Annotated in this window: 218 protein-coding genes and 8 tRNA genes (2 of these 226 only partly in view); 131 read left to right on the top strand and 95 right to left on the bottom strand. The window is 66.9% G+C overall.

The features are described from left to right. The 4 genes from purM to xth form a co-directional block, all read left to right on the top strand. Positions 1–936: the 3' portion of a phosphoribosylformylglycinamidine cyclo-ligase gene (gene purM, locus DSHI_RS09625; RefSeq protein ID WP_012178561.1), read on the top strand. The gene continues 126 nt to the left of window position 1, outside the view; the window shows 936 of its 1062 coding nt (coding positions 127–1062); its start codon lies off the left edge, out of view; it ends in the stop codon at positions 934–936. Continuing rightward, complete coding sequence (purN, locus tag DSHI_RS09620) at positions 933–1526, top strand: phosphoribosylglycinamide formyltransferase (protein WP_012178560.1); 594 nt, start codon at positions 933–935, stop codon at positions 1524–1526. Before purM ends, purN begins: the two co-directional genes overlap by 4 nt. Positions 1527–1623: 97 nt before the next feature. Beyond that, positions 1624–2781 carry a ribonuclease D gene (rnd, locus tag DSHI_RS09615; RefSeq protein ID WP_012178559.1) on the top strand — a complete coding sequence of 386 codons (1158 nt, stop codon included), beginning with the start codon at positions 1624–1626 and terminating at the stop codon, positions 2779–2781. Positions 2782–2985: 204 nt separating this feature from the next. Beyond that, entirely contained in the window at positions 2986–3765 is a 780-nt protein-coding gene (xth, locus tag DSHI_RS09610; RefSeq protein WP_012178558.1) for an exodeoxyribonuclease III, read from the top strand. Positions 3766–3772: 7 nt separating this feature from the next. On the opposite strand, the gene DSHI_RS09605 is transcribed toward xth, so the two are convergent. Both DSHI_RS09605 and dksA read right to left on the bottom strand, forming a co-directional pair. Then, on the bottom strand, positions 3773–4942 hold the full coding sequence (locus DSHI_RS09605; RefSeq protein ID WP_012178557.1) for an FAD-dependent monooxygenase: 1170 nt from the start codon (positions 4940–4942) through the stop codon (positions 3773–3775). A gap of 132 nt (positions 4943–5074) precedes the next feature. Beyond that, positions 5075–5497, bottom strand: a complete 423-nt coding sequence (gene dksA, locus DSHI_RS09600; RefSeq protein ID WP_044027731.1) for an RNA polymerase-binding protein DksA — start codon at positions 5495–5497, stop codon at positions 5075–5077. Positions 5498–5677: 180 nt separating this feature from the next. Here dksA and DSHI_RS09595 point away from each other — a divergent pair, with 180 nt between their 5' ends. The 7 genes from DSHI_RS09595 (at position 5678) to DSHI_RS09570 (ending at position 12391) form a co-directional block, all read left to right on the top strand. Then, positions 5678–6520, top strand: a complete 843-nt coding sequence (locus tag DSHI_RS09595) for an AAA family ATPase (RefSeq protein ID WP_012178555.1) — start codon at positions 5678–5680, stop codon at positions 6518–6520. 219 nt (positions 6521–6739) lie between these two features. Next, complete coding sequence (locus tag DSHI_RS09590; protein ID WP_012178554.1) at positions 6740–7198, top strand: GNAT family N-acetyltransferase; 459 nt, start codon at positions 6740–6742, stop codon at positions 7196–7198. Beyond that, on the top strand, positions 7195–8571 hold the full coding sequence (locus tag DSHI_RS09585) for a DUF2927 domain-containing protein (RefSeq protein WP_012178553.1): 1377 nt from the start codon (positions 7195–7197) through the stop codon (positions 8569–8571). Before DSHI_RS09590 ends, DSHI_RS09585 begins: the two co-directional genes overlap by 4 nt. Continuing rightward, on the top strand, positions 8571–8738 hold the full coding sequence (locus tag DSHI_RS22585; RefSeq protein ID WP_012178552.1) for a hypothetical protein: 168 nt from the start codon (positions 8571–8573) through the stop codon (positions 8736–8738). Before DSHI_RS09585 ends, DSHI_RS22585 begins: the two co-directional genes overlap by 1 nt. Before the next feature lie 3 nt (positions 8739–8741). Continuing rightward, positions 8742–9929: a vWA domain-containing protein gene (locus DSHI_RS09580; protein ID WP_012178551.1), complete on the top strand. Its 1188-nt coding sequence runs from the start codon at positions 8742–8744 to the stop codon at positions 9927–9929. 116 nt (positions 9930–10045) lie between these two features. Then, positions 10046–11023 carry an HAD family hydrolase gene (locus DSHI_RS09575; protein ID WP_012178550.1) on the top strand — a complete coding sequence of 326 codons (978 nt, stop codon included), beginning with the start codon at positions 10046–10048 and terminating at the stop codon, positions 11021–11023. Between the two features lie 93 nt (positions 11024–11116). Beyond that, the gene (locus tag DSHI_RS09570; RefSeq protein ID WP_012178549.1) at positions 11117–12391 is read left to right on the top strand and encodes a DUF2254 domain-containing protein; all 1275 of its coding nucleotides are present in this window, start codon (positions 11117–11119) and stop codon (positions 12389–12391) included. Positions 12392–12407: 16 nt separating this feature from the next. On the opposite strand, the gene grxC is transcribed toward DSHI_RS09570, so the two are convergent. After that, positions 12408–12680, bottom strand: coding sequence for a glutaredoxin 3 (grxC, locus tag DSHI_RS09565; protein ID WP_012178548.1), 273 nt, complete (start codon positions 12678–12680; stop codon positions 12408–12410). Between the two features lie 59 nt (positions 12681–12739). After that, complete coding sequence (locus DSHI_RS09560) at positions 12740–13255, bottom strand: YkgB family protein (RefSeq protein WP_012178547.1); 516 nt, start codon at positions 13253–13255, stop codon at positions 12740–12742. A 138-nt stretch (positions 13256–13393) separates the two neighbouring features. On the opposite strand from DSHI_RS09560, the gene DSHI_RS09555 reads away from it, so the two are divergent. The 10 genes from DSHI_RS09555 to DSHI_RS21705 all read left to right on the top strand — a co-directional run bounded on the left by DSHI_RS09555 (position 13394) and on the right by DSHI_RS21705 (position 23118). After that, a complete protein-coding gene (locus tag DSHI_RS09555) occupies positions 13394–13990 on the top strand; it encodes a TetR/AcrR family transcriptional regulator (protein ID WP_012178546.1) in 597 nt (198 codons plus the stop codon). A 67-nt stretch (positions 13991–14057) separates the two neighbouring features. After that, entirely contained in the window at positions 14058–14366 is a 309-nt protein-coding gene (locus tag DSHI_RS09550) for a c-type cytochrome (RefSeq protein ID WP_012178545.1), read from the top strand. Between the two features lie 153 nt (positions 14367–14519). Continuing rightward, positions 14520–15788: a PQQ-dependent sugar dehydrogenase gene (locus DSHI_RS09545; protein WP_012178544.1), complete on the top strand. Its 1269-nt coding sequence runs from the start codon at positions 14520–14522 to the stop codon at positions 15786–15788. 151 nt (positions 15789–15939) lie between these two features. Beyond that, complete coding sequence (locus tag DSHI_RS09540; protein WP_012178543.1) at positions 15940–16587, top strand: helix-turn-helix domain-containing protein; 648 nt, start codon at positions 15940–15942, stop codon at positions 16585–16587. Between the two features lie 75 nt (positions 16588–16662). After that, a complete protein-coding gene (locus tag DSHI_RS09535) occupies positions 16663–17589 on the top strand; it encodes a class II glutamine amidotransferase (protein WP_012178542.1) in 927 nt (308 codons plus the stop codon). Next, a complete protein-coding gene (locus tag DSHI_RS09530) occupies positions 17589–18266 on the top strand; it encodes a GltB/FmdC/FwdC-like GXGXG domain-containing protein (RefSeq protein ID WP_012178541.1) in 678 nt (225 codons plus the stop codon). The genes DSHI_RS09535 and DSHI_RS09530 overlap by 1 nt, the downstream gene beginning before the upstream one ends. 20 nt (positions 18267–18286) lie before the next feature. Then, entirely contained in the window at positions 18287–19621 is a 1335-nt protein-coding gene (locus DSHI_RS09525) for an FMN-binding glutamate synthase family protein (RefSeq protein WP_012178540.1), read from the top strand. Between the two features lie 61 nt (positions 19622–19682). Further along, positions 19683–20999, top strand: a complete 1317-nt coding sequence (glnT, locus tag DSHI_RS09520; protein ID WP_012178539.1) for a type III glutamate--ammonia ligase — start codon at positions 19683–19685, stop codon at positions 20997–20999. 134 nt (positions 21000–21133) lie between these two features. Further along, positions 21134–21955, top strand: coding sequence for a DUF2189 domain-containing protein (locus tag DSHI_RS09515; RefSeq protein WP_012178538.1), 822 nt, complete (start codon positions 21134–21136; stop codon positions 21953–21955). A gap of 296 nt (positions 21956–22251) precedes the next feature. Further along, on the top strand, positions 22252–23118 hold the full coding sequence (locus DSHI_RS21705) for a HEPN domain-containing protein (RefSeq protein ID WP_157865300.1): 867 nt from the start codon (positions 22252–22254) through the stop codon (positions 23116–23118). A 118-nt stretch (positions 23119–23236) separates the two neighbouring features. Here the strand turns inward: DSHI_RS21705 and DSHI_RS09510 are convergent, their stop codons facing one another. From DSHI_RS09510 to DSHI_RS09495, 4 genes are all read right to left on the bottom strand, one after another. After that, on the bottom strand, positions 23237–24349 hold the full coding sequence (locus DSHI_RS09510; RefSeq protein WP_012178536.1) for a lytic murein transglycosylase: 1113 nt from the start codon (positions 24347–24349) through the stop codon (positions 23237–23239). Positions 24350–24410: 61 nt separating this feature from the next. Beyond that, positions 24411–25706: a serine--tRNA ligase gene (serS, locus tag DSHI_RS09505; protein ID WP_012178535.1), complete on the bottom strand. Its 1296-nt coding sequence runs from the start codon at positions 25704–25706 to the stop codon at positions 24411–24413. A 342-nt stretch (positions 25707–26048) separates the two neighbouring features. Then, positions 26049–26450: a pentapeptide repeat-containing protein gene (locus DSHI_RS22985; protein WP_083768368.1), complete on the bottom strand. Its 402-nt coding sequence runs from the start codon at positions 26448–26450 to the stop codon at positions 26049–26051. Between the two features lie 3 nt (positions 26451–26453). Further along, positions 26454–27143 carry a hypothetical protein gene (locus DSHI_RS09495; RefSeq protein ID WP_012178533.1) on the bottom strand — a complete coding sequence of 230 codons (690 nt, stop codon included), beginning with the start codon at positions 27141–27143 and terminating at the stop codon, positions 26454–26456. A gap of 253 nt (positions 27144–27396) precedes the next feature. Here DSHI_RS09495 and yajC point away from each other — a divergent pair, with 253 nt between their 5' ends. The 10 genes from yajC to DSHI_RS09450 are packed head-to-tail and all read left to right on the top strand — an operon-like array spanning position 27397 to position 34256. After that, positions 27397–27714, top strand: coding sequence for a preprotein translocase subunit YajC (gene yajC / locus DSHI_RS09490; protein ID WP_012178532.1), 318 nt, complete (start codon positions 27397–27399; stop codon positions 27712–27714). Between the two features lie 6 nt (positions 27715–27720). Then, complete coding sequence (gene secD / locus DSHI_RS09485) at positions 27721–29385, top strand: protein translocase subunit SecD (RefSeq protein ID WP_012178531.1); 1665 nt, start codon at positions 27721–27723, stop codon at positions 29383–29385. A gap of 1 nt (position 29386) precedes the next feature. Beyond that, the gene (gene secF, locus DSHI_RS09480; RefSeq protein WP_012178530.1) at positions 29387–30349 is read left to right on the top strand and encodes a protein translocase subunit SecF; all 963 of its coding nucleotides are present in this window, start codon (positions 29387–29389) and stop codon (positions 30347–30349) included. Further along, positions 30342–31094, top strand: coding sequence for a sulfite exporter TauE/SafE family protein (locus tag DSHI_RS09475; RefSeq protein ID WP_012178529.1), 753 nt, complete (start codon positions 30342–30344; stop codon positions 31092–31094). Before secF ends, DSHI_RS09475 begins: the two co-directional genes overlap by 8 nt. Positions 31095–31104: 10 nt before the next feature. Next, positions 31105–31464, top strand: a complete 360-nt coding sequence (locus DSHI_RS09470) for an Mth938-like domain-containing protein (RefSeq protein ID WP_012178528.1) — start codon at positions 31105–31107, stop codon at positions 31462–31464. Positions 31465–31508: 44 nt separating this feature from the next. Beyond that, positions 31509–32126, top strand: a complete 618-nt coding sequence (gene ccmA, locus DSHI_RS09465) for a heme ABC exporter ATP-binding protein CcmA (RefSeq protein WP_012178527.1) — start codon at positions 31509–31511, stop codon at positions 32124–32126. Further along, a complete protein-coding gene (ccmB, locus tag DSHI_RS09460) occupies positions 32123–32779 on the top strand; it encodes a heme exporter protein CcmB (RefSeq protein WP_012178526.1) in 657 nt (218 codons plus the stop codon). The genes ccmA and ccmB overlap by 4 nt, the downstream gene beginning before the upstream one ends. 55 nt (positions 32780–32834) lie before the next feature. Continuing rightward, complete coding sequence (locus DSHI_RS09455; RefSeq protein ID WP_012178525.1) at positions 32835–33566, top strand: heme ABC transporter permease; 732 nt, start codon at positions 32835–32837, stop codon at positions 33564–33566. After that, a complete protein-coding gene (gene ccmD / locus DSHI_RS21700; protein WP_083768367.1) occupies positions 33563–33730 on the top strand; it encodes a heme exporter protein CcmD in 168 nt (55 codons plus the stop codon). Before DSHI_RS09455 ends, ccmD begins: the two co-directional genes overlap by 4 nt. Next, positions 33717–34256 (top strand): redoxin family protein, encoded by a 540-nt coding sequence (locus tag DSHI_RS09450; RefSeq protein WP_012178524.1) that lies wholly within the window; start codon positions 33717–33719, stop codon positions 34254–34256. The genes ccmD and DSHI_RS09450 overlap by 14 nt, the downstream gene beginning before the upstream one ends. Before the next feature lie 89 nt (positions 34257–34345). On the opposite strand, the gene acnA is transcribed toward DSHI_RS09450, so the two are convergent. Further along, positions 34346–37132, bottom strand: coding sequence for an aconitate hydratase AcnA (gene acnA, locus DSHI_RS09445; protein WP_012178523.1), 2787 nt, complete (start codon positions 37130–37132; stop codon positions 34346–34348). 222 nt (positions 37133–37354) lie between these two features. Between acnA and DSHI_RS09440 the strand changes: the two genes are divergently transcribed. Further along, a complete protein-coding gene (locus DSHI_RS09440; RefSeq protein WP_012178522.1) occupies positions 37355–38059 on the top strand; it encodes a DUF1223 domain-containing protein in 705 nt (234 codons plus the stop codon). Positions 38060–38068: 9 nt separating this feature from the next. Here the strand turns inward: DSHI_RS09440 and nthA are convergent, their stop codons facing one another. The 8 genes from nthA to purB all read right to left on the bottom strand — a co-directional run bounded on the left by nthA (position 38069) and on the right by purB (position 43560). Continuing rightward, positions 38069–38680, bottom strand: coding sequence for a nitrile hydratase subunit alpha (gene nthA, locus DSHI_RS09435; protein ID WP_012178521.1), 612 nt, complete (start codon positions 38678–38680; stop codon positions 38069–38071). Next, complete coding sequence (locus DSHI_RS23055) at positions 38670–38978, bottom strand: SH3-like domain-containing protein (RefSeq protein WP_012178520.1); 309 nt, start codon at positions 38976–38978, stop codon at positions 38670–38672. Before DSHI_RS23055 ends, nthA begins: the two co-directional genes overlap by 11 nt. Next, a complete protein-coding gene (locus DSHI_RS23050; RefSeq protein WP_012178519.1) occupies positions 38953–39321 on the bottom strand; it encodes an SH3-like domain-containing protein in 369 nt (122 codons plus the stop codon). Before DSHI_RS23050 ends, DSHI_RS23055 begins: the two co-directional genes overlap by 26 nt. A 98-nt stretch (positions 39322–39419) precedes the next feature. Further along, positions 39420–39863, bottom strand: coding sequence for a DsrE family protein (locus DSHI_RS09420; RefSeq protein WP_012178518.1), 444 nt, complete (start codon positions 39861–39863; stop codon positions 39420–39422). 381 nt (positions 39864–40244) lie between these two features. Next, positions 40245–41276: a flagellar motor switch protein FliG gene (locus tag DSHI_RS09415; protein ID WP_245532992.1), complete on the bottom strand. Its 1032-nt coding sequence runs from the start codon at positions 41274–41276 to the stop codon at positions 40245–40247. A gap of 74 nt (positions 41277–41350) precedes the next feature. After that, positions 41351–41884 (bottom strand): tetratricopeptide repeat protein, encoded by a 534-nt coding sequence (locus DSHI_RS09410; RefSeq protein WP_012178516.1) that lies wholly within the window; start codon positions 41882–41884, stop codon positions 41351–41353. 104 nt (positions 41885–41988) lie between these two features. Then, positions 41989–42156 carry a hypothetical protein gene (locus DSHI_RS22285; protein WP_012178515.1) on the bottom strand — a complete coding sequence of 56 codons (168 nt, stop codon included), beginning with the start codon at positions 42154–42156 and terminating at the stop codon, positions 41989–41991. Between the two features lie 99 nt (positions 42157–42255). Next, positions 42256–43560: an adenylosuccinate lyase gene (gene purB / locus DSHI_RS09405; RefSeq protein ID WP_044027725.1), complete on the bottom strand. Its 1305-nt coding sequence runs from the start codon at positions 43558–43560 to the stop codon at positions 42256–42258. An 84-nt stretch (positions 43561–43644) separates the two neighbouring features. Here purB and DSHI_RS09400 point away from each other — a divergent pair, with 84 nt between their 5' ends. Then, positions 43645–44055: a DUF6314 family protein gene (locus DSHI_RS09400; protein ID WP_012178513.1), complete on the top strand. Its 411-nt coding sequence runs from the start codon at positions 43645–43647 to the stop codon at positions 44053–44055. 191 nt (positions 44056–44246) lie between these two features. Here DSHI_RS09400 and DSHI_RS09395 read toward each other — a convergent pair whose 3' ends face one another. The 3 genes from DSHI_RS09395 to DSHI_RS09385 form a co-directional block, all read right to left on the bottom strand. Continuing rightward, positions 44247–45464 carry a bifunctional alpha/beta hydrolase/OsmC family protein gene (locus DSHI_RS09395; RefSeq protein ID WP_012178512.1) on the bottom strand — a complete coding sequence of 406 codons (1218 nt, stop codon included), beginning with the start codon at positions 45462–45464 and terminating at the stop codon, positions 44247–44249. Positions 45465–45630: 166 nt separating this feature from the next. Continuing rightward, positions 45631–47037, bottom strand: a complete 1407-nt coding sequence (gene glnA / locus DSHI_RS09390; RefSeq protein WP_012178511.1) for a type I glutamate--ammonia ligase — start codon at positions 47035–47037, stop codon at positions 45631–45633. Between the two features lie 67 nt (positions 47038–47104). Continuing rightward, on the bottom strand, positions 47105–47443 hold the full coding sequence (locus tag DSHI_RS09385) for a P-II family nitrogen regulator (protein WP_012178510.1): 339 nt from the start codon (positions 47441–47443) through the stop codon (positions 47105–47107). 170 nt (positions 47444–47613) lie between these two features. Here DSHI_RS09385 and DSHI_RS09380 point away from each other — a divergent pair, with 170 nt between their 5' ends. Then, positions 47614–49185: a bifunctional ADP-dependent NAD(P)H-hydrate dehydratase/NAD(P)H-hydrate epimerase gene (locus DSHI_RS09380; protein ID WP_012178509.1), complete on the top strand. Its 1572-nt coding sequence runs from the start codon at positions 47614–47616 to the stop codon at positions 49183–49185. Between the two features lies 1 nt (position 49186). Here the strand turns inward: DSHI_RS09380 and DSHI_RS09375 are convergent, their stop codons facing one another. Beyond that, on the bottom strand, positions 49187–50296 hold the full coding sequence (locus DSHI_RS09375) for a Hint domain-containing protein (RefSeq protein WP_012178508.1): 1110 nt from the start codon (positions 50294–50296) through the stop codon (positions 49187–49189). A 166-nt stretch (positions 50297–50462) separates the two neighbouring features. Here DSHI_RS09375 and DSHI_RS09370 point away from each other — a divergent pair. After that, positions 50463–50547, top strand: a tRNA-Leu gene (locus DSHI_RS09370). A 428-nt stretch (positions 50548–50975) separates the two neighbouring features. On the opposite strand, the gene pdxR is transcribed toward DSHI_RS09370, so the two are convergent. After that, positions 50976–52451 (bottom strand): MocR-like pyridoxine biosynthesis transcription factor PdxR, encoded by a 1476-nt coding sequence (gene pdxR, locus DSHI_RS09365; RefSeq protein ID WP_012178507.1) that lies wholly within the window; start codon positions 52449–52451, stop codon positions 50976–50978. Between the two features lie 156 nt (positions 52452–52607). Between pdxR and DSHI_RS09360 the strand changes: the two genes are divergently transcribed. From DSHI_RS09360 to DSHI_RS09305, 12 genes are all read left to right on the top strand, one after another. Next, a complete protein-coding gene (locus tag DSHI_RS09360; protein ID WP_012178506.1) occupies positions 52608–53624 on the top strand; it encodes a TRAP transporter substrate-binding protein in 1017 nt (338 codons plus the stop codon). A gap of 63 nt (positions 53625–53687) precedes the next feature. Then, positions 53688–54254: a TRAP transporter small permease gene (locus tag DSHI_RS09355; RefSeq protein WP_012178505.1), complete on the top strand. Its 567-nt coding sequence runs from the start codon at positions 53688–53690 to the stop codon at positions 54252–54254. Further along, entirely contained in the window at positions 54254–55594 is a 1341-nt protein-coding gene (locus DSHI_RS09350; protein ID WP_012178504.1) for a TRAP transporter large permease, read from the top strand. The genes DSHI_RS09355 and DSHI_RS09350 overlap by 1 nt, the downstream gene beginning before the upstream one ends. 24 nt (positions 55595–55618) lie before the next feature. Beyond that, on the top strand, positions 55619–56122 hold the full coding sequence (locus DSHI_RS09345) for a universal stress protein (RefSeq protein ID WP_012178503.1): 504 nt from the start codon (positions 55619–55621) through the stop codon (positions 56120–56122). 24 nt (positions 56123–56146) lie between these two features. After that, positions 56147–56533, top strand: coding sequence for a nuclear transport factor 2 family protein (locus tag DSHI_RS09340; RefSeq protein ID WP_012178502.1), 387 nt, complete (start codon positions 56147–56149; stop codon positions 56531–56533). A 27-nt stretch (positions 56534–56560) separates the two neighbouring features. After that, positions 56561–57955: an NAD(P)/FAD-dependent oxidoreductase gene (locus DSHI_RS09335; protein WP_012178501.1), complete on the top strand. Its 1395-nt coding sequence runs from the start codon at positions 56561–56563 to the stop codon at positions 57953–57955. A gap of 24 nt (positions 57956–57979) precedes the next feature. After that, on the top strand, positions 57980–59761 hold the full coding sequence (gene xsc, locus DSHI_RS09330) for a sulfoacetaldehyde acetyltransferase (RefSeq protein ID WP_012178500.1): 1782 nt from the start codon (positions 57980–57982) through the stop codon (positions 59759–59761). 138 nt (positions 59762–59899) lie between these two features. Further along, on the top strand, positions 59900–60940 hold the full coding sequence (locus DSHI_RS09325) for a YeiH family protein (RefSeq protein WP_012178499.1): 1041 nt from the start codon (positions 59900–59902) through the stop codon (positions 60938–60940). A 16-nt stretch (positions 60941–60956) separates the two neighbouring features. Further along, positions 60957–61316: a cupin domain-containing protein gene (locus DSHI_RS09320; RefSeq protein ID WP_012178498.1), complete on the top strand. Its 360-nt coding sequence runs from the start codon at positions 60957–60959 to the stop codon at positions 61314–61316. Positions 61317–61368: 52 nt separating this feature from the next. Further along, entirely contained in the window at positions 61369–62394 is a 1026-nt protein-coding gene (gene pta, locus DSHI_RS09315; protein ID WP_012178497.1) for a phosphate acetyltransferase, read from the top strand. A 503-nt stretch (positions 62395–62897) separates the two neighbouring features. Next, positions 62898–64661, top strand: a complete 1764-nt coding sequence (locus DSHI_RS09310; protein WP_012178496.1) for a sugar phosphorylase — start codon at positions 62898–62900, stop codon at positions 64659–64661. Between the two features lie 82 nt (positions 64662–64743). Next, on the top strand, positions 64744–65787 hold the full coding sequence (locus DSHI_RS09305; RefSeq protein ID WP_245532991.1) for a HEPN domain-containing protein: 1044 nt from the start codon (positions 64744–64746) through the stop codon (positions 65785–65787). A gap of 169 nt (positions 65788–65956) precedes the next feature. Here DSHI_RS09305 and arsB read toward each other — a convergent pair whose 3' ends face one another. The 3 genes from arsB to DSHI_RS09290 are packed head-to-tail and all read right to left on the bottom strand — an operon-like array spanning position 65957 to position 69012. Then, entirely contained in the window at positions 65957–66982 is a 1026-nt protein-coding gene (arsB, locus tag DSHI_RS09300; protein WP_012178494.1) for an ACR3 family arsenite efflux transporter, read from the bottom strand. 4 nt (positions 66983–66986) lie between these two features. Beyond that, a complete protein-coding gene (locus tag DSHI_RS09295) occupies positions 66987–68213 on the bottom strand; it encodes a glycosyltransferase family protein (protein ID WP_044027722.1) in 1227 nt (408 codons plus the stop codon). Between the two features lie 16 nt (positions 68214–68229). Next, positions 68230–69012, bottom strand: a complete 783-nt coding sequence (locus DSHI_RS09290) for an HAD-IIB family hydrolase (protein ID WP_012178492.1) — start codon at positions 69010–69012, stop codon at positions 68230–68232. Between the two features lie 100 nt (positions 69013–69112). Between DSHI_RS09290 and DSHI_RS09285 the strand changes: the two genes are divergently transcribed. From DSHI_RS09285 to DSHI_RS09260, 6 genes are all read left to right on the top strand, one after another. Further along, positions 69113–69188 (top strand) — tRNA-Val (locus DSHI_RS09285). 158 nt (positions 69189–69346) lie between these two features. Continuing rightward, a complete protein-coding gene (locus DSHI_RS09280) occupies positions 69347–70078 on the top strand; it encodes a helix-turn-helix transcriptional regulator (protein WP_012178491.1) in 732 nt (243 codons plus the stop codon). A 100-nt stretch (positions 70079–70178) separates the two neighbouring features. Next, positions 70179–70451 carry a hypothetical protein gene (locus DSHI_RS09275; RefSeq protein WP_012178490.1) on the top strand — a complete coding sequence of 91 codons (273 nt, stop codon included), beginning with the start codon at positions 70179–70181 and terminating at the stop codon, positions 70449–70451. Between the two features lie 71 nt (positions 70452–70522). Next, the gene (locus tag DSHI_RS09270; protein WP_012178489.1) at positions 70523–71461 is read left to right on the top strand and encodes a pirin family protein; all 939 of its coding nucleotides are present in this window, start codon (positions 70523–70525) and stop codon (positions 71459–71461) included. Between the two features lie 222 nt (positions 71462–71683). Further along, positions 71684–73030: a mechanosensitive ion channel family protein gene (locus DSHI_RS09265; protein WP_012178488.1), complete on the top strand. Its 1347-nt coding sequence runs from the start codon at positions 71684–71686 to the stop codon at positions 73028–73030. Positions 73031–73117: 87 nt separating this feature from the next. Then, on the top strand, positions 73118–73915 hold the full coding sequence (locus tag DSHI_RS09260) for a helix-turn-helix transcriptional regulator (RefSeq protein WP_012178487.1): 798 nt from the start codon (positions 73118–73120) through the stop codon (positions 73913–73915). A 384-nt stretch (positions 73916–74299) separates the two neighbouring features. Here the strand turns inward: DSHI_RS09260 and DSHI_RS22765 are convergent, their stop codons facing one another. Continuing rightward, entirely contained in the window at positions 74300–75460 is a 1161-nt protein-coding gene (locus DSHI_RS22765) for a VPLPA-CTERM sorting domain-containing protein (RefSeq protein WP_012178486.1), read from the bottom strand. A gap of 341 nt (positions 75461–75801) precedes the next feature. On the opposite strand from DSHI_RS22765, the gene DSHI_RS09250 reads away from it, so the two are divergent. From DSHI_RS09250 to uvrA, 7 genes are all read left to right on the top strand, one after another. Further along, a tRNA-Asp gene (locus DSHI_RS09250) sits at positions 75802–75878 on the top strand. Positions 75879–75984: 106 nt separating this feature from the next. Continuing rightward, positions 75985–76061: transfer RNA gene (locus DSHI_RS09245), tRNA-Asp, on the top strand. A gap of 122 nt (positions 76062–76183) precedes the next feature. Next, positions 76184–77473, top strand: coding sequence for an MFS transporter (locus DSHI_RS09240; RefSeq protein ID WP_012178485.1), 1290 nt, complete (start codon positions 76184–76186; stop codon positions 77471–77473). Between the two features lie 73 nt (positions 77474–77546). Beyond that, positions 77547–78140: a DUF924 family protein gene (locus DSHI_RS09235; protein WP_012178484.1), complete on the top strand. Its 594-nt coding sequence runs from the start codon at positions 77547–77549 to the stop codon at positions 78138–78140. A 64-nt stretch (positions 78141–78204) separates the two neighbouring features. Further along, complete coding sequence (lpdA, locus tag DSHI_RS09230) at positions 78205–79602, top strand: dihydrolipoyl dehydrogenase (protein ID WP_012178483.1); 1398 nt, start codon at positions 78205–78207, stop codon at positions 79600–79602. Between the two features lie 64 nt (positions 79603–79666). Continuing rightward, complete coding sequence (locus tag DSHI_RS09225; RefSeq protein ID WP_012178482.1) at positions 79667–80839, top strand: MFS transporter; 1173 nt, start codon at positions 79667–79669, stop codon at positions 80837–80839. A 101-nt stretch (positions 80840–80940) separates the two neighbouring features. Next, a complete protein-coding gene (gene uvrA, locus DSHI_RS09220) occupies positions 80941–83802 on the top strand; it encodes an excinuclease ABC subunit UvrA (protein WP_012178481.1) in 2862 nt (953 codons plus the stop codon). A 159-nt stretch (positions 83803–83961) separates the two neighbouring features. Here the strand turns inward: uvrA and DSHI_RS09215 are convergent, their stop codons facing one another. The 4 genes from DSHI_RS09215 to gltX all read right to left on the bottom strand — a co-directional run bounded on the left by DSHI_RS09215 (position 83962) and on the right by gltX (position 89043). After that, positions 83962–85500 carry an alanine/glycine:cation symporter family protein gene (locus DSHI_RS09215; protein ID WP_012178480.1) on the bottom strand — a complete coding sequence of 513 codons (1539 nt, stop codon included), beginning with the start codon at positions 85498–85500 and terminating at the stop codon, positions 83962–83964. A gap of 11 nt (positions 85501–85511) precedes the next feature. Continuing rightward, complete coding sequence (locus tag DSHI_RS09210; RefSeq protein WP_012178479.1) at positions 85512–85949, bottom strand: universal stress protein; 438 nt, start codon at positions 85947–85949, stop codon at positions 85512–85514. Between the two features lie 270 nt (positions 85950–86219). After that, positions 86220–87512: a citrate synthase gene (gene gltA / locus DSHI_RS09205; RefSeq protein WP_012178478.1), complete on the bottom strand. Its 1293-nt coding sequence runs from the start codon at positions 87510–87512 to the stop codon at positions 86220–86222. 115 nt (positions 87513–87627) lie between these two features. After that, positions 87628–89043 (bottom strand): glutamate--tRNA ligase, encoded by a 1416-nt coding sequence (gltX, locus tag DSHI_RS09200; RefSeq protein WP_012178477.1) that lies wholly within the window; start codon positions 89041–89043, stop codon positions 87628–87630. A gap of 108 nt (positions 89044–89151) precedes the next feature. Here gltX and DSHI_RS09195 point away from each other — a divergent pair, with 108 nt between their 5' ends. Beyond that, complete coding sequence (locus DSHI_RS09195) at positions 89152–91236, top strand: ComEC/Rec2 family competence protein (protein WP_012178476.1); 2085 nt, start codon at positions 89152–89154, stop codon at positions 91234–91236. A 188-nt stretch (positions 91237–91424) separates the two neighbouring features. On the opposite strand, the gene lexA is transcribed toward DSHI_RS09195, so the two are convergent. From lexA to DSHI_RS09165, 6 genes are all read right to left on the bottom strand, one after another. Then, positions 91425–92120, bottom strand: a complete 696-nt coding sequence (gene lexA, locus DSHI_RS09190) for a transcriptional repressor LexA (RefSeq protein WP_012178475.1) — start codon at positions 92118–92120, stop codon at positions 91425–91427. Positions 92121–92274: 154 nt separating this feature from the next. Then, a complete protein-coding gene (locus tag DSHI_RS09185; RefSeq protein WP_012178474.1) occupies positions 92275–93483 on the bottom strand; it encodes a molybdopterin molybdotransferase MoeA in 1209 nt (402 codons plus the stop codon). Then, a complete protein-coding gene (gene moaC, locus DSHI_RS09180; RefSeq protein ID WP_012178473.1) occupies positions 93480–93956 on the bottom strand; it encodes a cyclic pyranopterin monophosphate synthase MoaC in 477 nt (158 codons plus the stop codon). Before moaC ends, DSHI_RS09185 begins: the two co-directional genes overlap by 4 nt. Beyond that, positions 93953–94768: an indole-3-glycerol phosphate synthase TrpC gene (trpC, locus tag DSHI_RS09175; protein ID WP_012178472.1), complete on the bottom strand. Its 816-nt coding sequence runs from the start codon at positions 94766–94768 to the stop codon at positions 93953–93955. Before trpC ends, moaC begins: the two co-directional genes overlap by 4 nt. After that, on the bottom strand, positions 94765–95784 hold the full coding sequence (gene trpD, locus DSHI_RS09170) for an anthranilate phosphoribosyltransferase (RefSeq protein ID WP_012178471.1): 1020 nt from the start codon (positions 95782–95784) through the stop codon (positions 94765–94767). The genes trpC and trpD overlap by 4 nt, the downstream gene beginning before the upstream one ends. After that, positions 95781–96386, bottom strand: a complete 606-nt coding sequence (locus DSHI_RS09165) for an aminodeoxychorismate/anthranilate synthase component II (protein ID WP_012178470.1) — start codon at positions 96384–96386, stop codon at positions 95781–95783. Before DSHI_RS09165 ends, trpD begins: the two co-directional genes overlap by 4 nt. A 183-nt stretch (positions 96387–96569) precedes the next feature. Between DSHI_RS09165 and DSHI_RS09160 the strand changes: the two genes are divergently transcribed. Next, positions 96570–98396, top strand: coding sequence for a divergent polysaccharide deacetylase family protein (locus DSHI_RS09160; RefSeq protein ID WP_012178469.1), 1827 nt, complete (start codon positions 96570–96572; stop codon positions 98394–98396). Positions 98397–98522: 126 nt separating this feature from the next. Here DSHI_RS09160 and trpE read toward each other — a convergent pair whose 3' ends face one another. The 7 genes from trpE to fabI all read right to left on the bottom strand — a co-directional run bounded on the left by trpE (position 98523) and on the right by fabI (position 105926). Beyond that, positions 98523–100052 carry an anthranilate synthase component I gene (gene trpE, locus DSHI_RS09155; protein WP_012178468.1) on the bottom strand — a complete coding sequence of 510 codons (1530 nt, stop codon included), beginning with the start codon at positions 100050–100052 and terminating at the stop codon, positions 98523–98525. Between the two features lie 47 nt (positions 100053–100099). Next, entirely contained in the window at positions 100100–101944 is a 1845-nt protein-coding gene (locus DSHI_RS09150) for a peptidylprolyl isomerase (RefSeq protein WP_012178467.1), read from the bottom strand. A gap of 193 nt (positions 101945–102137) precedes the next feature. Next, the gene (locus tag DSHI_RS09145) at positions 102138–103319 is read right to left on the bottom strand and encodes an aminotransferase (protein ID WP_012178466.1); all 1182 of its coding nucleotides are present in this window, start codon (positions 103317–103319) and stop codon (positions 102138–102140) included. 1 nt (position 103320) lies between these two features. Then, positions 103321–103824, bottom strand: coding sequence for a xanthine phosphoribosyltransferase (gpt, locus tag DSHI_RS09140; RefSeq protein ID WP_012178465.1), 504 nt, complete (start codon positions 103822–103824; stop codon positions 103321–103323). A gap of 62 nt (positions 103825–103886) precedes the next feature. Beyond that, positions 103887–104498, bottom strand: coding sequence for a LysE family translocator (locus DSHI_RS09135; protein WP_012178464.1), 612 nt, complete (start codon positions 104496–104498; stop codon positions 103887–103889). Further along, the gene (locus tag DSHI_RS09130) at positions 104495–105106 is read right to left on the bottom strand and encodes a LysE family translocator (RefSeq protein ID WP_012178463.1); all 612 of its coding nucleotides are present in this window, start codon (positions 105104–105106) and stop codon (positions 104495–104497) included. Before DSHI_RS09130 ends, DSHI_RS09135 begins: the two co-directional genes overlap by 4 nt. A gap of 1 nt (position 105107) precedes the next feature. Beyond that, positions 105108–105926 (bottom strand): enoyl-ACP reductase FabI, encoded by an 819-nt coding sequence (gene fabI, locus DSHI_RS09125; protein WP_012178462.1) that lies wholly within the window; start codon positions 105924–105926, stop codon positions 105108–105110. Positions 105927–106009: 83 nt separating this feature from the next. On the opposite strand from fabI, the gene pdxH reads away from it, so the two are divergent. The 4 genes from pdxH (at position 106010) to DSHI_RS09105 (ending at position 107901) form a co-directional block, all read left to right on the top strand. Beyond that, positions 106010–106636, top strand: a complete 627-nt coding sequence (gene pdxH / locus DSHI_RS09120) for a pyridoxamine 5'-phosphate oxidase (protein ID WP_280985199.1) — start codon at positions 106010–106012, stop codon at positions 106634–106636. 132 nt (positions 106637–106768) lie between these two features. After that, complete coding sequence (locus DSHI_RS09115; RefSeq protein WP_012178460.1) at positions 106769–107290, top strand: cold-shock protein; 522 nt, start codon at positions 106769–106771, stop codon at positions 107288–107290. Beyond that, positions 107287–107772 (top strand): DUF192 domain-containing protein, encoded by a 486-nt coding sequence (locus DSHI_RS09110; protein ID WP_012178459.1) that lies wholly within the window; start codon positions 107287–107289, stop codon positions 107770–107772. The genes DSHI_RS09115 and DSHI_RS09110 overlap by 4 nt, the downstream gene beginning before the upstream one ends. A 52-nt stretch (positions 107773–107824) precedes the next feature. Next, positions 107825–107901 (top strand) — tRNA-Pro (locus tag DSHI_RS09105). Between the two features lie 164 nt (positions 107902–108065). Here the strand turns inward: DSHI_RS09105 and DSHI_RS09100 are convergent. Continuing rightward, the gene (locus tag DSHI_RS09100) at positions 108066–108506 is read right to left on the bottom strand and encodes a hypothetical protein (RefSeq protein ID WP_012178458.1); all 441 of its coding nucleotides are present in this window, start codon (positions 108504–108506) and stop codon (positions 108066–108068) included. A 692-nt stretch (positions 108507–109198) separates the two neighbouring features. Here DSHI_RS09100 and DSHI_RS09095 point away from each other — a divergent pair. Continuing rightward, a complete protein-coding gene (locus tag DSHI_RS09095) occupies positions 109199–112873 on the top strand; it encodes a vitamin B12-dependent ribonucleotide reductase (protein WP_012178457.1) in 3675 nt (1224 codons plus the stop codon). A 712-nt stretch (positions 112874–113585) separates the two neighbouring features. Here the strand turns inward: DSHI_RS09095 and DSHI_RS09090 are convergent. Then, complete coding sequence (locus DSHI_RS09090; RefSeq protein ID WP_012178456.1) at positions 113586–114128, bottom strand: RNA polymerase sigma factor; 543 nt, start codon at positions 114126–114128, stop codon at positions 113586–113588. A gap of 234 nt (positions 114129–114362) precedes the next feature. Here DSHI_RS09090 and DSHI_RS09085 point away from each other — a divergent pair, with 234 nt between their 5' ends. Then, positions 114363–114608 carry an EF-hand domain-containing protein gene (locus tag DSHI_RS09085; protein ID WP_012178455.1) on the top strand — a complete coding sequence of 82 codons (246 nt, stop codon included), beginning with the start codon at positions 114363–114365 and terminating at the stop codon, positions 114606–114608. Positions 114609–114655: 47 nt separating this feature from the next. Here DSHI_RS09085 and DSHI_RS09080 read toward each other — a convergent pair whose 3' ends face one another. The 6 genes from DSHI_RS09080 to DSHI_RS09055 form a co-directional block, all read right to left on the bottom strand. Beyond that, positions 114656–114874 carry a hypothetical protein gene (locus DSHI_RS09080; RefSeq protein WP_044027715.1) on the bottom strand — a complete coding sequence of 73 codons (219 nt, stop codon included), beginning with the start codon at positions 114872–114874 and terminating at the stop codon, positions 114656–114658. Beyond that, positions 114861–116012 (bottom strand): aromatic ring-hydroxylating oxygenase subunit alpha, encoded by a 1152-nt coding sequence (locus DSHI_RS09075; RefSeq protein ID WP_012178454.1) that lies wholly within the window; start codon positions 116010–116012, stop codon positions 114861–114863. The genes DSHI_RS09080 and DSHI_RS09075 overlap by 14 nt, the downstream gene beginning before the upstream one ends. Before the next feature lie 104 nt (positions 116013–116116). Continuing rightward, complete coding sequence (gene ilvN, locus DSHI_RS09070) at positions 116117–116689, bottom strand: acetolactate synthase small subunit (protein ID WP_012178453.1); 573 nt, start codon at positions 116687–116689, stop codon at positions 116117–116119. Positions 116690–116746: 57 nt separating this feature from the next. Then, on the bottom strand, positions 116747–117058 hold the full coding sequence (locus DSHI_RS09065; RefSeq protein ID WP_012178452.1) for a hypothetical protein: 312 nt from the start codon (positions 117056–117058) through the stop codon (positions 116747–116749). Beyond that, positions 117058–118815, bottom strand: a complete 1758-nt coding sequence (locus DSHI_RS09060) for an acetolactate synthase 3 large subunit (protein ID WP_012178451.1) — start codon at positions 118813–118815, stop codon at positions 117058–117060. The genes DSHI_RS09065 and DSHI_RS09060 overlap by 1 nt, the downstream gene beginning before the upstream one ends. Before the next feature lie 341 nt (positions 118816–119156). After that, entirely contained in the window at positions 119157–119762 is a 606-nt protein-coding gene (locus DSHI_RS09055) for a VPLPA-CTERM sorting domain-containing protein (RefSeq protein WP_012178450.1), read from the bottom strand. 373 nt (positions 119763–120135) lie between these two features. On the opposite strand from DSHI_RS09055, the gene lon reads away from it, so the two are divergent. Next, positions 120136–122544: an endopeptidase La gene (lon, locus tag DSHI_RS09050; protein ID WP_012178449.1), complete on the top strand. Its 2409-nt coding sequence runs from the start codon at positions 120136–120138 to the stop codon at positions 122542–122544. A gap of 77 nt (positions 122545–122621) precedes the next feature. On the opposite strand, the gene DSHI_RS09045 is transcribed toward lon, so the two are convergent. Further along, positions 122622–122963: a NirD/YgiW/YdeI family stress tolerance protein gene (locus DSHI_RS09045; protein WP_012178448.1), complete on the bottom strand. Its 342-nt coding sequence runs from the start codon at positions 122961–122963 to the stop codon at positions 122622–122624. A gap of 166 nt (positions 122964–123129) precedes the next feature. On the opposite strand from DSHI_RS09045, the gene DSHI_RS09040 reads away from it, so the two are divergent. The 4 genes from DSHI_RS09040 to DSHI_RS09025 all read left to right on the top strand — a co-directional run bounded on the left by DSHI_RS09040 (position 123130) and on the right by DSHI_RS09025 (position 127195). Continuing rightward, positions 123130–123204, top strand: a tRNA-Val gene (locus tag DSHI_RS09040). Positions 123205–123297: 93 nt separating this feature from the next. Next, positions 123298–126108 carry a bifunctional [glutamine synthetase] adenylyltransferase/[glutamine synthetase]-adenylyl-L-tyrosine phosphorylase gene (locus tag DSHI_RS09035; RefSeq protein ID WP_012178447.1) on the top strand — a complete coding sequence of 937 codons (2811 nt, stop codon included), beginning with the start codon at positions 123298–123300 and terminating at the stop codon, positions 126106–126108. Between the two features lie 67 nt (positions 126109–126175). Next, a complete protein-coding gene (locus tag DSHI_RS09030; protein ID WP_012178446.1) occupies positions 126176–126463 on the top strand; it encodes a hypothetical protein in 288 nt (95 codons plus the stop codon). Positions 126464–126502: 39 nt separating this feature from the next. Then, positions 126503–127195: a M48 family metallopeptidase gene (locus tag DSHI_RS09025; RefSeq protein ID WP_012178445.1), complete on the top strand. Its 693-nt coding sequence runs from the start codon at positions 126503–126505 to the stop codon at positions 127193–127195. Positions 127196–127390: 195 nt separating this feature from the next. Here DSHI_RS09025 and DSHI_RS09020 read toward each other — a convergent pair whose 3' ends face one another. The 3 genes from DSHI_RS09020 to DSHI_RS22275 all read right to left on the bottom strand — a co-directional run bounded on the left by DSHI_RS09020 (position 127391) and on the right by DSHI_RS22275 (position 129426). After that, positions 127391–127930 (bottom strand): RSP_2648 family PIN domain-containing protein, encoded by a 540-nt coding sequence (locus tag DSHI_RS09020; RefSeq protein ID WP_012178444.1) that lies wholly within the window; start codon positions 127928–127930, stop codon positions 127391–127393. Further along, positions 127927–129129 carry an RSP_2647 family RNA methyltransferase gene (locus tag DSHI_RS09015; protein WP_012178443.1) on the bottom strand — a complete coding sequence of 401 codons (1203 nt, stop codon included), beginning with the start codon at positions 129127–129129 and terminating at the stop codon, positions 127927–127929. The genes DSHI_RS09020 and DSHI_RS09015 overlap by 4 nt, the downstream gene beginning before the upstream one ends. A 135-nt stretch (positions 129130–129264) precedes the next feature. Next, the gene (locus DSHI_RS22275; RefSeq protein ID WP_157865298.1) at positions 129265–129426 is read right to left on the bottom strand and encodes an RSP_7527 family protein; all 162 of its coding nucleotides are present in this window, start codon (positions 129424–129426) and stop codon (positions 129265–129267) included. A 231-nt stretch (positions 129427–129657) separates the two neighbouring features. On the opposite strand from DSHI_RS22275, the gene edd reads away from it, so the two are divergent. Both edd and eda read left to right on the top strand, forming a co-directional pair. Further along, the gene (edd, locus tag DSHI_RS09010; protein WP_012178441.1) at positions 129658–131463 is read left to right on the top strand and encodes a phosphogluconate dehydratase; all 1806 of its coding nucleotides are present in this window, start codon (positions 129658–129660) and stop codon (positions 131461–131463) included. Positions 131464–131474: 11 nt separating this feature from the next. Continuing rightward, positions 131475–132116 (top strand): bifunctional 4-hydroxy-2-oxoglutarate aldolase/2-dehydro-3-deoxy-phosphogluconate aldolase, encoded by a 642-nt coding sequence (eda, locus tag DSHI_RS09005; protein WP_012178440.1) that lies wholly within the window; start codon positions 131475–131477, stop codon positions 132114–132116. 181 nt (positions 132117–132297) lie between these two features. Here the strand turns inward: eda and DSHI_RS09000 are convergent, their stop codons facing one another. Further along, positions 132298–132837, bottom strand: a complete 540-nt coding sequence (locus DSHI_RS09000) for an LOG family protein (protein WP_012178439.1) — start codon at positions 132835–132837, stop codon at positions 132298–132300. Positions 132838–132987: 150 nt separating this feature from the next. Here DSHI_RS09000 and DSHI_RS08990 point away from each other — a divergent pair, with 150 nt between their 5' ends. Beyond that, positions 132988–134583 carry a LysM peptidoglycan-binding domain-containing protein gene (locus tag DSHI_RS08990; RefSeq protein WP_012178438.1) on the top strand — a complete coding sequence of 532 codons (1596 nt, stop codon included), beginning with the start codon at positions 132988–132990 and terminating at the stop codon, positions 134581–134583. A gap of 53 nt (positions 134584–134636) precedes the next feature. Then, the gene (locus DSHI_RS08985; protein ID WP_012178437.1) at positions 134637–136472 is read left to right on the top strand and encodes an ABCB family ABC transporter ATP-binding protein/permease; all 1836 of its coding nucleotides are present in this window, start codon (positions 134637–134639) and stop codon (positions 136470–136472) included. Here DSHI_RS08985 and DSHI_RS08980 read toward each other — a convergent pair whose 3' ends face one another. Continuing rightward, a complete protein-coding gene (locus DSHI_RS08980) occupies positions 136473–137258 on the bottom strand; it encodes an alpha/beta hydrolase family protein (protein WP_012178436.1) in 786 nt (261 codons plus the stop codon). Positions 137259–137500: 242 nt separating this feature from the next. Further along, positions 137501–138403 carry a LysR family transcriptional regulator gene (locus DSHI_RS08975; protein ID WP_012178435.1) on the bottom strand — a complete coding sequence of 301 codons (903 nt, stop codon included), beginning with the start codon at positions 138401–138403 and terminating at the stop codon, positions 137501–137503. Positions 138404–138559: 156 nt separating this feature from the next. Here DSHI_RS08975 and DSHI_RS08970 point away from each other — a divergent pair, with 156 nt between their 5' ends. The 10 genes from DSHI_RS08970 to DSHI_RS08925 all read left to right on the top strand — a co-directional run bounded on the left by DSHI_RS08970 (position 138560) and on the right by DSHI_RS08925 (position 147990). Continuing rightward, complete coding sequence (locus DSHI_RS08970; protein ID WP_012178434.1) at positions 138560–141967, top strand: indolepyruvate ferredoxin oxidoreductase family protein; 3408 nt, start codon at positions 138560–138562, stop codon at positions 141965–141967. A 58-nt stretch (positions 141968–142025) separates the two neighbouring features. After that, positions 142026–142904 (top strand): lysophospholipid acyltransferase family protein, encoded by an 879-nt coding sequence (locus DSHI_RS08965; protein WP_012178433.1) that lies wholly within the window; start codon positions 142026–142028, stop codon positions 142902–142904. Next, positions 142904–143725 carry a glutamate racemase gene (locus DSHI_RS08960; RefSeq protein ID WP_012178432.1) on the top strand — a complete coding sequence of 274 codons (822 nt, stop codon included), beginning with the start codon at positions 142904–142906 and terminating at the stop codon, positions 143723–143725. Before DSHI_RS08965 ends, DSHI_RS08960 begins: the two co-directional genes overlap by 1 nt. A 36-nt stretch (positions 143726–143761) precedes the next feature. Further along, positions 143762–144787, top strand: a complete 1026-nt coding sequence (gene argC / locus DSHI_RS08955) for an N-acetyl-gamma-glutamyl-phosphate reductase (RefSeq protein ID WP_012178431.1) — start codon at positions 143762–143764, stop codon at positions 144785–144787. A 15-nt stretch (positions 144788–144802) separates the two neighbouring features. Next, positions 144803–145285 carry a cytochrome c maturation protein CcmE gene (gene ccmE, locus DSHI_RS08950; RefSeq protein ID WP_012178430.1) on the top strand — a complete coding sequence of 161 codons (483 nt, stop codon included), beginning with the start codon at positions 144803–144805 and terminating at the stop codon, positions 145283–145285. Between the two features lie 109 nt (positions 145286–145394). Next, positions 145395–146006, top strand: a complete 612-nt coding sequence (locus DSHI_RS08945; RefSeq protein WP_012178429.1) for a holin-associated N-acetylmuramidase — start codon at positions 145395–145397, stop codon at positions 146004–146006. Next, positions 145997–146518: a holin family protein gene (locus DSHI_RS08940; RefSeq protein WP_012178428.1), complete on the top strand. Its 522-nt coding sequence runs from the start codon at positions 145997–145999 to the stop codon at positions 146516–146518. Before DSHI_RS08945 ends, DSHI_RS08940 begins: the two co-directional genes overlap by 10 nt. After that, positions 146508–146714 carry a hemolysin XhlA family protein gene (locus DSHI_RS08935; RefSeq protein WP_012178427.1) on the top strand — a complete coding sequence of 69 codons (207 nt, stop codon included), beginning with the start codon at positions 146508–146510 and terminating at the stop codon, positions 146712–146714. The genes DSHI_RS08940 and DSHI_RS08935 overlap by 11 nt, the downstream gene beginning before the upstream one ends. Positions 146715–146718: 4 nt before the next feature. After that, positions 146719–147123 (top strand): hypothetical protein, encoded by a 405-nt coding sequence (locus DSHI_RS08930; protein WP_044027709.1) that lies wholly within the window; start codon positions 146719–146721, stop codon positions 147121–147123. 90 nt (positions 147124–147213) lie between these two features. Further along, positions 147214–147990, top strand: a complete 777-nt coding sequence (locus tag DSHI_RS08925; RefSeq protein WP_012178425.1) for an enoyl-CoA hydratase-related protein — start codon at positions 147214–147216, stop codon at positions 147988–147990. 61 nt (positions 147991–148051) lie between these two features. Here DSHI_RS08925 and mmsB read toward each other — a convergent pair whose 3' ends face one another. The 4 genes from mmsB to DSHI_RS08905 all read right to left on the bottom strand — a co-directional run bounded on the left by mmsB (position 148052) and on the right by DSHI_RS08905 (position 152320). Continuing rightward, positions 148052–148927, bottom strand: coding sequence for a 3-hydroxyisobutyrate dehydrogenase (gene mmsB / locus DSHI_RS08920; protein ID WP_012178424.1), 876 nt, complete (start codon positions 148925–148927; stop codon positions 148052–148054). After that, positions 148924–149970, bottom strand: a complete 1047-nt coding sequence (locus DSHI_RS08915) for an enoyl-CoA hydratase/isomerase family protein (RefSeq protein ID WP_012178423.1) — start codon at positions 149968–149970, stop codon at positions 148924–148926. The genes mmsB and DSHI_RS08915 overlap by 4 nt, the downstream gene beginning before the upstream one ends. After that, positions 149967–151112, bottom strand: a complete 1146-nt coding sequence (locus DSHI_RS08910) for an acyl-CoA dehydrogenase family protein (protein ID WP_012178422.1) — start codon at positions 151110–151112, stop codon at positions 149967–149969. Before DSHI_RS08910 ends, DSHI_RS08915 begins: the two co-directional genes overlap by 4 nt. 80 nt (positions 151113–151192) lie before the next feature. Beyond that, positions 151193–152320 (bottom strand): carboxylate-amine ligase, encoded by a 1128-nt coding sequence (locus DSHI_RS08905; RefSeq protein ID WP_012178421.1) that lies wholly within the window; start codon positions 152318–152320, stop codon positions 151193–151195. 310 nt (positions 152321–152630) lie between these two features. On the opposite strand from DSHI_RS08905, the gene DSHI_RS08900 reads away from it, so the two are divergent. Continuing rightward, the gene (locus DSHI_RS08900) at positions 152631–153260 is read left to right on the top strand and encodes a VPLPA-CTERM sorting domain-containing protein (protein ID WP_012178420.1); all 630 of its coding nucleotides are present in this window, start codon (positions 152631–152633) and stop codon (positions 153258–153260) included. Positions 153261–153331: 71 nt separating this feature from the next. Here DSHI_RS08900 and DSHI_RS08895 read toward each other — a convergent pair whose 3' ends face one another. Next, positions 153332–154831, bottom strand: coding sequence for a CoA-acylating methylmalonate-semialdehyde dehydrogenase (locus DSHI_RS08895; protein WP_012178419.1), 1500 nt, complete (start codon positions 154829–154831; stop codon positions 153332–153334). A gap of 99 nt (positions 154832–154930) precedes the next feature. Here DSHI_RS08895 and DSHI_RS08890 point away from each other — a divergent pair, with 99 nt between their 5' ends. The 3 genes from DSHI_RS08890 (at position 154931) to coaD (ending at position 156915) form a co-directional block, all read left to right on the top strand. Beyond that, positions 154931–155824, top strand: coding sequence for a LysR family transcriptional regulator (locus DSHI_RS08890; RefSeq protein ID WP_012178418.1), 894 nt, complete (start codon positions 154931–154933; stop codon positions 155822–155824). A 52-nt stretch (positions 155825–155876) separates the two neighbouring features. Continuing rightward, positions 155877–156311: a CBS domain-containing protein gene (locus DSHI_RS08885; protein ID WP_012178417.1), complete on the top strand. Its 435-nt coding sequence runs from the start codon at positions 155877–155879 to the stop codon at positions 156309–156311. A gap of 88 nt (positions 156312–156399) precedes the next feature. After that, positions 156400–156915 (top strand): pantetheine-phosphate adenylyltransferase, encoded by a 516-nt coding sequence (coaD, locus tag DSHI_RS08880; RefSeq protein WP_012178416.1) that lies wholly within the window; start codon positions 156400–156402, stop codon positions 156913–156915. Here the strand turns inward: coaD and DSHI_RS22580 are convergent. After that, on the bottom strand, positions 156909–157073 hold the full coding sequence (locus tag DSHI_RS22580; RefSeq protein WP_203426319.1) for a hypothetical protein: 165 nt from the start codon (positions 157071–157073) through the stop codon (positions 156909–156911). The genes coaD and DSHI_RS22580 overlap by 7 nt on opposite strands. Positions 157074–157246: 173 nt before the next feature. Between DSHI_RS22580 and DSHI_RS08875 the strand changes: the two genes are divergently transcribed. Beyond that, positions 157247–157849, top strand: a complete 603-nt coding sequence (locus DSHI_RS08875) for a GNAT family N-acetyltransferase (protein ID WP_012178415.1) — start codon at positions 157247–157249, stop codon at positions 157847–157849. Between the two features lie 3 nt (positions 157850–157852). On the opposite strand, the gene gap (DSHI_RS08870) is transcribed toward DSHI_RS08875, so the two are convergent. From gap (DSHI_RS08870) to gap (DSHI_RS08860), 3 genes are all read right to left on the bottom strand, one after another. After that, positions 157853–158854, bottom strand: coding sequence for a type I glyceraldehyde-3-phosphate dehydrogenase (gene gap / locus DSHI_RS08870; RefSeq protein ID WP_044027708.1), 1002 nt, complete (start codon positions 158852–158854; stop codon positions 157853–157855). 116 nt (positions 158855–158970) lie between these two features. Beyond that, entirely contained in the window at positions 158971–159114 is a 144-nt protein-coding gene (locus DSHI_RS22575) for a hypothetical protein (RefSeq protein ID WP_044027706.1), read from the bottom strand. 47 nt (positions 159115–159161) lie between these two features. Then, a complete protein-coding gene (gene gap, locus DSHI_RS08860) occupies positions 159162–160163 on the bottom strand; it encodes a type I glyceraldehyde-3-phosphate dehydrogenase (RefSeq protein ID WP_012178412.1) in 1002 nt (333 codons plus the stop codon). Positions 160164–160405: 242 nt separating this feature from the next. Here gap (DSHI_RS08860) and DSHI_RS08855 point away from each other — a divergent pair, with 242 nt between their 5' ends. Next, positions 160406–161353, top strand: coding sequence for a DUF808 domain-containing protein (locus tag DSHI_RS08855; protein ID WP_012178411.1), 948 nt, complete (start codon positions 160406–160408; stop codon positions 161351–161353). A 162-nt stretch (positions 161354–161515) separates the two neighbouring features. On the opposite strand, the gene tkt is transcribed toward DSHI_RS08855, so the two are convergent. Then, entirely contained in the window at positions 161516–163531 is a 2016-nt protein-coding gene (gene tkt / locus DSHI_RS08850) for a transketolase (RefSeq protein WP_044027705.1), read from the bottom strand. A gap of 262 nt (positions 163532–163793) precedes the next feature. Between tkt and DSHI_RS21365 the strand changes: the two genes are divergently transcribed. From DSHI_RS21365 to DSHI_RS08815, 7 genes are all read left to right on the top strand, one after another. Next, positions 163794–164222, top strand: coding sequence for a hypothetical protein (locus DSHI_RS21365; RefSeq protein WP_012178409.1), 429 nt, complete (start codon positions 163794–163796; stop codon positions 164220–164222). 1 nt (position 164223) lies between these two features. Then, the gene (locus DSHI_RS08840) at positions 164224–164628 is read left to right on the top strand and encodes a cell division protein ZapA (RefSeq protein WP_012178408.1); all 405 of its coding nucleotides are present in this window, start codon (positions 164224–164226) and stop codon (positions 164626–164628) included. 3 nt (positions 164629–164631) lie between these two features. Continuing rightward, a complete protein-coding gene (speB, locus tag DSHI_RS08835) occupies positions 164632–165606 on the top strand; it encodes an agmatinase (protein ID WP_012178407.1) in 975 nt (324 codons plus the stop codon). A gap of 51 nt (positions 165607–165657) precedes the next feature. Next, the gene (locus tag DSHI_RS08830) at positions 165658–166122 is read left to right on the top strand and encodes a DUF1499 domain-containing protein (protein WP_012178406.1); all 465 of its coding nucleotides are present in this window, start codon (positions 165658–165660) and stop codon (positions 166120–166122) included. 251 nt (positions 166123–166373) lie between these two features. Next, a complete protein-coding gene (gene prfA, locus DSHI_RS08825; protein WP_012178405.1) occupies positions 166374–167429 on the top strand; it encodes a peptide chain release factor 1 in 1056 nt (351 codons plus the stop codon). Beyond that, positions 167426–168250 carry a peptide chain release factor N(5)-glutamine methyltransferase gene (gene prmC, locus DSHI_RS08820; RefSeq protein ID WP_012178404.1) on the top strand — a complete coding sequence of 275 codons (825 nt, stop codon included), beginning with the start codon at positions 167426–167428 and terminating at the stop codon, positions 168248–168250. Before prfA ends, prmC begins: the two co-directional genes overlap by 4 nt. Positions 168251–168504: 254 nt before the next feature. Continuing rightward, on the top strand, positions 168505–169116 hold the full coding sequence (locus DSHI_RS08815) for a DUF4167 domain-containing protein (protein WP_012178403.1): 612 nt from the start codon (positions 168505–168507) through the stop codon (positions 169114–169116). A gap of 62 nt (positions 169117–169178) precedes the next feature. On the opposite strand, the gene DSHI_RS08810 is transcribed toward DSHI_RS08815, so the two are convergent. After that, entirely contained in the window at positions 169179–169505 is a 327-nt protein-coding gene (locus DSHI_RS08810; RefSeq protein ID WP_044028578.1) for a HesB/IscA family protein, read from the bottom strand. Positions 169506–169590: 85 nt separating this feature from the next. On the opposite strand from DSHI_RS08810, the gene DSHI_RS08805 reads away from it, so the two are divergent. The 7 genes from DSHI_RS08805 (at position 169591) to DSHI_RS08775 (ending at position 176364) form a co-directional block, all read left to right on the top strand. Continuing rightward, on the top strand, positions 169591–170754 hold the full coding sequence (locus tag DSHI_RS08805; protein WP_044027704.1) for a deoxyguanosinetriphosphate triphosphohydrolase: 1164 nt from the start codon (positions 169591–169593) through the stop codon (positions 170752–170754). 62 nt (positions 170755–170816) lie between these two features. Then, complete coding sequence (argS, locus tag DSHI_RS08800) at positions 170817–172562, top strand: arginine--tRNA ligase (RefSeq protein WP_012178400.1); 1746 nt, start codon at positions 170817–170819, stop codon at positions 172560–172562. Positions 172563–172650: 88 nt separating this feature from the next. After that, positions 172651–173595, top strand: coding sequence for an SPOR domain-containing protein (locus DSHI_RS08795; RefSeq protein WP_012178399.1), 945 nt, complete (start codon positions 172651–172653; stop codon positions 173593–173595). Between the two features lie 9 nt (positions 173596–173604). Continuing rightward, positions 173605–174591, top strand: a complete 987-nt coding sequence (locus tag DSHI_RS08790) for a glycoside hydrolase family 3 N-terminal domain-containing protein (protein ID WP_012178398.1) — start codon at positions 173605–173607, stop codon at positions 174589–174591. Positions 174592–174613: 22 nt separating this feature from the next. Beyond that, on the top strand, positions 174614–175408 hold the full coding sequence (locus DSHI_RS08785; RefSeq protein ID WP_012178397.1) for a segregation and condensation protein A: 795 nt from the start codon (positions 174614–174616) through the stop codon (positions 175406–175408). 53 nt (positions 175409–175461) lie between these two features. Next, positions 175462–176097, top strand: a complete 636-nt coding sequence (scpB, locus tag DSHI_RS08780) for an SMC-Scp complex subunit ScpB (RefSeq protein WP_044028576.1) — start codon at positions 175462–175464, stop codon at positions 176095–176097. Between the two features lie 57 nt (positions 176098–176154). Then, complete coding sequence (locus DSHI_RS08775; RefSeq protein ID WP_044027703.1) at positions 176155–176364, top strand: hypothetical protein; 210 nt, start codon at positions 176155–176157, stop codon at positions 176362–176364. 76 nt (positions 176365–176440) lie between these two features. On the opposite strand, the gene DSHI_RS08770 is transcribed toward DSHI_RS08775, so the two are convergent. The 8 genes from DSHI_RS08770 to DSHI_RS08735 all read right to left on the bottom strand — a co-directional run bounded on the left by DSHI_RS08770 (position 176441) and on the right by DSHI_RS08735 (position 182104). Further along, positions 176441–177535, bottom strand: coding sequence for a 2'-deoxycytidine 5'-triphosphate deaminase (locus DSHI_RS08770; protein ID WP_012178395.1), 1095 nt, complete (start codon positions 177533–177535; stop codon positions 176441–176443). 59 nt (positions 177536–177594) lie between these two features. After that, positions 177595–177671 (bottom strand) — tRNA-Pro (locus DSHI_RS08765). An 85-nt stretch (positions 177672–177756) separates the two neighbouring features. Next, positions 177757–178494, bottom strand: a complete 738-nt coding sequence (locus DSHI_RS21695; protein ID WP_012178394.1) for a MerR family transcriptional regulator — start codon at positions 178492–178494, stop codon at positions 177757–177759. A gap of 39 nt (positions 178495–178533) precedes the next feature. Further along, complete coding sequence (gene ihfA, locus DSHI_RS08755) at positions 178534–178839, bottom strand: integration host factor subunit alpha (protein WP_012178393.1); 306 nt, start codon at positions 178837–178839, stop codon at positions 178534–178536. A 111-nt stretch (positions 178840–178950) separates the two neighbouring features. Further along, positions 178951–179925: a beta-ketoacyl-ACP synthase III gene (locus DSHI_RS08750; protein WP_012178392.1), complete on the bottom strand. Its 975-nt coding sequence runs from the start codon at positions 179923–179925 to the stop codon at positions 178951–178953. Beyond that, complete coding sequence (gene plsX, locus DSHI_RS08745) at positions 179918–181075, bottom strand: phosphate acyltransferase PlsX (protein WP_012178391.1); 1158 nt, start codon at positions 181073–181075, stop codon at positions 179918–179920. Before plsX ends, DSHI_RS08750 begins: the two co-directional genes overlap by 8 nt. Positions 181076–181110: 35 nt before the next feature. Beyond that, positions 181111–181317, bottom strand: coding sequence for a 50S ribosomal protein L32 (gene rpmF / locus DSHI_RS08740; protein ID WP_012178390.1), 207 nt, complete (start codon positions 181315–181317; stop codon positions 181111–181113). A gap of 223 nt (positions 181318–181540) precedes the next feature. Then, a complete protein-coding gene (locus DSHI_RS08735; protein WP_012178389.1) occupies positions 181541–182104 on the bottom strand; it encodes a YceD family protein in 564 nt (187 codons plus the stop codon). A gap of 200 nt (positions 182105–182304) precedes the next feature. Here DSHI_RS08735 and DSHI_RS08730 point away from each other — a divergent pair, with 200 nt between their 5' ends. Beyond that, positions 182305–182763, top strand: coding sequence for an outer membrane protein assembly factor BamE (locus tag DSHI_RS08730; protein WP_012178388.1), 459 nt, complete (start codon positions 182305–182307; stop codon positions 182761–182763). Here DSHI_RS08730 and DSHI_RS08725 read toward each other — a convergent pair. Both DSHI_RS08725 and DSHI_RS08720 read right to left on the bottom strand, forming a co-directional pair. Further along, on the bottom strand, positions 182760–183605 hold the full coding sequence (locus DSHI_RS08725; protein ID WP_012178387.1) for a sulfotransferase family protein: 846 nt from the start codon (positions 183603–183605) through the stop codon (positions 182760–182762). The two genes, DSHI_RS08730 and DSHI_RS08725, sit on opposite strands and share 4 nt — an antisense overlap. 185 nt (positions 183606–183790) lie before the next feature. Further along, on the bottom strand, positions 183791–185635 hold the full coding sequence (locus DSHI_RS08720) for an ABC-F family ATP-binding cassette domain-containing protein (RefSeq protein ID WP_012178386.1): 1845 nt from the start codon (positions 185633–185635) through the stop codon (positions 183791–183793). A gap of 367 nt (positions 185636–186002) precedes the next feature. Between DSHI_RS08720 and purL the strand changes: the two genes are divergently transcribed. The 5 genes from purL to DSHI_RS08695 all read left to right on the top strand — a co-directional run bounded on the left by purL (position 186003) and on the right by DSHI_RS08695 (position 190830). After that, positions 186003–188162, top strand: a complete 2160-nt coding sequence (gene purL / locus DSHI_RS08715) for a phosphoribosylformylglycinamidine synthase subunit PurL (protein WP_044028570.1) — start codon at positions 186003–186005, stop codon at positions 188160–188162. Between the two features lie 98 nt (positions 188163–188260). Continuing rightward, the gene (locus tag DSHI_RS08710) at positions 188261–188494 is read left to right on the top strand and encodes a BolA/IbaG family iron-sulfur metabolism protein (protein WP_012178384.1); all 234 of its coding nucleotides are present in this window, start codon (positions 188261–188263) and stop codon (positions 188492–188494) included. Then, entirely contained in the window at positions 188494–188760 is a 267-nt protein-coding gene (locus tag DSHI_RS08705) for a hypothetical protein (protein WP_012178383.1), read from the top strand. The genes DSHI_RS08710 and DSHI_RS08705 overlap by 1 nt, the downstream gene beginning before the upstream one ends. Further along, positions 188753–189115 carry a Grx4 family monothiol glutaredoxin gene (gene grxD, locus DSHI_RS08700; protein ID WP_012178382.1) on the top strand — a complete coding sequence of 121 codons (363 nt, stop codon included), beginning with the start codon at positions 188753–188755 and terminating at the stop codon, positions 189113–189115. Before DSHI_RS08705 ends, grxD begins: the two co-directional genes overlap by 8 nt. A 230-nt stretch (positions 189116–189345) precedes the next feature. Beyond that, positions 189346–190830, top strand: a complete 1485-nt coding sequence (locus DSHI_RS08695; protein ID WP_012178381.1) for a mechanosensitive ion channel family protein — start codon at positions 189346–189348, stop codon at positions 190828–190830. 380 nt (positions 190831–191210) lie between these two features. On the opposite strand, the gene DSHI_RS22760 is transcribed toward DSHI_RS08695, so the two are convergent. Both DSHI_RS22760 and DSHI_RS08680 read right to left on the bottom strand, forming a co-directional pair. Continuing rightward, on the bottom strand, positions 191211–191990 hold the full coding sequence (locus DSHI_RS22760; protein ID WP_012178380.1) for a nuclease-related domain-containing protein: 780 nt from the start codon (positions 191988–191990) through the stop codon (positions 191211–191213). A 6-nt stretch (positions 191991–191996) separates the two neighbouring features. Beyond that, positions 191997–192737: a GNAT family N-acetyltransferase gene (locus DSHI_RS08680; protein ID WP_044028566.1), complete on the bottom strand. Its 741-nt coding sequence runs from the start codon at positions 192735–192737 to the stop codon at positions 191997–191999. A 119-nt stretch (positions 192738–192856) separates the two neighbouring features. Here DSHI_RS08680 and msrB point away from each other — a divergent pair, with 119 nt between their 5' ends. Further along, complete coding sequence (gene msrB / locus DSHI_RS08675) at positions 192857–193246, top strand: peptide-methionine (R)-S-oxide reductase MsrB (protein WP_044027701.1); 390 nt, start codon at positions 192857–192859, stop codon at positions 193244–193246. Here the strand turns inward: msrB and DSHI_RS21690 are convergent. Next, a complete protein-coding gene (locus DSHI_RS21690; RefSeq protein ID WP_012178377.1) occupies positions 193212–193550 on the bottom strand; it encodes a DUF6525 family protein in 339 nt (112 codons plus the stop codon). The two genes, msrB and DSHI_RS21690, sit on opposite strands and share 35 nt — an antisense overlap. Positions 193551–193578: 28 nt before the next feature. Then, a complete protein-coding gene (locus DSHI_RS08670; protein WP_012178376.1) occupies positions 193579–194649 on the bottom strand; it encodes a zinc ABC transporter substrate-binding protein in 1071 nt (356 codons plus the stop codon). A 56-nt stretch (positions 194650–194705) separates the two neighbouring features. Between DSHI_RS08670 and DSHI_RS08665 the strand changes: the two genes are divergently transcribed. From DSHI_RS08665 to DSHI_RS08655, 3 genes are read left to right on the top strand one after another with little or no spacing between them, the layout of a single operon-like run. Continuing rightward, positions 194706–195224, top strand: coding sequence for a transcriptional repressor (locus DSHI_RS08665; protein WP_044027700.1), 519 nt, complete (start codon positions 194706–194708; stop codon positions 195222–195224). Then, positions 195221–195964, top strand: a complete 744-nt coding sequence (locus DSHI_RS08660) for an ATP-binding cassette domain-containing protein (RefSeq protein ID WP_012178374.1) — start codon at positions 195221–195223, stop codon at positions 195962–195964. The genes DSHI_RS08665 and DSHI_RS08660 overlap by 4 nt, the downstream gene beginning before the upstream one ends. Continuing rightward, a complete protein-coding gene (locus DSHI_RS08655; protein WP_044028565.1) occupies positions 195964–196761 on the top strand; it encodes a metal ABC transporter permease in 798 nt (265 codons plus the stop codon). The genes DSHI_RS08660 and DSHI_RS08655 overlap by 1 nt, the downstream gene beginning before the upstream one ends. Positions 196762–196771: 10 nt before the next feature. Here DSHI_RS08655 and DSHI_RS08650 read toward each other — a convergent pair whose 3' ends face one another. After that, positions 196772–197527: an SDR family NAD(P)-dependent oxidoreductase gene (locus tag DSHI_RS08650; protein ID WP_012178372.1), complete on the bottom strand. Its 756-nt coding sequence runs from the start codon at positions 197525–197527 to the stop codon at positions 196772–196774. Positions 197528–197832: 305 nt separating this feature from the next. Between DSHI_RS08650 and DSHI_RS08645 the strand changes: the two genes are divergently transcribed. From DSHI_RS08645 to DSHI_RS08630, 5 genes are all read left to right on the top strand, one after another. Beyond that, positions 197833–198429: an outer membrane protein gene (locus DSHI_RS08645; RefSeq protein WP_012178371.1), complete on the top strand. Its 597-nt coding sequence runs from the start codon at positions 197833–197835 to the stop codon at positions 198427–198429. A 232-nt stretch (positions 198430–198661) separates the two neighbouring features. Continuing rightward, positions 198662–200038: a cysteine--tRNA ligase gene (gene cysS / locus DSHI_RS08640; RefSeq protein ID WP_012178370.1), complete on the top strand. Its 1377-nt coding sequence runs from the start codon at positions 198662–198664 to the stop codon at positions 200036–200038. Then, positions 200035–200637, top strand: a complete 603-nt coding sequence (locus DSHI_RS22270) for a DUF6680 family protein (protein WP_157865296.1) — start codon at positions 200035–200037, stop codon at positions 200635–200637. Before cysS ends, DSHI_RS22270 begins: the two co-directional genes overlap by 4 nt. After that, a complete protein-coding gene (cimA, locus tag DSHI_RS08635; RefSeq protein ID WP_012178368.1) occupies positions 200634–202271 on the top strand; it encodes a citramalate synthase in 1638 nt (545 codons plus the stop codon). Before DSHI_RS22270 ends, cimA begins: the two co-directional genes overlap by 4 nt. Next, positions 202268–203038 (top strand): squalene/phytoene synthase family protein, encoded by a 771-nt coding sequence (locus DSHI_RS08630; protein WP_012178367.1) that lies wholly within the window; start codon positions 202268–202270, stop codon positions 203036–203038. Before cimA ends, DSHI_RS08630 begins: the two co-directional genes overlap by 4 nt. Positions 203039–203107: 69 nt before the next feature. On the opposite strand, the gene DSHI_RS08625 is transcribed toward DSHI_RS08630, so the two are convergent. The 3 genes from DSHI_RS08625 to cobA all read right to left on the bottom strand — a co-directional run bounded on the left by DSHI_RS08625 (position 203108) and on the right by cobA (position 206533). Next, the gene (locus DSHI_RS08625) at positions 203108–204334 is read right to left on the bottom strand and encodes an MFS transporter (protein WP_012178366.1); all 1227 of its coding nucleotides are present in this window, start codon (positions 204332–204334) and stop codon (positions 203108–203110) included. Positions 204335–204395: 61 nt separating this feature from the next. Then, a complete protein-coding gene (locus tag DSHI_RS08620; RefSeq protein WP_012178365.1) occupies positions 204396–205691 on the bottom strand; it encodes a cobyrinic acid a,c-diamide synthase CobB in 1296 nt (431 codons plus the stop codon). Next, entirely contained in the window at positions 205688–206533 is an 846-nt protein-coding gene (cobA, locus tag DSHI_RS08615; protein WP_012178364.1) for a uroporphyrinogen-III C-methyltransferase, read from the bottom strand. Before cobA ends, DSHI_RS08620 begins: the two co-directional genes overlap by 4 nt. Positions 206534–206630: 97 nt before the next feature. Here cobA and DSHI_RS08610 point away from each other — a divergent pair, with 97 nt between their 5' ends. The 6 genes from DSHI_RS08610 to DSHI_RS08585 all read left to right on the top strand — a co-directional run bounded on the left by DSHI_RS08610 (position 206631) and on the right by DSHI_RS08585 (position 211395). Then, positions 206631–207680 (top strand): cobalt-precorrin-5B (C(1))-methyltransferase, encoded by a 1050-nt coding sequence (locus DSHI_RS08610; protein ID WP_012178363.1) that lies wholly within the window; start codon positions 206631–206633, stop codon positions 207678–207680. Further along, positions 207677–208423, top strand: a complete 747-nt coding sequence (locus tag DSHI_RS08605; RefSeq protein ID WP_012178362.1) for a cobalt-precorrin-6A reductase — start codon at positions 207677–207679, stop codon at positions 208421–208423. The genes DSHI_RS08610 and DSHI_RS08605 overlap by 4 nt, the downstream gene beginning before the upstream one ends. Beyond that, complete coding sequence (locus DSHI_RS08600) at positions 208405–209037, top strand: DNA-3-methyladenine glycosylase family protein (protein ID WP_012178361.1); 633 nt, start codon at positions 208405–208407, stop codon at positions 209035–209037. Before DSHI_RS08605 ends, DSHI_RS08600 begins: the two co-directional genes overlap by 19 nt. After that, positions 209034–209705, top strand: coding sequence for an alpha/beta hydrolase (locus DSHI_RS08595; RefSeq protein ID WP_012178360.1), 672 nt, complete (start codon positions 209034–209036; stop codon positions 209703–209705). Before DSHI_RS08600 ends, DSHI_RS08595 begins: the two co-directional genes overlap by 4 nt. 189 nt (positions 209706–209894) lie before the next feature. Then, complete coding sequence (locus tag DSHI_RS08590; protein WP_012178359.1) at positions 209895–210491, top strand: HNH endonuclease; 597 nt, start codon at positions 209895–209897, stop codon at positions 210489–210491. A gap of 127 nt (positions 210492–210618) precedes the next feature. Continuing rightward, positions 210619–211395, top strand: coding sequence for a transglutaminase-like domain-containing protein (locus tag DSHI_RS08585; RefSeq protein WP_012178358.1), 777 nt, complete (start codon positions 210619–210621; stop codon positions 211393–211395). Between the two features lie 10 nt (positions 211396–211405). Here DSHI_RS08585 and DSHI_RS08580 read toward each other — a convergent pair whose 3' ends face one another. Then, entirely contained in the window at positions 211406–212350 is a 945-nt protein-coding gene (locus DSHI_RS08580; RefSeq protein ID WP_012178357.1) for a radical SAM protein, read from the bottom strand. A 242-nt stretch (positions 212351–212592) separates the two neighbouring features. Between DSHI_RS08580 and zwf the strand changes: the two genes are divergently transcribed. The 3 genes from zwf to pgi are packed head-to-tail and all read left to right on the top strand — an operon-like array spanning position 212593 to position 216362. Next, positions 212593–214047, top strand: a complete 1455-nt coding sequence (gene zwf, locus DSHI_RS08575) for a glucose-6-phosphate dehydrogenase (protein ID WP_012178356.1) — start codon at positions 212593–212595, stop codon at positions 214045–214047. A gap of 11 nt (positions 214048–214058) precedes the next feature. Beyond that, positions 214059–214733 (top strand): 6-phosphogluconolactonase, encoded by a 675-nt coding sequence (gene pgl / locus DSHI_RS08570; protein ID WP_012178355.1) that lies wholly within the window; start codon positions 214059–214061, stop codon positions 214731–214733. Between the two features lie 24 nt (positions 214734–214757). Then, positions 214758–216362: a glucose-6-phosphate isomerase gene (pgi, locus tag DSHI_RS08565; protein WP_012178354.1), complete on the top strand. Its 1605-nt coding sequence runs from the start codon at positions 214758–214760 to the stop codon at positions 216360–216362. On the opposite strand, the gene DSHI_RS08560 is transcribed toward pgi, so the two are convergent. The 7 genes from DSHI_RS08560 to DSHI_RS08530 form a co-directional block, all read right to left on the bottom strand. Then, positions 216353–216844, bottom strand: coding sequence for an acyl-CoA thioesterase (locus DSHI_RS08560; RefSeq protein ID WP_012178353.1), 492 nt, complete (start codon positions 216842–216844; stop codon positions 216353–216355). The genes pgi and DSHI_RS08560 overlap by 10 nt on opposite strands. 5 nt (positions 216845–216849) lie before the next feature. Beyond that, positions 216850–216923 (bottom strand) — tRNA-Gly (locus DSHI_RS08555). Between the two features lie 48 nt (positions 216924–216971). Then, positions 216972–219044 carry an ASKHA domain-containing protein gene (locus DSHI_RS08550; RefSeq protein ID WP_012178352.1) on the bottom strand — a complete coding sequence of 691 codons (2073 nt, stop codon included), beginning with the start codon at positions 219042–219044 and terminating at the stop codon, positions 216972–216974. Between the two features lie 135 nt (positions 219045–219179). Beyond that, positions 219180–219794 carry a DUF6778 family protein gene (locus tag DSHI_RS08545; RefSeq protein WP_012178351.1) on the bottom strand — a complete coding sequence of 205 codons (615 nt, stop codon included), beginning with the start codon at positions 219792–219794 and terminating at the stop codon, positions 219180–219182. A 162-nt stretch (positions 219795–219956) separates the two neighbouring features. Continuing rightward, positions 219957–220661 (bottom strand): hypothetical protein, encoded by a 705-nt coding sequence (locus tag DSHI_RS08540; RefSeq protein WP_012178350.1) that lies wholly within the window; start codon positions 220659–220661, stop codon positions 219957–219959. A gap of 62 nt (positions 220662–220723) precedes the next feature. Continuing rightward, entirely contained in the window at positions 220724–221713 is a 990-nt protein-coding gene (locus DSHI_RS08535; protein WP_012178349.1) for a methyltetrahydrofolate cobalamin methyltransferase, read from the bottom strand. After that, on the bottom strand, positions 221710–222134 hold the 3' portion of the coding sequence (locus DSHI_RS08530) for an HAD family hydrolase (protein WP_012178348.1). 235 nt of this gene lie beyond the right edge of the window; 425 of the gene's 660 nt are visible here — the last part of the coding sequence; the start codon falls outside the window, past its right edge; the stop codon is at positions 221710–221712. The genes DSHI_RS08535 and DSHI_RS08530 overlap by 4 nt, the downstream gene beginning before the upstream one ends.

The raw sequence follows: 222134 nt of genomic DNA, 5'->3' as shown, positions 1-222134 counted from the left end.
GTGATGAGCGGTCTGGGCGGTTTCGGCGCACTGTTCGACCTTAGGGCCGCGGGCTACGCCGACCCGGTGCTGGTGGCCGCCACGGACGGGGTCGGCACCAAGCTGCGGATCGCCATCGACACCGGCCATGTCGACACGATCGGGATCGACCTGGTAGCGATGTGCGTCAACGACCTCGTGTGCCAGGGGGCTGAACCGCTGCTTTTCCTGGACTATTTCGCCACCGGAAAGCTCGACGTGGCCGAGGCCGCGACGATCGTCGAGGGTATCGCCCGGGGCTGCGCCACTTCCGGCTGCGCGCTGATCGGCGGCGAAACCGCCGAGATGCCGGGCATGTATGCCAAGGGCGATTTCGACCTCGCGGGCTTTGCCGTCGGCGCGATGGAGCGGGGCGGCGCGTTGCCCGCGAATGTGGCGGCAGGGGACATGATCCTCGGGCTGGCCTCGGACGGGGTCCATTCCAACGGCTACTCGCTGGTGCGTCGGATCGTCGAGCGCTCCGGTCTGGGCTGGGGCGATCCCGCACCGTTCGAGGGCCGGACTCTCGGCGCGGCCCTGCTGACGCCCACGCGGCTCTACGTGCAACCGGCGCTGGCGGCGATCCGCGCGGGCGGGGTGCACGGGCTGGCCCATGTCACCGGCGGCGGGCTGACCGAGAACCTGCCCCGGGTGCTGCCCGAGGGGCTGGGGATCGAGATCAACCTCGGCGCGTGGGAATTGCCGCCGGTGTTCCGCTGGCTCGCCGCCGAGGGCGGGCTCGACGAGGCCGAACTGCTCAAGACCTTCAACGCCGGGATCGGCATGGCCCTGATCGTGGCGCCCGACCGGGCCGAGGCGCTCGCGGACCTGCTGGCCGGGGCGGGCGAGCGTGTGGCGGTGATCGGCCATGTCACCGAAGGCGCGGGCGCCGTGCACTATCGCGGGACGCTTCTTTGACCGGACGCGTCGCGATCCTGATCTCCGGGGGCGGGTCGAACATGCTGGCTCTGGTGGACAGCATGACCGGCGACCACCCAGCGCGCCCGGTACTCGTGGCCGCCAACGATCCGCGGGCAGGGGGGCTGACCAAGGCCGCCCATCGCGGCATTCCCACCGCCGCCGTGGATCACCGCCCCTTCAAGGGCGACCGCGCGGGGTTCGAGGCAGCCCTGTCCGAACATCTCGACGCCGCGGCCCCGGACATCCTGTGCCTGGCGGGCTTCATGCGGGTTCTGACCCCGGAATTCGTCGCCCGCTGGTCGGGCCGGATTCTCAATATTCACCCGTCGCTCCTGCCGAAATACAAGGGCCTGCACACCCATGCCCGGGCTCTGGAGGCGGGCGATACCCACCACGGCTGCACCGTGCACGAGGTCACGCCCGCCCTCGACGACGGCCCGATCCTCGGACAGGCCCGGCTGGCCATCGCTCCCGGCGATACCTCCGAAACCCTCGCCGCCCGGGTCCTGACCCTCGAACACCGCCTCTACCCGGCGGTCCTGCGCCGCTTCGCTGCCGGCGACCGCAGCCGGATCGACCTCGACTGACTGCGCCAATCGCCCCCCTTTCGCGCCGGGGTCAAACCGCGTAGAACCGGACCCAGCGAGGCCGACACAAGAAAACACGCCAACAGACAAGGCCCTGATGGACACACTGACCGATACCGCCGCACTGGCCGACTTCTGCGCCCGTGCGGCCGAGCATGACTACGTCACAGTCGATACCGAGTTTCTGCGCGAGCGCACCTATTACGCCAAGCTCTGCCTCGTCCAGCTTGCCTATCCGGGCGAGGGGGAAGAGACCGCCGTGCTGGTCGACCCGCTGGCCGAGGGCATGTCCCTCGCGCCGATGCTGGATCTCTTCCGCAACCCCGACGTGGTCAAGGTGTTCCACGCGGCCCGGCAGGACCTCGAGATCTTCTTCGTCGAGCACGGGGTCTTTCCCGAGCCGCTTTTCGACACCCAGGTCGCGGCCATGGTCTGCGGCTTCGGCGAGCAAGTCGGCTACGAGACGCTGGTGCGCAAGATCGCCCGCGAGAGCCTCGACAAGACCTCGCGCTTCACCGACTGGTCCCACCGGCCCCTCTCCAAGGCGCAGAAGAAATACGCCCTGGCCGATGTCACCCATCTGCGCGTGATCTACGAATACCTCGCCGCCGCGATCGACAAGACCGGCCGCCGCGCCTGGGTCGAGGAGGAGCTACAGGGCCTGCTCGATCCCGAGATCTACGTGGTCGACCCGGACGAGGCCTGGCGCCGGGTGAAAACCCGCACCAATTCGGGCAAGTTCCTGTCGACCGTCCGGGCGCTCGCGCGGTTCCGCGAAACCTTCGCCCAGGGGCGCAACATCCCCCGCAGCCGGGTGTTCAAGGACGATGCGCTGCTGGAACTGGCCTCCACCAAGCCGCAATCGGTGCAGGATCTGGGCCGCTCGCGCCTGCTGCTGCGCGAGGCCCGGCGCGGCGAGATCGCCGAGGGCATCCTCGCCGCCGTGGCCGAAGGCCAGGCGACCGAGCCCGAGGACTACCCGGAGATCGACCGCAGCCGCGAAAAACTGCAGGTCAACACCGCGCTTGCGGACCTGCTCCGGGTGCTGCTCAAGGCCAAGTCCGAAGACGCCGGCGTCGCCTCGCGGATGATCGCCTCTGCCGCCGATCTCGACGCCATGGCGGCAGGGGAAATGACCGTCCAGGCGCTGAAGGGCTGGCGCGCCCAGGTCTTCGGCCAGGATGCCCTGCGGCTCTGCGACGGCAAGATCGCGCTGACCACCCAAGGCAGCAAGGTCCGCATCGTCGAACTCTGACGCGCGCTGACCGGGCGGCCCCTCCTTCATCTGTGTGAAAATACTCCGGGGGAGGCGCGCAGGTCCGGGGCAGCGCCCCCCTGCAGCATCGGCCCGGCACGGGCCGCAAACCTGCGCGCGCAGCGCGCGCCGCCGGATCACCGCCCGAAGGGTCTGGACACCGCCCGCCGCCTGTTGCTCTATGCGGCCAAAACCGGGGGTCCCATGCAGATCGCGACATTCAACATCAACGGGATCAAGGCCCGGATCAACGCCCTGCCGGACTGGCTGCGTGAGGCCAGCCCCGACGTCGTCGTCCTGCAAGAGATCAAATCCGTCGACGCGGCCTTCCCACGGGAGCTGTTCGAGGACATGGGCTACACCGTCGAAACCCACGGCCAGAAGAGCTTCAACGGCGTCGCCATCCTGTCGAAACTCCCGCTGGAGGATGTCACCCGCGGCCTGCCCGGCGATGACGGCGACGAACAGGCCCGCTGGATCGAGGCGACCGTGATGGGCGACGTGCCCGTGCGCGTCTGCGGGCTCTACCTGCCCAATGGCAACCCCGCGCCGGGGCCGAAATACGACTACAAACTGGCCTGGATGGCCCGGCTGAAGACCCGCGCGGCGGAACTTCTGGCGGCCGAGGAACCGGCCCTCATGGCGGGCGACTACAACATCATTCCCCTGGACGAGGACGCCGCCCGCCCCGAAGCCTGGCGCAAGGATGCGCTGGCGCTGCCCGCCTCGCGCGCGGCCTTCCGCGAGATCCTGAATCTCGGCTTCACCGACGCGTTCCGCACCCGCGTGCCCGGGCCGGGGCATTACTCGTTCTGGGATTACCAGGCCGGCGCCTGGCAGCGCAATGACGGCATCCGGATCGACCATATCTTGATGACGCCGGACTGCGCGGACCTGATGCGGGACTGCCGGATCGACGCGGCCGTGCGCGGCGGCGAAAAGCCGTCCGATCACGTGCCCGTGGTGGTGGACCTGGCGGCCTGACGGGCGCTCAGCCCCTGGTCACGTCCTTGCCGTAGAGCCAGTCGAACTTGCGCAGGGGCACGGTCGGCGCGAACCGGTTGAACAGCGACAGACCCGCATGGGCCATGCTGCGCACCGGCCCGAGTTGCAGGTGATAATTCCGCGCATTGCCATTGGCCGCCTGCACGGTCCGGCGCACCCGCGCCTCTCGCCGCGACTGATAGAGCGCGAAGCCCGCCTCGCGGCTGTCGGCCTGCGCCAGGCTGTCGGCCAGCACCCAGGCATCCTCCAGCGCCATGTTCGCGCCCTGGGCCAGGAAAGGCAGGGTGGGATGCGCCGCATCCCCCACCAGCACCGCCCCATCCTTGTGCCAGCGCGCGGCCACTTCGTGCCGGAACAGGCCCCAGACATGCACCGTCTGCGCCGCCTTCAGCCAGTTGCGCACCTGCGGCGCAAAGCTCGCGAAGGCCCGCGCCACGCGCATGGGATCATCCTTGTGGGTCCAGCCCTCGGCGGTCCAGCGGTCGCGTTCCTCCACGGCCACGACGTTGCGTTCGCGCCCCTCGCGCAGCGGGTAACTCACCACGTGGCGGCCGGGGCCCATGAACACGCTCGCCTCCGGCTCCGGCGGCACCGATTGCGGCAGCACCATGCGCCAGGCGACCTGCCCGGTGAAAAAGGGCGCCACGGGCCGCTCCACCACCTTGCGCACCTGGCTATGCAGCCCGTCCGCACCGACCAGGATCTCGGCGGTCTCGGATGTGCCATCGGCCAGCCGCAGGACCGGATGCGCGCCGTCCTCCAACTCCACCGCGTCCACCTTGCAGCCCAGCCGCAGGGTGATGCCGGCGGCGCGCGCGGCGTCGGCCAGAAGGTCGATCAGGTCCGCGCGATGGGTCAGGCGGAACCCGTCATTGGCCTCCAGCGGCATCCGCAGCACCTCGCGCCCATCGGCGAAGTCGCGCAGCACCACGGCCCGGGCGCGGATCGTCGCGGCATCCAGGGTCTCGCCAAGACCCAGCGCCTGCAAAACGCAGCGCCCGTTCGGGCTGATCTGCAGGCCGGCCCCCATCTCGCGGATTTCGGGCGCCTGTTCCAGCACGGTGACCCGCGCGCCGCGCGCGGCCAGGCACAGCGCCGCCGTCAGCCCGCCAATCCCGGCTCCAAGAACAGTGATTTCACGCCCCAGTAACACCATATGTTGGGAGTACCGGCAAAATATGGAGGCTCAAAGCCCGAAAACAAAAACACCGGAGGCAGGGCTCCGGTGTCTGTGAAACTGTGACTTCCCTGCATCTTTATGGCGCGTCGCGGCAGGGGGGCGGCGGGCTCAGTCGTCGCGATGCACCTTCTCGCGGCGCTCGTGCCGCTCCTGTGCCTCCAGGCTCAGGGTCGCGATCGGGCGCGCATCCAGCCGCTTCAGCGAGATCGGCTCGCCCGTGGCTTCGCAATATCCGTACTCGCCCTCTTCGATCCGGCGCAGGGCCGCGTCGATCTTCGAGATCAGCTTGCGCTGCCGGTCCCGGGTGCGCAGCTCCAGCGCCCGGTCGGTTTCCTCGCTGGCGCGATCGGCCACGTCGGGAATGTTGCGCGCCGCACCCTGAAGCTCCGAAATGGTGTTCTGGCTCTCTTCCAGCAACTCGGCCTTCCAGGCCAGCAGCTTGCGACGGAAATACTCCGTCTGGCGCTCGTTCATGAACGGTTCGTCCTCTGCGGGACGGTAATCATCAGGCAAGAACGTCTCTACACGCATGTCTGCTCCCTCATGCAGGGCCGAATGATCAGTATTGGTGTCTGCTGCCATTCAGCGCCCCCCCCATATTGGCTGCGTCATACTGAGATTCCCAAGGGATGTCACGTAAATATAGGGGGTTGCCCGCCGAAATCGAAGCTGGTGTAACGTCGCAAGATCACGAAGCAGCGAGGGGCGCGGATGCGGTTCGAAGGTACACAGGCATATGTCGCCACCGACGATCTCAAGGTGGCGGTCAACGCGGCCGTGACCCTGGAACGTCCGCTGCTGGTCAAGGGCGAGCCGGGCACCGGCAAGACCGAACTGGCCCGCCAGGTCGCCGCCGCGCTCGATCTGCCGATGATCGAATGGTCGATCAAATCCACCACCCGGGCCCAGCAGGGGCTCTATGAATACGACGCGGTCAGCCGGTTGCGCGACAGCCAACTGGGCGAGGACCGGGTCCATGACGTGTCCAACTACATCAAGAAGGGCAAGCTCTGGCAGGCGTTCGAGGCCGACGGCAAGGTCGTCCTGCTGATCGACGAGATCGACAAGGCCGATATCGAGTTTCCCAACGACCTGCTGCAGGAACTCGACCGGATGGAATTCTTCGTCTACGAGACCGGCGAGACCATCCGCGCCAAGGTCCGGCCCATCGTCATCATCACCTCGAACAATGAAAAGGAGCTGCCCGACGCCTTCCTGCGGCGCTGCTTTTTCCACTACATCGCCTTTCCGGGCGAAGAGACCCTGCGCAAGATCGTCGAGGTCCATCATCCGGGCATCAAGGGCGCGCTGTTGTCCACGGCGCTGACCCAGTTCTACGAGATCCGCGAGACCCCGGGGCTGAAGAAGAAGCCCTCGACCTCCGAGGTGCTGGACTGGCTCAAGCTGCTGCTGGCCGAGGACCTGTCGCCCGAGGATCTCAAGCGCGACGGGGCCAATGCGCTGCCCAAGCTCCACGGCGCGCTCCTGAAAAACGAGCAGGACGTGGCCCTGTTCGAACGGCTGGCCTTCATGGCGCGCTCCGGGCGCCGCTGAGGGATCCGAATTCACCGTCTTGACAGGCGGTTGCGGGCTGACCTTCAACCCTCGCATGCAGCCGGGATCCCAAGGCTTTGGCGCGAGATGCGCAACGACTTTGCGCCACGGACCGGAGTGTATCGCAAACACACATCACTTTTGCCTAGTTTGCGCCGGATGCAGGCACACCGCGCCCGCGGGCTTGCGCGCGGGCGTTAACCTCCGCATCCTTGGCCCATGACCGGTCCTGACCTCTGCATCCGGGCGATCACGCCCGACGACGCCCCCGCGTGGCGGGCACTTTGGCGCGCCTATCTCGCGTTTTACGAAACCGAACTGCCCCCGGAGGTCTACGCCACCAGCTTTGATCGGCTCTGCGACCCGGAGGTGACCGACTACCAGGGCGCGTTGGCGGTGCGGGGCGACACGCCCGTGGGGCTCGTTCACTATATCTACCACCGCCATGGCTGGCAGGTGGCCCCGGTCTGCTACCTTCAGGATCTGTTCACTGCCCCCGCCGCACGTGGATTGGGGGTGGGGCGGGCACTGATCGCCCATGTCTACGCCGCCGCCGATGCCGACGGTGCCGCGGGGGTCTATTGGTTGACCCAGGCGCACAACACCCAGGCCCGGCGGCTCTATGACCGGGTCGCCCGGGAAACCCCGTTCATCAAGTATGTGAGGGCGGCGTCATGATCCGTGTCCTGTCTGTCTGCGCCCTTGCCCTGCTGGCCGGTTGCGCCGCGGCCCCGGTCTCCGAACAGCCCACGCGCGCTCCGGCGACCAGCGAGCTGCCCCCGATGAAGACCTTCGGCAGCTACCAGCCCGCGCCGATCCGCGCCACCAACCGCCAGCTTGCGGCGGATTTCATGGAACTCAGCTTCCAGATGGAAAGCGGCCGGCAACTGACCCGGTTCACCCGGTTCGAGGGCCCGGTGCGCGTCGCCGTGCGTGGCGCGGCCCCCAGCACCCTTGGGCCTGACCTCGCGCGGCTGCTGGAGCGTCTGCGCCGCGAGGCCGGGATCGACATTGCCCGCGCCGGGCAGGGCGCCGAGGCGCAGATCGTGGTCGAGGCGCTGACTCGCAAGCAGATCCAGCGCTACGTCCCGCAAGCGGCCTGTTTCGTGGTCCCCAACGTGGACGGGTTCGACGAATTCGTCCGCAACCGCCGCTCCACCCGCGTCGACTGGACCCGGCTGGAGACCCGCACCAAGGCCTCGGTCTTCGTGCCCAGCGATGTCAGTCCCCAGGAAATCCGCGACTGCCTGCACGAGGAAATCGCCCAGGCGCTCGGGCCCCTCAACGACCTTTACCGGCTGGAAAACTCGGTCTTCAACGATGACAATTTCCACCCGGTGCTGACCAGCTTCGACATGCTCATGCTGCGCGTGACCTATGCGCCCCAACTGCGCTCGGGCATGAGCCCCGCCCAGGTCCAGCAGGCGTTGCCGGGCATTCTCGACCGGGTCAACCCGGCCGGACGCGGCGCGGGCAGCGCCGCGCCTATCATCTCCCGCCGCGACTGGATCTCGGCGGTGGAATCCGCCCTCGGCCCCGGCACCTCGCCACGCCGCCGCGAGGAAACCGCGGTGGAGGCCGTGCGCATCGCCCGCGACGCCAAGTTCACCGATGTCCGCCACGCCTTCAGCTACTACGTGCTGGGCCGTTTGGCGCTCGGCTCGGATCCCGAGCTGTCGCTGGCCTCGTTCCTGCAGGCCGGCGGGCTTTATTCCGAGGCACCGGGCACCGAGGTCCAGCAGGCCCATGTCACCATGCAGATCGTCGCCTTCGCGCTGACCAATGGCCAGCCCGACACCGCCCTGCGGCTGGTGAACGAAGCCCTGCCTGCGGTCCAGCGCTCTGAAAACGCGGCGCTTCTGGCCACGCTGATGATGATGAAGGCCGAAGCCCTCGACATGCTCGGTCGCCCCAACGAGGCCCGCACCGTGCGGCTCGACAGTCTCGGCTGGGCACGTTATGGCATCGGCTCTGATGATCAGGTGCGCGCGCGGCTGGCGGAAATCTCGTCGCTCCCGCCGCCCCTGTGGGACGCTGAAAGGGGAAGCTGATGCTGGTGGTGGCTGGAGTGTTGGGTGGGGCTGCCTGGGGGGGCTGGCTCGCCAAATCCCGCGGCGGGCTGAAGAAGGACATGGCGCAATACGCCGCCGGGTTCGCCATCCTGTGGGGGATCATCGGGCTGATCGCCACCATCGTGATCGAACGCATGGCGGCCTGAGCGATGTTCCTGCCGTTCTTCGCCGAGCTTCGGAAGGGCGGCGTCCCGGTGTCGGTGCGCGAATACCTGACCTTCCTCGAAGGGTTGGGGCGCGGCATGGCCACCTATGACCCGGAACAGTTCTACTTCCTCGCCCGCTGCGCGATGGTCAAGGACGAGCGCCATCTCGACCGGTTCGACCGCGCCTTCGCCACCGCTTTCAACGGGTTGGAGGCGATCACGCCTGAGCAGGTGCTCGACGCCGTGGACCTGCCCCGCGAATGGCTCGAAAAGCTGGCCGAGAAGCATCTGAGCCCAGAAGAACGCGCCGAGATCGAAGCCCTGGGCGGGTTTGACAAGCTGATGGAGACCCTGAAAGAGCGGCTCAAGGACCAGCAGGGCCGCCACCAGGGCGGCTCGAAGTGGATCGGCACCGCCGGAACCTCCCCCTTCGGCGCCTACGGCTACAACCCCGAAGGCGTGCGCATCGGGCAGAATGAGTCCCGCCACAAACGCGCGGTCAAGGTCTGGGACAAGCGCGAATTTCGCAACCTCGACGACAGTGTCGAGCTGGGCACCCGCAACATCAAGGTGGCGCTCAAACGCCTGCGCCAATGGGCCCGCGACGGGGCCGCCGAAGAGCTCGACCTCGACGGCACGATCCGCGCCACCGCCGAGCACGGCTATCTCGACGTGAAAACCCGGCCCGAGCGGCGCAATGCGGTCAAGGTGCTGCTGTTTCTCGATGTGGGCGGGTCCATGGACCCCTATATCCGGCTGGTCGAAGAGCTGTTCTCGGCCGCGCGCGCCGAGTTCAAGCACCTGGAATATTTCTACTTCCACAACTGCATCTACGAGGGGCTCTGGCGCGACAACCGCCGCCGCTGGTCCGAACAGACCCCGACCTGGGACGTGCTCCATACCTACGGGTCGGATTACAAGTGCATCATCGTCGGTGACGCCTCCATGTCGCCCTACGAGATCGCCCATCCCGGCGGCGCCAACGAGCATTGGAACCCCGAGGCGGGCCATGTCTGGCTCGCCCGGGTGCGCGACCAGTGGCCCAACCACCTGTGGCTCAACCCGGTGCCGGAACGTCACTGGCGCTACACCCATTCCATCGAGATGATCCAGCAGGTCTTCGGCGCCGAGCGCATGGTGCCCATGACCCTCGAAGGCATCGACCGCGGCATGCGGGTGCTGGGGCGGTAACAGCCGCGCCGCCCGGCGCCGGTCGGGACATGCGCACCAAAGCGTTGACTTCGTCAACCAGACCTCGCTACCCCTGTACCCACATCCCCACCGGCTCCATCAACAGGAACCCCGCCATGCACCGCTGCGCCCTCTGGTCTCTACCCTTCCTTGTCCTGCCCCTCACGTCCCTGGCCGATCCGCTGCCCTCCTGGAACGACAGCGCGTCCAAGACCGCCATCCTCGACTTCGTCGCCGCGGTCACCGATCCCACCTCGGACAGCTACGTCCCCGAACCCGACCGGATCGCCGTCTTCGACAATGACGGCACCCTGTGGAGCGAGCAGCCGCTCTATTTCCAGCTCGCCTATGCCCTCGACATGGTCCGGCAAAAGGCCGAGGCCGACCCCGCGATCCTGACCTCCGACGCGCTCCGGGCGGCAGCGGCGGGCGACATCGCCGCGCTGCGCGAAACCGGGCGCGAGGGCATGCTGGAGGTGGTCAGCCTCTCCCACGCCAACATCACGCCCGAGGCCTTTCGCGCCTCCGTCCACGGCTGGCTGACCACGACCGAGCATCCCACGACCGGGCTGACCTATGCCGAGATGACCTACCAGCCCATGGTCGAGTTGCTGCGCTACCTGCGGGACGAGGATTTCAGCACCTATATCGTCTCCGGCGGCACCCTCGATTTCATGCGCGCCATCGCGGAGGAAGCCTACGGCATCCCGCCCGCCCAGGTGATCGGGAGCATCGTGAACCTGAGCTATTCCGTCGAGGACGGCGTGCCCACCCTGACCAAGCAGCCGGGCCTCTTCTTCGTCGACCGCACCGGCGACAAGCCCGTGGGCATCATGAACCATATCGGCCAGCGCCCGATCTTCGCCGCCGGAAATTCGGACGCCGATTTCGAGATGGTCGACTGGGTCACCGCGGGGGAGGGGGCGCGGTTCGGCATGTTCATCCACCACACCGACGCAGAGCGCGAGACCGCCTATGACCGCGGCAGCCCCATCGGCGCGCTCGACGTGGTTCTGGACGAGGCCGAGGGCCGGGGCTGGGTGCTCGTGGACATGGCCAAAGACTGGTCGCGGGTCTGGTCCGCCACCCCCTGAGCCGCACGCCCTTGGCCAATGGGCGCTTCCCTTCCGGGCGCGTTCCGGGCGAAGCTGCGCAGCAGCGGTTTCGCAAAGTGATCGGATGCGCCCATGACCCGCCTGACCTGGCTCAAACTCGTTCTTCTGCGCTACTATCGCAACATGGGCCTGCGCGTGCTGCTCTATGCCTTGCTGTCGCTGGTCGCCACCTTGATCAGCCCTTTGGTCAGCCCGCTGCTCAATGGCCGCGTGAACATGCAGATCGACTTCGCGTCGGTCACCCCGGTCCTGACGATCCTCGCCTCGTCGATGCTGGCCGTGTCGACCTTTTCGCTCAACATCATGGTCTCCGCCCATCGCGGGGCCGCCGATGTGGCGACACCCCGGATGCACCGGATCCTGCTGGAGGACACGACCACCCAATCGGTGCTTGCGGCCTTCATCGGGGCCTTCGTCTATTCCCTCGGGTCGATCGTGCTCTATCGCCTGGGCTTCTACCCCGAGGATGCCGCCCTGGTGGTCATGGCGATCACGACGGTCGTGGTGATCCTCGTCGTGATCTCGCTGCTGCGCTGGATCGAGCATCTGACCACCATGGGCAGCCTGCGCGACAGCCTCGCCTCCGCCGAGACCCGCGCCCGCGAGGCCCTGAAAGCCCAGGCCGAAAACCCGCGCTTCGGTGCCTCGCCCCTGTCGCCGGACACGGTTCTGCCACTCTCCACCACGCCGCTGCGCGCGCCGGTCTCTGGCTATCTGCAACTGATCGACATGGCCGCCATCGAGGACTGCCTGCCCGACCAGGCGGTGCTCTACCTAGATGTGGCGCCGGGCGCGCATCTCCTGGAGGGCGAGGTGATCGGCCAGGTCTCCGGCCAGGTCGACGATGACACCCTCTCGGGGCTTGGGCGCGCCTTGACCTTTGGCGACTGCCGCACCCATGAACAGGACGCGGCCTTTGGGCTGACCGTCCTGTCCGAGATCGCCGAGAAAGCCCTGTCGCCCGGCATCAACGATGGCGGCACCGCGACCGAGGCGCTGCTGATCCTCAAGGCGCTCCTGTGGGAGTTCGGGCGCACCGACCCGGACCCCGACGCGCCAAAGGCACCTCGGGTGTTCGCCGCCTTCCCCGGACCCGCCCGCTTCATCGAGGCAGCCTTCGCGCCCACCGCGCGCGACGGGGCCGGGTCGATCGAGACGGCCCTGACCCTGCGCCAATGCCTCGCGTCCCTGTCGCGGTCCGACATTACCGAGATGTCGGCGGCGGCCCAGGCGCTCGCCGCCAATGCGCTGTGCTATGCCGAAGAGGCCGGGATGCCGCCGCGCGACCTCGACCGGCTCCGCGCCATTGCGGTCGGCGCGCCCTCTGCGCAGGCCGCCGCGGTCTGAGGTGCGCCCACCGCACTCAGGCGGTGCGGACAAGGCCCAAAAGCCCGTCGAGCTCGCCCCGGGCGTCCAGCCGCGTCAGCGCGTCGTAACCGCCCACATGAACCCCGCCGATGAAGATCTGCGGAACCGTGCGCAGCCCGCCGGCCCGCTGGATCATCTCGGCGCGCAGGGCCGGTTTGCCGGTGATCTCATGGTTGGTGAAGCGCGCCCCCTTGCGGTGCAACAGCGCCTTGGCGGCCTTGCAATAGGGGCAATAGTCCTTGGTATAAAGCGTGATGGTCCGGGTCATGGCAGTGCCTTTCGTGGCAAGCGCCCCGGCCGGGCCGGCCGGGGCAGGGAAGGGTGGGCTCAGAGCGTGCGCGCCAGACGGCGCAAGGTATCGCCGGCCAGAAGACCCGCTGCCGCCAGCAGCACGATGTCCTTGAGCAGGAACTGACCCGGCACCACCGACAGGGCCGGGAACCCGCCCAGGCTTGGCTCCGTGACCGGCGCCGTGAACAGGAAGCTCACCGTCACTGCGAAGGTCGCCAGCGCCCCGAGCGCGCCCAAAAGGGCGGCCTTGGGAAATTTCGCGCCCAGCAACAGCAGCAGCGCGGTCGCGATCTCGACCGCCCCGATCAGGTTCGACGCGCCCTGCACGCTCAGGATATCGTAAAGCCAGGCCGTCAGCGGGCTCGACTGCACGAGGCCCTGGATCGCCCCGGCCTCGTAGGCGGTGAATTTCATCGCGCCGATCCAACCCAGAACCGTGGCGCTGGTCAGGCGCACGGCGCTCAGGCTGATCCGCGAAACCCGGTCGCCGAGACGGTCCAGGCGGCTGGCGGTGAGGGTGGGGGCGGTGGAGGTGAAGGTTGCGTCGGACATGGGGGCTCCTTTGTGGACCGAACGGTCCGTATTTGGTGATATGAAAGCGACCGTTGCGGCCGGTGAGGGGAACATGTACATTAAAGACCGATTGGTCAACAATCATGCAAACACAGCTGCGCGAGGATTTGTTACACCATGGCCTCCCCACATCCGCCGGGCCGCCCCCGGGAATTCGACCCCGACGAGATGCTCGACCGGATCCTGGGCCTGTTCTGGGAAAACGGCTACGAGGGCACCGGGCTGAGCGACATCACCCGCGCCACCGGGCTGGGCAAGGCGAGCCTCTATGCCGCCTTCGGCAACAAGCACCAGATCTATCTCCGGGCGCTCGCCCGCTACGAGCAGACGGTGGTGTCTCCGGGCGCCGCCGCCCTGCGCGCCCCCGACACCCCGCCCCGGGATCGGATCGCGAGGTTCCTGTCCGCTCCGGTGGAGGCGGTCGTGCAGGCGGGCGATCACCGAGGCTGTTTTTTGTGCAACGCGGTCTCCGACCGGGCGGCGCTCGATCCCGAAACCGACCGGATGGTGCAGCGCGGCTACGGCATCCTGCGGCGCGCGCTGGCCGCGACCCTGCGCGAGGCCGACCCGGACACGCCGGACCCGGCGCTCGCCGCCCGCGCCGAGATGCTGCTGTCGCTCTATGCCGGGCTGCGCGTGCGGGCGCGGGCCGGGGACGGGGCGGCGGTTCTCGCCGCCAGCCGCGACGCGGCACTGGCCCTCCTGTGTCCGTGATCCGGGCGCGGGTTCGGACTTGGCGCGGGCCTTGCCCCGGTCTATGTCTCGACCGGGAGGAACCGACATGAAATCAAAGACCTTGCTCACCCTTGCCCTGCTCGCCCTCGGCACAACCCAGGCCCAGGCGGGCGACCCCGCCTCGGGCGAGGCGCTCTACGGGGATGTCTGCGCGGCCTGCCACGGCCCGACCGGCAAGGGCATGGCCAGCTATCCGCGCATCGCGGGCAAGGAGGCCGACTATCTCACCGATCGGCTGATCACCTACCGGGCGGGCGAGCGGGTGGGGCCCAATTCCATGCTCATGATCCCCATGGCAGCCGATCTCAGCGACACGGATATCGCCAATCTCGCCGCCTATCTGTCGGGCGGATGAGCGCGATGCGCTTCGGCGATTTTCCGCCTTGAAGCTGCGACATTCTGGCTTACCTTACGACAACTCGGGGCGGGGCCTGAGCGTACCAGTACCAGAAATTTCAGTGTCACGCCCGAGGCTTGAGACCAAAGAACTCTGGGAGGAGTTTCCAACATGACACGACTGTCTGCCCTGTCGCTCGGCGCGGCACTGGCCTCTGCAACCGCGCTTGCAGCTCCGGCCTTCGCGGCCAACACCACGTCCCTGAGCCACGAGATTGTGCTCGAAGGGCTCGAGAATCCGTGGGACGTCGCCTTTCTCGAAGACGGCACGATGTTCTTCACCGAGAAATGCCTCGGCCTGTCCGTGCGCCTGCCCGATGGCTCGGTCAACAAGCTCTTGGGCATGAAGGGCACCGACGACGACTATGCCTCCACCGCCGAGGACCTGTTTTGCGAAGGCCAGGCCGGGATGCAGGGCGTCGCGGTTGACCCGGACTTCGCCGAGAATCGGCAGATCTATGTCTATTCGACCTCCGACCTGACCGCGCCCGGCTCCAACCGCCTGTTGCGGATGACCGTGGGCGAGGATCTCGCCAGCGTGGCGGACCGCACCGACATCGTCGAGGACGTGCCCTACAAGCCCGCCGCGACCGACCACCCCTTCGGTGGCCCCGGCGCCCATAACGGCGGCCGCGTGCGCTTCGGCCCGGACGGGTTCATCTACCTGACCACCGGCGACACCCATAACGGCGAAGGCCCGCAAAGCCCGACCCTGCTGGCGGGCAAGGTGCTGCGCATCGACCGCGACGGCAATGCCGCCGAGGGCAACGCGCCCCCCGAAGGCTTCGATCCGCGGATCTACACCTACGGGCACCGCAACACCCAGGGCATCACCTTCCACCCGGAAACCGGTGCTGCCATCACCGCCGAGCACGGCCCCTGGCACTCCGACGAGATCACCGTTCTGCAGAACGGCGGCAATGCCGGCTGGGATCCGCGCCCGAACGTGGGCGGCCGAGGCGAATGCCCGGATGGCTACTGCGGCTACTCCCCGAACCAGATGGAGGGCATGGACCGCTACGAGCGCGCGGCCTTCATGCCGATGACCGATCTGGCAACCTATCCGGACGCGATGCAGCCGATCTGGGACAATAACGGCTGGTCCCAGGGCACGTCCTCTGCCGAGTTCCTGACCGGGGACCAGTGGGGCGACTGGGAAAACCACCTGGTCGTCGGCATCATGGGCATTGGCTTCGGCGGCACGCCCATCGGCCAGCGCATCGACGTGATCGAGCTCAACGAGGCGGGCACCGAGGTGGTCGACGTCACCGAGATGACCCTGCCGATGGAGCCCGGTCGCTTCCGCTCCCTCGTCCAGGGCCCCGATGGCGCGCTCTACGCGGTGGTGGATCAGGGGATGATTCACAAGATGATGCCGTAAGCCGCGGAACCCCCAAGACAATCGGCGCGCGCGGGTCCTACCCGCGCGCGTTTTTCATGGGAACCGCCCGCCCGGGGGCTTCCCACTCCGCCGCCCGCTGCGCTAGGTCATGGGGCAGGGCACCGCGACCGCCCGCCACCGAGAGGGCCCCATGAGCACCGCCAGACTGCCCCACCAGGACCCCCACCGCCTGCGCGATGCGCCCGACAAGACGCTGGAGGCCGCCATCGGCCGCGCCCTGCGGGCCTTCCGGCGCGAGCAGGGCACAACCGTGGTCGAACTTTCCGCCGCCACGGGCCTCAGCACCGGCATGCTGTCCAAGATCGAGAACGGCCAGACCTCGCCGTCGCTGACCACCCTGCAGGCCCTTGCGAACGCGCTCTCGGTCCCGCTGACGGCCTTCTTCCGCGGGTTCGAGCAGTCCCGCGCCGCCGTCCACACCCGCGCGGGCGAGGGGGCAGAGGCCGAGCGCGAAGGCACCCGCGCCAACCACCACTACACCCTGCTCGGCCATATCGGCGCCAACACCTCCGGCGTGATCGTCGAGCCCTACCTCATTACCCTGACCGAAGCCTCCGACACCTTCCGCACCTTCCAGCATGGCGGGATCGAGACGATCTACATGCTCGAAGGTGCGGTCGACTACCGCCATGGCGACCGCATCTACCCCCTGCGCCCGGGAGACACCCTGTTCTTCGACGCCGACGCGCCCCACGGGCCGGAAACCCTGGTGGAGCTGCCCGCGCGCTTCCTGTCGATCATCAGCTACCCGCAGGAGCGCGGATCCCCCTCAAGGTGAAATAAGTTTCCTCCTGGTTGAATATCTGCCCCGATCCGCTAGGCTCCGGCCAACATCATGCGAGAGGGACCCGTCATGTGCGGAATCGTGGGACTGTTTCTCAAGGACCCGGCGCTGGAGCCGGAGCTGGGCGCGCTGCTGACCCGGATGCTTGTCACCATGTCCGACCGTGGCCCCGACAGCGCGGGCCTCGCGATCTACGGCGCCGAAGCTCCGGGCCTGGCGAAGCTCACCGTGCAGTCCGACACCCCCGAGGCGACCTTTGCCGGGCTCGACACCGATCTCGGCGCGGCCCTCGGCGTGCCCGTCACCCTGCGCGCCCGCAGCACCCACGCGGTCCTGAACCTGCCCGAGGGTCAGCTCGACACCGCCCGCGCCGCCCTCGCCACGCTGCGCCCCGCGGCCCGCGTCATGGGCCGGGGCCGCACCATCGAGATCTACAAGGAGGTGGGCCTGCCGCGCGACGTCGCCGCCCGGTTCGACATCGCGTCCATGTCCGGCACCCACGGGATCGGCCACACCCGCATGGCCACGGAATCCGCCGTTACCACCCTGGGCGCGCATCCCTTCAACACCGGCCCGGACCAGTGCCTCGTCCATAACGGGTCGCTGTCCAACCATAACTCCCTGCGGCGCAAGCTGCGCCACCACGGCATCCTCACCGAGACCGAGAACGACACCGAGGTGGGCGCGGCCTATCTCACCTGGCGGATGCAGACCGGCGCCACCCTGGGCGCGGCGCTGACCACCGCCCTGCGCGATCTCGACGGGTTCTTTACCTTCGTCGTCGGCACCCGCGACGGGTTCGGCGTGGTCCGCGACCCCATCGCCTGCAAGCCCGCGGTGATGGCGGAGACCGACCAATACGTGGCCTTCGGCTCGGAATACCGCGCGCTGGTGGACCTGCCCGGCATCCAAACCGCGCGGGTATGGGAGCCCGAGCCCGCCACCGTCTACTTCTGGACCCGCGACACCCCCAGCCCCGCGCAAAAGGCCGCCTGATGCAGACCCTCGACCTTGCCCAAACCCCCCTGCGGGAGCTGAACGCGGCGCTGCATGCCCAGGCCAGCCAGACCAACCAGACCGCGTGGCAGGTGCTGAACCCCCAGGGCGCCCATGCCATCGCCTGCGGCCTCGACGCGCCGATCGAGGTGACGGTGAAAGGCTCCACCGGCTACTACTGCGCGGGCATGAACAAGCACGCCACCGTCCATATCGAAGGCTCCGCAGGCCCCGGCGTGGCGGAGAACATGATGAGCGGCACCGTGGTGATCGAGGGCGATGCCAGCCAGTATGCCGGGGCCACGGGCCATGGCGGGTTGCTGGTGATCAAGGGCAACGCGTCGTCCCGCTGCGGCATCTCGATGAAGGGGATCGACATCGTGGTCCACGGCAATGTGGGCCACATGAGCGCCTTCATGGCCCAGTCCGGCACCCTCGTGGTCTGCGGCGACGCGGGCGAGGCCCTGGGCGACAGCCTCTATGAGGCGCGGCTCTTCGTGCGCGGCTCTGTCAAATCCCTCGGCGCCGATTGCGTCGCGAAAGAGATGCGGCCCGAACACCTGACCCTGCTTGCGAACCTGCTCGCCCGCGCAGGCGCCGATGCCCGCCCCGAAGAGTTCACGCGCTACGGCTCGGCGCGCAAGCTCTACCATTTCGACATCGACAATGCCTATTGAGGCGAACGAGGACCCGGGCCATGAAAGATGACATCCCCCGCACGGCGCCGATCAAATCGGCCACCTTCACCGACCCGGTGAATGCCGAGATCCGCCGCGCCGCCGCCACGGGCATCTACGACATTCGCGGCGGCGGGGCGAAACGGCGCGTGCCGAATTTCGACGACCTGCTGGTGCTCGGGGCCTCCATGTCGCGCTACCCGCTCGAAGGCTACCGCGAACGCTGCGACACCTCCGTCACGCTGGGCACCCGGTATGCGCAAAACCCGATCCAGCTGGACATCCCCATCACCATCGCGGGCATGTCCTTCGGCGCGCTCTCGGGCCCCGCAAAAGAGGCCTTGGGCCGGGGCGCGACCCTCGCGGGCACCTCCACCACCACCGGCGATGGCGGCATGACCGAAGAGGAACGCGGCCATTCCGAGAAGCTGGTCTATCAATACCTGCCATCCCGCTACGGCATGAACCCCGACGACCTGCGCCGGGCCGACGCCATCGAGATCGTCGTGGGGCAGGGGGCCAAGCCCGGCGGAGGCGGGATGCTGCTGGGCCAGAAGATCACCGAGCGCGTGGCCGGGATGCGCAATCTGCCGGCCGGCATCGACCAACGCTCGTCCTGCCGTCACCCGGACTGGACCGGGCCGGACGACCTGGAAATCAAGATCCTCGAGCTGCGCGAAATCACCGGCTGGCGCGTGCCGATCTATGTCAAGGTCGGTGGCGCGCGCCCCTATTTCGACACCACGCTGGCGGTGAAGGCCGGGGCGGATGTGGTCGTGCTCGACGGGATGCAGGGCGGGACCGCCGCGACCCAGGACGTGTTCATCGAACATGTCGGCCAGCCGCTGCTTGCCTGCATCCCCGAGGCGGTCCGCGCGTTGCAGGATCTGGGCGTGCACCGCGAGGTGCAGCTTGTCGTCTCCGGGGGCATCCGCACCGGTGCGGACGTGGCCAAGGCGCTGGCGCTCGGGGCCGACGCCACCGCCATCGGCACCGCCGCCCTGATCGCGCTCGGCGACAATGACCCGAAATACGAGGCCGAGTATGCCGCCCTTGGCACCACCGCCGGGGCCTATGACGACTGGCACGAGGGGCGCGACCCGGCCGGCATCACCACCCAGGACCCCGGGCTCGCCGCCCGGCTCGACCCGGTCGAGGGCGGCCGACGCCTGCGCAACTACCTCAAGGTGCTCACGCTGGAGGCGCAGACCATCGCGCGCGCCTGCGGCAAGAACCACGTGCTCAATCTCGAACCCGAGGACCTGTGTGCCCTGACGCTGGAGGCCGCCGCCATGGCCAAGATCCCGCTCGCGGGCACCGACTGGTACCCCGGCAAGCCCGGAACCACCTACTGACCGATCCCAGGCGCGCCCCGACCGGCGCGCCTTTTTTTTCCCATCATCGACAGGAGACCCAATGACCACGGACCTCGCCCAATTCGCCAAGGACACCGGCGTCAAGTATTTCATGATCTCCTTTACCGACCTTTTCGGGGGCCAACGGGCCAAGCTCGTGCCCGCCCCGGCCATCGCCGGAATGCAGGCCGAGGGCGCGGGATTCGCGGGCTTTGCCACCTGGCTCGACATGACGCCCGCGCACCCGGACATGCTCGCCGTACCCGACCCGGCCTCGGTGATCCAGCTGCCCTGGAAGCCCGAGGTCGCCTGGGTCGCGGCCAATTGCGTGATGGAAGGCGTGAGCGTCGCCCAGGCCCCCCGCAACACCCTGATCCGCCAGGTCGAGGCCGCCGCCGCCCAGGGCCTGCATGTCAAGACCGGGGTCGAGGCGGAGTTCTTCCTGCTCACCGCCGACGGCAGCAAGATCAGCGATCCCGCCGACACCGCCGAGAAGCCGTGCTACGATCAGGGCGCGATCATGCGCCGCTACGACGTGATCGCCGAGATCGGCGACTACATGCTGGCCCTGGGCTGGGGCCCTTACCAGGCCGACCACGAAGACGCCAATGGCCAGTTCGAGATGAACTGGGATTTCGACGACGCGCTCGCCACCGCTGACAAGCACAGCTTCTTCAAGTTCATGGTCAAATCCGTGGCCGAGAAACACGGGCTGCGCGCCACCTTCATGCCCAAACCCATGCCCGAGCTGACCGGCAATGGCTGCCACACCCACATCTCGGTCTGGGATGCCGAGGGCACCAATGTCTTCGCGGGGCAGGGGGACGGCCCCACCGGCGAGGTCGGCCTGTCCGAGGCGGGCAGACACTTCCTCGGCGGGCTGATGCACCACGCCCGCGCCCTGACCGCGCTCACCAACCCCACCGTGAACAGCTACAAACGGCTCAATGCGCCGACCACGACCTCGGGGGCCACCTGGGCACCCAACGCCGTCACCTGGACCGGCAACAACCGCACCCACATGGTTCGCGTGCCCGGACCCGGCCGGTTCGAACTGCGCCTGCCCGATGGCGCGGCCAATCCCTACCTGCTGCAAGCCGCGATCATCGCCGCGGGCCTCTCAGGCCTGGCGACCAGGGCCGACCCCGGCCCGCGCCACGACATCGACATGTACGCCGAAGGACACACCCTCACCGACACTCCCAAACTCCCCCTCAACCTGCTCGACGCCCTGCGCGCCTTCGACGCCGACACCACGCTGAAAACCGCCCTCGGCCCGGACTTCGCCTCCGCCTTCCTCAAGCTCAAACGCGCCGAATGGGACGCCTACGTCTCCCATTTCAGCCGCTGGGAAAAAGAGCACACCCTGGACGTCTGACGCGGCCCGGCCGCCCGGCCCGCTCCGTCCTTGCCCTGTTGGCGCAGCTGAGGCACACTCGCCTTAGCCATGCGGAGGTCCGACCCACCGCCGAAACACGGACCCCCCGGGCCCACGCTTTGGGAGGAGTGTCCATGACAGCCGAAACCGCCACCCCCACGCCACCGCGCAAGGCCCTGCCCGAAACCGTCCCGCTCACCGCCGACGATATCCGCGCAGCCCTCCGGGACGGGGTCGCCGACTTCCGCGCCCGCCCGGTGATGAGCGCCTTTTTCGGCGCGTTCTACGCGGTCTTCGGCATCGCGCTGGTCTGGGTCCTGCTGTCGCTCGGCAAGGTCTGGATGGTCATCCCCGCCATCATCGGCTTCCCGCTCGTGGCCCCCTTCGCCGCCGCCGGTCTCTACGAGATGTCCCGCCGCCTGAAGGCACACGAGAGCTTCGGCTGGTCCGACATCCTCACCGTCATGGCCCGCCAACGCCAGCGCGAGATGGGCTGGATGGCCTTCGTCACACTCTTCATCTTCTGGGTCTGGTTCTACCAGTTCCGCACCGTGCTGGTGATCGTGCTGCAGGACGCGTCGTTTTCCGACCTCGACGGGTTCCTGGCCACCGTTTTCTTCACCCCCGAAGGCTGGCTCTTCCTGGCCATCGGCACCTGCGTCGGCGCGCTGCTGTCGGCGGCGCTCTTCACGGTGACGGTCATCGCCATGCCCATGCTGCTCGACCGGGAGATCGACTTCATCACCGCCATGCTGACCTCGATCCGCGTGGTGCGCGAGAACCCGGTCGTCATGCTCGGCTGGGCGGGGATCATCACCGTGACCATGGTGCTGTCGCTGATCCCGGCCTTTCTCGGCCTGATCGTCACCCTGCCGATCCTGGGCCACACCACCTGGCACCTCTACCAACGCGCCGTCCGCCCGGTCGAGCAGGCATCCGCCCAACCAACCCCCTGAGCCCACCCTGAAAGAGCACCTCGCCCCCAAGACACCTGCCTTCCGGAAACTCAAACGCGCTGAATGCAATAGCGACATCAGCCACTTCAACGCATGGGAGAGGGGGCATACGCTGGATCTGTGAGCGGGTGCAGGAGGCGTGTTTACTCCTTGGTAGGTGACAAGTTTTGAGCCGCAGTTGAGATCAGTCCAGAGGCATAAAATGAAGATAAACTCTGCTACGTTCGATTGATTACAGAAATTGATCGCTCCAGCTTAATCTCTAATTTCTCGGTTTCCTGCGTGAAGGATGCGTGATGTTCGATACTTCTTTCAATCACTTCAAGTCAGTTTTCTCACACAAATTTTTTGTTGAACCGGCTGACCGAAACTACTTTCTTGCGAGGTTCGCGAAAATCAATCGACTCAATACGGAGTTTTGGTGGCAAGCACTTCAAACAGTGGAAAAGCTCTTGAAGGCTGGACTTGTCCTCAATGGAGTATCAATAAAGAACGGCTATGGACATGGTGTCGAAAAGCTCTGGGAAAAACACAAGGAGGTATTTGGAGAGTTGGCCGTAACTGAACTGGAGAGGCCTGAAAAACTCTCTCCGGCAGTATGGACTGATGCCCCTCTCGATAACTTTATATCAATCATCAACAGGCTGGGACATCCTGACAGCCGCTATGGTCTCACTGGTTATTCCAACAGGAAAAGTGACTTGTTCAAGTTTGATCAGCTGGCCTTCGAATTGCGACGAAGGACAATAGGGCTGGACTGGATAGTCGGGGAGGATTTCCCGAGCAAAGAACTAGCCGCTTTTTACGGAAAACCCTACAGAGATGTCATTGTAAAAATCCCGGAACATCAAATACGATTACTGAAATGGCCTAGCGGATCAACAGATATTCTCGGTCCAGATTTGGAAGATGTTGTCTATTCTTGGAATTTTTCTTTCTATCGTTGCGATGCAGATTTAGAGCGTCCGGCAATTCAAGGGACAGAACCAGCATGCACGGGCTTTGGCAACTCTTACCTTTCCCTCCTTTGGGAAGAGTTAGGTCAAACAGGCATAACGCTCCCCGCACGCGAAAGGGTCACATGGCTCCTAGAGAATATTCAAATTGGACGAGATGCCGAAACAGAATTCAGAAGGATTCTCGATATGGGTCGCTCTGGCTAGTGAGGATCTTCTGCATCGTAGCTCTTCGCTTGCAGATAGTTTTGCGAGATGTACGAAAAGCCGGTCGATTGTCCGCGCCAAAGGCTTTTCGATGGTCGCTCAAGGTCGGCTAACTGTTTCACCGCACCGCCCTTACCATCTCCATCGAAGGCACCCCCGTCACCGGCAGGCCCCGGGCGCGCTGGTACGCCCGGATCGCGGCTTCGGTGTTCGGGCCCACCACGCCGTCCGCACCACCCGTATCAAACCCCGCCCGTGTCAGCCCTTCTTGCAGAGTCACCCGGTCCGCCTTGGTCAGCCCGTTGGCGTCGGGCGGAAACGGCGTGCGCAGGGGACCGCCGCCCGCGATCCGTTCCGACAGGTGCCCGACCCCGATCGCGTAGGCGTCCGAGTTGTTGTAGCGCTTGATCACGTTGAAATTCGACGTGGTGGCGAAACGCGGCCCCCCCGGTTGCGGCTGGAGGCTGCCCTCCGGATCTTCCGCGCCCCAGCGCAGCCCCCTGGTCCAGCCGTTGCGGTCCAGATACGCCGCCGCCGATGCCAGCGCGTCCGTGGGATCGTCGGACCAGATGTCCCGCCGCCCGTCGCCGGTGAAATCCACCGCGAAGGCCTCGAACGATGTGGGGATGAACTGCGTATGTCCCATCGCGCCCGCCCAGCTGCCCACCAGCCGGTCCGCCGGGATATCCCCGGCCCGCAGGATGCGCAGCGCCGCGGTCAGCTGCCCCTCGAAGAACGCCCCCCGCCGCCCGTCATAGGCCAGCGTCGAGGTCGCCGAGACCACGGGGATATCCCCCTTGCGGTCGCCATAGAAGCTCTCCAGCCCCCAGATCGCCGTGACCAACTCCGGCGGCACGCCGTAACGGTCCTCGATCGCAGCCAAAGTGGGGCGGTATTGCGCAACCGCCGCCCGCCCCCGCGCCACCCGCTCGTCCGACACGGCGATGGCCAGGTAATCCTCCAGGGTCCGGCGAAACTCCACCTGGTTGCGGTCCCGCGCCACCACGCCGGGCAGGTAGCCCGTCCCCGCAAAAGCCCGCCGCAGCAGGTCGTCCGAGAAATCCGCCGCCGCCCGCGCCCGGTACCGCGCCACCCAGTCCGCATAGCCCGCATTCGGCACGGGTCGCAGATCGTCCGCCGGCCCCGCCGCGGGCACCCGTGCCCCGCCGCAGCCCGCTAGAGCCAGGGCCGTTGCCCCGGCGCCGAAGGTTCGTCTGGTGATCCGTGTCATGCCCAATGCCCCGCCTGCCGGTTTTGACCCGAGCCTAGCGGGGCGGGCGGCGGATGCAATCTCAGACGAGCCCCCCCTGAGCGTCGATCCGCGTCCGCCCCCGCAGATACCCATGCAGCACCTCCGGCAGCACCACCGACCCGTCCGCCTGCTGCCCGTTCTCCAGCACCGCGATCAGGCACCGCCCCACGGCCAGCCCCGACCCGTTCAGCGTATGCACGAACTCCGGCTTGCCCCCGCCCTCCGGCCGGAACCGCGCATTCATCCGCCGCGCCTGGAAATCGCCGCAGACCGAGACCGAGCTGATCTCGCGATAGGCGTCCTGCCCGGGCAGCCAGACCTCGATATCATGGGTCCGCCGCGCCCCGAAGCCCATGTCCCCGGTGCACAGCACGATGGTGCGGTAGGGCAACCCCAGCGCCTCCAGAATCCCCTCGGCGCAGCCGGTCATCCGGTCCAGCTCCGCCCGGCTGTCCTCGGGCCGCGTCACCGACACCATCTCCACCTTCTCGAACTGGTGCTGGCGCAGCATGCCGGCCGTGTCCCGCCCCGCCGAGCCCGCCTCGGACCGGAAGCACTGGGTATGGGCCACATAGCGCCGGGGCAGGGAGGCCGCCTCCACGATCTCGCCCGCCACCAGGTTGGTCAGGCTCACCTCCGCTGTGGGCACCAGCCACCAGCCCTCCCGCGTCTGGTAGCTGTCCTCCCCGAACTTCGGCAACTGCCCGGTGCCGAGCATCATCTCCTCGCGCACCAGCACCGGCGTCCAGGTCTCGGTCAGACCGTTCTGCTCCACATGGGTGTCGACCATGAACTGCGCCAGCGCCCGGTGGACCCGCGCCACGGCCCCCGACAGCACCACGAACCGCGACCCCGACAGCTTCGCCGCCGCCTCGAAATCCATGCCCGGCACGACGCTGGGCAGCGCGTAATGCTCCTTCGGCGCAAATCCCAGGTCGCGCGGCGTGCCCCAGCGCTTGATCTCCACATTGTCCGCCTCGTCCGCGCCCTCGGGCGTATCGTCGAAGGGCAAGTTGGGGATCTCCATCAGCCGCGCGCTCAGCGCCGCATCATCCTCCGCCGCCGCGGCCTTGAGCGCGGCCACCTCCGCCTTCTTCGCGCCCACCAACGCGCGCAGCCGCTCGAACTCCGCCTCATCCCCCGCGGCCTTGGCCGCCCCCACCTGCTTGGAGGCCGCGTTCTGCTCCGCCTGCGCGGTCTCCGCAGCCAGGATCTTCTCCCGCCGGGCGGCATCCAGCGCGAGGATCTCGCCCGAGACCGGCGCCACCCCGGGGCGGCGGGTCAGCGCGGCGTCGAACGCCTCCGGCGTCTCGCGGATCAGGCGAATGTCATGCATGGGGTCGCTCCGTCAGGATCATCGTCGCGGGGTATATGGCCGAGTTTGCACGGGGAGGCTAGGGGGAGGTCGCGTCCGTGTCACCACCGACACCTCGGACCCCTTGATACGCGCCCCGGCCCGGTGCGGCACCGCAGGTGCCAGGGCCAGCGACGCTAGGTTAATGTCTGCAAGTAGCTCTGGCATAGACCCAAAATGCTTTGAGCGATCGAACCTTGAGCGCCGTCAAAAAATACAGCACCCTATTCTTAAAAAACGCGAGGCTTCTAGCGACAACACTTTACAGAAAGACGCTAAGACTCGGAGACCACACACCTTTTTGCTCTGAAATGTGTGTAGCCGTCAGGTGGTCAGCATCCAGTCTTGCGGAAAGACAAAACCTTCCGGAAGGATCGTGTCTTGACTGCCGATGGCTGCGCCCAGCATTTCGTGAGTTAGCCCGGTGGTTTTGGTGAAGTTTGCGCCACTAATATCGGCACCATGCAAAATTGCATTTTCGAGGTTCGACCCTGTAAAATCTGCGCCGACCAACTCCGCACCGGTAAGGTTGGCACCGCGCAGATTAGCACCAATCAGCCGTGCCCTGTTCAGCTTGGCATCGTGCGCATCCACCCTCACCATATTTGCATGGCTGAAATCGACCCCGTCAGCCAATGCGCGTGCAAGGGTTGCTTCTTCTAGGTTGGCGTAGCTTAGCAACGCAGACCCGAGTTTGAGCGTGAAAGGACGGCGTGATGGTTGCATGCGTTACGTGTCCCACTCCTGTGACGTCAATATATCCATTGCGGCCTGGATATCCACCCTCAGTTCGCGTTCAGAGCCGTTAGTGGCGTTCGTACGCTCGCTCTCTCTGTGATAGAGCACAAAAGCGTTGAGCGTCTCTAAAAAACGCGTTCGATCCTCGTTATTTTCCATAATAAGGCGTTCAAGCGCATGGATCCCGCCCATACGCACCATAACTTTGTCGGACCCAAGCTGGTCGACCGCCTTGGCAACCCGATCAATCGCAAGATTGCCTTCTGCCGTGCGTGTCTGCCGCTCGGTCGTGAACACTCGGATCAGTGCCAGCGGCGTTCCCACCAATCCGGCGAGCGCGGTCAGCAACCCCACCACCGCCAGCACGTACCAGCGCAGGTCTGCGACTTCCGCCTCGGGGCCACCGAACTCGGGCAGGTTCAGGAACACGCGTAGCAGCAGCACGATCACCCCGATCAGCAGGGCGCCCCAGATCGGCGACAGCAGAACCGCGAACACCGCCAGCGCCCGCAGACCGCGATTGGCAGGCAGGCCCAGCCGCTCCAGCAGCGCGCCCATATCGGTCCGCAGCCGCAGCACGATCAGGACCAGCACCACAAACAGCCCGCAGATCGCCAGAAATCCCGGCCAACTCAGGCTCGCCTGCAGCCCCCGTTCGGAAAAATCGAAAACCGTATTCATCGCTCAAATCGCCCCAATCAATCCCGTCAGCCAAGCCGATCGCCCCGAAAAACACAACATCTTGGTGCCCGACAAATTGCCATACCAAGAGCCGACAGATGTCCGACGCAAAGCCGACGGAGTTCCGACAGGGTTTTTCGGTGGTTGCCGGCGCCGCGTCCACCGCTTATCTGCCTTGAAGCGGCGGCACCTCGGCGATACGGTGCGCGCCGATTGACCGGGTGCAGAGCCGCCCAGAGACCGAGGGGATTCCATGTTCGCAACACCTGCCTACGCCCAGGCCGCCGGGGCCGGAGGGGCCTTTACCTCCTTCATCCCGCTGATCCTGATCTTCGCCATCATGTATTTCCTGCTGATCCGTCCGCAGCAGAAAAAAGTGAAGGAACACAAGAAGATGGTCGAGGCGTTGCGGCGCGGAGACCAGATCGTCACCCAGGGCGGCCTGATCGGCAAGGTCACCAAGGTCGTCGATGACAACGAGGTCAAGGTCGAGATCGCGACCGGCACCGAGGTGCGCGTGGTGCGCCACACGATCCAGCAGGTCCTGACCAAGACCGAACCGGCGAGCTGACCTCGAATGCTGCAAATTCCCCTTTGGAAACGGGTGCTTATCTGGGGCGTGGTCCTGATCGGCCTGTCCTATGCCCTGCCCAACGCCTTCTACTCCCGCGTCGAGACCCATAACGACGCCGCCGCTCTGGTGGAGGCGGGGGCGGCCGAAACCGGGGAGATTGCAGCCGATCTGGGCCAGTGGCCCGCCTTCCTGCCGTCCAGCCTGGTGAACCTCGGGCTGGACCTGCGGGGCGGCGCGCATCTGCTGGCCGAGGTCCAGGTGGCCGATGTCTATGCCGACCGCATGGACGCCTTCTGGCCCGAGGTGCGCGACGCGTTGCGCGACGCCCGCGACACCGTCGGCACCATCCGGCGCCAGGACAGCCCGCCCGACCAGCTCCGCGTGCGGATCTCCAACCCCGAAGAGATCACCCGCGCCGTCGCCATCGTGCGCGGGCTGGCACAACCCATCGTGTCCTTCACCGGTGTGGGGCAGGACGATATCGAGGTTTCCTTCGAGGGGGCCGACCTGATCATCGAGCTGTCGGAGGCCGAGAAACAGGCCACCGACGACCGCACCTTGCAGCAGAGCCTCGAGATCATCCGCCGCCGGGTGGACGAGGCTGGCACGCGGGAGCCGACCATCCAGCGCCAGGGCGAGGACCGGGTGCTGATCCAGGTGCCGGGCATCGCGTCGGCCTCGGAGCTCAAGGAGTTGATCGGCCAGACCGCGCGGCTCACCTTCAACCCGGTGGTCAGCCGCACCAGCGACCCGGACGCCCCGCCGGGACCGCGCAACATCGTGCTGCCCTCGATCGACGAGCCCAACACCTATTACGTGCTGGAACAGACCCCGGTCGTCTCCGGCGACCAATTGACCGACGCGCAGCCCTCCTTCGATCAGAACGGGCGTCCGGCGGTGAACTTCCGATTCAACCCCACAGGCGCACGGCTCTTCGGGGACTATACGGCCGAGAACATCGGTTCGCCCTTCGCCATCGTGCTCGACAACGAGGTGATCTCCGCCCCGGTGATCCAGTCCCATATCCCCGGCGGGTCGGGCATCATCACCGGCAATTTCTCGGTCGAGGAATCGACCCAGCTCGCCGTCCTGTTGCGCGCCGGCGCCTTGCCGGCGGAGATGATCTTTCTCGAAGAACGCACCATCGGCCCGGAGCTGGGTCAGGACAGCATCGAGGCCGGCGCGCTCGCCTGCCTGGTGGCGCTCGGCGCCGTGCTGGTGTTCATGATGCTCAGCTACGGGCTGTTCGGTGTGTTCGCCAATATTGCCTTGCTGCTCAACATCGCGCTGATTTTCGGGGTGCTGTCGCTGATCGGGGCGACCCTGACCCTGCCGGGGATCGCGGGCATCGTGCTGACCATCGGGATGGCGGTGGACGCCAATGTGCTGGTCTTCGAGCGGATCCGGGAGGAATTGAAGACCGCCCGCGGTCCGGCCCGGGCGATCGAGCTGGGCTACGAGAAGGCGCTGAGCGCCATCGTCGATGCCAACACCACCACCTTCATCGTCGCCGCGATCCTGTTCACCCTGGGCGCGGGGCCGGTCCGCGGCTTCGCGGTGACCCTGGGGATCGGGATCGTCACATCGGTCTTCACGGCCATCTTCGTCACGCGACTGCTGATCGTGCTCTGGTTCGAGCGCCGCCGTCCCAAGCAGATCGAGGTCTGACATGCGCCTGAAACTCGTTCCCTCCGAGACCAACTGGGATTTCTTCAAGTATGTCCGGCTGACCCTCGGCGCCTCGGCGGTGGCCATGGTCGCGTCTCTGGTGCTGTGGCTGTCGGTCGGGCTCAATTTCGGGATCGACTTCCTCGGCGGGACCACGATCCGCACCGAGAGCGCGCAGGTCGTCGATGTCGCCGCCTACCGCGCGGCGGTGGAGCCGCTGGGGCTGGGGGATATCTCGATTACCGAGGTGTTCGACCCCACCTTCGGCCCGGAGCGCAATGTCGCCATGCTGCGCATCCAGGCCCAGGAGGGCCAGGAGAGCGTGCCGCCCGAGACCATCCTCGCCATCGAGGAGGCCCTGCGCACCGTCGACCCCGAGATGACCTTTCCCAGCGTCGAGAGCGTCGGGCCCAAGGTGTCGGGGGAGCTGATCCTGACCGCCATGCTCGCGGTCGGCGCCTCGATGGTTGCGATCCTGTTCTATATCTGGCTGCGGTTCGAGTGGCAGTTTTCGATCGGCGCCATCGCCGCGCTGGTCCATGACGTGGTGCTGACCATCGGGATCTTCTCGCTGCTGCAGATCCGGTTCGATCTGGCGACCATTGCGGCGCTGCTGACGATCATCGGTTACTCGATCAACGACACGGTGGTGATCTTCGACCGGCTGCGGGAGAACCTCATCAAGTACAAGAAGAAGCCCTTGCGGGACGTGATGAACCTGTCGGTCAACGAGACCCTGAGCCGGACGGTGATGACCTCGGGCACCACGCTGCTGGCGCTTCTGGCGCTTCTGGCGCTCGGGGGGGACGTGATCCGGGGCTTTGTCTTCGCGATCTTCTGGGGGATCATCGTCGGGACCTATTCCTCGGTCTTCGTGGCCAAGAACATCGTGCTGCTTCTCGGGGTGAACCGCGAGCCGAAGGATCCCGAGAAGGGGAATCAGTTCGCGGGTATCGATGCCTGACCTGCTGCTGGCCGGGTGGGAGATCCCCGGCCTCGGCTGGATCATGGCAATCTCGGTTCTGGCGGGGCTGGTCTACGGTTTCGCGGGGTTCGGCTCGGCGCTGATCTTCATGCCGCTGGCCACGCTGTTTCTGGCGCCGCCGCTGGCGGTTGGGGCGTTCTCGCTGTCCTCGCTGGCCTCGCTCGTCACCCTGGTGCCCGATGCCCTGCGGGTGGCGGATCTGCGCGCCACGGGCGTGATGCTGGCCACGGCGCTGCTGGCGCTTTTTCCCGGGGTCTGGCTGCTGACGAGCTTGCCGGTCATGTGGCTGGAATGGGCGGTGTCGCTGACGGTGCTGGGCACGCTTGTCGCACTGATCGCGGGCTGGCGGTACACGCGTCCGCCCGGTGTGCCGGCCTGGATCGGCGTGGGGGCCGGGGTCGGGGTCATCGGCGGGGCGACCGGGCTGAACGGGCCGGTGGTGGTGCTGTTCCAGCTGGGTGGCCAGGACAGCGCGGTGCGCAGCCGGGCCAACACGGTGATCGTGCTGACCTTCAGTTCGCTCGCCATGCTGCCGGTGATGGCGTTGCAGGGCGCGATGCCCGCGGGTGCGATCTCGCTGGGTCTGTGGCTGGTGCCGGCCTATGCGGTGGGCACGCTGATCGGCCGGGCCCTGTTCACCCCGGCGCGCGGTCGGTTATACCGGACCGTAGCTTATGTGATCATCGGGGCGGCGGGCCTTCTCGGTCTGCCGATCTCGTTCTGAGGAGAGAGCCATGCGTCTGAACGAAGTCGTCCATACGGATGCCATGCCGGTCGAGGGGTACGGCCCCGGCTTCTTTCGTGTCGGCGGGCAGGTCCACGAGGGGGCGCTTTACCTGTCGCCCGACGGGGTGCAGCGCTGGGGCGGGCTGGAGGATACCGCGCCGTTCCGCCACGATACCATCGATGTGCTGTTTCTCGGCATGGGGGCGGAGATCGCCCATGCGCCCGCGGCCTTCCGCGCCGAGATCGAGGCGCGCGGCATCGGGCTGGAGGTGATGTCCTCGCCCGCGGCCTGCCGGACCTACAATGTGCTGCTGTCGGAAGGGCGGCGCGTGGGCCTGGCCCTGTTGCCGGTGGTGCCCACCGCGTGATTTCGCCGCTTTCCCCGCCCGGTTCCATCGGATAAGCCAACCCCATGGAATTGCGCGTGGATACCGTGAGCTGCCAGCGCGGCGGGCTCGTCGTGCTCGAAGGGGTCAGCTTCGTGGTGACACCGGGGGAGGCGGTGGTGCTGCGCGGCCCGAACGGCATCGGCAAGACCACGCTTTTGCGTACCATCGCCGGGTTGCAGCCGCCGGTGACCGGCACCGTGTCGGCGCCCGAGGACGCGATGGCCTATGCCGGGCACGCCGATGGGCTGAAGGGGCCGCTGAGCGTGCGGCAGAACCTGGAATTCTGGGCCGAAGTATACGGGCAGCGCGACATCACCCCGGCGCTGGAGCTTTATGCGCTGGGGCCGCTCGCGGACCGGCAGGCGCAGGACCTGTCGGCCGGGCAGAAGCGGCGGCTGGGGCTGGCGCGGATGATGGTGACCGGGCGGCCGATCTGGATCCTGGACGAGCCGACCGTTTCTCTGGATGTGGCCAATGTGGCGCTTTTCGGCGAGATGATCGCGGCCCATCTGGCGGGCGGGGGCATGGCGCTGATGGCGACCCATATCGAGCTGGGCGTGACCGCCACCACGCTGGATCTGGGGCCCTACAAGGCGGTGACGCCCGCCGAGGACATGGCCACCGACGAGGCGTTCCTGTGAAGGCGCTGTTGCTGCGGGACCTGGCCCTGGCGGTCAAGGCCGGGGGCGGCTTCGGGCTGAGCCTGGCGTTTTTCCTGATCGTGACGGTGCTGATCCCGTTCGGCGTGGGGCCGGATACCGGCATCCTGCGGGAGGTGGCGAGCGGGGTGCTTTGGGTGGGGGCGCTGCTGGCGTGTCTGTTGTCGCTCGACCGGATTTTCCAGCTGGATTACGAGGACGGGTCGATGGACCTGCTGGTCACGGCGCCCCTGCCGCTGGAGGGGTTGGTGGCGGTCAAGGCGTTTGCCCATTGGCTGACCACGGGGCTGCCGCTGACGCTGCTGGCGCCGGTGCTGGCGGTGCTGCTGAACCTCGACCCGGCGGGGTTTCCGTGGCTGGTGGTCTCGCTCGCGCTCGGCACCCCGGCGCTGAGCATGATCGGCACCTTCGGCGCGGCCCTGACCGTGGGGCTGAAGCGGGGCGGGCTGCTGCTGTCGCTGCTGGTGCTGCCGCTCTATGTGCCGACGCTGATCTTCGGGGCCGAAACCGTGCGGCGGGCGGTGGACGGGTTCGATATCGTCACGCCGCTCTTGATGCTGTCGGGGATCACCATGGGCGCCATCGCGCTGCTGCCTTTCGCGGCGGCTGCGGCAATCCGTATCAACCTGCGCTAGGCTCCGCGGCTTTTGGCCCGTTGCGGCCCGCGGCCCGGCGTCCTACTTTCCTGCCATGTCATTGTGGGAATACGCCAATCCGAAGAAATTCATGCAGACCTCGTCTGCGGTGCTGCCATTCGTGGCGGTGCTGACGGTGGTGTGCCTGACCGTGGGGCTGACATGGGGTTTTTTCTTCACGCCTGACGATTTCCGGCAGGGATCGACGGTGAAGATAATCTACCTGCACGTCCCCTCGGCGATGATGGCGATCAACATCTGGGTGATGATGCTGGTCACCTCCCTGATCTGGCTGATCCGGCGGCACCATGTTTCGGTTCTGGCGGCCAAGGCCGCGGCCCCCATCGGCGTGGTGATGACCCTGATGGCGCTCTTTACCGGTGCCATCTGGGGCCAGCCCATGTGGGGCACCTGGTGGGAATGGGACCCGCGCCTGACCTCATTCCTGATCCTGTTCCTGTTCTATCTCGGCTATATGGCGCTGTGGTCGGCGATCGAAAACGCCGACACCGCCGCCGATCTGACCTCGATCCTGTGTCTCGTGGGCTCGGTCTTTGCGGTGCTCAGCCGCTATGCGGCGAATTTCTGGAACCAGGGGCTGCACCAGGGCGCGACCCTGTCGCTCGACAAGGAAGAGAACATCTCGGATGTGTTCTACTTCCCGTTGCTGTTCTGCCTTGCGGGCTTCGTGCTGCTGTTCGTGACGCTGCTTCTGGTGCGGACGCGGACGGAAATCCGCGCGCGGCGCCTGTCGGCCCTGCGCCTGCGGGAGCGGCAAGCCGCATGATGCCGGACCTGGGCAAATACGCGCTGGAGGTGTCGCTGGCCTACGTGGTCTCGCTCGCCCTGATGGGGCTTCTGGTGCTGTGGACGCTGGCGCGCAATCGCAAGGTGCGCGCCGAGCTGCGCGCCTTCGAGGCGGCCCGCAAAGAGGCGAATGAGAAGGCGTGAGGCGCTGCTCACGGGCGGTGCGGTCCTCGCCAGCGCCGGAGCGGGCTACATCGCTTCGACCGTCTTTCTGCGCGACGACGCCCCCCCACCGCCCGAGCCCGGCGCGCGCGCAGGCCGGCCCGCGCCGCCGCTGACCCTCGGGCCGCTGCGCGATCAGCCGTTCCTGACCTATGCCGACCTGACCGTGCCGGGGCCGAAACTGGTCAACTGGTGGGCCAGCTGGTGCGCGCCCTGCCGGGCGGAGCATCCCAGCCTGATGGCGCTCGCCGCCGAGGGTGTGCCGATCCACGGGATCACCCATCGCGACACCGAGGCCGACAGCCTCGGCTTTCTCGCGGAGCTCGGCTCCCCCTTCGCCAAGCTCGGCGCGGACACGACGCTTGCGACCTATCGCGACTGGAACCTCACGGGCCTGCCGGAGACCTATGTCCTGAACGGAGAGGGGCGGGTGGTTCTGCGCCATGCCGGGCCGGTGCTGTCGAACATCGTGCGGGATTATATCCGGCCCGCCCTTGCGGCGGTCTAGGCCAGCTTCGGCGGTGGCCTATGGGCCGGGTCTGACCGCGCGGGAAAAGGGCGCCCGAAGGCGCCCTGTCCGGGTCGGTGCCGCGCGGATCATTCCGCCGCGACGGGGGCTTTTGCCAGGTTGCGCAGCACATAATGCAGCACGCCGCCGTTCTCGATATACTCGATCTCGACCTCCGTATCGATCCGGCACTTGAGGGTGATCTCCCGTGTGGTGCCGTCGCCGTAGGTGATGGTGCAGGGCATCTCCGACAGGGGCACGATCTTGCCGTCGAGCCCGGTGATCGAAACCGTCTCGTCCCCTTTCAGGCCCAGCGTCTTGCGGGTGTCGCCGCCGGTGAACTCGAACGGGATCACGCCCATGCCCACCAGGTTGGAGCGGTGGATCCGCTCGAAGCTCTCGGCGATCACCGCCTTGACGCCCAGAAGGCTGGTGCCCTTGGCGGCCCAGTCGCGGCTGGAGCCTGCGCCGTATTGCTCGCCGCCGAAGATCACCAGGGGCGTGCCCATTTCCTGATAGGCCATGGCCGCCTCGAAGATCGAGGTCTGTTGCCCGTCGGGCCCCAGCGTATAGCCGCCCTCGACCCCGTCGAGCATCTCGTTGCGGATGCGGATATTGGCGAAGGTGCCGCGCATCATCACCTCGTGATTGCCCCGGCGCGACCCGTAGGAGTTGAACTCCCGCGGTTGCACCTGCCGTTCGGTCAGGTAGCGGCCTGCGGGGGTGCTTTCCTTGAACGAGCCCGCGGGGGATATGTGGTCGGTGGTGATCATGTCCCCGAGAATGGCGAGGATCTTGGCGCCTTCGATATTGCTGATCGTGCCCGGCTCGGCCGACATGCCCTGGAAATAGGGCGGGTTCTGCACATAGGTCGAGCTCGGCGGCCAGTCATAGGTCAGGCTGTCGGTGGTCTCGACGCTCTGCCATTTCTCGTCGCCCTTGAAGACATCCGCATACTTGGCCTGGAATGCCTCGCGGGTGACGGTCTGTTCGACCAGTTCGGCAATCTCCTTGGTGCTGGGCCAGATGTCCTTGAGGTACACATCGTTGCCGTCTCGGTCCTGGCCGAGCGGGTCGCGCGTGAGGTCCACGTTCATGTCGCCCGCCAGCGCATAGGCCACCACCAGGGGCGGGGAGGCGAGGTAGTTCGCGCGCACATCGGGGCTGATCCGGCCCTCGAAGTTGCGGTTGCCCGACAGGACCGAGGTCGCGATGATGTCGCCGTCGTTGATCGCCTCGGACAGCTCTTCCTGGATCGGGCCGGAATTGCCGATGCAGGTGGTGCAACCATAGCCCACCAGGTTGAAGCCGATGGCATCGAGATCCTCTTGCAGCCCCGCGGCCTCCAGGTAGGCCGAGACCACCTGCGAGCCCGGCGCGAGGGAGGTCTTGACCCAGGGCTTACGGGTCAGGCCGAGCGCGCGGGCCTTGCGCGCCACGAGCCCCGCACCGATCATCACGTAGGGGTTCGAGGTGTTGGTGCAGGAGGTGATCGAGGCGATCACGATGGTGCCGTCATGGATGGTATAGTCCGCGCCCCGCACCCGGGCGCGCTTGTGCTTGCCCCGGTCGCCGGGAATGTCGCGAGGGGCCACGGCGCCGCCCTCGTCGGTCCATTCAGCCTTGTCCTCTTCGTCGGCGCTCCAATCCGGGCGCTGTCCGGTGACATAGTCGCGGAACGTCTCGGCCGCCTTGTCGAGGGCCACGTAATCCTGAGGCCGCTTGGGCCCCGAGATCGCCGGCACGATCGTCCCCATGTCGAGGCTGAGCGTGTCGGTATAGACGGGCGCGTAATCGTCGCCGCGCCAAAGGCCGTTTTCCTTGGCATAGGCTTCGACCAGCGCGATGCGCGCCTCGTCCCGGCCCGTGGTGCGCATGTAGCGCAGGGTTTCGCCGTCGATCGGGAAAAACCCGCAGGTCGCCCCGTATTCGGGCGCCATGTTGGCGATGGTGGCCCGGTCCGCGAGCGGCAGGTGATCGAGGCCCGCGCCATAGAATTCGACGAACTTGCCGACCACGCCCTTGGCGCGCAGCATCTCGACCACTTTCAGCACCAGGTCCGTGCCGGTGGTGCCCTCCATCATCTCGCCGGTCAGCTCGAAGCCCACGACCTCGGGGATCAGCATGGAAATCGGCTGGCCCAGCATGGCCGCCTCGGCCTCGATCCCGCCGACGCCCCAGCCGAGCACGGCCATGCCGTTGACCATGGTGGTGTGGCTGTCGGTGCCCACGAGCGTGTCGGGATAGGCGACCTCTTGCCCGCTCTGATCGGTGTCGGTCCAGACCGCTTGTGCCAGGTATTCCAGGTTCACCTGGTGGCAGATGCCGGTGCCCGGCGGGACCACGCGGAAATTGGCGAAGGCCGACTGGCCCCATTTGAGGAACGTGTAGCGTTCGATGTTGCGCTCGTATTCGCGGTCCACGTTCATCTGGAAGGCGCGCGGATTGCCGAACTCGTCGATCATCACCGAGTGGTCGATCACCAGGTCCACGGGGTTCAGCGGATTGATCTTCTCGGCGTCGCCACCGAGCCCCACGATCCCGTCGCGCATGGCCGCGAGATCCACGACCGCCGGCACGCCGGTGAAATCCTGCATCAACACCCGGGCCGGGCGATAGGCGATCTCGCGCGGGTTCTGGCCGCCCTTGTCGGCCCAGTCCGCGAAGGCCCTGATGTCGTCCACCGAGACCGTGCGGCCGCCATCCTCGAACCGCAGCATGTTCTCCAGCACGACCTTCAGGGCCGCGGGCAGTTTCGAGAAATCGCCGAGTCCCGCGGTCTCTGCCGCCGGGATGGAATAATACGCAAGGGACTGGTCGCCGACGCGCAGGGTCTTGCGGGTCTTGGCGGTGTCCTGACCGACTGTGATGGGCATGAGATGGCTCCCCAATCTGGTTAAAGGGTGTCGCTATTTGCGCTATAGACCCAGTTGCCGGAACGGATCAAGCGGTGGGTATTCCACAGTGTACCGGAGGACCAACGCCCTGACCCCCAAGCCGGTTCCGGTCTGGCCCGCGCGCACGGCCCCCTCGCAATTCCTTGATTGGTTGTTGCAGTCCCCGTGGGCTAGATAAGCTGCAGGAAGAGAAGGACAGACATGCGCATCCTTGGCACGCTATTCGCCCTCTGGGCCGCGGCATCCGTGGTCACAGCCCCCGCCGCTTCGGCTGACGAAAAGACCGTTGTGGTGGAGTTGTTCACCTCCCAAGGGTGTTCCTCCTGTCCACCGGCGGATGCCCTGCTGGCAGAACTCGACAAGTCCGCGGACGTGATCGCGCTCGCGCTGCACGTGGATTACTGGGACTATATCGGCTGGAAGGACAGCTTCGCCGACCCCGAGAACACCGAGCGGCAGCGCGGCTATGCCCGGGCCGCCAAGGCGCGCAGCATCTTTACCCCGCAAATGGTGATCGGCGGCGTCGATCACGTGATCGGGTACAAGCCGATGGATGTGGCCAATACCGTGCAGAAGCATCGCGCCGCGCCCGACGGCGCCACGGTGTCGGCCCGGCTGAATGGCGATACGGTGATCATCCGCCTGAGCCCCGGCGACGCGCGGGGCGCCATGACCGTGAGCCTGGTCGGCTATGTCCCGAAGGAGACGGTGAAGATCAAGCGCGGCGAGAACGCGGGCAAGACCATCACCTATACCAACACGGTGCGGGAATTCGTCTCCCTGGGCACCTGGGACGGACGGGCGCAGAAGGATCTGCGTCATCCCAAACCCGCGGGAGAGGCGGCGGTGGTGTTGGTGCAGAAGGCCTCCCACGGGCCGATGGTGGCCGCTGCGCGGGTGGAATGAACCGCGCGTTCAGAGCCGGGTCACCCCGATCATGCCGTCCCGTGTGACGAGGGCGGCAAGGGCTTCCGGCGACAGGGTTTCGGTGCCTGCGGGCCGCTGCGGGATCACGATATAGCGCATGTCGGCGGTCGAATCGTGCACCCGCACGGTCATCCCCCGGGGCAGTTCGGTGCCGAATTCCGCCAGCACCCCGCGCGGGTCCTTCACCGTGCGGGACCGGTAGGCGCGGCTCTTGTACCAGTCGGGCGGCAGGCCCAGCAGGTTGCGCGGATAGCACGAGCAGAGCGTGCAGACGATCACGTTGTGGACCTCTGGCGTGTTCTCCACCGCGATCAGGTTCAGCGTGCCGATATCATACCCCATTTCGCGGCAGGCCTCGGCGCCGTCGGCCAGCAGCCGCGCCCGAAAGGCCGGGTCGGTCCAGGCTCGTGCCACCACCGCCGCGCCGTTGGCCGGGCTGCGGGCGTCCATCTGCGTGACCTGGGCGGTGACCTCCGCCGGGGTCAGAACGCCCTTTTCGATCAGCAACTCGCGCAGGGCGATCTCGGTCAGCTGCGCTTCGGTCAGGGGGCCGTCCTGGTCGGGGCGGTGCGGGTGCGGGGCGGCGTGATCATGGGGCATCGGCAGGCTCCAGCCAGTGTTCGTAGATCTCCGCGTCCAGCGTGTCCTCGGGATGGGGGGCTTGCGCGCCCCAGACCTCGGCCATGGTGAAGCGCACCCGGTAAAGCGGCACCTCCGGCGCGGGCAGGCGATATGCCAGCAGTTCGGGATTGGGAAAGGCGGGCAGGCGGCGTTCGATCACGCCGGTCTTGCCGCGCAGATAGGCCGGGGTGCGAATATGGCCCGGCGGCATCCAGGTCTTGACCCGCACGCGGTCGGGCAGGGGGGCGCGCTCAGTCACCGCCCGTGACCGTGCCATAGGTCTCGCCGCGGGCGCGGATCTCTTCGATCCGGGCGGCGATCTCCGCCGGGGTGACGGCGCCAGCCTCGACGAGGTTGCGGCGCAGGGCCATCACCCAGCGTTCGTAATAACTCAGGCTCTCGAAGGCCTCGGGCCCCATGTCTTCCAGCGCGCGGCGCAACCCGTCCACGGAAAACAAACCCTTGCCCTGGCACAGGATGACCAGCGCATCGACGCGCTTCTCCCACAGGGCGAAATCGTGTTCGGAGGGCAGGACAGGGCCCGCCGCATCACCGCCCATGTCGAACCAGCTCTTGGCGGTCAGGGGCGGCGGGGAAGGGGGGTCAGATGTATCGCTCATGGCCCGAGCCTAGGCCGGATCGGGGGTGTGGGCAACGGGGGGCGTGCCCGGCAAAAAAAGCCGCCGCGCGCTGGGAGGACCCGCGCGGCGGCCCAGGCTCAGAAGCTGAGAACACGCGCCTCGGGCGCCATCAACTTCGCGGCCATCTCTTCGGGCTTGGCCACACCAACACCCTCCAGGAGCACCGAAGCATCTTCACCGCGCCCGGGCAGATAGATCGCGCAGACCTCCACCGTGGCGCCCGTATTGGCCTGAATCGCCTTCATCAGCCCCTGGGGGCTCATGTCCTTGGGCGGCTGGCCGGCGGTGGCACCGGCCGGCGCGTCGCGCAGGCCAAGATCGCCCGCCGGGCCGCAGAGCAGGATATGGGCCTCGGCACCCTGCTGTGCAGCCTGCATGGTCAGCACCATGGCCATCAGCTGGGTTTGCGGCTCGGGCGAGGTCACTACGGTCACCACTTTCGAGGGGCCTTCGGCCAGGGCCGAGACGGTCGAGGTGAGGCCGATCAGGGCGGCGAGGGCGACGGATTTCAGGAAAGGCATGGATGGCTCCTTGTGATTGGGACGGGCTGGCCGGAGGGGTCCGGACCGCGGCACCGTGCCGGTGGTCTCGCACCGCTCTTGCCATCTCCGGGCCGGGTTGCACGGTGACAAAGTCACCTTGGCCCGGCTGTGTCCGGGATTTTTCCCGCGCGCGCCGGTGATGTGCGGTTCTCGGCGCGGCGGAATGTGTTTGTCATTCGGGCAAAGACGGCGACCGACCGCTACGCGGGCGCAAGACGGCGCGCTGCGAGGGTGGCTATATCACGGCGCGGCCGTCGCCCAGGACGCCGGCGGGCGCTGCCGGAGTGAGGTGGAATGTCGTCTGCTCCGGCAGAGGGTGCGGGGCCTTGGGACCGGTCGCCGCGGGGTGCAACGGGCCGCTCAGGCCTCTTCGACGATCAGGGCGATCTCGCCATCCGCTTCCAGTTTGCGGATCGCCATGACCACGTCGGTCATTGCCGTCTCGCCTTCCCTGGCGGGCACGGTCCCGATTTCCGCCATCTCGTCGCGCAACTGGTCGGCCATGCGCTTGGACATGTTCTCGAGGATGAATTCCACCACCTGCGGATAGGCTTCCGCGCCCGCGGCAAGGGCGCGGACCAGCACATCGCCATCCACCTCCCGGGTGATCGCCGGAATGTCCTTGGCGCTGACCCGGTCGGTGATATGGGCGAAGGTGAAGATCGCCTTGCGCACCTTGCTGGCGAACCCCTCGTCGGATTCGTCCAGCCCGGTCAGCAACTCGTCGCGGGTGGCGGCCGCCGAGGAATTCAGGATATCGCCCAGGCGGGCCACCGGATCCTTGGCGAAGGCCTGCGCCGGGGCCGCTTCGATCCGCACGCGCAGGCTGTCACCGATCTGGTCCACCAACATCGGGTTGATGCCGCTGGTCTGGGAAATCGCGAAGGTGATCCGCCGGGCGCGCGCCCCGGGCAACAGCCCGAGCACATCAGCGGCCTTGCCGACCTTGATCTTCGACAGGATCACGGCGCAGATCTCGGCGCTTTCGCCGTCGATCAGGGGCACGATCGCCTCGGCCTCCATCTCCGACAGGATATCCCAGATCGAGCGTTGCGCGGTCAGCCCGGCCTCCCTTCGCAAGGCCAGCGCGACGTCTTCGGAGATATGGCCCGAGAGTTTTTCCAGCGCGTCGTTGAGCCCCTTGGGGAAAGACAGGCCCAAGTCGTCCAGCTCGCTCACAAATTCCGCCACCACGGCCTGCAACTGGTCCCGCGAGATCGGCTTCAGCTGCCCCATCTCCTGCGCAAGGGTCGCCTGCTGGTGCGCGGTCAGCGCGGTCAGGTCGGGCGCCAGCCCGTCCTCGAGCAGGAGCCGCAGCACCACGGCCGCCTTCTGCCGTCGCGTCAGCGCAAGGCCCGCGCCCGCGGGTTTTGAAACTGTTGCCGTGCTCACCCGGTTCTCCGCCTGCATTCACCCGGTCAGGTGTGGCAGGTGAACCTTAATGCCCGGTTAGGGCGCGGCGTTTTTCAGTAGGCATAGCCGCTGTTGCTGCGCAATGCCTGTGCGAGGGAGAACGCCGCCCAGGTCTCCCGCCCGCCACGGGCCCTGATTTCGCGCAGTTCGGTCCGCGCCCCGGCGCGGTCCCCCGCGGCCAGAAGGCCTTGCGCCATGTAGGACCGCGCCGGGTGATAGTCGGGATCCGCGGCCAGAGCGGCAAGGTAATAGTCCATCGCAGCGGGCATGTCCCCGGTCATGCGCGCCACGAACCCCCGGTAGGTCAGCGCCCGCACGTCGCCCGGATCGTCAAAGCGCGCCAAAATCGCGAGCGCCCGGTCGTAGGCCCCGGCATAGGCCAGCTCGCGCACGGCGTCGTGCCGGTCGTCATCGGACAGGTGGCTCTGGTCCGCGCGCACGCACCGCTCCAGCGCAGCGTCCCAGATCATCGGACCTGTGCAGGTGGTGGTGGTGTCGGTCTTGACCGGCGGTGCGAAAATCTCGCCTCCGGCCGCGAAGGCCGAGAGGGGCAGGGCCGCCAGCGCGGCGATCCATATCAGACGCATGGCGGATCCCCCCGTCCTTGCCTGCGGGCCGCGCCCGGACGCGGGCTGCAAATGAAAACGGCCCGCCGTAACGGACCGTTTCCGGAATTCCAAAACAACAAGGCTCAGCCGGTGATCGCGGTCACGCAGGTCTGGCTGGCCGCGTCCCAGGTCGTGCCTTCGGCACAGCTGGCGACGGTCTGTTCCATCTTCTTGCCCCAGTTGCACTCGGCCAGGGCAAGACCCGGCGTGAAGGCCAGGATCGCGGCAGTAAAAATCGCGGGTAGGCGCATATCGTCTCTCCGTGTTTTTGAACGCCGTAACGGTAGCACGGAAATCGCGCCTGCAAAGCCTTTTCTGCGATGCCGGTTTCAGGGCGGCGCGTTTTGCGCTCAGTCGCCGAAAACCCGGGCGAATATCGTGTCCACATGCTTGGTATGATAGCCTAGGTCGAATTTCTCCTCGATCTCGGCGGGGCTGAGGGCAGCGGTGACATCCGGGTCGGCCAGCAGTTCGGCCTTGAAATCGGTCCGATGCTCCCAGACCTTGAGCGCGTTGCGCTGCACATAGGTATAGGCATCCTCGCGGCTCACGCCGGCCTGGGTCAAGGCCAGGAGCACCCGCTGGCTCATCACGAGCCCCGGGAACTTGTTCATGTTTTCCAGCATGTTCTCGGGGAAGATCAGCATCTTGTCCACGACCGAGGTGAGCCGCGCCAGCGCGAAATCCAGCGTGATGGTCGCATCGGGGCCGATCATGCGTTCGACCGAGGAGTGCGAGATATCCCGCTCGTGCCACAGCGCGACGTTTTCCATCGCCGGGATCACCGCCGAGCGGACCATGCGCGCCAGCCCCGTCAGGTTCTCGGTCAGCACCGGGTTCTTCTTGTGGGGCATGGCCGAGGAGCCCTTCTGCCCCATGGAGAAGAACTCCGCCCCCTCCAGCACTTCGGTGCGCTGCATGTGGCGGATTTCCACCGCGATATTCTCGATGGACGACGCCACGACGCCGAGCGTGGCGAAGAAGGCCGCGTGCCGGTCGCGCGGAATCACCTGGGTGGAGATCGGCTCGGGCACCAGGCCGAGCTTGTCGCAGACATGCTCTTCCACGCGCGGGTCGATATTGGCGAATGTGCCGACCGCGCCCGAAATCGCGCCCGTGGCGATCTCGGCCCGGGCGTCGCGCATCCGGCTGAGATTGCGGTCCATTTCCGCGTAGAACCGCGCGAAGGTCAGGCCCATCGTGGTCGGCTCGGCATGGATGCCGTGGGACCGGCCGATGCGGACGGTGTCCTTGTGTTCCAGCGCGCGGCGCTTCAAAGCTTCAAGAAGGTCTTCCAAGTCCTTGATAAGAATATCTGCCGCGCGGGTCAGCTGCACGTTGAAACAGGTGTCGAGCACATCGGACGAGGTCATGCCCTGGTGCACGAAGCGCGCCTCTTCGGCGCCGACATGTTCGGCCAGATGGGTCAGGAACGCGATCACGTCATGCTTTGTCACCGCTTCGATCTCGTCGATGCGGGCCACGTCGAACTCCACATCCCGGGCCTTCCACACGGCCTCGGCATTCTCGCGCGGGATCACCCCGAGATCCGCCATGGCGTCGCAGGCATGGGCCTCGATCTCGAACCAGATGCGGAACTTGGTCTCGGGCGACCAGATGGCGACCATATCGGGGCGGGAATAGCGGGGGATCATGGGCGGAGCCTTGCGTTTGACACAGTTTGCGGGCGTCATACGGGGCATGGGCAGGACGAACAAGGATCAGAGGGGTCGCAGGCGGTGCTGAGCCTGGCGGAGTTCACGGGCCGCTGGTCCCTGTCGCGCGAGATCGCGGACCGGCTGGGCGGGTCCGGGCGGTTTGACGGGGCGGCGGTGTTCAGCCCCAGCCCGGACGGGTTGCTGTATGAGGAAGAGGGGAGCTTGACCCTGGCCCGCGGCGGCGCCTTCGCGGCGCAGCGCAGCTATGATTGGCGCGATGAGGGCGGGACGGTGGCGGTGCATTTCGCCGATGGCGCGTTCTTTCACCGCTTCGCGCTGAGCGAACGGCCGGAGGCGGCCCATTTCTGCGCGCCGGACCAGTACGACGTTGCCTACGATTTCTCCGCCTGGCCGGACTGGACGAGCCGCTGGACCGTCCGCGGCCCGCGCAAGGATTACGAAATGACCAGCCGCTACCGGCGCGCGGACTGACGGGGCCGCACCATCCCGGCGCGGCACCCCGGGCCAGCGGCGTGCCATGAGTATTTTTGCAAAGATGAAAGAGGATGCGTGCGCCAAGCCCGGGTCGTTAACCTTGACCGCCCGGTCGCTTGGCGGTCTTCGGCTTTGTGCGAATACGCATGTCGAACCTTGGGGTTCTGCGCGCGTCGGTAGGACCTCTCTCAGGCGGGCACGGCCAGTTCGGTGACGATGCGTGCGCCGGTCTCGAGCGTGCGATGCACCGGGCACTTGTCCGCGATCTCCAGCAGCCGCTCCTGCTGCGCCGTGTCCAGATCGCCCTCCAGGTGGATGCGGCGCACGAAACTGTCGATGCGGTCATGAGCGCCCTTGGCGTCCTGGCCGTGCACCTTGTCGTGCATCACGTCGACCGAGACATGGGTTAGGGGCCAGCCCTTCTGGCGGGCATACATCCGCAGGGTCATCGAGGTGCAGGCGCCCAGCCCGGCGGCCAGCAACTGGTAGGGTGTCAGCCCGCGATTGGTGCCGCCATAGGCCAGCGGCTCATCGGCCTGGATGTGATGGGAGGGGCCCGCGCTCACGTCCTGCAGGAACCCGGCGGGATCGGCCTCCGACACCCGGGTGATCCCCTCGGGCACGCCCGGGGGCGGGGCGGGCGGGCGCAGGTCCAGGTATCGCCCGACCCAAGCGGCGATCACTTCGGCGGCGTAATCCGCATCCGCAGCGCGGGTGATCAGGTGGTCCGCATCGTCGAGGGTGACGAAGCTCTTGGGATGTTTCGCGGCCGCGAAGATCTGCGTGGCGTTCTCGATCCCCACCTGCGCGTCCAGCGGCGCGTGCAGCACCAGAAGGGCGGCCTTCATCGCGGCGATCTCGGGGGCCAGTTTCTCGGCCGTCACATCCTCGACGAACGCCTTGCGGATCCGGAAGGGCCGCCCGCCCAGCTGCACCTCGGCCTCGCCCTGCGCCGCGATCGTCTCCAGCGCCTCGGCGAAATTATGGGTGACATGCCCGGGATCGAAGGGCGCGCCGATCGTCGCCACCGCCTTGACCCCCGGAATGCTGCGCACCGCCTTCAGCACCGCCGCCCCGCCCAGGCTGTGCCCGATCAACAGGCTGGGCGCCATGCCGCGGGCCGCCAGCGCCTCCGCCGCCAGCCGCAGGTCGGCGACGTTGGACGAAAACGTGGTGTTCCTGAACTCGCCCCCCGAATGCCCCAGCCCGGTGAAATCGAACCGCAAAACCGCGATCCCCATGGCCGCGAGCCGCTGCGCGATCCGGCGCGCGGCGGGGATGTCCTTGGAGCAGGTGAAGCAATGGGCAAAGAGCGCGGTGGCCAGGTGCGGGCCCTCGGGCAGGTCGAGACGCGCGGCAAGGGTGTCGCCGGAATGGCCGGTGAAGGTCAGCTTTTCGGTAGGCATGGGGCAGCTCCGTGGTTGGAGCCAGAGAATGGGCGCGGGCCGTGCCGTGAACAACCCATGTGTCAGCCCCGTCACGCAAGGGTGACGACGCGCGGGCACGATGAAACAATCGGTGCGCCATGCAAAAGGGCGCCCGAAGGCGCCCTTTCTATCCGCTCCCGCGGGATCAGCAGCTGTAATAGAGCTTGTATTCCACCGGGTGCGGCGTGTGCTCGTAGGCATACACCTCTTCCCATTTCAGCTCGCAATAGCCGTCGATCTGGTCCTTGGTGAACACGTCGCCCGCCAGCAGGAATTCGTGATCCGCCTCCAGCGCATCGAGCGCTTCGCGCAGGGAGGCGCAGACGGTCGGGATCTCGGCCAGCTCCTCGGGGGGCAGGTCGTAGAGGTCCTTGTCGGACGCCTCGCCCGGGTCGATCTTGTTCTTGATCCCGTCGAGACCGGCCATCAGCAGCGCGGCGAAGCACAGATAGGGGTTGGCCGCCGGGTCCGGGAAGCGGGCCTCGACGCGCTTGGCCTTGGGGCTCTCGGCCCAGGGGATCCGGACGCAGCCGGAGCGGTTGCGCGCGGAATAGGCCCGCAGCACCGGCGCCTCGAAGCCCGGGATCAGGCGCTTGTAGGAGTTGGTCGAGGGGTTGGTGAAGGCATTCAGTGCCTTGGCGTGTTTCAGGATGCCACCGATGAAATACAGCGCCTCCTGGCTCAGGTCGGCATATTTGTCGCCCGCGAAGAGCGGCTTGCCGTCCTTCCAGATCGACATGTTCACATGCATGCCGGTCCCGTTATCGCCCGCGATGGGCTTGGGCATGAAGGTCGCCGACTTGCCATAGGCATGCGCGACGTTGTGGATCACGTACTTGTACTTCTGCAGCTCATCGGCCTGGTGGGTGAGCGAGCCGAAGATCAGGCCCAGCTCGTGCTGGCAGGACGCCACCTCGTGGTGATGCTTGTCGACCTTCATCCCCATGCGCTTCATGGTCGACAGCATTTCCGAGCGCAGATCCTGCGCCGCGTCGATCGGGTTGACCGGGAAATAGCCGCCCTTGATGCCGGGCCGATGCCCCATGTTGCCCATCTCGTACTCGGCATCCGAGTTCCAGGCCGCATCCTGTGCGTCCACCTCGAAGGAGACCTTGTTCATCTCGACCGAGAAGCGCACGTCGTCGAACAGGAAGAACTCCGCTTCCGGCCCGAAATAGGCCACGTCGCCGATGCCCGAGGATTTCAGATAGGCCTCGGCCTTCTCGGCGGTGCCGCGGGGGTCGCGGTCATAGGCCTCGCCGGTGTCGGGCTCGACGATGGAACAGTGCAGGCACAGGGTCTTTTCCGCGTAGAACGGGTCGACATAGGCGCTGTTGGTGTCCGGCATCAGTTTCATGTCGGACTGGTCGATGGACTTCCATCCGGCGATCGAGGAGCCGTCGAACATGAAGCCCTCTTCGAGGAAGTCGGCATCCACCTGGTCGGCGATCACCGTCACGTGCTGCAGCTTGCCGCGCGGGTCCGTGAAGCGGATATCGACATATTCGATTTCCTCGTCTGCGATGGTCTTGAGAACAGCGTCCTTGCTCATGTGACCTTTCCTTTTCAGTCGATTGTATGTGTTGTGATTGTGTCCCGGACCCGGCTGACGCCCGCGGTCAGAGTGCGTCTTCGCCGGTTTCCCCGGTGCGGATACGGATGGCCTGCTCGACCGAGGAAACGAAAATCTTGCCGTCGCCGATCTTGTCGGTCTTGGCGGCCTCGACGATGGCCTCGATGGCCGCGTCCGCCTGATCGTCCGGCAGGACGACCTCGATTTTCACCTTCGGGAGGAAGTCCACGACATACTCCGCGCCCCGGTAGAGCTCGGTATGTCCCTTCTGGCGTCCGAAGCCCTTGACCTCGACGACCGAAAGTCCCTGCACGCCAATCTCTTGGAGGGCTTCCTTCACTTCATCGAGTTTGAATGGCTTGATGACAGCCTCGATCTTCTTCATCCTCCGACTCCCTCTCGTTCCGTGGCTTCGTGGAGAACACTTTCAAATCTCCTCCACAATTCGGTAGCGTGTCCCCGTCCGGTGGCGTTCGCTGAAAAGCAGGGCGCTGTCTGCGATTTGTGCGGCATGCCCAAGAATTGGGCAAGGCGAAAACTCCTGGGTGAGGCAAGATGACGGAACTCCTGACAGCGGCCCGGATGCGGGCCATCGAGCAGGCCGCGATGGACAGTGGCGCGGTCACCGGGCTGGAGTTGATGGAGCGCGCCGGGCGCGGCGTGGTCGAGGCGGTCTTTGCCCAATGGCCGGATCTGGCGGCGGCCCCGCGCCGCGCGCTGGTGCTCTGCGGGCCGGGCAACAATGGCGGCGACGGGTTCGTGATCGCGCGCTTGTTGTACGGCTGGGGCTGGGCGGTGGAGGTGTGTCTCTACGGCGATCCCGAGAAGCTGCCGCCCGACGCGCGGGCAAATCACGACCGGTGGTGCGCGCTCGGCCCGGTGACGGTGCATGCGATCGACTCTGCGCCGCCGCAGGACGACAGCCTCGCCGTGCCCGAACGGGTCGACCTGCTGGTCGATGCGCTTTTCGGGACGGGGCTGGGGCGGCCCTTCACCGGGCCTTTCACGGTCTTCGCCGCGCCCGCGGTGCGCGCACAGTTGCGGGCGGATGCAACCCGTGCGGTGGCGGTCGATCTGCCCAGCGGGCTCTGTTCGGACAGCGGCCGCATTCTCGGGACCGCGCTGCCTGCCGACCTGACCGTGACATTTCATGCCTGCAAATGCGGCCATTGGCTCGGCGATGGGCCGGCGCTCTGCGGCAAGACCGTCGTGGCGGGTATCGGCCTCGACCGGACGCCGCCCGCGCGGGCGGAGGACGGCGTTCATGCGGTCGGAGCCCCCGCGGCGCGGGCGCTGGCCAAGGGTGCGGAGGATCACAAATATGGCCATGGGCATGCGCTGGTACTGTCCGGGCCGATGGGGCGTTCGGGTGCCGCGCGCCTTGCGGCGCGGGGGGCGTTGCGGGTCGGCGCTGGGCTGGTGACGGTGGGCGCGCCGGGCGCGGCGATGATGGAATGCGCCACGCAACTGACCGCGATCATGCTGCGGCGCTGCGACGGGGCCGAGGGGCTGGCCGCGGCGCTGGAGGATGCGCGGCTGACCACCCTGTGCCTCGGGCCCGGTCTGGGCATCGGGGCGGAGACCCGGGCGCTGGTGGCGACCGCGCTGGCTGCGGGGCGGGCGACCGTGCTGGACGCGGACGCGCTCAGTGCCTTTGCCGAGGCGCCCGATGCCCTGTTCCGCGACCTGCATCCGCACACGGTGCTGACCCCCCATGGCGGCGAGTTCGCGCGGCTCTTTCCGGATATCGCCGAGAAACTCGCTGCCCCTGCCACCAGGGGTCCGGCCTACTCCAAAGTTGATGCCACCCGGGCGGCGGCGGCGCGGGCGGGCTGTACGGTGCACTACAAGGGGCCCGATACGGTCATCGCGTCGCCGGACGGGCGCTGTGCGATCAACGCGGCGGCCTATGCGCGCGCGGCCCCCTGGCTGGCGACCGCCGGGTCCGGCGATGTGCTGGCCGGGATGATCACGGGGCTTCTGGCGCGCGGGCTTCCCCCCCAGGAGGCTGCCGAGACCGGCGCCTGGCTTCATGTCGAGGCCGCCCGCGCCTTCGGTCCGGGCCTGATCGCCGAGGACCTGCCGGAGATGCTGCCGCAGGTGATCCGCGCCCTCGATACGCCGTAGCTCAGGGTTTGAGCAGCACCTCGGTTTCCCAATCCCGCAGGAGCGGCCTTGCAGCGGGGAAGGGGGCATCCTCGGCCTCGCGCAGTTCCGGGAAGATCTCGAACAGCTCCTCTTGGGCGGCGCGGCCCAGGGTCGACAGGATCGCGGGGCCGGGGCGCAGGCTCTCGGCCCAGATCCCGTCCGCGCGCACGATCTGGTGCCGATCGAACATGAAATGATGATAGGTGACCGGCTCCAGGTCGTAGACCTGCACGATGGTGTCGTCGTTCACCAGATGCGCCGCCGCCGCCAGCACCTGCGCGCTGCCAAACAGCAGGTCCGCGCGCCAATCCTCCAACAACACCCGGTGCTGCCGCGACACGCGCATGTCCCGCGCCGGCCGCCCCGGCCCCAGCGCGCCCGCGCGCAGCAGGATGGGCCGGAAGCGTGGGTTGCCGGCAAGCTTCGCGCTGTCGATCCGCGCGGACCCGACCCAGCGCACCGGCTGCGCCCCATCATCGCGGGTCAGCACCAGATCGCCCACCTGCAATGCCTCCACCGGGCAGGTGCCACCGGGCACCTCGATCAGGGTCCCCGGGGTGAAGCAAGGCGGGGTGGCGTAGGTGGCAGCCGGTGTCGCGGTCCTGCCCGGACCTTCGGAGGCGCTGATCACCCGCAGCGGCACGCCCACGGGTGGAAAAGTCCCGATGAAGGCCAGCCCTTCGGTGCTGCCGAAGGAGTTGTTGAACTCGGAATCCGGCTCGCGAATGTTGAAGCCGATGATGGTGTAGGTGTCGGTACCGTCAGTGACCTGCAGGGTATACTCGGCCTCCACCCGCCGCCCGGGGGCGTACTGCGTACCGCCGAACTGGGTGGTCGCGGCAAGGGCCTGCGTGCCGTCATTGTCGGCGAAGTTCACATCCCCCTCGTTATCGCGGATCGAGATCGGCACCCAGCCGTTGCTCTGCAGCGTGATGAATCGGTCCGGCAGATGGCGTCCCGCGCCTTGGTTACCGCCCGACAACCCGTCGGGCACCGCGGTCCCGGGGACAGGCACACCATCGCTGCCGGTCACCCCCTCTTGCACGAGGACCTGATCGGCGGCCAGCGCCCAGATCTGGTAGGTTTCCATCTTGCTACTCTCACTGACACACGGCGCTGTTTCCCGCTGCGGACGCGCATACAAGCATCTGTTTCGAGGGATACATCACAATTCTTAATTTGTTACTGGCACGAAACCCGGACGGCTGCAAATGCCCCTTTGAAAGGCGGCCGCGGTTTGCTAAGAGCCGCCCATCGCGGGTGTGGCGGAACTGGTAGACGCACCAGATTTAGGTTCTGGCGCCGCAAGGCGTGGGGGTTCGAGTCCCTTCACCCGCACCATCCACACCTGATACGTTCCCCGGCTCAACACTCCTCGCTGGGCGGGCGGATCCGTCGCGCAGGCTGGCCCTGGATTTGTGCGCGGGGGATCCCTGCGCAGGGGGCGAAAACCAGCGGCGCGAGGCGGCGTGGCCGTCGGGCGGCGCATCCGTCCCGTCTATGCCCTCCGGTCTGTGCCAGAACGTGTCTCTCCGGCGCCCCGTTTTCCAGAGGCCGCAATCGATCCTCCGGGCGCGTCCCGCCGCCCCAAGCCTTCGCGGCTGAAAAATGCCCGAACGCACATACCCCTCATCACCGCGAGGATGGCCGTGGGACTTCGGGCGCAAGGGGAGCAGACGCACCTGCGTCGGCCAGAAGGGTCCACATGCTCACCGCTCGTTCTCAAAACGCGCCTCGCGCTGCCACGCGGAAATCCATGCGTCCGCAGCCTAGCAGAACTCCGCAACCTTGGCGTCGATCCGGCGGATCCCTTCGGCGATCCGGTCCGCCGGGATCGAGGAATAGCCCAGCCGGAAGAATTCCGTCGGTTGGTCCGGGCCGCTGAAGAACGGCGCACCCGGCTCGATCACCACGCCGTCGCGCAGCAGCGCTTGACCCAGCGCCACGGTATCGACCCCGTCCGGCGCCTTGATCCACAGGCTCGTGCCCCCGAACCGGGCCGCACCCACCATCTCCAGGGCGGTTCCGTCCAACGCCTCCACCGCGGCCATGCGGCGCTTGGCGAACTCCCGCCGCATGTCGCGCATGAGCAGATCGTAGTGACCCTGCGCCAGGAAATAGGCCGCCGTGCGCTGCAGATGCCCGGGCGGATGGCGCAGCATCATCGTGCGCAACTCCTTCGCCTCGGCGATCACCGGCGCCGGACCAACCAGGTAGCCCAGCCGCAGCCCCGGAAACATCGCCTTGGAAAAGCTGCCCGCATAGAGCACGCGCTGATGCCGGTCCATCGCCTTCAGCGCCGGGCTCGGCGGTTCGAGAAAGCTCATCTCGAACTCGTAATCGTCCTCCACGACGATGAAATCGCGCGCCTGCGCCATCTCCAGCAGCCGTTCGCGCCGTGCCCGCGTCAGCGTGGCGCCCGTGGGGGCATGGTGGCTGGGGGTGACGAACACCGCCTGGGTGCCCGCGGGAATGTCCTGCGGCACCAGCCCGTCGCGGTCCACATCCACCGTCGTGACCTCCGCCCCGCACCAGCGCAGCGCCTGCAGCGTGTCGGGATAGCACGGGTTCTCGCAGATCGCCTTCAGCGGCGCGCGGGTCAGAAGCTCGATCGCCAGCCACAGGGCATTCTGCGCCCCAACGGTGATCAGCACCTGGTCGCGCGTGGCCGTGATCCCCCGCCGCGGCAACATCCGCGACAGGATGTAGTCGACCAGGAGCGGGTCGTCGGTGGCCTCGTTGCTGGCCATCAGGTCGAAATCCCGCGTGCCCATCGCCTGCCGGACGCATTCGCGCCAGGCGGTGTGATTGAACAGGCTGGTGTCCATCTCGCCGAAAACGAACGGGTAGGGCAGGGCGCGCCAGTCCTTCGGCTTGATCACCCGGCGCCGGGCGCGCAGGTTCTCCGACAGCACGTTGCGCCAAAGCGCACTGTTGTCGACCGGTTCGGCCTCGGTCCCCACGGGCAGCAGCGACAGGGTCTCGGTGTCGGCCACACGGTAGCCGCTGCGGCTGTGGGCTTCGAGATAGCCCTGCGAGACCAGCTCCTGAAAGGCCAGGGTGACGGTCATCCGCGCGACCCCGAGATGCGCGGCCAGCTTGCGCGAGGACGGCATCAGCGCCCCCGGCAACGCCTGCTTGGACAGGATCGACGCCACGACGGTTTCGCGAATCTGGGTTTGCAGCGGTCTGTTGGTCGTCCGGTCGAGAAAGAAGACATCCGCCGCGATACGAGGTTTGGCCATGGCTCAGCATGTTAGCCGAACTGGTCTAAGTCAATAAAATTTCTGGCCCTAACGTCGAGTCCGGGATTCGCCTTAACCAGCCCACAGCTTGGGGGGAGGACATGACGCATTTCCTGCAAGCGATGCGCCAAGGCGCAGCCAAAAATGGAGGACCATATGACATTTCTTTCCCGGATGACGTCCAGTGCGGCAATTGCACTGACCGCGACCATCATGAGCATGGGCGTGGCCGATGCAAAGAACTTCAAGATCGCCGTCGGTGACAGCGGCGGCAGCAGCCAGGAGGCCACCGGTCTCGCCTTCGTCGAAGCCCTCGAAGAACTTTCGGGCGGTGAGCACACCGGAACCCTGTTCCTGAACGGACAGCTCGGCTCCGAGCAGGACACCGTCAACGAGGCCGCCATCGGCACGCTCGACATGTCGATCCTGGCCATCAACAACGTCACGCCCTTCTCGCCCACCGTGGGCGTGTTCTCGCTGCCCTATGTCATCCTCAGCCTCGAAGATGCCGAGAAGCTGACCCAGGGTCCGATCGGCGCAGAGCTGACCGAGAACACCATCAACGACGCAGGCGTGCGCATCATTGCCTGGACCTACACCGGCTTCCGGCGCCTGACCAACTCCAAGCAGCCGGTCACCTCGGTCGCCGACCTGCAGGGGTTGGTGATCCGCGTTCCCAAGAACGAGATCATGATCGACACCTACAAGGCCTGGGGCATCAGCCCGACGCCGATGGCATGGTCCGAGACCTTCGCCGGCCTGCAGACCCAGGTCGTCGATGGCCAGGACAATCCCTACATCACCATCAACGCGATGAAGTTCTACGAGGTACAGAAGTACGTCACGAACCTGCGCTACATCTTCTCGATCGAGCCGCTGATCATCTCCGAGCAGGTGTTTCAGGAACTCTCCGCCGAAGACCAGGAGATCGTTCTCGAAGCCGGCAAGCGCGCCACGGCCGCCTCGTCCCAGTTCCTCCGCGAGAAGGAAGCCGAGATCAAGGAACTGCTCATCGAAAAGGGCATGGAGATCATGGATCCGGTGAACAACGAGGAAGAGTTCATCACGCTCGCGACCGAGGCCGTCTGGCCGAAATTCTACGACAGCATCGGCGGCATCGAGAAGATGAATGCCGTCCTGGCCGAGATCGGCCGCGATCCCGTCACCGAATAAGTCGGACGCCGAAAGCATGACAGGCGCCCCCGGGCGCCTGTCTCAGCCGAGTGGGAGGGGACCATGACCAAATTCTGGCACATCGTCGACAATATCGAGAGCTACATCTGTCGGACCTTGCTGGCGATCTTCGTTTGCCTGCTGTTCCTGCAGGTGATCGTCCGGACACTGTTCGACTTCTCGTTCTCGTGGGTCGAAGAGCTGTCGATCTACATGTTCGTCTGGTTCGTGTTCTTCGGGGCCAGCTATGCCGCCAAGATGGGCGCGCATAACCGCGTCACCTTTCAGTTCAAGTTCCTGCCACCGCGCAAAATCAAGTATATCGAGGCGTTTGCCGATCTCTTCTGGATCTTCTTCAACGTCTATTTCGTCTACCTGGCGATCGATTTCATCTTCAACAAGATGAACCGGTTCCAGTCGTCCCAGACCATGGGGTTCCACCTCAGCTGGGTCTACATCGTGCTGCCCATCGCGTTCTCGCTGATGACGTTCCGGGTTCTGCAGGTGAATTACCGCAAGATCGTTCTGGGCGAGGATTTGCGCGATCCCGACGCCATCGACCTCGACGAAGTCCGCGCTGGAACCGACGACGCCGCACGCAAGCCGCGCCGCGATGAGGAGCAGAACTAATGGAAAGCGAAATCATCCTGATCCTGTTCGGCGGGTTCCTGACGCTGTTGCTGATCGGCGCACCGATCACGGTCGCGCTCGGGGTCTCCACGCTGATCTCCTTCCTCTATCTCGGCGAGAACCCGATCAAGTTCGTGCAGATCGCCTTCACCTCGGTGGGCTCCTTCCCGCTGATGGCCCTGCCGGCCTTCATCCTGGCGGGCGCCCTGATGGAGGCATCCGGACTGTCGCGGCGGCTGATCAACGTGGCCGAGAGCTTCGCGGGGCCCTTCACCGGCGGCATGTCCGCGGCAACCGTGTTCGCCTGCCTGTTCTTCGGGGCGATCTCGGGCTCCGGGCCCGCGACGACGGCGGCCGTCGGCATGCTGATGATCCCGGCGATGATCCAGCGCGGCTACGGGCGCAGCTATTCCTCGGCCATCACCGCGTCGTCGGGCGGCCTGGGCATCGTGATCCCGCCCTCGATTCCGCTCATCATCTTCGGCATCGCCGCGCTCGGCATGCCCGCGCCGCCCGAAGCGGTGGAGAAATTCGGCACCTTCCAGACCGTGTCGATCCCGAAACTGTTCATCGCCGGCTTCATGCCTGCCTTCCTGATCGCCGGCAGCCTGCTGCTGATGAACTACATCCTGGCCAAGAAGCACGGCTACAAGGGCTCCGCCGAGGGCTGGTCCGCGCGCCAGATCTGGTGCGAGTTGTATCGCGGCTTCTGGGCGCTCATGGCGCCGCTGGTGATCCTGGGCGGCATCTATTCGGGCTTCTTCACGCCGACCGAGGCGGCCATCGTGGCGATCTTCTACACGCTGGTGGTGGGCACGGTCATCTACCGCGAGTTGAGCTGGCAGAAGCTCTTCACCGCGCTGGAGACCACGACCTGGCTGACCGGGCGGGTGCTGCTGATCATGTTCACCGCGACCGTTTTCGGGCGGCTGCTGGTGGAAAACCAGATCCCCGCCGTGATCGCCAATGGCATGCTGTCGATCACCGACAACATCTACATCATCTGGACGCTGGTGATCCTGTTCCTGCTGTTTGTCGGCATGTTCATGGAAACGCTGGCCACCATCCTGATCCTGGTGCCGGTGATGCTGCCGGTGGCCTACAGCGTCGGCATCGACCCGATCCATTTCGGTGTGGTCATGGTGTGCTGTCTCGGAATCGGGTTCCAGACCCCGCCCCTGGGGGAGAACCTGTTCATCGCCTCGGGCATCTCGAACATCTCGATCGAGCGGATCTCGGTCGCGGCACTGCCCTTCGCCTTCATCAACACGGTCGCGATCTTCATCATCGCCTTCGTCCCCGAAATCACGCTCTGGCTACCGCGGCTTCTCGGCTACTGACCCCGGTCGGAATTGGAGTTTCCCATGAAACAGATGATCACCCACATCCTGTGCGCGACCGACCTGTCCAAGCACTCGGCCTATACCATGTGCCACGCGGCCAACCTGGCGGCGGTGACCGGCGCCAAGCTGCACCTGGTGCACGCGGTCCAGCCGATGAGCGACGAGACCCGGATCGCGCTGCAACTCTACATGCAGACCACCGGATCCAGCGAAACCGCCGACAAGGCCCGGCATGCCCATCTCAAGACTGTCATGGCCGAGCGCCAGCGCGAATTCTGGGCCCATGTCAGCGAGGAAGACCGCGACATCCAGAACCAGGTGGCGTCGATCGAGCTGGTCGATGGCCACCCGGCCGAGGTCATCCTGCGCCGGGCGACCGAACTGGAATGCGACCTGATCGTGCTGGGGGCCCATGAACACGGCTTCTCGCACACCTTCCTCGGCACCGTCGCGAAACGCGTTCTGCGCCGATCCACCATTCCGACGCTCGTGGTCCCGTATCGCGATACCGCCCCGAGCGCCTAGCCCCCAATAACAGGAGTATCACCGATGACCAAGACACTGACCGCCCAGGACCTGTCCGAGACCTTCGATGCCTTCAACCGGCATGACATCGACGGCGTGATGACCCATTTCGCCGACGATTGCGTGTTCTACACCGTCGGCGGCAACGAGGCCCACGGCACCCGCATCGATGGCGCCGAGGCGATCGCCAAGGCCTTCTCCGGGGTCTGGGGCTCCATGTCGGACGCCCATTGGGACCACCACAGCCATTTCGTGCATGGCGACCGCGCGGTGTCGGAATGGACCTTCTCGGGGACCGATGCCGACGGCATGCGCGTCGAGGCACAGGGTGCGGACCTCTTCACCCTGCGCGACGGCAAGATCGTCGTCAAACAGGCCCTGCGCAAATCCCGGCCCCCGTTCAAAGCATAACTTTCATCTCCTTGATGGAGCACCAAAATGCCACACAGACCGAAGCACTGGCCCAAGGCCAGCTACGATCCACGCTACGATCCGATCATCGACGCGGGCCCGGGGCATAACCGGGACCACGCGCCGACCTACTGGATCGACACCGCGGGCACCCCGCCCGAGGATGACGGCCCGATCACGGGGGATATCGACGCCGACGTGGTGGTCGTGGGCTCCGGCTATACCGGGCTATCCACGGCGATCCACCTGGCCAAGGAGCATGGCATCAAGGCCCATGTTCTCGAAGCCAACACCGTTGCCTGGGGCTGCTCCACCCGCAATGGCGGGCAGGCGCAGATCTCGTCCGGCCGCCTCAAGCGGTCCGAGTGGATCAAGCGCTGGGGCGTCGAGGTCGCCAAGGACATGCACGCCGAAGTCTGCGAGGCGTTCGAGCTGTTCAACGACCTGATCGGGTCCGACGACATCGACTGCGATCCGCAGACGGGGGGCCATTTCTACACCGCCCACCGCGACAAGGTCATGCCGAAGCTGGCCAAGGAATGCGCCGTGCTCAACGACGTGTTCGGCTACGGCGCGCGCATGGTGTCCCGCGCGGAGCTGCACGAGAGATACGTGCGCGACCAGGAGGCCCACGGCGCCCTGTGGGAGCCTGACGGCACCTCGGTGCACGCCGCCAAGCTGGCCTTCAGCTATGTCCGGCTGGCGCGCAAGCTCGGGGCCAAGATCCATACCGCCAGCCCGGTCATGGGCTGGAAGATCGTCGACGGCGTGCATCACCTGACCACACCGGGCGGGACCGTGCGCGCGCGTGCGGTGGCGCTGGCCACGGCCGGCTACACTCCGCCGGGGCTGAACGAGAAGACCAAGCACCGGCTGATGCCGATCCTGTCCAACTCCATCGTGACGCGTCCGCTGACCGATGACGAGAAGGCCGAATGCGGCTTCCAGGTGAAATCGCCCCTGACCGACACCCGGACCTTGCGGCATTACTACCGCTTCCTGCCCGATGGCCGCGTCCAGATCGGCAGTCGCAGCGCCATCACGGGCCCGGATGCGGAGAACCCCAAGCACCTGGATCTGCTGCAAAAAGGGCTCTACCGCAAGTTCCCGGCGCTCGAAGGCATCGAGCTGGATTACTCCTGGTGGGGATGGGTGGATGTCAGCCACGACATGATGCCCCGCATCTTCCAGCCCGACCCGAAGCAGACGATCTTCTACGCGATGGGCTATGGCGGCAACGGGGTCATGTACTCCGCACAGGCCGGCAAGCGCATGGCGCAGATGGTGGCGGGGCAGGGCCGGGAGCTGAAGCTGCCGATCTTCACCTCGCAACTGCCGAGCCACGGCATCCTCACCCCCTTCCGCAGGTTGGGCCAGCGGATCGCCTATCCCTACTACTACGTACGCGACGAAATTCTCTGAATTCCTGAAGAAAGGACAAGACCGATGAAAATGACGACCGAAGAGGCCTTCGTGAAGGTTCTGCAGATGCACGGTATCGACAACGCCTTCGGCATTATCGGTTCCGCCATGATGCCGATCTCCGACCTGTTCCCGCAGGCGGGCATCAAGTTTTGGGACTGTGCCCATGAAACCTCCGGCGGCATGATCGCCGACGGCTACACCCGCGCCACGGGCAAGATGTCGATGATGATCGCCCAGAACGGCCCCGGCATCACCAACTTCGTGACGCCCGTGAAGACCGCCTACTGGAACCACACGCCGCTTCTGCTGGTCACGCCCCAGGCGGCCAACAAGACCATCGGCCAGGGCGGCTTCCAGGAAATCGAGCAGATGAAACTGTTCGAGGACATGGTGTGCTACCAGGAAGAGGTCCGCGACCCCTCGCGCATGGCCGAAGTCCTGAACCGGGTGATCGAGAAAGCCTGGCGCGGCTCCGCCCCGGCGCAGATCAACATCCCGCGCGACTACTGGACCCAGGTGATCGACATCGAGCTGCCCCAGATCATCCGTCTGGAGCGCCCGCAGGGTGGCGAGCAGGCCGTCAAGGACGCCGCCAAGCTGCTCTCCGAAGCCGAGTTCCCGGTGATCCTGAACGGCGCGGGCGTGGTCCTGTCCGGCGGGATCGAGGCGTCCGCCAAACTGGCCGAAGCGCTGGATGCGCCCGTGGCCTGCAACTACCAGCACAACGATGCCTTCCCCGGCTCGCACCCGCTGGGCGTTGGCCCGCTGGGCTATAACGGCTCCAAGGCGGCGATGGAGATCATCCAGAAGGCCGACGTGGTCCTGGCCCTCGGTAACCGTCTGAACCCGTTCAGCACGCTGCCCGGCTACGGCATCGACTACTGGCCGAAGGACGCCAAGATCATCCAGGTCGACATCAACTCCGACCGCATCGGTCTGACCAAGAAGGTCGACGTGGCCATCCAGGGCGACGCCAAGCGCGTGGCCGAGCAGCTTCTGGAGAACCTCTCCGACGGGGCGGGCGACAAGGGCCGCAAGGCGCGCAAGGAACTGATCGCGCTGACCAAATCCCGCTGGGCGCAGGAACTGTCTTCGATGGATCACGAGGACGATTCCGACGAGGGCATCGACTGGAACGAGCGCGCCCGCAAGGCCAAGCCCGATCACATGTCGCCGCGCCAGGCCTGGCGTGCGATCATGTCCGCGCTGCCCAAGGACGCGATCATCAGCTCCGACATTGGCAACAACTGCGCCATCGGCAACGCCTATCCGTCCTTCGAGAAGGGCCGCAAGTACCTCGCGCCCGGCCTCTTCGGACCCTGCGGCTACGGCCTGCCGGCGATCCTCGGCGCCAAGATCGGCTGCCCGGACGTCCCCGTGGTGGGCTTTGCCGGGGACGGCGCCTTCGGCATCTCGATGAACGAGATGACCGCCTGCGGGCGCGGCGACTGGCCGGCGATCACCATGGTGGTGTTCCGCAACTACCAGTGGGGCGCGGAAAAGCGCAACACGACCCTGTGGTTCGAGGACAACTTCGTCGGCACCGAGCTGAACGAGGGCGTCAACTATGCCGAGATCGCCAAGGGCTGCGGCCTCAAGGGCGTGCAATGCACCGGCATGGAAGAGCTGACCGATGCGCTCAACACCGCTGTGCGCGAGCAGATGAACGATGGCGTGACCACCTTCATCGAAGTCGTGCTGAACCAGGAACTGGGCGAGCCTTTCCGCCGCGACGCGATGAAAAAGCCGGTCTCGGTTGCCGGGATCAATCGCGAGGACATGCGCCCGCAGCAGGTCGTCTGAGCCTGAAAAACCCTGGAGGGCGCCCCACGGGGTGCCCTCCCCAATCCCGGGCCCGCAAGGCGCATCCGCGTGTTGCGGCTCGTTCCAACCGTAGTGGCACGCCGACCCCCAACCGGCGCCGCGAGGAGATCCTGTCCCATGTCCACAACTTCGGAATCCTCCCCGACCCTGGCCGGGCGGACCACCGGCTTTCTGACCGAGAACGGGCCGGGTTTCGCGGTCTCCGTGGTCATCGCGGTCTGCGCGCAGTTCCTGTCGGATCACTACGGTGCCCCGGCGATGCTGATGGCGCTGCTGCTCGGGATCGCGTTTCACTTTCTGGCCGAGGAAGGGCGCTGCGTCCCCGGCATCGCGTTCACCTCCAAGACCGTGCTGCGCATCGGCGTGGCGCTGCTGGGCGCGCGGATCAGTGTCGAGTTGCTGATCGGGCTGGGGCCGAAGCTGATCGGGCTGGTGGTGGCGGGGGTCATCCTGACGATCCTCTTCGGACTTCTGGGCGCCAAGCTCTTGGGCCGTGGCTGGCGTTTCGCGCTGCTGACCGGCGGGGCGGTGGCGATCTGCGGCGCCTCGGCCGCCATGGCCATCGCGGCGGTCCTGCCCAAGAACGAGCATTCCGAGCGCAACCTGATCTTCACGGTGCTGAGTGTCACGATCCTGTCCACCATCGCGATGATCGCCTACCCGGTCATCACCGCCTGGCTCGATCTCGACGATCTCGCCGCCGGGGTGTTCCTGGGCGGGACCATCCACGACGTGGCCCAGGTGGTCGGCGCGGGCTTCTCGGTCAGCAACGAAACCGGCGAGACCGCGACCCTGGTCAAGCTGATCCGTGTGACCATGCTGGCCCCGGTGGTGCTGGTCTTCGCGCTGGCGATCCGCGCCTTTGCCGAGGACGCGCCCGGGCAGGGCGGCAAGCGCCCGCCGCTGATGCCGTTCTTCGTGATCATGTTCCTGGTGCTGGCGGCGATCAATTCCTTCGGCCTGATCCCGGCTGTGCTGCAGACCTTCCTCGCGGATCTGTCGAAATGGGCGCTGCTGGTGTCGATCGCCGCGGTCGGCATGAAGACCTCGCTGCGCACGATCTTCGATGTGGGCGGGCAGGCGATCATCCTCATCGTCGCCCAGACCGTCTTCATCGCGGCCTTCATCCTCTATGGCATCACCCATTTCGCCAGCTGACCCGAAAGGAGAGACCATGCGCGTTGTCGATTTCAAGGACGCCGGCGCCCCCGGCAAACGCCGCCTCGCGGACCTGCCCGACCGCGTGGTCGAGGGCGATCCGCACCACGAAACCCAGGTCCGCTTCACCAGTCCCGATGGCGCGCTTCTGGCCGGAACCTGGACCAGCACGCCGGGCAAATGGGTCGCCTTCACCGACCGCGACGAATTCTGCGTGCTGCTGACGGGCCATATCAAGCTGGTGGGCGAGGACGGAACCGAACAGGAATTCCGCGCCGGTGACAGCTTCCTGATCCCGAACGGGTTTCGCGGGTTCTGGCACGTGCTGGAGCCGACGACCAAGCATTTCGTCATCCGGGTCCACGAACCCGCCTGACCGGCACGCCCGCCTCCTTTGTCCCCCTGCCTTCATTCCAAGGACTGACGCCATGAAACCACTTCAAATGATCCTGGCCAACGCGGCGCGCTCGGACCGCAAGATCGCCCTGAGCGAAGGGGAGGACCCGCGCGTCGTCGCGGCCGCCGTGCAGGCCCGCAAGCAGCGCGTGGCGCGGGTCGTGCTGGTCGGGGACCGCGCCACCATTGTCGCCCGTCTCGCGGAGGCGGGCGGGGCCGAGCTGGACGGGATCGACGTGCACGACCCGCGCGAGGATCTGCACCGCGCCGAGATGGCCGCCACCTATCACCAGCTGCGCAAGCACAAGGGCGTCACCGAAGCCGACGCCGAGGCCGCGATCCTCAATCCCCATGTCTATGCTGCGCTGCTGGTCAGGCTGGGCCATGCGGACGGCACCCTCGGCGGGGCCACGGCCACCACCGCCGAAATCGTGCGCACCGCGATCCAGGTGATCGGCACCGCGCCGGGCGCGAAGATGGTGTCGAGCTTCTTCCTGATGCTGCTGTGCAAGGACCACCACGAGAAGAAGGGCGGGCTGGTGTTCGCGGATGCGGGGCTGGTGATCGACCCGACCGCGGCGGAGATGGCCGAGATCGGCCGGGCCTCGGCGGCCTCGCTGGTCCAGCTGACCGGCGAGACACCGCGGGTGGCGATGCTGTCCTTCTCTACCCGCGGCAGTGCCAGCGGCGACAAGGTCTCCAAGGTCGTCGAAGCCACCGAGATCTTTCGCCAGCTGGCCCCGGAGGTCACCGTCGATGGCGAGTTGCAGTTCGACGCCGCCTTCGTGCCCGAAGTGGCCACAGCCAAGGCGCCGGATTCCGCCATCGGCGGCAGCGCCAATGTCTTCGTCTTCCCCAACCTCGACACCGGCAACATCGCCTACAAGATCGCGCAGCGTATCGGGGGGGCCGTGGCGATCGGACCGATCCTGCAGGGGCTCGCGCTCCCGGCGAACGACCTGTCCCGCGGCTGCTCGGCCGAAGACGTGCTGCACATGATCGCCACCACCGCCGCGCAATGCCAGGACGTCGCGCCGCATCACGCCGCCGCCCGGTAGCACGGCGTCAGGCCCGGCCCGCCCGCCGCTCCGCCCGGTCGGTCTGCGCGGCGGGCGGGGCAGGCCCGCGCCCGCCCCCTGCAAGGCACCGACAGGGCACGGGCCCGGCCGCTGGGATCGCAACATGGCGGACGCTCTCTGAACAATCGCTTGGCGGGCCGAGGGCAGGGCGGGCGCGGCACGCCGCAGCCGGTCGAAACGGCACGCCCGTGCTCTGCCTGCGGATCAAGCCGATCCAGTCCTGCGGCCCGTCCCGCGCACACAAGGCGCGCAAGATGACGGGTTTAATCCGAGACTCACCCGAATGCGGGCGGGGCCCGATGCCCGAGCGATGCGCGGACCGGCGGTCCCTCGCGCCGCGCGCCTGTGCCCGGTTCTTGGGCATCCGACCGGCAAACGGGCAAACGCGGGGCGGCGGCACATTGTTTGCTTTCCAAACCGGCGCGGCCTTCGTATCCCGATGGGGTCGCCCCTTTGCCCCAGTTCCAGCAGTACGACCGCCCATGACCGAATTGAAGCCGCTCCGCAAACCGACCCAGACCCTCAGCGTCCGTCTTTCCGAACTGCTCCGGCAGATCTACCCGGACCTGAACACCGATATCCTGAGCAGCCAGGTGCTCGACGCCTTCTTCCCCGAAGGCACCGGGCGGCGCAAACGGGCGCGCACGCCGGGCAACAACCTGTGGTCGGAGCACGACGCGGTGCTGATCACCTATGGCAACTCGCTGATGGACGGGGTGCACAAGCCGCTCGACCTGCTGCACGACTTCCTGGTGGAGTATCTCAAGGGCGTGGTCAACGGCGTGCATATCCTGCCGTTCTTCCCGTTCACCTCCGATGACGGGTTCGCGGTCACCGACTACCGCGCGGTGAACCCGACGCTCGGGGACTGGCCCGATATCAACCGCATCGCCGACGAGTTCCTGCTGATGTCGGACCTGGTGCTGAACCATGTCTCCAGCCAGGGCGCATGGTTCAACGCCTACCGCCAGGGGCACGCCCCCTATGACCGGTTCTTCTTCGAAGCCTCCCCCGAGGACGACCTGTCGGACGTGGTCCGTCCGCGCACCACGCCGCTGCTGCAACAGGTCGAGACCGCCAACGGGCCGCGCCATGTCTGGTGCACCTTCAGCCATGACCAGATCGACCTGGATTTCCGCAACCCCGAGGTGCTGCTGGAATTCCTGCGCATCATGCGGCTGCATATCGACAATGGCGTGCGGATCATCCGGCTCGACGCGGTGGCCTTCATCTGGAAGGTGATCGGCACCCCCTCGATCCACCTGCCGCAAACCCACGCCATCGTCCGGCTGATGCGCCTGCTGTGCGACTTCGCGCAGGAGCCGGTGATCCTGCTCACTGAGACCAACGTGCCCAATGCCGAGAACCTGAGCTATTTCGGCAACCGCAACGAGGCGCACGCGGTCTACAACTTCACCCTGCCGCCCCTTGTGCTGCATGCGATGATGTCGGGCACGGCGACCTATCTCAACCGCTGGAGCACGGGGATGCCGCCCGCGCAGCTCGGCTGTGCCTACCTGAACTTCACCGCCTCCCATGACGGGATCGGGATGCGCCCGGCCGAGGGCGTGCTGCCCGAGGACGAGAAGGCCCGCGTGATCGACACCGTGCGCGATCTCGGCGGGCTGGTCTCCATGCGCGCGCTGCCGGGCGGCGGCGAGAGCCCTTACGAGCTCAACATCACCTTCTTCGAGGCGATGGGCGCCACCTACAAGGGCCGCGACGACTACCAGGTCGCGCGCTTCCTCTGCTCCCAGACCATCGTGATGTCCCTCGAAGGCATCCCGGCCTTCTACATCCATTCCATGCTGGCCACGCCCAACGACCACGATCAGGTCACGCGGCGCGGCATGAACCGGGCGATCAACCGGCACAACTGGGACTACCCGCATCTCAAGGCGCTGCTGCACGATCCCGACACGGTCCAAGCGCAAGTGCTGGGCGCGCTGTCGGACCGGCTGCGGCTGCGGGCGCGCCAATCGGCCTTCCACCCCAACGCCACGCAATTCACCCTGCAACTGGACCCGCGCATCTTCGGTGTCTGGCGTCAAAGCCTCGACCGGCACCAGTCGATCTTCGCCCTGCACAATGTCAGCGACGAGACCGTCGTGGTCTCCCCCGCCGCGATCAACCTGATCGAAGGCGAGGGCTGGCACGACCTGCTGAGCGGCGAAGCGATCCGCAACGGCGGCGCCGAAATCGTGCTCGCCCCCTACCAGTGCCGCTGGATCTCGAACCGGGGCTGACATTCCCCCACGCATGGTTTTTTTGCAGCGAAACTGCGGTCAACGCTCACAGCACACAAGCTGGTCCACTTAAAGGGCAGATGTGCGGGACAAAGTGAGCTTTTGCTGCGTCTTCTCGAATGACCGCTTTTGTGTTCCGGTAGAGTTGAATACTTTTCAAAACTGGGCGTTGATCAAACGACGCGGGACTCCAGAAGTACTGGGCAAAAACTTAAGGGCCTTCATGTCACGCATTCCAAAAGACATCACCCCAATCATCAGCGAAATCGACAAAGAATTGAAAGCGGCAGGTGTGCCTCCGCTGGGTCGTCCAATGAATGCGATTATCAAGTTCGGACAGCGTTTCAATATGCCGATTTTGTTCACGAAGCCTCAGCCCGACGTCCCTGACCATCTGATTGGAAGTTGGAAGTACTCGGCAAGAATTCACGAGTGGTATGAGGAAGTTTATGGCGACGGTATCAAACTCGATCCGTCTGCCAATGCAAAGGTCGCGGTGCAGGCTGATGGTGATCTATGGGAACTCAAGCTGCCAATCATCTATGGTCTTTTCACGCCAGTAGTTGAAAGAGACATTTCTGATGAGGACGACGCAGTTGTTGGTGCTCCAAGATTGAACGCCTGTAAGCAGTTGTCGGGCATAACCGCCGCGCGACTAAATTACTTCAGCGACAATGATCTCGCCGAAGTCTATGGTATGTTCATGGTAGGCATGGACGTTCGACACGCATTCGACCGATTTTCCAAATCCAGCCACTTCTTCCCCGAAGCACAGAGCGATTGGACGACTGCTGTAATGCATATGACTAGTCAGAACCCGAACCATGGGCAGGCAAGATGGGCATCGCTCCAACTTGCTGAGAAGTTCATGAAGGGGTTGATTGAGGTGATAGGTGATGTATCGCCCATTCCTCAGACTCATAACCTGAAAAAGCTCTACGAAGCGCTGGCGCGTTCCATCATGGGATTGGATTTGGACAGCCTCCTAACTGATATCCAATGCTCGGCTGCAGTGCGATACGGTGAAGAGGCTTCCACGCGCGAGCAGTCTTACTCTGCGCACAAATCCAGCCTCCTACTTGTCAGAGCGCTCGGCTCAGTGAGGAATGCTAATTCTCCGAGTTGAACCCGCCTAGTGTTTTCGAGATCGTAGGAAGCCGACTTTCACAATACTTGCAGCATCGGTCAAAGTGGGCTCACAGCTGACATTTTCTGCACCGCGGAGGCCCTTTCGGTTTTGCTCAGGGTTCTGTCCTTAAACGCCACTGATCTCTAGAAGTCCGGCGATGGCGTAATCACGGGGACTTAGGAAACCACCCCCGCGTCCGGTTGGCAAACGCCACCAGCGACAGCATCACCGGCACCTCCACCAGCACGCCGACCACCGTGGCCAGCGCCGCGCCGGAGCCGAGGCCGAAGACGCTGATCGCCACGGCCACGGCCAGCTCGAAGAAATTCGACGTCCCGATCAGGGCGCAGGGGGCGGCGACCTCGTGCGGCACGCGCCAGGCCTTGGCGGCGTAATAGGCCACGAAGAACACCCCGTAGCTCTGGATCAGCAGCGGCACGGCGATCATCGCGATCACCAAAGGCGTCTCCAGGATCACGCGCCCCTGGAACCCGAACAGGAGCACCACGGTCAGCAAAAGCCCCGCTACCGAGGCGGGCTTTACCCGCGCCTGGAACGCGGCCAGCGCCTCCGCCCCTCCGCCGTCCAGCAGCCGTTTGCGCACCACCACGCCCACGGCCAGCGGGATCACCACGTAAAGCGCCACGGACAACAGCAGCGTCTCCCACGGCACCACGATATCCGTCACCCCCAGCAAGAGCGCCACGATGGGCGCGAAGGCAAAGACCAGCACCACGTCGTTCACGCTCACCTGCACCAGCGTGTAATTCGGATCGCCCTTGGTCATGTTCGACCACACGAACACCATCGCCGTGCAGGGCGCGGCCCCCAGCAGGATCACGCCCGCCAGGTACATCTGAGCATCCTCCGGCGGGATGAAGGGCGCGAAGACGTGGTTGAAAAACAGCACGCCCAACGCGGCCATGGTGAACGGCTTGACCAGCCAGTTCACCACCAGCGTGATCACCAGCCCCTTGGGCCGGGTCGCCACGCCCCCGAGCGCGCCGAAATCCACGCCCACCATCATCGGGAACACCATCGCCCAGATCAGCACCGCCACGGGCAGGTTGACCGACGCCACCTCCAGCGCCGCAAGCCCCGCGAACACCCCCGGCACCACGCTGCCCAAAACCAGCCCCGCGCCGATGGCCAGCGCCACCCAGACCGACAGATACCGCTCGAACCGCCCCATGGGCTCAGCCCGCCCCGTATTCCGCCACGTCCTCGGCGGCGGCCCTGCGGAAATCGCTCAGGAAATCCGGATCCGCCGCATGCACCCGGTTCCAGGTCGGGATGAACGGCGTCTCCGACGGGTTGTCGAGGAAGATCTGTCCCGCCCGCATGATGTTCTCCGCAAAGAGCTCGATCGACTGCTCCTCCCGGTGCCGGTCGATGGCCAGCCCGTTCATCATCGCGTCCGAGTAATACGCCTCCAAAAGGTCGAGCGCCGAGCGGTAATAGGTCGCCTTCAGGGTGCGGAACACATGGGTGGTGAACACCGTGCCATCCATCGCCAGCTTGCGGAAGATCGACTTGCAGATATCCGTGGACATCCGGCTCAGCCCCGCCGAGGCGTCATCCTCGCTCAGATCCTGGTGCTTGTGGTCGTAGGCGTCGCTGATCTCCACCTGGCAGACCGCCTTGGGCGCGAGGTTGCGCCAGGCCTCCGACAGAACCCCGATCTCCAGCCCCCAGTCCGACGGGATGCGCAGGTCCGGCAGGATGCCCGTGCGCATGGCGAACTCCCCCGACAGGGGATAGCGGAAGCTGCGCAGGTAATCGATATAGTCGCGATCCCCGATCACCCGTTTCAGCGCGATCAGCAGCGGGCTGACCAGCAGCCGCGTGACCCGCCCGTTGATCCTGTTCTCGCCGATCCGCGGGTAGTAGCCCTTGGCGACCTGGTAGGGGAAGTTCGGGTTCACCACCGGATAGACCAGCCGCGCCAGCATGTCCCGGTCATAGGTCAGGATGTCGCAATCGTGGATCGCCATGACCGCGCTGTCCTGACACGCCATCAGGTAGCCCAGGCAGGACCAGACGTTCTTGCCCTTGCCGGCCTCCTGCGGCGCCAGCCCCATGGTCTCCAGCCGCCGGCCCAACCCCGTCATCCGGGGGCTGTCGTTCCAGATGACGATATGGTCCTGCGGCAGCCGCCCGAAGAAATCCCGCGCATGGCGGTACTGCGCCTCGTCGGCCCGGTCGAGCCCGATGATGATCCGGTGCAGATAGGGCACCTCGCTCAGCTCATCCAGGATCCGGGGCAGGGCGGGCCCTTCCAACTCCGAGTAGAGCGAGGGCAGGATCAGGCTGATCTTGCGGCTGACGGAATAGGCCTTGAGCTCCTGCGTCAGCTCCTCGACCGAACGCGTCCGCAGATTGTGCAGCGTCGTGATGTTCCCGTTCTGATGAAAATCCGCCACGCCGGTCGCTCCTGCTTCATGCACCCAGCCCCGACAGTACGGCGCACACGGCGGCGTTCCAACCTTCCGGACCCGGTTTCGAGGTGCGACTGATACGCCCGTCCGCCTCTCCGGGCAGGGGGGCCAGGGGCGTGCCATGGGGGTTGGCCACGATCACGCCCCGGTCCGCGGCCTCCAGCATCTCGATATCGTTGGGCGCATCCCCCAACGCCAGCGTCCGACGGGGACGGTACTGCGCAACGATCTCGGCCATCCGGTCGGCCTTGGTGCCGCCGAAGGACAGGGTCAGAAACCGCCCCCCCCGCCGGGCCTGCACGCCCCGCGCGGCCAGGGCGGCGACAAAATCCGCCTCCTGCGCGGGCGTGCCGTCCCAGACCCCCGGCTCGGAAAACGCGCGCCGCCGGGCCAGGGCCGCCTGCGCGTCGGGCAGCCCGGTGATCGCCGCCACCCCGGCGGCATCCATGTCCCCGAAGCCGCAAAACCGCGCCCGCATCCCGGGCGCCAACCCATCCAGCACCGCGCGCAGCCGGGCGTAATCCGCCGCCCCCGCCTCCGGCGCGGCATGGGCCGGCAGGATCCCGGCCCCGTTTTCGACAATCGCCGGGCAGTCCTCGCGGCCCAGCTTCGCCCGCAAGGGTGCGATTTCCGCGGCGGTCTTGGAGCTGGCCAGCACCAGGGGGATCCGCCGCGCCTTCAGCGCGTCCAGCGCGGGCAGGGCAGGCCCGTAGCCATAGCTGTCATGGTCCAGCAAGGTGCCATCGAGATCGGTGAAAACCAGCAAGGAGGGCGCAGCGCTCATGCCCTTGCCTAGCGCGTGCACCGCACGCTGCCAAGCGGCCCGGCCCGCCGCACAGCCCCTCTTGCCATGGCCCCGGCATCTGGGATACGACCCCGCCACCGGGTGATTAGCTCAGTTGGTAGAGCGCTTCGCTTACACCGAAGATGTCGGGAGTTCGAGTCTCTCATCACCCACCAAGTCCTCCGCCAACAGCCCTGCGCGCCGCGTCGCGCGCATCGTATCGGCCCCGGGTCGTCCAACCGCGTTCCGCTACGGGTTGACCCAGCGTCACCTATCGGGTTGCATGCCGTCATAGCTTCATCTCTTTTGATTTCGGTTTTGACAGGGTCTGCCAGTGACACGTCTCGAGACATTCATGGATGGCGTGTCGCGCGCGGAAACGCCGGCGCAGATCTGGGATGCCGTTCTGCCCTTCGCGCACAGCTTCGGGATCGACAAGGTCAGCTACCACAACACCCCGGCTTTCGGGGCCGTGCCCGGGTCCGAAACCGCGGTCTTCGCCCGTGGCTTCCCGGAATCCTGGCTGTGCGACTATGTCAACGAACGGCTTTACGAGGTCGATCCGATCCCCGCCTACGCCGCCCATGCCACCGAACCCTTCCGCTGGAGCGATATCGCCAAGCTCACCCCCCTGACCGCGCCCGAGACCGATTTTCTCAAGCGGCTGTTGCAGCAGGGTCTGGGCGACGGGCTCGCCCTGCAGGTCTTTGGACCGAACATGCGCAACGGCTATGTGGGCGTCGGGTTCGCCAGTTCCGACCCGGACCTGTCGGGCGGCGATATCCGCGAATTGCAGGCCGCCGCCCAGGCCGCCCACCTGCGCTACTGCACCCTCGTGCCCGTGGCGACCCCCGAGGCGCTGACCCCGCGTGAGCGAGAGGTGCTGGGCTGGATCGCCCGGGGCAAGAGCAACTCCGTGATCGCCGAGATCCTCGGGGTCTCTCCGCACACCGTCGACACGCTGGTGCGCCGGATATACGGCAAGCTCGAGGTGGCCGACCGGACCACGGCGGCGATCCGCGGTATCGGCGCAGGCCTGATACAGCCCGGAAATTACGCTACGTAAACCGTTTTGTCCCGTAATCCCGTGACAGCACCGCCTGATATGCTATGGCAAGCACGCCACTCGTATCGACGATGCTAACGAGTTTTCAGGACTGTTAACAATGAAGAAACAAACAACGCGCGACCTCGTGCGCTTCCATATCGACGCCTCTCTCGACGCGCTGGGCCTGCTGAGCGAGAGCGAACGGGCCGAGATCGCGCTGGAGGTCGCCGCCTCGCTGGCGGAAATGGCCCATCGCAGCCTCGCGCGGTCTCTGGACCCGCAGACAAGCCTGCGCCTGCTGGTCGCCGCCGAAGAACTGCGCGCCGGCTGCATATCCGAGCGCAACCGCCGGGAATCCATGGAGATCGGTGCGCAAATGCACAAAGGCTGAGGCTCCATGGGGGATGCGCCGCGCCGCGCGGGCGGCTAGATCTGGTACACCGCAGATGCCAGGAGGCCACCATGAGCTGGAACCCCGCCCTCGACCCCCATTGCCCCCTCGGCGACGAGGTGGACGCCATCGACACCCTGATCATTCCCCGCGCCCGCGATCTCGGCGCGCTGGAGGTGCGCCGTGCGCTGCCCGCGCCCAAGCGCCAGATGGTCGGCCCGTTCATCTTCTTCGACCAGATGGGCCCGGCGGAGTTTCTGCCCACCAAGGGGCTCGACGTGCGCCCGCATCCCCATATCGGGCTCGCGACCATCAGCTATCTCTACCGCGGCCGGATGCACCACCGCGACAGCCTCGGCACCGATGCCTGGATCGAACCGGGGGCGGTGAACTGGATGGTGGCGGGCCACGGCATCACCCATTCCGAACGCACCGACGACGAAACCCAATCCGAACCGATGCCCTTTTTCGGCATCCAGACCTGGGTCGCGCTGCCCAAGGATCACGAGGATCGCGCCCCCGAATTCCAGCACGCGCCCGCAGAGGCGCTCCCCTTCATGGAAGGCGAGGGCAAGCAGGTCCGCCTGATCCTCGGGAATGCCTATGGCGAGCGCGCCCCGGTCAAGACCGCCTCGGAGATGTTCTATGCCGATGCGGTGCTGCAGCCGGGCGCGAAACTGCCCCTGCCGGACGATCACGAGGATCGCGGCATCTACGTGGTCGAAGGGTCGATCGCAGTGGCGGGCGAGACCTACGCGGCGGGCCGGATGATGGTCTTCCGCCCCGGCGACCGGATCTCGGTGACCGCGGGCGGGCAGGGCGCGCGGCTGATGCTGCTGGGCGGCGAGACCCTGGAGGGGTCGCGCTATATCTGGTGGAACTTCGTGGCGTCGTCGAAGGAGCGGATCGAGGAGGCCAAGGAGGCCTGGCGCGCGGGCGACTGGGAACACGGCCGCTTCCAGCTGCCGCCCGGCGACGACCAGGAGTTCATCCCCGCCCCCGAGCGGTGATCCAGCAGCGCGCGCTGCGCGCGCATGCCCGCGGCCCGTGCCGGGCCGATGCCGGGAAGGGGGGCGCTGCCCCCACGCGCCTGCGGCGCGCCCCCCGGAGTATTTTCACACAAATGAAGAGGGGGGCGTGCCCGCCGCTGCCTGCGGGGGGCTCGCGGCGATAGCGGTGGACTTTCGCGCATCTGCGATCAAAGCTTGGGCGAGCTTTGGGACCGGAGGCCCATGGACGGCACCGAACAGACGATCATCGAGCAGGAGTTCGAGAGTTTTGCCCAGGCCGCATGGCTGCGGCTGCAACAGGTGGTGGCCTGGTTCGACGCCAACCTGCTGACCGTCGCCTCGGCTTACCAGCTGGTGGCGATCGCCGTCACGCTGGCGCTGGCCTGGCTGCTGCACAGCCGGTTCAAGCGCCTGCTGCAGGAGCTCGGCCAGGGGCGCAAGCTCGCCCCCGCGGTGCAGCGCCTGCTGCGCACCGTCGCGTCGATCTCGATGCCGGTGGTCTGGGTGATCTTCCTGGCGCTCGCGCGCACCGGGTTCGAGAGCGCGGGCATGCCGATTCCCTTCCTGCGGCTGGTCTCCAGCCTGCTTCTGGCCTTCATCGTCATCAACATCATCTCGATCTTCATCGCCTCGACCTATTGGAGCCGCGTGTTCTCCTGGGTCGCCTGGGGGGCGGCGGCACTGAACGCGGTCGGCCTGCTCGACGTGGTGATCGAGTGGCTCCAGGCCACCGCCCTGACCGTGGGCGCGGTCGAGATCAGCGCCTGGAGCATCGTCAAGGCCCTGATCCTCGCCGCGCTCCTGCTGTGGGGGGCGAACGCGGTTACCGGCACGGTGGAGCGGCGCCTTGAGCATACCGGCAAGATGAGCTCGGCCCTGCGCCTGCTGGTGGTGCGGCTCTTGCGGCTGGTGCTGCTGACGCTCGCGGTGATCGTGGCCATCGCCGCCGTGGGGATCGACCTGACCGCCTTCGCGATCTTCTCAGGCGCGCTGGGTGTCGGCGTCGGCCTCGCCCTGCGCCGCACCTTCGAGAACCTGATCGCCAGCTACTCCCTGCTGGCCGACGAGTCGATCAAGCCCGGCGACGTGATCGAGATCGAAACCGTCAGCGGCCCGACCTACGGCCAGGTGCGCAAGATGACGACCCGCTACGTGGCGGTGATGACCCGCGACGGGACCGAGACCCTGATCCCCAACGAGCTGCTGATGTCCAGCCCGCTCACCAACTGGTCCCACACCGCCAAGCCGATCCGCCGCCGCGTCCCCGTCGGGGTCGCCTATTCCGCCGACATCCCGCTCGCCCAACGGCTCTGCGTCGAGGCCGCGGGCGAGGTCCTGCGGGTGCTGGCCCATCCCGAGCCGCGCTGCCTGATGCGCGGCTTCGGCGACAGTGCCATCGACCTGGAGCTGCGCTTCTGGATCAACGATCCCGAGAACGGCGTGGCCAACGTCACCTCCGACGTGCTTCTGCTGATCTGGGAGAAATTCCAGGCCCACGGCATCGAGGTGCCCTTCCCCCAGCGCGACGTCACCCTGCGCGGCCCGGTCCGCCTCGACACCCCGCCCTGAGCCCGGCCAGGCACCGACAGGCCCCCGGGGCGATTGCCACGGGGCCGCAGCTTTGCTCTAGTGCGCGCAACCCGAAAGGACGCGTGCATGACGAAGGACGAACTCCTGGCGGCAGCCACCAGCGCGACACAGGTCTCCGAGCTGTGGACGCTGATGCTGGACTATGCCGAGACCCAGCGGATCGCCCGTGTCAGCTACCACCACCACGGCTTCGACGAGAAATGGGGCGCGGCGGCGGCCAACCCGACCACCCTGCGCCGCGCGATGGACGACGTGATCGTCTCGGCCACGCCGCGGTTTCACATCATCGCCCACGGGTTTCCCAGGGAATGGGTGGATATCTATGTCGATGACCACCTCTACGAGATCGACCCGATCCCGGCCCTCGCCCAGCGCCGCGCCGTCCCCTTCCTGTGGAGCGAGGTTGCCGAGCTGACCCGGCTGGCCGAGGAACAGGCGGCCTTCCTCGAACGCTCCATGCCGGCGCGGGTCGGCGACGGGGTGGCGATCCAGGTCTTCGGGCCCAACATGCGCCACGGCTATGTCGGGATGGGCTTCGGCGACCGGCCGCGCGACGTGACCGCGCCGCAACTGGCCGAGTACCAGCTGGTCTCGCAACTGATGCACCTGCGCGCCTGCCGCCTGATCGAAGAGCGCAACCGCAGCGAGATCGCCCTGAGCGCGCGGGAGACCGAAGTGCTCGGCTGGATGGCCCGCGGCAAGAGCAAGACCGTGATCGCCGACATCCTCGGCCTCTCGCCCCATACCGTCGACACACTGGTGCGGCGGATCTTCCGCAAGCTGGAGGTCTTCGACCGCACCGCCGCCATCCTCAAGGCGATCAACCTCGGCCTGGTGCCGGCCATGTCCACCGTGGGCGACTGAGCACGGGGCAGCGCGCGCCCCCGCGTCCGGGCCGGGCACGCACCGGTCCGGGGGCCTCGCCCCGCATCTCCACTACCCGTCCCGACCCGAGGGCAACCCCTCCGGGCGACACCTGCCCGCCCCGAGGCCGCGACAGCCCTCGGTCACCGCCCCTCTCCGTGGCCCGCGATCAAAGCCGCCTCGGCGCGAACAGATGCGCAAGCATGTCTTTCACCTACCGCACCGCTCGGCGGTCAAGCCGAGCGGTGCTTCATGTCTTCCGGGCGTCGGCGGTCGGCGAAGCGCTGCCGCCGCGCCGACCCCTAGCGGCGGATACATATTCAAGGGCCGGGTGCCGCCGCCCGTCTGGCGCGGTCCGGGGTGCGGGCCGAAGCGATGCGCGCCTCAGACCCCGGACCGCTTGCGCCAGACGCCGAGGCCGCCCAACGCCCCGATCAACAACAGGGCGGATGCGGGCAGGGGAATGGGGGCCACGCTGCTATAGAAGGTCACCGACCGCGGCCGCTGTGGAAACGTGCCCTGGTCGGCAAAGGACAGGAATGTTTGGGTTTCGCCCGCGTCGAAGAAATCGCCATCGCCGTTCAGGTCGAAAAGCGCCACGATCTGATCGTTGTCATTGAACTCGTTGCTGGGCACGAGCCCGCGATCCCCATCGATGACGAAATCGAAAATCGCGCCATCCAGAATGCCGACCGGGCTCCAGATGTCGAAGGCTTCGCTCGTGACGTCGATCAGACCGTTGCCGTCGAGGTCGGTGAACTTGATCAATCCGTCGGTAAACAGGTCCTGTGCGAACAGATCGCCGTCGCTCGCCGACAGGGCCAGCGCAAAAGGCGCATCGCCTTGCGGCACGTATTCGACGACTTCCGTCATGTCGACACTGCCGCTGCCATCGCTGTCTTCGGCGCGGTAGATGCGCGGGGTGCCGCCCGCCGTGTCGGCTATGAACGCCGCGTTGCCGTCGAAGGTGATCTCGAAGGGCGAGGATGACGGGTCAAGCGCGCCCAGATCCAGCCAGATCGCGCTTTCGCCGATATCGTTGGCATCGCCGTCGCCATTGAGGTCCTCGGTGCGGTAGACCACGTCTCCGGCCGGATTGCCCAGCGTGTCGGCCTCGACGATATAGATCGCGCCGTCCCCGCCCACGGCCACGCCATTGGCCGTCTGCAAGGCGAAGCCGTTCGCGTTGTGCGACGAGAACCACACCGAGGCTTCGCCCGCGTCCTGGGCGGTGTCATTTCCGTTGAGATCCCGCAGCCGGTAGACCGTGTCGGTGTTGCCGTCGCCGACGAAAACATCGCCGTTTTGGGACTGCGTCAGTTGGAAGACGTTTCCCGTCGGTGCGGCAAGTCCACTGGCATTGGTCGCGTCGAAAAAGACCCTGGTCTCTCCGGCGTCATTGGCATCGCCATCATTGTTCAGGTCCGCCGCAAACACCACCTGGTCTGTGGTCTGATCCGAAAACAGGGCCTTGAAGGTCGCAGCGTGTATCGGGGTTGCGAGCGCTGTTGTGGCGGCCAGAACCGCCAAAGTCGATTTGCCCATGAGGTCACCTCCATAGGGTATTGAGATATCTGATTTTGGGGAATGCTGGCGCGTGCTCGCGCCTCTCCGTTAACCTTTCCGGCGCGGCCAAGTCAACCAAGGCCTTCGCAGGGCCGGGCAAGCCGCTCCGCCGGGCGGGCCGGCAAGCGTTGCGGTTTCGGCGTTGCCTGCGCGCGGAGGTGCCCGACACTTGCCCGACACATGTCCGACGCCGGCCCGACGGCGATCCGACGCGGTATTCCGGCCCGTTTCCCGCGTCGGGTCGGGGGGCGAATTCCGCGCGCATTTCGTCGTTTTGTGATTGACGCTGCGCGCCAAACCCCCTAATCCACCCTCCACGCGCGGTTGTAGCTCAGTTGGTTAGAGTACCGGCCTGTCACGCCGGGGGTCGCGGGTTCGAGCCCCGTCAACCGCGCCATTTTTCCCTGCCATACTTGCCTGATCCCCGGAAGCACCCGGGTTACCGTTTCGCGGGTTTTTACGATTGACGCGCCCTGGCGCTTGGCCTATCCCGCCCCCCACGCGCGGTTGTAGCTCAGTTGGTTAGAGTACCGGCCTGTCACGCCGGGGGTCGCGGGTTCGAGCCCCGTCAACCGCGCCATTTTTTCCCCCGAGTTCAGCCGCTTGCGTCATGTCCCGTTTTCGACATGTCACGTCGGTCATGGACTTGCACCGCCATGGCCGCTCTGACACGGTCTCACGATACGTCGCTAGGGTACTGGTATGCTGTCTGTTTTCCGCTCCTCCTGGGCCCTGCTTCTCGGCGTGCTGCTGCTGATGACGGGCAACGGCATTCTGGCCACCATCCTCGGGGTGCGCGGCGCGATCGAGGGGTTCTCGACCTTCGAGATGTCGCTGGTGATGACCGGTTACTTCGTGGGTTTTCTGGGCGGGTCCAGTGCCGCGCCGGAGATGATCCGCCGGGTCGGCCATGTGCGGGTCTTCGCGGCGCTCGGTTCGTTCATCTCGGCGGCGCTGATCCTGTTTCCGGTCTTCACCGACCCCTATATCTGGAGCTTGTTGCGGATTCTCGTAGGCTTCTGTTTCGCAGGGGTCTACGTCACCGCCGAAAGCTGGCTCAACAACGCGTCGACCAACGAGAACCGCGGCAGCGCCATGGCGATCTACGGCGTGGTTCTGACCGGCGGGATCGTGGTCGCCCAGTGGATGGTCAGCCAGGGCGACGCGTCGGGCTACATCATGTTCATCCTGCCGTCGATCCTGATCTCGATCTCCTTCGCGCCGATCCTGCTGTCGATCAGCCCGGCACCGCCCTACGAGGCGGGGGCGCCCATGAGCTTCCGGCAGGTGTTCAACGTCTCGCCGCTGGGGCTGGTGGGGATGACCCTGATGGGCGGCGTCTACTCGGCGCTGTTCGGGATGGCGTCGGTCTATGGCACCGAGGTCGGGCTGAGCATCGGGCAGCTGTCGACCTTCATCGCCACGCTCTATCTCGGGGGGCTGGTGCTGCAATTTCCCGTGGGCTGGATCTCGGACCGGATGGACCGGCGCCTGCTGATCTGCGTGCTGGCGGGGATGGGGGCGGTGGGGGCGATCCTGGCGGGGTTCGGCCTGGGCGGGTATCCCGGCCTGATCGCGAGCAGCTTCCTGATCGGCGGGGCGGCGAACCCGCTCTACGGTCTTCTGATCGCCTATACCAACGACTATCTCGAACCGTCGGACATGTCCGCGGCCGCCGGGCGGCTGGTGTTCTCCAACGGGCTGGGGGCCGTGGCCGGGCCGGTCTTTACCGGCTGGCTGATGTCGCAGGTGGGGCCTGCGGGCTTTTTCCTCTTCGTCTTCGGATTGATGGCGAGCCTGTGCGCCTATGCGCTCTACCGGATGACGCGGCGGGCGAGTGTCTCGGTCGAAGACAGCGGCGCCTACCAGCCGATCACGCCGGGCGCCTCGCCGGTTTCTGTCGCCGTGGCCCAGGAGGCCGCCGTCGAAGCCGCCGAGGAGGCCGCCGAAGAGGCGGCCGAGGAGGCGAGCGGGACACAAACCGCGGCCTGAGCGGTCACTCCCGTGTTGAACAGCGCCCGCTTTGCCCGCAAGTATGGGGCGAGCGCGGCGCAGGGAGGTTGGCATGCACACGCCCAAGGGAGTTCTCGATTTCTGGCTTCACACGGTGGGCGAGGCCGGGTGGTACAAACAGGACGCGTCCGTCGATGCGGATATCCGCAAGCGGTATCTCAACCTGTGGCAGCGCGCCGCGGGCGGGGCCCTGACCGACTGGTGCGTCACCCCGCGGGGCACGCTGGCCTACCTGATCCTGACCGACCAGTTCCCGCGCAACATGTTCCGCGAGGACGGGCGGGCCTTTGCCACCGACGGGATCGCGGTCCATGCGGCCAAGAAGGCGGTGGAGCGCGGCTGGGACCTTCGCGTGGCCGAGCCGGAGCGGCAGTTCTTCTACCTGCCGATGATGCATGCCGAATCCCTGCCGGACCAGGAACGCTGCGTGCGCCTGATCGCCGAGCGGATGCCCGAGACCGGGGCGTCCAATCTGCTCCATGCCCGGGCCCATCGCCGGGTGATCCGGCAATTCGGCCGCTTTCCCCATCGCAACACCGCCCTGGGGCGGGACACGACCCCGAAGGAGGCCCGGTTTCTCGACGGCGGCGGATACGGCGCGGTGGTCCGCGCGATCGAGGCCGAGGACGCTTCCTTGCGGGCTTGAGCGATTTGGTTTAAGGCTAAACCAATTTAGGGCATGGCCGCGCAGGTGATCGGGAGGACCGAAAATGGCTGAGACATCCTTTGACATGGTGGTGGTCGGAGCCGGGCCGGGCGGCTACGTCGCGGCGATCCGGGCGGCCCAGCTCGGGCTCAAGGTCGCGATCGTCGAGCGCGAGCATATGGGCGGCATCTGCCTCAACTGGGGCTGCATTCCGACCAAGGCGATGCTGCGCAGCTCCGAGGTGTTTCACCTGATGCACCGCGCCAAGGAGTTCGGGCTGAAGGCGGACGGGGTCGGCTACGACCTCGACGCCGTGGTCGCGCGCAGCCGGGCGATTGCCAAGCAGCTCAATTCCGGTGTCTCGCACCTGATGAAGAAGAACAAGGTCACCGTGGTCATGGGCGAGGCCAGTCTGCCCGCCAAGGGCACGGTTGCCGTCAAGACCGACAAGGGCACCGAGACCCTGCGCGCGCCCCATGTCGTGCTGGCCACCGGCGCGCGGGCCCGCGAGCTGCCGGGGCTGGAGGCCGATGGCGATCTGGTCTGGACCTACAAGCACGCGCTGACGCCCAAGCGGATGCCGAAGAAGCTGCTGGTGATCGGATCGGGGGCCATCGGGATCGAATTCGCCAGCTTCTACAATACCTTGGGGACCGAGACGACCGTGGTCGAGGTGATGGACCGGATTCTGCCGGTCGAAGATGCCGAGATCAGCGGCTTTGCCAAGAAGCAGTTCGAGAAGCAGGGCATGACCATCCGCGAGAAGGCCATGGTCAAGAGCCTCGAGCGCGGCAAGGGCACGGTGACCGCGCAGATCGAGCAGGGCGGCAAGACCACCGCCGAGACATTCGACACCGTGATTTCCGCCGTGGGGATCGTCGGCAATACCGAAAAGCTGGGGCTGGAGGCGCTCGGCGTCCGGGTCGAGAAAACCCATGTGGTCACGGACGCCTATTGCCGGACGGGCGTCGAGGGGCTCTATGCCATCGGCGATCTGGCCGGTGCGCCCTGGCTGGCGCACAAGGCCAGCCACGAGGGCGTGATGGTGGCCGAACTGATCGCCGGCAGGAACGACGTGCATCCGGTCACCCCGGACAGCATTGCGGGCTGCACCTATTGCCAGCCCCAGATCGCCAGCGTCGGCATGACCGAGGCCCAGGCGAAAGAGGCCGGGCACAAGATCAAGGTCGGCCGCTTTCCGTTCATCGGCAACGGCAAGGCCATCGCCCTGGGCGAGCCGGAGGGCATGATCAAGACCGTGTTCGACGCGGGCACGGGCGAGTTGCTGGGCGCGCATATGGTGGGCGCCGAAGTCACCGAGCTGATCCAGGGCTATGTGGTGGGTCGGCAGTTGGAGACCACCGAGGAGGACCTGATGAACACGGTCTTCCCGCACCCCACGCTCAGCGAGATGATGCACGAGTCGGTGCTCGACGCCTACGGCCGCGCCCTGCATTTCTGATCGCCACGCGGATCGCGCATGGCGCGCCCTTGCGCGGCCCCGCCGGGCGCGCTAGCGCAGGGCCATGACCCATGCCGTCCCCTCCGTGACCGACTGGCCGCGCGTTCTCCTTCTGTGGGGCGCGGGGCTGGGGGCGGCGGCGCAATACGGCAAGGTGTCGGTGATCTTCGACCGCCTGCCCGCGCTGTACCCGGAGGCCGGGGCGCTTCTGGGTTGGGCGGTCTCGCTGGTCGGCGGGGTGGGGATCGTGCTGGGCATCACCGCGGGGATCGTGGTCGCGCGCCTGACCCTGCGGCGCGCGCTGATCTGGGCGCTGTGGCTCGGGGCGGCGATGTCGCTGCTGCAGGGGCTGGCGCCGCCGCTGTGGCTGTTTCTCGCCTCGCGCCTGGTGGAGGGGGCGTCGCATCTTGCCATCGTGGTCGCGGCCCCGACCCTGATCGCCAGCCTCAGCGCGGAGCGCGACCGGGGGCTGACCCTGACCCTGTGGGGGACGTTTTTCGGGGTGGCCTTTGCCATTCTCAGCTGGGCGGGCCTGCCACTGGTGGACCGGGCCGGGGCGCCCGCGCTGTTTCTGGCCCATGCGCTGTTCATGTCCGCTGCCGCGCTGGCGCTGTCGCGGTCCTTGCCGGAGGTGCCCACCGGGCCGGTGCCGCCCCTGCCGGGACTGGGCGCGCTGGCGCGGCAGCATTTGGCGATCTACCGCTCCCCGCGGCTGTCGGCCCCGGCGGCGGGGTGGCTGTTCTATACCTTCTGTTTCGTGTCGCTGCTGACGCTGCTGCCGGCTTACCTGGACCCGGGCCAGCGCGCCTTCCTGATCGGGGCGATGCCGCTGCTGAGCATTGCCACCTCGATGACCCTGGGGGTGTGGATGCTGCGGCGGATGTCGTCCATCGCGGTGATCCAGATCGGGTTCCTGGCCTCGGCAGCTTGCGCGCTGGCCCTGCTGGCCGTGCCCGGATCGCCCGCGATCTGCCTTGCGTTCGCGGCCGCGCTCGGGCTGGTGCAGGGGGCGAGTTTTGCCGCCGTGCCGGACCTGAACCCCGGGGCGCAGGACCGCGCGCTGGCCAATGGGGCCATGGCCCAGACCGGCAATATCGGCAACACGCTGGGCACGCCGGTCCTGTTCGCGCTGGCGAGCCTGGGCGGGCACGGGGTGATGATGGCGACGCTCTGCGCGCTGTTGCTGGCGGGGGCGGCGGCCCATTGGGGGCTGCACCTGGCGCGACGCGCCGCCTGAGGCGCAGCGCTGTGCGTCCGTTCCCCCTTCGTTCGCGTTTTTCGATTGGAGACTCGCACGCCAACCCCTATGTGTGAGGGAACGGTTAACATGAGGCCCCCATGCCGGAGTTGAAGAAGATCGAGGTGCGCGGCGCGCGCGAGCACAACCTCAAATCCATCGACGTGGACATTCCCCGCGACCGGCTGGTCGTGATCACCGGGCTGTCGGGCTCGGGCAAGTCGTCGCTTGCCTTCGACACGATCTATGCCGAGGGCCAGCGCCGCTATGTCGAGAGCCTCAGCGCCTATGCGCGCCAGTTCCTCGACATGATGCAGAAGCCCGATGTGGATCACATCTCGGGCCTGAGCCCGGCGATCTCGATCGAGCAGAAGACGACCTCGAAGAACCCGCGCTCCACCGTCGGTACGGTGACGGAAATCTACGACTACATGCGGCTGCTCTTCGCGCGGGTCGGCACACCCTACAGCCCCGCCACCGGTCTGCCCATCGAAGCACAGCAGGTGCAGGACATGGTGGACCGGGTGATGGCGATGGAGGAGGGGACGCGCGCCTACCTGCTGGCCCCGATCATCCGCGACCGCAAGGGCGAATACCGCAAGGAATTCCTGGAGCTGCGCAAGCAGGGGTTCCAGCGGGTGAAGGTCGACGGCGCATTCCACGACCTCGACAGCCCGCCCACGCTGGACAAGAAATTCCGCCACGATATCGACGTGGTGGTGGACCGGATCGTTGTGAAGGAGGGGATCGAGACCCGGCTGGCCGACAGCTTCCGCACCGCACTCGACCTTGCCGACGGGATCGCGATCCTGGAGACCGCCCCGACGGAGGGGGAGCCGGAGCGGCACACGTTCTCGGAAAAATTCGCCTGTCCGGTGTCGGGCTTCACCATTCCGGAAATCGAGCCGCGGTTGTTTTCGTTCAACGCGCCCTTCGGGGCCTGCCCGGCCTGCGACGGGTTGGGCGTCGAGCTGTTCTTCGACGAGCGCCTCGTGGTGCCGGATGCCACGCTGACGCTGGCCAACGGGGCGCTGGCGCCCTGGCGCAAGGGCAAGTCGCCCTATTTCCTGCAGACCATCAACGCCATCGCCAAGCATTACGAATTCGACCCCAAGACCCCGTGGAAGGCCCTGCCCGAAAAGGTGCAGGAGGTGTTCCTGCGCGGCTCCGGCGAGGAAGAGATCACCTTCCGCTATGACGAGGGCGGCCGGGTCTATCAGGTCAGCCGTGCCTTCGAGGGGGTGATCCCCAACATGGAGCGGCGCTACCGCGAAACCGACAGCAGTTGGATCCGGGAGGAGTTCGAGCGCTATCAGAACAACCGCTCCTGCGGGACCTGCGGCGGCTATCGCCTGCGGCCCGAGGCGCTGGCGGTGAAGATTGCCGGGCTCCATGTGGGCGAGGTGGTGCAGATGTCGATCCGGGAGGCGCATGACTGGTGCCGGACCGTGCCGGAGCACCTGAGCGTGCAGAAGAACGAGATCGCCCGCGCTATCCTCAAGGAGATCCGCGAACGGCTCGGCTTTCTCAACAATGTGGGTCTCGAATACCTCACGCTCAGCCGCAATGCCGGGACCCTGTCGGGAGGCGAGAGCCAGCGCATCCGGCTGGCGAGCCAGATCGGATCGGGGCTGACCGGGGTGCTCTATGTGCTCGACGAGCCGTCCATCGGGCTGCACCAGCGCGATAATGACCGGCTGCTGACGACTCTGAAGAACCTGCGCGACCAGGGCAATACGGTGATCGTGGTCGAGCATGACGAGGAGGCCGTGCGGGAGGCCGATTACGTTTTCGACATCGGCCCCGGCGCGGGGGTGCATGGCGGCCAGGTGGTGGCCCATGGCACGCCGGCCCAGATCATGGCCAACCCGGCCTCGATCACCGGCGATTACCTCGCCGGGCGGCGCGAGATCCCGGTGCCCGCCACCCGCCGCAAGGGTAACAAGAAAAAGGTCACGGTGCGCAAGGCCACGGGCAACAACCTGCAGGACCTGACGGTGGATTTCCCCCTGGGCAAGTTCGTCTGCGTGACCGGCGTGTCGGGGGGCGGCAAGTCCACCCTGACCATCGAGACCCTGTTCAAGACCGCGTCCATGCGGCTGAACGGGGCGCGCCAGACGCCGGCACCCTGCGAGACGATCAAGGGGTTGGAGCATCTCGACAAGGTCATCGATATCGACCAGCGGCCCATCGGGCGCACGCCGCGGTCGAACCCGGCGACCTACACGGGCGCGTTCACGCCGATCCGCGACTGGTTCGCCGGGCTGCCCGAGGCCAGGACGCGCGGCTACAAGCCGGGGCGGTTTTCCTTCAACGTGAAGGGCGGGCGCTGCGAGGCGTGCCAAGGCGACGGGGTGATCAAGATCGAGATGCACTTTTTGCCGGATGTCTATGTCGAATGCGAGACCTGCAAGGGCAAGCGGTACAACCGCGAGACCCTGGAGGTGACATTCAAGGGCAAGTCCATCGCCGATGTGCTGGACATGACGGTCGAGGATGCGCAGGAGTTCTTCAAGGCGGTGCCGTCGATCCGCGAGAAGATGGATGCGCTGATGCGCGTCGGGCTCGGCTATATCAAGGTGGGCCAGCAGGCGACGACCCTCTCGGGCGGCGAGGCGCAGCGCGTCAAGCTCAGCAAGGAGTTGGCCAAGCGGTCCACGGGCCGGACGCTCTATATCCTGGACGAGCCGACCACGGGGCTGCATTTCGAGGATGTCCGCAAGCTGCTGGAGGTGCTGCACGAGTTGGTGGAGCAGGGCAACACCGTGGTGGTGATCGAGCACAACCTCGATGTGATCAAGACCGCCGACTGGCTGATCGATATCGGCCCCGAAGGCGGGGACGGGGGCGGCACGCTGGTGGCCACGGGCACGCCGGAGCAGGTGGCCGAGGTCGCCGAGAGCCACACGGGCCGCTACCTCAAGCCCATGCTCGCGGGCGCCAAGCGGGTCGCGGCGGAATAGGGCGCGTCACCCGCGGTTGCGGAACGGCGCGCCTGACGGCGCATGTCTTTTGCAGAGAAGGGGGGCGCTGCCCCCGTCGCCCTGCGGGCGACTCCCCCGGAGTATTTCGGCACAAAAGAAGACGGGGCGAGGCCGCCCGGACAGGCGGCCCCGGTGCGATTATTCCTTGAACTCGCGGATCTCGCCGGAGTCCAGCCTTGCGCGGTAGGAGGCAAGCTCCGCCTTGACCACGGGCATCAGCACGTAGAGGGCCGCGATGTTGACCACCGCCATGGCGAAGATCGCCGCGTCGGAGAAGTCGATCACCGGGCCGAGGCTGGCGGCCGCGCCGATCACCACGAAGACGCAGAAGATGACCTTGAAGACCAGCTCCTTGGTCCTGCCCTCCCCGAAGAGGTAGGTCCAGGCCTTCAGCCCGTAATAGGACCAGGAGATCATGGTCGAGAAGGCGAAGAGCACCACCGCGATGGCGAGCACGTAGGGAAACCAGGAGAACCCGGTCGCGAAGGCCGCCGAGGTCAGCGCCACGCCGGAATTGCCGTCCACGGTCATGATCGCGCCGTTCTCGACCATGTAGAGGCCGGTATCGGGGTTGATCATCAGCTGGCCCGAGATGGTGATCACCAGCGCGGTCATGGTGCAGATCACCACCGTGTCGATGAACGGCTCGAGCAGCGAGACATAGCCTTCGGTCACCGGCTCCTTGGTCTTGACCGCCGAGTGGGCGATGGCCGCCGAGCCGACGCCCGCCTCGTTGGAGAACGCAGCCCGCTTGAAGCCCTGGATCAGCGCGCCGACGAAACCGCCCGCCACGCCGAGCCCAGTGAAGGCCCCTTCGAAGATCTGCCCGAAGGCCCAGCCGATCTGGTCGATATTGACCAGCAGGATGACCAGCGCCGCTGCGACATAGAGGATGCCCATGAAGGGCACGACCTTCTCGGTGACCTTGGCGATGGATTTGATCCCGCCCACGATCACCGCGAAGACGACCGCCGCGAAGATGATGCCCGTGATCCAGCCGGGATAGTCCCCGACGATGCCCGAGATCTGCGCATGGGCCTGGTTGGCCTGGAACATGTTCCCGCCCCCCAGCGCCCCGAGGATACAGAAGATCGAGAACAGCACCGCCATGAACTTGCCGCCGGGCATGCCCTTCTCGGCGAAACCCTTGGAGATGTAGTACATCGGGCCGCCCGAGACGGTGCCGTCCGGGTACTCGTTTCGGTATTTCACGCCGAGCGTGCATTCGGTGAATTTCGATGCCATGCCCAGAAGACCTGCGAAGATCATCCAGAAGGTCGCGCCGGGCCCGCCGATGCCCACGGCGACCGCGACCCCGGCGATGTTGCCGAGCCCCACGGTGCCCGAGAGCGCGGTGGCCAGCGCCTGGAAATGGCTGACCTCGCCGGCGTCATCCGGGTCGGCATAGTCGCCCTTGACCAGCTTGATCGAGTGCACGAAGCCGCGCAGCTGGATGAAACCGAAATAGACCGTGAAGATACTGGCGGCGACCACCAGCCACAGCACGATCCACGGAAAGGACGTCCCCGGCAGGGGCGCGAAGATCAGGCCGACGAAGGGCCCGGTCACGGCGGCGAAGGTTTCGTTGACGGCCTGGTCGATGGTGCGGGCCTCCTGGGCACGCAAGGCCGTCGCGCTCAGCGCGAGGGCGAGCGCGGCAGAGATCGGGGTTTTCATATCGGGGTTCCTCACGGGACGACGGTGACGGGGACGCTGGCATGCAGCACGAGATTGACGGTCGAGGTGCCGAAGACGCGGTTGACGAAACCGCCCTCGGAACTTCGGGCCACGACAATCTGTTCCGCGCCGTCCTTCTTGGCGATCTTGTCCAGAAGATCGGCCACATCCCCGTGGCGCACCACGCCCGTGGCGGCAAATCCCGCCGCGCTCAGGGCCTTGACCGCCGGGTCCACCACCCGCGCGCGGGCGGTTGAGATCTCTTCCTCGCGGCGCTTGTGGCGCTGTGCGTTCTCTTCGGCGGTCTGGAAGGTGTATGGCGACCATTCGATGATGAACGCGACGATGATTTCACAACTTTCAAGACGCTGCGCCAACCCTTGTGCGTAGGTCAGCGCGCGCTCCCCGGATTGGCTACCATCCAATCCGACAACGATTTTGCTTGTCATGGTAAATCCCTAAATCTCCGTTTCTTGTGTTCTTGGGGGCCCGAGACGGGACAAACCCGCCTCTGTCGTCTACCCCGGCCGGGACCGGAGCCTGGGTCCAGCAGTGCCGCGCAAATCCGCGCAGAACACCGGACCCTTTCCACGGTAGCACCAAAACCGCCGGTTATGGTCGAATTTCTGCGCAGATGCACAGCAGAGGGTGTTCTGCTCAAAGAAAAAGGCCGCCCCGAAGGACGGCCCTTGATGTGCTGGCAGGGGGGTGTGGGGTGCTCAGCGCTTCTCCACATCCACGTAGTCGCGCAGGGTCACGCCCTGGTAAAGCTGCCGCGGACGCCCGATTTTCAGGTTCGGATCCTCCAGCTGCTCTTTCCACTGGCTGATCCAGCCCACGGTCCGCGACACCGCGAAGATCGGGGTGAACATCGCCGTGGGGAAGCCCATCGCCTCGAGGATGATGCCCGAGTAGAAATCCACGTTCGGGAAGAGCTTCTTGTCGGCGAAATAGGGGTCGGCCAGTGCGGCGGCCTCCAGCTCCTTGGCGACCTGCAGGATCGGGTTGTTCTCGACCCCCAGCAGTTCGAGAACCTCGTCGGCCGATTGCTTCATCACCTTGGCGCGCGGATCGAAGTTCTTGTAGACCCGGTGGCCGAACCCCATCAGGCGGAAGGGGTCGTCCTTGTCCTTGGCGCGGGCGATATACTCGGGGATGCGGTCGACGCTGCCGATTTCCTGCAGCATCTCCAGGCACGCCTGGTTCGCGCCGCCATGGGCCGGACCCCAGAGGCAGGCGATGCCGGCGGCGATGCAGGCAAACGGGTTGGCGCCCGAGGACGAGGCCAGCCGCACGGTCGAGGTCGAGGCGTTCTGTTCGTGATCCGCGTGCAGGGTGAAGATCCGGTCCATCGCGCGGCTCAGGATCGGGTCGACCACGTAATCCTCGGTCGGCACGGCAAAGCACATGCGCAGGAAGTTGGACGCGTAGTCCAGGTCGTTGCGCGGATAGACGAAGGGCTGGCCGATGGAATACTTGAACGCCCAGGCGGCGATGGTCGGCATCTTGGCGATCAGCCGGATCGAGGCGACCTCGCGCTGCCACGGATCGGCGATGTCGGTGCTGTCGTGGTAGAAGGCCGACATCGCGCCGACCACGCCCACCATGACCGCCATCGGGTGCGCGTCCCGACGGAAGCCCCGGAAGAAGTTCATCATCTGCTCGTGCAGCATCGTGTGGTTGGTCACACGGCTCTCGAAATCCTCCAGCTCCGCGGCCGTCGGCAGCTCGCCATAGAGCAGCAGGTAGCAGACCTCCAGGTAGTGGGACTTCTCCGCCAGCTGGTCGATCGGATAGCCGCGATGCAGCAGCTCGCCCTTGTCCCCGTCGATGAAGGTGATCGTGCTGTCGCAGGAGGCGGTGGAGGTGAAGCCCGGATCGTAGGTGAACACGTTGCCCTGGGCGTAGAGTTTGCGGATATCCAGCACGTCCGGCCCCGCCGTGGGCGAGTAGATCGGCAACTCGATGGACTTGTCGCCTATGTGCAGGGTCGCGGTTTTCTGTTCGGCCATGTCTGTCCCTTTTTGTAACGCCCTCGCCCCGGGGGGATGCGGCGATCTTGGCATGGTCGGTCTTGTGACCGGTTGTGTCTTGGCGTGTCGGGGGGCCGGTCGACCGGCGTCCCCCTCACGCGGATGTGGCGTCGGACAGGCGCGCGAGCGTCTCGTCGCGGCCCAGAACGAGCATCATGTCAAAAACGCTGGGCGTCGCGGAACGCCCGGCCAGAGCAGCGCGCAACGGGGCGGCGAGCTTGCCCAGGCCCAACCCATGGGCCTCTGCCAGGCCGCCCACAACGCCTTCAAGCGTGTCGCGCGTCCAGCTAGCATTTTGCAGCTGCGGCGTCAATTCAGCCAGTATACCACGGGATACAGTGTCGAGGGATTTCGCGGCTTTCGGGTCCGGGTCGATTGGCCGCGACGCCAGGATAAAGTGAGCCTTTTCAAGCAGGTCGGGAAATTTCTTGGCCCGGTCCTTGAGGCAATACATCGCACGCGACAAACCGGTCTCCTGGGCTTCGGTGAGGGGCGGTGCCCCGGTGGCGGCGAGGTATCCTTGTGCACCTGCGACAATCGCCTCATCCGCCATGACGCCCAGGTGTTGCCCGGACAGGTTGTCGAGCTTTTTCAGGTCCAGCCGTGCCGGCGATTTGCCGATTCCATCCAGGTCGAACCAGGCCTGCGCCTGGGCATCGCCGAAAAACTCGTCATCGCCATGGGACCAGCCGAGCCGGGCGAGGTAGTTGCGCATGGCTTGCGCCGGATAGCCCATCGCCTGGTATTCCTCGACCCCCAGCGCGCCGTGGCGCTTGCTGAGCTTCTTGCCGTCGGGCCCGTGGATCAGCGGGATATGGGCGAAGACCGGCATGTCCCAGCCCATCGCGTCGTAGATCATCATCTGGCGCGCGGCGTTGTTGAGATGGTCGTCGCCCCGGATCACGTGGGTCACCCCCATGTCGTGATCATCCACCACCACCGCCAGCATGTAGACCGGCGAGCCGTCGGAGCGCAGCAGGATCATGTCGTCGAGCTGGTCGTTGCGGATGCGCACATCCCCCTGCACCTGGTCGGCGATCACCGTGGTGCCCTCCTGCGGGGCCTTGATCCGGATGACATAGGGCGCGTCCGGATGGCTGGCGGGGTCCGCGTCGCGCCAGGGCGAGCGGAAGAGGGTCGACCGGCCCTCGGCGCGGGCGGCCTCGCGAAACGCCGCGATCTCGTCCTGGGTGGTGAAACATTTGTAGGCCTTGCCCGCCTCCTGCAGCGCCCGGGCGACCTGCGCATGGCGCGCGGCGCCCTCGGCCTGGCTGACCGCGTCGCCGTCCCAGTCGAGCCCGAGCCAGCGCAGCCCGGCGAAGATCGCCTCCGTCGCCTCCGCCGTCGAGCGGGCCTTGTCCGTATCCTCGATCCGCAAGAGGAACTTGCCGCCGCGGCCGCGCGCATAGAGCCAGTTGAACAAAGCCGTGCGCGCCCCGCCGATATGCAGGTAGCCCGTGGGCGAGGGGGCGAAGCGGGTGACGACGGGCGAGGCGTCGGTGGGGCTCATGGGGATCTCCTGCGCGTTGGGGGGCGCGCGGCGGGCGCGTTAACCAATTGGCAACCAAGGTTTCGATAAGGTTGCGCAGGACTTACCCAACCCGGCGGGACAGGACAAGTGACCCAATACGCAGAGGTACGGCAGGTGCTGTTCCCCTGGGCCCCCGTGGTGCTGGGCTGCGGGATGCTGGCCTATTTTCTGCCCGCGGGCGAGCCGTCCCTGGCGGTGCTGCGGCTGGTGTGGTCCTGTGCTGCCTTCGGCCTGCTCTGGGGGCTCTTTGCGCCCTGGTCCCTGCGGCCCCTGGGCTGGGCGCTGGCGCTGGCGGCGGGGGGCTACGGGCTCGCGGCCTGGCGCACGGCGGATGTGGCCGCCTCGGTGCTGCCCTTTCGCTATTACGGGCCGATCGAGGGGCGCATCGTCGAGATCGACAGCTCCTATGCCGGGGCGATGCGCCTGACCCTCGCGGATGTGCGGCTGGAGGATGTCGCGCCCGACCGCCGCCCGGCGCAGGTGCGGGTGTCGCTCCACGGGCCGTTGCCCGAGGTGCCGCTACGCCCGGGCCAGGTCGTGATGACCACCGGGCATCTGTCGCCGCCCAACGCGCCGGTGGAGCCGGGCGGCTTCGACTTTCGCCGCCATGCCTGGTTCGAGGGGCTGGGGGCCGTGGGCTACACCCGCGTGCCCGTGGTCCTCTGGGCGGAGCCTGCGCAGCTGAGCTTCGCCGAGCGTGTCTACGAGACCCGGCTGAAGCTGTCCAAGGCGATCCGCGACCGGATCGCGGGCCAGCCCGGGGCCTTCGCCTCGGCGATCATCACCGGCGACCGGGCGGCCATCGACCGCGCCCATGTCGAAGACCTGCGCGGCTCGAACCTTGCCCATCTGCTGGCGATCTCCGGCCTGCATATGGGGTTGCTCACGGGTACGGTGTTTCTGGGCCTGCGCAGTCTAATGGCGCTGTGGCCCTGGCTGGCGCTGCGCGTGCCGGTCAAGAAGGTGGCGGCGGTCTGCGCCCTGGGCGCGGCGGTCGTCTACCTGTTCATCTCGGGCATGAGCGTGGCGACGGAGCGGGCCTTCATCATGGTGGCGATGATCCTGGTGGGCGTGTGTTTCGACCGCCGGGCGCTGTCCCTGCGTTCGGTCGCCTGGGCGGCGCTGCTGGTGCTGGCGCTCAGGCCCGAGGCGGTGCTGGGCCCGGGGTTCCAGATGTCGTTTGCCGCGACCACGGCGCTGGTCATCACCTATGCCCATCTGCGCGATGTGCGCTGGTGGCGGGGCATTCCGAAATGGGCCAAGGGGACGGCCTCGCTCTTGCTGTCCTCGGCGGTGGCGGGGGCGGCCACGGCCCCCATTGCGGCGGCGCATTTCAACATCGTCGGCCATTACGGGCTGATCGCGAACCTGGCCTCGGTGCCGGTCATGGGCACGCTGGTGATGCCCGGCGCGCTGGTGGCGCTGGCGGGCGTGCCCCTGGGGCTGGAGGGGGTCGGTCTCTTCGCGATGGAGGTCGGGATCCGCTGGATCCTCTGGGTGGCCGGCACGGTCGCGGGGCTGGAGGGGGCGGTGGGCCATGTGGTCCGCCCGATGCCCGTGGTGCTGCCGTTGATCGTGCTGGGAGCGCTGGTGGTGGGGCTTTTGCCCTGGCGGGCGCGATGGGCGGGGCTGGCGCCGGTGGTGCTGGCCCTGGGGCTCTGGACCCAGTCCGACCGGCCAGAGCTGCTGATCTCCGACACGGGCGGGCTGCTGGGCGTGATGACCGAGCAGGGACGCGCGCTCAGCAAGGGCCGCGGTGACGGGTTCGCGGCGCGCAACTGGCTGGAGAATGACGGCGACGGGGTGACGCAGGACGTGGCGGCGGCGCGCGCGGGGATCGAGGCGGGCAAGGGGACGGTCAGCGTGGCCCTCGGGCCCTACCGGGTGATCCAGCTGCGCGGCAAGACCGGTGCGGCGCAGTTTCCGGAGGCCTGTGCCACGGCGGACCTGGTGGTGGCCAACACGCGGCTGCCGCGCAGCACCGGGGCCTGCGAGAGCATCGACGCCTGGGATCTGCGCCGGACAGGTGCGCTGGCGGTGTCGGTGACCGAGGACGGGTTGCAGGTGGTCCGCGCGAAGTCCGCAGAAGAGCAGCGGATGTGGACCGGGGCCGCACGTGCGACCACGCCGGGCCGCCTGGCCCGCGCGCCGGGCGCGGAGCCGACCCGCTGAGCCGCCGCGGGCCAAGAGTTTTCGAAAACTCTTGGAGGCGCGCAGCCCTGCTGCCGCGCAAAACGTTTGGATGATTTCCCGCAAGACCGCGGGCTGGACCGGGCGAGCGGACCGGTCCTTGCAAGATCTGTGGGCTCCGGGCCCCAAGAGCTTTCGAAAGCTCTTGGTCCTCGCCCCGGCCGTGCGCCTCAGTAGGAGCGGATCAGCCCGACCAGCTTGCCCTGCACCCGCACCATTTCGGCCGGGTAGACCCGTGTTTCATAGGCGGGGTTCGCCGCCTCCAGCGCGATCGCGTTACCGCGCTTGCGCAGGGTCTTCAGCGTCGCCTCGTGCCCGTCGACAAGTGCGACCACGATATCTCCGCTCTCGGCAACACTCGTCTCCCGGATCACCACGATGTCGCCATTGTTGATCCCGGCATTGATCATCGAGTCGCCCTTCACCTCCAGCGCGTAATGCTCCGCGTCCTGGCGCATCATCTGCCCGGGCACGGCCACCGTATGGGACACTTCGCTGATCGCCTCGATCGGTGTGCCGGCGGCGATCTTGCCCATCACGGGCAACTCCACCGCGTGAATGCCCGACACCGGCATCGCCCCGACGGGTGGGTCCAGACGGTCACCGTCGATCACCTGCGGGGCGAACCCGCCCTGCATCGATCCCATCAGGGCCTCGGGCAATTTCACAATCTCGATCGCCCGTGCCTTGTGCGCGAGCCTGCGGATGAATCCGCGTTCCTCGAGCGCCGTGATCAACCGGTGGATTCCCGATTTCGACCGCAGGTCCAGCGCGTCTTTCATTTCGTCGAAGGACGGGGGCACCCCGTCGCGTTGCAATCGCTTGTGAATGAACTCCAGCAATTCGATCTGCTTTCTGGTCAGCATGACTGCTCCCTCCTCTCGGACGCCTGTCGCCCGGCACCGCCCGCAGACACCCGCGCCCTGGTAAAACCAAGAACTGGTAAACAAGGTCTTAAACCCCAGCGGGTTCACTCACTGTTCTATCCCTGTTCCCGCTTTGTGTCAACTTCGTCCAGGCTCAGCCTGCGAGCGGCACCAGGGGGATGAAGGGCACTTCGCTGCCTGCGGGGGCGGCGGGGGCGTGGGGCGGGCGAACGACGAGGCAATCGGCGCCTGCGAGCACGGTCATCAGGCTGCTGTCCTGGCGGTTCTCGGGGGTGAGGCGGAAGGTGCCGCCCTGCACGGCGAGGGTGGCGCGCATGTAATGCTCCCGCGGGCCATTGCGTCCGGTCGCCACCGCCAGCTGGCCTGTCAGGGTCGGCACGGGGGCCGCGGGCAGGCCCTGCATGGCGCGCAGGGCGGGCACGACAAAGAGCGTGCCGCACACCATGGAGGAGACCGGATTGCCCGGCAGCCCCACCATCACCGCGTCCCCGAGCCGCCCGCACATCAGCGGTTTTCCCGGCCGCATGGCGATCTTGTAGAACGCCCGCTCCATCCCCAGCGCATCCATGACCGATCCGACATGGTCGTGATCGCCCACAGAGGCCCCGCCGATGGTGACGATCATGTCCGCGCCGCGCGCAAGCTCCAGCACGGCGGTCAGGGCTTCGGGCGTGTCGCGGGCCACGGGCAGCATCCGCACCAGCGCGCCCTCGGCCTCGAACATCGCGGCCAGGCCGAAGCTGTTCGACGCGATGATCTGGTCCGGCGAAGGGGTCTCGCCGGGCAGGACCAGCTCGTCCCCGGTGGCGATGATCGCGACCTCGGGCTGGCGCGCCACGCACAACTCCGGCAGGTTCATCGACGCGGCCAGCGCCACATCCGCGGGGCCGAGCCGCCGAGGCGCGGCCATCCGGTCGCCCACGGCGAAATCGCCCCCCGCGGGGCGGATGTTGTCGCCCGAGCCAAGACTGTCCAGCAGGGTGATCCGGCCCTCGTAGACGGTGACATCCTCCTGGATCACCACGCGGTCCGCGCCCTCGGGCACCGGCGCCCCGGTGAAGATGCGCACCGCCTGGCCGGGGCCCAGCCGCCCGGTCCAGCCATGGCCCGCGGCACTGCCCCCGACCACCTCGAACTGTGCGCCCGGCTGCGCCTCATCCCCGCGCAGCGCGTAGCCATCCATCGCCGAGGCGGCGAAGGGCGGCTGGTCGCGCCGGGCCACCGCATCGCGCGCCAGCACCCGGCCCGCGGCATTGCGCAGGGGCACGTCCTCGGGGTCCAGGGGCGTGATCAGAGCGAAGAGCGCGTCGAGCGCCTGCGAGACCGGGATGAGCGCACTCATTCGGCTTCGAAACGCCCGGACTTGCCGCCATCCTTGAACGCCAGCCGGATGTCGGTCAGCTGCATCGCCTTGTCCACGGCTTTCACCATGTCGTAGATCGTCAGGGCCGCGACCGACACCGCGGTCAGCGCCTCCATCTCCACCCCGGTCTGGCCCGAGGTCTTGACCGTCGCCTCGATCCGCACGCCGGGCAGATCGGCGTCCGGCACCAGCTCCAGCGCGACCTTGGTGATCGGCAGGGGATGACACAGCGGGATCAGATCGGCGGTCTTCTTGGCCCCCATGATCCCCGCCAGCCGCGCCACGGCCAGCACGTCGCCCTTCTTGGCGCGCCCGCCCTCGATCATTGCGAGGGTTTCGGGCGCCATGCGCACCGCGCCGCGGGCAATCGCCACCCGGTCGGTCACTTCCTTGTCGGACACATCGACCATATGGGCCGCCCCCTGGGCGTCGAAATGGGTCAGACCGCTCATGCCGCGCCCTCCACGGGAACCGGGTTGGCGAGCAGCGCGCGCGTGGCCTCGGCCACATCCGCCTGCCGCATCAGGCTTTCGCCAATGAGGAAGGTGCGCGCGCCGTAGCCCGCGAGATCGGCAAGCTCCGTCGGCCCGCTCAGGCCCGATTCCGCCACGATCATCCGGTCGCCGGGGATACGCGGCGCCAGGGTGCGGGTGGTGTCCAAGGTCGTCTCGAACGTCTTGAGGTTGCGGTTGTTGATCCCCATCAGGGGCGAGTTCAGCCGCAGGGCGCGGTCCAGTTCGTCGCCGTCATGCACCTCGATCAGTGCATCCATGCCCCAGCTTGTCGCGGCATCCTCCAACTCGACGGCCTGGGCGTCCGACACGCTGGCCATGATGATCAGGATGCAGTCCGCGCCCATCGCCCGGGCCTCGGGCACCTGGTAGGGGTCATACATGAAATCCTTGCGCAGGACGGGCAGGGCGCAGGCCGCGCGCGCCGCCACGAGGTAGTCCTCATGCCCCTGGAAGCTCGGCGCATCGGTCAGCACCGACAGGCAGGCCGCGCCCCCGGCCGCGTAAGCGCGGGCAATCGCGGGCGGGTCGAAATCGGCGCGGATCAGACCCTTGGAGGGGCTCGCCTTCTTGACCTCCGCGATCAGGGCATAACCGTTCTGGGCCGCCGCCCGCAGCGCGCCCGCGAAGGGCCGGACGGGGGAGGCTTGGCGCGCGGCCGCCTCGACCTCCGCCAGGGGGCGGGCGGCCTTGCGCGCGGCCACTTCCTCCAGCTTGTAGGCCTTGATCCGGTCGAGAATGGTGTCGGTCATGTCGCCTCCGATGTGATCTGTGCCAGCCCCTGCACCTTGGCCAGGGCCGCGCCGCTGTCGATCGCCTCCGCCGCCAGCATCACGCCATCGGGCAGGGCGGTGACGCGCCCCGCGACCTTCAGTGCCGCCGCGGCGTTCAAGAGCACCGCGTCTCGGTAGGCCGACGCCTCCCCGGCCAGAAGCGCGCGGAAGGCGGCGCCGTTTTCCTCGGGCGTGCCCCCGAGGATGGCCTCGAACGGATGGACCGGCAAGCCGGCCTCTTCGGGATGGACCTCGAACTCGGTCACCGCCCCGTCCGACAGCCCCGCCACCCAGGACACGCCCGTAATCGTCAGCTCGTCGGTGCCGTCCGAGCCGTGAACCAGCCAGGCCACGTCCGAGCCGAGCGCCGCCAGGGTCTCGGCCATGGGCCGGATCAGGTCGCGGGAGAACGCGCCGGTCAGCTGCCGCTTGACGCCTGCCGGGTTGGTCAGGGGGCCGAGGATGTTGAACATGGTCCGCGTGCCCAGCTCGGCCCGCGTGGGCATGACGTGCCGGATCGCCGGGTGGTGCATCGGCGCCATCATGAAGGCGATGCCGATCTCCGACAACGCCCGCTCGACCACCGCCGGGCCGACCATGACCTCGATCCCCATCTGCGCCAGCGCATCCGCCGCCCCGGATTTCGAGCTGAGATTGCGGTTGCCATGCTTGGCCACGGGCACGCCCGCGCCCGCCACCACGAAGGCCGTCGCGGTGGAGATGTTCAGCGTCCCCTTGCCGTCGCCCCCGGTGCCGACGATGTCCATCGCGCCTTCGGGCGCGCGCACTGCATTGCATTTGGCGCGCATCACCGCGGCCGCGGCTGCGTATTCCGCCACCGTCTCGCCGCGCGTACGCAGCGCCATCAGCAGCCCGCCCATCTGGCTCGGCGTCGCCTCGCCCTCGAACAGGATCTCGAAGGCCGCCTCGGCCTCCGCCCGGGTCAGGGGACGGTCGGCGGCGGCCCCGATCAGGGGTTTCAGCGCGTCGCTCATGCGGGCATCTCTGCGCGCCCCGGGGCCAACCCCGGCACCGTGTCGAGGAAGTTCTGCAACATCTTGTGCCCGTGTTCGGACTTGATGCTCTCGGGGTGGAACTGCACCCCGTGGATCGGCAACTCCCGGTGCTGCAGCCCCATGATCGTGCCGTCCTCCAGCCAGGCGGTGACCTCCAGGCAGTCGGGCAGGGTGTCACGGTCCACCACCAGCGAATGGTAGCGTGTGCCCATCAGCGGCGAGGGCAGGCCGGCAAAGAGCCCCGTGCCCCCGTGATGCATCGCGCCGAGCTTGCCATGGACGATCTCCGAATGCCGCTGCACCTTGCCGCCGAACGCCTGTCCGATGGTCTGGTGCCCGAGGCACACGCCGATCAGGGGGGTCCGGGTCTCGGCGGCGGCCTCGGTCAGCGCGAGACAGATGCCCGCCTGGTCCGGATCGCAGGGACCGGGGCTCAGCAAGATCGCCTGCGGGTTCAACGCCATGGCCGCCTGCACGTCGAGCGCGTCGTTGCGATACACCTCCACCGGCGCGCCGAGCTCGCCCAGGTAATGCACCAGGTTATAGGTGAAACTGTCGTAGTTATCGATCAGCAGCAGCATCGCGCGCCCCTTGTGTTCGGGCCTCTTGATCCACCAGCCCGCCCCAGGGGTCAAGGGCCTGCGCCGTGCCCCGGGGGCCTTCGGGGCTTGCATCCGCCCCGCCGCGCGCGCGATGATGCACCAGCAGCAAGAAGGGGCCACCGGGATCGGGGCCCCGCAGGTGAGGCAGACGCGGCATTTTGCATGGGTAGAGGCATACTCTCGGGCCTGTTCTGGGGCGGTGCGGCCAGCATGATCGTGCTGATGGCCGCGTCGGTTTATTTTCCCCTGCGGGACATCAGCGACCGCACCGCGCCGCGCGCGCCGGTGCGCGAGAACGTGTTGCTCGCCGACCCGCCCCCCCTCCCGCCGGGGGCGGAGGTGCAGCCGAGCGTTGCGGAGCCTGAACCTTCCGTCACGACCGATCGTGTCGCGGCCCCGTTGCAGACCCCGCGTCCAGACAGCGGCCCGCCGCCCGATGCCCCTGCACCGGCCGCGCCGACGGTTGCCGAGGCGCCGCCCGCGCCGCCGACGGACCCCGCCGCGCCCGCTGGCCCGGGCCCGGAACTTGCCGAGACCGCCCCGGCGAATGTTGCGCAGCCCGCGCCCGGCCAAGCGGTCCCAACCGCGCCTGGGCCCGATACCCCGTCGGCCACCGCGCCGCGGATGGCCGACGTGCCGCCGGGCCTGCCGGTGCCCGGTGCCGTGCGCGACCGCGCCCCGGGAGAGGCGCTCGCAGCCCTGCAAACCCCTTTGCCGGTCCCCGAGGTTGCCCAGGAGCCGGGCGATTTGACGGGCCCTGCCGCGATCCTGCCCGCCCCCGGCGCGCGGCAAATCGGCGAGGCGGCGACGCGGACGCCGGACCGGCCCGCGGATCTGCCTGTGCCTGGCACGGCCGCCGAACCACCGGTCGCGTCGGCGCCTGTCGCGCCGCCCCGGCCGCCGGAGCTCGCCGCGGAGCCATCGATGCCGTCCGGCCCGCCGGAGCCGGTCGAGCTTGCCCGTCCCGACAGCTCGCCGCCGCGGCTGGCCCTGGCACCCGCAGACCTGCCGCTGCCTCCCGTGGCCGCGGCCCCCATGGAAGCGTCGGAGCCGCCCGTCCCGGCCGCAGGCCCTCTGCCCGCCGACCTGCGCCCGGCCGCCGACACGCCTGCACCGCCCGCCGACGACCGGCGCACGGCCCTGGTCGTGCCGCCGCGGGAGCTGCCCCGCCGTCTGGTGCTCGGCAGCGACCAGAGCTTCGGCACCCGCGGCCCTGGCCTGTCCTCGCGGATCCCCCGGATCGGCGAGACCGCCGCGGTGGCCGAGGCCGACGATCCCCTGACGCCAGAGCCGGAGGTGCCCGCGCCGCTTGGTGCCCTGGCCCGAAATGCGCTGCCTTTCGAAGGGGCGGAGGGTGTGCCGCGGCTCGCCCTGGTGCTGCGCGCGACCTCTGACGCGCGGGCGATCACCGATGTGCTGAGCCGGATCGCCGATCCCGTGGCCGTGGCGCTCGACCCGACATGGCCGGAGGCGGATGCGCGCGCGGCCGAGCTGCGCGCGGCGGGGCACGAGGTGCTGATCACCCTGACGGGGCTACCCGACCCGGTCGAGCCGCGCGACATCGATACCGCCCTCGCGGTCCATATCGCGCGCCTGCCGGGCGCGATGGGGGTCTGGCTGCCCCGGACGAGCCCGGTCTTCGGCGATCGGGAACTGCTGCGCCACCTGGTGGCGGTGTTGGGCGACACGGGCCACGGGCTGGTGGCGCCGCTCAGCGGGCTCGACGCGGTGGGGCAGGAGGCGCGGGCGATCGGTCTGCCCGCGATTTCGGTGGGCCGGGTCCTTGGCGGGTCCGGAGAGGGTGAGGACGCCCTGCGCAGAAGCCTCGACCAGGGGGCGTTGCGCGCCGGCGCGGACGGGCAGGCGGTCCTGCTGGGCGAGACCCGGGCCGAGACGCTGTCGGCCCTGCGCGACTGGAGCGCCGCGCAGGACCCGGATGCCTTGCGCCTTGCACCGATCTCCGCGCTTTTGCTGGCCCCGGGGTCCTAGCGGCGCCCAAGCCCGTTCGAACGGGCTTGCCCACGCGATTTGGAAATCGCGTCCCAAGCGCCTTGCAAGGCGCTTGTCCAAGGCGTTTCGAAACGCCTTGTCTGCGGGTTCACGAAATCCCGAGCCTCAGCCGTTCCGCCCGGCGGGCCCCGCGAACAACCCGGCCTGCTGCGCCGCCATCCGGATCGCCTTGGCCTTGTTCACCGTCTCCTGGAACTCCGCCTCCGGGTCGCTGTCATAGACCACGCCGCCCCCGGCCTGGATATAGAGCGTCTCGTCCTTGACCACCGCCGTGCGCAGGGCGATGCACATGTCCATGTCGCCATTGGCCGCGAAATACCCGCAGCCCCCGCCATAGACCCCGCGCTTTTCCGGCTCCAGCTCGTCGATGATCTCCATCGCCCGCACCTTGGGCGCGCCCGAGACCGTGCCCGCCGGCAACCCCGCCAGCAGCGCCGAGAGCGCGTCATGCTCCTCGCTCAGTTCGCCCACCACGTTCGACACGATATGCATCACGTGGGAATAACGCTCGATGATGAACTGTTCGGTCGGGCGCACGGTGCCGATCTTGGCGACCCGGCCCACATCGTTGCGCCCCAGGTCGAGCAGCATCAGGTGCTCGGCGCATTCCTTGGCATCTGCCAGCAGATCCGCCTCCAGCGCGTCATCCTCGGCCGGTGTCGCACCCCGTGGCCGGGTGCCCGCGATCGGCCGGATCGTCACCTCGCGGCCGAACACCCGCACCAGGATCTCGGGGCTGGCGCCCACGATCTGGAACCCGCCGAAGTTGAAATAGAACATGAAGGGCGAGGGGTTTGTTCGCCGCAAGCTGCGGTAAAGCGCGAAGGGCGGCAGGGGGAAGGCCTGGGACCAACGCTGGGACGGCACCACCTGGAAGATGTCCCCGGCGCGGATGTAGTCCTTGGCGCGCTCCACCGCGGCCAGGTAATCGGCATGGGCGAAGTTCGAGACCGGCTCTCCGAGCTCGGCCGCCTCGCCCAGATCGCGCCGTTCGGCCATGGCGGAGCGTTCCAGATCGCGCACCGCGTCCATCACCCGCTCCGCCGCCTGGGCATAAGCGGCCCGCGCCGATTGGCCGCCCCCCGCCGAACCGTTTGCCCAGACCGGCGAGACCACCGTGACCTCGCCCTTCACCCCGTCCAGAACCGCCACCACCGAGGGCCGCACCAGCACCGCGTCCGGCAGGCCCAGCGGGTCGGGGTTCACATTCGGCAGATGCTCCACCAACCGGATCATGTCATAGCCCAGATAGCCGAACAGCCCCGCCGCGATCGCGGGCAGCTCATCGGGCATCTCGATCCGGCTCTCGGCGATCAACGCGCGCAATGCGGCCAGCGGGTCGCCGGGGATGTCTTCGAACGCTTCCGCATCGAACCGGGCGGAGCGGTTGATCCGCGCACCGGTGCCGCGACACTCCCAGATCAGATCGGGCTTCAGCCCCACTACCGAGTAGCGCCCGCGCACCTCGCCGCCGGTGACGGATTCCAGCATGAAGCTGTCCTTGCGCGCGCCCGCCAGCTTCAGCATCAGCGACACGGGCGTGTCCAGATCCGCCGCCAGCCGGGTGTAGACCACCTGGTTCTCGCCGCGCCCATGGGCGGCCTCGAAGGCGTCGAAACTGGGGGTCAGGGCCATGGCGGGGTCTCTCGCGGGTCATCTGCCCGAAGGCGGGGCAGGCGGGCTCAGGGGAACTGGGCGTGAATGCCGTTGATCGTGCTCTGGTTGATGGTGATCCCGGCCTCCTGCTGGATCGCGGTGGCATAGGCGGTGAACACATCCTCGGCCAGGGTCTGGGAAATGCTCTGGTCCAGCACGTTGCGCAGGAACGCCGCATCCGGGTCCTCGGTATCCGGCGGCAGGATCGCGGTCAGCTGGGCCACGATCACCACGCCGTTGCCGGGCACGAGCGCCACGTCGCCTTCGGCCTCCAGCGCGAAGACATCGGTGACCAGTGCCGGGGGCGTGCCCTCGATGAAGGCCTCCCGGGTCAGGCCGGTCTCCACCTGCCGCTCCAGGCCCTGGTCGGCGAAGCTCTCGCCGCCGCGCAGGGCCTCGGCCACGCGCGCGGCCTCCGCGCTCAGCGCGTCTTGCAGGCGCTGCGCCTCCCAGCCCGCCACCACATCCTCCCGCACCTCGTCGAAGGGCAAAAGCCGGGGGGGCACGACCTCGTCGAGCCGCAGGGCAAAGACACCGCCGTCGTCGAGGGTCTCGATTTCGGGAAAATCGCCCTCGCTCAGGGTGTTGGCCAGGGCGCGCACTTCCGGATAGGCGGCGATGCCCTCGGTGGTGGTCGCCGTCAGCGACAGCTCGCCCAGCTCCGCCGGCGTGTCGGCGGCCAGCTCTTCGAGCGTGGCGCCCCCGGCCAGCAGATCATCAAGCGCCTCGATTTCGTCGGCCACGGCCCGGCGGGCGGCATCGCCCGCCAGCGCGGCGGTCAGCTCGTCGCGCGCCTCTTCGAAGGTGGTGACCTGGGCGGCCAGGGCCGCGTTGATCCGGAACAGGGCCGGGCCCAGGGCCGTGCGCACCGGCCCGACGATTCCGGTCTCCTGATCGCCGAAAACGACCTCTGCCACCGCGTCGTCGAGATCGTCGCGCGCCACCTCGCCGAGATCCACATCCTCCAGGCTCAGATCGCGCGCGGCCAGGAGCTCTTCGAAGCTCTGCGCGCCGCTGTCGAGGGCGGCCTTGGCCTCGGCGGCTTGCGCCTCGGTGCCGAAGACGACGCGATCCAACAGGCGGCGCTCGGGCTGGACATAGACCGACGCGGCCCGGTCATAGGCCGCGCGCAGATCCTCCTCGGAGGGCGAGACCTGGTCCTGCATCATCTCCGGGCTCAGCAGCACGTAGGTGATCTCGCGCGTCTCGGGCGCGGTGAAGGCCGCCGGGTTCGCGTCGTAGAACGCGCGCAGTTCCGCATCCGTTGGCATCGCCTGGGTCAGGGCCACCAGGTCCGGCGTGATCTCGGCCCAGGTGAAGTCCCGCCGCGCGGCGATGAAGTCATACAGCGTACCGGTATAGGCCTGCGGCGCGCGCAGCCCGCCGATCACCGCCGCCTGCAGCAGGTTGCGCGCGGCCTCGTTGCGCACGTCGGCCTCGAATTCCTCGGGGGAGAGGTTGTTTTGCTGCAGGGTGAACTCGTACGCCTCCCGGTCGAAGCCGCCGCCGATCCCGGAAAAGGCGGGGATCGTCTGGATCTGCTCGGCCACGCGCATATCCCCCACGCTGACGCCCAGCTTCGCCGCCTCGTTGTCGATGGCCGCCGTGTTGACCAGCTGTGCCAGCACCTGCCGGTCGAGCCCCAGCTCCCGCGCCTCGGCCATGGAGACCGCGCGCCCGCGCTGCTGACCGGCGGCGCGCAGCTGGGTCTGCAAGGCCCGGGCGTACTCATCCACGGTGATGTCGGTGTCGCCCACCGAGCCCACGCGCGCGTTCGAGCCGCCGAAGCTGGAAATGCCGAACCCCGCCAGCGCCACGATCAGCAGGCCCAGCAGGATGAACATGAAGAAGTTGGAGGTTTTACCCTTCATCGCAGTCGTCGCTCCCCGATCCCGCCCCGCGCCGGTGTGGCGGTGCCCGTTGTCAGGCGTCTGTTTAGGCGCTTGCGGCAGGGGCGGCAAGCGGATGCGCGCGTCGCTTGGCGCAGTTTTGAACGTGGATCGGGGCAGGGAGGGGCGCGGCCCCCCGGACCCAAGGGATATTCCGGGACTTGATCGCGGGGGCTCAGGACGGGGCGTAGGTGGTCAGCCGGTCGGCGAGGGCGGCGATGCCGTCCGCGTCGATATTGGCGAAGGCAAAGCGCATCTCGCGACCTCCCCGCGCGGCGCCTTGGGGCGCGAACATGGTGCCGGGCAGGGCGAGCACCCCGATCTCGGACACCATCCGCTCCGCCAGCGCGTCCGAAGGGATCCCGAGCCGGTGGCGCGCATAGCCGAAATAGGCGCCGCAGCCCAGAAGCTCCCAGTCGCGCAGACCCTGGAACGCCGCCTCCATCGCCGCGCGGCGGGCCAGGATCTCGGCCCGTTCCCCGGCCAGCCAGTCCGACAGGTGCCGCAGCCCCCAGAGGGCCGCGCGCTGGCCCAGTTGCGGCGCGCAGATCTGCACCGTGTCGAGGAATTTCTCCACCTGCGCCAGGCGGTCGGGCGCACAGGCCACCGCCCCCACCCGGTGCCCGGTCAGCCGGTAGGCCTTGGAAAAGGAATAGAGCGAGATCACGGTCTCGTCCCAATCGGGATCGGCGAGCAGGCCGTGGGGCGCACCCGCGCGGCTGTCGAAATCGCGGTAGGTCTCGTCGAGGATCAGCGCGAGGCCCCGCCTGCGCGCGAGATCGCGAAAGGCCGCGAGCAGGTCGGCAGGATACTCCACGCCGCCGGGGTTGTTGGGGCTGACCAGCACGATCGCGCGGGTGCGCGCGTCGATCAGGGCGGCGGCGGCCTCCGGGTCCGGCAGCAGGCTGTCGCCGGTGTCGAGCGCGCGGGCCGCGACCCCGGACATTTGCAGCCACATCTGGTGGTTGAAATACCACGGCACCGGCAGAATCACGTTATCGCCGGGGCCGGCGAGGGTGGCGATCACCGCTGCGAAGGCCTGGTTGCAGCCCGAGGTGATCGCGATCTGCCCCTCGGCCACGGTGCCGCCATAGCGCGCGGTCATCTGTGCGGCCAGTTCGGCGCGCAGCTCCGGCAGACCGAGCACGGGACCATAAAGATGCGTGCCCGGATCCTCCTCCAGTGCCGCCGCCATCGCCGCGCGCAGGGCCGGGGGCGGCGGGGCCACCGGGGCGGCCTGGCTCACATTCAGCAGCTCCAGCCCCGCGGGCAGGCGCGCCGCGGCGAGCCAGCGCCGCGCCTCCATCACCGGCGGGGCCGGGGTGGCCGCCATGGCCGGGGCGAGGCGGAGCGTCATCTCAGGTCCCCCGGTAGGGTTCCACGTATTGCAGCGCCATGTCCCAGGGAAAGAAGATCCAGGTGTCTTGGCTCACCCCGGTGATGAAGGTGTTGACCATGGGCTCGCCCTTGGGCTTGGCATAGACGGTGGCGAAATGGGCGTTGGGATACATCTGGCGCACCACCTCCAGCGTCCGGCCGCTATCCACCAGATCGTCGATCACCAGAACCCCGGTCCCGTCGCCCATCAGCTCCGCATCCGGGGCGTTGAGCACCACGGTCTCGCCCTGGGTCTGGTGGTGATAGGACTGCACCGAAATCGTCGCCACCTGCCGGATGTCCAACTCGCGCGCCACGATCATCGCCGGGGCCATCCCGCCCCGGGTGATCGCCAGGATCATCCGCCAGGACCCGTCCGGCCCCGGCCCGCGCTTGTCCAGCCGCCAGGCCAGCGCGCGGCTGTCCCGGTGGATCTGGTCCCAGCTGACGTGGAAGCCTTTTTCATGCGGCAGTTGATCGGTCATGTCCGTCCCTCATCCGGTTTGGCGGTGTTTGTAATCCAGCCCGTTGCCGGTGACCAGAACCCTCAACTCAGCGCGATCCGCGCCCCCACCAGGGCCAGCGCGCCGCCCAGGACCCGGTCGATCCAGGTCTTGGCGCGCATATAGACCGCCCGTGGTCCGGGCAGCGAGAAGAGCCGCGCCACCACCACGTACCACAGGCCTTCGACCAGCAGCACCAGCGCCAGCACCAGCGCGATCTCGCCCCCGGAGATGTCGGCGGGCAGGACGCCCACGAAAACCGCCCCGAAGAACACCGGCACCTTGGGGTTCGAAAGCTGCGTGAAGAGGCCCAGCCTGAATGTCGCCCAGCCCGTGCGCGGCACCGTCCCCGACGCCTCCGGCAGCGGGTCGGGCGCGTGGCGCCACATCATGAAGGCCACGAATAACAGGAAGGCGGCCCCCGCCAGCTTCATCGCAGTCAGCAGCACCGGCATCACCTGGAAAAGCGCCGCAAGCCCCAGCAGGGCCGCGCCCGCCCAAACCGTCGCGCCGACCCCGAAGGCCAGCGCCAGCAAGAGCCCCGCGCCCAGACCCTCCGCCGCGGCGGTTCGGGTGATCACCACGAAAGAGGGCCCCGGGCTGATCGCCGCCAGAAGGTGAATGAAGGCAATCGAGGCGAAGGCCGCGAGCGTCACGGGGCCCGCTCCGCCAGAAGCCGCAGGCCGAGCCCGCCCAGCACCACCGCGCAGACCCGGTCGAGCCAGGTCTTCGCCCCGACATAGGCGCGCCGCGCGCCGGGTCGGGCGAGCGCGGTGACCAGCAGGGCATAGACCGCGATCTCGACCGCCAGGTGGTTCAGGGTGATGAACGCCACCGCCCCGACGCCCAGGTCCGGCGGAAAGATCACCACGAGGACACCGGCCGAGAACAGCACCGATTTCGGGTTCAGCAGGTTGATCGCCGCACCGCGCCGGAACGCGCCTCGCGCTGACACCTGCGGCGCGTCCGCCAGGGGCGCGCGCGCCGACCGCCAGGTCGCCCGGGCGATATAGATCAGGTAGAGCGCGCCCGCGGTCTTCATCACCCCGTAAGCCGCGGGAAACAGGGTGAACAGCGCCTCCAGCCCCAAGAGCGCCGCAAGCGTCCAGAGCGCAGCCACGCAAGCCAGCCCGCAGCCGGTCCAGAGCGCCCGCACCCGCCCCGCCGAAAGTGCTGTATGCGTCAGCACCAGCAGCGCGGGACCGGGGCTCGCCATGGCCACCAGCAGAGCCACGTTGAACGCCAGGATCTGCGCGACGTCCACCCTACTTGCGGCCCGTCACCGCGTCGATATCGGGCGCATCCACCGCCTTCATGCCCACAACGTGGTAGCCCGCATCCACGTGATGCACCTCGCCCGTGACCGCGCTGGACAGGTCCGACAGCAGGTAGAGCGCGGATTTGCCGACCTCCTCCTGGGTCACCGTGCGGCGCAGGGGGGAGTTCAGCTCGTTCCATTTCATGATGTAGCGGAAATCCCCGATGCCCGAGGCGGCCAGGGTCTTGATCGTGCCCGCGCTGATCGCGTTGACGCGGATGTTCTTCTTGCCCAGATCCTCGGCCAGGTACTGCACCGAAGTCTCCAGCGCCGATTTGGCGATACCCATCACGTTGTAATGGGGCATGACCTTTTCGGCGCCGTAATAGGTCAGGGTCAGGCAGGCGCCACCATCGGTCATCAGCTTCTCTGCGCGCTGGCACACGGCGGTGAAGGAATAGACCGAGATATCCATGGTCATGCGGAAATTCTCGGCGCTGGTGTCGACATAGCGCCCGCGCAGCTCCGACTTGTCGGAAAACCCGATGGCATGGACGACGAAATCCATCTTACCCCAGGCCTCCGACAGCCCGTCGAATACCGCGTCCAGCGAGGCGGTGTCGGTTACGTCGCAATCGTAAAGCTGGGTGACGCCCAGCCGCTCCGCCAACGGCACGGCGCGCTTGCGGAATGCCTCGCCCTGGTAGGTCAACGCCAGCTCCGCGCCCTGTTCCGCAAGCGCTTGCGCAATGCCCCAGGCAATGGACTTGTCATTCGCCAATCCCATGATCAGCCCGCGTTTTCCGTGCATCAATCCCGTTGACATCTCTTTACCTTGTCCACTACCTGCAGTTCGGCACCGTGTAGGCCAAAGGGTTAACGCCTTCAAGAGAACAGGTGCCACAGTCCATCCATCGGAGGCAGTCCGCCATGGCAGAGAGATCCGGCAAATTCGCGGGCGACAACCCGTTCGACATCACCCGCGCGTGGTTGGCAGAGGCCGAGGCCTCCGAGCCGAACGATCCCAACGCGATGGCGCTGTCGACCGTGGACGCGGACGGGCTGCCCAATGTGCGCATGGTCCTGCTCAAGGAGATCGAAGACGACGCCTTCGTGTTCTACACCAATTACGGCTCCGCCAAGGCGGCCGAACTGGACCAGGCCGGCAAGGCCGCGGTCGTGTTTCACTGGAAATCCCTGCGCCGGCAGATCCGCGTGCGCGGCCATGTCAGCCGCGAGGACGGGCCGAAGGCGGATGCCTATTACAAGTCGCGCTCCCTCCAGAGCCGGATCGGCGCCTGGGCGTCGGAGCAATCCCGCCCCCTCGAAAGCCGCGCGGCACTGATGGCGCGTGTGGCGAAACTCGGTCTCGAAAAGGGGCTCAATCCGGACCGCCCTCCCTTTTGGGGGGGCTATCGCCTGCGTCCGGTGGAAATGGAATTCTGGGCGGATGGTGATTTTCGCCTGCACGACCGCTATCGGTGGACTCGTGCCGACGGGGAAAGCGATTGGAAAATCAGCCGCTTGAACCCTTGACGGTTAACAAACCATTAAGGTAAACCCGGCGACCTATCAACTTTTTGTTGCGCCCATCCAAAACACATGTGACCATTAAGACCTTGGTTACAAGACCTGTCACTCACTCATGATTACCCCGGATTACCGCCCGTGCAAAAGCCGATAACCAGTAGTCCCCTTGTCTATGGGACAGTCAAATGGTTCGATCCCAAGAAGGGGTTCGGCTTTGTCGTGGGCGAGGCCGATGGCCCCGATATCCTGCTGCATGCCAACGTATTGCGGAATTTCGGGCAGAGTTCGGTGGCCGATGGATCGCAGATCCAGATCCGCGTGCAGGAAACGCCGCGCGGCATCCAGGCGGTCGAAGTGGTCGCCATCACGCCCCCGGAAATGGATCTCGACGACGAAGGCCCGCTTGGTGCGCCGCAGAATTTCGACGACGTCCCCATGGTCCCCGGGCGCGTGAAATGGTTCGACAAGGTGAAGGGCTTCGGCTTTCTCAACGTGTTCGGCGCGGATGAGGATATCTTCGTACACATGGACGTGCTGCGGCGCTGCGGCTTTTCCGATTTGCAGGCCGGAGAGGCCGTGGCGGTCCGCATCGGCGAGAGCGAGCGGGGGCGCCTCGCCCTCGAGGTTCTGAGTTGGGACGCCGCGCAGAAAGTCGAATGATCCGACGCATGGTTCTGCGCGCACTGGTTCTGCCGCTGGTGCTGTGCCTGGCGGTTCTACCGCTTCACGCGGCTTGCGCCCCGGACCGGGTGGAACTGCAGGGCCCCTGGGGGCGCGCTGCCTTCGACATCGAACTGGCCGACACCGACGAGACCCGGGGCCGGGGGCTAATGTTCCGCGAAAGCCTGCCGCAACAGGCGGGCATGCTCTTCGTCTACGACCGTCCGCAGCCGGTGTCGTTCTGGATGCGCAACACGCTGATCCCCCTGGACATGATCTTCGCCGACCGCACCGGCATCGTCCGCAAGGTCCATCGCAACGCGGTTCCACTCGACGAGACTCCGATCTTCGGCGGCGACGAGGTGTTCGCCGTGCTGGAAATCAACGGCGGCATGACCCTGCGTCTGGGCATCTCCGAAGGTACGCTGATGCGGCACCCGGCCTTCGACCAGACCACCGCCGCGTGGCCTTGCGCCGATTGACTGCGGTTTGCGTCTTTGCAAACGCTGCGAACCTGTCTAAGGAAGCCCTCGTCGGGGCGTAGCGCAGCCTGGTAGCGCGACGGTTTTGGGTACCGTAGGTCGCAAGTTCGAATCTTGCCGTCCCGACCAACAGATCCTGCAAAGCCCCATGCGTCGCGATGATGTGCCCCATCGGTCAGCCGAGGCGCGCGGCGATCACTGTGGCATGCGCACGACGCTGCGATACAAGCCCGCGCCCGGTTCCGTAGAACACCCGCGACAGCCGTACTGGCGCCCGCCCGAGGTGCGATCACCTAGCGCTTGCGCCTCGCCGCCAGCGACAGCGCCACTACCGCGCCCAGCAGGAAGGGCAGCGCCGGTGCGATCGGAATCGCGGTGACCGGCGGCAACTCCGGCGTGCCGGGGGGCACCGGGTTCGGCCCCGGATCGTCCCCGAACGTGACGACCGGCGGAGGCGCCGGCGGAGGCGCTGCGCTGATCCAGGTGCTGTCACCGCCATCGTCACCACCGTCCTGCAGCAGCAGGATCGCCAACAGAACCGCAAGCGCGACCACGATCAGGGGGTCGACCGCGGGCAACACGGGGCCGGGCAAGCCGCCGTAATCCCCCGGCACGGGTGTCGAACTGGCCGCGCGCGCGCTCCACTTGCCGCCGTGATAGGCATCCTGGCTCACGCCGAGGAATGCGCCCTGATCATCATACCCGACGACGGCCGCGGGCGCAGGAGGGGTCATCGCGACAAGAGCCGCGACCGCCAGGGGGCGGACTGAGATTGGTGCCAAAACATGGCCTCACTGGTTACGTTACGAACGCCAGGCACCACACACAGGGCCTGGGATTGGGTCGGAATAGACTCGAATTAAGTTCAATTTAAGGCAATCCGCCGCGCCAATGTCACAAATGTGCCCCAGGCGCCGCCGGGCTCCTTTTCGCGCAGGCCCCGCCGCACGGGCGTGGCAGCGTCGGCCCCGGGAGCCCGTGGCGCCACCAGGTGCGAATCGTCCTGCCGCGCCGGTCAGGCCTCGCATGGCACAGATCTGGGCCGCCAAACCGCCCCGATTCCTTAACCTGTATGAAGAATGCGTTAATTTTCCGGATGTGTTCTCCAAGGGGCCCAACACCCCTCCGGCGCAAGCCCCCAAGCGAATCTGGGTTAATCCACCGTCAATAGTATTTTGACCCATTCGCGTCACAAAATGTAGTTGACCCTAAGCCCCCCTCTACGCCAGATTGTGTGGGCGGAGGAGACGAACACCACATATGGTGGTATCCTCAAGACAGACACAAGGTTCAGCACTTGACCCCGATGGCCGCGGCATCTCGGGGGCCGGACCCGGCTGGCTTGGTCTCCTCCGCACGAGATCACATCGGCACGGGCGGACCAACCGCATGGCCGGGAAACGAAAATGGCCAACATGGGGCAGACATGAAAATCGAACGCCATTTCACCAAAGATGGAACTGACGCTTACGCCGGGATCGAGTTCTCGATCACCGCGTCCGAAATTCGCAACCCCGATGGTACCGTGGTGTTCCGGCTCGACGAGGTCGAAGTGCCCAGCTCCTGGAGCCAGGTCGCCTCGGACGTGATCGCGCAGAAATACTTCCGCAAGGCCGGCGTTCCCGCCGCCCTGAAGCCCGTGCGCGAAAAGGGCGTGCCGGAATTCCTGTGGCGCTCGGTGGCAGACGAGGCCGCGCTCGCCAAGCTGCCCGCAGAGAAACGCTATGGCGGCGAAACCTCCGCCCGCCAGGTGTTCCGCCGTCTGGCAGGCGCCTGGGCCTATTGGGGCTGGAAGGGGGGCTATTTCTCCACCGAGGCCGATGCCCGCACCTATTTCGACGAGATGCAGCTGATGCTGGCGCGCCAGATGGCCGCGCCGAACAGCCCGCAATGGTTCAACACCGGCCTGCACTGGGCCTACGGCATCGACGGTCCCGCGCAGGGCCACTACTACGTGGATCACAAGTCCGGCAAACTGACCAAATCCACATCGTCCTACGAGCACCCGCAGCCCCATGCCTGCTTCATCCAGTCCGTCGCCGACGACCTGGTGAATGATGGCGGCATCATGGACCTGTGGGTCCGCGAGGCGCGGCTTTTCAAATACGGCTCCGGCACCGGCACGAATTTCTCCTCCCTTCGTGCCGAAGGAGAGGCTCTGTCAGGCGGGGGTAAGTCCTCCGGCCTGATGGGGTTCCTCAAGATCGGAGACCGGGCCGCAGGGGCCATCAAGTCCGGTGGCACCACACGCCGGGCAGCGAAGATGGTGATCTGCGACGCCGATCACCCCGATATCGAGGAATTCGTGAACTGGAAGGTGAAGGAGGAGCAGAAGGTCGCCTCCCTCGTCGCCGGCTCGAAAATGCACGAGGCCAAGCTGAACGAGATTTTCGCCGCGATCGGCGAATGGGACGGGCTGGGCGAGGACGCGGTGGACCCCACCAAGAACGCTGCGCTGAAATCCGCGATCCGGGCCGCCAAGAAGGTGCAGATCCCCGAGACCTACATCAAGCGGGTGCTGGATTACGCCAAGCAGGGCTATGCCTCCATCGAGTTTCCGACCTATGATACCGACTGGGATTCCGAGGCGTATAACTCGGTCTCCGGGCAGAACTCCAACAACTCCGTGCGCGTGACCGACGCCTTCCTGAAGGCCGTCAAAGACGACGCGGATTGGGAGCTGATCCGCCGCACCGACGGCAAGGTCGCCAAGACCATCAAGGCGCGCGAGCTGTGGGAAACCATCGGCCACGCGGCCTGGGCCTGCGCCGATCCCGGCATCCAGTTCCACGACACCGTCAACGACTGGCACACCTGCCCCGAGGATGGCGCGATCCGCGGCTCCAACCCGTGCTCGGAATACATGTTCCTTGACGATACCGCCTGCAACCTGGCGTCGATGAACCTGCTGACCTTCTACCGCGACGGCAAGTTCGACAGCGAAGGCTACATGCACGCGGCGCGGCTCTGGACCCTGACCCTGGAAATCTCGGTGCTCATGGCGCAGTTCCCGTCCAAGGAAATCGCGCAGCGCTCCTACGACTTCCGCACCCTCGGTCTCGGCTATGCCAATATCGGCGGGCTGCTGATGAACATGGGCTACGGCTATGACAGCGACGAAGGAAGGGCGCTCTGCGGGGCGCTGACCGCGATCATGACCGGGGTGAGCTATGCCACCTCCGCCGAGATCGCTGCAGAGGTCGGGCCGTTCCCGGGTTATGCCAAGAACGCCGATCACATGCTCCGCGTGATCCGCAACCACCGCAACGCGGCCTATGGCAAGACCGACGGCTACGAGGCGCTCGCGACGAAACCCGTCGCGCTGGACCATGCCAACTGCCCGGACCAGACGCTGGTGAAACTCGCCATGTCCTCCTGGGATGAGGCGCTGAAGCTGGGCGAGCAGCACGGGTATCGCAATGCGCAAGCCACGGTGATCGCACCCACGGGCACCATCGGTCTGGTAATGGATTGCGACACCACCGGCATCGAGCCGGACTTCGCCCTGGTGAAGTTCAAGAAGCTCGCGGGCGGCGGCTACTTCAAGATCATCAACCGCTCGGTCCCCGCGGCGCTGGACACGCTGGGCTACAGCTCGGCCCAGATCGAAGAGATCATCGCCTATGCGGTTGGCCACGGCACGCTCGGCAATGCGCCCGGCGTGAACCACACCGCCCTGATCGGCCACGGCTTCGGGCCTGAGCAGATCGAGAAGATCGAGGCGGCGCTGCCTTCGGCCTTCGACATCCGGTTCGTGTTCAACCAGTGGACCCTGGGCGAGGCGTTCTGCACCGAGGTGCTGGGCATTCCCGCGGCGAAACTGAACGATCCGACCTTCGACATGCTGCGGCACCTGGGTTTCGCGAAGAAAGACATCGATCTGGCCAACGATCATGTCTGCGGGACCATGACGCTGGAGGGCGCGCCCTTCCTGAAAGCCGAACACTACTCGGTCTTCGACTGCGCCAACCCCTGCGGCAAGCGCGGCAAGCGGTTCCTGTCGGTGGACAGCCACATTCACATGATGGCCGCGGCGCAGAGCTTCATCTCGGGCGCGATCTCGAAGACGATCAACATGCCCAACGATGCCACGATCGAGGATTGCCAGAAGGCCTATGAGCTGAGCTGGTCGCTGGGCACCAAGGCCAACGCGCTCTACCGCGACGGCTCCAAACTCAGCCAGCCGCTCGCTGCGGCCCTTGTGGAGGATGACGAGGAGGCCGCGGAGGTTCTGGAAACCGGCTCCACCATGGAAAAGGCCCAGGTCATCGCCGAGAAGATCGTCGAGAAGGTGGTCATCAAGGAGGTCATCAAGGCCCACCGCGAAAAGCTGCCCGAGCGGCGCAAGGGTTATACCCAGAAGGCCATCGTGGGCGGACACAAGGTTTATCTGCGCACGGGCGAGTATGCCGACGGCAACCTCGGCGAGATCTTCATCGACATGCACAAGGAAGGCGCGGGCTTCCGGGCGATGATGAACAACTTCGCCATCGCGGTCTCGGTCGGCCTGCAATACGGCGTGCCGCTGGAGGAGTTCGTGGATGCCTTCACCTTCACCAAGTTCGAGCCCGCGGGCATGGTGCAGGGCAATGACAGCATCAAGAACGCCACCTCGATCCTGGATTACATCTTCCGCGAGCTGGCGGTGAGCTATCTCGACCGCACGGATCTGGCCCATGTGGCGCCCCAGGGCGCGACCTTCGACGATATCGGCCGGGGCGAGGAAGAGGGGGTCTCCAACGTCAAGGAGATGTCCGACAGTGCGGCCAGCAAGTCGCTGGAGGTGCTCAAGCAGATCAGCTCGACCGGGTATCTGCGCAAGCGGATGCCGCAGGAGTTGGTGGTGCTGCAGGGCGGGGGCAAGCCGGTGACGGCGGAGATCCCGGTCGTCGGCACGATCGGTGGCGGCGAGGTGGCGACGATGACCGCGCTTCGCAGCGAAACGACCGTGGCCACGACGACGTCGATCGACCCGCGCGCCAAGGCCAAGATGCAGGGCTACGAGGGCGAGGCCTGCGGCGAGTGCGGCAACTACACGCTGGTGCGCAACGGCACCTGCATGAAGTGCAACACCTGCGGGGGTACGTCGGGATGCAGCTAGAGATCCAAGCACCGGATGGAGCGACTGCTTCGATGCAACTCGCGGAAGGGAGGGTTACTGTTCCGCTCGACTTCATCGCTTCACACGCTCGGCACGGAGGACTTACCTACCGAGTTCCGCAAGGGTGGGTGGTTTCAGAAATACTTCACTCTCAGCAGCTGCAGGGTTTTCATGGCAATACGCCGATGCCGTTAGTTGGAAAAAGAATACCACGTGTTCTCGAACTCAAGCGGAAAGGCACCTCGGGCTGTAGCTGAGGGGATCGGCCCGCAACGGGCCAATTTCCTTGAGCAAGGAAATTGCCAAGAGCCTTGCTTAAGGCTCTTGGGAGCGGGACCGGGAAGGTCGCGCCGAAAAGATCAACCGGGCGGGGCCCGCGTGATTTCTGCGAAACACGCATCCCCCCGCTCGGTGCCCCTCGAAGGAGGGACACCGTGGATCCGGGGCGGGTGCGCTCGCCCTAGACGCAGATCAGGCCGCAGGCAGAAAACTCGGGCGGTATAATCACGAGCCTGATCAGCGAAACTCCACAGGCGGCCTTCGGGCCGCCTTTTTCTTTGGGTGCCGCACGTTGGGAGCGAAAGTTAACGCCCAACTCGAAGAAGCGATTTTTGCGCCGACAAATTTTTTCGGAAGTTTGCGGGGGATCAAGGGCTTCCAGAGATTTGTTTCGCGTGCGAAACATTCTGTTTCTTGAATATGAGGCGAAAGGTTAACGGGACTGCCCGGCGGGTTCGGGCAGCAGGGTCTGCGCGCTGGTGCCCGCGCCGAGCGCGCAGCGTTTGCGCAGCCGGGCGCGGGCCCGGGCGAGGCGCGACAGGACCGTCCCGGGCGGGATGCCCGCGCGTCGGGCGACCTCTTCGGGGGTGCGGCCCTCGATCACCACCTCCATGAGGACCCGGCGCTGGTCCTCCGGCAGGGCGGCGATGGCCTCCATCACCTCCGCAAAGGCGACCCGTCGCTCGCCGGTGTCGGCGGTCGCACTGGCCCAGTCGGTTTCCTCCAGCGGTTCGCTGGCCGGCTGGCGGCCCCGGCGGCGGAGCCCGTTGCGCAGGGTGGCGCGGGCATAGGCGGGCAGGGCGGTGATCTCGGCCCCGGCGCGTTGCCGGGTCCAGACTTGCAGCAGGGCTTCCTGCACCAGGTCTTCGGCCTCGGCGCGGGATCCTGTCAGCGCGCGGGCGGCGCGGGTGAGGCCGGGGATCAGGGCCACGAGGGCGGCCTCCCGGGCGTCGGTTGGCGGGGGCATGCGTGTCATGGCGCGACCCTGCGCCCGCTCCGGCCCCCGGACAATAAGAGGAAAGCTGCCGAGCAGGTTTGCGCCGGGGGATATCGGCGGCGGTTTGCGCGCGGCGGGTGCCGGAATGGGCGGGTCCGCGCCCGTTCGGGCCGGGGCGCGGCGGGGCGGGATGGAAAGGGGTGCAATTGGCTCTTGGTGAGGGAAGGCGGCGGAAGTCGCCCCTTCGCATGTCAACTCAAGGAGACCAAAGAAATGAAAACCACGATCCTGAGCAGTGTCGCGGCAATGGCCCTGGTGGCGTCGGCCACGGCGATGAGCGCCAACACCGAGATGGATGCGGATGGCGACGGGGTGTACTCCTTTGCCGAACTGCTGGTGGGCAATCCGACCCTGACGGAGGAAGCCTATACCACCATGGATGCGAATGCCGACGGGGCGGTGGACCCTGATGAGCTGGCCGCGGCGCAGGAAGCCGGGCTTTATCCGGCCGGCGGCTGACCGCGACTGCCACGCATAGCGGGACGGTGACCGGGGTCTGGGCGTGCTCAGGTCTCGGCGCCGAGTGCCACGAGCCGCGCCCTCAGGGGCGCGGCTTTTTGCGATCCGGTTTCCAGGGCGTGAACATAGGCGTGGGTCAGAAACAGCCGCGCCTCGGCGGGGCGCAGGGCGGCGGCTTGCTCGTAGAGGTCGATCAGCGCGCGCGCGTCGTTCTGGGCAAGGGCTGCGCGCAAGGCCGCGGCAAGGGCGGGCTCACTCGGCCGCACGGGACGTCTCGGACAGCGCGGCGGCGGCCCAGGCGTGGAAGCACCGGGTCGGCCCGTCCATGACCGGGGAGAAGGTGCCGCCGTCGAACCCGCGCGCAGCGCGGCCGCTCTGCATCCCCTCGACCACGAAGACGTCCTCTTCGAACACGGTTTTCCACTGGGCGGCATTGGCGGCGCGGGCGGCCGGGTCGGTGTCGGGCGCGGCATAGTAGAGGTGCACATGCTCCCGGGTGCGGGTCGGACCATCGGGGTGGAGCAGGATGGCGAAGGCGTGATCCCGGTGCGCGCCGAGCAGAACGTTGGGATAGAGCGCCACGTATTCCGCCCCGGTGTCCCACATGGCAGGCAGGCCGGTAAAATCCGGGAAGGCCGGGGTGCCGTCGGGGCGGCGGGGCCGTTGGTAGACCTCGGTCCCCTGGCCGGAGAAAGCGCCGGGGGTCTCGATGTTGTAGTGGTCTTCGAGCCGCGAGATCTCGTTCAGGCCGGGGTGAACCCAGGGCAGATGATAGCTTTCGCAATAGTTTTCCACCGCGAGTTTCCAGTTGCATCGCACGGTCAGGGTGAAGCGGCTGTCTGCTCCGCCATGGTGCAGGGGCTGGTCCAGGGCGGCCCAGCGGGCGATGAGGTCGGCATTGGCCTCGGCGAAGGGCGGGGCGGTGCCCGACAGGTTCACAAAGACCACATCGCGCCAGACATGGGAGGGCACCTCGATCAGCCCGAGGGTGGCGCGGTCGATCCGGGCATGGGTGTTGCGGCCCGGCCCGCCCACATGGGGGGTGGTGACGAGGCGTCCATCGGTGGCGTAGCACCACGAATGATAGGGGCAGCGGATCGCGCCCTCGATCCGGCGGGGGGCGTCGACAAGGATCATGCCCCGGTGGCGGCAGACATTGTAGAACACGCGCACCTGGCCTGCGCGGTCGCGCAGCAGCAAGAGCGGCTCGCCGCAGAAGGTCAGGGGCAAGGCATCGCCGGGGGCGGGCACGTCCGAAGCCACTGCGAGCCCGGCCCACTGCGCGGCGAGCAGCGCGTGCTGCTCGGCCCTGTGCATGTCTGGGTCTGTGTAATGAGCGTTGGGCAGGCCGCGCGCCGGGGCGGCGGGAGGCTCTGGCATGGTCTCTGCGGCGGTGTCCGGCATGGGCCCCTCCCTGTGTCTGGCCGCAAGCCTAGGCGGGGGGAGGGGGCGGTATCGCGTGGGTTTTCGACGCGACTGGCCTCAGAGCGACATCCGGCGGGCGATGCCTACTCCGGCAGGGCCGCGCCGCGCGAGAGGGCCGCAACCCCGGTGCGGGCGATCTCCGTCAGGCCAAGCGGGCGCATCAGCTCACCGAAGGCGTCGATCTTGGCCGGGGTGCCGGTGATCTCGAACACGAAGCTCTGCAGGGTGCTGTCGACCACGTTGGCGCGAAAGATCTCGGCCAGGCGCAGGGCCTCGATCCGCTTGTCGCCGGTGCCCGCGACCTTGAAGAGGGCCAATTCGCGCTCGACGCTGGCGCCCTCGACGGTCAGGTCGTGGACTTCGTGGACAGGCACCATGCGCGCCAGCTGCGCCTTGATCTGCTCGATCACCTGGGGCGTGCCGGTGGTCACGATGGTGATGCGGGAGCGGTGACCTTCGTGGTCGATCTCGGCCACGGTGAGGCTCTCGATATTGTAGCCGCGCCCGGAGAAGAGCCCGATCACGCGGGCGAGCACGCCGGCCTCGTTGTCCACGACCACGGCCAGGGTGTGGGTTTCCTGGTGGTCCCCGAAATTGGAGCGCAGGTCATAGGCGGAGTGTTTCGAGGAGCCTTGTTCGATCTTCAGGGGCGACATCGGTTTCGTCTTTCGGTGTTGGGGGCGCGTGGGGCGCGGTGTCTCGGGGCGGGGCGGTCAGCAGGCCAGCCGCGCCTGGTAGCGGTCGATATTGGGAAACTTGAAGAGTTCGGTGATTGCGCAGTCGGTCTGGCTTTCCATGGCGCTGCGGGCGCCGCGGAGGATTGCCTCGCGGTCGCGGGTGCCGGTCGCGAGGCTGGTGGCCGTGGCCACCTCGCCGTCGATCAGCACCAGGAAGTCGGTGCCGTCCACCGTCACTTGCTGGGTGCGGGGGTCGGTGGCGATGTTCGCCGGGGCCGAAGTTGTGGCGGTGTCGCAGGCGGCGACCCCGAAAAGGGCCGCCACCGCCAGCGCCGGGCCGGTCCGCATCAGACCAGCACCGCGCCCTTGGCGCCGATCGCGCCCTGCGTGTCCGCCTCGCCCAGCAGCATCTCGTTATGCGGCGCGCCCGACGGGATCATCGGGAAGCAGTTCTCGTGTTTCTCCACGAGACAGTCGAAGATCACCGGGCCGTCATACTCCAGCATCTCCATGATCGCGTCGTCGAGATCCTTGGGGTCCTTGCAAAGGATGCCCTTGGCCCCGAAGGCCTCGGCCAGCTTGACGAAATCGGGCAGCGCATCGGACCACGAATGGCTGTAGCGCTCGCCGTGCAGCAACTCCTGCCACTGGCGGACCATGCCGAGGCGTTCGTTGTTCAGGATGAACTGCTTGACCGGCAGCATGTACTGGATCGCGGTGCCCATTTCCTGCATGTTCATCAGCCAGGATGCCTCGCCCGCCACGTTGATCACGAGCGCGTCCGGATGCGCGACCTGCACCCCGATGGAGGCCGGGAAGCCATAGCCCATGGTCCCGAGCCCGCCGGAGGTCATCCACCGGTTCGGCTCGTCGAAGCCGAGATACTGCGCGGCCCACATCTGGTGCTGGCCCACCTCGGTCGCGATGAAGCGCTTGGGGTGGTCCTTGGTCAGGGCCTCCAGCCGCTGCATGGCGTATTGCGGCTTGATCGTGGTCTCGGAGTTCTTGAAGTCCAGGCAGCGCACGGTGCGCCATTCCTCGATCTGGGTCCACCAGGCCTTCACCGCGGCCTTGTTGGTCTTGCGGCCGCGGGCCTTCCAGATGCGCAGGGCGTCTTCGAGCACATGGGCGATGTCGCCGATGATCGGCACATCGGTGCGGATCACCTTGTTGATCGAGGATGGATCAATGTCGATATGGATCTTCTTGGATTCGGGGGAGAAATCGGCCACGCGCCCGGTGATCCGGTCGTCGAAGCGCGCCCCGATATTGATCATCACGTCGCAGCCGTGCATGGCCAGGTTGGCCTCGTAGAGCCCGTGCATGCCCAGCATGCCGATCCAGTTCTCGCCCGAGGCCGGGTAGGCCCCGAGACCCATCAGGGTCGAGGTGATCGGAAAGCCGGTTTCGGCCACGAATTCGCGCAGCAGTTGGCTCGCCGCCGGGCCGGAATTGATCACGCCGCCGCCGGTGTAGAAAATCGGCCGCTCGGCGGTTTCCATCAGCTCGACCATGGCGGTGATCGCGGCCACGTCGCCCTTGACGCGGGGCTGGTAGTGGCGCGTGTCGGCCTTGGCGGGCGGGACATATGTGCCCGAGGCGAACTGCACGTCCTTGGGGATGTCCACCAGCACCGGGCCCGGGCGGCCCGAGGTCGCCACGTGGAAGGCCTGGTGGATGGTGTCGGCGAGCAGGTCGGTTTCCTTCACCAGCCAGTTATGCTTGGTGCAGGGGCGGGTGATGCCGACGGTATCGGCCTCCTGAAAGGCATCGTTGCCGATCATGAAGGTGGGCACCTGGCCCGAGAGCACGACCATGGGGATGCTGTCCATCAGCGCGTCGGTGATGCCGGTCACGGCGTTGGTGGCCCCGGGGCCCGACGTGACGAGCACCACGCCCGGCTTGCCGGTCGAGCGGGCATAGCCCTCGGCGGCGTGGGTCGCGGCCTGTTCGTGGCGCACGAGGATGTGCTTGATCTCGTTCTGCTGGAAAATCTCGTCATAGATCGGAAGAACCGCCCCGCCCGGATAGCCGAATACCGTGTCCACACCCTGATCCTTCAGGGCCTGAACCACCATCTGTGCGCCGGTCATCTGCGTGCTCATCGTGTCATCCTTTGCTTCACGCGGGCCGTTGTGTCGGCCATGGGTCTCTGTCTCGGGTCGTTGCGGTTGGGCATAAAAAAACCCCCGGTCGTTTTCGGGGGCGCACGGGGGATCGGAAGGGTGTCCGTTACCGGCCCATGCGCCTGTTTTCTACGAGTACGACAATACGGGGCATTTATGCTGTTCCTCTCGGTTCGTGCGCGGGACATTAGGGGGGGGATCGGGGGGCGTCAACCGACAAAGGGCCAAGAAAGTGACCTGAGCGGGGCGCTGTGCGGCGTTTTGTTGCGTGCGGGGCGGCTCCGGCGAAAGATCTTCCGCCGGGAGCGCAGTTTCTGGCGTCAGGCGCGGCGGCGTGCGCGCGCGAGCCCGAGACCGCCCAGCCCCAGAAGCAACAGCGGCAGCGCCGCGGGCAGGGGGATCGGCGCGGGCGTGTCGAGGCCGAAGCGGACCTCGGTAATGAAGCGGGCCAGTGTTGGAGCGGCCGGCGCGCTGTAGTCGAGAACCACCCGGTCGAAGGCCGTCATCGTGCCGAATCCGATGAACTGGTCCGACAGGTCATTTCCGTTCGAGGTCACGGTCACGCTGCCGAGCAGGGTTGCGCCGGAATAGGCTTCGAGCACGACGTCGAAAATCGCTGAGGCTCCAACACTGCCCACCTGATCGTTGCCGAAGGTCATGCCGACCTCGAAGGCGTTTAGTCCTATGAACTCCAAGGGAGCAGCGCCCGGATCGCTTCTGACGCCCTCTTCCGAGGAACCGATGCCAAAGTTTGTCGCCACTGCGGTATTTGCAGAGAAATCCGGGGAAGTGTCGATGTCGAACCCGGTGGCGCCAATGGTCGTGAGCGAGGCGAAGTCACTGTAATCGGAATAGGGGGTGACGGCGGCGAAGGCCGGGGCCGCGAGGCCGAGGGTCAGCGCCGTGGCGCAAATACGAAACGACATGGTAGGCAACTCCAAAATTAATATGAGTTAACAGTGCCACTTTTCGCGCGCTTCTGGCAAGCGCGGTCCTGAAGGGGGCGAAAATGACGGATTTTCGGGTTCAATAGCCCGCAATTGTCGCCAAATGCAGAAGAATGTCGTGAAATCGGCCGGACCTGCTTGCGGCCCGCGATATGGGCGTGCATCCTGTCGGGCAAAATCGCCCCGGTTGTCATGGAGTCCTCACCGCCGTGAGCCCGGAGCGGCCCCCGCGGGTGCGACGGGCCGGGCATTGAAAACCGTCCGTGCGCCGCCCACCTTAGAAAACCTGACCAGGAGACGCCCATGGTTGCCGACCGGGACCCGGGCCGTCTGCCCAACACAAGGACCGAGCATGTCTGAGACACTCAACCAGTATTACCCTGTGCTGCCGCTGCGCGATATCGTGGTCTTCCCCCACATGATCGTCCCGCTCTTCGTGGGGCGCGAGAAATCCGTGCGTGCGCTTGAAGAGGTGATGAAGGACGACAAGCAGATCCTGCTGTCGAGCCAGATCGACCCGGCGGTGGACGATCCCACGCCGGAAGGGATTTTTGCCTATGGCGTTGTGGCGAATGTGCTGCAACTGCTCAAGCTGCCCGACGGGACCGTGAAGGTCCTCGTGGAAGGGCGCCAGCGCGTGGCGATCACGGAATACACCGACAACGAGGACTTCTTCGAAGCCCATGCCGAGCTTCTGGAGGAAGAGGCGGGCGACCCGGACACGCTGCGCGCGCTGGTGGGGTCGGTGAGCGCCGAGTTCGAGCGCTATGCCAAGATCAAGAAGAACGTCCCCGAAGAGGCGCTGGCGGCGGTCGCCGAAAGCACCGAGCCCGCCAAGCTGGCCGACATGGTGTCCGGCCATCTCGGGATCGAGGTGGGTCGCAAGCAGGAGCTTCTGGAAACCCTGAGCGTCGCCGAGCGGCTGGAGAAGGTTTATGGCCTGATGCAGGGCGAGATGAGCGTTCTGCAGGTCGAGAAGAAGATCAAGTCCCGCGTGAAGTCCCAGATGGAGCGCACCCAGCGCGAATACTACCTGAATGAGCAGATGAAGGCCATTCAGAAGGAGCTGGGCGATGGCGAGGACGGGGCCAACGAGGTCGCCGAGCTTGAAAACCGCATCGCCGAGACCAAGCTGAGCAAGGAGGCCCGCGAGAAGGCCGAGGGTGAGATCAAGAAGCTCAAGAACATGAGCCCGATGAGCGCCGAGGCCACGGTTGTGCGCAACTATCTCGACTGGATGCTGTCGATCCCGTGGGGGACGAAATCCCGCGTGAAGAAGGATCTGGGCCGTGCGCAGAAGATCCTCGATACCGATCATTACGGGCTGGAGAAGGTCAAGGAGCGGATCGTCGAGTACCTGGCGGTGCAGCAACGCTCGAAGAAGCTCAAGGGGCCGATCCTGTGCCTCGTGGGCCCGCCGGGCGTGGGCAAGACCTCGCTGGGCAAATCCGTGGCCAAGGCGACGGGGCGCGAGTTCATCCGGATCTCTCTGGGTGGGGTGCGCGACGAGTCGGAGATCCGCGGGCACCGGCGGACCTATATCGGGTCGATGCCGGGCAAGATCATCCAGGCGCTGAAGAAGGCCAAGACCACCAATCCGCTCATCCTGCTCGATGAAATCGACAAGATGGGGCAGGATTTCCGGGGCGATCCCGCGTCCGCGATGCTGGAGGTTCTCGACCCCGAGCAGAACGGGACCTTCGTGGATCACTACCTGGAGGTGGAGTATGACCTCTCGAACGTGATGTTCCTGACCACGGCGAACTCCTACAACATGCCGGGGCCCCTTCTGGACCGGATGGAGATCATTCCGCTGGCTGGCTATACCGAGGACGAGAAGGCCGAGATCGCCAAGCAGCACCTGATTTCCAAGCAGGTGAAGAACCACGGCCTGAAGAGGGACGAGTTCTCGCTGACGGATGAGGCGTTGCAGGAGATCATTCGCCGGTACACCCGCGAGGCGGGGGTTCGGAACCTGGAGCGTGAGATCGCCAAGCTGGCCCGGAAGGCCGTGACCAAGATCGTCAGGAAAGAGGCGGACAAGGTCGAGGTGACCGCGGAGAGCCTGGAGGACATGCTGGGCGTCAAGCGGTTCAAATACGGGCTGGCCGAGGAAGAGGACCAGATCGGGGTCGTGACCGGCCTTGCCTGGACCTCTGTCGGGGGCGATCTGCTGAGCATCGAGGCGCTGCGCCTGCCGGGCAAGGGTCGGATGAAGACCACCGGCAAGCTGGGCGACGTGATGAAGGAATCGATCGACGCCGCGGCGTCCTTCGTGCGCTCCATCAGTCCTCAGATCGGGGTGAAGCCGCCGCGTTTCGACAAGTGGGACATCCACGTCCACGTGCCCGAGGGGGCGACCCCGAAGGACGGGCCGAGCGCGGGCATCGCCATGGTGACCTCGATCGTGTCGGTTCTGACGCAGATTCCGGTGAAGCGCGATATCGCCATGACCGGCGAGGTGACGCTGCGCGGCAACGTGTTGCCCATCGGCGGGCTGAAGGAGAAGCTGCTTGCCGCCCTGCGCGGAGGGATCACCACCGTGCTGATCCCGGCGGAGAACGAGAAGGACCTGCCGGAGATCCCGGACAATGTGAAAGAGGGGTTGACCATCATCCCCGTCAGCCACGTGTCCGAGGTGCTCAAGGTGGCGCTGGTCTCGGAGCCGGAGCCCATCGAATGGGACGAGGAGGCCGAGGAGGCCGCCGCCGCCCAGAAGGCGATGGCCGAGAAGGAAGGGCAGGGCGCGGTGGCGCACTGAGCCTTGCGCGGTATTTGAACAGAAAACGCCCCCCGGGAAACCGGGGGGCGTTTTGTCGTGCGGTGCGCTTGGGTGCGTCAGTACCCCTGGCGCAGCTCGATCACGGTGCCATCGGCACGCTGGATCCGGCGGGCATAGACCTCGTTCGAGAACAGGTCGTCGTCGACCCAGCCCCAGACGGTGACAGTCTCGCCCTCGGCGGCGGGCACGAAATTCGGCCCCACATAGACCGGGACGCGTCCGGTGGCGTCGGCGAGGATGAATTCATCCTCGTCGGTGATGCGGGCAACGTCGCCGGTCATCATGACCATGGTGCCACGCTTCAGCTCGGCGATGGGGGTGACGGTTTCGGACAGGGCGAGGGTCGGTGCGGCGACGAGGGCCAGCGCCGTCGCGGCGGCGAAAAGAAACTGTTTCATGTGTGAGCGCAACTCCTGTGGCAGGGGGCCGATGCAGATATGGGGGCCGCGGGGGCGGATCCAAACGGCTTGGCGGCGGTTTGCGGGGGTTGCGGGGGCGAACCGCCGGATCGGGGGCGGATTTCTTCTTGAACCCGGCGCACGGCTTGGCTATCTGCACTCGCACGGGTGATTAGCTCAGTGGTAGAGCGCTTCGTTCACATCGAAGATGTCAGGAGTTCGAATCTCTTATCACCCACCATACCCCCCCTTGGTGTGAGCCGGATGGCATGGCGCGCGAGAGCCGCGACAGCGTCTTCTTGACCGCGTTTGCGGCGCGGCGCAGGGTGCAGCCATGACGTTCGAGACCCGCATGACCCGCCTGCCGCTTCCCTTCGATCCAGAGCGGGGGGCGGCGGCGGTCGCGGCCCATTGCCCCGAGGCCACGGGGACCTTGCGCGATGCGTTGGTGGGGATGGCGGGGTCGAGCCCCTATCTCGAAGGGTTGCTGGCCAAGGAGGCCGCCTGGTTTGCCGCCGCGCTGGAGGATCCCGAGGCGGCGTTTGCGCAGATCCTCGCTGAGGTGCCGGAGATTGCGCCGGACCAGATCAAGCCGGGGTTGCGGGTGGCCAAGCGGCGTGTCGCGCTGCTGGCGGGGTTTGCCGATCTTGCCGGGGTCTGGCCGCTGGAGGCGGTGACGGAGAACCTGACGCTGTTTGCCGATGCGACCATGGGCGCGGCCCTGCGCGCGGCCCTCGCGCCCGAGTTGCGCCGGGGCAAGGTGCCGGGCCAGGGCGAGGCCGACCTGCCGGAGGCGGCGGGGATGGTGATGCTCGCCATGGGGAAGATGGGGGCGTTCGAGCTCAACTATTCCAGCGATATCGACCTGATCTGTCTCTTCGACCAGGACCGGTTCGCGCCGGACGCGTTCGGCGAGGCGCGGGCGGCCTTCGTGCGGGCGACGCGCCGGGCGGTGGGGATCATGTCGGACCCGACGGGCGATGGCTATGTCTTCCGCACGGATCTGCGATTGCGGCCGGACCCGTCGGTCACGCCGGTCTGCATCGCCATGGAAGCCGCCGAGCGGTACTACGAATCCCTCGGCCGCACCTGGGAGCGCGCGGCGCATATCAAGGCGCGACCGGCGGTGGGCGATCTGGAGGCGGGGGCGGGGTATCTGGCCCGGCTGACCCCGTTCATCTGGCGCAAGCACCTGGATTTCGCCGCCATCGAGGATGCCCATGACATGCGGCTGCGCATCCGGGCGCATAAGGGGCTGCATGGGCCGGTGTCCCTGCCGGGGCATGACATGAAGCTGGGCAAGGGCGGCATCCGGGATATCGAGTTTTTCACCCAGACCCGGCAGATCATTTCGGGCGGGCGGGACCCGGACCTGCGGGTGCGCGGCACGGTGGCGGGGTTGGCGGTTCTGGCCGAGAAGGGCTGGGTGCGGCCCGAGGATGCCGCGGTGCTGAGCGATCATTACCGGGCCCACCGGGAGGTGGAGCACCGGGTGCAGATGATCGCCGATGCCCAGACCCATGCCCTGCCGAAGGACGATGACGGGTTCCGGCGTCTGGCCTGCCTGACGGGGGAGGCCGACGTGGCCGGCTGGCGGCGACAGCTCAAGGACCGGCTGGCGGAGGTCGCGGCCCTGACCGAGCCGTTCTTTGCGCCCGAGCGGAGCGCGTCCAGCCCGCCGCCCGAGGCCGTGCCCGAGGGGGCCGCGGAGGTGATGGAGCGTTGGCGCAGCTACCCGGCGCTGCGCTCGACCCGGGCTCTGGAGATTTTCGGCCGGTTGCGCCCCGAGATCCTGTCCCGGCTCGGGCGGGCCGCGCGGCCCGATGAGGCGTTGCTGAACTTCGACAGCTTCATCAAGGGTTTGCCTGCGGGAGTTCAACTGTTCTCCCTGTTCGAGGCGAACCCGTCCCTGATCGACCTGATCGTGGATATCTGTGCCACGGCGCCCTTGCTGTCGCGCTACCTTGCGGCCAATTCCGGGGTCTTGGACGCGGTGATCGGGGGGCCGTTCTTTGCGGACTGGCCCGGTGAGGCGGCCCTCGCGGCGGAACTGGAGGCGCGGCTGGCGCCGCTGGACGATTACGAGCATCAACTCGATGCCGCGCGGCGCTGGCAAAAGGAATGGCATTTCCGCGTCGGTGTGCATCACCTGCGCGGCTTGGTCGATGCGCAGGTGGCGGCGGAGCAATACACCGACCTGGCCGAAACGGTGGTCTCGGTGCTGTGGCCCCGTGTCGCCGCGGAGTTGTCGCGCCGTCACGGGCCCCCGCCGGGACGCGGGGCGGTGTTCGTGGGGATGGGCTCGCTTGGGGCGCGGACGCTGACGGCGCAGTCGGACCTCGATGCGATCGTCGTCTATGACGGGGCGGGCGTGGAGGCGTCGGAGGGGCGGCGGCCGCTGGCGCCGGGGCCGTATTACGCCAAGCTGACCAAGGCGATGATCACGGCGCTGACCGCGCCCATGGCCGAGGGGCGGCTTTACGAGATCGACATGCGTCTGCGGCCGTCGGGGCGGCAGGGGCCGGTTGCGACCTCCTGGTCGGCCTTCCAGAGCTACCAGGAGAGCGATGCCTGGACCTGGGAGCATCTGGCCCTGACGCGGGCGCGCGTGATCGGCGGCGCGGGGCCGGAGTCCGGGGCCCTCGCCGAGGATCTGGAGGCGTTCCGCTGCGCCTTGCTGCGCAGCAAGGGGCCCGGGCGGCAGGCGGAGGTCGCCCGCGATGTGGCCGACATGCGCGCGCGGCTGGAAGCCGCAAAGCCCGCCGAGCGCCCGTTCGAGGCCAAGCAGGGCCCGGGGCGGTTGCAGGATATCGAGCTTCTGGGTCAGGCGGCGGCCTTGTTGTCGGGGGCCGAGTGCGCCGATACCCGGTTGCAGCTGGCCGCCGGGGTCGCGGCGGGATGCCTGGGCCCGGAGGAGGCGGCGGTGCTGACCGGGCAGCTTGCCCTGTTGCGGCAGGTGCAGACCTCGGTCCGGTTGCTGACCGACGGGGCGCTGGACCCCGACGCGGTGGGCGCGGGGGGGCAGGCCTTCCTGCTGCGCCAGACCGGGCGGGCGGACATGGAGACCCTGCGCGCGGACATGGCCGCGGGGGCGGACGCGGCCGCCGAGGTGATCGTGGCGGTGCTGACGCGCTGGCAGGGGTGAGCCTGCGGGGTTGCGCCGCGGCGCGGGGCGTCTATGTGCAGGGGAACTGGTATCGCATGGTGGCCCAATGACCTCTCCCCCTGATCTTGATCGTCTCGATCCGCGCAACCTGATTCGCGAGGCGTACCGCATCGAGGGGATCACGATCTGGGATTGCCGGTCGGTGTTTCTCGACTGGGCGCTGGGGGCGGAGAAGCCGGCCGATCCGCGCGACGAGGTCGCGGTGTTGCTGGCCCATTACGGGGCGGAGGCGCCGGACCACCCGATGACGGCCGTTCTGCGCGCCGCGATGGACGCGCCGCCCGAGCCTGCCCGGCGCGGCGGGCGCGCGGCCCGGGTCGGGCCGGTGCAGTAACGCTCTTGTGGCGCAGCGCTTGCGCCCCATATCAAGGTGATGTTGAAACTCACACCTCTTCTCTTGGCGCTGGCCTGGGGGCTCGGGCTCTACTGGATCGGCGCGAAACGCACCGCGCGGGAGTTGGACAAGCGCTCCACCGAGTTGCGCGACCGCGAGTTGGGCCGGTTGACCGACCGGATGGCCAAGGCGCTGGATCTCGAGCAGATCAAGGTCAACATCTACGAAGTGGATCCGGTGAACGGGCTGGCGGCACCCGATGGGCGGATCTTCATCACCCGGGGGTTTTTCCGCAAGTACCAGACCGGGGAGGTGACGGCGGCCGAGATGGCCTCGGTCATCGCCCACGAGCTGGGCCATGTGGCACTGGGGCATTCCAGGCGGCGGATGATCGATTTTTCCGGCCAGAACGCGATCCGCGTGGCGCTGGCCACGGTGCTGGGGCGGTTCATCCCGTTCGTCGGCGTGGCGATCGCGAACATGCTGGTGAGCCTTCTGGCGGCGCGGCTGTCGCGGGGCGACGAGTACGAGGCGGATGCCTATGCCTCGGCCCTGCTGGTGAAGGCCGGGATCGGGACGGAGCCGCAGAAGACCCTGTTTCGCAAGCTCGAGGGGTTGACCACCGGGGCCGGGCGGGCGCAGGCGCCGGCCTGGCTGATGAGCCATCCCAAGACCGAGGAGCGGATCAAGGCGATCGAGGCGCTGGAGAAGCGCTGGGTCGTGCCGGGCTGACGTCGATTTGTCGGGTTGAGGTGTCGCGCCGTGCTGCGCAGGTCGAGCCGAGAGGTGTTGCGCCGTGCTGCACATGTCGAGCCGAGAGGTTTTGCGCCGTGCTGCGCACGTCGCCGGGGGCCGGACTTGCGGTCCGGCGGCCTGCGGCGCGGATATTTGAAGACTTGAGGGAGGCAGGACGTGGTCGTCGGCGGGTCAGCCGGGAAAGAGCGCCTTGCCGAGCCGGGGCAGGCGGGCGCGTTTGAGCACGCTGCGCGGTGTTACGCCAAGGACATCGGCGGCGCGCTGGACCTGTGGCAAGAGCAGCGCATCGGTGCCCGGTGCGGCGCGCAGGTGGCACAGGAAGCTGTCGGGCTCGTACCGCAACAACCCGTGACGGGTCAGCGTGCGGGTCGGAAAATCCTTGAGGTTGGCGGTCAGCAGCGCGTCGGCCTTCCCGTGCAGGGCGGCGGCGAGGACGTGGCGATCATCGGCGTCGGGCAGGCTGAGGGTGTCGGTGAGGGTGTTTGGGGGCGTGATCTCGGCGTCCGGGAAAGCGGTGCGCAGGATGGCGATCTCGCCCGCCACCAGGGCGGCCTCGTCGGGGCCGGAGCGCGCGGCGGCGTGGGACCACTCTGCGAGGATGCGCGGGGACCAGAGGGGCGTGAAGAGACTTGCGCGGGCGCAGCTCAGCAGCAACGCGCGCAGCAGGGTCGGGTAGAGCACGCAGGCATCGAGCAGCACCCGCTCGGTCATGGCAGCAGGCGGAGCATCAGCGTCTTGAGATAGCCGGTCTCGCCCAGCTGTGGATGCAGCGGGTGGTCGGGACCTGCGCCGCCGGTATAGACGATCTGGCTTGCTCGGCCCGCGCGCCCGACGCCGCGCAGGCAGGCGGCGCGGAATTTCGCAAGCTCGGCCGCGTGGGAGCAGGAGCATAACATCAGCGCGCCGCCCGGTGCGACAAGCGGAGCCGCGAGGCGCGCGACACGCTCGTAGGCGCGCAGGCCCTGGCCCAGGGCGGATTTCGCGGGCGCAAAGGCGGGCGGGTCGCAGATCACCAGGTCGAATTGCGCGCCCTCGGTGGCGAGGGTTTCAAGTGCTGCGAAGGCGTCGGATTTGCGGGTGGCGAAGCGGTCGGCCACGCCGGTGGCGGCGGCGCCTTCCTCGGCCAGGGCCAGCGCCGGGGCGGAGCCGTCCACGGCCAGCGCGCTCTGGGCCCCTGCGGCCAGCGCCGCCAGGGCAAACCCGCCGACATGGGAGAAGACATCGAGCACCCGCGCGCCCTTTGCGAACCGGGCGGCGAAGGCGTGGTTGGGGCGCTGGTCGTAGAAGAGCCCGGTTTTCTGGCCGCCGGCGAGGTCGGCGATGTAGGTCGCCCCGGTCATGGGCACCGCAATCCGGGCGGGGGGGGCACCAGCCAGCGGGCCGCTGGCATCGTCGAGTCCTTCGAGCGCGCGGGCGCGGCCCGAGGCGGATTTCAGAACATGGGCAACGCCGGTGACCTCTTGCAGCGCGGCGGTGAGCGGGGCAAGCCGCGCCTCCAGCCAGGCAGCGTTGGGTTGCAGAACGCAGGTGTCGCCGAAGCGGTCGATGATCAGCCCGGGCAGCCCGTCGCCCTCGGCATGGACGAGGCGGTAGAACGGCGCGTCATAGAGAGTTTCGCGCAGCGCCAGGGCGCGGGCGAGGCGGGTGGAAAACCAGGCCTGGTCGATCTCGGCCTGCGGGTCGGCGTCCAGCACCCGGGCGATGATCTTCGATGCGGGTGTTATCGTGGCGAGGGCCAGGGGCGCGCGCTCGGCATCTTCGAGCACGGCGAGGCTGCCGGGGGCGAGCGCCTTGGTGCGGCGGTCGGTGACCAGGTCATCGGCATAGACCCAAGGCATCCCGTGGCGGATGGCGCGGGCGTCGGCCTTGGGCTTGAGGCGAATTGTCGGGCGAGTGTCGGGCGCTGTCATGGCGCGTGCCTAGCGCGGTCGGGCGTCAGGGGGAAGCCCGTGTTTCGGGGATCGCATCGGCGCAGGCAGAACGAACGGACGCGCCGCGTGGGGAGGAGGTCACGCGGCGCGTCCGGAACCCGTCTCGGGACGGGATCAGGTGGAGGGGCTTTGACGCTTGCCGACGGTCAGGTGATCCGCGAGCCAGGCGCGAAGGCTACGGAAGGCTTGCGCGGTGAACTCGGCGCGCAGCTCGTGGGCGCGGCGTTCGACATCGGCGACATCGATCGGGGTGGACGGAGGGGTGAACGTGCTCATCTGGCGGTCCTTTGTGTCTCGGTTATCCTGTTGAGGCTGATCTATGCCGCGTTGCAGCAGAGCAGTAGAGGCGGTCTGCGCATGGCCGCTATCGGAAAACTGCAAGGGCGGGGTATGGTCTTGCGGGGAAGGGTATAGCTGGGCCTGGATCGTGCGGAGATTGCCATTGCTAAGTTAGCGCTAACAGGCTACACCGCGGCCAAGCCCGGGAACCTTGGAGGAACAGGAGCCATGGCACTCAATCGCGTCATTTCCGACGTCACGGCCAGAATCGAAGCCCGCAGCGCGGAAGCGCGCAGCACCTATCTCGACCGGATGCGGCGCGCTGCCGAGGATGGGCCACGGCGTGCGCACCTGTCCTGCGGCAACCAGGCCCATGCCTATGCGGCGATGGGGGGCGACAAGGAGGCCCTCGTGGCCGAGCGGAGCGCCAATATCGGTATCGTCACCGCCTATAACGACATGTTGAGCGCGCATCAGCCGTTCAAGGATTACCCCGACAAGATCAAGGAGGCCGCCCGGCGCGCAGGCGCCACGGCCCAGGTCGCGGGCGGGGTTCCGGCGATGTGCGACGGGGTCACGCAAGGTCAGGTCGGCATGGAGCTGAGCCTGTTCTCGCGGGACGTGATCGCCCTGGCCACTGGCGTGGCGCTGAGCCACAACACGTTCGATGCCGCGGCCTATCTGGGCGTGTGCGACAAGATCGTGCCGGGGCTGGTGATTGCCGCCGCCACCTTCGGCTACCTGCCCGGCGTGTTCGTGCCTGCCGGGCCCATGGTCAGCGGCTTGCCCAACGACCAGAAGGCCAAGGTGCGCCAGCAGTTCGCCGCCGGGGAGATCGGGCGTGACAAGCTGATGGAGGCGGAAATGGCCTCCTATCACGGGCCGGGAACCTGCACCTTTTACGGGACGGCGAATTCCAACCAGATGCTGATGGAATTCATGGGGCTGCACCTGCCAGGTGCGTCCTTCGTCAACCCGGGCACGCCCCTGCGCGAGGCGCTGACCGCGGCGGCGGCGGAACGCCTGGCGGCGATCACGCAGCTCGGCAACGAGTATCGCCCGGTCTGCGATATCCTGGATGCCAAGGCTTTCGTGAACGGGATCGTCGGGCTGATGGCCACGGGCGGGTCCACGAACCTGGTGATTCACCTGCCCGCCATGGCGCGGGCGGCGGGTGTGATCCTGGACCTGCAGGATTTCGCGGATATTTCGGAGGCGACGCCGTTGATGGCGCGGGTCTATCCCAACGGGCTGGCGGATGTGAACCATTTCCATGCGGCGGGGGGTCTGGCCTACATGATCGGGGAGCTCCTGTCCGAGGGGCTGCTGCATCCCGACACCAAGACGATCGCGGGCGACGGTCTGGCCGATTATGCCCGCGAGCCCAAGCTGATCGACGGTGTGCTGCGCTGGGAAGACGGGCCGCGCCGGAGCCTGAATGCCAAGATCCTGCGCCCGGCATCGGACGGCTTTGCGCCGTCTGGTGGGCTGAAAGAGCTCAAGGGCAATCTCGGGCGCGGCGTGATGAAGGTGTCCGCCGTGGCACCGGAGCGCCATGTGATCGAGGCCAGGGCGCGGGTCTTCGAGGATCAGGGTGCCGTGAAGGACGCCTTCAAGGCGGGCGAGTTCACCGAGGACACGGTGGTCATCGTGCGGTTCCAGGGGCCCAAAGCGAACGGGATGCCGGAATTGCATGCGCTGACGCCGGTTCTGGCGGTGCTGCAAGATCGCGGACTGAAGGTGGCGCTGGTGACGGATGGGCGCATGTCGGGCGCGTCGGGCAAGGTGCCCGCGGCGATCCACGTGGCGCCCGAGGCGCTGGATGGCGGGCTGATGGCCAAGGTGCGGACCGGCGATCTGGTACGCGTGGATGCGGTGGCGGGCGTTCTGGAGGTGCTGGAGCCGGGGGTCGAGGACCGTGCCCCGGCCATGCCGGATCTGAGCGGCAACAGTCACGGCATCGGGCGCGAGTTGTTCGACGTGTTCCGCACGACTGTCGGCCCGGCCAGCACCGGCGCTGGCGTGGTGGTATAAGGAGACGACCCATGACCCCGAGCGAGGCAAGCGCGCAGGCGCGTGAGATATGCGGGCTGGCCCCGGTGATCCCGGTGCTGGTGATCCATGACCTGGCCCATGCGCGCCCCCTGGCCGAGGCGCTGGTTGCGGGCGGCCTGCCCGCGCTGGAGGTGACCTTGCGCACGCCCGTGGCACTCGACGCGATTGCCGAGATGGCGCAGGTCGAGGGCGGCGTGGTTGGGGCCGGAACACTCCTGACGCCCGAGGATGTGGCGGCGGCCAAGGCGGCGGGCGCGCTTTTCGGGGTGTCGCCGGGGGCGACAAGCCGATTGCTCGATGCTGCCGAGGCGGCGGATCTGCCGATGCTGCCGGGGGCGGCGACTTCGACCGAAGTCATGGCGCTGCTGGAGCGGGGCTATACCGTGCAGAAGTTTTTTCCGGCGGAGGCAAATGGCGGCGCGCCTGCGCTGAAATCCATCGGCGCGCCTTTGCCGCAGGTCGCGTTCTGCCCGACGGGGGGCGTGTCGCTGGCCAATGCGCCGACCTATCTCGGGCTCGGCAACACGCTCTGCGTGGGCGGGTCCTGGGTCGCGCCGCAAGCCATGATGGAGGCCGGTGACTGGGCGGGGATCACCGAGTTGGCGGCGGAGGCTGCGGCGCTGCCGCGGTAAAAAACCGGACCGTTAGGGCGATGGAAACGTCTTGATCACAGAACATTAACGCGGCTGTGCGAAACAGTCCTCGCAGACCGGCGGATCGTTGTGTCCATGAGTTTTACCTGAGGCGACCCCTGCGTGTGTACCCGCCTCGCGTTTCCAGTGCTGCCGGTCTGCTCCCCTTTTTTCGACGCGCTCAGGCCGGACCGAGAGCGGCTTGCACCGCCTGCAGATCCGCGCAGACCGTGATGAAGCCGCGCAGGCTCTCGGCGGCGAAGCCTTGGGCGATCACGTGGTCGATAAGGGCCAGAAGCGGCGTCCAGTAGCCGTCCACGTTCAGCAGCAGGATCGGCTTGGCGTGCAGGCCAAGCTGGCGCCAGGTCAGCACCTCGAAGAACTCGTCCAGCGACCCCGCGCCGCCAGGCAGCACCACGATGGCGTCGGAATTGGCGAACATCACCTTCTTGCGCTCGTGCATGGTTTCGGTCACCACGAAACGTGTCAGGTCCGTCTTGCCGACCTCCAGGTCGAGCAGGTGGGCCGGGATCACCCCGAACGTGTCGCCGCCTGCCTGCTGGGCCGCGCGGGCGACACTGCCCATCAGGCCCACATCTCCGGCGCCGTAGACCAACCGGTGCCCCGCCTCGGCCAGCCAGCGCCCGAGGGCTTCGGCGGTATCGGTATGGCTGGGGGTGAGACCGGCGCGGGCGCCGCAGAAGACACAGATGGACGACATGGGAAAGCTCTTGCAGCGGTGAGGGGTACGACGCCTGTGTGATAGACCCTTTCGCCTTTGTAAACGGCTGGATAAGCTGCGATGAGCGATCCTTGCGGCCCGGCCGGCGATCCGGGGTGGCGAGGCGTGCAAACAGTCTTGGGGACGTGGATGCAGGACGGAATGGATCAGTCGGCGCGCACGGGCAGGCCGCAGGTCGTCTGGGGCGCTTTGGTGGCCCTGGGTCTTGTGGCCGGGGGCGTGGTGCTGTGGAGCCTGTCCGCGCCTGTGCCGGAGGCCGAGGATACGCCGACGGAAAGTATCGCGAATGCGCCGCCCGAAGCGCCCGTCGCCTTGGACGAGACCATCGAGGCGCCGCCGCAGGCGACTCCGGTGGAGATTGCCGAGCCCGCCCCGGAGGTCGTGCAGGAGGCCCCGGCACCTGCGGAGACGGCGGCGGTGGCCGTGGAACCCGAACCCGCGCCTGTGCCGGCTGCCGAAGCCCCCAGCGCGGCAGAGCCGGTCTCGCCTGCGCCCGCGGATGTCGCAGATCCTGCGGCAGCGCAGGTGGAGACCGCCGAGACGGCCGAAACGCCCGAGGATGCGGCACCTGCTGCCCCGGCCGCCGATCCGCCGCGCTTCGATCTGGTGCGCGTCGACCGGGCGGGGAGTGCAGTTGTCGCGGGCCGCGCGATGCCCGGCGGGGTGGTGCGTGTGCTGCTCGACGGGGCCAAGGTGGCCGAGACCGTGGCCGATGGGCGCGGCAGTTTCGTGGCGCTGTTCACCCTCGATCCGTCGGCAAAGGCCCGGGCGCTGACCCTCGAAAGCGATGGCGAGGCCGGGGATGCGGTGGTGTCGGTGGAGACGGCGATGGTGTCGCCTTTCACGGGCCCGGTGGCGGCGCGCGCGGTCGATCCCGAACCCGCCCCGAGGGATCAGGCGGCGACTGCGGACGCCTCCGGACCGCGGGCCGATGGTCCGGCCCGGGCACCGGAGACAGCGTCTCTGGGGGATCTGCCAGAGCCTCAGGTGGATATCGACACCGCGCCTGCGATGGCGTCACCCGCGCCGGACGGTGCCTCCGCCCCGCCCGCGCGGGGATCGGCCCCGTCGGTCCTGATCTTGTCGGAGGCGGGCGCGCGCCCAGCGGCCCCGCCCGCGCAACCGGACCGGCCCGGAGTGTCCGGAGCGGCCAATGTGGTGATCGACACGATTTCCTATGATGCGGAGGGCGAGGTGCTGCTGGCCGGGCGCGCGGTGCCCGATGCGCTGGTGCGGCTTTACCTGAACAACGACCTCGTGGAGACCGCGGAGGTTTCGCCCGAGGGGCTGTGGGAGGCGCGTGTGGCCGGGATCGCCCAAGGGGTCTATACCCTGCGCGCCGACGAAGTGACGCCGGATGGCAAGGTGATCTCGCGCTTCGAGACGCCGTTCGAGCGGGCCTTGCGCGCCGATGCGGTGCTGGCGGCGGAGGCCGCGGCGGAGGCGGCAGAGGCCGAGACCGCCGCTGCCACCGTGGCTGAGGTTCCACCGGGTCAGACCGCCGCGCCGGGCGAGGTGCCGGTGCTGGAGGCGGCGCCGGGTGCGCTGGCGGTGGCCGGGGTGGTGACGGTGCAGCCGGGCTTCACCCTGTGGCAGATCGCGCGGGAAAACTACGGCGACGGGTTCCAGTATGTGCGCGTGTTCCAGTCCAACCGGGACCGGATCCGCGACCCGGATCTGATCTATCCGGGCCAGGTCTTTGCCGTGCCGCGCGAGACCCCCTGACGGGCGTTTACGCCGCACTGGCCATTCGCGGGCACGACTTCTAGGGTGCGGTCATGCGTGGTGCCCGGCTTTCCGATCCTCCCCCTGAAGACCTCGAGAACCGTCGCCGCGGTCTGTTGGTGATCCGCAAGGTGGCGCCGTATCTGTGGCCCGATGACAAGCCTTGGGTGAAGCGGCGTGTGGTGCTAGCGATGGCGGCACTGTTCCTGGCCAAGCTGATCGCGGTGGGCACGCCGTTCTTGTACAAAACCGCCGTCGACTCCCTCGCGGGGGAGGTGTCGGACGGTGTGCTTCTGGCGATCGGGGCGGTGGGGCTGACCATCGCCTATGGCATGGCGCGGCTGATGACCGTCGGCTTCCAGCAGCTGCGCGACGTGATCTTTGCCAAGGTCGCGCAGCGGGCCCTGCGGACCTTGGCGCTGGAGACCTTCACCCATATCCACCGGCTTTCGATGCGCTACCACATCACGCGCAAGACCGGGGGGCTGAGCCGGATCATCGAGCGCGGGGTGAAGGGGGTCGAATTCCTGCTGCGGTTCCTGCTGTTCTCCATCGGGCCGCTGATCCTGGAACTGGCGCTGATCTCAATCATTCTGACGCTCTATTTCGACGCCTGGTACCTGGCGGCGGTGGCGGGGACCATTGCGCTCTATGTCGGGTTCACCTTTAAGGTGACGGAATGGCGGGTGCGCATCCGGCGAGAGATGAACCGTCAGGACACCGATGCCAACCAGAAGGCCATCGACAGCCTGCTGAATTTCGAGACGGTGAAGTATTTCGGCGCCGAGACGCGGGAGGCGGAGCGCTACGACGCGGCAATGGAGGGCTATGAGGCAGCAGCGCTCAAGACCTCCTACACGCTGGGGTTCCTGAATTTCGGCCAATCGGTGCTGATCACCGGGGGGCTGGTCGTCGTCATGGTCATGGCCGCGATGGGAGTGCAGCGCGGGGATCTGACCGTGGGTGATTTCGTCATGGTCAATGCGTACATGTTGCAGATCACGCAACCGCTGAACTTTCTCGGCACCGTCTACCGCGAGATCCGTCAGGCACTGATCGACATGGGCGAGATGTTTGAGCTGCTGGAGCAGCCAGCCGAGGTGCAGGACAAGCCCGGCGCGCACGACCTGCGGGTCACCGGGGGGGAGATCGTGCTCGACGATGTGGTCTTCGGCTATGACCCGGCGCGGCCGATCCTGAAGGGTGTGAGCCTGCGTGTCGGAGCGGGACAGACGCTGGCGCTGGTGGGACCGTCGGGGTCGGGCAAGTCGACCATCGGGCGGCTCCTGTTCCGGTTCTACGATGTAAGCGAGGGCGCGCTGCGGATCGACGGGCAGGATGTGCGCGACGTCACCCAGGACAGCCTGCATGCGCAGATCGGCGTGGTGCCGCAGGACACGGTGCTGTTCAACGACACGATCCTCTACAACATCGCCTATGGCCGCCCCGAGGCCAGCCGGTCCGAGATCGAGGCCGCGGCGAAGGCGGCGGAGATCCACGAATTCATCTACAGCCTGCCCGAGGGCTACGAGACCAAGGTGGGCGAGCGGGGGCTCAAGCTTTCGGGCGGGGAAAAGCAGCGCGTGGGCATCGCGCGGACCCTGCTGAAGAACCCGCCGATCCTGCTGCTGGACGAGGCGACCTCGGCGCTCGACAGCGAGACGGAGCGGGACATCCAGGACAGTCTGGCGGCCATGGGGCAGGGGCGCACGGTGATCACCATTGCGCACCGTCTGTCCACGGTGGTCGATGCGGACCGGATCGTGGTGCTGGAGAACGGCGTGATCGTCGAAGAGGGCACCCATGACGAGCTGCTGGCCCGGGGCGGGCGCTATGCCTCCATGTGGACCCGGCAGCAAAGCGAAGATGCCGAAGAGGACGCGGCCTGATCAGGCCGGCGCCAGGAAGGCCGGTCTGCGATAGTGCCCGAGGTCAGCCATCGCGGCCTCCAGGTCGGTCTGAACGGTGATGCGCGGGGCATTGAGGTTCTGGAACCCGTGCTTCTGGTCCGGATAGGTGATCAGCCGCGCGACCTCCGAGCCGGCGTCTTGCCAGCTCTGCAGAAATTTCTGGGGTTGTGATGGTGGCACGGTGTCGTCCTCAGCGCCGTGGAACATCAACAGGAAGGGCGCGCGCGCACCGATGTGCAGGCGGGACAGGTTGTGTTGTGGGGACGCATCCTTGCGGCCTCCGGGCGGGATCTGGCGGTTTCCGAAGCCTTCATTCGACAGATCGGTGACCGGTGAAAACAAGATCAGACCGGCCAGTTGAGCCTGGTGGGCGAGGCACGCCCAGAAGGCAAGCGGGGCGCCCGCGCTGTGGCCGACGAAGACCAGCGGCGCGCGCTTGTGGCGGCGCACTATGAAGGCCGCTGCCGCCACGGCATCGTCCAGCGACGCGTCAAGGCTGCCGCCCGAGTTTTCATAGGTGCTGTATTCCACCGAGTACGCGGCGCGGCCCATCCGCGCGAAGCTCTGCGACCAGGCGACCTGGTCCTCTGCGCGCCCGCCTACCCAGCCGCCGCCATGGTAGGTTATGAAGACGGGGCCATCCTTGGCCTGCCCGGGATAGAACAAAGCGCGCCGGTTCGGCCGATATCGTGGTTCAGGGTCCGGTGTCCGGGTCAGAAAGCGCTTGATACGTCTCAGCGCGCGGTTCGCTGCGGTCTGTGTCATGGGTCCGAGGTAGCATTGTTGGCGCGCTTTGCGTAGCCGGGGAGTGGCTCACACGTGCGTATCTGCCGATGGGCAAAAAAAAAGGCCGAGACAAAGCTCGGCCAAAGTCCAACAGGGAGGTATAGAACAACACGCTGTCGCTCTATGCACTTGGAGATAGTTTGTGCCTGCTTTTCGATCAAGATTGAAAAATGCCGCAGGTGCGCAATCCCGCCATGCGGTTTTTGCATGCCTCTTGGGGCTCAGTCGTCCGCGTCGCGCTTGGCCCGGCGGTAGGCGATAACCTCTTCGGTGACGAAATCGCGGAAGGCCTCGATGCGCTTGGAGTGGCGCAGTTCCTCCGGGTAGGCGAGGAAGACGGGCACATCGCTGCTCTCGAAATCGGGAATGACCTGTTCGAGTTGAGGGAAATCCGTGACCAGGTAGTCGGGCAGCACACCGATGCCGAGATCGTTGATCACCGCCTGCAGCACCCCGAAATAGTTGTTCACCATCAGCGAGTGGGTGACATCGTGGTTGAAGATCTCGCGCACCAGGGTGTGCCCGGCACTGACTTGGGCGCTGTCGGCGTTCTGGCAGATGATCCGGTGGCTGGAGATCTCTTCCATCCGGGTTGGCCGACCGTTGCGTTCGAGATAGCTGGGCGACGCATAGAGGCGCATGCGAATGCTCATCAGCTTCTTGCGGATCAGGTCGGCCTGGCTGGGCTCTTTCATGCGGATGGCGACATCGGCCTCGCGCATGGGCAGGTCGAGCACGCGCTCTTCCAGCATCAGGTCGACGTTCAGGTCCGGATAGCGGTCGTAGAGCCGCGACAGGCGCGGGGCCAGCCAGAGCGAGCCGAACCCGATGGTGGTGGTGACGCGCAGCTGGCCGAACACCTCCTCCTCGCTGTCGCGGATCCGGGCGGAGGCGGCGTCGAGCCGCTTGGTCATGGCGGCGGTGGCGTCGAACAACAGCTCGCCCTGCTCGGTCAGGATCAGCCCGCGGGCGTGGCGATGGAACAGGATCGTGTTGAGGCTCTCCTCCAGAGCGCGGATCTGGCGGCTGACGGCGGATTGGCTCAGATGCAGCGAATCGCCCGCATGGGTGAGGCTGCCCGCGTCCGCGACCGCGTGAAAAATCCGCAGTTTGTCCCAATCCATGGTCAGATCATGTCCCTGTCGCGTTGCATTTTGCGCTAACAGTTACCCGCAAGGGGTATGCGGGCGCAACGAAGTCTTTGGCGTGAAAATGATTTTGTAGGTCAGGTTTTTTGACCTATATTCATGCTATGCTTTGACCGTTCAGGGAGGTGCGCGATGAGTTTGCAGGATATCCGACTGAGCGACCGGTACGATCTTGATCGCGAGACCGTGCTGCTCAACGGCACGCAGGCACTGGTGCGTCTCACGCTGATGCAGGCGGCCCGCGACCGGGCGGCGGGGCTGAACACCGGCGGTTATGTCACCGGCTATCGCGGCTCGCCCCTGGGTGCGGTGGACCAGCAGATGGGCCGCAACCTTGACCTTCTGCGCGAGGCTGGGGTGATTTTCGAGCCCGGGCTGAACGAGGATCTGGCGGCCACGGCCCTCTGGGGCACGCAGCAGGCCGAGCTGCGCGGCGAGGGCAGCCGGGATGGTGTCTTCGGGATGTGGTACGGCAAGGGGCCTGGGGTGGACCGGTCCGGCGACGTGATGAAGCACGCCAACCTCGCGGGCACCTCGCCCCATGGCGGGGTGTTGTTCGTGATGGGGGACGATCATACCGGCGAAAGCTCCACCACCTGTCATCAGTCTGAATTCGCGCTGCTCGATGCCTACATGCCTGTGCTGTCGCCCGCCGGGGTGCAGGAGATCCTGGATTACGGGCTCTTTGGCTGGGCGCTGAGCCGGTATGCCGGGGTTTGGGTCGGGCTGAAGGCGATGAAGGACACGGTGGAGGCCACGGCGGTCGTGGACGGGCGGGCGGATCGGATGCGATTCGTCACACCGGACTACGCGATGCCCGAGGGCGGGCTGAACATACGGCTGGTGGACCATTGGACCCCGCAGGAAGAACGCCTGATCGCCCATAAGCGCTACGCTGCCGAGGCGTTCGGCCATGCCAACGGGATCGACAAGCGTATGCTGGGCAAGCCGGGGGCGAAGATCGGGTTCCTCGCGGCGGGCAAGAACTGGCTCGATCTGGCCCATGCGCTCGACCTGCTAGGCATCGACGGCGCGCGGGCCGAGGCACTGGGGATCACCGCCTACAAGGTGGGCATGACCTGGCCGCTGGATGTGAAGGGGTTTCTGGGTTGGGCCGAAGGGCTCGATGTAATCGTAGTGGTGGAGGAAAAGCGCAAGCTGCTGGAGGTGCAGGTCAAGGAGGCGATCTTCAACGACCGGCGCGGGCGGCGGGTCTACGGCGGCCAGAAAGCGCCGGGCGAGGTGCTGTTCCCGGCCTATGGCGCGCTCGATCCGGTGACGATTGCCGAGAAGCTCGGGCAGATCCTGATCGAGGAGGGGCGCGCGTCCGAGGACCTGGAGGCGCGGCTTGCGCGGCTGGCGGAGGTGCGGCGGGCCGACAACGCCAAGGACCTGGCGGCGCGCACGCCCTATTTCTGCTCGGGCTGTCCGCATAACACCTCGACCCGGGTGCCGGAGGGCGCGATCGCCTATGCGGGGATCGGTTGTCATGTCATGGCCATGTGGATGGACCGTGACACCAACGGATACACCCATATGGGGGCCGAAGGGGCCAACTGGATCGGGGAGGGGAAGTTTTCGACCCGTTCGCATGTGTTCCAGAACCTCGGTGACGGCACCTACAACCATTCGGGCATCCAGGCGATCCGTGCGGCCCATGCGGCCAAGGCCAACATCACCTACAAGATCCTGTTCAACGACGCGGTGGCGATGACCGGGGGACAGACCAATGATGGCGGCCTCGATGCGGCCCGCATCGCGTGGGAGCTGAAGGGGATCGGGCTGCGCGATATCCGGATCGTCTATGACGAGAAAGAAGAGGTCGATTTTTCCGCCTTTCCGCCGGACCTGCCGCGCCATGGCCGCGACGAACTGATGACCGTGCAGGAGGAGTTGCAACAGGTGCGCGGCACCACGGCGATCCTCTATATCCAGACCTGTGCCGCCGAGAAGCGCCGACGCCGCAAGCGGGGCACATTCCCCGACCCGGACAAGCGCGTGTTCATCAACACGGATGTCTGCGAAGGTTGTGGCGATTGCGGGGTGCAGTCGAACTGCGTTGCCATCGTGCCCGCAGAGACCGAACTGGGCCGCAAGCGGGCCGTGGACCAGTCGGCCTGCAACAAGGATTTCAGCTGTCTCAAGGGGTTCTGCCCGTCCTTCGTCACCGTCTCTGGCGCGCGCCCGCGCAAGGCCGCCACGGCGGAGGTCGACCTGGGGCATCTGCCCGACCCGGCGCTGCCTGCGATCGACGGCACCCACAACCTGCTGATCACCGGGGTCGGTGGCATGGGGGTCGTGACCATTGGCGCGACGCTTGCCATGGCCGCGCATCTGGAGGGCAAGGGCGTCGGCATGATGGAGATGGCGGGCCTCGCCCAGAAGGGTGGCGCGGTGCAGATCCATTGCCGCATCGCCGCGCGGCCCGAGGATATTACGGCCGTGCGCGTCTCGGTCGGCGAGGCGCACGGGGTGATCGGCGGCGACCTGGTGGTCACGGGCGCGGGCAAGATACAGGGCATGATGGCCAAGGGCCGTACCGGCGCCGTGGTCAACAGCCACGAGATCGTGACCGGCGCCTTCACCCGCGACCGCGAATTCCGCATTCCCGGCGCGGACCTGCAGGTCTCGTTGCAGGCGCGGCTGGGGGCGGAAGCGGTGGTGTTCTTTGATGCCTCGGAACTGGCGCAGAAGGTGCTGGGCGATGCGATCTTCTCCAACATGGTGGTCACCGGTGCGGCTTGGCAGCGGGGGCTGATCCCGCTGGGACGCGACGCGATCTTCCAGGCGATCAAGCTGAACGGGGCCGCACCGGATCGGAACAAGCAGGCGTTCGATTTGGGGCGCTGGGCGGTGCTGAACCCCGAGGCGGTCGCCAAGATGCTGGCGGCGGAGGTGACCGCGCGGCCGAAATCCCTTGCGGAAAAGATCGACTTCCGCGCGGACCACTTGCGCGCCTACCAATCCGCGCGGCTGGCGAAGAAGTACCGCCGTGCGGTGGAGGCTGTCACCGACCCGGACCTGCGTGCGGTGGTGGCGCAGAACTACCACAAACTCCTGTCCTACAAGGATGAATACGAGGTTTCGCGCCTCTTGCGCGACACCCGCGCCAAGGCCGAGGCGGCCTTCGAGGGGGAGCTGGAGCTGACCTATCATCTGGCGCCGCCGCTTTTGTCCCGTGCGGGGCCTGACGGGCGACCGCGCAAGCGGGCTTTCGGTTCGTGGATCGAAAAGGCTTATGGCCCGCTGGCAGCGCTCAAGCTGCTGCGGGGCACGCCGCTGGACCCGTTCGGTTACACCGCCGAGCGGCGGATGGAGCGGGAGTTGATCCGGCTCTACGAGGCCGATCTGGCCCGGGTGCAGGCCGAGATGACCCCGGCGCGGGCCGAGGCGGCGCGCGCGCTGCTGGCCTGGCCCGACATGGTGCGCGGGTTCGGTCCAGTGAAGGCCCAGGCGGTGGAGACGATGCGCGCCAGGCGCGCGGAGCTGTGGGCGGCCTTCGAGGCGGCGGAGGACGCGGTGGCGCAGGCCGCCGAATAGGCTTGGAGACAGGCCACCGAGTGGGCTAGAGGGGATACCGAGTCCACCGGAGCCCGCGATGAGCCAAGCGCGCCATGTTGCAAGAGAGATCAGCTACGCATCTTCGGCGTCGTCCAGGGCCGGGCGCGCCCTGATCCGGGTGACCGAGAACGCGACCGGGCGGCTGAAGCTGATCCGGCAGGCCGCGGGTTATGAACAAGAGGTCGCGGCGGGGCGCAATTTCTGGGACGTGATGGCCGACCGCTACGGGCTGAGCCTGGAGGCGTCCGGCGGCACGCTCGACCTCATTCCGCGGGAGGGGCCGGTGGTGGTGATTGCCAACCACCCTTATGGCATCCTCGACGGGCTGATGCTGGGCAAGATCCTGAGCGCGCGGCGGGACGAATACCGCATCCTTGCCCATCAGGTGTTCCGCAAGGCGGAGGACTTGGAAAAGATCATCCTGCCGATCAGCTTCGACGACACCAAGCAGGCGGTGGCGCTCAATATCGAGACCCGTAAAGAGGCGCTGCGCTTTCTCGCCGGTGGCGGCGCGATCGGCATTTTCCCCGGTGGCACGGTCAGCACCTCGGCCACGCCCTTTGGGCATCCGATGGATCCCGGTTGGCGCAGCTTCACCGCGCGAATGATCGCCAAATCCGGCGCAACCGTGGTGCCGATCTTCTTCGAGGGGCACAATTCGCGGATGTTCCAGCTGGCCAGCCACCTGCATGCGACCTTGCGGATGGCGCTGCTGATCAAGGAGTTCAAGGCGCGTGTGGGCGCGCCTGTGCGGGTCGTGATCGGTAGCCCGCTGGCGCCCGAAACGCTCGATCCGTTCCGCAACGATCCGAAGGGAATGATGGACTTTCTGCGGCAAGAGACCTATCGCTTGTCGCCAACGCCCTTGCCGGATTATGGCTACGGGTTCGAGTTCGAGGACAGGCACAGGATCTGATGGCAGTCGGTGTGTTCGATAGCGGCCTTGGCGGGCTGACGGTGCTGGATGCGGTGTCCCGGCGCCTGCCGGAGGTGCCGTTCGTTTATTACGGCGACAACCTGCATGCGCCCTACGGCGTGCGGGATGCAGAGGATGTCTACGAGCTGACCACGGGGGCGGTGTCGCGCCTGTGGGACGAAGGTTGCGACCTGGTGATCCTGGCGTGCAACACGGCCTCGGCGGCCGCATTGCGCCGGATGCAGGAAAGCTGGGTGCCGTCAGACAAGCGCGTGCTGGGGGTTTTCGTACCGCTGATCGAGGCGCTGACCGAACGGCAATGGGGCGATAACTCCCCGCCCCGCGAGGTGGCGATCAAGCATGTGGCCCTTTTCGCCACCCCCGCCACAGTGTCAAGCCGGGCGTTCCAGCGTGAGCTGGCCTTCCGCGCCATCGGCGTCGATGTGGAGGCGCAGCCCTGTGGCGGTGTCGTGGATGCCATCGAGGATGGCGACATGATCCTGGCCGAAGCGCTCGTACGCTCCCATGTCGAGGCGCTGAAGCGCCGGATGCCACATCCCGAGGCTGCGATCCTTGGCTGCACGCACTACCCGTTGATGCAGGACGTATTCCAGGATGCCCTTGGCGCGGATGTGAAGGTCTACAGCCAGGCGCAGCTTGTGGCCGAGAGCCTGGCGGATTACCTGACACGGCATCCGGACATGCTGGGTCTCGGGGCGGAGCCGGGGTTCCTGACCACGGGCGACCCGAAGTCGGTTTCCAACAAGGCCACGCAGTTTCTGCGGCGCAAGATCGAGTTTCGCGCCGTCGAACCCCTGTAGGCGCGCCGCGAGGCGGGATCTGAGACGAGGAAGACCATGTACAATATCGCGATTCTGGGCGCGTCCGGGTACACCGGAGCGGAGCTTGTGCGCCTCATCGCCACCCATCCCAGGATGCGGATCACGGCCTTGTCGGCGGACCGCAAGGCGGGCCAGACCATGGGCGCGGTGTTTCCGCATCTGCGCCATCTCGACCTGCCGGCGCTGGTGAAGATCGACGATATCGATTTCGGTGGTGTGGACCTTGTGTTCTGTGCGCTGCCCCACGCCACGAGCCAGAGCGTCATCGCGGCCTTGCCCAAGTCGGTGAAGATCGTGGATCTATCCGCGGATTTCCGGCTGCGCGACCCGGAGGCTTATGCCAAATGGTACGGCGGCCCGCACGCGGCCCTCGATCTGCAGGCCGAGGCGGTCTACGGGCTGACGGAGTTCTACCGCGAACAAATCCGCGATGCGCGGCTGGTGGCGGGGACCGGCTGCAACGCGGCGACCGGCCAATACGCCCTGCGACCCCTTATCGCGGCTGGGGTGATCGACCTGGACGAGATCATCATCGACCTGAAAACCGGGGTCTCCGGGGCGGGGCGGTCGCTCAAGGAAAACCTGCTCCATGCGGAGTTGTCGGAGGGGGCCCATGCCTATGCGGTGGGGGGCATGCACCGGCATCTTGGCGAGTTCGACCAGGAGTTTTCGGCCCTTGCCGGGCGCGAGATCAAGGTGCAGTTCACGCCGCATTTACTCCCTGCAAACAGGGGGATACTGGCGACTGTTTATGTAAAAGGTGAGGCGACCGAGATCTACGATGCGCTGGCGGACGCCTATGAGGACGAGCCTTTCGTGGTCATGTTGCCCGAGGGCGAGCATCCGTCCACCCGGCATGTGCGCGGCTCCAATTTCGTGCATATCGGCGTGGTGCGGGACCGCATTCCGGGTCGCGCCGTGGTCATCGCCGCGCTCGACAACCTGACCAAGGGCAGCTCCGGTCAGGCGTTGCAGAACGCCAACCTCATGTTAGATATTGAAGAGACGACGGGGCTGATGATGACCCCCGTCTTTCCCTGAGCGACGGAGGCGGCCATGCGTGGTCTGAAGAAGAAACGCCGGATCCAGATCATCGCCATCGCGGCCGTGGCGCTGACCATTGCGACCATCATGATCGGCACGGCCATGCGCGACGGGATCAACTTCTTCCGCTCGCCCAGCGAAGTGGCAGAAGCGCCGCCGCCCGAGTCCGAGGTGTTTCGCATCGGCGGTCTTGTAGAAGAGGGCACTCTGGTGCGCGGCGAGTCCGAGACAACCACCTTCATGGTGACCGACGGCGGCGCGTCCATCCCGGTCAGCTACACTGGCGTTCTGCCGGATCTCTTTGGCGAAAACGAGGGCACCGTGGCGCTGGGGTCGATGCAGAACGGCGTGTTCATGGCGACCGAGGTGCTCGCACGCCACGACGAGACCTACATGCCGAAGGAAGTCGTCGATGCGCTCAAGGAGCAGGGGGTCTACAAGGATCCGAACGCGACCGATGCGGACGGCGGCTACGGCGGGGCCAGCGGTTCCTGATCCCTCCCGGCTGTGCGTCATGCAACGCCCTGCGCGCGCAGGGCTTGATCGAAATTAACTGCTTTTTTGGACACTCTCCCGGACTTTAACCAGTTCAGGAGGGCATGCGGTGCGCAATGTCCAACACCTCGCCAAGGAAATCGTGGCCCGCGAAGGCGGGTATGTGAACGACCCCGACGATCCCGGTGGCGCGACCAAGTACGGTGTTACGATCCATACCATGCGGCGGCTCGGGCTCGACCTGACCGGCGACGGCACGATCACGCCCCAGGACGTGAAAAAGCTGAGCCGCGCACAGGCCGAAGAGATTTTCGTCAAACGCTATTTCGAGGCGCCGAAGATCGGGCTGCTCCCTGAGGCGCTCCATGCCACGGTGTTCGACATGTATGTCAATGCCGGCAGCAACGCCGTGCGGATCCTGCAGCGGCTGCTGCGGGACATGGGGCTGGACGTGTCGGTGGACGGTGCCATCGGTCCGCAGACCGCCAAGGCGGCCCATGCGGCCCATGACGCGGCCCCGTCGCACCTGGTGGATGCCTACGGGATCGCCCGGCGCAATTACTATTACCGCATTGCCGACCGCCGCGCCGCCTCGCGCAAATACGCCAGGCGCAAGGATGGCGGCAAGGGCGGCTGGATCACCCGCGCCGAGGAGTTCATCTCGCCGCGCTTTCACCTGACGGAGGCCGAGCATCGCGCCCGGACCGCGTCATGGGGGTGATCGAGCGGGTTTTTTCCTTCGTGTTCGGCGGCGGCCGTAACGTGGTCAAGGACACGGTCGAGGTGTTCCGTGAAAACGCCGAGGCAGGTGCGCAGCGCGAGCACGCCCTGACCACCGGGGCGCTGGCGCAGTTCGCGGCCGAGTTCGCGGGCAACCGGGCGAGCCGCTTCGACCGGGTCATCGACGGGCTCAACCGGGTGCCGCGCCCGGCGCTGGCCTTCGGGACGCTGGGGCTCTTCGTGTCGGCCATGACCGACCCGGACTGGTTCGCGGCGCGCATGGCCGGCATGGCACTGGTGCCCGAGCCGCTCTGGTGGCTGCTGGGGGCGATCGTGTCTTTCTATTTCGGCGCACGGCATCAGTCGAAAACCCAGGATTTCCAGCGCTCGATCGCCAACACCGTGGCCATGGCGCGGTTGTCCGCGCCAGATACCCCGCCCGACGAGGTCCCGGCCGCTGGCTCCGAAGACAACGCTGCCTTGGCAGAATGGAGGCGTGGTCATGGGGGATGAATGGGCGCGCAGCATCGAGAACCGGCTGAACATTCTCGAAACCCGGAACGCGGTGGAAGAGGTCCATCGGCTCAATGTCGAGAACCGGCTGACCTCCATAGAGGACACGTTGAAATGGCTGGTCCGGCTGATCGTGGGCGCCTTCGTCCTCGGTGTCATTGCCTATGCTCTGAAAGGGGGGTTGATCGGTGTCTAGGATCTTGATTTTGGTTTTTGGCGGCATGGTTCTGCTGTTCGCCAAGCAAGTTGGGGGATATGTCGAAGGAAGGCTCTTCCCGGTGACACGCGATACGCAATTGACGCGGATCGAGCAGTCTGATCCGGGCTGGAGCATGATCTGGGGCCATTCCGTGCGGCAGCGCCAATGCTCCTTCGTGCGGCTCGAATGGCGGATCGGCACGCCCTCCCATTACTCGGTGATCGACGTGGTGTTTCTCGAAGGCTCCAAGGTCCGGGGCGACGGCATTTTCGAGTTCGGGCCCTGGAAGCTGCACGCGTCGCAGGACCAGATCGAGAACCGCAGCTTCGCCACTGTGGTGCATAGCTGTCACCCGCTGTGGAACACGGAAACGCATTTCTTTTCGGGCGCCCCCCTGGCCCGGTGATTGCCGGGCCCGTGTGACCTCGCGTTCCGCTTTCCTGTGGGCGTGCCCCTGCTAGAGTGACCGCAAACCGGTTGCGCAGGAGCACGCCCCATGAGTTATCAGACCATCACCCTGACCATCGAGGACGACGCGGCGGTCCTGACCCTGAACCGGCCGGACGTGATGAATGCGCTCAACAGCCAGATGCGTGCCGAGATCACCGATGCGGTGAAGCTCGCCGGGGCGGAGGCGCGGGTACTGGTGATGACCGGGGCCGGGCGGGCGTTCTGCTCGGGCCAGGACCTGGGCGACCGGGCTAATGCGGCAAATCTCGATCTCGAACGAACCCTGCGCGACGAATACGTGCCCATGCTGCGCGCGATCTTCGACTGCCCGGTGCCGACCATCGCGGCGGTCAACGGGCCTGCGGCGGGGGCGGGGGCGAACCTGGCGCTGGCTGCGGATGTGGTCATCGCGACGGAAAGTGCGGTGTTCCTGCAGGCCTTCACCCGGATCGGCCTGATCCCGGATGCGGGCGGGACCTACTGGCTTCCGCGGCAGATGGGCTTTGCCAAGGCGATGGGAGCCGCGCTTTTCGCCGACAAGATCACCGCGCGCCAGGCCGACGCCTGGGGCATGATCTGGGAGGCTGTGCCCGATGCGGAATTCGAGGCGGTCTGGCGCGCTCGTGCGGCCCATCTCGCCAAGGGACCGACCGCCGCCTACGAGGCAGTCAAGCAAGCCCTGCGCGACAGTTTCAACAACGATCTCGACGGGCAACTGGCGCTGGAGGCGAAGCTTCAGGGCAAGATGGGCGAGACCCGCGATTTCAAGGAGGGCGTGCTGGCCTTTCTGGAAAAACGCTCGGCCTCCTTCGAGGGGCGCTGACCCTTTCATCTTTGCCGAAATACTCCGGGGGTGCGGGGGCAGGCCCCCCGCGTCAGGCCCCTCAGCTCGCGCGCCCCTTGGCCGCAAACCGCGGAAGGATCGCGGTGAAATCCTTCTTTCCCATGCCCTCGGTCTCGACAAATGTCTCGAAAAGGGCGGTCGCCGTGGCCCCGGTGGGGGTGTCGGCATCCACCGCCTCGGCGGCCTGTTGGCTCAGGCGCAGGTCCTTGAGCATGAGCTCCGCGGCAAACCCGGGCGCGTAGTCCCGGTCCGCGGGGCTTTCGGGTCCGATCCCGGGCGCGGGGCAGTAGACGTTCATCGACCAGCTGTAGCCCGAGGAGGTCGAGACCACGTCAAATAGCGCCTGCCGGTCGAGGCCCAGCTTGTCGGCCAACGCGAACCCCTCGCAGGTGGCGACCATGGTGACCCCGAGGATCATGTTGTTGCAGATCTTCGCAGCCTGGCCATTGCCCGCCCCGCCGCAATGGACCGCCTTCTGGCCCATGATATCAAAGAGCGGCCTCGCCGTGGCAAAGGCCGCGTCACTGCCCCCCACCATGAAGGTCAGCGTGCCGGCCTCGGCCCCGCCGGTCCCGCCGGAGACGGGCGCATCCAACGCGCCAAGGCCCGCCGCCTCGGCCTGCGCCGCCACGGCGCGGGCGCTTTCGACATCCACGGTCGAGCAATCCAGCAGCACCGCACCCGGCGCCATGGCCGGGATCAGCTCGGCCGCCACGCTGCGCAGGATCGCACCGTTGGGCAGCATGGTGATGACCACCTCCGCGCCTGCGGCGGCTTCGGCGGCACTGGCGGCCCCGGTCACGCCCTCGGGCACCGGGGCGGTCAGGTCGAACCCCGTGACCGCATGGCCCGCGGCAGCCAGGTTGCGCGCCATCGGTGCGCCCATGTTGCCCAAGCCTACAAACCCGATTTTCATGGCGTCTCTCCTTCAAAGGTCAATTCATCCGGCCCCAGGGTGGCGACCATGGCGCGCACATCCTCGGGCGTGACATTGCCGAGTTTGGCGTGCTGCCAACGCGGCGTGCGGTCCTTGTCGATCACCTGCGCCCGGATCCCTTCGATGAAATCGCCATGTTCAGCCGCGCGCCAGGTCCAGCGGTATTCATGCCGCAGAGCCTCGCGCAGGTCCGCATAGCCCCGTGCCATGCGGATCAAGTGCAGCGCGCTCGCGGTCGAGAGCGGCGCGCCCCGGCGCAGGCCCAGCAGGGCGTTGCGCGAAAACTCGGTGTCCCGGGTGTCGAGCGCCGCCTCCACCTCCACACCGAAGACATAGTTGAAATCCGCGTCGATCTCGGCGCAGAAGGGGGCGATGCGGGCCTCGGGCGGGGCGGGGCAGGCGGCCTCCATCTCGGTCACGGTGCCGGTTTCGACCAGCGCCGCCTTGGCCGCGTCCCAATCGGCCTGCGGCAGGTAGTGGCTGGCAAAGCCGGTCAGCACCGCGTCGCCAGGTCCCATCCGAGCCCCGGTCATGCCGTAATACTCGCCCAACCGCCCCGGCGCGCGCGCCAAGAGGTACGTCCCCCCCACATCCGGGATCAGCCCGATGCCGCATTCCGGCATGGCGATCTGGCTGGTCTCGCCCACGATCCGGTGGCTGCCATGGCATCCGACGCCCACGCCCCCGCCCATGGTGAAGCCCTGAAGGAAGGACACCACCGGCTTGGGATAGCCCGCGATCCGCGCGTTCATCCGGTACTCGTCGCGCCAGAACCGGCGGCCATAGCTGTAATCGCCGCGCGTGCCGGTCTCGTACATCTCGACGATGTCCCCGCCGGCGGAAAACGCTTTCTCGCCTGCGCCCTCGATCAGTACCAGCGCCACCTCCGGGTCCTCGGCCCAGGCGCGCAGGGCCGCGTCGATCGCCAGGCACATCTCGTAGGTCAGCGCGTTCAGCGCGCGGGGCCGGTTCAGGGTGATCCGCCCGGCGCGCCCGTCGATACGGATCGCGATATCGCTCATCGGCGCGCCGCCAGAAGGGCGCGCGCCGTCAGCAAGCGCATGATTTCATTGGTTCCTTCCAGGATCTGATGCACCCGCAGGTCGCGCACCAGCTTCTCGATCCCGTAATCTGCGAGGTAGCCATAACCACCATGAAGCTGCAGGCACTGGTCGGCCACGCGGCTGCCGGCTTCGGTCACGAACTTCTTGGCCATGGCGCAATGGGTGGTCGCATCGGGCGCGCCCTGGTCCAGCTTCCACGCGGCCTGGCGCAGGAAGACGCGGGCGGCCTGCAACTCGATCTCTGCATCCGCCAGGCGGAATTGTAGGGCCTGGAACTGGTCGATGGGTTTGCCGAAGGCCCGGCGCTCGCCCATATAGGCGACCGTCGCGTCCAGCGCCGCCTGCGCCGCCCCGAGCGAACAGGCCGCGATGTTCAGCCGCCCGCCATCGAGCCCCATCATCGCGTAGCGAAAGCCCGCGCCTTCCTCGCCCAGAAGGTTCGCCGCCGGCACCGCGCAGTCATCGAGCTGCACCTGCCGGGTGGGCTGCGCGCGCCAGCCCATCTTGTCCTCCAGACCACCGAAGGACAGCCCCGGCGCCCCGTCCTCCACGATCAGGGACGAGATGCCGCGCGGCCCGTCCTCTCCGGTGCGGGCCATGACGATATAGGCATCCGAATAGCCCCCGCCCGAGATGAACGCCTTGGTCCCCGTCAGCCGGTAGCCCTCGTTGGTCCGCTCGGCGCGGGTCTTGAGCGCGGCGGCGTCCGAACCCGACCCGGGCTCCGTCAGGCAGTAGCTGAACACCGTTTCCATGGTGAGGGCAGGGGGCAGGAAGCGCGCCTTGACGTCGTCGGAGCCGAACTTGTCCAGCATCGCCGCGCACATGTTGTGGATCGACAGGAAGGCCGCGACCGAAGGGCAGGCCATGCTCAGCGCCTCGAAGACCAGCGTCGCGTCGAGCCGGCTGAGCCCGGATCCGCCGCTTTCCTCGGTCACGTAGAGCCCGCCGAAGCCGAGGGCAGCCAGCTCCGGCCAGAGGGTCTTGGGGATGGTGCCGTCCTTCTCCCAGGCCAGGGCATGGGGCGCGATGTTCTCGGCGCCGAAGTCGCGGGCCATGTCGAAGATCGCCGACTGCTCCTCGCTGAGTGCAAAATCCATCCCGCGCCTCCTCCCCTTGAATTGAACGCTTGTTCACTTAACGCCATCTGTCGAGCCTGCGCAAGATGCCAAGGGGCCGATCACAGGTCGCGGTGGAATTCCTCGATCAGGTGGCGCACCACGGCGTTCATCGCCTCCGCGTCGCTCTGCCCGGCCTCCAGGGCCGCGCGGCGTACAGCGCGTTGGCGATCCGCGCTCGAGCCGTCCGCAGCGATCTCGCGCAGGCGCTCGACCTCCGCCAACCCGCCCAGGGCCCTCGCATCGGCACCGATCAGCTCGATCAACTCCTCGACCAGCTCGGTACTGTCGACCACCGCGCCGCGGCCGAAATCGATCAGGCTGCCGCGGGCGCCGTAGCGTTGCGCCCGCCAGCGGTTCTCCGAAATCAGGAAGCGATCATAGGCGCGCCACCGCATATTGTGCGTCTTGAGCCCCCAGAGCATCCGCATTAGGGCCTGGGTCGCGGCGGCCAGGCTCAAGGTATCCTCCAGCCGCGGGCAGACATCGCAGATCCGGCTCTCCAGCGTGGGGAAGTTGTGCGACGGGCGCAGATCCCACCAGATCTTCGAGCTGTCCTCGATCAGGCCCAGATCGATCAGCACATGGATGTTGCGCTGGTACTCGGCCCAACTGTTGAACACCGGGGGCAGGCCGGTCCGGGGCAGGTTGTCGAACACCGTCAGCCGGTAGGAGGCCAGCCCCGTATCCTGCCCCTTCCAGAAGGGCGAGGAGGACGACAGCGCCAGCAGATGGGGCAGGAAATAGGAAAACTGCGGCAAGAGGTCGATCCGCAGGTCGTCATCGTCAAGCCCCACATGCACATGCATCCCGCAGATCAGCAGACGCCGCGCGACCCCGCCCAGGTCCTTTTCCAGGTCATTGTAGCGGTCCTTGTCGGTATGGTGCTGTTCGGCCCAGTCGGCACTGGGATGGCAGGAGGCCGCGATGGGCGCCAGGTTGAAGCGCGCAGCCTCCGCCGCGACCGTGCTGCGCAGCTTGCGCAAGTCCGCGCGCGCCTCGGCTATTTCGGCGCAGACTCCGGTGCCGATCTCGATCTGGCATTGTAGGAACTCGGGACTGACCTGGCCTTCCAGCTTGTCGCGACACGCCGCCATGAGGGCCTCGGGCGCCTCGGCAAGTTGCAGGCTGTCGCGGTCGACGAGGAGGTATTCCTCCTCGATGCCAAGGGTGAACTCTGGGGTGGACATGGGCGGGCGGGCTCCGGAACAGACTTGGACACGGCTTGCTCGCCACTGAACACGCAAACCGGGGCGCGAATCAAGCACGCCGATCCCCATGGGCCGCGCATGGCACCGGACCGTCCGCGCCACGGGCCTGCACCGGACAGCCCCATCGCTGGGAGGCGTTTTTGTCGCTGCCTTGAACGGTTTGAGGCACATCGCCGAAAAATACGCCTCCGAGGAAACACGCGCCAACCTGATTTCCAGCAATTGATTTGGAACCACGAGCAACTCGTGGTAATAATTAACGGAGCTTAACCTCATTTGTGAGAGTAACATGTCGTTAAAAACCTTGGCCGCAGCGGGCGCAGCAGTCGCCCTTTCCACTGCGGTCGCCCATGCGGTGACCTTTACGGGCACCTTCGATGTCAGCGGCCCGGCGTTTTCAGACCCCGGCCTGGTCGTCAATGTAGCGCCAAACCCCGGACCCGTGAGCTTCACCCTCAGCCTCGGGGACAGCACCACATTCGACTTGTTCGATATCTGGACGGAAGAGGAAGCGCTTTCCTTCCCCGAGGATACGACCGCACAGGACATCTTTGTCGCATTCGACTTTACCGCGCCGCCGCCGCCCTTTACGGGCACGGTGAGCGGCGAGACCGACGGTTTCGTCTTCGGCGGGTCGCTCAGTTCGGTCGGCCGGGTCACCTGGGGCGGCACACAGACGGTGTTCTTCGGCCCGTTCGGTGATGGCGTGCTGGAGCTCACGCTGTCCGATACGGAATTTAATCGCGGCCCATTGTTCGAATTCGGGACCCTGACGCCGGGCGCCGGGTTCGGTGGCACCGTGCAACTGACCGCGAGCTACATTACCGAAGCGACCCCCATTCCCCTGCCGGCAGCGGGCTGGCTGCTGCTCGCAGGTGTCGGTGGCCTCGGCGCCATGCGGAAATTCCGCAAGTCCTGAGCCGACGCACACCCTGAAATGAAAAAAGGCAGCCTTTGGGCTGCCTTTTTTGTTGGCGGTGAGGGGGCACCTCACTCCATCACGGGGATCGAGAATTCTCCGCCTTCCTTGATGCCCGAGGGCCAGCGGGCGGTGACGGTCTTGGTCCGCGTATAGAACCGGAACGCGTCTGGCCCGTGCTGGTTCAGGTCGCCGAATCCGGACTTCTTCCAGCCGCCGAAGGTGTGGTAGGCCAGCGGCACCGGGATCGGCACGTTGATCCCCACCATACCGATATTGATGCGGTTGGCGAAGTCGCGCGCCGCGTCCCCGTCGCGGGTGAAGATCGCGGTGCCGTTGCCGTATTCGTGGTCCATCGCCAGACCGAGGGCTTCCTCGTAGGATTTGGCGCGCACGGTGCACAGAACGGGGCCGAAAATCTCGGTCCGATAGATGTCCATTTCTTTGGAGACATTGTCGAACAGGTGCGGGCCGACGAAGAACCCGTTTTCATAGCCCTGCAGCGAGAAGTCCCGCCCGTCCACCACCAGCTTGGCGCCCTGATCGACGCCGGATTGCACCAGCCGCTCGATATTGGCCTTGGCCGCGGCGGTCACCACGGGGCCGTAATCGACATCCGTGCCCGAGGTATAGGGCCCGACCTTCAGCGCCTCGACCCGCGGCACCAGCTTCTCGATCAGCCGGTCCGCGGTCTCTTCGCCGACGGGCACCGCGACCGAGATCGCCATGCACCGCTCGCCCGCAGCCCCGTAGCCTGCGCCGACCAGCGCGTCCGCCGCCTGGTCGAGATCGGCGTCCGGCATGATGATCATGTGGTTCTTGGCCCCCCCGAAACACTGTACGCGCTTGCCGTTGGCACAGCCGCGGGAATAGATGTATTCCGCGATCGGGGTGGAGCCGACGAAGCCGATCGCCTGGATCGTGTCATTGTCGAGGATCGCATCCACCGCGCCCTTGTCGCCGTTGATCACCTGCAGCAGCCCGTCGGGCAGCCCGGCCTCGGTCATGAGCTCGGCCAGCATCAGCGGCACGGACGGATCGCGCTCCGACGGCTTGAGGATAAAGGCGTTGCCGCAGGCCAGGGCGGGGGCCATCTTCCACATCGGGATCATGGCGGGGAAGTTGAACGGGGTGATCCCTGCCACCACGCCCAAGGCCTGGCGCATGGAATACATGTCGATGCCCGGACCCGCGCTGTCGGTGAATTCGCCCTTCAGAAGATGGGGCGCGCCGATGCAGAACTCGACCACCTCCAGCCCGCGCACCACGTCGCCCTTGGCATCGGGCAGGGTCTTGCCATGCTCGCGGCTCAGGGCCTCGGCCAGCTTGTCCATGTCTCGGTTCAACAGGCGCACGAATTCCATCAGCACCCGCGCGCGGCGCTGGGGATTGGTGGCGGCCCAGGCGGGCTGTGCTGCGGCCGCGGCGGCCACAGCGGCGTCCAGCTCTTCGGGCGACGCAAGTGGCACCCTGGCCTGCACCTCGCCCGTGGCCGGGTTCATGACATCCGCGAACCGGCCCGACGTGCCTGCCACGCGCTTGCCGTTGATGAAATGGCTCAACTCTTCCATGGAACTCTCCCTGATTGCTCGGGCTCACCTTAGCCTTGCATTTTTGCCGGGAAAAGGAGCAGTCTGCCAAAAGAGTTTTGCAAAAACGCAAGGGTAGGGATGGATCTGAACTGGGACGACCTGCGCGTTTTCCTGCATGTGGCCCGGGGGGAGGGGCTGACGGCGGCCGCGCGGACCTTGCGGCTTGACCCGGCCACGGTGGGCCGCCGCATCGCCCGGCTGGAGGAGGTTGTGGGCGAGGCGCTGTTCCTCAAATCCCCGCAAGGCTACCAGCTGAGCGATGCAGGGGCGCGCTACCTGCCCCATGCGGAGGCCGCCGAGCAAGCCGCCCGCGCCGCGGGCGATGCGCTGGCCGGGACCACCGAGGACCTCAGCGGACCGGTCCGGATCGGCGCGCCCGATGGCTGCGCCAACTACCTGCTGCCCAGCGTCTGCGCCCGCATGCTCGACGCCCATCCGGCGCTGGAGTTGCAGATCATCGCCCTGCCGCGGGTCATCAACCTCAGCAAACGCGAGGCGGATCTGGCGATCACCGTCTCCCCGCCCGAAACCGGGCGCCTGACGGTGCAGAAGCTTGCCGATTACCACCTGCATCTGGCCGGGCACCGCGACCTGCTGGCGCGCCTGCCGGTGGCCACGCGGGCCGATATCGCCGCCCACCGGATCGTCGGTTACATCCCGGACATGGTCTTCGACCGAGAGCTCGACTATCTGACCGAGCTCGGCCTCGACCGGGCGGCGGTGGCGTCCAATTCCGTGGCGGTGCAGCTCAACCTGTTGCGGGCGGGGCTCGGCCTCGGCGTGGTGCATGATTTCGCCCTTCCCGCGGCGCCGGACCTGACCCGGGTGCTGCGGACCGATTTCGCCCTGCGCCGCAGCTTTTACATCGTGCGCCACGCGGATGACCAAAAAGTCGTACGTCTGCGCCGCTTCACCCGGATTTTCAACGAGTTTTTTCGCGACGAACTGGCCCGGCTGGAGCGTGACGCTTGACAGAAGGCCCTGCACCCGGCGACTTTTGATCCAGTCAATCGGAGGAGACCCCATGCTGGTGCATCAGATCCTGAAGTCGAAGGCGAGCGCGGAGGTGGTGACGATCGGTCCGGACGCCAGCGTCGCGGACGCCGCCAAGGTGCTCTCGCTGCGCAAGATCGGGAGCGTGGTCGTCTCTTCCAACGGCAAGACCGCCGACGGGATCCTGTCCGAGCGCGATATCGTGCGCGAGGTGGGGGTGCGCGGGGCAGGCTGCCTGACCGAGACCGTTGGCAACATGATGACACGGGATCTTGTCACCTGCGGCCCGGATGAAAGCGCCGACAAGGTGCTGATGCAGATGACCGAAGGACGCTTCCGCCACATGCCCGTGGTTCAGGACGGCGAAATGATCGGCCTGATCACCCTGGGCGACGCGGTCAAGGCGCGGCTGCAGGAAGTCAGCATGGAAAAAGAGGCGCTCGAAGGGATGATCATGGGGTTCTGACCCCGCGACACCTCCTGTCTTGCCCCGGCCTGCTTGAACTCCGGACCGATATCCGGTTTTGTCGCGCCGTAGCCCCAAGGAGATGCCCATGCGCATCGGACTGTACCCCGGAACCTTCGACCCGGTCACGCTCGGTCACCTCGACATTATCCGGCGCGCGTCGACCCTCGTGGATCGGCTGGTGATCGGGGTTGCGATCAATCGCGACAAGGGGCCCCTGTTTTCCCTGGAAGAACGGGTTGCGATGCTGGAGGCGGAATGCGCCGCCGTGTCGGCCGAGACGGGAACCGAGATCGTCGCCCATCCGTTCGAGAACCTGCTGATCGACTGCGCCCGGGATGTGGGCGCCTCGATGATCATCCGGGGCCTGCGGGCGGTGGCGGATTTCGAGTACGAGTTCCAGATGGTGGGAATGAACCGCCGTCTCGACGATTCCATCGAAACCGTCTTCCTGATGGCGGAGGCCGAGCATCAAGCGATCGCCTCGAAACTGGTCAAGGAGATCGCCCGGCTCGGAGGCGATGTCACGCCCTTCGTGACATCGCAGGTCAGGGCTGCCTTGGTGGACCGGTTCGGCCCACCGCAGATGAACGCGGCTCAGTAGCCGTAGACGGTTTTACGGGCGATTTCCCGGGCCTTGGTACGATCGATATCCAGATCATGGGCGACTTCCCACGGCATGGCTTGAATCTCCGAAACCGTGCGGACATAGGCAATCCGCTTGGCGGTGGCGGAGCGGATCGTGTTCAGAATGCTGGTCATTGGGACACTCCTTGGAGATATGGTCTGGTTGCGTTTGCGTGGGCATCGTTAGCGCTCACAAGGCCAAGATGGGGAATGCTGCGGCGCAGAACAACCTGCATTGCGGTCGAGCCGCTATGCGGAATATGCAATGGTCCTGAAGAGTGGGCCGCGTAGCTTGAGTGAGGATGCAAATGCAGCAAGTCGACGGGTTCAGCCCGGTGCCCCCGGGCAAGGTGGCCACTATCGTCACGCATCTGGAAATGACCGCGCGCCCCGATCCCGCGCCGGTGCCGGAGCTGCCATCGCTGGTTCTGGGAAGGGTCCGCGCGCCTGATCTGGCGCAGTACCGGCAGGTTTTCCTCGATGTCGGCGGGCGCGAATGGCTCTGGTGCTCGCGGCTCCTGCTCGATGACGCAGCACTGGCCGCGATCCTGAACGACGACGCGGTGGAGCTTTTCTATCTGCGCGACGGTGCGGCGGTGGTCGGTCTGCTGGAGCTCGATTTCCGCGAGACCGGCGCTTGTGAGTTGGCCTTCCTGGGCCTCGTGCCCGCGTGGGTCGGGCGTGGGGCAGGGCGCTACCTGATGAACATCGCGCTGACCCGCGCCTGGACGCGTCCCATCACCCGGATGCATGTGCATACCTGCACCCTCGATCACCCAGGGGCGGTGGCCTTCTATCGCCGCGCAGGCTTCGTGCCGGTGCGGCAGGAGGTGGAGGTGTTCGACGATCCGCGCCTGGGCGGGATCCTCCCGCCCGACGCCGCGCCGCACATCCCCGTCTTCACCCCCTAGGCGTCAGAGGAACTTGCCCATCTCCCGGGCGGTGTCGACCATCCGGTTCGAGAAGCCCCACTCGTTGTCATACCAGCTCAGCACCCGGCACATGGTGCCTTCCAGCACCTTGGTCTGGTCCGTGGCGAAGATCGACGAATGGGCGTCGTGGTTGAAATCCATCGACACGAGCTTCTCGTCGGTCACGCCGAGAACCCCCGCAAGCCGTCCTTCGCCGGCCGCATGGATCGCCGCGTTGATCTCTTGGACCGAGGTCTCGCGCGCGGCTTTGAAGGTCAGGTCGACGACCGACACGTTCGGCGTCGGCACCCGGATTGCCACCCCGTCGAGCTTGCCGTTCAGCTCCGGCAGCACCAGGCCCACGGCCCGTGCCGCCCCGGTGGAGGTCGGGATCATGTTCATCGCCGCCGCCCGTGCGCGGTAGAGATCCTTGTGCATCGTGTCCAGCGTCGGCTGGTCGCCTGTGTAGCTGTGAATGGTGGTCATGAACCCCTTCACGATGCCCACGGCCTCTTGCAACACCGAGGCGACGGGCGCCAGGCAGTTGGTGGTGCAGGAGGCGTTCGAGACCACGATGTCCGAGCCCGACAGGCTCTTGTGGTTCACCCCGTAGACGATGGTGTTGTCCGCACCGGCCGCCGGGGCCGACACGAGCACACGTTTGGCGCCGTTCTTGAGGTGCAGGGCAGCCTTGTCGCGGGCGGTGAAGATACCGGTGCATTCCAGCACGATATCCACATGGGACCAGGGCAGGTCCTCGGGATTGCGGATCGCGGTGACCTTGATCGGGCCACGCCCCACATCGATCGTGTCGCCGGACACGGTGACCGTCCCGGGGAAGCGGCCATGGATCGAATCGTAGCGCAACAGATGCGCATTGGTTTCCACCGGGCCCAGATCGTTGATCGCCACGACCTCCAGCCCGCTATCCTCAGTTTCGAGAATCGCCCGCAGGACATTACGACCGATCCGGCCGAACCCATTGATTGCCACTTGCACAGTCATCTGCGCCCCTCGCTCTTTCATTCCCGCCGCACCCTGCGGCTTTGGCGCGACGTTATCGCTAACATTCTTCGAAAACAAGCCGCCGCGCGGAAATCAGCCCGGGTGTGATACCGGGCTCATCCCCAGAAGCGCATCCAGTCGATCACCTCGATCAGCCGCCGGCCCAGAGCGATCAGCGCGGTGCTGTCGCGGGCCAGGACGTCAAAAAGGGCGGCCCCGATCAAGAGCACGCCCAGCCAGATGGCGATCTTGGTTGTCACGTGAGTCAACACTCCCTGCGGCGACGCGCGCCGCAGCGGGACGTGCGTCAGATCAGGCGTCCGATGGCCGCGGCGGTGTCCGCCATGCGGCAAGAGAAGCCCCATTCATTGTCGTACCATGCCAGAACCCGCACGGTCCGTCCCCCGATAACCTTTGTCTGGTCCGGTGCAAAGATCGAGGAATGGGTGGTGTGGTTGAAGTCGATCGACACCTTCGGCTCCGGGTCATAGGCCAGAACCGCGCCCATATGGCCCTGGGCCGCCTCGCGCACGATCTCGTTCACGTCCTCGACGGTCACATCCTTGCCCGCCTCGAAGGTCAGGTCCACCGCCGAGACGTTCGGCGTGGGCACCCGCAGGGCGGTGCCGTCGAGCTTGCCGGCGAGTTCGGGGATCACCTCGCCGATGGCCTTCGCCGCCCCGGTGGAGGTGGGGATCATCGCCATGGCCGCAGCGCGAGCGCGGTACAGGTCGGAATGCCGCCGGTCCAGCGTCGGCTGATCTCCGGTATAGCTGTGGATCGTGGTCATGATGCCACGCTCGATCCCGATCGCGTCGTTGAGGACCTTGGCCAGCGGGGCCAGCCCGTTGGTGGTGCAGGAGGCGTTGGAGACCACGTGATCGTCCTTGGTCAGGCTGCGGTGGTTCACCCCGTAGACGATGGTCTTGTCGGCGTTCTTGGCAGGGGCGGAGACCAGCACACGCTTGGCGCCGTGGTCCAGATGGACCGCCGCCTTGTCGCGGGCGTTGAACTTGCCCGAGCATTCCAGCACCACGTCCACCCCGGACCAGTCCAGCTCCGTCGGATCATAGGTGGAGAACACCTTCATCGGTCCGCGGCCCAGGTCCATGTGGTCGCCATCCACCGTGACCGTGCCGCCGAACCGGCCATGGATGCTGTCATACTTGAGCAGATGCGCATTCGTTTCGATCGGACCCGTGGCGTTGATCTTGACCACCTGCACATCGTTGCGCGCGCTTTCCGCGATATGCGCCAGGGTGCAGCGACCGATGCGGCCAAATCCGTTGATTCCAACTGTAATCGTCATCCTGCGCACTCCTCGAAATCTGGCGACGGGGGCGGATCGATGCTGCGGCGGATCGGGGGAACGCCACGGTATCCCGTCGTATTCCGTCCGGATGTAGCGTGATGCACCTGCAGAAAAAAGAGGAAAAATGTCGCGATCTTAACATGTTAGCGGAAACATGGCGTGGTGGCGCTAACGGGTTGCCGGAAAGCCGCAAGCCTTTATGGTCAAGCAGGGCGCATACAGAGGTATCGGAGAACAATATGAGCGGCCTGATTGCATTGTTGGACGATGTGGCCGCCCTCGCCAAGGTTGCGGCGGCCTCTCTGGACGATGTGGTGGGCCAGGCGACCAAGGCCGGGGCCAAGGCCGCGGGCGCGGTGATCGACGATGCCGCCGTGACGCCGAAATACGTTCAAGGCTTCGAGGCCGCGCGCGAACTGCCCATCGTCTGGCGGATCGCCAAGGGCTCGATCCGGAACAAGCTGGTGATCCTGCTGCCCGTCGCACTGCTGCTGTCGGCCTTCGCACCCTGGCTGATCCCGTTGCTGCTGATGCTTGGGGGGGCCTATCTGTGCTTCGAGGGGGCGGAGAAGATCCTCCATGTGTTCCACGCGAAGAAAAGCCACGAACCCGTTGCAGTTGAAGAGAAAGTCACGTCTGCGCGCCTGGAGGAGGCGAAAGTGGCGGGCGCCATCAAGACCGATTTCATCCTGTCGGCCGAGATCATGACCATCGCCCTTGCGGCCCTGCCAGCCACGGGCGGCGTGATGCTCCAGATCCCGGCACTGGCGCTGGTGGCCTTGGGCATCACCGCGCTGGTCTATGGCAGTGTCGCGGTGATCGTTAAGGCCGATGACGTGGGGCTGCACATGGCGCAGGCCGGGCGTCTGGCGAGCACCCGCGCCCTTGGCCGTGGCATCGTCACATCCATGCCGACCTTCTTGAAACTGCTGACGGTTGTCGGGACGGCGGCGATGCTCTGGGTCGGCGGGTCAATCATCCTGCACGGGCTCGAAGAGATGGGCGTGGCCGGTCCGGCCCATGCCATCCACGCCATTGCCGAGGCGGTCGCGCACACGGTGTCCGCCGCCCAGGGCGCCATCGGTTGGCTGGTCACCGCGACCCTTGACGGGGTGTTCGGGCTGATCCTGGGGCTCGTGATCGTGCCTCTCGTCACGCGGGCTTCGGCGCTGATCCCGCGCGGCTGAACCGGGACGCACCGCCCGGACGGAGTGCGCGCGGCGCGCGCCCGACCGGGGGCTGCCTGCCCCCGGACCCCCGGGAGTATTTAGGCACAAAAGAAGGGCCGCGGAAAAACGCCCGCCGGGTGAGGGCGGGTGTTCGGATCGATCTGGCGCTGCGAGCGAGGCTCAAAGCATTTCCTTGACCTTGGCGGCGACCGCCTCGGGCGTGATCTCGAAATGCTTGTAAAGATCGCCCGCCGGGGCCGATCCGCCGAAATCATGCATGCCGACGAAGCCGCCCTTTTCGCGCTTGCCGCGCTCGCCATAGAGCCAGCGGTCCCAGCCGAAGCGGATCGCGGCCTCCACCGCCACGCGGACGGGCCCGGCGGGCAGCACCTTGCGGCGATAGGCGTCGGGTTGTTCTTCGAAGATCTCCCAGCAGGGCATGGACACGACGCGCGTGCCGATCCCCTCGGCCTGCAACAGGTCGCGCGCGGCCATGGCGATGGCCACCTCGGACCCGGTGGCCATCAGGATCGCCTGGCGCTTGCCCTCGGCCTCGGCCAGAACGTAGCCGCCCTGGGCGGTCAGGTTCTTGGTCTTGTGCTCGGTCCGCAGGGTGGGCAGGCCTTGGCGCGACAGCGCCAGCACCGTGGGCGTTTCGGTCTGCTCCAGCGCGATCTCCCAGGCCTCGGCGGTCTCGACCGCGTCGGCGGGGCGGATCACCAGGGTGTTGGGTGTGGCGCGCAGCATCGCCAGGTGTTCGACCGGCTGATGGGTCGGGCCATCCTCGCCCAGCCCGATGGAATCGTGGGTCATCACATAAACCACCGGCTGTTTCATCAGCGCCGACAAGCGCATCGCCCCGCGCGCGTAATCGGTGAAGCACAGGAACGTGCCGCCATAGGGACGGATGCCGCCATGCAGGCTCATGCCGTTCATCGCCGCGGCCATGCCATGCTCGCGGATGCCGTAATAGACATACCGCCCGTCGCGGCTCTCGGGCATGAAGACACCCAGATCGCCAGTCTTGGTGTTGTTCGACCCCGTGAGGTCCGCCGAGCCGCCCACGGTCTCGGGCATGATCGGGTTGATCACTTCGAGCGCCATCTCCGACGCCTTGCGGGTCGCCACCTTTGGCGCGGTCTCGGAGGTCTGCTTTTTCAGCGCCTTGATCGTGGCGCTCAGCTTCCTGGGCAACTGGCGCGCGAACGCGCGGGAAAACTCGACCTGCTTGGCATTGGACAGTTTGGCGAACCGGGCGTCCCAGGCCGCCTTCTCGGCGGCCCCGCGGGCGCCGATCGCCTCCCACTGGGACTTGATCTCGGCCGGGATCTCGAACGGCCCATGGGTCCAGCCCCAGGCCTCGCGCGCGGCCTGATTCTGGCTGTCATCCGTCAGCGCCCCGTGGCCCTTGGAGGTATCCTGGGCCGCGTGACCAAGCGCGATATGGGTCTTGCAGGCCACCATGGCGGGCTTGTCGGACGCCTTCGCGGCACTCAGCGCGCGGTCGATATCCTCGGGGTCATGCCCGTCGCAGGAAAAGACGTCCCAGCCCGAGGCCGCGAACCGCGCCATCTGGTCCGTGCGGTCCGACAGGTCGACCTTGCCGTCGATGGTGATGCCGTTGTCATCCCACAGCACGATCAGGCGGCTCAACTCCTGCCGCCCGGCGAGCGTCAGCGCCTCCTGGCTGATGCCTTCCATCAGGCAGCCATCGCCCGCGATCACCCAGGTGTGGTGATCCATGATCTTGGCACCCCAGCGGGCGCGCAGGATCTCTTCGGCCATGGCAAAGCCCACGGCGGTGGCGATGCCCTGGCCCAGCGGACCGGTCGTCGTCTCGATGCCCGCGGCATGGCCAAACTCGGGATGACCCGCGGTGGCGGCACCGAGCTGACGGAAATTCTTGATCTCCGACAGGGGCATGGACTCGTACCCCGTCAGGTGCAGCAGCGCATAGAGCAGCATCGACCCATGGCCCGCCGACAGGATGAACCGGTCGCGGTCGGCCCAGTCCGGAGCGCTCGCATCGAATTTCAGGTGCTTTTCGAACAGGACCGTGGCCACATCCGCCATGCCGATCGGCATGCCGGAATGCCCGGAATTCGCGGCGGCCACCGCATCGAGGGCAAGGGTCCGGATCGCCGTTGCCTTCATCCAGTGATCGGGGTGCGCGGAGCGCAGGGCTGAAATATCCACGGGATACCTGTCCTTTCAAAAGGCGCAGTGAGCGCTGTCGCGCGCTCTTTATCAGCCAAGGGGCAAAGTGCAACCTCTGGCGCGGGTTTGGGCCGCCCGCGCCCCGGGGCGGGGTGCGAAAATGGGGGCGCATTCGGCTGGCCCGCTTGTTAACCTGCCCGGCAAGGTCGGCCCGAATCGCGCCCCGTCGGCGTGCGGGCTCCTAACCGGGCAACCAAAAGACCCGGGCCGGCAGGACAGAGCAGGCAGACAAGGAGACGACATGAGCGAAATCCCTCAACTGGAGCAGCGCATCGCCGCGGCCCTGGAACGCATTCGGGCCGGGCTCGATACCCTGCCGGGCGCCGAGATTGCAGAGACCGCCGCGCGGGCCGACACCCTGGCCGCCCGCGTCAGCGCGCTGGAGGCGGAGGTGTCCGAGAAGGGCGCGCTGGAAGCCGAGGTCTCTGCCCTGCGCGACGGACTGGCCAGGGCCGAGCAGGAGCGGACCGAGATGCTCGACACGATGCAGAAGCTGCAAACCGTGAACGCGGATCTGCGCCTCGCTGCGGCCGAGGGCGTAACCGACCCGGAAGCGATCAACGCCGCGCTTGTGGCCGACCTCGAGGCGTTGCAAAAGGTCCGCGCGGCCGATCTGCGCGATATAGACGCCATTCTGAGCGAGTTGGCGCCGCTGGCGAAGGAGGCCTGAGATGCCCGAGCTGACGATCACCATCGGACCCCGCGATTTCACCGTCGCCTGCCAGGCGGGCGAAGAAAGCTATCTCGAAGCCGCCGCAGCGATGCTCGATGCCGAGACGCGCGTGCTCTCCGAGCAGGCCGGCCGGATGCCCGAAGCGCGGATGCTGCTGATGGCCGGGCTGATGCTGGCTGACAAGACCGCGGCGGTCGAGGACAAGCTGCGCGAGGCCGAGGCGAAGCTGGCCGAACTCGGGCAGGAACTCGAGGCGCTGCGTAACGCGCCCGCGCCTGCGCCCGAACGGATCGAGGTGCCGATGATCCCGCCCAGCGTGGCCGAGGGCATGGCCGAGCTGGCCGCACGCGCGGAATCCGTGGCCGACGCGGTCGAGGCCAAGGCCCGTGCGGGGGCTGCCTGAGCCATGGCGCTCGAAGATGCGGGCGGCGAGGTCGATGGCGCCTTCACCCGTCCCGACCCGCGCGGTCTGAGCTATGAGGCGGCCTATGGCGGCGCGCTGAGCTTCCTGCGCCGCCGCTACACCAAGGAGCTGAGCGGCGTGGATGTCGCGGTCTCCGGCGTGCCCTTCGATCTGTCGGTGACCAATCGGCCCGGCTGTCGGCTGGGCCCCCGCGCGATCCGCGAGGCGTCGTCGCTGCAACCCTTCGATCCGCCCTATGGCTGGGGGTTCGACCCGCTGTCGGAGTTCACCGTGGTGGATTACGGCGATCTGGCCTTCGATTACGGTCGCGCGGCGGGGTTCCCAGCGGCGCTCGAGGCCCATATCCGCACCATTCTGGCGGCTGGCGCCGCGCCGCTGACCATGGGCGGGGACCATTATATCAGCTATCCGATCCTGCGCGCGCTGGCCGAGGTCCACGGGCCCTTGTCGCTTCTGCAGTTCGATGCCCATTCCGACACCTGGCCTGACGAGGATCGCGACCGGCTGGATCACGGGACCATGTTCTACAAGGCGGTGAAGGACGGGCTGATCGATCCTGCGCGCTCGGTGCAGGTGGGGATCCGCACCACCAACGATACCGATCTCGGCTTCCACGTAATCGACGCCCGCGAGGTGCACGAAGCGGGCGCCGCGGCCGTGGCGGCCAAGGTCCGGGGCATCCTGGGCGATCACAAGACCTACCTGACCTTCGACATCGACTGCCTCGATCCGGGCACCGCCCCGGGTACGGGCACGCCGGTCTGGGGGGGCTTGAGCGCGGGGCAGGCGGCGATCCTGCTGCGCGACCTGGCGGGCATCACCGTGGTGGGCGGCGACGTGGTCGAGGTCTCTCCGCCCTATGATCCGTCCGGGGCGACGGCGGTGGCAGGCGCCCATGTGATGACGGAAATCCTGTGCCTCTGGGCCTGGACACGCCGCAAGGGCGGGCAAGCCTGATCGCGCGCCCTATATCTGCCACATCACGCAAGACACACCAAAGGGGAGCCCATGGGCAACTGGATCGGTATTCTCATCATCGTAGCGATGTTCGCCTTCGTTGCGCTCATGGCGGTCTTTCGCCTCGCCCCCAGTGACCCGGCGGAGTGGCACGTGGACCCGACCGACCCGAGCCTGAGCGCCGGGAGCGGCGCGGCGCTGGTGCGCTCGGACGGCAACCTGCAAAGCCCGGTCTTCGACGAAACTCCCGAGGCGCTGCTGGCGCGGCTCCATGCCATTGCGGACGCGACCCCGCGCACCCGCGTGCTCGCCGGCAGCCCGGAGGAGGGGCGTGTGACCTACATGACCCGCTCCCTGGTCTTCGGCTTTCCCGACTATACCAGCGTCACCACGATCCCAATGGGCGACGGTGCGCAAGTGGTGGCTTACGGGCGTCTGCGCTTTGGCAGCTCCGACATGGGCGTGAACACCGAGCGCTTGTCCGGTTGGCTCGACCAGCTTCAGACCACCCGCTGATCCAACTGCCAAAAGGCCCCGCCGCGCGTGCCGCGCGCCGGGACATGAGGTTTTGCGCCGTGCTTCGCACGTCGCCGGGGGCGAGAGGGGCCGGCCCCTCTCGCGCTCTCCCCGGGATACTTGAAGACTTGAGAGATCAAGTCCCCCGATCTTCATCTTTGCTCGAATACTCCGGGGGTCCGGGGGCAGCGCCCCCGACCCGGTCTGCCTGCCCTTGACCCCACCCGGTCCCGGCGGCACAACCCGACCCCATGGTGCCCACGGAAAAACTCGCCCAGATCACGGAACGCTTCGAGTATATCGAAGCGCGCATGGCGGCGGGTGCCGCGGGCGAGGATATCGCGGCCCTCGGGCGCGAATATGCCGAGCTTAAGCCCGTGGTGGCCGAGATCGCCGCCTATAGCCGGGCGCGCGCCGACCTGGCCGAGGCCGAGGCGATGCTGGACGATCCGGAAATGCGCGCCCTCGCCGAAGAAGAGATCCCCGCGCTCAAGGCCCGTATCCCGGAGATGGAGCAGGCCCTGCGCCTGGCCCTTCTGCCCAAGGACGCCGCCGACGCCCGCCCCGCGATGATCGAGATCCGTCCCGGCACCGGCGGGGAGGAGGCGGCGCTGTTTGCCGGCGACCTGCTGCGCATGTATCAGCGCTATGCCGAGGCGCAGGGCTGGCGGTTTCAGATCGTGTCCGAAAGCCTGACCGAGCTTGGCGGCATAAAAGAAGTGATCGCCCATGTCTCCGGCAGCGGCGTCTTCGCCAAGCTGAAATACGAAAGCGGGGTGCACCGGGTGCAGCGCGTGCCCGTCACCGAATCCGGCGGGCGCATCCACACCTCCGCCGCCACGGTGGCGGTACTCCCCGAGGCCGAGGCGGTGGATATCGACATCCCCGCCTCCGATATTCGCATCGACACCATGCGCGCCAGCGGGGCAGGCGGCCAGCATGTGAACACCACCGATTCGGCTGTGCGGATCACCCATATCCCCACGGGTCTGGTGGTCACCAGCTCCGAGAAATCCCAGCATCGCAACCGCGACATCGCCATGCAGGTGCTGCGCGCGCGGCTCTATGACCTGGAACGTCAGCGCGCCGATGCCGAACGCTCGGCCGCGCGCAAGGGGCAGGTGGGCTCCGGCGATCGGTCCGAGCGCATCCGCACCTACAACTTCCCGCAAGGCCGCATGACAGACCACCGGATCAATTTGACGCTCTACAAGCTCGACCAGGTGATGCAGGGGGATCTCGACGAGGTGATCGCAGCCCTGGCCGCCGACGACCAGGCCCGGCTGCTGGCGGAGGTCGAGGGGTGAGCGACCGGCATGCGGCGTGGCTGCAGGCCCTGGCCGAAGCGGGCGTGGCGGACCCGGCGGGCGATCTGCGGCGGCTTTTCGATTGGGCCTATGCTCAGGGGCAGGGCGATCCGGCGCCGCAGACCCGCGACCGGCCCAATGACTGGACCCTTTATACCCTGGAGGACGCGGTGAAGGCCCGCGCCGCGCGCCAGCCGGTGTCGCAGATCATCGGCCGCCGCGCGTTTTTCAAGCATGACTTCGAGGTCACGCCGGATGTGCTTGACCCGCGCCCGGACACCGAGACCCTGGTGGAGGTGGCGCTTGCGCATCCTTTCGACACGGTGCTCGATATTGGATCAGGATCAGGCTGTATCCTGCTGTCCTTGCTGGCAGAACGCCCCGAGGCGACCGGGCTGGGTATCGACATCTCGGCCCCCGCGCTGGACGTGGCGCGGCGCAATGCCGACCGGCTCGGGCTGGCGGGGCGGGCGCGTTTTCGGCGCTCTGACTGGCTGGCCGAGGTCGATGAGCAATTCGACCTGATCGTCTCCAACCCGCCCTATATCGACGCCGCCACCTACGCCACGCTCGCCCCCGAGCTGCGCGACTGGGAGCCGCGCGGCGCGCTGGAGGCGGGCGCGGACGGGCTCGACGCCTACCGGGTGATCGCGCGCGATGCGCCCCGCGTTCTGGCGCCGGGCGGAACGCTCTGTCTGGAGATCGGCCATGACCAGGGCCGCTCCGTGCCCGCACTTCTGGCCGCTTCGGGCTGGCGGCAGATCACGGTGCAACGGGATCTCATCGGCAAGGACAGGGTGGTCACGGCGAACTTGATCTGACGCAGGTTTCGGCCCGAAACGGAGATCGGACGCGATCCTGCGGGACATTTTGTCTGTTTTTTGCTTGCCCCGGCGCCCGTCCCATGCTTACTGAGGCCACGGGTAGCGCGACCTCACCGTTCGAGGGCCGCTCGTACAACCCAATCATCTCCGGTATCCAGCGCACGGGCAACGGCTCGGCGGCAGGATGCGGCTAAAGCGGATATGGCTCCGGGCGATGTCCATGACTGCCACAAAGGCGGAAATAACCAGATATGAGATCATCGAAATCCCGCTCGCGGAACAAGAATAACCGGCGCAGTGTCGGCAATATCGTCAACCGTGTATTCGACAGTTCCGGGCCAGAGGGCAAGGTGCGCGGCACGCCGCAGCAGATCATCGACAAATACCTGACCCTGGCGCGGGATGCGCAATTGGCCAATGACCGCGTCGCGGTGGAGAATTTCCAGCAGCACGCCGAGCATTACACCCGCATGCTGAGCGAGGCCATGCGCGAGCAGGAGGCCCGCCAGGAACAGCAGGCGCAGCAAGCCCAGAACCAGCAGAAATCGCGCGGCGACCGCAACGAACGCGGTGATCGCGGCCAGAGCGGGCAGGGCGGGCAAGGCGGCGACCAGCCGTCGCAGGGCCAGTCCCGCTCCGATCCCGGCGACGCGCCCCAGCCCGAGACGGCCGAAGCCAAACCGCCCGAGACCGGCGCGTCCGATGTGATCGACCTGGGCGACGGCGACACCGATACGGGGCTCGTCGAGACCCCCGAAAGCAAACCCGCCCGCAAGCCGCGCACCCGCTCGCGCCGCAAGAAGACCGACGAAGCGCCCGCCGAAACGGCCGAGGCCTCGTCCGAGACACCGGCGGCGGAATAAGCCCTGCGAAAACGACGAAGGCCCGGACATGCGCCGGGCCTTTGTCGTTCAAGGTCGGGGTCTTACATGGAAAAGCTCGTCCCGCATCCGCAGCTGGAGCTGGCATTGGGGTTCTCGATGGTGAACCGCGCGCCGATCAACTCCTCGGTGAAGTCGATCACCGCGTTCTCCAGGAACGGCAGGGACACCGCGTCCACCACCACCTTCTGACCCTTGCCTTCCAGCACCAGGTCGTCCTCCGCCGGATCGTCCAGCTTGATCTCGTACTGGAACCCCGAGCAGCCGCCACCCTCCACGGCCACGCGCAGGGCCTTGGCGGCGTCGCTCTCGGCGTTGATTTCAGCGAGACGCGCGAAGGCGCGCTCGGTCACGGTGGGGGGCAGGGTCAGGTCCATCCGGGGGCTCCGACTGTTCTTTGAGCGTTATGATGTATATAAGATGCCTCAAAACGCAGAACAAGAACAGGCAGATCATATGACAGCGCCCTTTGCGTGCGGACCCGCAGGCTCGCGCGGCAGGCTTGTGGCCGAACCCGAGAGCGATTTTCGCTCGTGCTTTCAGCGCGACCGCGACCGGATCATCCATGCCAGTGCGTTCCGGCGGCTGAAACACAAGACCCAGGTCTTCGTGGAACACGAGGGCGATTATTTCCGCACCCGCCTGACCCATTCGATCGAGGTGGCCCAGGTGGCGCGCACGATCTGCGGCGCGCTGGGGCTGAACCCGGATCTGACCGAAGCGGTGGCGCTGGCCCATGATCTGGGCCACACGCCGTTCGGGCATACGGGCGAGGATGCGCTCAACGCGCTGATGGCCCCCTATGGCGGGTTCGATCACAACGCCCAGGCGCTGAAGATCGTCACCTCGCTCGAACGTCATTACGCGGCTTTCGACGGGCTCAACCTGACTTGGGAAACGCTGGAAGGCATCGCCAAGCATAACGGCCCGGTCACGGGCGAGTTGCCCCATGCGCTGGCCAGCTACAACGCCCGCCACGATCTCGAACTGCAAACCCATGCCAGCGCCGAGGCGCAGGTGGCCGCCCTGGCCGACGACATCGCCTATAACAACCACGACCTGCAGGACGGGCTGCGCGCGGGACTCTTCAGCCAGGCCGATATCGCCGACCTGCCGCTGGTGGCCGAGGCCTATGCCGAGGTCGACGCCGTCTGGCCCGATCTCGACCCCGCGCGGCGCAAACACGAAGCCCTGCGCCGGGTGTTCGGGATGATGGTGGCGGACGTCATCGACACCTCCCGCGCGCTGCTGGCCGAGGCCGCCCCGGCCGACGCCCAGGCCGTGCGCGACCTGGGCCGACCGGTGATCCGGTTCTCCGACGGGATGTTCGCCAGCCTGCGGCAGATCCGCGAGTTTCTCTTCACCCGCATGTACCGCGCCCCCAGCGTGATGGAGAAGCGCGCCGAGGTGACCACGGTCATCAACGACCTCTTCCCGCGCTATATGGCCGATCCGAGCCTGCTGCCCGCGCGCTGGCAACCCGACATCCTCGCCACCCGCACCCGCACCGAACTGGCCCGTATCGTGGCCGACTACATCGCGGGCATGACCGACCGCTACGCGCTCCAGGCCCATGACCGGCTCACGGCGGGGGACCGCGCCCGCAGCGCGCGCGCCTGATTTCGGTTGGACCCGCGCGGGCGAGTTGCTACAGGGACGCGACACCTGACCCGGGACCGACGATGAACCTGTTTACCGATATCCGCGCGGGCGTTCTGGCCGCCCTGACCGAGATGCAAGCCGAGGGCACGCTGCCCGAGGGGCTCGACTTCGCCAATGTGACCGTCGAGCCACCGCGCGACGCCGCCCATGGCGACATGGCGACCAATGCCGCAATGGTGCTCGCCAAACCCGCGAAGATGAAGCCGCGTGACATCGCCGAGGCACTCGCCGGCAAGCTCGCCGCCGACCCCCGGGTCGCCAGCGCCGAGGTGGCGGGCCCCGGCTTTCTGAACCTGCGCCTGGCGCCCACGCTCTGGCAGGACGTGGTGCGTGCGGTGCTGACCACCGGCACCGGCTTTGGCCGGTCGAGCATGGGGCAGGGGCGGCGGGTCAACGTGGAATACGTCTCCGCCAACCCCACCGGGCCCTTGCATGTGGGCCATACGCGCGGCGCGGTCTTCGGCGATGCCCTGGCCAGCCTGCTGGATTTCGCGGGCTACGACGTGACCCGCGAATACTACATCAACGATGGCGGTGCGCAGGTCGATGTGCTCGCGCGGTCGGTCTACCTGCGCTACCTGGAGGCCCACGGCCAGCAGGTCGCCTTCGAGGACGGCACCTATCCCGGCGACTACCTGATCGCCGTGGGCGAGGCGCTCAAGGACAAGGTCGGCGACGCCTTCGTGGACAAGGGAGAGCAGTTCTGGCTCGCAGAGGTGCGCGATTTCGCCACCGACGCCATGATGGACCTGATCCGTGCCGATCTCGCCAGCCTCGGCGTCAAGATGGACCGGTTCTTCTCGGAAAAGAGCCTCTACGGCACCGGCCGGATCGAAGCCGCCATCGCCGATCTGGACGCCAAGGGCCTGATCTATCGCGGCACGCTGGAGCCGCCCAAGGGCAAGGTGCCGGAGGATTGGGAGCCGCGCGAACAGACCCTGTTCCGCTCCACCGCCCACGGCGACGATGTGGACCGCCCGATCAAGAAATCCGACGGCAGCTGGACCTATTTCGCCCCCGACATCGCCTATCACTACGACAAGGTGAACCGCGGCTATGACGCGCTGATCGACGTGTTCGGCGCCGACCACGGTGGCTATGTCAAACGGATGAAGGCGGCGGTCTCGGCGCTGTCGGACGGCAAGACCCCGCTCGACATCAAGCTGACGCAGCTTGTGCGGCTCTTCAAGAATGGCGAGCCGTTCAAGATGTCCAAGCGCGCGGGCACCTTCGTGACGCTCTCGGACGTGGTCGAGCAGGTCGGCCCGGACGTCACGCGCTTCGTGATGCTGACCCGCAAGAACGACGCGCCGCTCGATTTCGACTTCGACAAGGTGTTGGAGCAGTCCCGCGAAAACCCCGTGTTCTACGTTCAATACGCCCATGCCCGGGTCTGCTCGGTGCTGCGCAAGGCCGCCGAGGCCGGAGTCCCAGTGGACGACGCCAACTTGGCCCAAGCCGACCTGTCGGGCATGACCGACCCGGCGGAGCTGAAGCTCGCCCGCGCGCTGGCCGAATGGCCGCGCCTGGTCGAGATCGCCGCCCGCACCAACGAGCCGCACCGAATCTCCTTCGCACTCTACGACATCGCCGCCGATCTCCATGCGCTGTGGAACAAGGGCAATGACGATCCGTCGTTGCGTTTCCTGCAAGAGGGTGACTCAGCTGCAACACAGGCGAAAATCGCCCTCGTGCGCGCCTGCGCCGTTGTTATTTCGACCGGTCTTGGTATCCTTGGCGTGTCTCCGGTGGAAGAGATGCGCTGATCTGAACCGCGATCACAAAAAGCGCACCGCCTCCGGGACTGAGCAGTCAGATCCCTCCTTCGCTGCGGAGGGCGTGAGAGGCAGGACCATGACCGTGTACGATTCCGACGCCTATCCGGCGTATGGCGGAGAGGATTCCGTCGAAAATCCCGCCCCCTTCGGGCGGGCCGTCGCCCCCCTCGTGACCTGGACCGGTGCCGTGGCGTCCCTGGCGCTGGTGGCGGGGCTGGGCCTCTGGGGCTACAACCTGGCCATGCGCGACGTGACCGGCATCCCGGTGATCCAGGCGCTCGAAGGGCCGATGCGGGTGCAGCCCGACGATCCCGGCGGCCGCCAGGCCGATCACCAGGGTCTCGCCGTGAACGTGGTCAAGGCCCAGGGCGTGGCCGCGGCCCCGGTGGACAAGATCGTGCTCGCCCCGCCCCCCATCGACCTCAGCACCGCAACCCCCGCGCAACCGGTCCCGCTTGTGCAGGACGGACCGCGCGATGCGACCGCTCCCGAGGAAACCGGCATCCCATTGCCCGAAGAGCCCAACCGCGAACAGGCCACCGTGCTGGCGGTCGAGGCGCTGATCTCCGATCTGGTGGCCGAGGAGGAGGCCGCCCAGAACGGCACAGTGCCCAACACCAAGCCGGGCATCGCCCGCTCCCCGCGCCCCGCCGCGCGCCCCGAGGCCGTGGCCTTCGCCAGCCGGGCGAGTTTCGATCTTTCGGCGCCCACCGCCGCCATGCCGGCCGTGATGCGCGTCGCGGCCTTCGCCGACCCCGAGAGCATCGCCACCGGCACGCGCATGGTGCAGTTCGGCGCCTATGACGACGCGGACACCGCCGAAGCCGAATGGGTGCGCATTGCCGAGACGTTCTCGCCCTATCTCGAAGGCAAGAACCCGGTGATCCAGCAGGCCGAGCGCGCCGGGCGCAGCTTCTACCGCCTGCGCGCCATGGGGTTCGAGGATCTCGCCGATGCGCGCCGCTTCTGCTCGGTCTTTCTGGCCGAGGATCTCGCCTGCATCCCGGTGGTCTACAAATGACGCACCCCCGTGGCTGAACCGCGCCGCGCGGCGATCCTCGGCTGCGGCGGGCCGGTTCTGACCCCCGAGGAGGCCACCTTCTTCGCCGCCGCGAACCCCTGGGGCTTCATCCTCTTTGGTCGCAACGTTGAAAGCCGCGCGCAACTCGCGCGCCTGACCGCCGACCTGCGCGCCGCTCTCGGCTGGCACGCGCCGATCCTGATCGACCAGGAAGGCGGCCGCGTCGCCCGCATGGCCCCGCCGGATTGGCGCGGCTTCCCTCCCGCGCTCGACCAGGCCGCGTCTCCGCGCGCCTTCTGGGTCCGGGGCCGCGCCATCGCGCTGGATCTGGCCGAGGTCGGCATCGACGTGAACTGCGCGCCGCTCGCGGACATCGCGCTGCCCGAAACCCACCCGATCCTGCGCAACCGCTGCTACGGGACCGATGTGGCCACCGTGGTGGCCAATGCCCGCGCCATGGCCGACGGCCTGCGCGCGGGCGGCGTCCTGCCCATCCTGAAACACCTGCCGGGCTACGGGCGCGGCACCGTGGACAGCCACAAGGCCCTGCCGCGTGTGACCGCCGACGCCGCCACCCTGCGCGCCACCGACTTCGCCCCTTTCGTCGCCCTGCGCGATATGGCGATGGGCATGACCGCGCATCTCGTCTACGAGGCTTTCGATCCGGACCTGCCCGCCACGGTCTCCCCGCGCATGATCGACATGATCCGCAACGAGATCGGATTCGACGGGCTGCTGATGACCGACGACATCTCGATGGAGGCGCTCTCGGGCACGGTCCCCGAGCGGGGGCAGGCCGCGCTCGCCGCTGGTTGCGACCTGGTCCTGCACTGCAACGGCGATCTGGCCGAGATGCAGGCGCTCGCTGCTGCCCTGCCGCCCATGACCGAGGCCGCGCAAACCCGCGCCGCGCGCGCCCTGTCCCAGCGGCAAACGCCCCAGCCCGTTGACATCCCCGCGCTCGACGCCGAACGTAACGCCTTGCCCTCCGCCTGACGCGGGCGCGCCAAGGACCCAGATGACCGACAGCCAACCCGACCTGAACCTGTCCCCCGCCAGCGTCGAGGAGCGTCTCGCCGCCGAGGCGCTGATCGTGGACGTGGATGGGTTCGAGGGGCCGCTCGACCTGCTGCTGCAACTCTCGCGCACCCAGAAGGTCGATTTGCGCAAGGTCTCGGTGCTGGCCCTGTCCGAACAATATCTCGCCTTCATCGAGAAGGCGAAAGCGCTGCGGATCGAACTGGCTGCCGACTACCTGGTGATGGCCGCCTGGCTCGCCTTCTTGAAATCCCGCCTCCTGCTGCCGCCCGACCCGGCCGACGAGGGGCCGTCGGGCGAAGACCTCGCCGCCCATCTCGCGTTCCAGCTCGAGCGGCTCGAGGCGATGCGCGAAGCGGCGGCCAAACTCATGGCCCGCGACCAGCTCGGCAAGGATTTCTTCGCCCGTGGCACCCCCGAACAGGTGACCCGCGCCCGGCGCGTGACCTATTCCGCGACCCTGATCGACCTGATGCAGGCCTATGCCCGGATCCGCACCAAGGACGATTTCCGCCCCTTCGTCTTCGACCGTGACAGCGTGCTGACCATGGAACAGGCGCTCGACCGGATGAAAACCATGGTCCGTTTTGCGGGCGACTGGACTGACCTCGCGGCCTACCTGCCCGAAGGCTGGATCAACGACCCCAAGCGCCGCCGCTCCGCCACCGCCGCCACCTTCGCCGCCTCGCTGGAGCTTGCCAAGGCGGGCAAGATCGAACTGCGCCAGGGCGAGACCTTCGCCCCCATTCAACTCAAACGCAAATCCGAGCCGTGATGTCCGATACCCCCGAGCAAACGCCTGACGAGACCGCCGACAGCGCCGCGCCGATGCCCCCCGACGGCCCCGCCGAGAGCCTGTTCGAGGCCCCGCCCATGGGTGACCAGGAACGCATGGTCGAGGCGATCCTCTTTGCCACCGCCGAACCGGTGACCGTCCGCGCCCTGCAGGCCCGTATGCCCCATGGTTGCGACGCGGCAGAGGCCCTGACCCGCCTGCGCAAACGCTACGAGGGGCGCGGGGTCCATGTGGTCCGCGTCGGCGACGCCTGGGCCATGCGCACCGCGCCCGACCTCGGGTTTTTGATGCAGAACGAGGTGACCGAGACCCGCAAGCTCAGCCGCGCGGCCATCGAAACCCTCGCCATCATCGCCTACCACCAGCCCGTCACCCGCGCCGAGATCGAGGAGATCCGCGGCGTCTCGGTCTCGCGCGGCACGCTGGATCAGTTGATCGAGCTGGAATGGGTGCGCTTCGGGCGCAGGCGGATGACGCCGGGCCGCCCGACGACCTTCGTGGCCACGCAAACCTTTCTCGATCAGTTCGGCCTCGAATCGGCGCGCGACCTGCCCGGGCTGTCGGACCTGCGCGCGGCGGGCTTGCTCGAAAGCCGCCCGCTGCCGGGGGCCGAAAACCTTGAGGAGGACGGGGAGGACGAAGATCAAAGCGAGATGTTCGAGGAGTAACCTGATATTCACGGCCCGCGACCCTATATGTGAGTGGTCGCAACCGGGAGGGACGGCATGAACGTCAACCAGCTTATCAACATGGCGCTCCGCATCTTCGCGCGCAAGGCGATGAACAAGGGCGTCAACGCTGGCGTCAAACGCATGGCCGCGCGCGGCAAGACCCCGGGACAGCCCGCGTCCCCTGCACAGCAACGCGCCGCGCGGGAGACTCAGCGCAAGGCGCAGCAGGGCCTCAACATTGCCCGACGATTCACGAAATTCTAGTTAACGGGGCGCGCGCTGCGCAACAGCCGCGCCGCTGCCCGCGCCCCCTTCGCCCCGGATCTGCCGCAGTGACGGCTTATGCCGCGAAATGCTTGGACAGTTTCAGCCCCTGGCCCTGGTAGTTCGACGCGATCCCCGCACCGTAAAGCTGCGTCGGCACCTCGGCCATGCGCTCATAGACCAGCCGCCCGACGATCTGCCCGTGCTCCAGCACGAAGGGCGCTTCGTGGCACCGCACCTCCAGCACCCCGCGCGACCCGGTCCCCCCGGCGGCGGCATGGCCGAAACCGGGATCGAAAAAGCCCGCGTAATGCACCCGAAACTCGCCCACCATGGCCAGGTACGGCGCCATTTCGGCGGCGCAATCGGGCGGGATATGCACCGCCTCCCGGCTCACCAAGATGTAGAAGGCGCCGGGGTCGAGGATGATACGCCCTTGATCCGTATGAATTTCTTCCCAGTACTCGGCGGGCGGGTAATGCCCGATCTTCTCCAGGTCGATCACGCCCGTATGCGGCTTGGCGCGGTAGCCCACGAGGCTCCCGGTCGCGGGGCGCAGATCCACCGAAAACCCCAACCCCTGGTCGACATGGGCCGGGCCCGAGACCAGCGGGGTCGCGGCATGGCGCGCCCGCAGCGCCGCATCGTCGAGCAGGGCCTGACCGCTGCGAAACCGGATCTGGTTGAGCCGCATGCCCGGCCGGACCAGCACCGAAAACGACCGCGGGCAGATCTCCGCATAAAGTGGGCCGTGGTAGCCCGCCGGGATCCGGTCGAATTCGGTCCCGCCATCGGTGATCGTGCGCGTCAGCAGATCGACCCGTCCGGTGGAGCTCTTGGCATTGGCCACCGCCTGCACGCCCGCGGGCAGGGCGAGCGATTCCATCAACGGCACGACGTAGACGCAGCCCTTTTCCAGAACCGCGCCCCCGCTCAGGTCGATCCGGTGCATCTCGAAATCCGCGAGCCGGTCGGCCACGGTCGCCCCGTCGCCCGCGAGGAACGAGGCACGCACGCGGTAAGCCACGGCTCCCAAACGCAAATCGAGGCTCGCCGGTTGCACCTGTCCTGGCGCGATGGCCGGATCGGCCGCGATCATGCCCCCCGCGATCATCGCCTCAAGGCTCTGGCAGGGCAGCACGCCGGGGGTGGGCAAGGCAGGGGCGGACATGGTTCATACCTCCGTCAGAGGGTGCGGCTGCGCCGCAAGTGAGCCAAGTGTCGGAAAAGTGGTCGGGCTAGCAGGACTCGAACCTGCGACCTTCCGTCCCCCAGACGGACGCGCTACCAGGCTGCGCCATAGCCCGACACTGCGGCGTTCATAACGCTTTCCACGCCGGGGGCAAGCCGAATTTCGCCCCCCGCGGCGCCGCGTGTTTCGCCGCGCACCCTTCAAGCCGGATCTGACCCGTCGATGCGCGCGCGGAGCGCCGCCAGCCGGTCGGCCAGGGCGCGCGCGGTGTCCGGATCGACCTGCGACAGCGCGCCGGGATGGGCAGCCAGCCTGCGCGCGAAGGTCCCCAAAGCGTCGGAACGCTGCGGGCTGGGGCCGGGCAGGGCCGGGACGGCTGCACCGGGCGCAGCCGTGGGCGCAGGGTCTGGCACGGCGGGTGCTTCCGAGGGCGCAGCCTCGGCCGCATCCGGATCGGGCGCCCCATGGCGGGCCGTGAAGAGCGGCAGGGGATCCTCGGTGGGCGCCGCCTCCGGTGCGGCTTCGGCGGGGGGCTCTGCGGCGTCGTCGTCTGCGGGCATCTCGGCCGTGCTCGCCATCAGGTCGACCACCTTGGCCTCGGCGGTGTCCTCGGCCGCTTGCGCGTCCTCCTCCACCGGTTGCACGGTCTCCTCCGCGCCATCGAGGCGCCGGTCGCAGAGGCCGGCCACATGCTTGACCCCTTGTTCGCGCAGGATTTTCTGAACCCCTCGGATGGTGATCCCGTCATCGTGAAGCAGCACCCGGATCCCGGCCAGCAGGGACATGTCCGCGGGCCGGTAATACCGCCGTCCGCCCGCGCGTTTGACCGGCTTGACCTGGGGAAACTTGCTCTGCCAGAAGCGCAGCACGTGGGTGGGCACCTCCAACCAGTCGGCCACCTCGCTGATGGTCCGGAAGGCTTCCGCTGATTTGGCCATCAGGGTTTCGGGTCCGTGCAGCGCAGACGCCGCCGCGGCCTATCGGTTGCGGTTTCCATTGGCGACCCGTTCTTTCATCAGATGCGAGGGCCGGAAGGTCAGCACGCGGCGCGGATGGATCGGCACTTCCTCGCCCGTCTTGGGGTTGCGCCCGATCCGGGCGGACTTGTCGCGCACGCTGAAGGTCCCGAAGGACGAGATCTTGACGCTTTCGCCGCGCACAAGTGCGTCGGACATATGGGTCAGGATGCTCTCGACCAGTTGGGCGGATTCGTTCCGGGACAGGCCGACCTCGCGGAATACCGCATCGCTCAGGTCCATGCGCGTCAGTGTCTTCTCGGCCATCTTGCCCCCCTCGTTGCAACCGGGGCCAGTATGCGCCGGACGGTTTTCGAGTCAATATCAAGGGCTTGCCGATTGGCGTTCAGATCGGCCAAATCCGCCGATTCCACGCATTTACCAGCGTAATACCACCGATCCCCAGGACAATCCGCCCCCGATGGCCTCGGTGACGACCAGATCGCCGGGCTTGATCTGCCCGCGCGCCACCCCGACCGACAGCGCCATGGGGATCGACGCGGCCGAGGTGTTGCCGTGATCGGCCACGGTGACGACGACCCGGTCCATGCCGATGCCCATCTTGCGCGCGGTGGCGGTGATGATGCGCAGGTTGGCCTGGTGGGGCACGACCCAGTCCACATCCGCCTCTGTCAGACCGGCCTTGGCGAGCGCGGTCTCGGCGGTCGCGGCGAGCTTCTCGATGGCGTGGCGGAACACTTCCTTGCCCTCCATCCGCAGGTAGCCCGCGGTTTGCGAGCTGGACACGCCCCCATCCACGTAAAGGATATCGCGGTGCCGCCCGTCGGAATTCAGGTCCGCCGACAGGATCCCGCGGTCGGCCGTCCCACCGGTGCCGTCGCGCGCCTCCAGCACCACGGCACCCGCGCCGTCGCCGAAGAGCACGCAGGTCGACCGGTCGGTCCAGTCCATGATTCGGCTGAAGGTCTCGGCCCCGATCACCAGGATCCGGTCGGCCTGGCCCGACAGGATCATCGCGTTGGCATTGGCCATGGCGAACACGAACCCGGCGCAGACCGCCTGCACGTCATAGGCAAACCCCCGGGTCATGCCGAGCCGGGCCTGCACCATGGTGGCCACGGCCGGGAAGGTCAGATCGGGGGTGGAGGTCGCCACGATCACCGCGTCCACATCCTGTGCGGTCAGCTCGGCATGGTCGAGTGCCGCTTGCGCGGCGGCGGTGGCAAGGTCCGAGGTCTGTTCCCCGTCCGCTGCGAAATGGCGCCGCTCGATGCCCGAGCGGGTACGGATCCATTCATCGGTCGTGTCGACCAGGGTTTCGAGTTCGGAATTCGGGACCACGCGGCTTGGAAGGTAATGCCCCACACCGGTGACGACTGCACGTTTACCCATTCGCGGAACCCGATACTGCTTCTTCTTCTGGTGTGGCGGCGCCGCTCGCGCGGGCGCGCCCGGCGGAGGCCACCCGCGCGGCGAGGCGCTCGGTGAAGCCCGATTGCGCCAGGATGAAGGCCAGCTTGATGGCGGCGGCGACCCCGGTGGCATCCGCCGAGCCGTGGGATTTGACCACCGTGCCGTTGAGCCCCAGGAACACGCCGCCATTGACCCGGCGCGGGTCGATCCGTTTCGACAGGCGCCGCAGGGAGGTATAGGCGAGCATCGCCGCGATCTTGGACCAGGGCGTCTTCTCGAAGGCCTGGGTCAGGAAATCGCGGATCAGGGCCGCGGTGCCCTCGGCGGTCTTGAGCGCCACGTTGCCGGTGAACCCGTCGGTGACGATCACGTCCACCTTGTCCGACGGGATGTCGCCGCCTTCGACGAAGCCCACGAACTCGAAATCATTGTCGGGCGCGGCCTGGGCGATCAGGTCATGGGCTGCCTTCAGCTCGGCCCGGCCCTTGTGCTCTTCGGTGCCGACATTGAGCAGACCGATGCGCGGGGTGGGATTGCCCAGCCCGTTGCGGGCATAGGACGCGCCCATCAGCGCGTATTGCAGCAGGTCCTGCGCGTCGGCCTTGATGTCGGCGCCCACGTCCAGCATCACGTTGAACCCGGACTTGGCGCGCGACGGCCAGAGGCAGGCGATGGCGGGGCGGTTGATGCCGGGCACCTTGCGCAGGCGCACCATCGACAGCGCCATGAGCGCGCCGGTGTTGCCGCAGGAGACACAGACCGTCGCCTCGCCGTTGCGCACGGCGTCGATGGCTGACCACATGGAGGTGTCCTTGCCGCCGCGCATGACCTGGCTCGGCTTGTCGTGCATGGTCACTACGTCGGACGTGCCGCGGATCGCCACGCGGCCGTCGAGCGCACGCCGTTTCGCAACGAGCGCGGTCAACTCGGTGGCGTCACCGTGAAGCAGAAAGGCAATGTCGGGGTTTTTCTCGGCCGCAATAGCCAGCCCGCCGACCACCGCCGCCGGGCCCGTGTCGCCCCCCATGGCGTCGACGGAGATCACCGTCCCCGTCAGCCCATGCTCAGGCGGAGTTTCCGGGGAAGTGGACCCGCCGGGCGTCGTGCCGATCGATGTCCCTGCGGCCATGCGCATCTACCCCGGTTTTTGACAACCGTGGCCGCTCAGGCCGCGTCTTCGTCGAGATCGATCTCGTCGGCCTGGGCGATCACTTCACGATCCGCGTAATGGCCACAGGCCGCGCAGACGTGATGCGGGCGCTTGAGCTCGCCACAGTTGGGGCATTCGTTGGGGTTGCCGGCGACCAGAGCATCGTGGGAGCGGCGCTGTCCGCGGCGTGATTTCGTGATCTTGTTTTGAGGGACTGCCATGTCTCAACCTCGGTTCTGGGGGCAGTGCCCCGGGTGTTGTTTCTCGGCGAAACCGCCGCGTCGTCTCTTGCGCGCAAAATCCCCGCCGCGCGGGGTGAGAGCGAGGCCGGGAACATACTGTGATTCCGATGGGGCGCAAGTGTTTTCTGCGCCGCGTTTACCTGTGCACCAAGGGCCTTACAAGCCTCTTTGTTCAAACGGCTGCGCAATCGAGGAAGATCGGTCAGCCGCCGTCGGGTTTGCGCCCCGCGCGCAACTGTTGCAGGGCGGCGAAGGGCTTGGCGTCGTCATCGGTCATCGCGGGTTTGCCCGGTTCGGTGAAGACCGCGGCCCCCAGCGCCACGCCTTCGGCCCGGGGATAGAGCGGGATCGCCAGCGCCAGCTCTTCGGCCAGCAGGGCGGCGAGGTCCAGCGTGGCGGGCACGGGGCCTGCGGTTTCGTCCTCGGGCATCTCGACCTCGCTGCCGTCCGGGTCGGTCCAGTCGGCGAGATACCGGCGCAGAACGGGCTCTTCGATCCGGGTGGTGACGGGGGTCAGCGTGACGCTGCAGGGCTGGACCACCGTGGCGCCCAGGGTCGCCTCCAGCCGCCAGTCGGCCTTGCCCTCGGGATGCAGCGCGCCCGCCAGGCGCAGCTTGCGCAGATCGCTCAGCTCCAGGTCCGCGGCGAGCGCGGACAGGGTGGCGGGCTCGGGCACGATCTCGAACCGGGTGGGTTTGCGGGTGGACAGATCGGCAAAGCGCAGGACGGATGACGCGGAGGGGCCGTTGGTGGGGGGCTGGGGCATCTCGGGGGCTCCTTTCGGGTCGGGCGCGGGCGGGATCGGGGCTGCGCGGTTCGGCTGCCCCTTGCCGGTCCGGGGACGCGGCGTGGGGGCAGACAAGGCGCAGCGCTTGATCCGGCCCGGAGAGTTCGGTATCGCACTGGTGCTGCTCAGGATGTCTGTACAAGGTTTGCAGACGGTTTGCACATGGGGACGTGCCTGCGATGATCAACACTGCCGCTTTGCTGTTTCGCGGTCTCGTGGTCGGTGTTGCGCTGCTGGCGCTGGGGGGCTGTGCGGCGACCTATCGCAATTCCGGATACGTGCCGAGCGAGGCGGATCTGGCCGAGATCACCGTGGGGATCGATGACCGCAGTTCGGTCGAGGACCAGGTCGGGCGGCCAGTCTCACAAGGGGTGATCGCCGATCGCGCGTGGTATTTCGTGGGCACACGGTGGGAATATTTCGCCTATCGCGCGCCGCAGCCGATCGACCGGCAGGTGGTGGCGATTTCCTTCGACGAGGGCGGCACCGTGCAGAATATCGAGCGGTTCTCCCTGGCCGATGGCGAGGTGATCTCGCTCAACCGCCGGGTCACCGACAGCAACATCGAGGGCGTGTCCCTGATTCGCCAGCTGCTGGGCAATATCGGCAACTTCGACGCCGGAAACTTCCTGAACTAGGCGGCCGCCGAGAGCGCGTCCATGAAGCCCGCGCCGAACCGGTCGCGCAGAAAGGCGCGCTGCGGGGCGAAGGCGGTTTCGAAATGGGCGATCACCGCCTCGGGCACATCGAGTGCGTCGGTGGTGTGGAACTTGCGGTCGAGCCCCCAGGGGTCGGCCCGGTCGAGCCCGGCAAACGCCTCGATCCGGCGCATGACCGCCTGGGGCTCCGCCGCGATCTGGCCGAAGGGCAGATAGAGCAGGCGCAGATCGTCGAACCGCGCATCCCAGCGTGGCACATAGGTGGCATAGTCGCCGCGATGGGCGATCACCGGGTCCGTGGCGTGGCGCATCCAGGCCTTTTCCGTCTTGGGTGTGATCTTGCGGCGGGTCAGGTTCATGCGCAGCTGCGACGCCGCCCGGTCGACGGGATCGCGGATGATGTAGATGAAGCGCGCCTCGCGCAGGAATTTCGCGACGAAATCGACCCCGTCCTCCGGAAGCGTGCAGTATTCCGGGGTCACGTCGAGGCAGATCTGGCGCGCGGGCGCGCGGGAGAAGACATGCTTGTACCAGGTGCCGTTGAAGGCGGGCTGCTGCACCAGCCGGTCGAGATAGGCGAGATACTCCGCATCCGGTTTCGCCTTGTTTTTCAGGTGCCTGCGCGCGGCTTTCTCGACCCCCTGGACGAGGTTCGTGCGGGCCCATTTGCGGTTTTCGGGGCAGAACTTGTGATCGAAGAAATGCAGCTCCTTGAAGGGCGGCACCCAGATGTCCTCGCGCGCCTGACACACCCGGTAGAGCCAGCTTGTGGCGGCTTTCTGCGCGCCGATGCAGACGAGGTCAGGCTTGCGGCCGATCATGGGGGCTCCGGATACTGCGTGGCGCGAGCCTAGCAAGCTGCCGGGCGGCGGCAAGGGGGGCAGGGGTTAACGGCGCGTTGTCCGAGGGGGTGTTTCGCGCCGACAAATTTTTTCGCGGAACTGTGGAGGATCAAGGGCTTCCAGAGATTTGTTTCGCATGCGAAACATTCAAGTTCCTGAATAGGTTAACGGGTGGTCTCGGCCTCGGCGCGTGATTCCAGGTCGAGCCATTCTTCTTCGGCCGCGGCCAGGGTGGTCTGGCGGTCGACCAGCGCCTCGGTGGCCTTTTTGAACTTCGCAGGCTCGCGCGTGTAAAGGTCCGGTGTGGCAAGGAACTCTTCGAGCTTGGCGATCTCGGCGGTCAGGCGGTCGATCTCGCCGGGCAGGGCGTCGAGCCTGTGGCGTTGGGTGAAGGACAGGCCGGAAGCATTTGATTTTCGGATTGAATCAGAATTTGAGGTTGGGCTCTTGGGGCCGGGTTTTCCAGCGGATTTGGGCGGAGGTGCCGATGTGCCACCCCCCGCTGCGCGCTGGCTGCGGTAGTCGGACCAGCCGCCCGCATAAGCCGTGGCGCGCCCATCGCCTTCCATCGCGATGGTGGTGGTGGCGACCCGGTCGAGAAAATCCCGGTCGTGGCTCACCAGAAGCACCGTGCCGGGGTAGTCCGACAGGATTTCCTGCAGCAGGTCGAGGGTTTCGATGTCGAGATCGTTGGTCGGCTCGTCCAGCACCAGCAGGTTGCTTTCCCGCGCCATGATCCGCGCCAGCAAGAGCCGCGCACGCTCGCCGCCCGACAGCGCCCGGACGGGGGAGCGGGCCTGGTCATCGGTGAACAGGAAATCCTTGAGATAGCCCACCACGTGGCGCGGCGTGCCGCGGACCATGACCTGGTCGGCCTGGCCCGACACGCGCATTTCCGGGTCGCCGGTCAGGTTCTCCCAGAGCGAGGCGTCGGGGTCGAGCCCCTCACGGCGCTGGTCGAAGACGGCGATCTCGAGATTGGTGCCCAGGGTGACGGTGCCGTCGTCCGGCGCGATTTCCCCCGTGAGCATCTTCAGCAGCGTGGTCTTGCCCGCGCCGTTGGGTCCGACAAAGGCGATCCGGTCGCCGCGCAGCACGCGCAGATCGAAGGGGCGTAGGATGGTGCGGTCGCCGAAGGACTTGGTGATGCCGCGCGCCTCGATCACGCGCTTGCCGGAGGATCTGCCCGCCTCCAGCGCCATGTCGGCGGTCCCCTGGCGGCGGATCATGTCGGCGCGCTGCTGGCGCAGCTCGCCGAGCGCACGGACCCGGCCCTGGTTGCGCTTGCGCCGGGCGGAGATGCCCTCGACCGCCCAACGGGCCTCGGCCTTGATCTTGCGGTCGAGCTTGTGGCGGGCGAGGTCCTCTTCCTCCCAGGTCTTGTCGCGCCAGGCCTCGAAATCGCTAAAGCCACGCTCCTGCCGGCGCACCATGCCGCGGTCGATCCAAAGGGTGGCGCGGGTCAGCGCGCTCAGGAACGCCCGGTCATGGGAGATCAGCACGAAGGCCGCCCGGGTGCTGGTGAGGTGGTCTTCGAGCCAGGAAATGGCCTCGATGTCGAGATGGTTGGTCGGCTCGTCGAGCAGCATCAGGTGCGGGGCCTCGGCCAGCAGGCGCGCGAGGGCGGCGCGGCGGCGTTCGCCCCCGGAGGCGGCGTCGGTGGCGATATCGAGGTCGAGCTTCAGCCCCTCGGCGGCCATGTCGATGCGCCAGCTTTCGGACGGATCCAGCGCGGCGCGGGCGAAATCGCCCAGGGTGGGGAAGCCCGACAGGTCCGGGTCCTGCTCCATATAGCCGATGGAGGTACCGGGGGCGGCGATGACCTGGCCTGTGTCGGGCTCCACCAGGCCGGCCATGACCTTCATCAGGGTGGATTTGCCCGAGCCGTTGCGGCCCACGAGCGCCACGCGGTCGCCGGGCTGGATCACCAGGTCGAGCCCGGCGAACACCGGGTCACCGCCATAGCCGAGGCGGATATCGGAAAGCTGAAGGAGAGGGGGGCGTGCCATGGGCAAGCAGGTATGGGGACAACGGCGCGGGGTCAATGGCGACGGAGGGGGAGACGCGTGCTGCAGGCTTCATCTTTGCAAAAATACTCACGGCGCCAGATCGCCGCTGGCGCCCTATTCGAGGCGGGGTGCGGCAAGCGGTTTCGAAACCGCTTGGACCCGGCGCGACCCGGGCGCGCGGTGGGGATGTTGCGGCAAGCCGAACGCTGCGCTTTGTGCCCCTTGGGTGGCCATCCGGGCGCATTCCAAGCGGTTTCGAAACCGCTTGGACGCCGGGTGTCGCCGTTTCGCATCTTTTCCCCGTCCGGGGCTTGGCGTAGATACGCGCCAACAGACGCCAGAGGACCCCGCATCCATGCCCGCATCCATCACCGAGCCTGCCATCACGCCCGACCTGATCGCCGCCCACGGGCTGAAGCCCGAAGAATACGCGCGTATCCTGGAGATCATCGGGCGCGAGCCGAGCTTCACCGAGCTGGGCATTTTCTCGGCCATGTGGAACGAGCATTGTTCCTACAAATCCTCCAAGATCCATCTGCGCAAGCTGCCGACCGAGGGGCCTCAGGTCATTTGTGGACCGGGCGAGAACGCGGGTGTGGTCGATATCGGCGACGGCCAGGCGGTGGTCTTCAAGATGGAGAGCCACAATCACCCTTCCTATATCGAGCCCTATCAGGGGGCGGCCACGGGCGTGGGCGGCATCCTGCGCGATGTGTTCACCATGGGCGCGCGGCCCATCGCGGCGATGAACGCCCTGAGTTTCGGCGAGGTGTCGCACCCCAAGACCCGGTCGCTGGTCGCGGGCGTGGTCGAGGGGATCGGCGGGTATGGCAACTGTTTCGGCGTGCCCACGGTGGGCGGCGAGGTGCGGTTTCATCCGGCCTATAACGGCAACTGCCTGGTCAACGCCTTTGCCGCGGGGCTCGCGGACGCGGACAAGATCTTCTACTCGGCGGCCTCCGGCGTGGGGATGCCGGTGGTCTATCTTGGCGCCAAGACGGGACGCGACGGGGTCGGTGGGGCCACCATGGCCAGTGCGGAGTTCGACGACACCATCGAGGAGAAGCGCCCCACGGTGCAGGTGGGCGACCCGTTCACGGAAAAGCGGCTGATGGAGGCTTGCCTGGAGCTGATGGCCACGGGGGCGGTGATCTCGATCCAGGACATGGGGGCGGCGGGGCTGACCTGTTCGGCGGTGGAGATGGGCGACAAGGGCGGGCTCGGCATACGGCTGGACCTTGAGAAGGTGCCGGTGCGCGAGACCGCCATGACCGCCTACGAGATGATGCTGTCGGAGAGCCAGGAGCGCATGCTCATGGTGCTGAACCCGGCGTTGGAGGCCGAGGCCAAGGCGGTGTTCGACAAGTGGGACCTGGATTTCGCCATCGTGGGCGAGACGATTGCCGAGGACCGGTTCCTGATCGTGCATCACGGCGAGACCAAGGCGGACCTGCCCCTGTCGAAACTTGCATCGAGCGCGCCGGAATACGACCGGCCCTGGGTGCCGACGCCCGAGGCCGCGCCGCTCGACCCGGTGCCCGCGGTGGACCCGATCGACGGGCTCAAGGCGCTGCTGGCCAGCCCCAACTATGCGCGCAAGCACTGGGTCTGGGAGCAGTACGACACACAGGTCATGGCCGACACGCTGCGCACGCCCGGTCTTGGCGCGGGGATCGTGCGGGTGCACGGGACCGACAAGGCGTTGGCCTTCACCAGCGATGTGACCCCGCGCTACGTGCGGGCGAACCCGGTGCAGGGCGGGCGGCAGGCGGTGGCGGAGGCCTATCGCAACTTGATCGCGGTGGGGGCGCGTCCGCTTGCGACCACCGACAACCTGAATTTCGGCAACCCCGAAAAACCCGAGATCATGGGCCAGTTCGTCGGCGCGTTGCAGGGGATCGGGGAGGCCTGCGCGGCGCTCGACATGCCGATCGTGTCGGGCAATGTCAGCCTGTATAACGAAACCGACGGTCAGGGCATCCTGCCGACGCCCACCATCGGGGCGGTGGGGCTCATCGACCATGTGGACGAGGCCATCATGGGCCAGCCCCGGGCGGGGGATATTTTGCTGCTGATCGGGGCGGGCGAGGGGCATCTGGGCCAATCGGCGCTGCTGGCCGAGGTGTTCAACCGCGAGGAGGGCGATGCGCCGCCTGTGGACCTGGACGCCGAGCGCGCGGCGGGCGAGCTGATTCTCGAGGTGCGGGAGTGGATCGGGGCCTGTACGGACCTGTCGGATGGCGGGCTGGCGCTCGCGGCGTTCGAGATGGCGGAGGCGGCCGGGCTCGGCGTCAGCCTGGACGAGGCGGACATGGCGCAGCTGTTCGGGGAGGACCAGGGGCGTTACATCGTGGCCTGCGGGTTCGATGCGGCCGAGGCGATCATGGTCGCGGCGGGGCGGGCGGGCGTGCCCGTGGCCAGCGTCGGCCGGTTCGGCGGCGAGCAGGTGAGCCTCGGCGCCAGCAGCGCGCCGCTTGCGGAGTTGAGCACGCTCTATCGTGGTGCCTTTGCCGCGCAACTGGGCTGAGGCCCTGCGCCGGGGCACCCATGTCGCGCCCTTGAGCGGCTTGCAGCACCGGGGCGGGAGGCTTACTATACCCATACGGAATAATCAGGAATTCGCCCATGCCGATGCAGGCCGATGAAATCGAAGCGCTTCTGCGCGAGAGTTTCCCCAACGCCCAGATCGTCGTCGAAGGGGATGACGGGGTGCACATGTCCGCGATGGTCGTCGACGAGAGCTTTCGCGGCAAGAACCGGGTGCAGCAGCAGCGCGCGGTCTATGCGGCGCTCAAGGGCAAGATGGACGGGCCCGCGGGCGAGTTGCACGCGCTGGCGCTGACCACGAAGGCGCCCTGATGGCCTGGACCACGCCCATCGTGCTGCTCTCGGGGGCGCTGCTTGCGGTGCTTCTGGCGCGTGCGGTCTGGGTGGTATGGTACGAAAAGCGGTTCCCGCAGGAGCGGGGCACCGCCCCCGGCGAGGGCTATACCGAGATCGAGGCGAATTACCACTCCGGCGGGCCGGGCGGCGGCCACTCTTCCATAATCCGGGTCCCGAAGGACCCGCAGGAATATGCACGATCCTTCGTGCCTCATCATGCCAAAGGAAAAGACCATGAGTGACGCAAACGAGCGTATCAAGGAGACCGTGACCAAGAACGATGTTGTTCTGTTCATGAAGGGCACCAAGACAATGCCGCAATGCGGATTCTCGAGCCGGGTGGCCGGGGTTCTGAATTTCATGGGGGTCGAATACACGGATGTGAACGTGCTGGCGGACGAGGAAATCCGGCAGGGGATCAAGGACTATTCCGACTGGCCGACCATCCCGCAGCTTTACGTCAAGGGCGAGTTCGTCGGCGGCTGCGATATCATCACCGAGATGACCCTGTCGGGCGAACTGGACCAGATGTTCGAGACCAACGCGGTGTCCTACAACAAGGAAGCCGCCGACAAGATCCGCGAAGCCAACGCCTGAGCCGGCTTTGCCGAGACTTTGAAAGCGCCTCCGGCCCGGGGGCGCTTTTTTCTTTGCCGGTCTCGGCGCGCTTTTCGTCGGGGGCGGGGAGGGCGGTTGGGCGCCGCATGGCGGTTTTTGCCGGGAGGAGGCAGGATTGGAGCGTTCTGCAGGTGTTGCGGGGCGTGTTGGGTTGTCTCCCCACCGGTGTGCGTGTAGCTGGGCCGCGGAAAAGTGAGGGGGTAGGTGCCATGGCCGCGCGCGTCAGGATTATGAGTTTTCGGAAACGCTTTGGCTGCATGATGCTTGCGCTGGCCGTTCTGGTCGTGGTGTCGGTCGGCGGGGCGTTCGCCCAGTCCGCCGACCCCGCCCCGGCCGAGGTGTCGGCACAAGAGGATGCCGAGGCCGCGCCGCCCGAGGACAACGCGCCGGCCTATCCTGCGGGTCTCGACGATCCGACACTCGAAATCGAGGAGCTGCGCCTGCGGCTGCTGCCGCTGACGGTCGATCAGCTTACGGAGCTTGCCGCTGCGTGGCAGGGGATCGTGGCCGGACAAACCCAGGCGGTGGTCGATGAATCGCTTGCGCTGGAGCGTCTGCCGACGCAGGAGCAGGAGGCCGCCCGGGCCCGCGTTGTCGCGTTGACGGAGACACGCAATGCCGGGTTCGATCGCTTCTCGGAAGTCGTGAGCAATCTGGCGCGCAAGGGCGGGGACCCGGCGACGGTGGAAACCTACCGGGCCTATCGATCCTCCATCGTCGTTCAGGAAAAGCAGGAGGCGGATTGGCGGACGCTGGCCGAAGGCGCGTTGAGCTGGGCGGTTGCGCGCGATGGCGGCGTGCAATTGGCGATCCGCATCGCGGTGATCGGCGGCGCGATATTCGCGCTGCTGCTCGTGGCCCGGATCGTGCGGGGGTATGCCCGGCGGATGTTCGGGAAGTTACCGAACTTGTCCAAGCTGTTGCAGGCGTTCCTGGCGACGATTGTCTATTGGCTGACCATTGCGGTGGGGTTGATGGTGGTCCTGTCTTCGCTGGGTGTGGACATCACGCCGCTCTTCGCGCTGTTCGGCGGTGGTGCCTTCATCCTGGCCTTTGCCATGCAGGAGACCCTGAGCAACCTGGCGGCGGGCGTGATGATCATGATCAACCGTCCCTTCGATGAGGGGGATTATGTCGATGTCGCGGGTCTTGGCGGGACGGTGAAGAACGTCTCTATCGTCTCGACCCAGATCGTGACGCCGGACAACCAGATCATCGTGATCCCGAACTCCAAGGTCTGGGGCGATGTCATCACCAACGTCACGGCGTCCGATACTCGCCGGGTCGATATGGTGTTCGGCATCGGCTATGGCGATTCGATCCAGGAGGCCCAGGCCGTTCTGGAGGAGGTGGTTTCGGGCCATCCCCTGGTGTTGAAGGATCCCGCCCCGGTGATCCGCGTGAACGAACTGGCCGACAGTGCCGTGAACTTCATCGTGCGGCCCTGGACCAAAACCACCGATTACTGGGCGGTTTATTGGGACCTGCAGCGCGCGGTGAAAGAGGCGTTCGATGCCAAGGACATCTCGATCCCGTTCCCGCAGACCGACATGCATCTCTACATGGCGCCGAAATCGTTGCCGGCGGCGGTCGATGGGCTGCCCTTGGCGCGGCAGACCTCCACCGGGCGCGGTCCGGGGCGCGACGACCCGGGTCCGGACGACGCCGCAGAGCCCGCGCCGGCCGCAGGCTGAGCGCGCCTGTCCGCGGTGCGAGGGCGGTGTGTCTGCCTGATGCGGCCTGCAGCCCCTCCATCACCGTGAAAAACCCGACCGTGATCCAGATCGCCTTCGGCTCACCCCGCAGGGCGGTGGCGGCGACCGCGGCACCGCCGATGGCGACCATGGCCACGGAGGCAGATGCGCTCCAACACATCGTCTCGTCCCTTCCCCGGGTCAGTGTGTCGTGAAACGCCGGGGCTTGGCAAGATCGGGGGCAGGTCGGTGGGACCGGGCGAGTAACGTCGCCGCCAAACTGTACAGTGACAGAGGGTTTTTGTCCGGGCGCGGGAACGCCAGAAAGAGCGACGCGGTTCCGCAACTCAACCTCGTGCGCGCATGGCTCTTGGAAGGTGTCACCGGATCGGGCGCGTCCCGCGGCATTTGGGATAGCTCCGGCACCCCCAGAAGGCGGTTCCGGTTTTGCGCGCGGTGCGCTGGACCATGTCCGCGCCGCAGCGCGGGCAGGCGCAGGGTGTATCGGCTGCGCCCGTCTCGGGGGGCCGGGTCCCTCGTGGCCCGGTCTTGAGGGTTGCGTGGCGCGCCCTGTTCGCGGCGATATGCGCGTCTCTTGCCTCGTCCCCCCTGTCGAGACGCCGGAGTGTGTCATGGTGTCGATCGACTTCGGCTTCGGACAGGACCGGGGTCTGGAAGCGCCGGATCTGTTTGCCGAGCGCCCTCAGCCCCCAGCAGACCGTGTCCGGCATGGGCGTCTTTGGCTGCGCCTCTCCGGTGAAGACGACGAGGTTGTGCACGCGGTCCGATGAGATGCCCAACGCGCCCTGAACGGCGAGGACATGGGCATGGTTCTGGCGCAGCGGGTTCTGGAAGCTCCGTCTGCTGCGTTTGTGAACCTGGGTCCATCTGGCTTGCTCGGCGCTTCCGAAGATCCAGCCGGACATGTTCTTGGTTTCGATGACGAATATCCCGAAGCGTGACAGGACGACATGGTCTATCTGGGTGGTGGCGTCGCCCAGGGGCAGAATCAGATTCGACAGGGTCTTGTAGCCCGATGCCGCGAGCCCATGGGCAAGCGCGCCCGCCACCTTGCGTTCGCCGCGCGCGCCTTTCCGCTCGGGTGTGTCTATCGCGGACTTTCCTGCGTAGAAGAGGGATTTCAGAAGAAAGCCCAGCATGGGCGCCTAAGCGGCCGCGGTAGCGCGCAAGAGGCGTGCGCGGGCGGGGGGGATGGCGCCGATCTCCAGCCCGGTGAAGACATGAAGGGTGTTCATCTCGCGGTCGACCACGGCGTGATCGCTGACCCAGCCGCCCATGAGCAGGTAGGTCCGCAATAGCGGCGGCATGGCCCGCATCGCTCGCTTGAAGTCCGGCTTCACCCGGGCCAGGCCCTGGGCGAAGGGAAACACCCGGGGCGATTTCACCCGCGGCAGCCAGCGCGAGGGGGCCAGGTGGCGTTCGGTGAGCAGGGCGAAGGCGTCGCGGTAAAGCTCGCCATCGGTGCCCTGGAAGGACGAGCAGCCGAAGAGCATGCCGACCCCATGGGCGTCCACATAGGCGGTCATCGCGCCCCAGGCCACGCGCAGGATGTCCGGGTCGTGGCGGTCGGGATGCAGGCAAAAGCGGCCCAGCTCCACCATCGGTTTGTCGAACTCGCGGAGCGCGGAGAGCTCGTAGAACTGCGCGGAATAGCTGCGCGCGATCTCGGCTCCGGTGGCCAGCGGCAGCAGGCGGAAACAACCCACCAGCGCCCCGTCGCCGGTGTCGGTGACCATCACATGCAGGCAGGCCGCGTCGAAGGCATCGGCGTCCGGCGGCGCGTCGGGGCCGTGGAAGGCAAGCCCGCGCAGGCGCTGGCAGGCGGCGATGTCGGCCGGGCTCTCGGCCAGGCGCGCGGCGTAGCGGCCCTTGGTCAATCGCGGCATCGTCACCTCCGGGGTCTTGGCGCTTGGGCTGCACAGTATATCTATGGGCGTGACCTTCAATGATGTTCGTGCCCCGCCGAGACGCGGGGTCGGGTCCCGGACAGGCACAGGAGACCGAAATGGAAAAAGTCGTCAAATCCGAAGAAGAGTGGAAGGCGCAGCTGAGCGATCTGGCCTACAAGGTGACGCGCAAGCATGGCACGGAGCGGGCGGGCACCCACGAGGATTTCCCCAAGGACCCCGGCACCTATCGCTGCGTGTGCTGCGATGCGCCGCTGTTCGACCAGGCCCACAAGTTCGAGAGCGGCACGGGATGGCCGTCGTTCTTTCAGCCGCTGGACGAGGAGATGGTGGGCGAGAGCGTGGACAAGAGCTGGTTCATGACCCGCACGGAGGTGCATTGCAATCGCTGCGACGCCCATCTCGGCCATGTCTTTCCGGACGGGCCGCAGCCCACGGGATTGCGGTATTGCATCAATGGTGTGGCGCTGAATTTCGAGCCGGAATAGGGGGCGCTGCCCCCGTCGCATGCCCGACTCCCCCGGAGTATTTTTGCACAGATGAAGCCGGGGCGGTTGAGGCCTGGGCCAGGCGGACGGCTTGCAGGCGGTCCAGTTCGGCCAAGGCCGTGTCCGGATCGCCGGTGCGGGCCAGCGCCTTGGCATAGGCACGGCGGACCGAGCGGGGCCGCCAGGGCAGGGCGGCCCCCGCCAGCCAGGCGCGCAGATGCGCAGGCAGGCGGTCATAGTCGCCCATGGGATCCCCGCGCCGCCGGCGGCAGCGCAGGTGGGTCTGGCCGAGATTGCGGGTCATGGGTGTGCAGTCCCTGCGGTGGGTCGGATCAGAGGCAGCCCGCGAGCGTCGTGGCCATGTTGCGGATCAGCTGCGGATAGAGGTCGGGGCCGGGCGTGAGGTCGATCCCGATCGGGTCGATCACGCCGGTTCTGGCCTCGGTGCCGTCGAGCACGGTGTCCACCAGCCCGGCGTTGAATTGCGGCTCGGCCAGCACGCAGGTAATCCCCTCGTCCCGGACCCGGTCGCGGATCTCGGCGATGCGGGCGGGGCTGGGATCGGTAGCGTCGCTGAGCGAGATCGCTCCGGAGGCGGGGAAGTCGAAGGCGGTTTCGAAATACTGGTAGGCGTCGTGGAAGACGATGAAGCTGCCGCCGCGGGCGGGGGCGAGGATCTCTGCCACCTCTGCCGAGAGGGCGTCGAGTTCGGTGCGGCCCTCGGTGGCGTTGGTGAAGTAGGTCGCGGCGTTGTCCGGGTCGGCGGTGGAGAGTTGTGTGGCGATCAGGGTCAGCCAGGCCGCGGCGTTCTGCGGCGAGAGCCAGGCATGGGGGTCGTGTTCGCCGTGGTCGTGGCCGGCGTGGGTTTCGTGGTCGTGATCGTCATGGGCGTGATCGTGGCTGGCGGCCTTTTCCGAAGAGTCGTGCGTGTGATCATGGTCGTGGTCGTGCGCGTTATCATGTTCCGCGTGGTCATGGTCATGGTCATGGTCATGGCTCGCGTGGTCATGCTCCTCGTCGCCATGATCATGATCGTGGGCTTCGAACAGGGCGCCCTCGCGGAAGGGCAGCAGGGTGGTCTCTTCGGCGTCCAGCAGGGTCGTGACACGGGCGTTGGTGGCGAGGGTCGCGACGGCGTCTTCCATCCAGGGGGCGAGGTCCGCGCCCATCCAGAACACGAGGTCGGCGTCCTGCAACGCGGCGGCCTCGGACGGGCGCAGGCTGTATTCATGGGGCGAGGCGCCGGGGGGCAGGATCAGGGTGGGGGTGCCGACGCCGTCCATGACGCGGGCCACGAGGGCGTGGACCGGCGCGATGTCGGTGGCCACGGTCGGCACATCCGCCAGGGCGGTGCCACCAAGCAGGGTGGTTGCAACGCAGAGAGTGGTCAGGTTTCTGGACATCGGTGCCCCCTTGTGATCTTATAACGTTACCAGCGGAATATATGATATATAATAACATGACAAGCGAGGACATGGGCATGTCGGCGGAAAATGCGGCCCCGATCGGGTTCGAGAAGCACGACCACGGTGCCTGTGTCAGCCAGGCGCTTGCGGCGGCCGAGGCGCGTTGTGCCGCCGAAGGGCTGCGTCTGACGCCGGTGCGGCGCAAGGTGCTGGAGCTTCTGTTGCGCGAGCATCGGGCACTTGGGGCCTATGCGATCCTCGATCTTCTGCGGGAGGCGGGGTTCGGTTCCCAGCCGCCGGTGGCGTACCGGGCGCTCGATTTCCTGTCCGAGCACGGGTTCGTGCACAAGATCGAGCGGCTCAATGCCTTCGTGGCCTGCGCCCATCCGACCGAGCGGCATTCGCCCGCCTTCATGATCTGCAGGCTGTGCGACGCGGTGGCGGAGGCGCAATCGCCGCCCTCGCGCGGGGCGCTGGGGGCGGCGGCGAAGGCGGCAGGGTTCCAGATCGAGAAGACCGTGGTGGAGGCGGAGGGCCTGTGCCCGGCCTGCATCGAAAAGGCTGACGCATGAGCCTGATTTCCGTGCGCGGATTGAGCGTGGCCTATGGGGCGCGCACGGTCCTGAGCCATGTGGACCTGACCCTGGAGCCTGGCGAGATCGTCACCATCGTCGGGCCCAACGGGTCGGGCAAGACCAGCCTGCTGCGCGCGATCATCGGTGCCGCGAAACCGATGCGCGGGGAGATCTGGCTCAAACCCGGGCTGCGGCTGGGCTATGTGCCGCAGAAGCTGCATATCGATCCGACCCTGCCGATCACGGTGGAGCGGTTCATGCGCCTGCCCGAGAAGGTGCCGAAAGCCGCCTGCCAGGCGGCGCTGGAGGCCGCGGGCGTGCCGGATCTGCTGCGCCGGCAGATGTCGCAGCTATCGGGCGGGCAGTTCCAGCGGGTGCTTCTGGCGCGGGCGCTGATCAACCGGCCCGAGGTGCTGTTGCTGGACGAGGCGACGCAGGGGCTGGACCAGCCCGGCTCGGCCGCGTTCTATCGCCAGATCGAGACGGTGCGGCGCGAAACCGGCTGTGCCGTGCTGATGATCAGCCACGAGTTGCACGTGGTGATGAGTGCGTCGGACCGGGTGATCTGCCTCAACGGGCATGTGTGCTGCGAAGGCGCGCCCGCGGTGGTCGCCTCGGCCCCGGAGTACCGGGCATTGTTCGGGACCGGGACGGGTGGCGCGCTGGCGCTCTACCGGCACGACCATGACCACGATCACGACCATGACCACCCGCACAGTCACGAGGCGGCGGAATGATGCTGGACGATTTCATGACCCGCGCGACGCTGGCCGGGGTCGGTGTAGCCTTTGCCGCGGCCCCGCTGGGCTGTTTCGTGGTGTGGCGGCGGATGGCCTATTTCGGGGATGCCACCGCCCATGCGGCGATCCTGGGCGTGGCGCTGTCGCTGGCGCTGCAGATGTCGATTTTCGCAGGCGCGGTTCTGGTGGCGCTGCTCATGGCGCTGACGGTGACGTACCTGGCCGGGCGGGGCTATGCGATGGACACGCTGCTGGGGGTGATGGCCCATTCGGCGCTGGCCTTCGGGCTGGTGGCGGTGTCGTTCCTGTCGGGGGTGCGGATCGACCTGATGGCGTATCTGTTCGGTGATATCCTGTCGGTGTCGCGCATGGACCTGGTGGTGATCTGGGGTGGCGCGGCCCTGGTTGTGGGACTGATCCTGTGGCGATGGGCGGCGCTGCTGACGGCGACCCTGAACGAGGAGCTGGCCTATGCCAGCGGGCTCGATCCGCGGCGCGAACAGCTGGTGCTGACGGTGGCGCTGGCGATCACGGTGGCGGTGGCGATCAAGGTGGTGGGCGTGTTGCTGATTGCGGCGATGTTGATCATTCCGGCGGCGGCGGCCCGGGGGCTGGCGCGCACGCCGGAGGCCATGGCGGCCATCGCGGCGGGCATCGGGGCGCTGTCGGCGGTGGCCGGGTTGCGCGCGGCCTATGTGTTCGACACGCCCGCCGGGCCGTCGATCGTCTGCGTGGCCGCGCTGCTTTTTGCCGGGCTGAATCTCGCGGGCTGGCGCAGCGCGCGGGGTGCCTGAGCGCGCGGGCTCAGGGCATGCGCAGCGCACCGTCGAGCCGGATGGTCGTGCCGTTTAGGTAGCCGCATTCCAGGATGAAGGCCACGAGACGGGCGTATTCCACCGGATCGCCGAGGCGTTTGGGGAAGGTCACGTCAGCCGCGAGCGCCTCCATGATCTCTTCGCCGAGGCCGATCAGCATCGGTGTGCGGAAGATGCCCGGGGCGATGGACATCACGCGGATGCCCTCGCGCGCCAGATCGCGGGCCATGGGCAGGGACAGGCCCGTCACCCCGGCCTTGGAGGCGGCATAGGCGGCCTGGCCTTTCTGGCCGTCGAAGGCGGCGATGGAGGCCGTGGTGACGATCACCCCGCGCGCGCCGTCCGCATCGGGTGCGTTGCGGGCCATTTCGGCCGCCGCGAGCCGGGCGATGTTGAAGGTGCCAACCAGGTTGATGTCGATGGTGCGCTGGAAGGCGTCGAGCCCGTGAGGGCCTTCGCGGCCGAGGGTCTTGGCACTGGTCGCAACCCCTGCGCAGGTCACGCAGGCGGTGATCCGGCCCAGGGCTGTGGCGGCGGCGGTGACGCTGGCCTCGGCGCTGACATCGTCGGTGACGTCGGTTTCGAAAAAGAGCGCGCCGCTTTCGGCGGCGAGCTGGTGGCCGCGGGTCGCATCCCGGTCGAGCACCGCGACCGCCGCGCCCTTGGCGCGCAGGTGGCGGACGGTGGCCTCGCCGAGGCCCGAGGCGCCGCCGGTAACGAGGATGGCGTGATCTGAAACCTGCATGGGGGCTCCTGCTTTCTGAACACTTGTTCATTTTCTTGCCCGCCCGGGACGGCTGTGTCCAGAGGGGATCGCGAGGGCGCGGGTGTCGCGCTGTGCGGCGTGGCTCAAGACACTGTGATCGGGCTGGTGGGACTCCGCGGGAAGTTGCCGTTCGTTGGCCGGAAAAACGCCCCTTTCCAGCGGGTTTTGGCCGATTCTGCGGACCCATGCGGATGTGAACGCGCGGGGGCTTTAACGGCAGCTACGCAATCCCACATACGCAGCGGTGAGGGCCGCAAGGGCCCACTCAGACCAAGGAGTTCACCATGAAGAGCAGTAAGTTTTCCCCCGTTGTCGCACTGGCCCTTCCGCTGGCGCTTTTCGGGGCACCGTCCCTCGCGGGCAGCCTGGAGGACCCGGTGGTGGAGCCGGTCCCCATGGCGCCGGCCCCCGTGGTTGTTTCCGGCCGGGACTGGACCGGCGGCTATGTGGGTGCGCAGATCGGGTATGGTGACGTCGGCACGAATGCGTCCGGCGTCGATGGCGACGGTCTGATCGGTGGCCTGATCGCGGGCTACGATTATGACTTCGGGTCCTACGTTCTGGGCGCCGGGATCGATTACGACATCGCGGATATCGACCTTGGGCCCGCGAGCCTGGAGGATGTGCTGCGGCTGAAGCTGCGGGCCGGCTTCGAGGCAGGACCGTCCCTGATCTATGCGACGGGCGGCTATGCGCGGGCGGGCACCGACAACTTGGGCAGCGATGATGGTTGGTTCGCGGGGGCCGGGGTGGAATACCCGCTGAGCCAGAACCTGAGCCTTGCGGGCGAAGTGCTCTATCACGAGTTCGACGATTTCGACGGCTCCGGGGTGGATGTGGATGCCACCACGGTGCAGGCGCGCCTGGCTTACCGGTTCTGAACCGCAGGCCTTGTGACGATTTGGGGCGGGTCCGGTCGGGCCCGCCCCTTTTTTGCGTCTTGGCAACCGGGCGCGGGACCGGCTATGACCGGAGCCATGACCCGGGATATCTGCATCTGCGCGATTTGCCCCGCCTGAGTTTCTCGGCGGGCCGTTGTCATCTGTTTCCACTGTGCGAATGAGTTGATAAGGCCCGGGGGGACCCTTTGGGGCTGCGCGCGAAGGACCTGTGATGACTGCGACCGAGCTCAAGCTGACCAACACGAAGACCCGCCGGAAAGAGGTCTTCACCCCGATCGACCCCGACAACGTGCGGATGTATGTCTGCGGGCCGACGGTTTATGACCGGGCGCATCTGGGCAATGCGCGCCCGGCGGTGGTGTTCGACATGCTGTTCCGGGTGCTGCGCGAGGTCTATGGGCCCGAGCATGTGACCTATGTGCGCAACATCACGGATGTGGACGACAAGATCAACGCGCGCGCCGCCGAGACCGGGCGCTCGATCCGGGAGATCACCGACGAGACCACGGGCTGGTACTTGGAGGATATGGCGGCGCTGGGGACGTTGCCGCCGACCCATGTGCCGCGGGCAACCGAGTATATCCCGCAGATGGTGGCGATGATCGAGACGCTGATCGCGCGCGGCCATGCCTATGTGGCCGAGGGCCATGTGTTGTTCGATGTGCGCAGCTACGGCGCCTATGGCGCGCTGTCGGGGCGGTCGGTGGACGACATGATCGCGGGCGCGCGGGTGGAGGTGGCGCCCTACAAGCGCGACCCGATGGATTTCGTGCTGTGGAAACCGTCGGAGGCGGGGCTGCCGGGCTGGGACAGCCCCTGGGGCCGCGGGCGGCCGGGCTGGCATATCGAGTGCTCGGCCATGAGCCATGAGCTTTTGGGGGAGAGTTTCGACATTCATGGCGGCGGGAATGATCTGCAATTCCCGCACCACGAGAACGAGATTGCGCAGAGCTGCTGCGCCCATCCCGAGGGGGGCTTTGCGAAGGTCTGGATGCATAACGAGATGCTGCAGGTAGAGGGCAAGAAGATGTCCAAGTCCTTGGGCAATTTTTTCACCGTGCGGGACCTCTTGGACCAAGGGGTGCCCGGGGAGGTGATCCGGTTCGTGTTTCTCGGCACGCATTATTCCAAGCCGATGGATTGGACGGAGCGGAAGCGGGACGAGGCGATGGCGGTATTGCGGAAATGGCGGGCGGCGGTTGCGGGCACCCGTCCCGCGCCTGCCGCGGCCCCGTCCGTTATGGCGGCGCTGGTGGATGATCTGAACACGCCGGGCGCGATTGCGGAGTTGCACCAGCTTTATCGGGACGGGAACCTGCCCGGGCTGCTGGCGTCGGCGCAGCTGATGGGGCTCTTGAGCGACGAGATGGGGGGCTGGGACAGTTCGCCTCAGGTCGACCTCTCGGAGTTGGCAGCCCGGCTCGCAGAGGTCCGTGAGGCGGCGATTGGCACTAAGGATTTCACACAGGTGGACCGAATGAAAGCGGCGCTGATCGCAGCCGGGGTCGAGGTGCGGATGAGCAAGGCAGGGGTCGAATTGGTGCCTGGCCCGGAGTTCGATGCGGCGAAGTTGGAGGCTGTGGAATGAGTCTGGAGTTCTGGATCACTACCTTCGCAATTGTTGTCGGACCTCTCGGAGCGGTACTTATTGCACACCATTTGCAAGAGCGCAGAGAACGAACAAACAGAAGATTACATGTCTTTCGCTTGCTCATGGCTACACGGAAAGCGCCAATCAGTATCGAGCGCGTACAAGCTCTTAACTTGGTTGAAATTGAGTTCTACGGAGAACAGGAAGTTTCAAAGAAGTTCTCGGCCCTGTTGGAAACTTACAATGACGTTGGTCGCTGGAAATCAGAGGACCCGGATGTTCGGCGAAGGGTCTTTCAAGATGTCGAAGACCAAGTTGCAGATCTTTTGAATGAATTGGGCAGAGTCCTCGGCTATAGACTGGAGCAAATTAAGTTATTGCGAGGAGGCTACTACCCAGAGGCGTTCAGCGTCCGCGATGTACAGGAGGCAGAAATCCGTGAGTTCATACAGCAATTGAAGCGTGGGGAAAAAGCGGTTCCGATTGATGTTCTGGATGTTAGACACCCACGAAAAATCCTCGAGCAGGCGCGTGAAACCAATGAAGTGCTATCAGCAGCCGCATTGGATGAGGTGAAGCAAGAGGGTGCGAGATGAACGAACGCCTCTACCTCTACGACACCACCTTGCGCGACGGGCAGCAGACCCAGGGCGTGCAGTTCTCGACCCCCGAGAAGCAGCAGATCGCGGCGGCGCTGGATGCGTTGGGGATCGACTTTATCGAGGGCGGCTGGCCCGGGGCGAACCCGACGGATAGCGAGTTTTTTGCTTCTGCGCCGACCTTTGATCATGCGCGGTTTGCGGCCTTCGGCATGACCAAGCGCGCCGGGTTCTCGGCGGAGAATGACGATGTGCTGGCTGCGGTGCTGAATGCGGGCACGCAGGCCGTGTGCCTTGTGGGCAAGTCGCATGAGTACCACGTGACCCGTGCGCTTGGGATTTCGCTGGCCGAGAACACCGAGAACATCGCGCGCTCGGTTGCGCATCTGGTGGCGCAGGGGCGCGAGGCTATTTTTGATGCGGAGCATTTCTTCGACGGCTATCTCGCGAACCCGGGCTATGCGGTGGAGACGTTGCAGGCCGCGCTGGAGGCCGGGGCGCGTTGGGTCGTGCTCTGCGACACAAATGGCGGGCGGCTCCCGGCGGAGGTGGGCCGGATTACGGCGGAGGTGATCGCGGCGGGCGTGCCTGGGGACCGGTTGGGTATTCACACCCATAACGACACCGGCAATGCGGTGGCCAATGCACTTGCCGCGATCGACGCGGGCGCGCGGCAGGTGCAGGGCACGCTGAACGGGCTGGGCGAGCGGTGCGGCAATGCCAATCTGGTCACGCTGATCCCGACGCTGTTGTTGAAGGAGCCTTATGCCAGCCGGTTCGAGACCGGGGTGAGTGCCGCGGCGCTGCGGGACCTGGTGCGGGTGTCGCGGACGCTTGACGATATTCTCAACCGGGTGCCGACCAAGAGCGCGCCCTATGTGGGCGCGTCGGCGTTTGCGCACAAGGCGGGCCTGCATGCCTCGGCGATCCTGAAGGACCCCAGCACTTACGAGCATATCCCGCCGGAGGCGGTGGGCAATGCGCGGGTCATTCCGATGTCGAACCAGGCCGGGCAGTCGAACCTGCGCAAGCGTCTGGCCGATGCGGGGATCGCCGTACAGAAGGGGGATATGCGGCTCGGGGCGCTTCTGGACGAGGTAAAGCGGCGGGAGGATATGGGATATTCCTTCGACAGTGCGCAGGCGTCGTTTGAACTGCTCGCGCGGCGGCATCTGGAGGGGCTGCCGGAGTTCTTCGAGGTCAAGCGCTACAGGGTGACGGTGGAGCGGCGCAAGAACAAGTACGACCGGATGGTCAGCCTCTCGGAGGCGGTGGTGGTCCTGAAGATCGGGGATGAGAAGATGCTGTCGGTGTCGGAGTCCATGGACGAGACCGGCTGCGACCGGGGGCCGGTGAACGCGCTGGCCAAGGCGCTCGGCAAGGATCTGGGGCCCTATACGCCCTATATCGCAGACCTGCGGCTGGTGGATTTCAAGGTGCGGATCACCAATGGCGGCACCGAGGCGGTGACCCGTGTTCTGATCGACAGCGAGGACGGGCAGGGGCGGCGCTGGTCCACCGTTGGTGTGTCGGCCAACATCGTGGATGCAAGCTTCGAGGCGTTGGTCGAGGCGATCCAGTGGAAGCTGATCCGCGACGGTGCGCCCCGCATCGCGCTGGCCGCCGAATGAGCCTGGAGGCCTGCGCGGGGCTGGTCGAACGCGGCGATCCGGACCGGTTTCTCGCGACCATGGCCGCCCCGGTGCCGGCGCGCCGGGTGCTGTTTCCGCTCTATGCGTTCAACATCGAGGTGAGCCGCGCGCCCTGGTTGACCGAAGAGCCGATGATCGCGGAGATGCGGCTGCAATGGTGGCGCGACGTTCTGGAGGAGATCCGGAGCGGCGCGAGGGTAAGGTCCCACGAGGTGGCGACACCGCTGGCGGAGGTGCTGGACGCCGAAGCGGTGGCGGTGCTGGACCGGCTGGTGGCGGCGCGGCGGTGGGAGGTTTACCGCGATCCGTTCGAGGATCAGGCGGCGTTCGACGCCTATCTGGAGGAAACCGGCGCCGGTCTGGTCTGGGCCGCGGGGCGGGCGCTTGGTGCCGAGGCGGCGGCTGAGCCTGTGCTGCGCGAGCAGGGTTGGGCGGCGGCGCTGGCGCGGTATCTGCAGGCGGTGCCGGACCTGGAGGCGCGGGGGCGCATCCCGCTGGTCGACGGGCGGGCGGAGGCGGTGGCGGAGTTGGCGCGGCGCGGCCTGGCGCGGCTGGCGGAGGCCCGCGGTGCGCGGGGTATGGTCCCGGTTGCGGCGAGAGCGGCGCTGTTTGCGGGCTGGCAGGCGGAGACGATCTTGCGGCAGGCGACCGAGGCGCCGGGTCTGGTGGCAGCGGGCGGTCTGGGCTTGTCGGAGTTCGCCAAGCGCGCGCGGCTTGCGTGGGTCAGCGCCACGGGGCGGTGGTAGCGCGCAAAACTTTTATCAAAAAGTTTTGCCAAGGATTTTGCTTAAAATCCTTGGCTGCCGCGGGGGCGCTCAGAGCGCGGGCTTGGGTTTCAGCACAAGCCAGATCAGGGTGGCCCCAGCCAGCGCCAGCAGCGGCACCATGGCCAGGTTCACCGCGTTCCAGCCCGCGACCACGTCGCCGCCGGAGCAGTTCATCAGTCCCCCCGATGCGAGCGAGGCGAGGGTCACGCAGCCAAAGACCAGCGCGTCGTTCAGCCCCTGGATCCGGCCGCGTTCGGCCGTGCTGTGGGCGGAGGCCAGCATGGTTGTGGCCCCTATGAAGCCGAAGTTCCAGCCGAGCCCGAGAAGCGCCAGCGCCACGAAGAAATTCCCCAAGGCCACACCCGAGAGCGCCACAACCCCCGCCAGCCCGAGGATCAGCAGGCCGAGGGCCACGATCCGCTCCACGCCGAAGCGGTTGATCAGGTGGCCGGTGAAGAAACTCGGCGCGAACATGGCGATCACGTGCAGGCTGACGACATCCGCCGCGTTGCCCGTGGTGAAGCCGCAACCGACCACTGCCAGCGGGGTCGAGGTCATCACCAGGTTCATCAGCGCATAGGCGACCATCCCGCAGACCACCGCGGTCAGGATGACCGGGTCGCGCAGCATCTCGCGGCGGCTGCGACCGCCCTCGACCCCCTTGGGCACGGGCGCGGGCTTGGGCAGGTCGAGAAAGAAGAAGAGGCCAACGCCGATCAGGTTGACCGCCAGTGCGACCAGGTAGGTGCCGAGAAACGGCACCACGAAGAGGTCGGTGGTCACCTTCACCAGTTGCGGCCCGATCAGGGCCGAGATCAGTCCGCCGGCCATTACGTAGGAGATTGCCTTGGGCCGGAAAGTCTCGCTCGCGCTGTCGGCGGCGGCGAAACGGTAAAAGCCCTGGGCGCTCATGTAGCTGCCGGTCAGGAAGGAGCCGAGCAGGAAGACATAGAAGCTCCCCGTGGCGAGTCCGATTGCGCCGATGATGCTGCCGAGCGCGCCGCCCATGGCGCCGATCACGAAGCCGGTGCGACGCCCGTGCCGCTGCATCACGCCCGAGAGCCACGGGGCGGTGGCCATGGATCCCGCCACGATCAGCGAGATCGGCAGGGTTGCGAGGCAGGGATGGGGGCTGAGCATCTGACCCGCCAGCCCGCCGATCACGAAGATCATGGTGATCTGGCTGCCGAGGAAGGCTTGGGCTGCGACCAGAACGGCGACATTGCGCCTGGCGCGGCGGTCGTCGGTCTGGGCGGGGTCGGTGATCGTGCTCATGAACGGTTGCTAGCGGCTTCGGGGCGGCGGGGGAAGCGGCTATTCGGTCGCGTCGGCGGGATCATGGGGCGCTGTCTGGGGCGACGATGTGGGCGAAGCTGCCGCAGACGGATCCGCGCCGCAGGCCGGTCTCGCCCAAGGGCACGCCGGTGGCATCCGCGGCAGCGAAGAGCGGCGGCCCCTCGGCGCGCAGGGTGGCGGCGTAATGGAACTCGTGTCCGCGGAACGGACCGGAGAAGGGGCCGCCGAGGGGCCGTAGGGTGCGGTAGCCCAGGTGCAGTTTGCGGTGAGCGAACGAGGTCTCGAGCGTCAGCAGTCCGGCCATGCGGTGGCGTATCCCGTCGGCATCGACGAGGCCATCGCCCAGCACCATGTAGCCGCCGCATTCGCCGTAGATCAGGGTGTCGCGTCCGGCCGCGCGGCGCAGGCTGTCGAGGAAGACGGTTGCGGCGGCGAGCTTGCCCGCGTGCAGCTCCGGGTAGCCGCCGGGCAGGAAGATCGCGTCGGCGTCTTCGGGTGCGGGGTCGTCGGCCAGCGGGGCGAAGGGCAGAACCTCCGCCCCCGCGGCGCGCCAGGCTTGCAGCATATGCGGGTAGGCGAAGCCGAAGGCGGCGTCTCGGGCCACCGCGATCCGCTGGCCCGGCGGCGGCAGGGCGGTCGGCACGGTGGGGCCGTCGGGCAGGGGGCGGGCGCAGGCGGTCAGCGCATCGAGATCCACCGTCGCGCCGATCTGGGCCCCGGCGCGGGCGAGGAAGGCGTCGAGATCCGCGCGCTCGGTCGCCTGCACGAGCCCGAGATGGCGCGATGGCGTTGCGAGATCTGCGCGGCGGGGCACGGCGCCGAGCACGGGAATGCCGAGGGGGGCGAGGGCAGTGCGCAGCATGTCGGTGTGGCGGGGCGAGCCGACGCGGTTCAGGATCACCCCGGCCACGGTTACATCCGGGTCGTGGTGGGCGAACCCGGCCACCAGTGGAGCGATGGACTGGGCCATGCGCGCGGCATCCACGATCAGCACCACCGGCAGGCCGAGATGGCGAGCGAGATCCGCGCTGGCACCGGAGCCGTCCGCCGCCCCGTCGAAGAGCCCCATCGCCCCTTCGACGATCAGCAGGTCGGGCCCGCTGGCCAAGTGGCGCAGCATGTCGGGCGTCATCGCCCAGGGGTCGAGATTGAGACAGTCCTGCCCGGTGGCAGCGGCGTGAAACTGCGGGTCGATATAGTCCGGGCCGGATTTCGCCCCGCGCACGGCCAGCCCGCGCGCGGTCAGCGCCGCAAGAATGCCGAGGGTGACGGTGGTCTTGCCAGCGCCCGACGCAGGGGCGGCAAGGAGCAGCCCGCGCCCGCGCGGGGCGCTCACCCGGCCTCCGCCGGGCGGCCCCGGCCGAGGGGGTCGAGGTCGCGCGGCGCGGCGCCGGTGGCCATTGACTGCCAGTCGAGGACCTGGCGCATCAGGACCGCGCGTCCGACGCAGATGATCGCGGGCGGGGCGAGGCCCGCGCGGGCGATATCCGCAGCGGCGGTGCCGAGGGTCGTCTCAAGCACCTGCTGGGCGTCGGTCGCGGCGGAGGTGACCACGGCCACCGGTTCGTCCAGGGCGCGGCCGCCCGCGATCAGGGCCTCGGCGATGCGGGCGATATGCTTCATGCCCATGTAGATCACGATGACCTGGCTGCCGCGGGCGATGCCCTCCCAGTCGAGAGTGGAGGGGGTCGCACCGCTCTGGTCGTGGCCGGTCACGAAGGTGACGGACTGGTTCACGTCCCGGTGGGTCACCGGTACGCCCGCATAGGCCAGCCCTCCGATCCCGGCGGAGATGCCTGGGATGATGCGGATCGGGATGCCGTGCTGCACGAGGGTCTGGGCCTCTTCGCCGCCGCGGCCGAAGACGAACGGATCGCCACCCTTGAGCCGCAGCACCCGGCGGCCCTCGCGGGCCAGTGCGATCAGACGCAGGGAGATGTCGCGCTGCTTGGCCGAGGGCTTGCCGCCACGCTTGCCGGCATAGACCTTCTCCGCCTGCGGGTTGGCCCAGCCGAGCACCCTGTCGTCTACAAGGGCGTCGTAGACGATCACGTCCGCCTGGCGCAGGGCATTGACCGCGTGCAGCGTCAGCAGGCCCGGATCGCCGGGCCCCGCGCCGCAAAGCCAGACCCAGCCCGGGGACATCTGCGGCAGGGAGGAGAAGAGGGAGTCGCTCATGTGGCTGTTATGGCGCAGGGTTTCCGGCGCGCAAAGGGGCCATGCGCCGCAAGAGAGGTGATTTGCGCCGCCCGCGCCCGGGCGTATAGTCGCGCCGATGACACGCAAGCCCGACCTTGACCGAGACCTGCGCCGCGGCTGGACCACGGGGGCCTGTGCGACGGCGGCCACCAAGGCGGCGCTCAGCGCGCTCTGGGACGGAGCGTTTCCGCGCGAGGTGCAGATCACGTTGCCGAAGGGGGAGACGCCGGTCTTTGCGCTGGCGCACCAAGCGTCCGGGCCGGGCTGGGCCGAGGCGGGGATCACCAAGGATGCGGGCGATGATCCGGACGTGACCCACGGGGCGCTGGTGATCGCGCGGGTCGCGGCCTCGGAGGGCGGGGTGCGGTTTGTCGCCGGGGACGGTGTGGGCCACGTGACCAAGGCGGGATTGCCGATCGGTGTGGGCGAGCCTGCGATCAACCCGGTGCCGCGGGCGATGATGGTGGCGGAGGTCGAAGCGCTCGCCGCCGCCCATGGCCTTGCGCCGGATGTGACGATCACCGTCTCGATCCCAGGGGGCGCGGAATTGGCCGCCAAGACCTGGAACCCGCGTCTGGGCATCAAGGGCGGCCTGTCGATCCTGGGGACCACGGGCGTGGTGCGGCCATTTTCCTGCGCGGCCTGGATCGCGTCGATCCACCGGGGCATCGACGTGGCGCGCGCCGAGGGGGTCGCCCATGTGGCGGGCACCACGGGCGCGACTTCGGAGGCGACGGTACAGCGGCTCTACGGGTTGCCGGATCATGCGATGCTGGACATGGGCGATTTCGTGGGCGGGATGGTGAAATACCTGCGCCGCCATCCGGTGCCGCGGCTGACCGTGGGGGGCGGGATCGGCAAGATGACCAAGCTGGCGCAGGGGGCGGTGGACCTGCATTCCAAGCGCTCGCAGGTGGATTTCGCGGCCCTTGCCGACAGCTTCGGCGCGGCGGAGATCGCGGGCTGCAACACGGCGCTGGAGGCGCTGGAGCGGTGCGGGCCGCCGCTGGCGGAGCATGTGGCGACCCGCGCATTGGCGCAGTTGCGCCGGCTGGTGGGGCCCGAGACGGAGGTCGATACGGTCGTGATCGACCGGGCGGGGCAGATCATGGGGCGGGCGTCATGAGCCGGCTCTTGCTGCTTGGCGGGACGGCGGAGGCGCGCGAGGTCGCGCAGGCACTGGCGGGCCGTGTGGACGGAGTGCTGTCGCTGGCCGGGCGGACCCGCGCGCCGGAGCGCGACGGAATGCCGACGCGGATCGGGGGATTCGGCGGGGCGGACGGGTTCGCGCGGTACCTGCGCGAGGCCGAGATTGGCCGGATTCTGGACGCCACGCACCCTTTTGCCGCCGAGATGTCGCGCCGCTCCGCCCGGGTCGCGGTCGAATGTGGCGTGCCGTACCTGATGCTTCGGCGGCCCGGATGGACGGCGGTCGCGGGCGACCGCTGGTACCGGGTGCCCGACACGGCGGCGGCGGCGCGCATGCCGGGGCCGCGCGACCGGGTGTTTCTGGCCACGGGGCGGCAGACTTTGACGGATTTCGCGCAAATGGAGGCGGCCTATTGCTGGTGCCGCCAGATCGACCCGTCGGAGGAGGCGTTTCCCTTCGAGAACGGCGCATTCCTCGTGGCGCGCCCGCCCTTTCCGGTCGAGGATGAGATTGCGCTCTTCCGGCGCCTGGGGGTGACGGTCTTGGTGGTCAAGGATGCGGGCGGGGCGGCGAGCCGGTCCAAGCTGGACGCGGCGCGGGCGCTGGGGATCCGGGTGGTGATGATCGACCGGCCTGACCTGTCGGAACTGCCGCAGGTGGAGACGGTGGCCGCGGCCCTGGCCTGGGTGGAGGGTGCGTCATGTCCGTCGGACGCCTGATCGAGACGCCCGAGTGCCTGACCGAGGGCTGCGCGCACCTGGCCCGAGTGGAGCCGCGATTCGCGGCGGCCTTTGCCGAGACCGGGCCGCTGCCCCTGCGGCGCAGGCCGGATGGGTTCGAGGCGCTGCTCTCGGCCATTGTCAGCCAACAGGTTTCGGTGGCGGCGGCCAATGCGATCTGGGGGCGACTGAAGGACGCGCGCCTGACCGGGCCGCGCAAGGTGATCTGGGCGACCGAGCAAGAGCTGCGCGCCTGTGGGCTGTCGCGGCAGAAGATCCGCTATGCCAAGGCGCTGGCCGAGGCGCGGATCCCGTTTCGCGACCTGCGCGCGGCCCCCACGGAGGAGGTTATCACCACGCTGGTGGCGGTTCCGGGGATCGGGCGCTGGACCGCGGAGATCTACGCCATGTTCTCGCTCGGGCGGGCGGATGTGTTCGCGCCAGCGGACCTGGCCTTGCAGGAATCGGCGCGCCTGCTTTTCGCCCTGCCCGAGCGACCCACCGAGAAGGCCCTGCGCGAGATGGCCGCGCCCTGGGCACCCTGGCGGGCGGTTGCGGCGCGGGGGCTCTGGGCCTACTACCATGTGGCAAAGAACCGAGAGGGCATCCGATGACGCGCATTCTGGAACATGGTCGCAAGGGCCCGGCGCAGGGGACAGCGAAGCGGGTGGTCGTGCTGCTCCATGGCTACGGGGCCGATGGCAACGACCTGCTGGGGCTGGCTGACCCGCTGTCGCCGCACATGCCGGACACCGCCTTTCTCGCCCCGAACGCGCCGGAGCGGTGTGTGAACAACCCCATGGGCTATCAGTGGTTTCCCATCCCCTGGCTCGATGGATCCTCGGAGGAAGAAGCGACCGTGGCGATGGAACGGGCGGTCGATGACCTGAATGCGTTTCTTGACACGGTACTTGAGGAAGAAGGGATAAGCCCCGAAAACCTCATGCTTTTGGGGTTCTCGCAAGGGACGATGATGAGCCTGCATGTGGCGCCGCGCCGGGATGAGGCGGTGGCGGGTGTGGTGGGCTTTTCCGGGCGGCTGCTTGGGCCAGAGCGGCTGGAGGATGAGGTGAAGGTCAAGATGCCGATGCTGCTGATCCACGGGGATCAGGACGATGTGGTGCCGCCCGCATCCTTGCCGGAGGCGGCCAATGCCCTGACCGCCGCGGGGTTCGAGGTATATGCCCATATCTCCAAGGGGACGGCCCATGGCATCGCGCCGGACGGGTTGTCGGTGGCGTTGGCCTTCATGCGCGACAAGCTCGGGCTGGAGACGGACTGACCCCGCGCCTCTGCCCGGTTTTTCAGCGTCACGTCCCTGTCACATCCGACGCGTAGCTCTGCGACCGAGCCACCGTATCTACGGGGCTTGTCAGGTGGCGAACGCCATATATAGTCATGGAGAGTGAAAGGGGCGGGGTGTCCCCGCCTTGGTCCGGCAGGCGGATAGACGAGGCGGAGACGGAGTCCCATGAGTGATCTGGTAGAGCGCGAGTTCCGAACGAGTTTCGTGCGAGACCCGCAGAGCCTGCGTCACAATCCTGCTCTGGTGCTGAATGCCGATTATCGACCCTTGTCGTACTATCCCCTTTCGCTCTGGACCTGGCAGGAAGCTGTCAAGGCGGCTTTTCTGGAGCGGGTGACGATCCTTGCGGAATACGACGACGTGGTGCGCAGTCCCACCACGGAGATCAAAATCCCGTCGGTGGTGGTCCTGAAAGATTACGTCAAACCCCAGAAGCGCGTGGCCTTCACGCGCTTCAATCTTTTCCTGAGGGATCAATTCTGTTGCCAGTATTGCGGCGACAAGGGCGATCTGACTTTCGACCACGTGGTGCCGCGCGCCTCCGGGGGCGTGACCAGCTGGGAAAACGTGGTGGCGGCCTGTTCGCGGTGCAACCTCAAGAAAGGGTCGAAATCCCTGCGGGCCTCGGGCATGAGCCTGCGCCAGACCCCGCGCCAGCCGGCGGCTGAGCAGCTGCGCAACATGGGGCGGAAGTTTCCGCCCAACTACCTGCACGAGAGTTGGATGGATTTCCTCTATTGGGACGCGGAACTGGAAGCCTGAGCACGGCGTTCCTGTCCTGACCCGGTGCGGGGCCTTGCGCCCCTGTCGGCTAGTGTCCACACGGGCCGCAAGGTCGGGGGCGGGGCACGCCTTTTCCCGATGAACCCTCGAAAAACTGGAGAGTGCCGTGAAGCTCAAGATCGACGTGCAAATGAGTTACGATCTCGATCCGTCGGGCACGGTGCTGCTGACACTGGAGTTGGCGGAGTTTCCGGGGCAGCGCATCCTGCGCAGTGCGCTCGACATCGATCACGCGCGAGTGTCGCGGGTGCAGGGGGCCGAGGGGATCGGCCAGCGCACCTGGGCGCGGATCAGCTATCCTCAGATGTGGCTTGGCTACACCGCCCAGGTCGAGGTGACGCGACCTAAGGTGGAGCTTGCCCCGCTGGCCCATACGCCGATGCATGATCTGCCGGGCGAGACGCTGAGCTTCCTGCGCCCGTCGCGTTTCTGCCAGTCTGACAAGTTTGCGACATTCGTCGATCGGCGGTTCGGGGATATGCAGGGCGGCGCCAAGGTGGCGGCCATCCTGGAGTGGATTGCGGAGGAGATGATCTACGTCCCCACCGCGTCCAATTCCGAGACCACAGTGATGGAGACCTTCGTGGACCGACAGGGTGTGTGCCGGGACTACGTGCATATGGTCTGCGCGCTCTGCCGGGCGGCGGGCATTCCGGCGCGTTACGCGTCGGTCTACGGGCGTGGGGTGACGCCGCCGGATTTTCACGCGGTAGCGGAGGTCTGGCTCGACGGCGCCTGGCGGCTGGTGGATGCCACGGGCATGTGCGCGCCCGATGAAATGGCGGTGATCGCGGTGGGGCGCGATGCCTGCGATGTGGCCTTCATGGAAACCGAGGGCCCCGCGATGCTGATCTCGCAATCGGTCACCGTGACGGCCGCCTGAGCGCAGGCCGTCAGGCCGAACAGCTCGCCCCGCCCAGCACGCAGAACTTGGCGCAATGGGGATGGTTGAGCTGCACCGCGCCCTCGGCCTCGGCCAGGGTTTCGCCCAGCTCGAATTCCGGGCTGTAGGGCAGGAGGGTGCAGGCGAGCACGGCCGGTTTCTCGGCGCCGCGGCGTTTGACCACCATGCGGGACGAGGCGCACATGACGTCATCGGGAGATTTGTTCAGGATCCCCCAGCAGGCGGTGGTGATTTCGGGCACCTCGGCGCGTTCGTCCATTTCTGGAAAGAGCACCGTCTCGCCCTGGTTGAAGGCGTCGATCTGAAACCCGTGCTCGGCATAGAGGCGGGCATAGCCTTCGCGGCTTTCGGCATCGGTGTCACCCCAGACCGTTCGGCCCGCGACCGCCATCCGGATACCGTTGTCGCGCAGCCAGGCCATGCCCTGCAGGGTCTTGGCGAAGCTGCCCTTGCCGCGTTCTTCGTCATGGAGCTTCTCGGACCAGTGATCGACACTGATCCGCAGGGTCAGCTTGTCGCCATAGGCCGCATGCAGCCGCAAGAGGCCTTCGCGCATGGTTTTGCGCATCATCGGCAACATGGCGTTGGTGAGAATCAGCACCTCGTAGCCGCGGGCCAGCGCGGCCTCGGTCATTTCGATCATCTCGGGATTCATGAACGGCTCGCCGCCGGTAAACGCGATTTCGCGCACGCCCCAGTTGCGGTCTTCAAGCTGGTCGAGATAGTCGGTCACCTCGGCGGCGGTGATGTAGACCAGCCGGTCATTGGTCGGCGAACTTTCGATATAACAGTTCGCGCATTCGATATTGCAGAGCGTGCCGGTGTTGAACCAAAGGGTTTGCGGGTTGGTCAGCGCGACGGAGGCGCGGGTTTCTCCGGTCGCAGTGACGAACGGGTCCTGGAATTTGCCGGCATTGGCCGCGAGGTCTTTCATCGAAGTCTCCGTTGTGTTGCCGCAGGAATAGTCGCTGTACGCGCCTGAGAAAACCCGGGCGGGCGGAAGTGACGCTGTTGTGATTGTGAGTGCGGCGCTTAACGTGCTGGACAGCGGGCCGTTTGCTTTCTAAACAGGCGCCGTTAGCGCTAACGATCTGGGTTGGTCCCGGACAGGCGTCATGCGAGAGACTGAGGTCGCCGAGAGCCCCGGCCCTCAACAGACCAGCTGGAGGTGTTGGAATGGTGGCACGTGTTATTCCGGTCGAGGATTTCGACCTGGTGATTTTCGGTGGCACGGGTGACCTGGCGCGACGCAAGATCCTGCCGGGGTTGTTCCACCGCTACCTCGCCGGGCAGATCCCGCCCGAAGCTCGCATCGTCGGGGCGGCGCGGTCCGAAATGGATGCCGAGGGCTACCGGGCGTTCACGCGCGAAGCGTTGCAGGAATTCGCGCCGAACTCCTGCAAGGATGGCGGGCAGGTCGAGGCGTTTCTGGCGATGCTGTCATATGTGGCGATCGACGCGCGCGGGGATGGCGGCTGGAAGGAGTTGGCAGGCCTGATGCGGCCGGATGTGGTGCAGGCGTTCTACTTCTCGGTGGCACCTGCGCTCTTCGGTGATCTGGCCGAGCGGTTGCACGGGCATGGCATCGCGACGGAGGCCTCGCGAATCGTTGTCGAGAAGCCCTTCGGTCGTGACCTGGAGAGCGCGCGCCAACTCAACCGCGGCCTGGCGGAGTATTTCACGGAAGAGCAGATTTACCGCATCGATCATTATCTCGGCAAGGAAACGGTACAGAACCTGATGGCGGTGCGGTTCGGCAACGTGCTGTTCGAGCCGTTGTGGAACGCGCAATTCGTCGATCACATCCAGGTCACCGTGGCCGAGACCGTGGGCGTGGGCGGGCGTGGCGAGTATTACGACAAGTCCGGGGCGATGCGGGACATGGTGCAGAATCACCTGATGCAGCTGTTGTGCCTGATCGCCATGGAACCGCCGAGCAAGTTCGACCCCGACGCGGTGCGCGACGAGAAGCTGAAGGTCATTCGGGCGCTCGATCCGGTGGCGCCCGAGGATATCGTGCGCGGCCAATACCGGGCGGGTGAGGACGGGCCGAGTTATCTCGAAGAGGTAGGCGACCCCAGGAGCACGACCGAGAGCTTCATCGCGCTGAAGGTGCATGTGGCCAACTGGCGCTGGAACGGCACGCCGTTTTATCTGCGCACAGGCAAGCGGTTGCGCGCGCGCATGTCGGAGATCGTCGTGGTTTTCAAGGAGCCGCCGCATTCGATCTTTGGCGACGACGCGGGGCGCAGCGCCAACATCCTGACAATCCGGCTGCAGCCCGACGAGGGCATGACCTTGCAGGTGACGATCAAGGAACCGGGCCCGGGGGGGATGCGTTTGATCGACGTGCCGCTCGACATGAGTTTCGCCGAAGCTCTGGGCGAGAGCGGAAATCAGATGCCGGATGCCTATGAGCGGCTTATCATGGACGTGGTGCGGGGCAATCAGACATTGTTCATGCGCGGGGACGAGGTGGAGGCCGCCTGGGCCTGGACCGATCCGCTCATTGCTGGTTGGGAAGCGCGGCGCGACAAGCCGCAGGCCTATCATCCGGGCACGAACGGGCCGGAAGACAGCCTGATGCTCTTGCACCGGGACGGCCGCCGCTGGCGCGATCTCGAAGCCTGAGGGGAGGCATTATGGACCTGCACACATACCCGGACCGGGACATGTTGATGATGCGGCTTGCGGATCGCATCTCGGCCGACCTCAAGGAATGCCTGCTGACCCATGACCGTGCGACCCTTTGCGCGCCGGGCGGTACGACACCGGGGCCGGTCTTCGACCTGCTGAGTGCGGTCGACCTGGACTGGAGCCGGGTCGATGTGTTGCTGAATGACGAGCGCTGGGTGCCCGAAACCTCCGAGCGCTCGAACACCGCACTGTTGCGACAGCGGCTATTGACCGGGCGGGCAGCGGCGGCGCGGCTGATCCCGCTGGTGACCGGCGATGCGACCCCTGAGGAGGGGCTCGCGGCCTTGACCGAGGGGCTGGAAGGCGTGCTGCCGATCTCTGTTCTGCTGCTGGGGATGGGGGAGGATATGCACACCGCGTCGCTCTTTCCCGGGGCGGATCAGCTGGATTTCGCGCTGAGCGACAACGCCCCGCCGCTGATTGCGATGCGCGCGCCTGGTGCGGCGGAGCCGCGCATCACCCTGAGCGCGCCGGTGCTGCGCGACGCGATGAAGACCCACCTGCTGATCGTGGGGCCGGGCAAGAAGGCCGCGCTGGAACAGGCCGATCGGCCCGGGCCAGTCAGGGAGGCGCCGGTGCGCGCCATCCTCGGCAACGCGATGGTGCATTGGGCCGCATAACGCATTCAAATCACGGAAACACCCATGTCTGTTTGGCAACGCTTGAGCTTTCACCATGACCGCACGCGGGATCGCAGGATCCTCGACCTGTTCGACGATCCCAAGCGGGCCGAGGGGTTTTCTGCTCGGCTCGGGGACATGCTTTTCGATTATTCCAAGACCAATATCGACCTGGCAGGACGTGATTTGCTGCTTGCGCTGGCCGAAGACGCAGGAGTCGCCGCGCGGCGCGAGGCGATGTTCGCGGGCGAACCCATAAACGAGACCGAGGGGCGCGCGGTGTTGCACACGGTCCTGCGCAATCTTGATGCGTCGGTCGTGGTCGATGGCACGGACGTGATGCCGGAAGTGCGCGACACGCATGCGCGGATGGTGGCGTTCTGCAAGGATGTGCGGTCGGGCGCCTACACCGGGCAGGGCGGCAGGATCACGGATGTGGTCAATATTGGCATTGGTGGCTCGGACCTGGGGCCCGCCATGGCGGCGATTGCCCTGTCACCCTATGCGGACGGGCCGCGGGTGCATTTCGTGTCCAATGTGGACGGGGCACAGATCGCAGAGACGCTGGCGCCATTGGATCCGACCACGACGCTGGTGATCGTGGCCTCCAAGACCTTCACCACCATCGAGACCATGACCAATGCGGAGACCGCGCGGGCCTGGATGAAATCCGCCGTGGACCTGCCCGCGATGCAATTTGCCGCCGTGTCCACCAGTGCGGAGCGGACGGCGGCCTTCGGGATCACGCCAGAGCGGGTGTTCGGCTTCGCCGATTGGGTGGGGGGGCGGTATTCGATGTGGGGGCCGATCGGACTGAGCCTGATGCTGTCGGTGGGGCCGGAGAATTTCGACGCGTTCCTCGCCGGGGGGGCGGCGATGGATGCCCATTTCCGCACCGCGCCCCTTTCGCAGAACATTCCGGTTATGCTGGCGCTGGTGGGTATCTGGCACCACCAGATCTGTGGTCATGCGACGCGCGCGGTGCTGCCCTATGACCAGCGGTTGTCGCGGTTGCCGGCGTACCTTCAGCAGTTGGAGATGGAGAGCAATGGCAAGCGCGTGGCGATGGATGGCGCGACCCTGGAGCGGACAGCGGGCCCGGTGGTCTGGGGCGAGCCGGGGACCAACGGCCAACACGCGTTCTACCAGCTGATCCACCAGGGGCAGCAGGTGGTGCCTTGCGAGTTTCTGCTGGCCGCCCAGGGGCATGAGCCTGATCTGGTTCGGCAGCATCAGTTGCTGGTCGCCAACTGCCTCGCGCAGTCCGAGGCGTTGTTACGCGGGCGCAGCCTCGAGGAAGCGACCGCGCGGATGGCGGACCAGGGGCTGAGCGGTGCGGAGCTGGATCGGCAGGCACGGCATCGCGTGTTCCCGGGCAACCGGCCGTCCACGACGCTGATCTATCCCAAGCTGACGCCCTTCGTTCTGGGCCAGATCATCGCGCTCTATGAGCATCGGGTGTTCGTGGAGGGGGCGATCCTCGGCATCAACTCCTATGATCAGTGGGGGGTTGAGTTGGGCAAGGAACTCGCCACCGCGCTTGGCCCGGTGGTCACTGGCGAGGTCTCGGCAGAGGGCAAGGACGGCTCGACCCGGGCCCTGGTCGAATTTGTGCGCGCTCACGCCTGACGGAGTGTCGCCCCGTCGCGGCTTGCCATGATGGCGCGCATCTCGTCGGTCAGGGGGTAGCCGGTCCTACCGTCTTGCTCCACCAGCACGATCACGGCGTGGCCCTCGATGGCGAAGGCCCCGTCGCAGAATGCGCCGTAGTCCATGACGAACGAGGTGCGCCCGAAACTGCGGGTGCGCGCGGTCAGGATGTAGTCCTGCCCGAGGAAGAGCGGCGCGTTGTAGCTTGCGCCCACTGCGCGCATCACCAGCATCGGGTCTTCGGGCGTGTAGCGATAGATCCCGTAGTCGCGCAGGTAATGCACGCGCAGGTTTTCGAACCAGCTGAAACAGACCGCGTTGTTGACGTGATTGAGCGCGTCGATCTCGTGAAACCGGACGCGGTCGGCCATGCCGTAGTTCCAAGGCTCCGGCACCCCGGCGGCGCGCAGATCGTCTGCCAGAAGCGGTGTGAGCGGGGTGGGTTTGGCAGGATCAGTCATGGGTCTGGAGCGGGTAACGGGAATCGAACCCGTAACTTAAGCTTGGGAAGCTCGCGTGATACCTTTTCACCATACCCGCACCGTGTCGGAGGGGATAGCCAAGGGGCCGTGCGGCGTCAATCGCATTTTAGCCCCGTCGACGGCGGCGTCGTGTGCCTGGCTGACCCCCGCCGCCCGCGTTGAATCCCGGCTGCGGCAGGGGGACCACGGACCGCAGGTGCGCGAAGGGCGCGGTGGCGTGGGGGATCGCGTTGGCGGCGACGAAATGCTCCTGAAACCGTGGCTCGATGGCGGTTTCGACCTTGGTAATTTTGGAGACCGTCTGTTCGATCTCGGCCCGGGCCGCACGGCTGCAAAGCGCCATGCGCGCGCCGGTGCCTGCCGCGTTGCCAGCGGAAGTGACCTTGTCCAGGGGCGCATCGGGGATCATGCCGAGCACCATCGCGTGCTTGGGCGAGATATGCGCGCCGAAGGCCCCGGCGAGGGTCACACGATCGACCGTGTCGACGCCCATCTCGTCCATCAGTAGACGCGCGCCCGCATAGAGCGCGGATTTGGCCAGCTGGATGGCGCGGATGTCGCCTTGGGTGACGGCGATCAGGGACCCGCCCGCCGGGCGATCGTCCTGCAGCACGTAAGAATAGGTGCGCCCCTCGGCGATCGAGCGGGGCGTGCCGGTCTGCTCCGGCCCGCCGATCAGCCCGGACGCGTCGAGCAGGCCCGCCATGCGCATCTCGGCCACCGCCTCGATGATGCCGGAGCCGCAAATGCCGGTGATGCCCGTGGCAGCGGTCGCCTCGGCAAAGCCGGGATCGTCGGACCACAGCTCGCACCCGATCACGCGGAACCGCGGCTCCTTGGTCACGGGGTCGATTTCGACCCTCTCGATGGCGCCGGGCGCGGCACGCTGGCCCGAGCTGATCTGCGCACCCTCGAAGGCGGGACCGGTGGGAGACGAACAGGCCAGTACCCGGTCACGATTGCCCAGCAGGATCTCGGCATTGGTGCCCACATCGACGATGAGCACCAGCTCGTCGGATTTGTCCGGGGCTTCTGACAGGGCGACGGCGGCGGCATCGGCCCCCACATGGCCGGCGATGCAAGGCAGCAGGTAGGTCTGCGCAGCCGGGTTCACAGCAGTCAGGCCAAGCTCGGTCGCCGAAAGTGTAACCGCCCCGGAGGTGGCGAGCGCGAAGGGGGCTTGACCCAGTTCCACCGGGTCAATGCCCAAAAGAAGGTGATGCATGACCGGGTTGCAGACGAAGACCGCCTCGACCACGTCGCGGGGGGCGACTTCGGCTTCGGCGCAGATTTCTGTCGCGAGCGTGTTCAGCGCATCGAGCACTGCCGCAGTCATCGCCTGCGCGCCGTCGGCGTTCATCATCGCGTAGGACACCCGGGACATCAGGTCCTCCCCGAAGCGGATCTGGGGGTTCATTACACCGGCGGAAGTTGCGACCTGTCCGGTCGTCAGATCGCACAGATGGGCGGCGATGGTGGTGGAGCCCAAGTCGATGGCGAGGCCCCAGAGCGGTCCCTCGTGGTAGCCGGGCCATATGTCGATCACGCGGGCGGGGGTGTCGGCGATGTTGACGGCCACCGTGACCTGCCATTTGCCCCTCCGCAGGGCCGGTTGCAGCTTGCGCAGGACGGAAAGGGGGGCGGTGACGGGGCCGATCTGCCACTGTTCGTCGAGCGCGGTGGCGAGCCGTTCGTAATCACCTGAGGGTTCGTGCATGTCCGGCTCGGCGACGTCGATCAGGACAAGCCGCGTGGCCGGGTCCATGGTCACCGCGCGCTGGCTGGCGGCCTTGCGGACGACCTGTTTGTGGACCTGGCTGGTGGCGGGCACGTCGATGACCATATCGCCGAGAATGCAGGCCTGGCAGCCAAGGCGGCGGCCTTGGGCCAGTCCGCGTTTCTCGTGATAGCGCGCTTCGACCGCGTTCCATTCTGACAGCGCGTTTTCCCGAGCGTGAACGCCATGTTTGGAGAATTCGCCGAACGAGGGTGTAACCTGACACTTGGAGCAGATGCCTCGGCCGCCGCAGACGCTGTCGAGATCGACATCAAGCAGCCGCGCCGCATCCAGCACGGAGGTGCCCGTCGGCACGCGCCCACGCTTGCCGGATGGGGTGAAAATCACCAGGGCGTCAGCCGCAGGATCCGCGTCGGGCTGGGGCAGGGACTGATTGTTCATCACAGGGCACCTTCCGGAGGGAGTGTCCTGCCATAGATAGCGAAGGGGTCGGCAGGCTAAAGCCCAAAGCCGACCCCGGAGGTGTCATTTTCGTCATAGAGATTATGAGGCGCGCCGCAGGTGCGGGCCATTCGTCTATTGACCGATGGTGACGAAGCTGTTGCGCATGTCCGGTCCAATGCCCAGATAGCCCGCCGTCACCTTCGCGATATGATCGGTGATCCGGACCCGCTGGGTCTGGCCCGCGGTTTCGGCCTGAATGGCTTCGTCCCGCAACAGGGCCGGGAAATCGGCCTGGATCATCGTCGGTTCGCTCAGGGCTGCACCGGTGCGCGCATCGACCACCTGCATTGCAAAGGCGATGTTGTGTACGGCCGATGTCGACAACCCGTAGCGCGCGATTTCCGAGAGCGCATGGAATTCGCCCACGGTGGCGAGGATCTTCACGGCCTGGCTGCCCGAGAGACCCGAGGCGCCGCGCGTGATCCCGTCGGTCACAATGGCGTCCACCTGGTCATAGCGCGTGACCCCTGGTGTGAGCGCTTCTTCGCGCCAGACGATGTCGGCTATGGGGAAATAGACGTTGTCCTCGCTGACTGTGAGGGTTTCGGGCACCAAGACTTCCACGCCGGCAAGACGCCAGTTCTGCGACACCTCGGCGGGGATCGGGGCCGCGTAATCTGTCTGCCATTGGCTGGCACATGCAGACAGGACAAACGTGCTCAGCGCCAGGATCAGGAAAGCTCTCATGGACTCTCTTTCACAAGTTCTACTGCGATGACTAACATCTCAATGGTTAAGACATTGGCCAACACCGAAAAGATCGAAGCGATTGCATCGAAAAAGTCAAGGCAATCACGCGCTGAATGAATGGATCGGCGGTGTTGTGTTGCCCGAGGCGGGCGGCGGTGATCAGTTCCGCGACAGCACTTCGGGGCCAACCGCCCAGACCAGCAGAGGGATGGGCGCAGTGGCCAGGGCAAGGGTCACGAAGGTGCCTGCGGGCCGATAGAGGCGGCTGAAGCCGGCAAGGAGGCTCAGACCCCCACCGCCGCCCAACAGAGCGTTTCCGGGCAAGTTGAGAGCCAGTGCGAGGAGGAGATAGCGCAAGCGTACCACGTGCGGGCCGAGCCAGGTCGGCAGGCGGCTGCGCAACAGGGCGAGACGGCGCTCTGGGCCCAGTTCCGACAGGCGGTCGAGAAGCGCGCTTGCGCGGTGCATGCGCAGGTCCGCGAAGGTCGATTGCAGCCAGCCATGGGGCAGGACCCGTCCAGCGGTGTAGGCCAGCGTCAGCCCGGTCAGTGTTGCGAGATAGACGAAGGGTGCGACCTCGGCCCCACGCAGGATCAACAGGGCGACACCGATTTCGACACCGGGCACAAAGGGGATTGCGATCAGGATCGCGTAAAGGATCAAGGCGAGCAGCAGGACCGACATTTGCGCGGTCCCGCGACTCGCGGCGGGCAACGCCTCGGTCAGGCGCATGGCATGCAGCACGAGCGCCTGGGCGGCATAGGCAAAAATGACGAGGATCGCCACCCGCAAAGCCAGGCGGGCCAGCGACCTCGCCAGGCCAGGAGGGATGTCGCGCGTCGGCGCGGGAGAGGGTGGAGCCATGAGGTCACCCTGCGCCAGCGCCCGGGGCGCGGCAAGCGCCGATGCATCCTGAGTGGGCTGGCTCAGCCCGACCGACGCCGACCGCCCCGGCGGCCGGAGCGCCCGCCACCCCCGCTGGTCCCGGCCTTCGCGGCCTCGGGGAACGGCATGCCGGCCTTGTGCGCCTCCATCACCCGGGCAAAATTGATCCAGGTCGCGCCGTTGGGGTCATGGTTCATCAGGAAGTTGGCGGCATGGACGGCCTCCATCTCTTGCGGGCGGATCGGGTTCATGATGGCGCTGGTCATGCCGCTGGCGATGGCCATGGGCAGGAACGCCGCGCCGAGGCCGTGGCGGTTTGGCAGCCCGAAGCTGACATTGGATGCGCCGCAGGTGGTGTTGACGCCAAGCTCTTCGCGCAGGCGGGCGACCAGGGTGAAGACCTGCCGGCCAGCTGTGGCCATGGCGCCCACGGGCATGACCAGTGGGTCGACGACGATGTCATGGGCCGGGATGCCGAAATCCGCCGCCCGCTCCACGATCTTCTTTGCCACGGCGAAGCGTACGTCAGGGTCCTCGGAGATGCCGGTGTCGTCGTTCGAGATCGCCACCACGGGGACGTTGTATTTCTTCACCAGAGGCAGGATTGTTTCGAGGCGGTCCTCCTCGCCGGTTACGGAGTTGAGCAGTGGCCGACCCTCCGCCATCTCCAGCCCGTTCTCCAGCGCGCCGGGCACCGAGCTGTCGATGCAGAGCGGGATGTCGACGAGCGCCTGCACCCGGGCGACGAGCTCCTTCATGAGCATCGGCTCGACGAAGTTGTTGTCTGCGTAGCGCGGGTCCTCGGCCATCTTGTTGGTGAACACGGCACCCGAGTTCACATCGAGCACCATCGCGCCGCAGGCGACCTGCTCCAGCGCGTCTTTCTCGACGGTAGAGAAATCGCCCGCCTCCAGTTCGGCGGCGAGCTTCTTGCGCCCTGTGGGGTTTATGCGTTCTCCGATCACGCAAAAGGGTTCGTCGAACCCGATGGTGACGGTCTTGGTTTTCGACTCGATGACAGTACGGGTCATGGATCGGCTCCTGATTGACGTTGGAGATAGGGCTCCAGCGTGGGGTCTGTGAAATCGGCAAGGGAGGCTGCGGCGCCCGCGGCGCGCAATGCAATGTCCGGAAGGCTGGACCGAAGGCCGAGCGTGGTGATCCCGGCGGCAACCGCGGAGCGGATGCCCGAGGGGCTGTCTTCGAATGCGCGCGCGGCGCGCGGCGCGCAGTCGAGCCGCCTGAGGGCTTCGCGGTAGGGTGCTGGGTCGGGTTTGCCCGCCGCGCATTCATCGCTGACCACCACGGTGTCGAACCGATCCGCGAGGCCGATGGCCTTCAGCATGAATTCTGCGTTGATTCGGGGCGCGTTGGTTACGACTGCGGTGCGCCAGCCTTGTGCGTCGGCGCGGTCCAGAAGGGCTGTGAGCCCGGGCATCGGCGATGCCGAGG

Origin of the sequence: Dinoroseobacter shibae DFL 12 = DSM 16493 (assembly GCF_000018145.1) — a bacterium.
Classification (GTDB): domain Bacteria; phylum Pseudomonadota; class Alphaproteobacteria; order Rhodobacterales; family Rhodobacteraceae; genus Dinoroseobacter; species Dinoroseobacter shibae.
The sequence above is the reverse complement of the archived record's forward strand: the minus strand, read 5'-3'. Positions and strand labels throughout refer to the sequence as shown.

Excerpts from the sequence above, each read along its gene's own strand:
- prfA (WP_012178405.1), top strand. The coding sequence starts at position 166,374 with ATGGTGCCCACGGAAAAACTCGCCCAGATCACGGAACGCTTCGAGTAT.
- DSHI_RS08885 (WP_012178417.1), top strand. The coding sequence starts at position 155,877 with ATGCTGGTGCATCAGATCCTGAAGTCGAAGGCGAGCGCGGAGGTGGTG.
- DSHI_RS09055 (WP_012178450.1), bottom strand. The coding sequence starts at position 119,762 with ATGTCGTTTCGTATTTGCGCCACGGCGCTGACCCTCGGCCTCGCGGCC.
- DSHI_RS08710 (WP_012178384.1), top strand. The coding sequence starts at position 188,261 with ATGCCGATGCAGGCCGATGAAATCGAAGCGCTTCTGCGCGAGAGTTTC.
- DSHI_RS23050 (WP_012178519.1), bottom strand. The coding sequence starts at position 39,321 with ATGAGCGATACATCTGACCCCCCTTCCCCGCCGCCCCTGACCGCCAAG.
- DSHI_RS08980 (WP_012178436.1), bottom strand. The coding sequence starts at position 137,258 with ATGACACAGACCGCAGCGAACCGCGCGCTGAGACGTATCAAGCGCTTT.
- eda (WP_012178440.1), top strand. The coding sequence starts at position 131,475 with ATGACCCCGAGCGAGGCAAGCGCGCAGGCGCGTGAGATATGCGGGCTG.
- DSHI_RS22985 (WP_083768368.1), bottom strand. The coding sequence starts at position 26,450 with ATGCAACCATCACGCCGTCCTTTCACGCTCAAACTCGGGTCTGCGTTG.
- DSHI_RS09015 (WP_012178443.1), bottom strand. The coding sequence starts at position 129,129 with ATGACAGCGCCCGACACTCGCCCGACAATTCGCCTCAAGCCCAAGGCC.
- DSHI_RS09075 (WP_012178454.1), bottom strand. The coding sequence starts at position 116,012 with ATGCCGGACACCGCCGCAGAGACCATGCCAGAGCCTCCCGCCGCCCCG.
- DSHI_RS09260 (WP_012178487.1), top strand. The coding sequence starts at position 73,118 with ATGACGAAGGACGAACTCCTGGCGGCAGCCACCAGCGCGACACAGGTC.
- pdxR (WP_012178507.1), bottom strand. The coding sequence starts at position 52,451 with ATGGCCAAACCTCGTATCGCGGCGGATGTCTTCTTTCTCGACCGGACG.
- DSHI_RS08990 (WP_012178438.1), top strand. The coding sequence starts at position 132,988 with ATGCAGGACGGAATGGATCAGTCGGCGCGCACGGGCAGGCCGCAGGTC.
- DSHI_RS09325 (WP_012178499.1), top strand. The coding sequence starts at position 59,900 with ATGTCCACAACTTCGGAATCCTCCCCGACCCTGGCCGGGCGGACCACC.
- gap (WP_044027708.1), bottom strand. The coding sequence starts at position 158,854 with ATGACTGTGCAAGTGGCAATCAATGGGTTCGGCCGGATCGGTCGTAAT.
- DSHI_RS08960 (WP_012178432.1), top strand. The coding sequence starts at position 142,904 with ATGGCAGTCGGTGTGTTCGATAGCGGCCTTGGCGGGCTGACGGTGCTG.
- msrB (WP_044027701.1), top strand. The coding sequence starts at position 192,857 with ATGGAAAAAGTCGTCAAATCCGAAGAAGAGTGGAAGGCGCAGCTGAGC.
- DSHI_RS08905 (WP_012178421.1), bottom strand. The coding sequence starts at position 152,320 with ATGTCCACCCCAGAGTTCACCCTTGGCATCGAGGAGGAATACCTCCTC.
- DSHI_RS08645 (WP_012178371.1), top strand. The coding sequence starts at position 197,833 with ATGAAGAGCAGTAAGTTTTCCCCCGTTGTCGCACTGGCCCTTCCGCTG.
- DSHI_RS23055 (WP_012178520.1), bottom strand. The coding sequence starts at position 38,978 with ATGGCACGGTCACGGGCGGTGACTGAGCGCGCCCCCCTGCCCGACCGC.
- DSHI_RS08695 (WP_012178381.1), top strand. The coding sequence starts at position 189,346 with ATGGCCGCGCGCGTCAGGATTATGAGTTTTCGGAAACGCTTTGGCTGC.
- DSHI_RS08775 (WP_044027703.1), top strand. The coding sequence starts at position 176,155 with ATGAACGTCAACCAGCTTATCAACATGGCGCTCCGCATCTTCGCGCGC.
- DSHI_RS09165 (WP_012178470.1), bottom strand. The coding sequence starts at position 96,386 with ATGCTGCTGCTGATCGATAACTACGACAGTTTCACCTATAACCTGGTG.
- dksA (WP_044027731.1), bottom strand. The coding sequence starts at position 5,497 with ATGCGTGTAGAGACGTTCTTGCCTGATGATTACCGTCCCGCAGAGGAC.
- DSHI_RS09530 (WP_012178541.1), top strand. The coding sequence starts at position 17,589 with ATGCAGACCCTCGACCTTGCCCAAACCCCCCTGCGGGAGCTGAACGCG.
- DSHI_RS09550 (WP_012178545.1), top strand. The coding sequence starts at position 14,058 with ATGAAATCAAAGACCTTGCTCACCCTTGCCCTGCTCGCCCTCGGCACA.
- DSHI_RS08975 (WP_012178435.1), bottom strand. The coding sequence starts at position 138,403 with ATGGATTGGGACAAACTGCGGATTTTTCACGCGGTCGCGGACGCGGGC.
- DSHI_RS08910 (WP_012178422.1), bottom strand. The coding sequence starts at position 151,112 with ATGGATTTTGCACTCAGCGAGGAGCAGTCGGCGATCTTCGACATGGCC.
- DSHI_RS09345 (WP_012178503.1), top strand. The coding sequence starts at position 55,619 with ATGAAACAGATGATCACCCACATCCTGTGCGCGACCGACCTGTCCAAG.
- DSHI_RS09065 (WP_012178452.1), bottom strand. The coding sequence starts at position 117,058 with ATGCGGACCGGCCCGGCGCTGGCGGTGGCGGCCCTTTTCGGGGTCGCC.
- pgi (WP_012178354.1), top strand. The coding sequence starts at position 214,758 with ATGTCTGTTTGGCAACGCTTGAGCTTTCACCATGACCGCACGCGGGAT.
- DSHI_RS09555 (WP_012178546.1), top strand. The coding sequence starts at position 13,394 with ATGGCCTCCCCACATCCGCCGGGCCGCCCCCGGGAATTCGACCCCGAC.
- DSHI_RS09380 (WP_012178509.1), top strand. The coding sequence starts at position 47,614 with ATGACGGAACTCCTGACAGCGGCCCGGATGCGGGCCATCGAGCAGGCC.
- DSHI_RS08785 (WP_012178397.1), top strand. The coding sequence starts at position 174,614 with ATGACCGACAGCCAACCCGACCTGAACCTGTCCCCCGCCAGCGTCGAG.
- nthA (WP_012178521.1), bottom strand. The coding sequence starts at position 38,680 with ATGCCCCATGATCACGCCGCCCCGCACCCGCACCGCCCCGACCAGGAC.
- grxC (WP_012178548.1), bottom strand. The coding sequence starts at position 12,680 with ATGACCCGGACCATCACGCTTTATACCAAGGACTATTGCCCCTATTGC.
- edd (WP_012178441.1), top strand. The coding sequence starts at position 129,658 with ATGGCACTCAATCGCGTCATTTCCGACGTCACGGCCAGAATCGAAGCC.
- DSHI_RS22285 (WP_012178515.1), bottom strand. The coding sequence starts at position 42,156 with ATGCGCCTACCCGCGATTTTTACTGCCGCGATCCTGGCCTTCACGCCG.
- DSHI_RS08750 (WP_012178392.1), bottom strand. The coding sequence starts at position 179,925 with ATGGGTAAACGTGCAGTCGTCACCGGTGTGGGGCATTACCTTCCAAGC.
- DSHI_RS09355 (WP_012178505.1), top strand. The coding sequence starts at position 53,688 with ATGACCAAATTCTGGCACATCGTCGACAATATCGAGAGCTACATCTGT.
- DSHI_RS08735 (WP_012178389.1), bottom strand. The coding sequence starts at position 182,104 with ATGCCCCAGCCCCCCACCAACGGCCCCTCCGCGTCATCCGTCCTGCGC.
- DSHI_RS21365 (WP_012178409.1), top strand. The coding sequence starts at position 163,794 with ATGAGCGAAATCCCTCAACTGGAGCAGCGCATCGCCGCGGCCCTGGAA.
- DSHI_RS21690 (WP_012178377.1), bottom strand. The coding sequence starts at position 193,550 with ATGACCCGCAATCTCGGCCAGACCCACCTGCGCTGCCGCCGGCGGCGC.
- DSHI_RS09225 (WP_012178482.1), top strand. The coding sequence starts at position 79,667 with ATGACCCATGCCGTCCCCTCCGTGACCGACTGGCCGCGCGTTCTCCTT.
- xth (WP_012178558.1), top strand. The coding sequence starts at position 2,986 with ATGCAGATCGCGACATTCAACATCAACGGGATCAAGGCCCGGATCAAC.
- DSHI_RS21705 (WP_157865300.1), top strand. The coding sequence starts at position 22,252 with ATGTTCGATACTTCTTTCAATCACTTCAAGTCAGTTTTCTCACACAAA.
- lexA (WP_012178475.1), bottom strand. The coding sequence starts at position 92,120 with ATGCTGACCAGAAAGCAGATCGAATTGCTGGAGTTCATTCACAAGCGA.
- DSHI_RS09335 (WP_012178501.1), top strand. The coding sequence starts at position 56,561 with ATGCCACACAGACCGAAGCACTGGCCCAAGGCCAGCTACGATCCACGC.
- argS (WP_012178400.1), top strand. The coding sequence starts at position 170,817 with ATGAACCTGTTTACCGATATCCGCGCGGGCGTTCTGGCCGCCCTGACC.
- DSHI_RS08895 (WP_012178419.1), bottom strand. The coding sequence starts at position 154,831 with ATGGAAGAGTTGAGCCATTTCATCAACGGCAAGCGCGTGGCAGGCACG.
- glnA (WP_012178511.1), bottom strand. The coding sequence starts at position 47,037 with ATGAGCAAGGACGCTGTTCTCAAGACCATCGCAGACGAGGAAATCGAA.
- serS (WP_012178535.1), bottom strand. The coding sequence starts at position 25,706 with ATGCATGACATTCGCCTGATCCGCGAGACGCCGGAGGCGTTCGACGCC.
- DSHI_RS08730 (WP_012178388.1), top strand. The coding sequence starts at position 182,305 with ATGATCAACACTGCCGCTTTGCTGTTTCGCGGTCTCGTGGTCGGTGTT.
- speB (WP_012178407.1), top strand. The coding sequence starts at position 164,632 with ATGGCGCTCGAAGATGCGGGCGGCGAGGTCGATGGCGCCTTCACCCGT.
- DSHI_RS09020 (WP_012178444.1), bottom strand. The coding sequence starts at position 127,930 with ATGACCGAGCGGGTGCTGCTCGATGCCTGCGTGCTCTACCCGACCCTG.
- uvrA (WP_012178481.1), top strand. The coding sequence starts at position 80,941 with ATGCCGGAGTTGAAGAAGATCGAGGTGCGCGGCGCGCGCGAGCACAAC.
- DSHI_RS09000 (WP_012178439.1), bottom strand. The coding sequence starts at position 132,837 with ATGTCGTCCATCTGTGTCTTCTGCGGCGCCCGCGCCGGTCTCACCCCC.
- DSHI_RS09440 (WP_012178522.1), top strand. The coding sequence starts at position 37,355 with ATGCGCATCCTTGGCACGCTATTCGCCCTCTGGGCCGCGGCATCCGTG.
- DSHI_RS09495 (WP_012178533.1), bottom strand. The coding sequence starts at position 27,143 with ATGAATACGGTTTTCGATTTTTCCGAACGGGGGCTGCAGGCGAGCCTG.
- lpdA (WP_012178483.1), top strand. The coding sequence starts at position 78,205 with ATGGCTGAGACATCCTTTGACATGGTGGTGGTCGGAGCCGGGCCGGGC.
- DSHI_RS08550 (WP_012178352.1), bottom strand. The coding sequence starts at position 219,044 with ATGAACAATCAGTCCCTGCCCCAGCCCGACGCGGATCCTGCGGCTGAC.
- DSHI_RS09085 (WP_012178455.1), top strand. The coding sequence starts at position 114,363 with ATGAAAACCACGATCCTGAGCAGTGTCGCGGCAATGGCCCTGGTGGCG.
- DSHI_RS08915 (WP_012178423.1), bottom strand. The coding sequence starts at position 149,970 with ATGAGCGATATCGCGATCCGTATCGACGGGCGCGCCGGGCGGATCACC.
- ihfA (WP_012178393.1), bottom strand. The coding sequence starts at position 178,839 with ATGGCCGAGAAGACACTGACGCGCATGGACCTGAGCGATGCGGTATTC.
- DSHI_RS08590 (WP_012178359.1), top strand. The coding sequence starts at position 209,895 with ATGAGTGATCTGGTAGAGCGCGAGTTCCGAACGAGTTTCGTGCGAGAC.
- trpE (WP_012178468.1), bottom strand. The coding sequence starts at position 100,052 with ATGGCCCTGACCCCCAGTTTCGACGCCTTCGAGGCCGCCCATGGGCGC.
- DSHI_RS08890 (WP_012178418.1), top strand. The coding sequence starts at position 154,931 with ATGGATCTGAACTGGGACGACCTGCGCGTTTTCCTGCATGTGGCCCGG.
- DSHI_RS08925 (WP_012178425.1), top strand. The coding sequence starts at position 147,214 with ATGAGTTATCAGACCATCACCCTGACCATCGAGGACGACGCGGCGGTC.
- rpmF (WP_012178390.1), bottom strand. The coding sequence starts at position 181,317 with ATGGCAGTCCCTCAAAACAAGATCACGAAATCACGCCGCGGACAGCGC.
- DSHI_RS08540 (WP_012178350.1), bottom strand. The coding sequence starts at position 220,661 with ATGGCTCCACCCTCTCCCGCGCCGACGCGCGACATCCCTCCTGGCCTG.
- DSHI_RS09395 (WP_012178512.1), bottom strand. The coding sequence starts at position 45,464 with ATGCCTACCGAAAAGCTGACCTTCACCGGCCATTCCGGCGACACCCTT.
- DSHI_RS08680 (WP_044028566.1), bottom strand. The coding sequence starts at position 192,737 with ATGCCGCGATTGACCAAGGGCCGCTACGCCGCGCGCCTGGCCGAGAGC.
- DSHI_RS09215 (WP_012178480.1), bottom strand. The coding sequence starts at position 85,500 with ATGAAAACCCCGATCTCTGCCGCGCTCGCCCTCGCGCTGAGCGCGACG.
- DSHI_RS09575 (WP_012178550.1), top strand. The coding sequence starts at position 10,046 with ATGCACCGCTGCGCCCTCTGGTCTCTACCCTTCCTTGTCCTGCCCCTC.
- DSHI_RS08720 (WP_012178386.1), bottom strand. The coding sequence starts at position 185,635 with ATGGCACGCCCCCCTCTCCTTCAGCTTTCCGATATCCGCCTCGGCTAT.
- DSHI_RS09570 (WP_012178549.1), top strand. The coding sequence starts at position 11,117 with ATGACCCGCCTGACCTGGCTCAAACTCGTTCTTCTGCGCTACTATCGC.
- DSHI_RS08580 (WP_012178357.1), bottom strand. The coding sequence starts at position 212,350 with ATGAAAGACCTCGCGGCCAATGCCGGCAAATTCCAGGACCCGTTCGTC.
- DSHI_RS09035 (WP_012178447.1), top strand. The coding sequence starts at position 123,298 with ATGACGTTCGAGACCCGCATGACCCGCCTGCCGCTTCCCTTCGATCCA.
- DSHI_RS08655 (WP_044028565.1), top strand. The coding sequence starts at position 195,964 with ATGCTGGACGATTTCATGACCCGCGCGACGCTGGCCGGGGTCGGTGTA.
- ccmE (WP_012178430.1), top strand. The coding sequence starts at position 144,803 with ATGCGTGGTCTGAAGAAGAAACGCCGGATCCAGATCATCGCCATCGCG.
- gltA (WP_012178478.1), bottom strand. The coding sequence starts at position 87,512 with ATGGCCGAACAGAAAACCGCGACCCTGCACATAGGCGACAAGTCCATC.
- xsc (WP_012178500.1), top strand. The coding sequence starts at position 57,980 with ATGAAAATGACGACCGAAGAGGCCTTCGTGAAGGTTCTGCAGATGCAC.
- DSHI_RS09145 (WP_012178466.1), bottom strand. The coding sequence starts at position 103,319 with ATGACGCTCCGCCTCGCCCCGGCCATGGCGGCCACCCCGGCCCCGCCG.
- DSHI_RS08830 (WP_012178406.1), top strand. The coding sequence starts at position 165,658 with ATGGGCAACTGGATCGGTATTCTCATCATCGTAGCGATGTTCGCCTTC.
- DSHI_RS08670 (WP_012178376.1), bottom strand. The coding sequence starts at position 194,649 with ATGTCCAGAAACCTGACCACTCTCTGCGTTGCAACCACCCTGCTTGGT.
- DSHI_RS08970 (WP_012178434.1), top strand. The coding sequence starts at position 138,560 with ATGAGTTTGCAGGATATCCGACTGAGCGACCGGTACGATCTTGATCGC.
- DSHI_RS21695 (WP_012178394.1), bottom strand. The coding sequence starts at position 178,494 with ATGGCCAAATCAGCGGAAGCCTTCCGGACCATCAGCGAGGTGGCCGAC.
- secD (WP_012178531.1), top strand. The coding sequence starts at position 27,721 with ATGCTGCAAATTCCCCTTTGGAAACGGGTGCTTATCTGGGGCGTGGTC.
- DSHI_RS09595 (WP_012178555.1), top strand. The coding sequence starts at position 5,678 with ATGCGGTTCGAAGGTACACAGGCATATGTCGCCACCGACGATCTCAAG.
- DSHI_RS09090 (WP_012178456.1), bottom strand. The coding sequence starts at position 114,128 with ATGACACGCATGCCCCCGCCAACCGACGCCCGGGAGGCCGCCCTCGTG.
- gap (WP_012178412.1), bottom strand. The coding sequence starts at position 160,163 with ATGACGATTACAGTTGGAATCAACGGATTTGGCCGCATCGGTCGCTGC.
- DSHI_RS08600 (WP_012178361.1), top strand. The coding sequence starts at position 208,405 with ATGTCCGTCGGACGCCTGATCGAGACGCCCGAGTGCCTGACCGAGGGC.
- DSHI_RS09605 (WP_012178557.1), bottom strand. The coding sequence starts at position 4,942 with ATGGTGTTACTGGGGCGTGAAATCACTGTTCTTGGAGCCGGGATTGGC.
- DSHI_RS08545 (WP_012178351.1), bottom strand. The coding sequence starts at position 219,794 with ATGAGAGCTTTCCTGATCCTGGCGCTGAGCACGTTTGTCCTGTCTGCA.
- mmsB (WP_012178424.1), bottom strand. The coding sequence starts at position 148,927 with ATGAAAATCGGGTTTGTAGGCTTGGGCAACATGGGCGCACCGATGGCG.
- DSHI_RS08535 (WP_012178349.1), bottom strand. The coding sequence starts at position 221,713 with ATGACCCGTACTGTCATCGAGTCGAAAACCAAGACCGTCACCATCGGG.
- DSHI_RS09265 (WP_012178488.1), top strand. The coding sequence starts at position 71,684 with ATGGACGGCACCGAACAGACGATCATCGAGCAGGAGTTCGAGAGTTTT.
- DSHI_RS08815 (WP_012178403.1), top strand. The coding sequence starts at position 168,505 with ATGAGATCATCGAAATCCCGCTCGCGGAACAAGAATAACCGGCGCAGT.
- DSHI_RS09290 (WP_012178492.1), bottom strand. The coding sequence starts at position 69,012 with ATGAGCGCTGCGCCCTCCTTGCTGGTTTTCACCGATCTCGATGGCACC.
- DSHI_RS09320 (WP_012178498.1), top strand. The coding sequence starts at position 60,957 with ATGCGCGTTGTCGATTTCAAGGACGCCGGCGCCCCCGGCAAACGCCGC.
- grxD (WP_012178382.1), top strand. The coding sequence starts at position 188,753 with ATGAGTGACGCAAACGAGCGTATCAAGGAGACCGTGACCAAGAACGAT.
- DSHI_RS09420 (WP_012178518.1), bottom strand. The coding sequence starts at position 39,863 with ATGCCTTTCCTGAAATCCGTCGCCCTCGCCGCCCTGATCGGCCTCACC.
- DSHI_RS08705 (WP_012178383.1), top strand. The coding sequence starts at position 188,494 with ATGGCCTGGACCACGCCCATCGTGCTGCTCTCGGGGGCGCTGCTTGCG.
- DSHI_RS22760 (WP_012178380.1), bottom strand. The coding sequence starts at position 191,990 with ATGCTGGGCTTTCTTCTGAAATCCCTCTTCTACGCAGGAAAGTCCGCG.
- trpC (WP_012178472.1), bottom strand. The coding sequence starts at position 94,768 with ATGACCGACACCATTCTCGACCGGATCAAGGCCTACAAGCTGGAGGAA.
- DSHI_RS09110 (WP_012178459.1), top strand. The coding sequence starts at position 107,287 with ATGATCCGACGCATGGTTCTGCGCGCACTGGTTCTGCCGCTGGTGCTG.
- pta (WP_012178497.1), top strand. The coding sequence starts at position 61,369 with ATGAAACCACTTCAAATGATCCTGGCCAACGCGGCGCGCTCGGACCGC.
- DSHI_RS09235 (WP_012178484.1), top strand. The coding sequence starts at position 77,547 with ATGCACACGCCCAAGGGAGTTCTCGATTTCTGGCTTCACACGGTGGGC.
- yajC (WP_012178532.1), top strand. The coding sequence starts at position 27,397 with ATGTTCGCAACACCTGCCTACGCCCAGGCCGCCGGGGCCGGAGGGGCC.
- cobA (WP_012178364.1), bottom strand. The coding sequence starts at position 206,533 with ATGAGCGACTCCCTCTTCTCCTCCCTGCCGCAGATGTCCCCGGGCTGG.
- DSHI_RS08630 (WP_012178367.1), top strand. The coding sequence starts at position 202,268 with ATGAGCCTGGAGGCCTGCGCGGGGCTGGTCGAACGCGGCGATCCGGAC.
- DSHI_RS09045 (WP_012178448.1), bottom strand. The coding sequence starts at position 122,963 with ATGAAACAGTTTCTTTTCGCCGCCGCGACGGCGCTGGCCCTCGTCGCC.
- DSHI_RS09240 (WP_012178485.1), top strand. The coding sequence starts at position 76,184 with ATGCTGTCTGTTTTCCGCTCCTCCTGGGCCCTGCTTCTCGGCGTGCTG.
- fabI (WP_012178462.1), bottom strand. The coding sequence starts at position 105,926 with ATGTCAACGGGATTGATGCACGGAAAACGCGGGCTGATCATGGGATTG.
- DSHI_RS08985 (WP_012178437.1), top strand. The coding sequence starts at position 134,637 with ATGCGTGGTGCCCGGCTTTCCGATCCTCCCCCTGAAGACCTCGAGAAC.
- DSHI_RS09470 (WP_012178528.1), top strand. The coding sequence starts at position 31,105 with ATGCGTCTGAACGAAGTCGTCCATACGGATGCCATGCCGGTCGAGGGG.
- ccmD (WP_083768367.1), top strand. The coding sequence starts at position 33,563 with ATGATGCCGGACCTGGGCAAATACGCGCTGGAGGTGTCGCTGGCCTAC.
- DSHI_RS08935 (WP_012178427.1), top strand. The coding sequence starts at position 146,508 with ATGGGGGATGAATGGGCGCGCAGCATCGAGAACCGGCTGAACATTCTC.
- pgl (WP_012178355.1), top strand. The coding sequence starts at position 214,059 with ATGGACCTGCACACATACCCGGACCGGGACATGTTGATGATGCGGCTT.
- DSHI_RS22270 (WP_157865296.1), top strand. The coding sequence starts at position 200,035 with ATGAGTCTGGAGTTCTGGATCACTACCTTCGCAATTGTTGTCGGACCT.
- DSHI_RS22765 (WP_012178486.1), bottom strand. The coding sequence starts at position 75,460 with ATGGGCAAATCGACTTTGGCGGTTCTGGCCGCCACAACAGCGCTCGCA.
- argC (WP_012178431.1), top strand. The coding sequence starts at position 143,762 with ATGTACAATATCGCGATTCTGGGCGCGTCCGGGTACACCGGAGCGGAG.
- DSHI_RS09515 (WP_012178538.1), top strand. The coding sequence starts at position 21,134 with ATGACAGCCGAAACCGCCACCCCCACGCCACCGCGCAAGGCCCTGCCC.
- DSHI_RS08900 (WP_012178420.1), top strand. The coding sequence starts at position 152,631 with ATGTCGTTAAAAACCTTGGCCGCAGCGGGCGCAGCAGTCGCCCTTTCC.
- DSHI_RS08795 (WP_012178399.1), top strand. The coding sequence starts at position 172,651 with ATGACCGTGTACGATTCCGACGCCTATCCGGCGTATGGCGGAGAGGAT.
- DSHI_RS09060 (WP_012178451.1), bottom strand. The coding sequence starts at position 118,815 with ATGAGCACGCAGATGACCGGCGCACAGATGGTGGTTCAGGCCCTGAAG.
- glnT (WP_012178539.1), top strand. The coding sequence starts at position 19,683 with ATGACCACGGACCTCGCCCAATTCGCCAAGGACACCGGCGTCAAGTAT.
- DSHI_RS22580 (WP_203426319.1), bottom strand. The coding sequence starts at position 157,073 with ATGACCAGCATTCTGAACACGATCCGCTCCGCCACCGCCAAGCGGATT.
- purB (WP_044027725.1), bottom strand. The coding sequence starts at position 43,560 with ATGATCCCCCGCTATTCCCGCCCCGATATGGTCGCCATCTGGTCGCCC.
- DSHI_RS09590 (WP_012178554.1), top strand. The coding sequence starts at position 6,740 with ATGACCGGTCCTGACCTCTGCATCCGGGCGATCACGCCCGACGACGCC.
- DSHI_RS09100 (WP_012178458.1), bottom strand. The coding sequence starts at position 108,506 with ATGACCCCTCCTGCGCCCGCGGCCGTCGTCGGGTATGATGATCAGGGC.
- DSHI_RS09450 (WP_012178524.1), top strand. The coding sequence starts at position 33,717 with ATGAGAAGGCGTGAGGCGCTGCTCACGGGCGGTGCGGTCCTCGCCAGC.
- DSHI_RS08610 (WP_012178363.1), top strand. The coding sequence starts at position 206,631 with ATGACACGCAAGCCCGACCTTGACCGAGACCTGCGCCGCGGCTGGACC.
- DSHI_RS09580 (WP_012178551.1), top strand. The coding sequence starts at position 8,742 with ATGTTCCTGCCGTTCTTCGCCGAGCTTCGGAAGGGCGGCGTCCCGGTG.
- DSHI_RS09585 (WP_012178553.1), top strand. The coding sequence starts at position 7,195 with ATGATCCGTGTCCTGTCTGTCTGCGCCCTTGCCCTGCTGGCCGGTTGC.
- cysS (WP_012178370.1), top strand. The coding sequence starts at position 198,662 with ATGACTGCGACCGAGCTCAAGCTGACCAACACGAAGACCCGCCGGAAA.
- DSHI_RS09185 (WP_012178474.1), bottom strand. The coding sequence starts at position 93,483 with ATGAGTGCGCTCATCCCGGTCTCGCAGGCGCTCGACGCGCTCTTCGCT.
- DSHI_RS09025 (WP_012178445.1), top strand. The coding sequence starts at position 126,503 with ATGTTGAAACTCACACCTCTTCTCTTGGCGCTGGCCTGGGGGCTCGGG.
- DSHI_RS22585 (WP_012178552.1), top strand. The coding sequence starts at position 8,571 with ATGCTGGTGGTGGCTGGAGTGTTGGGTGGGGCTGCCTGGGGGGGCTGG.
- DSHI_RS08855 (WP_012178411.1), top strand. The coding sequence starts at position 160,406 with ATGAGCGGCCTGATTGCATTGTTGGACGATGTGGCCGCCCTCGCCAAG.
- DSHI_RS08965 (WP_012178433.1), top strand. The coding sequence starts at position 142,026 with ATGAGCCAAGCGCGCCATGTTGCAAGAGAGATCAGCTACGCATCTTCG.
- DSHI_RS09535 (WP_012178542.1), top strand. The coding sequence starts at position 16,663 with ATGTGCGGAATCGTGGGACTGTTTCTCAAGGACCCGGCGCTGGAGCCG.
- DSHI_RS08805 (WP_044027704.1), top strand. The coding sequence starts at position 169,591 with ATGACAGCGCCCTTTGCGTGCGGACCCGCAGGCTCGCGCGGCAGGCTT.
- DSHI_RS08595 (WP_012178360.1), top strand. The coding sequence starts at position 209,034 with ATGACGCGCATTCTGGAACATGGTCGCAAGGGCCCGGCGCAGGGGACA.
- DSHI_RS09385 (WP_012178510.1), bottom strand. The coding sequence starts at position 47,443 with ATGAAGAAGATCGAGGCTGTCATCAAGCCATTCAAACTCGATGAAGTG.
- DSHI_RS08625 (WP_012178366.1), bottom strand. The coding sequence starts at position 204,334 with ATGAGCACGATCACCGACCCCGCCCAGACCGACGACCGCCGCGCCAGG.
- DSHI_RS09150 (WP_012178467.1), bottom strand. The coding sequence starts at position 101,944 with ATGAAGGGTAAAACCTCCAACTTCTTCATGTTCATCCTGCTGGGCCTG.
- DSHI_RS08770 (WP_012178395.1), bottom strand. The coding sequence starts at position 177,535 with ATGTCCGCCCCTGCCTTGCCCACCCCCGGCGTGCTGCCCTGCCAGAGC.
- scpB (WP_044028576.1), top strand. The coding sequence starts at position 175,462 with ATGCCCCCCGACGGCCCCGCCGAGAGCCTGTTCGAGGCCCCGCCCATG.
- DSHI_RS22275 (WP_157865298.1), bottom strand. The coding sequence starts at position 129,426 with ATGAGCACGTTCACCCCTCCGTCCACCCCGATCGATGTCGCCGATGTC.
- gpt (WP_012178465.1), bottom strand. The coding sequence starts at position 103,824 with ATGACCGATCAACTGCCGCATGAAAAAGGCTTCCACGTCAGCTGGGAC.
- trpD (WP_012178471.1), bottom strand. The coding sequence starts at position 95,784 with ATGAGCGACGCGCTGAAACCCCTGATCGGGGCCGCCGCCGACCGTCCC.
- DSHI_RS09545 (WP_012178544.1), top strand. The coding sequence starts at position 14,520 with ATGACACGACTGTCTGCCCTGTCGCTCGGCGCGGCACTGGCCTCTGCA.
- DSHI_RS09310 (WP_012178496.1), top strand. The coding sequence starts at position 62,898 with ATGACCGAATTGAAGCCGCTCCGCAAACCGACCCAGACCCTCAGCGTC.
- coaD (WP_012178416.1), top strand. The coding sequence starts at position 156,400 with ATGCGCATCGGACTGTACCCCGGAACCTTCGACCCGGTCACGCTCGGT.
- DSHI_RS09275 (WP_012178490.1), top strand. The coding sequence starts at position 70,179 with ATGAAGAAACAAACAACGCGCGACCTCGTGCGCTTCCATATCGACGCC.
- ccmA (WP_012178527.1), top strand. The coding sequence starts at position 31,509 with ATGGAATTGCGCGTGGATACCGTGAGCTGCCAGCGCGGCGGGCTCGTC.
- plsX (WP_012178391.1), bottom strand. The coding sequence starts at position 181,075 with ATGGCCGCAGGGACATCGATCGGCACGACGCCCGGCGGGTCCACTTCC.
- DSHI_RS09560 (WP_012178547.1), bottom strand. The coding sequence starts at position 13,255 with ATGTCCGACGCAACCTTCACCTCCACCGCCCCCACCCTCACCGCCAGC.
- DSHI_RS08605 (WP_012178362.1), top strand. The coding sequence starts at position 207,677 with ATGAGCCGGCTCTTGCTGCTTGGCGGGACGGCGGAGGCGCGCGAGGTC.
- DSHI_RS08560 (WP_012178353.1), bottom strand. The coding sequence starts at position 216,844 with ATGACTGATCCTGCCAAACCCACCCCGCTCACACCGCTTCTGGCAGAC.
- lon (WP_012178449.1), top strand. The coding sequence starts at position 120,136 with ATGTCTGAGACACTCAACCAGTATTACCCTGTGCTGCCGCTGCGCGAT.
- DSHI_RS08725 (WP_012178387.1), bottom strand. The coding sequence starts at position 183,605 with ATGATCGGCCGCAAGCCTGACCTCGTCTGCATCGGCGCGCAGAAAGCC.
- DSHI_RS09375 (WP_012178508.1), bottom strand. The coding sequence starts at position 50,296 with ATGGAAACCTACCAGATCTGGGCGCTGGCCGCCGATCAGGTCCTCGTG.
- secF (WP_012178530.1), top strand. The coding sequence starts at position 29,387 with ATGCGCCTGAAACTCGTTCCCTCCGAGACCAACTGGGATTTCTTCAAG.
- DSHI_RS09410 (WP_012178516.1), bottom strand. The coding sequence starts at position 41,884 with ATGCGTCTGATATGGATCGCCGCGCTGGCGGCCCTGCCCCTCTCGGCC.
- DSHI_RS09510 (WP_012178536.1), bottom strand. The coding sequence starts at position 24,349 with ATGACACGGATCACCAGACGAACCTTCGGCGCCGGGGCAACGGCCCTG.
- DSHI_RS08650 (WP_012178372.1), bottom strand. The coding sequence starts at position 197,527 with ATGCAGGTTTCAGATCACGCCATCCTCGTTACCGGCGGCGCCTCGGGC.
- DSHI_RS09360 (WP_012178506.1), top strand. The coding sequence starts at position 52,608 with ATGACATTTCTTTCCCGGATGACGTCCAGTGCGGCAATTGCACTGACC.
- DSHI_RS09525 (WP_012178540.1), top strand. The coding sequence starts at position 18,287 with ATGAAAGATGACATCCCCCGCACGGCGCCGATCAAATCGGCCACCTTC.
- DSHI_RS08665 (WP_044027700.1), top strand. The coding sequence starts at position 194,706 with ATGACAAGCGAGGACATGGGCATGTCGGCGGAAAATGCGGCCCCGATC.
- DSHI_RS09095 (WP_012178457.1), top strand. The coding sequence starts at position 109,199 with ATGAAAATCGAACGCCATTTCACCAAAGATGGAACTGACGCTTACGCC.
- arsB (WP_012178494.1), bottom strand. The coding sequence starts at position 66,982 with ATGGGGCGGTTCGAGCGGTATCTGTCGGTCTGGGTGGCGCTGGCCATC.
- DSHI_RS09350 (WP_012178504.1), top strand. The coding sequence starts at position 54,254 with ATGGAAAGCGAAATCATCCTGATCCTGTTCGGCGGGTTCCTGACGCTG.
- ilvN (WP_012178453.1), bottom strand. The coding sequence starts at position 116,689 with ATGTCGCCCCTGAAGATCGAACAAGGCTCCTCGAAACACTCCGCCTAT.
- DSHI_RS09540 (WP_012178543.1), top strand. The coding sequence starts at position 15,940 with ATGAGCACCGCCAGACTGCCCCACCAGGACCCCCACCGCCTGCGCGAT.
- acnA (WP_012178523.1), bottom strand. The coding sequence starts at position 37,132 with ATGCCCATCACAGTCGGTCAGGACACCGCCAAGACCCGCAAGACCCTG.
- DSHI_RS09340 (WP_012178502.1), top strand. The coding sequence starts at position 56,147 with ATGACCAAGACACTGACCGCCCAGGACCTGTCCGAGACCTTCGATGCC.
- DSHI_RS08940 (WP_012178428.1), top strand. The coding sequence starts at position 145,997 with ATGGGGGTGATCGAGCGGGTTTTTTCCTTCGTGTTCGGCGGCGGCCGT.
- DSHI_RS09475 (WP_012178529.1), top strand. The coding sequence starts at position 30,342 with ATGCCTGACCTGCTGCTGGCCGGGTGGGAGATCCCCGGCCTCGGCTGG.
- DSHI_RS08875 (WP_012178415.1), top strand. The coding sequence starts at position 157,247 with ATGCAGCAAGTCGACGGGTTCAGCCCGGTGCCCCCGGGCAAGGTGGCC.
- zwf (WP_012178356.1), top strand. The coding sequence starts at position 212,593 with ATGGTGGCACGTGTTATTCCGGTCGAGGATTTCGACCTGGTGATTTTC.
- DSHI_RS09160 (WP_012178469.1), top strand. The coding sequence starts at position 96,570 with ATGGGTAGAGGCATACTCTCGGGCCTGTTCTGGGGCGGTGCGGCCAGC.
- DSHI_RS08840 (WP_012178408.1), top strand. The coding sequence starts at position 164,224 with ATGCCCGAGCTGACGATCACCATCGGACCCCGCGATTTCACCGTCGCC.
- gltX (WP_012178477.1), bottom strand. The coding sequence starts at position 89,043 with ATGAGCCCCACCGACGCCTCGCCCGTCGTCACCCGCTTCGCCCCCTCG.
- rnd (WP_012178559.1), top strand. The coding sequence starts at position 1,624 with ATGGACACACTGACCGATACCGCCGCACTGGCCGACTTCTGCGCCCGT.
- DSHI_RS09210 (WP_012178479.1), bottom strand. The coding sequence starts at position 85,949 with ATGACAAGCAAAATCGTTGTCGGATTGGATGGTAGCCAATCCGGGGAG.
- DSHI_RS09455 (WP_012178525.1), top strand. The coding sequence starts at position 32,835 with ATGTCATTGTGGGAATACGCCAATCCGAAGAAATTCATGCAGACCTCG.
- moaC (WP_012178473.1), bottom strand. The coding sequence starts at position 93,956 with ATGAGCGGTCTGACCCATTTCGACGCCCAGGGGGCGGCCCATATGGTC.
- DSHI_RS08660 (WP_012178374.1), top strand. The coding sequence starts at position 195,221 with ATGAGCCTGATTTCCGTGCGCGGATTGAGCGTGGCCTATGGGGCGCGC.
- cimA (WP_012178368.1), top strand. The coding sequence starts at position 200,634 with ATGAACGAACGCCTCTACCTCTACGACACCACCTTGCGCGACGGGCAG.
- DSHI_RS09270 (WP_012178489.1), top strand. The coding sequence starts at position 70,523 with ATGAGCTGGAACCCCGCCCTCGACCCCCATTGCCCCCTCGGCGACGAG.
- DSHI_RS09030 (WP_012178446.1), top strand. The coding sequence starts at position 126,176 with ATGACCTCTCCCCCTGATCTTGATCGTCTCGATCCGCGCAACCTGATT.